The sequence below is a fragment of the Mumia flava genome, assembly GCF_002797495.1.
GTDB classification, from domain to species: domain Bacteria; phylum Actinomycetota; class Actinomycetes; order Propionibacteriales; family Nocardioidaceae; genus Mumia; species Mumia flava.
On sequence record NZ_PGEZ01000002.1, the window covers coordinates 222,653 to 453,338 of the forward strand.

194 protein-coding genes and 1 riboswitch (1 of these 195 only partly in view) are annotated in these 230,686 nt (G+C 71.1%); of the genes, 93 read left to right on the plus strand and 101 right to left on the minus strand.

Going from position 1 to position 230,686, the window contains the following annotated elements; translation table 11 throughout:
- The 6 genes from sufC to CLV56_RS15280 all read right to left on the minus strand — a co-directional run.
- On the minus strand, window positions 1–629 hold the 5' portion of the coding sequence (gene sufC / locus CLV56_RS15255; RefSeq protein WP_039361631.1) for a Fe-S cluster assembly ATPase SufC. The gene continues 130 nt to the left of window position 1, outside the view; the window shows 629 of its 759 coding nt (coding positions 1–629); it begins with the start codon at window positions 627–629; its stop codon lies beyond the left edge, outside the window.
- A gap of 80 nt (window positions 630–709) precedes the next feature.
- Window positions 710–1,036 carry a non-heme iron oxygenase ferredoxin subunit gene (locus CLV56_RS15260; protein ID WP_039361706.1) on the minus strand — a complete coding sequence of 109 codons (327 nt, stop codon included), beginning with the start codon at window positions 1,034–1,036 and terminating at the stop codon, window positions 710–712.
- Window positions 1,037–1,041: 5 nt separating this feature from the next.
- Window positions 1,042–2,241, minus strand: a complete 1,200-nt coding sequence (gene sufD / locus CLV56_RS15265) for a Fe-S cluster assembly protein SufD (protein WP_039361633.1) — start codon at window positions 2,239–2,241, stop codon at window positions 1,042–1,044.
- On the minus strand, window positions 2,238–3,692 hold the full coding sequence (sufB, locus tag CLV56_RS15270) for a Fe-S cluster assembly protein SufB (protein ID WP_100415227.1): 1,455 nt from the start codon (window positions 3,690–3,692) through the stop codon (window positions 2,238–2,240). The genes sufD and sufB overlap by 4 nt, the downstream gene beginning before the upstream one ends.
- A complete protein-coding gene (locus CLV56_RS15275) occupies window positions 3,692–4,315 on the minus strand; it encodes a helix-turn-helix transcriptional regulator (RefSeq protein WP_100415494.1) in 624 nt (207 codons plus the stop codon). The genes sufB and CLV56_RS15275 overlap by 1 nt, the downstream gene beginning before the upstream one ends.
- A gap of 137 nt (window positions 4,316–4,452) precedes the next feature.
- On the minus strand, window positions 4,453–4,833 hold the full coding sequence (locus CLV56_RS15280; protein ID WP_157805185.1) for a nuclear transport factor 2 family protein: 381 nt from the start codon (window positions 4,831–4,833) through the stop codon (window positions 4,453–4,455).
- 86 nt (window positions 4,834–4,919) lie between these two features.
- On the opposite strand from CLV56_RS15280, the gene CLV56_RS15285 reads away from it, so the two are divergent.
- The 5 genes from CLV56_RS15285 to CLV56_RS15305 all read left to right on the plus strand — a co-directional run bounded on the left by CLV56_RS15285 (window position 4,920) and on the right by CLV56_RS15305 (window position 9,177).
- The gene (locus tag CLV56_RS15285) at window positions 4,920–6,008 is read left to right on the plus strand and encodes a DNA polymerase domain-containing protein (protein WP_039361637.1); all 1,089 of its coding nucleotides are present in this window, start codon (window positions 4,920–4,922) and stop codon (window positions 6,006–6,008) included.
- Between the two features lie 30 nt (window positions 6,009–6,038).
- The gene (locus tag CLV56_RS15290) at window positions 6,039–7,079 is read left to right on the plus strand and encodes a DNA polymerase IV (RefSeq protein WP_039361639.1); all 1,041 of its coding nucleotides are present in this window, start codon (window positions 6,039–6,041) and stop codon (window positions 7,077–7,079) included.
- A 75-nt stretch (window positions 7,080–7,154) separates the two neighbouring features.
- A complete protein-coding gene (locus CLV56_RS15295) occupies window positions 7,155–7,541 on the plus strand; it encodes a GntR family transcriptional regulator (RefSeq protein WP_039361641.1) in 387 nt (128 codons plus the stop codon).
- Window positions 7,538–8,419 (plus strand): ATP-binding cassette domain-containing protein, encoded by an 882-nt coding sequence (locus CLV56_RS15300; RefSeq protein WP_039361642.1) that lies wholly within the window; start codon window positions 7,538–7,540, stop codon window positions 8,417–8,419. Before CLV56_RS15295 ends, CLV56_RS15300 begins: the two co-directional genes overlap by 4 nt.
- A complete protein-coding gene (locus CLV56_RS15305) occupies window positions 8,416–9,177 on the plus strand; it encodes a hypothetical protein (RefSeq protein ID WP_039361644.1) in 762 nt (253 codons plus the stop codon). The genes CLV56_RS15300 and CLV56_RS15305 overlap by 4 nt, the downstream gene beginning before the upstream one ends.
- A gap of 21 nt (window positions 9,178–9,198) precedes the next feature.
- Here the strand turns inward: CLV56_RS15305 and CLV56_RS15310 are convergent, their stop codons facing one another.
- Window positions 9,199–10,281 (minus strand): ATP-dependent DNA ligase, encoded by a 1,083-nt coding sequence (locus CLV56_RS15310; RefSeq protein WP_039361646.1) that lies wholly within the window; start codon window positions 10,279–10,281, stop codon window positions 9,199–9,201.
- A 77-nt stretch (window positions 10,282–10,358) separates the two neighbouring features.
- Here CLV56_RS15310 and CLV56_RS15315 point away from each other — a divergent pair, with 77 nt between their 5' ends.
- From CLV56_RS15315 to CLV56_RS15325, 3 genes are all read left to right on the plus strand, one after another.
- A complete protein-coding gene (locus CLV56_RS15315; RefSeq protein ID WP_245857960.1) occupies window positions 10,359–11,282 on the plus strand; it encodes an ABC transporter ATP-binding protein in 924 nt (307 codons plus the stop codon).
- A complete protein-coding gene (locus CLV56_RS15320; protein WP_039361650.1) occupies window positions 11,279–12,052 on the plus strand; it encodes an ABC transporter permease in 774 nt (257 codons plus the stop codon). Before CLV56_RS15315 ends, CLV56_RS15320 begins: the two co-directional genes overlap by 4 nt.
- Before the next feature lie 66 nt (window positions 12,053–12,118).
- A complete protein-coding gene (locus tag CLV56_RS15325) occupies window positions 12,119–13,069 on the plus strand; it encodes a COX15/CtaA family protein (RefSeq protein ID WP_100415229.1) in 951 nt (316 codons plus the stop codon).
- A gap of 254 nt (window positions 13,070–13,323) precedes the next feature.
- On the opposite strand, the gene CLV56_RS15330 is transcribed toward CLV56_RS15325, so the two are convergent.
- Complete coding sequence (locus CLV56_RS15330; protein ID WP_157805186.1) at window positions 13,324–13,890, minus strand: hypothetical protein; 567 nt, start codon at window positions 13,888–13,890, stop codon at window positions 13,324–13,326.
- On the opposite strand from CLV56_RS15330, the gene CLV56_RS20660 reads away from it, so the two are divergent.
- A complete protein-coding gene (locus tag CLV56_RS20660) occupies window positions 13,867–14,208 on the plus strand; it encodes a hypothetical protein (RefSeq protein WP_157805187.1) in 342 nt (113 codons plus the stop codon). The genes CLV56_RS15330 and CLV56_RS20660 overlap by 24 nt on opposite strands.
- 64 nt (window positions 14,209–14,272) lie before the next feature.
- Here the strand turns inward: CLV56_RS20660 and CLV56_RS15335 are convergent, their stop codons facing one another.
- A complete protein-coding gene (locus tag CLV56_RS15335; RefSeq protein ID WP_039361653.1) occupies window positions 14,273–15,226 on the minus strand; it encodes a heme o synthase in 954 nt (317 codons plus the stop codon).
- Between the two features lie 237 nt (window positions 15,227–15,463).
- Here CLV56_RS15335 and tkt point away from each other — a divergent pair, with 237 nt between their 5' ends.
- The 6 genes from tkt to pgl are packed head-to-tail and all read left to right on the plus strand — an operon-like array spanning window position 15,464 to window position 23,783.
- Window positions 15,464–17,617, plus strand: coding sequence for a transketolase (tkt, locus tag CLV56_RS15340; RefSeq protein WP_039361655.1), 2,154 nt, complete (start codon window positions 15,464–15,466; stop codon window positions 17,615–17,617).
- A 46-nt stretch (window positions 17,618–17,663) separates the two neighbouring features.
- Window positions 17,664–18,788 carry a transaldolase gene (tal, locus tag CLV56_RS15345; RefSeq protein WP_039361657.1) on the plus strand — a complete coding sequence of 375 codons (1,125 nt, stop codon included), beginning with the start codon at window positions 17,664–17,666 and terminating at the stop codon, window positions 18,786–18,788.
- Window positions 18,789–18,811: 23 nt separating this feature from the next.
- Complete coding sequence (locus CLV56_RS15350) at window positions 18,812–20,446, plus strand: glucose-6-phosphate isomerase (RefSeq protein WP_245857961.1); 1,635 nt, start codon at window positions 18,812–18,814, stop codon at window positions 20,444–20,446.
- Window positions 20,443–22,005 (plus strand): glucose-6-phosphate dehydrogenase, encoded by a 1,563-nt coding sequence (zwf, locus tag CLV56_RS15355; RefSeq protein ID WP_211288163.1) that lies wholly within the window; start codon window positions 20,443–20,445, stop codon window positions 22,003–22,005. Before CLV56_RS15350 ends, zwf begins: the two co-directional genes overlap by 4 nt.
- Before the next feature lie 16 nt (window positions 22,006–22,021).
- Window positions 22,022–23,047 carry a glucose-6-phosphate dehydrogenase assembly protein OpcA gene (locus CLV56_RS15360; protein WP_039361660.1) on the plus strand — a complete coding sequence of 342 codons (1,026 nt, stop codon included), beginning with the start codon at window positions 22,022–22,024 and terminating at the stop codon, window positions 23,045–23,047.
- Between the two features lies 1 nt (window position 23,048).
- On the plus strand, window positions 23,049–23,783 hold the full coding sequence (pgl, locus tag CLV56_RS15365) for a 6-phosphogluconolactonase (protein ID WP_039361662.1): 735 nt from the start codon (window positions 23,049–23,051) through the stop codon (window positions 23,781–23,783).
- 36 nt (window positions 23,784–23,819) lie between these two features.
- Here pgl and CLV56_RS15370 read toward each other — a convergent pair whose 3' ends face one another.
- The 11 genes from CLV56_RS15370 to uvrA form a co-directional block, all read right to left on the minus strand.
- Window positions 23,820–24,176: an RNA polymerase-binding protein RbpA gene (locus CLV56_RS15370; RefSeq protein WP_100415232.1), complete on the minus strand. Its 357-nt coding sequence runs from the start codon at window positions 24,174–24,176 to the stop codon at window positions 23,820–23,822.
- A gap of 111 nt (window positions 24,177–24,287) precedes the next feature.
- Window positions 24,288–24,521, minus strand: a complete 234-nt coding sequence (secG, locus tag CLV56_RS15375; protein WP_039361668.1) for a preprotein translocase subunit SecG — start codon at window positions 24,519–24,521, stop codon at window positions 24,288–24,290.
- Between the two features lie 38 nt (window positions 24,522–24,559).
- Window positions 24,560–25,366 carry a triose-phosphate isomerase gene (gene tpiA / locus CLV56_RS15380; RefSeq protein WP_039361671.1) on the minus strand — a complete coding sequence of 269 codons (807 nt, stop codon included), beginning with the start codon at window positions 25,364–25,366 and terminating at the stop codon, window positions 24,560–24,562.
- Between the two features lie 3 nt (window positions 25,367–25,369).
- Window positions 25,370–26,560 carry a phosphoglycerate kinase gene (locus CLV56_RS15385; protein ID WP_039361674.1) on the minus strand — a complete coding sequence of 397 codons (1,191 nt, stop codon included), beginning with the start codon at window positions 26,558–26,560 and terminating at the stop codon, window positions 25,370–25,372.
- A gap of 31 nt (window positions 26,561–26,591) precedes the next feature.
- Window positions 26,592–27,596 (minus strand): type I glyceraldehyde-3-phosphate dehydrogenase, encoded by a 1,005-nt coding sequence (gene gap / locus CLV56_RS15390; RefSeq protein WP_039361677.1) that lies wholly within the window; start codon window positions 27,594–27,596, stop codon window positions 26,592–26,594.
- A 108-nt stretch (window positions 27,597–27,704) separates the two neighbouring features.
- Complete coding sequence (whiA, locus tag CLV56_RS15395; RefSeq protein ID WP_039361679.1) at window positions 27,705–28,691, minus strand: DNA-binding protein WhiA; 987 nt, start codon at window positions 28,689–28,691, stop codon at window positions 27,705–27,707.
- 58 nt (window positions 28,692–28,749) lie between these two features.
- A complete protein-coding gene (locus CLV56_RS15400) occupies window positions 28,750–29,688 on the minus strand; it encodes a gluconeogenesis factor YvcK family protein (protein WP_039361682.1) in 939 nt (312 codons plus the stop codon).
- A 62-nt stretch (window positions 29,689–29,750) separates the two neighbouring features.
- Window positions 29,751–30,620, minus strand: coding sequence for an RNase adapter RapZ (rapZ, locus tag CLV56_RS15405; protein WP_039361684.1), 870 nt, complete (start codon window positions 30,618–30,620; stop codon window positions 29,751–29,753).
- Window positions 30,617–32,602, minus strand: a complete 1,986-nt coding sequence (gene uvrC, locus CLV56_RS15410; protein ID WP_039361687.1) for an excinuclease ABC subunit UvrC — start codon at window positions 32,600–32,602, stop codon at window positions 30,617–30,619. The genes rapZ and uvrC overlap by 4 nt, the downstream gene beginning before the upstream one ends.
- A 57-nt stretch (window positions 32,603–32,659) precedes the next feature.
- Entirely contained in the window at window positions 32,660–33,142 is a 483-nt protein-coding gene (locus tag CLV56_RS15415; RefSeq protein WP_039361690.1) for a Rieske (2Fe-2S) protein, read from the minus strand.
- 105 nt (window positions 33,143–33,247) lie between these two features.
- Window positions 33,248–36,358 (minus strand): excinuclease ABC subunit UvrA, encoded by a 3,111-nt coding sequence (uvrA, locus tag CLV56_RS15420; RefSeq protein WP_100415233.1) that lies wholly within the window; start codon window positions 36,356–36,358, stop codon window positions 33,248–33,250.
- 167 nt (window positions 36,359–36,525) lie between these two features.
- On the opposite strand from uvrA, the gene CLV56_RS15425 reads away from it, so the two are divergent.
- Complete coding sequence (locus CLV56_RS15425; protein WP_039346743.1) at window positions 36,526–37,242, plus strand: maleylpyruvate isomerase family mycothiol-dependent enzyme; 717 nt, start codon at window positions 36,526–36,528, stop codon at window positions 37,240–37,242.
- Between the two features lie 30 nt (window positions 37,243–37,272).
- A complete protein-coding gene (locus tag CLV56_RS15430; RefSeq protein WP_039346740.1) occupies window positions 37,273–37,926 on the plus strand; it encodes an MBL fold metallo-hydrolase in 654 nt (217 codons plus the stop codon).
- 158 nt (window positions 37,927–38,084) lie between these two features.
- On the opposite strand, the gene CLV56_RS15435 is transcribed toward CLV56_RS15430, so the two are convergent.
- Window positions 38,085–38,666 (minus strand): CBU_0592 family membrane protein, encoded by a 582-nt coding sequence (locus CLV56_RS15435; RefSeq protein WP_100415234.1) that lies wholly within the window; start codon window positions 38,664–38,666, stop codon window positions 38,085–38,087.
- A 135-nt stretch (window positions 38,667–38,801) separates the two neighbouring features.
- On the opposite strand from CLV56_RS15435, the gene CLV56_RS15440 reads away from it, so the two are divergent.
- On the plus strand, window positions 38,802–39,710 hold the full coding sequence (locus CLV56_RS15440; protein ID WP_039346738.1) for a LysR family transcriptional regulator: 909 nt from the start codon (window positions 38,802–38,804) through the stop codon (window positions 39,708–39,710).
- 17 nt (window positions 39,711–39,727) lie between these two features.
- On the opposite strand, the gene CLV56_RS20665 is transcribed toward CLV56_RS15440, so the two are convergent.
- Window positions 39,728–39,976, minus strand: coding sequence for a hypothetical protein (locus CLV56_RS20665; protein ID WP_039346736.1), 249 nt, complete (start codon window positions 39,974–39,976; stop codon window positions 39,728–39,730).
- A gap of 135 nt (window positions 39,977–40,111) precedes the next feature.
- Here CLV56_RS20665 and CLV56_RS21380 point away from each other — a divergent pair, with 135 nt between their 5' ends.
- Both CLV56_RS21380 and CLV56_RS21385 read left to right on the plus strand, forming a co-directional pair.
- Complete coding sequence (locus CLV56_RS21380; RefSeq protein WP_281254254.1) at window positions 40,112–40,903, plus strand: APC family permease; 792 nt, start codon at window positions 40,112–40,114, stop codon at window positions 40,901–40,903.
- Window positions 40,904–40,944: 41 nt separating this feature from the next.
- Window positions 40,945–41,568, plus strand: a complete 624-nt coding sequence (locus CLV56_RS21385; protein ID WP_281254255.1) for an amino acid permease — start codon at window positions 40,945–40,947, stop codon at window positions 41,566–41,568.
- Window positions 41,569–41,614: 46 nt separating this feature from the next.
- Here CLV56_RS21385 and CLV56_RS21390 read toward each other — a convergent pair whose 3' ends face one another.
- A complete protein-coding gene (locus CLV56_RS21390; protein WP_100415235.1) occupies window positions 41,615–42,076 on the minus strand; it encodes a transglycosylase family protein in 462 nt (153 codons plus the stop codon).
- 3 nt (window positions 42,077–42,079) lie between these two features.
- A riboswitch (cyclic di-AMP (ydaO/yuaA leader) is annotated at window positions 42,080–42,243 on the minus strand.
- Between the two features lie 416 nt (window positions 42,244–42,659).
- Here CLV56_RS21390 and CLV56_RS15455 point away from each other — a divergent pair.
- Entirely contained in the window at window positions 42,660–43,604 is a 945-nt protein-coding gene (locus CLV56_RS15455) for a hypothetical protein (protein WP_100415236.1), read from the plus strand.
- 99 nt (window positions 43,605–43,703) lie between these two features.
- On the opposite strand, the gene CLV56_RS15460 is transcribed toward CLV56_RS15455, so the two are convergent.
- Entirely contained in the window at window positions 43,704–44,693 is a 990-nt protein-coding gene (locus CLV56_RS15460) for a TerC family protein (protein WP_039346735.1), read from the minus strand.
- A 203-nt stretch (window positions 44,694–44,896) separates the two neighbouring features.
- On the opposite strand from CLV56_RS15460, the gene CLV56_RS15465 reads away from it, so the two are divergent.
- Complete coding sequence (locus CLV56_RS15465) at window positions 44,897–45,988, plus strand: hypothetical protein (RefSeq protein WP_100415237.1); 1,092 nt, start codon at window positions 44,897–44,899, stop codon at window positions 45,986–45,988.
- Here the strand turns inward: CLV56_RS15465 and uvrB are convergent.
- Together uvrB and CLV56_RS15475 are read right to left on the minus strand one after the other, a co-directional pair.
- Window positions 45,945–48,053, minus strand: a complete 2,109-nt coding sequence (gene uvrB, locus CLV56_RS15470; RefSeq protein WP_039345132.1) for an excinuclease ABC subunit UvrB — start codon at window positions 48,051–48,053, stop codon at window positions 45,945–45,947. The two genes, CLV56_RS15465 and uvrB, sit on opposite strands and share 44 nt — an antisense overlap.
- Window positions 48,054–48,121: 68 nt before the next feature.
- Complete coding sequence (locus tag CLV56_RS15475; protein WP_039345130.1) at window positions 48,122–48,754, minus strand: hypothetical protein; 633 nt, start codon at window positions 48,752–48,754, stop codon at window positions 48,122–48,124.
- 139 nt (window positions 48,755–48,893) lie between these two features.
- Here CLV56_RS15475 and CLV56_RS15480 point away from each other — a divergent pair, with 139 nt between their 5' ends.
- Window positions 48,894–49,601 (plus strand): TetR/AcrR family transcriptional regulator, encoded by a 708-nt coding sequence (locus CLV56_RS15480; RefSeq protein WP_245857962.1) that lies wholly within the window; start codon window positions 48,894–48,896, stop codon window positions 49,599–49,601.
- A gap of 72 nt (window positions 49,602–49,673) precedes the next feature.
- Here CLV56_RS15480 and CLV56_RS15485 read toward each other — a convergent pair whose 3' ends face one another.
- Window positions 49,674–50,978 (minus strand): acetyl-CoA C-acetyltransferase, encoded by a 1,305-nt coding sequence (locus CLV56_RS15485; protein WP_039345125.1) that lies wholly within the window; start codon window positions 50,976–50,978, stop codon window positions 49,674–49,676.
- 180 nt (window positions 50,979–51,158) lie between these two features.
- Here CLV56_RS15485 and CLV56_RS15490 point away from each other — a divergent pair, with 180 nt between their 5' ends.
- Both CLV56_RS15490 and CLV56_RS15495 read left to right on the plus strand, forming a co-directional pair.
- The gene (locus tag CLV56_RS15490) at window positions 51,159–52,502 is read left to right on the plus strand and encodes a 3-oxoacyl-ACP reductase (RefSeq protein WP_039345121.1); all 1,344 of its coding nucleotides are present in this window, start codon (window positions 51,159–51,161) and stop codon (window positions 52,500–52,502) included.
- Between the two features lie 2 nt (window positions 52,503–52,504).
- On the plus strand, window positions 52,505–53,395 hold the full coding sequence (locus tag CLV56_RS15495; protein ID WP_100415238.1) for a MaoC family dehydratase: 891 nt from the start codon (window positions 52,505–52,507) through the stop codon (window positions 53,393–53,395).
- Window positions 53,396–53,450: 55 nt separating this feature from the next.
- Here CLV56_RS15495 and CLV56_RS15500 read toward each other — a convergent pair whose 3' ends face one another.
- The 5 genes from CLV56_RS15500 to CLV56_RS15520 all read right to left on the minus strand — a co-directional run bounded on the left by CLV56_RS15500 (window position 53,451) and on the right by CLV56_RS15520 (window position 61,050).
- Window positions 53,451–54,314 carry an acyl-CoA thioesterase gene (locus CLV56_RS15500; protein WP_039345118.1) on the minus strand — a complete coding sequence of 288 codons (864 nt, stop codon included), beginning with the start codon at window positions 54,312–54,314 and terminating at the stop codon, window positions 53,451–53,453.
- Window positions 54,315–54,367: 53 nt separating this feature from the next.
- Window positions 54,368–55,294 carry a PAC2 family protein gene (locus tag CLV56_RS15505; protein WP_100415239.1) on the minus strand — a complete coding sequence of 309 codons (927 nt, stop codon included), beginning with the start codon at window positions 55,292–55,294 and terminating at the stop codon, window positions 54,368–54,370.
- Window positions 55,295–55,415: 121 nt separating this feature from the next.
- Window positions 55,416–57,278: a 1-deoxy-D-xylulose-5-phosphate synthase gene (dxs, locus tag CLV56_RS15510; protein ID WP_039345115.1), complete on the minus strand. Its 1,863-nt coding sequence runs from the start codon at window positions 57,276–57,278 to the stop codon at window positions 55,416–55,418.
- A 71-nt stretch (window positions 57,279–57,349) separates the two neighbouring features.
- A complete protein-coding gene (locus tag CLV56_RS15515) occupies window positions 57,350–59,779 on the minus strand; it encodes an esterase-like activity of phytase family protein (protein ID WP_100415240.1) in 2,430 nt (809 codons plus the stop codon).
- Between the two features lie 122 nt (window positions 59,780–59,901).
- Window positions 59,902–61,050 carry a DNA glycosylase AlkZ-like family protein gene (locus CLV56_RS15520; RefSeq protein ID WP_039345113.1) on the minus strand — a complete coding sequence of 383 codons (1,149 nt, stop codon included), beginning with the start codon at window positions 61,048–61,050 and terminating at the stop codon, window positions 59,902–59,904.
- A 14-nt stretch (window positions 61,051–61,064) separates the two neighbouring features.
- On the opposite strand from CLV56_RS15520, the gene CLV56_RS15525 reads away from it, so the two are divergent.
- On the plus strand, window positions 61,065–61,502 hold the full coding sequence (locus tag CLV56_RS15525; protein WP_039345110.1) for an HIT family protein: 438 nt from the start codon (window positions 61,065–61,067) through the stop codon (window positions 61,500–61,502).
- Between the two features lie 79 nt (window positions 61,503–61,581).
- On the opposite strand, the gene CLV56_RS15530 is transcribed toward CLV56_RS15525, so the two are convergent.
- Window positions 61,582–62,100: a flavin reductase family protein gene (locus CLV56_RS15530; RefSeq protein ID WP_100415496.1), complete on the minus strand. Its 519-nt coding sequence runs from the start codon at window positions 62,098–62,100 to the stop codon at window positions 61,582–61,584.
- A 66-nt stretch (window positions 62,101–62,166) separates the two neighbouring features.
- Between CLV56_RS15530 and CLV56_RS15535 the strand changes: the two genes are divergently transcribed.
- Window positions 62,167–63,354 (plus strand): winged helix DNA-binding domain-containing protein, encoded by a 1,188-nt coding sequence (locus CLV56_RS15535; protein ID WP_039345103.1) that lies wholly within the window; start codon window positions 62,167–62,169, stop codon window positions 63,352–63,354.
- An 8-nt stretch (window positions 63,355–63,362) separates the two neighbouring features.
- Here the strand turns inward: CLV56_RS15535 and CLV56_RS15540 are convergent, their stop codons facing one another.
- The 6 genes from CLV56_RS15540 to CLV56_RS15565 all read right to left on the minus strand — a co-directional run bounded on the left by CLV56_RS15540 (window position 63,363) and on the right by CLV56_RS15565 (window position 74,652).
- Entirely contained in the window at window positions 63,363–64,592 is a 1,230-nt protein-coding gene (locus CLV56_RS15540) for an ROK family protein (protein ID WP_039345101.1), read from the minus strand.
- 142 nt (window positions 64,593–64,734) lie between these two features.
- Window positions 64,735–67,539 carry an aconitate hydratase gene (locus tag CLV56_RS15545; protein ID WP_039345098.1) on the minus strand — a complete coding sequence of 935 codons (2,805 nt, stop codon included), beginning with the start codon at window positions 67,537–67,539 and terminating at the stop codon, window positions 64,735–64,737.
- Window positions 67,540–67,800: 261 nt separating this feature from the next.
- Complete coding sequence (locus CLV56_RS15550) at window positions 67,801–68,259, minus strand: GNAT family N-acetyltransferase (RefSeq protein WP_100415241.1); 459 nt, start codon at window positions 68,257–68,259, stop codon at window positions 67,801–67,803.
- A 353-nt stretch (window positions 68,260–68,612) separates the two neighbouring features.
- On the minus strand, window positions 68,613–71,204 hold the full coding sequence (locus CLV56_RS15555; protein WP_157805188.1) for a DUF2157 domain-containing protein: 2,592 nt from the start codon (window positions 71,202–71,204) through the stop codon (window positions 68,613–68,615).
- Between the two features lie 170 nt (window positions 71,205–71,374).
- A complete protein-coding gene (locus CLV56_RS15560) occupies window positions 71,375–72,637 on the minus strand; it encodes a class I SAM-dependent RNA methyltransferase (protein ID WP_100415242.1) in 1,263 nt (420 codons plus the stop codon).
- Entirely contained in the window at window positions 72,634–74,652 is a 2,019-nt protein-coding gene (locus tag CLV56_RS15565; protein ID WP_039345195.1) for an APC family permease, read from the minus strand. Before CLV56_RS15565 ends, CLV56_RS15560 begins: the two co-directional genes overlap by 4 nt.
- 82 nt (window positions 74,653–74,734) lie before the next feature.
- Between CLV56_RS15565 and CLV56_RS15570 the strand changes: the two genes are divergently transcribed.
- Both CLV56_RS15570 and CLV56_RS15575 read left to right on the plus strand, forming a co-directional pair.
- The gene (locus tag CLV56_RS15570; RefSeq protein WP_039345093.1) at window positions 74,735–75,403 is read left to right on the plus strand and encodes a potassium channel family protein; all 669 of its coding nucleotides are present in this window, start codon (window positions 74,735–74,737) and stop codon (window positions 75,401–75,403) included.
- Window positions 75,403–76,077, plus strand: a complete 675-nt coding sequence (locus CLV56_RS15575; protein ID WP_039345089.1) for a potassium channel family protein — start codon at window positions 75,403–75,405, stop codon at window positions 76,075–76,077. Before CLV56_RS15570 ends, CLV56_RS15575 begins: the two co-directional genes overlap by 1 nt.
- Before the next feature lie 10 nt (window positions 76,078–76,087).
- Here CLV56_RS15575 and CLV56_RS15580 read toward each other — a convergent pair whose 3' ends face one another.
- Genes CLV56_RS15580 through dut form a run of 4 tightly spaced genes read right to left on the minus strand, consistent with a single transcriptional unit; the run spans window position 76,088 to window position 78,431 of the window.
- Window positions 76,088–76,837, minus strand: coding sequence for a DUF3159 domain-containing protein (locus tag CLV56_RS15580; RefSeq protein ID WP_100415244.1), 750 nt, complete (start codon window positions 76,835–76,837; stop codon window positions 76,088–76,090).
- A complete protein-coding gene (locus CLV56_RS15585) occupies window positions 76,834–77,190 on the minus strand; it encodes an OB-fold nucleic acid binding domain-containing protein (protein ID WP_039345087.1) in 357 nt (118 codons plus the stop codon). The genes CLV56_RS15580 and CLV56_RS15585 overlap by 4 nt, the downstream gene beginning before the upstream one ends.
- A gap of 40 nt (window positions 77,191–77,230) precedes the next feature.
- The gene (locus CLV56_RS15590; RefSeq protein ID WP_100415245.1) at window positions 77,231–77,923 is read right to left on the minus strand and encodes a DUF3710 domain-containing protein; all 693 of its coding nucleotides are present in this window, start codon (window positions 77,921–77,923) and stop codon (window positions 77,231–77,233) included.
- Window positions 77,924–77,978: 55 nt separating this feature from the next.
- Entirely contained in the window at window positions 77,979–78,431 is a 453-nt protein-coding gene (dut, locus tag CLV56_RS15595; protein WP_039345084.1) for a dUTP diphosphatase, read from the minus strand.
- Window positions 78,432–78,482: 51 nt separating this feature from the next.
- Between dut and CLV56_RS15600 the strand changes: the two genes are divergently transcribed.
- Together CLV56_RS15600 and CLV56_RS15605 are read left to right on the plus strand one after the other, a co-directional pair.
- Entirely contained in the window at window positions 78,483–78,953 is a 471-nt protein-coding gene (locus tag CLV56_RS15600) for a DUF3093 domain-containing protein (RefSeq protein WP_039345081.1), read from the plus strand.
- Between the two features lie 95 nt (window positions 78,954–79,048).
- Window positions 79,049–79,396, plus strand: coding sequence for a DUF4235 domain-containing protein (locus CLV56_RS15605; RefSeq protein ID WP_100415246.1), 348 nt, complete (start codon window positions 79,049–79,051; stop codon window positions 79,394–79,396).
- Window positions 79,397–79,556: 160 nt separating this feature from the next.
- Here the strand turns inward: CLV56_RS15605 and CLV56_RS15610 are convergent, their stop codons facing one another.
- The 3 genes from CLV56_RS15610 to CLV56_RS15620 all read right to left on the minus strand — a co-directional run bounded on the left by CLV56_RS15610 (window position 79,557) and on the right by CLV56_RS15620 (window position 81,923).
- Window positions 79,557–79,853, minus strand: coding sequence for a DUF4193 domain-containing protein (locus tag CLV56_RS15610; protein WP_039345079.1), 297 nt, complete (start codon window positions 79,851–79,853; stop codon window positions 79,557–79,559).
- A 103-nt stretch (window positions 79,854–79,956) separates the two neighbouring features.
- Window positions 79,957–80,775, minus strand: coding sequence for an inositol monophosphatase family protein (locus tag CLV56_RS15615; RefSeq protein WP_039345184.1), 819 nt, complete (start codon window positions 80,773–80,775; stop codon window positions 79,957–79,959).
- Window positions 80,772–81,923, minus strand: a complete 1,152-nt coding sequence (locus CLV56_RS15620) for a ferrochelatase (RefSeq protein ID WP_100415497.1) — start codon at window positions 81,921–81,923, stop codon at window positions 80,772–80,774. Before CLV56_RS15620 ends, CLV56_RS15615 begins: the two co-directional genes overlap by 4 nt.
- A 100-nt stretch (window positions 81,924–82,023) precedes the next feature.
- On the opposite strand from CLV56_RS15620, the gene CLV56_RS15625 reads away from it, so the two are divergent.
- Window positions 82,024–83,238, plus strand: a complete 1,215-nt coding sequence (locus CLV56_RS15625; protein ID WP_157805189.1) for an MFS transporter — start codon at window positions 82,024–82,026, stop codon at window positions 83,236–83,238.
- Here the strand turns inward: CLV56_RS15625 and CLV56_RS15630 are convergent.
- On the minus strand, window positions 83,232–83,849 hold the full coding sequence (locus CLV56_RS15630; protein WP_245857963.1) for a trimeric intracellular cation channel family protein: 618 nt from the start codon (window positions 83,847–83,849) through the stop codon (window positions 83,232–83,234). The genes CLV56_RS15625 and CLV56_RS15630 overlap by 7 nt on opposite strands.
- 127 nt (window positions 83,850–83,976) lie before the next feature.
- Between CLV56_RS15630 and sepH the strand changes: the two genes are divergently transcribed.
- The gene (gene sepH / locus CLV56_RS15635) at window positions 83,977–85,038 is read left to right on the plus strand and encodes a septation protein SepH (RefSeq protein WP_100415248.1); all 1,062 of its coding nucleotides are present in this window, start codon (window positions 83,977–83,979) and stop codon (window positions 85,036–85,038) included.
- Between the two features lie 31 nt (window positions 85,039–85,069).
- Here sepH and CLV56_RS15640 read toward each other — a convergent pair whose 3' ends face one another.
- Window positions 85,070–85,435, minus strand: coding sequence for a hypothetical protein (locus tag CLV56_RS15640; protein WP_100415249.1), 366 nt, complete (start codon window positions 85,433–85,435; stop codon window positions 85,070–85,072).
- 149 nt (window positions 85,436–85,584) lie between these two features.
- On the opposite strand from CLV56_RS15640, the gene CLV56_RS15645 reads away from it, so the two are divergent.
- On the plus strand, window positions 85,585–86,697 hold the full coding sequence (locus tag CLV56_RS15645; protein ID WP_039345073.1) for an NYN domain-containing protein: 1,113 nt from the start codon (window positions 85,585–85,587) through the stop codon (window positions 86,695–86,697).
- 37 nt (window positions 86,698–86,734) lie between these two features.
- On the opposite strand, the gene CLV56_RS15650 is transcribed toward CLV56_RS15645, so the two are convergent.
- Window positions 86,735–88,300, minus strand: a complete 1,566-nt coding sequence (locus tag CLV56_RS15650) for a glycerol-3-phosphate dehydrogenase/oxidase (RefSeq protein WP_245857964.1) — start codon at window positions 88,298–88,300, stop codon at window positions 86,735–86,737.
- A 60-nt stretch (window positions 88,301–88,360) separates the two neighbouring features.
- Between CLV56_RS15650 and CLV56_RS15655 the strand changes: the two genes are divergently transcribed.
- Entirely contained in the window at window positions 88,361–89,980 is a 1,620-nt protein-coding gene (locus tag CLV56_RS15655; protein WP_039345072.1) for an FAD-binding oxidoreductase, read from the plus strand.
- 9 nt (window positions 89,981–89,989) lie between these two features.
- Complete coding sequence (locus tag CLV56_RS15660) at window positions 89,990–90,703, plus strand: hypothetical protein (RefSeq protein WP_039345070.1); 714 nt, start codon at window positions 89,990–89,992, stop codon at window positions 90,701–90,703.
- 24 nt (window positions 90,704–90,727) lie between these two features.
- Here the strand turns inward: CLV56_RS15660 and CLV56_RS15665 are convergent, their stop codons facing one another.
- A complete protein-coding gene (locus CLV56_RS15665) occupies window positions 90,728–92,584 on the minus strand; it encodes a BCCT family transporter (RefSeq protein WP_245857965.1) in 1,857 nt (618 codons plus the stop codon).
- 259 nt (window positions 92,585–92,843) lie between these two features.
- Between CLV56_RS15665 and CLV56_RS15670 the strand changes: the two genes are divergently transcribed.
- Both CLV56_RS15670 and CLV56_RS15675 read left to right on the plus strand, forming a co-directional pair.
- Complete coding sequence (locus CLV56_RS15670; protein ID WP_039345068.1) at window positions 92,844–93,047, plus strand: cold-shock protein; 204 nt, start codon at window positions 92,844–92,846, stop codon at window positions 93,045–93,047.
- 311 nt (window positions 93,048–93,358) lie between these two features.
- Entirely contained in the window at window positions 93,359–94,681 is a 1,323-nt protein-coding gene (locus tag CLV56_RS15675) for a sigma-54-dependent transcriptional regulator family protein (RefSeq protein ID WP_100415250.1), read from the plus strand.
- 48 nt (window positions 94,682–94,729) lie between these two features.
- Here the strand turns inward: CLV56_RS15675 and CLV56_RS15680 are convergent, their stop codons facing one another.
- The 9 genes from CLV56_RS15680 to CLV56_RS15720 are packed head-to-tail and all read right to left on the minus strand — an operon-like array spanning window position 94,730 to window position 104,650.
- Window positions 94,730–96,160 carry a pyridoxal phosphate-dependent decarboxylase family protein gene (locus tag CLV56_RS15680; RefSeq protein ID WP_039345065.1) on the minus strand — a complete coding sequence of 477 codons (1,431 nt, stop codon included), beginning with the start codon at window positions 96,158–96,160 and terminating at the stop codon, window positions 94,730–94,732.
- On the minus strand, window positions 96,157–97,578 hold the full coding sequence (locus CLV56_RS15685; RefSeq protein WP_100415251.1) for an MFS transporter: 1,422 nt from the start codon (window positions 97,576–97,578) through the stop codon (window positions 96,157–96,159). The genes CLV56_RS15680 and CLV56_RS15685 overlap by 4 nt, the downstream gene beginning before the upstream one ends.
- A gap of 28 nt (window positions 97,579–97,606) precedes the next feature.
- Window positions 97,607–97,864, minus strand: coding sequence for a hypothetical protein (locus tag CLV56_RS15690; protein WP_039345062.1), 258 nt, complete (start codon window positions 97,862–97,864; stop codon window positions 97,607–97,609).
- Window positions 97,865–97,906: 42 nt separating this feature from the next.
- A complete protein-coding gene (locus CLV56_RS15695; protein WP_039345060.1) occupies window positions 97,907–99,370 on the minus strand; it encodes an aminobutyraldehyde dehydrogenase in 1,464 nt (487 codons plus the stop codon).
- 11 nt (window positions 99,371–99,381) lie between these two features.
- The gene (locus tag CLV56_RS15700) at window positions 99,382–100,788 is read right to left on the minus strand and encodes an NAD(P)/FAD-dependent oxidoreductase (protein ID WP_211288164.1); all 1,407 of its coding nucleotides are present in this window, start codon (window positions 100,786–100,788) and stop codon (window positions 99,382–99,384) included.
- The gene (locus CLV56_RS15705; protein WP_100415252.1) at window positions 100,785–101,873 is read right to left on the minus strand and encodes an ABC transporter ATP-binding protein; all 1,089 of its coding nucleotides are present in this window, start codon (window positions 101,871–101,873) and stop codon (window positions 100,785–100,787) included. Before CLV56_RS15705 ends, CLV56_RS15700 begins: the two co-directional genes overlap by 4 nt.
- Entirely contained in the window at window positions 101,866–102,642 is a 777-nt protein-coding gene (locus tag CLV56_RS15710; protein WP_039345056.1) for an ABC transporter permease, read from the minus strand. The genes CLV56_RS15705 and CLV56_RS15710 overlap by 8 nt, the downstream gene beginning before the upstream one ends.
- Entirely contained in the window at window positions 102,639–103,535 is an 897-nt protein-coding gene (locus tag CLV56_RS15715; protein ID WP_211288165.1) for an ABC transporter permease, read from the minus strand. Before CLV56_RS15715 ends, CLV56_RS15710 begins: the two co-directional genes overlap by 4 nt.
- Window positions 103,532–104,650: a polyamine ABC transporter substrate-binding protein gene (locus CLV56_RS15720; protein WP_039345054.1), complete on the minus strand. Its 1,119-nt coding sequence runs from the start codon at window positions 104,648–104,650 to the stop codon at window positions 103,532–103,534. Before CLV56_RS15720 ends, CLV56_RS15715 begins: the two co-directional genes overlap by 4 nt.
- A 169-nt stretch (window positions 104,651–104,819) precedes the next feature.
- Between CLV56_RS15720 and CLV56_RS15725 the strand changes: the two genes are divergently transcribed.
- Genes CLV56_RS15725 through CLV56_RS15740 form a run of 4 tightly spaced genes read left to right on the plus strand, consistent with a single transcriptional unit; the run spans window position 104,820 to window position 109,363 of the window.
- The gene (locus CLV56_RS15725; protein WP_100415253.1) at window positions 104,820–105,476 is read left to right on the plus strand and encodes a TetR/AcrR family transcriptional regulator; all 657 of its coding nucleotides are present in this window, start codon (window positions 104,820–104,822) and stop codon (window positions 105,474–105,476) included.
- Entirely contained in the window at window positions 105,469–106,779 is a 1,311-nt protein-coding gene (locus CLV56_RS15730) for a glycosyltransferase (protein WP_039345051.1), read from the plus strand. The genes CLV56_RS15725 and CLV56_RS15730 overlap by 8 nt, the downstream gene beginning before the upstream one ends.
- Window positions 106,776–108,371: a hypothetical protein gene (locus CLV56_RS15735; RefSeq protein ID WP_211288166.1), complete on the plus strand. Its 1,596-nt coding sequence runs from the start codon at window positions 106,776–106,778 to the stop codon at window positions 108,369–108,371. The genes CLV56_RS15730 and CLV56_RS15735 overlap by 4 nt, the downstream gene beginning before the upstream one ends.
- On the plus strand, window positions 108,368–109,363 hold the full coding sequence (locus tag CLV56_RS15740; protein WP_039345048.1) for an SIS domain-containing protein: 996 nt from the start codon (window positions 108,368–108,370) through the stop codon (window positions 109,361–109,363). The genes CLV56_RS15735 and CLV56_RS15740 overlap by 4 nt, the downstream gene beginning before the upstream one ends.
- 225 nt (window positions 109,364–109,588) lie before the next feature.
- Here the strand turns inward: CLV56_RS15740 and CLV56_RS15745 are convergent, their stop codons facing one another.
- Complete coding sequence (locus CLV56_RS15745) at window positions 109,589–109,993, minus strand: hypothetical protein (RefSeq protein ID WP_039345045.1); 405 nt, start codon at window positions 109,991–109,993, stop codon at window positions 109,589–109,591.
- A 201-nt stretch (window positions 109,994–110,194) separates the two neighbouring features.
- Here CLV56_RS15745 and CLV56_RS15750 point away from each other — a divergent pair, with 201 nt between their 5' ends.
- Complete coding sequence (locus CLV56_RS15750) at window positions 110,195–110,545, plus strand: hypothetical protein (protein ID WP_039345043.1); 351 nt, start codon at window positions 110,195–110,197, stop codon at window positions 110,543–110,545.
- Window positions 110,546–110,584: 39 nt separating this feature from the next.
- Here the strand turns inward: CLV56_RS15750 and CLV56_RS15755 are convergent, their stop codons facing one another.
- The 12 genes from CLV56_RS15755 to CLV56_RS15805 all read right to left on the minus strand — a co-directional run bounded on the left by CLV56_RS15755 (window position 110,585) and on the right by CLV56_RS15805 (window position 127,740).
- A complete protein-coding gene (locus CLV56_RS15755; protein ID WP_039345040.1) occupies window positions 110,585–112,234 on the minus strand; it encodes a PucR family transcriptional regulator in 1,650 nt (549 codons plus the stop codon).
- Window positions 112,235–112,326: 92 nt separating this feature from the next.
- Window positions 112,327–113,433 (minus strand): o-succinylbenzoate synthase, encoded by a 1,107-nt coding sequence (gene menC, locus CLV56_RS15760; protein WP_039345037.1) that lies wholly within the window; start codon window positions 113,431–113,433, stop codon window positions 112,327–112,329.
- Window positions 113,430–114,335 (minus strand): GNAT family N-acetyltransferase, encoded by a 906-nt coding sequence (locus CLV56_RS15765; RefSeq protein ID WP_039345034.1) that lies wholly within the window; start codon window positions 114,333–114,335, stop codon window positions 113,430–113,432. Before CLV56_RS15765 ends, menC begins: the two co-directional genes overlap by 4 nt.
- Window positions 114,332–115,024, minus strand: a complete 693-nt coding sequence (locus CLV56_RS21040; protein ID WP_211288230.1) for a M20/M25/M40 family metallo-hydrolase — start codon at window positions 115,022–115,024, stop codon at window positions 114,332–114,334. Before CLV56_RS21040 ends, CLV56_RS15765 begins: the two co-directional genes overlap by 4 nt.
- A 54-nt stretch (window positions 115,025–115,078) precedes the next feature.
- On the minus strand, window positions 115,079–115,462 hold the full coding sequence (locus CLV56_RS21045; protein WP_211288231.1) for a M20/M25/M40 family metallo-hydrolase: 384 nt from the start codon (window positions 115,460–115,462) through the stop codon (window positions 115,079–115,081).
- Window positions 115,459–118,797, minus strand: a complete 3,339-nt coding sequence (locus tag CLV56_RS15775; RefSeq protein WP_039345031.1) for a serine hydrolase — start codon at window positions 118,795–118,797, stop codon at window positions 115,459–115,461. The genes CLV56_RS21045 and CLV56_RS15775 overlap by 4 nt, the downstream gene beginning before the upstream one ends.
- 105 nt (window positions 118,798–118,902) lie before the next feature.
- Window positions 118,903–119,925: an ABC transporter ATP-binding protein gene (locus CLV56_RS15780; protein WP_039345028.1), complete on the minus strand. Its 1,023-nt coding sequence runs from the start codon at window positions 119,923–119,925 to the stop codon at window positions 118,903–118,905.
- On the minus strand, window positions 119,918–121,879 hold the full coding sequence (locus CLV56_RS15785; protein ID WP_100415255.1) for a dipeptide/oligopeptide/nickel ABC transporter permease/ATP-binding protein: 1,962 nt from the start codon (window positions 121,877–121,879) through the stop codon (window positions 119,918–119,920). Before CLV56_RS15785 ends, CLV56_RS15780 begins: the two co-directional genes overlap by 8 nt.
- Window positions 121,879–122,877: an ABC transporter permease gene (locus CLV56_RS15790; RefSeq protein WP_039345025.1), complete on the minus strand. Its 999-nt coding sequence runs from the start codon at window positions 122,875–122,877 to the stop codon at window positions 121,879–121,881. The genes CLV56_RS15785 and CLV56_RS15790 overlap by 1 nt, the downstream gene beginning before the upstream one ends.
- 90 nt (window positions 122,878–122,967) lie before the next feature.
- A complete protein-coding gene (locus CLV56_RS15795) occupies window positions 122,968–124,560 on the minus strand; it encodes an ABC transporter substrate-binding protein (RefSeq protein ID WP_039345021.1) in 1,593 nt (530 codons plus the stop codon).
- A gap of 85 nt (window positions 124,561–124,645) precedes the next feature.
- On the minus strand, window positions 124,646–126,031 hold the full coding sequence (locus CLV56_RS15800) for a serine hydrolase (RefSeq protein WP_039345018.1): 1,386 nt from the start codon (window positions 126,029–126,031) through the stop codon (window positions 124,646–124,648).
- A gap of 143 nt (window positions 126,032–126,174) precedes the next feature.
- Window positions 126,175–127,740: an amidohydrolase family protein gene (locus tag CLV56_RS15805; protein WP_342745040.1), complete on the minus strand. Its 1,566-nt coding sequence runs from the start codon at window positions 127,738–127,740 to the stop codon at window positions 126,175–126,177.
- Window positions 127,741–127,847: 107 nt separating this feature from the next.
- On the opposite strand from CLV56_RS15805, the gene CLV56_RS15810 reads away from it, so the two are divergent.
- The 10 genes from CLV56_RS15810 (at window position 127,848) to CLV56_RS15855 (ending at window position 138,126) form a co-directional block, all read left to right on the plus strand.
- The gene (locus CLV56_RS15810) at window positions 127,848–128,576 is read left to right on the plus strand and encodes a GntR family transcriptional regulator (RefSeq protein ID WP_039345145.1); all 729 of its coding nucleotides are present in this window, start codon (window positions 127,848–127,850) and stop codon (window positions 128,574–128,576) included.
- A 174-nt stretch (window positions 128,577–128,750) separates the two neighbouring features.
- Window positions 128,751–129,752, plus strand: coding sequence for a BMP family ABC transporter substrate-binding protein (locus CLV56_RS15815; RefSeq protein WP_039345011.1), 1,002 nt, complete (start codon window positions 128,751–128,753; stop codon window positions 129,750–129,752).
- A gap of 75 nt (window positions 129,753–129,827) precedes the next feature.
- Window positions 129,828–131,474 carry an ABC transporter ATP-binding protein gene (locus CLV56_RS15820; protein WP_100415257.1) on the plus strand — a complete coding sequence of 549 codons (1,647 nt, stop codon included), beginning with the start codon at window positions 129,828–129,830 and terminating at the stop codon, window positions 131,472–131,474.
- Window positions 131,471–132,625, plus strand: coding sequence for an ABC transporter permease (locus CLV56_RS15825; RefSeq protein WP_211288167.1), 1,155 nt, complete (start codon window positions 131,471–131,473; stop codon window positions 132,623–132,625). Before CLV56_RS15820 ends, CLV56_RS15825 begins: the two co-directional genes overlap by 4 nt.
- Window positions 132,622–133,542, plus strand: a complete 921-nt coding sequence (locus CLV56_RS15830; protein ID WP_039356472.1) for an ABC transporter permease — start codon at window positions 132,622–132,624, stop codon at window positions 133,540–133,542. The genes CLV56_RS15825 and CLV56_RS15830 overlap by 4 nt, the downstream gene beginning before the upstream one ends.
- A gap of 24 nt (window positions 133,543–133,566) precedes the next feature.
- The gene (locus tag CLV56_RS15835) at window positions 133,567–134,556 is read left to right on the plus strand and encodes an ornithine cyclodeaminase family protein (protein ID WP_039356475.1); all 990 of its coding nucleotides are present in this window, start codon (window positions 133,567–133,569) and stop codon (window positions 134,554–134,556) included.
- Window positions 134,553–135,038 carry a nucleoside deaminase gene (locus CLV56_RS15840; protein ID WP_039356477.1) on the plus strand — a complete coding sequence of 162 codons (486 nt, stop codon included), beginning with the start codon at window positions 134,553–134,555 and terminating at the stop codon, window positions 135,036–135,038. The genes CLV56_RS15835 and CLV56_RS15840 overlap by 4 nt, the downstream gene beginning before the upstream one ends.
- A gap of 65 nt (window positions 135,039–135,103) precedes the next feature.
- Entirely contained in the window at window positions 135,104–135,676 is a 573-nt protein-coding gene (locus tag CLV56_RS15845) for a hypothetical protein (RefSeq protein ID WP_100415258.1), read from the plus strand.
- Window positions 135,677–135,796: 120 nt separating this feature from the next.
- Window positions 135,797–137,320 carry a hypothetical protein gene (locus tag CLV56_RS15850; protein ID WP_039356479.1) on the plus strand — a complete coding sequence of 508 codons (1,524 nt, stop codon included), beginning with the start codon at window positions 135,797–135,799 and terminating at the stop codon, window positions 137,318–137,320.
- A gap of 86 nt (window positions 137,321–137,406) precedes the next feature.
- Window positions 137,407–138,126, plus strand: a complete 720-nt coding sequence (locus CLV56_RS15855) for a FadR/GntR family transcriptional regulator (protein WP_100415259.1) — start codon at window positions 137,407–137,409, stop codon at window positions 138,124–138,126.
- Between the two features lie 59 nt (window positions 138,127–138,185).
- Here CLV56_RS15855 and CLV56_RS15860 read toward each other — a convergent pair whose 3' ends face one another.
- The 7 genes from CLV56_RS15860 to CLV56_RS15890 form a co-directional block, all read right to left on the minus strand.
- Window positions 138,186–139,151 (minus strand): ABC transporter substrate-binding protein, encoded by a 966-nt coding sequence (locus CLV56_RS15860; protein WP_039356481.1) that lies wholly within the window; start codon window positions 139,149–139,151, stop codon window positions 138,186–138,188.
- A 67-nt stretch (window positions 139,152–139,218) separates the two neighbouring features.
- The gene (locus CLV56_RS15865) at window positions 139,219–140,217 is read right to left on the minus strand and encodes an ABC transporter permease (RefSeq protein WP_039356484.1); all 999 of its coding nucleotides are present in this window, start codon (window positions 140,215–140,217) and stop codon (window positions 139,219–139,221) included.
- On the minus strand, window positions 140,214–141,797 hold the full coding sequence (locus CLV56_RS15870; protein ID WP_100415260.1) for a sugar ABC transporter ATP-binding protein: 1,584 nt from the start codon (window positions 141,795–141,797) through the stop codon (window positions 140,214–140,216). The genes CLV56_RS15865 and CLV56_RS15870 overlap by 4 nt, the downstream gene beginning before the upstream one ends.
- 1 nt (window position 141,798) lies before the next feature.
- On the minus strand, window positions 141,799–142,224 hold the full coding sequence (locus tag CLV56_RS15875; protein WP_039356551.1) for an RbsD/FucU family protein: 426 nt from the start codon (window positions 142,222–142,224) through the stop codon (window positions 141,799–141,801).
- A gap of 54 nt (window positions 142,225–142,278) precedes the next feature.
- Complete coding sequence (locus CLV56_RS15880; RefSeq protein ID WP_039356486.1) at window positions 142,279–143,115, minus strand: amidohydrolase family protein; 837 nt, start codon at window positions 143,113–143,115, stop codon at window positions 142,279–142,281.
- Complete coding sequence (locus tag CLV56_RS15885; protein WP_039356490.1) at window positions 143,112–144,065, minus strand: aldo/keto reductase; 954 nt, start codon at window positions 144,063–144,065, stop codon at window positions 143,112–143,114. The genes CLV56_RS15880 and CLV56_RS15885 overlap by 4 nt, the downstream gene beginning before the upstream one ends.
- Entirely contained in the window at window positions 144,058–145,344 is a 1,287-nt protein-coding gene (locus tag CLV56_RS15890; RefSeq protein ID WP_039356492.1) for an enolase C-terminal domain-like protein, read from the minus strand. Before CLV56_RS15890 ends, CLV56_RS15885 begins: the two co-directional genes overlap by 8 nt.
- Window positions 145,345–145,506: 162 nt before the next feature.
- On the opposite strand from CLV56_RS15890, the gene CLV56_RS15895 reads away from it, so the two are divergent.
- The 6 genes from CLV56_RS15895 (at window position 145,507) to CLV56_RS15920 (ending at window position 152,676) form a co-directional block, all read left to right on the plus strand.
- On the plus strand, window positions 145,507–146,367 hold the full coding sequence (locus CLV56_RS15895; RefSeq protein WP_039356495.1) for a fumarylacetoacetate hydrolase family protein: 861 nt from the start codon (window positions 145,507–145,509) through the stop codon (window positions 146,365–146,367).
- Window positions 146,364–147,116 carry an SDR family NAD(P)-dependent oxidoreductase gene (locus tag CLV56_RS15900; RefSeq protein ID WP_039356498.1) on the plus strand — a complete coding sequence of 251 codons (753 nt, stop codon included), beginning with the start codon at window positions 146,364–146,366 and terminating at the stop codon, window positions 147,114–147,116. Before CLV56_RS15895 ends, CLV56_RS15900 begins: the two co-directional genes overlap by 4 nt.
- A gap of 21 nt (window positions 147,117–147,137) precedes the next feature.
- On the plus strand, window positions 147,138–148,109 hold the full coding sequence (locus tag CLV56_RS15905) for a LacI family DNA-binding transcriptional regulator (protein ID WP_039356500.1): 972 nt from the start codon (window positions 147,138–147,140) through the stop codon (window positions 148,107–148,109).
- 99 nt (window positions 148,110–148,208) lie between these two features.
- Entirely contained in the window at window positions 148,209–149,735 is a 1,527-nt protein-coding gene (locus tag CLV56_RS15910) for an FGGY-family carbohydrate kinase (RefSeq protein ID WP_039356502.1), read from the plus strand.
- Window positions 149,732–151,372, plus strand: a complete 1,641-nt coding sequence (locus CLV56_RS15915) for a fucose isomerase (protein ID WP_039356504.1) — start codon at window positions 149,732–149,734, stop codon at window positions 151,370–151,372. Before CLV56_RS15910 ends, CLV56_RS15915 begins: the two co-directional genes overlap by 4 nt.
- 110 nt (window positions 151,373–151,482) lie before the next feature.
- Complete coding sequence (locus CLV56_RS15920; protein ID WP_039356506.1) at window positions 151,483–152,676, plus strand: heparan-alpha-glucosaminide N-acetyltransferase domain-containing protein; 1,194 nt, start codon at window positions 151,483–151,485, stop codon at window positions 152,674–152,676.
- A 2-nt stretch (window positions 152,677–152,678) separates the two neighbouring features.
- Here the strand turns inward: CLV56_RS15920 and CLV56_RS15925 are convergent, their stop codons facing one another.
- Window positions 152,679–153,491 carry a hypothetical protein gene (locus tag CLV56_RS15925; RefSeq protein WP_039356509.1) on the minus strand — a complete coding sequence of 271 codons (813 nt, stop codon included), beginning with the start codon at window positions 153,489–153,491 and terminating at the stop codon, window positions 152,679–152,681.
- 106 nt (window positions 153,492–153,597) lie between these two features.
- A complete protein-coding gene (locus CLV56_RS15930) occupies window positions 153,598–153,876 on the minus strand; it encodes a hypothetical protein (RefSeq protein WP_039356512.1) in 279 nt (92 codons plus the stop codon).
- A 167-nt stretch (window positions 153,877–154,043) separates the two neighbouring features.
- On the opposite strand from CLV56_RS15930, the gene CLV56_RS15935 reads away from it, so the two are divergent.
- Both CLV56_RS15935 and CLV56_RS15940 read left to right on the plus strand, forming a co-directional pair.
- Window positions 154,044–154,559 (plus strand): thioesterase family protein, encoded by a 516-nt coding sequence (locus CLV56_RS15935; RefSeq protein ID WP_157805190.1) that lies wholly within the window; start codon window positions 154,044–154,046, stop codon window positions 154,557–154,559.
- Between the two features lie 37 nt (window positions 154,560–154,596).
- A complete protein-coding gene (locus tag CLV56_RS15940; RefSeq protein WP_039356514.1) occupies window positions 154,597–155,811 on the plus strand; it encodes a hypothetical protein in 1,215 nt (404 codons plus the stop codon).
- Between the two features lie 25 nt (window positions 155,812–155,836).
- Here the strand turns inward: CLV56_RS15940 and CLV56_RS15945 are convergent, their stop codons facing one another.
- Window positions 155,837–157,732 (minus strand): siderophore-interacting protein, encoded by a 1,896-nt coding sequence (locus CLV56_RS15945; protein WP_039356518.1) that lies wholly within the window; start codon window positions 157,730–157,732, stop codon window positions 155,837–155,839.
- Between the two features lie 178 nt (window positions 157,733–157,910).
- Between CLV56_RS15945 and CLV56_RS15950 the strand changes: the two genes are divergently transcribed.
- The 3 genes from CLV56_RS15950 to CLV56_RS15960 are packed head-to-tail and all read left to right on the plus strand — an operon-like array spanning window position 157,911 to window position 162,019.
- On the plus strand, window positions 157,911–159,578 hold the full coding sequence (locus CLV56_RS15950; protein ID WP_039356521.1) for an ATP-binding cassette domain-containing protein: 1,668 nt from the start codon (window positions 157,911–157,913) through the stop codon (window positions 159,576–159,578).
- A complete protein-coding gene (locus CLV56_RS15955) occupies window positions 159,571–161,268 on the plus strand; it encodes an ABC transporter ATP-binding protein (protein ID WP_039356522.1) in 1,698 nt (565 codons plus the stop codon). The genes CLV56_RS15950 and CLV56_RS15955 overlap by 8 nt, the downstream gene beginning before the upstream one ends.
- Window positions 161,269–161,302: 34 nt before the next feature.
- Window positions 161,303–162,019 carry a helix-turn-helix transcriptional regulator gene (locus CLV56_RS15960; protein ID WP_100415264.1) on the plus strand — a complete coding sequence of 239 codons (717 nt, stop codon included), beginning with the start codon at window positions 161,303–161,305 and terminating at the stop codon, window positions 162,017–162,019.
- A gap of 65 nt (window positions 162,020–162,084) precedes the next feature.
- On the opposite strand, the gene CLV56_RS15965 is transcribed toward CLV56_RS15960, so the two are convergent.
- The gene (locus tag CLV56_RS15965; RefSeq protein ID WP_039356525.1) at window positions 162,085–163,056 is read right to left on the minus strand and encodes an ABC transporter substrate-binding protein; all 972 of its coding nucleotides are present in this window, start codon (window positions 163,054–163,056) and stop codon (window positions 162,085–162,087) included.
- Between the two features lie 62 nt (window positions 163,057–163,118).
- Here CLV56_RS15965 and CLV56_RS15970 point away from each other — a divergent pair, with 62 nt between their 5' ends.
- The 4 genes from CLV56_RS15970 (at window position 163,119) to CLV56_RS15985 (ending at window position 167,292) form a co-directional block, all read left to right on the plus strand.
- Window positions 163,119–164,147 (plus strand): FecCD family ABC transporter permease, encoded by a 1,029-nt coding sequence (locus CLV56_RS15970; RefSeq protein WP_039356529.1) that lies wholly within the window; start codon window positions 163,119–163,121, stop codon window positions 164,145–164,147.
- Complete coding sequence (locus CLV56_RS15975; protein WP_039356532.1) at window positions 164,144–165,217, plus strand: FecCD family ABC transporter permease; 1,074 nt, start codon at window positions 164,144–164,146, stop codon at window positions 165,215–165,217. The genes CLV56_RS15970 and CLV56_RS15975 overlap by 4 nt, the downstream gene beginning before the upstream one ends.
- Window positions 165,210–166,016: an ABC transporter ATP-binding protein gene (locus CLV56_RS15980; RefSeq protein WP_039356535.1), complete on the plus strand. Its 807-nt coding sequence runs from the start codon at window positions 165,210–165,212 to the stop codon at window positions 166,014–166,016. Before CLV56_RS15975 ends, CLV56_RS15980 begins: the two co-directional genes overlap by 8 nt.
- 142 nt (window positions 166,017–166,158) lie before the next feature.
- Window positions 166,159–167,292 (plus strand): glycerophosphodiester phosphodiesterase family protein, encoded by a 1,134-nt coding sequence (locus CLV56_RS15985; RefSeq protein ID WP_245857966.1) that lies wholly within the window; start codon window positions 166,159–166,161, stop codon window positions 167,290–167,292.
- Between the two features lie 83 nt (window positions 167,293–167,375).
- On the opposite strand, the gene CLV56_RS15990 is transcribed toward CLV56_RS15985, so the two are convergent.
- A complete protein-coding gene (locus CLV56_RS15990) occupies window positions 167,376–167,975 on the minus strand; it encodes a DUF4262 domain-containing protein (protein WP_100415265.1) in 600 nt (199 codons plus the stop codon).
- Between the two features lie 157 nt (window positions 167,976–168,132).
- Here CLV56_RS15990 and CLV56_RS15995 point away from each other — a divergent pair, with 157 nt between their 5' ends.
- Window positions 168,133–168,366 carry an antitoxin gene (locus CLV56_RS15995; RefSeq protein ID WP_039342203.1) on the plus strand — a complete coding sequence of 78 codons (234 nt, stop codon included), beginning with the start codon at window positions 168,133–168,135 and terminating at the stop codon, window positions 168,364–168,366.
- Window positions 168,367–168,537: 171 nt separating this feature from the next.
- The gene (locus tag CLV56_RS21050) at window positions 168,538–168,792 is read left to right on the plus strand and encodes a PIN domain-containing protein (protein ID WP_211288168.1); all 255 of its coding nucleotides are present in this window, start codon (window positions 168,538–168,540) and stop codon (window positions 168,790–168,792) included.
- Here the strand turns inward: CLV56_RS21050 and CLV56_RS16005 are convergent, their stop codons facing one another.
- Window positions 168,793–169,485 (minus strand): GOLPH3/VPS74 family protein, encoded by a 693-nt coding sequence (locus tag CLV56_RS16005; RefSeq protein ID WP_039342206.1) that lies wholly within the window; start codon window positions 169,483–169,485, stop codon window positions 168,793–168,795.
- A 65-nt stretch (window positions 169,486–169,550) separates the two neighbouring features.
- Here CLV56_RS16005 and CLV56_RS16010 point away from each other — a divergent pair, with 65 nt between their 5' ends.
- Entirely contained in the window at window positions 169,551–170,372 is an 822-nt protein-coding gene (locus CLV56_RS16010; RefSeq protein WP_100415505.1) for a patatin-like phospholipase family protein, read from the plus strand.
- Entirely contained in the window at window positions 170,372–171,421 is a 1,050-nt protein-coding gene (locus tag CLV56_RS16015) for a 1-acyl-sn-glycerol-3-phosphate acyltransferase (protein ID WP_039342212.1), read from the plus strand. The genes CLV56_RS16010 and CLV56_RS16015 overlap by 1 nt, the downstream gene beginning before the upstream one ends.
- Here CLV56_RS16015 and CLV56_RS16020 read toward each other — a convergent pair.
- Window positions 171,384–172,094 (minus strand): uracil-DNA glycosylase, encoded by a 711-nt coding sequence (locus tag CLV56_RS16020; RefSeq protein ID WP_100415266.1) that lies wholly within the window; start codon window positions 172,092–172,094, stop codon window positions 171,384–171,386. The two genes, CLV56_RS16015 and CLV56_RS16020, sit on opposite strands and share 38 nt — an antisense overlap.
- 144 nt (window positions 172,095–172,238) lie before the next feature.
- Here CLV56_RS16020 and CLV56_RS16025 point away from each other — a divergent pair, with 144 nt between their 5' ends.
- Window positions 172,239–173,186 carry a VOC family protein gene (locus CLV56_RS16025; RefSeq protein WP_100415267.1) on the plus strand — a complete coding sequence of 316 codons (948 nt, stop codon included), beginning with the start codon at window positions 172,239–172,241 and terminating at the stop codon, window positions 173,184–173,186.
- A 137-nt stretch (window positions 173,187–173,323) separates the two neighbouring features.
- Here the strand turns inward: CLV56_RS16025 and CLV56_RS21395 are convergent, their stop codons facing one another.
- A complete protein-coding gene (locus tag CLV56_RS21395; protein WP_100415268.1) occupies window positions 173,324–174,061 on the minus strand; it encodes a D-Ala-D-Ala carboxypeptidase family metallohydrolase in 738 nt (245 codons plus the stop codon).
- 292 nt (window positions 174,062–174,353) lie between these two features.
- Between CLV56_RS21395 and CLV56_RS16035 the strand changes: the two genes are divergently transcribed.
- Window positions 174,354–176,306 carry a CocE/NonD family hydrolase gene (locus CLV56_RS16035; protein WP_100415269.1) on the plus strand — a complete coding sequence of 651 codons (1,953 nt, stop codon included), beginning with the start codon at window positions 174,354–174,356 and terminating at the stop codon, window positions 176,304–176,306.
- Window positions 176,307–176,389: 83 nt separating this feature from the next.
- Entirely contained in the window at window positions 176,390–177,055 is a 666-nt protein-coding gene (locus tag CLV56_RS16040; protein ID WP_100415270.1) for an ankyrin repeat domain-containing protein, read from the plus strand.
- 19 nt (window positions 177,056–177,074) lie between these two features.
- Here the strand turns inward: CLV56_RS16040 and CLV56_RS16045 are convergent, their stop codons facing one another.
- From CLV56_RS16045 to CLV56_RS16055, 3 genes are all read right to left on the minus strand, one after another.
- On the minus strand, window positions 177,075–181,820 hold the full coding sequence (locus CLV56_RS16045; protein ID WP_100415271.1) for a family 78 glycoside hydrolase catalytic domain: 4,746 nt from the start codon (window positions 181,818–181,820) through the stop codon (window positions 177,075–177,077).
- 195 nt (window positions 181,821–182,015) lie between these two features.
- Complete coding sequence (locus tag CLV56_RS21055) at window positions 182,016–183,134, minus strand: hypothetical protein (protein ID WP_211288170.1); 1,119 nt, start codon at window positions 183,132–183,134, stop codon at window positions 182,016–182,018.
- 81 nt (window positions 183,135–183,215) lie between these two features.
- Entirely contained in the window at window positions 183,216–185,684 is a 2,469-nt protein-coding gene (locus CLV56_RS16055; RefSeq protein WP_157805191.1) for a hypothetical protein, read from the minus strand.
- Between the two features lie 723 nt (window positions 185,685–186,407).
- Between CLV56_RS16055 and CLV56_RS16060 the strand changes: the two genes are divergently transcribed.
- The gene (locus CLV56_RS16060) at window positions 186,408–186,779 is read left to right on the plus strand and encodes a hypothetical protein (protein WP_157805192.1); all 372 of its coding nucleotides are present in this window, start codon (window positions 186,408–186,410) and stop codon (window positions 186,777–186,779) included.
- Window positions 186,780–186,884: 105 nt separating this feature from the next.
- Here CLV56_RS16060 and CLV56_RS20670 read toward each other — a convergent pair whose 3' ends face one another.
- Complete coding sequence (locus CLV56_RS20670) at window positions 186,885–187,835, minus strand: DUF2510 domain-containing protein (protein ID WP_157805193.1); 951 nt, start codon at window positions 187,833–187,835, stop codon at window positions 186,885–186,887.
- A 102-nt stretch (window positions 187,836–187,937) separates the two neighbouring features.
- Between CLV56_RS20670 and CLV56_RS16070 the strand changes: the two genes are divergently transcribed.
- Entirely contained in the window at window positions 187,938–188,822 is an 885-nt protein-coding gene (locus CLV56_RS16070) for an HNH endonuclease (protein ID WP_039342322.1), read from the plus strand.
- A 19-nt stretch (window positions 188,823–188,841) separates the two neighbouring features.
- Window positions 188,842–190,149: a DUF6884 domain-containing protein gene (locus tag CLV56_RS16075; RefSeq protein ID WP_100415273.1), complete on the plus strand. Its 1,308-nt coding sequence runs from the start codon at window positions 188,842–188,844 to the stop codon at window positions 190,147–190,149.
- A 16-nt stretch (window positions 190,150–190,165) separates the two neighbouring features.
- Here CLV56_RS16075 and CLV56_RS16080 read toward each other — a convergent pair whose 3' ends face one another.
- The gene (locus tag CLV56_RS16080; RefSeq protein ID WP_170224820.1) at window positions 190,166–195,676 is read right to left on the minus strand and encodes a DUF3320 domain-containing protein; all 5,511 of its coding nucleotides are present in this window, start codon (window positions 195,674–195,676) and stop codon (window positions 190,166–190,168) included.
- Window positions 195,673–197,874 carry a HelD family protein gene (locus CLV56_RS21060; protein ID WP_100415275.1) on the minus strand — a complete coding sequence of 734 codons (2,202 nt, stop codon included), beginning with the start codon at window positions 197,872–197,874 and terminating at the stop codon, window positions 195,673–195,675. Before CLV56_RS21060 ends, CLV56_RS16080 begins: the two co-directional genes overlap by 4 nt.
- Before the next feature lie 249 nt (window positions 197,875–198,123).
- Here CLV56_RS21060 and CLV56_RS16090 point away from each other — a divergent pair, with 249 nt between their 5' ends.
- The 4 genes from CLV56_RS16090 (at window position 198,124) to CLV56_RS16105 (ending at window position 202,500) form a co-directional block, all read left to right on the plus strand.
- Window positions 198,124–198,684, plus strand: a complete 561-nt coding sequence (locus CLV56_RS16090) for a hypothetical protein (protein ID WP_157805194.1) — start codon at window positions 198,124–198,126, stop codon at window positions 198,682–198,684.
- Between the two features lie 512 nt (window positions 198,685–199,196).
- A complete protein-coding gene (locus tag CLV56_RS16095; protein WP_039342230.1) occupies window positions 199,197–201,635 on the plus strand; it encodes an AAA family ATPase in 2,439 nt (812 codons plus the stop codon).
- A 122-nt stretch (window positions 201,636–201,757) separates the two neighbouring features.
- Window positions 201,758–202,015, plus strand: coding sequence for a hypothetical protein (locus CLV56_RS16100; RefSeq protein ID WP_211288171.1), 258 nt, complete (start codon window positions 201,758–201,760; stop codon window positions 202,013–202,015).
- On the plus strand, window positions 202,012–202,500 hold the full coding sequence (locus tag CLV56_RS16105; RefSeq protein ID WP_039342232.1) for a hypothetical protein: 489 nt from the start codon (window positions 202,012–202,014) through the stop codon (window positions 202,498–202,500). Before CLV56_RS16100 ends, CLV56_RS16105 begins: the two co-directional genes overlap by 4 nt.
- 19 nt (window positions 202,501–202,519) lie before the next feature.
- On the opposite strand, the gene CLV56_RS16110 is transcribed toward CLV56_RS16105, so the two are convergent.
- Both CLV56_RS16110 and CLV56_RS16115 read right to left on the minus strand, forming a co-directional pair.
- A complete protein-coding gene (locus CLV56_RS16110; RefSeq protein ID WP_039342234.1) occupies window positions 202,520–203,791 on the minus strand; it encodes a T3SS (YopN, CesT) and YbjN peptide-binding chaperone 1 in 1,272 nt (423 codons plus the stop codon).
- 145 nt (window positions 203,792–203,936) lie between these two features.
- Window positions 203,937–205,406 (minus strand): ADP-ribosylglycohydrolase family protein, encoded by a 1,470-nt coding sequence (locus tag CLV56_RS16115; RefSeq protein WP_039342237.1) that lies wholly within the window; start codon window positions 205,404–205,406, stop codon window positions 203,937–203,939.
- A 70-nt stretch (window positions 205,407–205,476) separates the two neighbouring features.
- Here CLV56_RS16115 and CLV56_RS16120 point away from each other — a divergent pair, with 70 nt between their 5' ends.
- The 10 genes from CLV56_RS16120 to CLV56_RS16165 all read left to right on the plus strand — a co-directional run bounded on the left by CLV56_RS16120 (window position 205,477) and on the right by CLV56_RS16165 (window position 221,286).
- The gene (locus tag CLV56_RS16120) at window positions 205,477–206,208 is read left to right on the plus strand and encodes an NrtR DNA-binding winged helix domain-containing protein (RefSeq protein WP_039342239.1); all 732 of its coding nucleotides are present in this window, start codon (window positions 205,477–205,479) and stop codon (window positions 206,206–206,208) included.
- Between the two features lie 41 nt (window positions 206,209–206,249).
- Window positions 206,250–207,146 carry an HNH endonuclease gene (locus tag CLV56_RS16125; RefSeq protein ID WP_100415277.1) on the plus strand — a complete coding sequence of 299 codons (897 nt, stop codon included), beginning with the start codon at window positions 206,250–206,252 and terminating at the stop codon, window positions 207,144–207,146.
- An 84-nt stretch (window positions 207,147–207,230) separates the two neighbouring features.
- Window positions 207,231–209,903 carry a hypothetical protein gene (locus CLV56_RS16130; RefSeq protein ID WP_039342242.1) on the plus strand — a complete coding sequence of 891 codons (2,673 nt, stop codon included), beginning with the start codon at window positions 207,231–207,233 and terminating at the stop codon, window positions 209,901–209,903.
- 8 nt (window positions 209,904–209,911) lie between these two features.
- Window positions 209,912–211,432 (plus strand): AAA family ATPase, encoded by a 1,521-nt coding sequence (locus CLV56_RS16135; protein WP_039342243.1) that lies wholly within the window; start codon window positions 209,912–209,914, stop codon window positions 211,430–211,432.
- Window positions 211,425–212,192, plus strand: coding sequence for an EcsC family protein (locus tag CLV56_RS16140; RefSeq protein WP_100415278.1), 768 nt, complete (start codon window positions 211,425–211,427; stop codon window positions 212,190–212,192). The genes CLV56_RS16135 and CLV56_RS16140 overlap by 8 nt, the downstream gene beginning before the upstream one ends.
- Window positions 212,192–212,872: a hypothetical protein gene (locus tag CLV56_RS16145; RefSeq protein ID WP_039342247.1), complete on the plus strand. Its 681-nt coding sequence runs from the start codon at window positions 212,192–212,194 to the stop codon at window positions 212,870–212,872. Before CLV56_RS16140 ends, CLV56_RS16145 begins: the two co-directional genes overlap by 1 nt.
- Before the next feature lie 29 nt (window positions 212,873–212,901).
- On the plus strand, window positions 212,902–214,113 hold the full coding sequence (locus tag CLV56_RS16150) for a DUF6361 family protein (protein WP_039342249.1): 1,212 nt from the start codon (window positions 212,902–212,904) through the stop codon (window positions 214,111–214,113).
- Window positions 214,100–215,944: a phospholipase D family protein gene (locus tag CLV56_RS16155; protein WP_039342251.1), complete on the plus strand. Its 1,845-nt coding sequence runs from the start codon at window positions 214,100–214,102 to the stop codon at window positions 215,942–215,944. The genes CLV56_RS16150 and CLV56_RS16155 overlap by 14 nt, the downstream gene beginning before the upstream one ends.
- The gene (locus tag CLV56_RS16160) at window positions 215,941–219,105 is read left to right on the plus strand and encodes a helicase-related protein (RefSeq protein ID WP_039342341.1); all 3,165 of its coding nucleotides are present in this window, start codon (window positions 215,941–215,943) and stop codon (window positions 219,103–219,105) included. Before CLV56_RS16155 ends, CLV56_RS16160 begins: the two co-directional genes overlap by 4 nt.
- Before the next feature lie 9 nt (window positions 219,106–219,114).
- The gene (locus CLV56_RS16165) at window positions 219,115–221,286 is read left to right on the plus strand and encodes an ATP-dependent nuclease (RefSeq protein ID WP_100415281.1); all 2,172 of its coding nucleotides are present in this window, start codon (window positions 219,115–219,117) and stop codon (window positions 221,284–221,286) included.
- 49 nt (window positions 221,287–221,335) lie between these two features.
- On the opposite strand, the gene CLV56_RS16170 is transcribed toward CLV56_RS16165, so the two are convergent.
- The 5 genes from CLV56_RS16170 to CLV56_RS16190 form a co-directional block, all read right to left on the minus strand.
- Window positions 221,336–221,620: a nucleotide pyrophosphohydrolase gene (locus CLV56_RS16170; RefSeq protein ID WP_039342260.1), complete on the minus strand. Its 285-nt coding sequence runs from the start codon at window positions 221,618–221,620 to the stop codon at window positions 221,336–221,338.
- A gap of 42 nt (window positions 221,621–221,662) precedes the next feature.
- Entirely contained in the window at window positions 221,663–223,339 is a 1,677-nt protein-coding gene (locus CLV56_RS16175) for a DUF2075 domain-containing protein (protein ID WP_211288172.1), read from the minus strand.
- Window positions 223,340–223,851: 512 nt separating this feature from the next.
- The gene (locus CLV56_RS21450; protein WP_100415282.1) at window positions 223,852–224,907 is read right to left on the minus strand and encodes a PD-(D/E)XK motif protein; all 1,056 of its coding nucleotides are present in this window, start codon (window positions 224,905–224,907) and stop codon (window positions 223,852–223,854) included.
- Window positions 224,829–227,039, minus strand: a complete 2,211-nt coding sequence (locus tag CLV56_RS16185) for a Z1 domain-containing protein (RefSeq protein ID WP_157805197.1) — start codon at window positions 227,037–227,039, stop codon at window positions 224,829–224,831. Before CLV56_RS16185 ends, CLV56_RS21450 begins: the two co-directional genes overlap by 79 nt.
- 9 nt (window positions 227,040–227,048) lie before the next feature.
- Entirely contained in the window at window positions 227,049–228,593 is a 1,545-nt protein-coding gene (locus tag CLV56_RS16190) for an ATP-binding protein (RefSeq protein ID WP_157805198.1), read from the minus strand.
- Between CLV56_RS16190 and CLV56_RS16195 the strand changes: the two genes are divergently transcribed.
- Window positions 228,571–229,221 carry a very short patch repair endonuclease gene (locus tag CLV56_RS16195; protein WP_100415285.1) on the plus strand — a complete coding sequence of 217 codons (651 nt, stop codon included), beginning with the start codon at window positions 228,571–228,573 and terminating at the stop codon, window positions 229,219–229,221. The two genes, CLV56_RS16190 and CLV56_RS16195, sit on opposite strands and share 23 nt — an antisense overlap.
- Here CLV56_RS16195 and dcm read toward each other — a convergent pair.
- Window positions 229,142–230,443 carry a DNA (cytosine-5-)-methyltransferase gene (gene dcm, locus CLV56_RS16200; RefSeq protein ID WP_100415286.1) on the minus strand — a complete coding sequence of 434 codons (1,302 nt, stop codon included), beginning with the start codon at window positions 230,441–230,443 and terminating at the stop codon, window positions 229,142–229,144. The two genes, CLV56_RS16195 and dcm, sit on opposite strands and share 80 nt — an antisense overlap.
- Window positions 230,444–230,686: the final 243 nt, after the last annotated feature.

Below are 230,686 nucleotides of genomic sequence, written 5' to 3' on the forward strand. Positions count from 1 at the left end.
ATCCGCGTGTAGTGCGTGATCAGCAGCACGCCGCGGTCGCCCTGGCCGGTGTAGCGGTTCACGCCGTCGGAGACGATCCGCAGGGCGTCGATGTCGAGGCCCGAGTCGGTCTCGTCGAGGATCGCGAACTTCGGGTTCAGCAGCTCGAGCTGGGCGATCTCGTGGCGCTTCTTCTCTCCGCCCGAGAAGCCCTCGTTGACCGAGCGCTGCGAGAACGACTTGTCGAGGGTCATCCGCTCCATCGCGCCGTTGACGTCCTTGACCCACGTCCGCAGCGACGGCGCCTCGCCGTCGATCGCGGTCTTGGAGGCACGCAGGAAGTTCGCGACCGAGACGCCCGGGATCTCCACCGGGTACTGCATCGCGAGGAACAGGCCGGCGCGGGCGCGCTCGTCGACGGTCATGCCGAGCACGTCGATGCCGTCCAGCGTGACGGTGCCGGAGGTGATCTCGTACTTCGGGTGGCCCGCGACCGAGTAGGCCAGCGTGGACTTGCCCGAGCCGTTCGGGCCCATGATGGCGTGGGTCTCACCGGAGGTGACGGTCAGGTCGACGCCCTTGAGGATCTCCTTGGGGCCGTCCTCGGTGTCGACCGAGACGTGCAGGTCGCGGATCTCGAGAGTGGACATGTGTGGTGACTCCGTACGTGGTTCGAGTAGATCAGAGTTCGGGTGGTCGGAGCCGCGGTCGCGCGCGGCTCCGCGGAGGATCAGATGCTGGGGCTGGACACGTCGACGAGGACGCCTCCGTCCTCGGTGACCTTGGCGGGGTAGACGGGGACGGGCTCGGTCGCCGGGAGGTTCAGGACCTCCCCGGTCCGGGCGTCGAAGCGCGAGCCGTGCAGCCAGCACTCGAGGGTGCAGTCCTCGACGTCGCCCTCGGACAGCGGGACCGCGGCGTGCGAGCACTCGTCGCGCACCGCGAAGACCTCCTCGCCGCAGCGGGTCAGGGCGATCTCCACGCCCTCGACCTCCACGGCGACCACGCCGCCGTCGGGGACGTCGGCGAGGTCGGTCGCGTAGCTGAACCCGTCCATCGCGCTCACCGCTGCTCGGCGGCCACGGACTCGGCGACGCCGACGTGCTTGGCGAGCTCGCGCTCGACCGTCTCCAGCAGGCGGTCCTGGATCTCGGACACGCCGATCCGCCGGATGATGTCGTTGAAGAAGCCGTGCACGACGAGACGACGCGCCTCGACCTCCGGGATGCCCCGGCTCTGCAGGTAGAACAGGTGCATGTCGTCGAAGCGGCCGGTCGTCGACGCGTGGCCCGCGCCCTCGATCTCACCGGTCTCGATCTCGAGGTTCGGGACCGAGTCGGCGCGAGCGCCGTCCGTGAGCACGAGGTTGTCGTTGCTCTCGTACGTCTCGATCCCGACGCCCTCCTTGCGGATCAGCACGTCGCCGATCCACACGGTGTGCGCGGACTCGCCCTGCAGCGCGCCCTTGTAGTCGACCTTGCTGCGCCCCTTGGGGTTGTTGTGGTCGACGAAGAGGCGGTGCTCGAGGTGCTGGCCCGCGTCGGCGAAGTAGAGGCCGAGCATGTCGACCTCGCCGCCGGTGCCGGCGTACTCGACCGAGGAGTTGATCCGCACCAGGTCGCCACCGAAGGTGACGACGACGTGCTTGAGGTGCGCGTCGCGGCCGACCAGCGCGTGGTGGTGCGCGACGTGGACGGCGTCGTCGTCCCAGTCCTGCACGGCGACGACGGTGAGCTGCGCTCCGTCACCGAGGACGATCTCGACGTTCTCCGCCCAGGTGGCGGAGCCGACGTAGTCGACGACCACGGTGGCCTGCGAGAACGGCTCTGCCTCGATCACCAGGTGACCGGCGCCCGCAGACTCGGTGCCGGTGCCGTGCAGCGTGATCGTGGTCGGCGTCGACGCGACGACCTCCGCCGGCACGACGACCTTGAGGACCTGGTCAGCCGCTGCCCAGGCACGAGCCGAGACGCGGTCGACCGGCACGTAGTGCGACGAGCCGCGCGACGGGTCGTTGGTCCCGACGGTCTCCGTACGCACCTCCGGCGCCGCGTCGACCTCGACCTTGTGGTCGCGGTTGTCGAGCACGGCGTCGCTGTGCAGGCCCCGCATCCGCTTCAGCGGGGTGAAGCGCCAGATCTCCTCCAGGCCCTTCGGCACCGCGTGGTCGGCCGGGTCGAACGACCCCTCCGGGTGCAGGTGGCTGACGACGCGGGTCTCGATCGCGTCGGCGACGGTGGGTTCAGTGGTGGTCGCAGTCACCCGACGGCACCTTCCATTTGCAGTTCGATCAGACGGTTGAGCTCCAGCGCGTACTCCATCGGGAGCTCGCGGGCGATCGGCTCGACGAAGCCGCGGACGATCATCGCCATCGCCTCGTCCTCCTCCAGCCCACGGCTCATCAGGTAGAAGAGCTGGTCGTCGCTGACCTTCGAGACGGTCGCCTCGTGGCCGAGCGAGACGTCGTCCTCGCGGACGTCGACGTACGGGTAGGTGTCGGAGCGGCTGATGTCGTCGACCAGCAGCGCGTCGCACTTGACCGTGCTGGCCGAGTGCTCCGCACCCTCGGTGACCTGGAGCAAGCCCCGGTAGGACGTACGGCCGCCGCCGCGCGCCACGGACTTGGAGATGATCGAGCTGGACGTGTGCGGGGCCGCGTGGACCATCTTCGCGCCCGAGTCCTGGTGCTGGCCCTCGCCCGCGAACGCGAGCGACAGCGTCTCCCCGCGGGCGTGCTCGCCCATCAGGTAGATCGCCGGGTACTTCATCGTCACCTTCGAGCCGATGTTGCCGTCGACCCACTCCATCGTCGCGCCCTCCTCGCAGACGGCGCGCTTGGTGACGAGGTTGTAGACGTTGTTCGACCAGTTCTGGATGGTCGTGTAGCGGCAGCGGCCGCCCTTCTTGACGACGATCTCGACGACCGCGGAGTGCAGCGAGTCGGTCTTGTAGATCGGCGCGGTGCAGCCCTCGACGTAGTGGACGTACGCGTCCTCGTCGACGATGATCAGCGTCCGCTCGAACTGGCCCATGTTCTCGGTGTTGATCCGGAAGTAGGCCTGCAGCGGGATGTCGACGTGCACACCCGGCGGGACGTAGATGAACGAGCCGCCCGACCACACCGCGGTGTTGAGCGCCGAGAACTTGTTGTCGCCGACCGGGATCACGGTCGCGAAGTACTCCTCGAAGAGCTCCGGGTGCTCCTTGAGCGCCGTGTCGGTGTCGAGGAAGATCACGCCCTGCTCCTCCAGGTCCTCACGGATCTGGTGGTAGACGACCTCCGACTCGTACTGGGCGGCGACACCCGCGACGAGGCGCTGCTTCTCCGCCTCGGGGATGCCGAGCTTGTCGTAGGTGTTCTTGATGTCCTCCGGCAGGTCCTCCCAGCTCTGGGCCTGCTTCTCGGTGGAGCGGACGAAGTACTTGATGTTGTCGAAGTCGATGTCGCCGAGCTCGGCGCCCCAGGTGGGCATCGGCTTGCGGTCGAAGAGCTTCAGGCCCTTCATCCGCTTGTCGAGCATCCACGGGGGCTCGTTCTTCTTGCCCGAGATGTCCGCGACGACCGCGTCGTTCAGGCCGCGCTTCGCGCTGGCGCCCGCGACGTCGGGGTCGGCCCAGCCGAAGTCGTAGCGGCCGAGACCCTCGAGCTCGGGGTTGGCCTGCTCGATGGCGTTCGGCGCGTTGCCCACGCCGGTGTCCGGGGTGGTGGTCATCAAGAGGTCCTCTCGTCGTTGGTGACCGAAGCCTGGGTGTCGGGGACGTACGTCGTGCAGATGCCGTCGCCGTGGGCGATCGTGGCGAGACGCTGCACGTGATGTCCCAACATCCGGGCGAACGCTTCTGTTTCCGCTTCGCACAGCTCGGGGAACTCGGCGGCGACGTGCGCCACCGGGCAGTGGTGCTGGCAGAGCTGCTCGCCGCCCGGCGCCTGACGCACGCTCGCGGCGAACCCGTCCTCGCTCAGCGCGTCCGCCAGCACCTGCGGGCGCTCCTCGGCGCCGGTGCGCTCCAGCAGCGGCAGGTAGCGCCGCTCCAGGTCGCGGCTGCGCTGCCGCGCGAAGGCGGCGACCGCGTCGTCGCCGACCGTCTTCGCCAGGAAGCGCAGGGCGCTGACCGCGAGGTCGTCGTAGTCCTGCTCGAACGCCTCACGTCCGGCGTCGGTGATCCCGAACACCTTCGCGGGACGTCCGCGCCCACGCCGTGACGGGATCCGGCGGGGCTCCTGCTCCTCGACCAGGCCCTCGTCGTCGAGGTTGTCGAGGTGGCGGCGGACCGCGGCCGGCGTCAGGTCGAGACGCTGCGCCAGCTGGGCGGCGGTCGACGGGCCCTCCTCCATGATGCTGCGCACCACGCGCTGACGAGTCGACGACTCGTCAGAGGAGACCCGAGCTGTTTTCACAACATCAGTGTGCCGTTATTAGTGCGGCCCGTTCAACGAAGGCCAGCCTTACCCGATCCCCGGTGTGGCGGGGATCACTCGGTGGCCGTCGACGGCACGACCATGCGCAGGTGGACCTCGCCGACCAGCTCGTCGTCCCACACGACCACCATCGAGCCGCGGCTGCCGGAGCTCCAGGTGAAGGTCACGCGGGCTCGGTCCGCGGCGAGCTCCTCGACGTCGTCGATCAGCATCGCGTCCGTCGGAGGCTGCGCGGTGTACGCGGCGGCGATCTGCTCCCGTCCGCCGAACGGGCCGTACGGGTTGTTCTCGATGTCCATCGCGGCGTCCTCGGCGAAGGTCGCGACGAACGGACCGAAGTCCCCGGACTGCACGCACGCGTTGAACAGGTCGCAGTGACGTTCGACCTTCTCGCGGAGGCTGGGCCCCTCCGCCGGTCCAGGTTGAGGAGTCATCGCTCCAGGCTAGCGAGCCGATGAGTCGTGGCCGCGGCGGCGGTCGTAGGACCACAGGTGTCCCCGACTCCCTCTAGGTTGATCCCATGGCGAGCGACGCGGTCGAGATCGAGGTCGGCGAGCAGGCGGTGCGGGTCAGCAGCCCGGGTCGCGTGATCTACGAGGAGACTCCGTGGTCCGCCGAGGTGACCAAGCTCGACGTCGTCCGCTACTACGTGGCCGTGGGCGACGGCATCCTGCGCGCCCTGCACCGCCGACCGACGACCCTCGAGCGCTGGCCGAAGGGAGTGCGGGAGGGGATGGTGCTGTCGACGCGCCTGGACAACCGCGGCGACGCCTTCTACCAGAAGCGCGTGCCCAAGGGCGCCCCGCCGTACGTCGAGACGGCGAGGATCCGCTTCCCGTCGGGCCGCTTCGCCGACGAGGTCTGCCCGCACGACCTGGCCACCATCGCCTGGGCCGCGCAGATGGGCACGCTGACGTTCCATCCGTGGCCGGTCCGCGCCGACGACGTCGACCACCCCGACGAGCTGCGGATCGACCTCGATCCCCAGCCGGGGACCGACTTCTCCGACGCCGTCCGGGTCGCCGGCGTGGCCCGCACGCTGCTGGCGGAGCTCGGCATGACGGGCTTCCCGAAGACCAGCGGCAACCGCGGCGTCCACATCTACGTCCGGATCGAGCCGCGGTGGTCGTTCACCGACGTCCGGCACGCCGCGATCGCGTTCGGTCGCGAGCTGGGCCGGCGCACGCACGGCGTGACGACGAGCTGGTGGAAGGAGGAGCGCGGCGAGGCGATCTTCGTCGACTACAACCAGAACAGCCGTGACCGCACCATCGCCAGCGCGTACAGCCTCCGCCCCAAGCCGGGAGCTCCGGTTTCCACGCCGCTGACCTGGGACGAGCTCGCCGAGGTGACCGATCCGACGGTGTTCAACCTCCACACCGTGCCGGCACGGATCGCCGAGCACGGCGACCCGCACGCCACGATCGACGGCACGGGCTCGTCGCTGGAGCCCCTGCTCGCGCTGTACGCCGCGGACGAGGAGTCCGGGCTCGGCGAGATGCCGTACCCCCCGGACTACCCCAAGATGCCGGGCGAGCCGCCGCGGGTGCAGCCGAGCAAGAAGGTCGCCGAGCACTGGGACGACGCCGGCAACCGGGTCGAGCCGTGAGCAGCGGCGCAGGAGCCGGGTGCTGAGCCGATGTGGGTGCTGCACGTCGACCTCGACGAGTTCCTCGCAGCCGTCGAGGTGCTACGGCACCCCGAGCTGGCAGGGCGTCCGGTGGTGGTCGGCGGGCGCGGTGACCCGACCGAGCGCGCGGTGGTCTCGACGGCGTCGTACAAGGCCCGTGAGTACGGGATCCGGTCCGGGATGCCCCTGCGGACGGCCGTGAAGCGGTGTCCCGAGGCGGTGTTCCTGCCGGTCGACAAGCCGACGTACGAGGCGGCCTCGGAGGAGGTCATGGAGGTCCTCCGCTCGTTCGACGAGGCGGTCGAGGTGCTCGGGTGGGACGAGGCGTTCGTCGCCGCGGACCGTCATGACCCGCACGACCTCGCTGCGTCGGTACGGTCGCGGGTGCTGGAGCGCACACGCCTGCACTGCTCGGTCGGGATCGGCGACAACAAGATCCGCGCGAAGAACGCCACGGACCACGGCAAGCCCCGCGGCACGTTCACGCTCACCCGGGACAACTGGTGGGCCGTGATGGGCGACCGGCCGGTGGACGCGGTGTGGGGCGTCGGGCGCCGGATCGCCGCCCGCCTCGCGCCGCTCGGCATCGTGACGGTGCGTGACCTCGGCGAGGCCGACGAGACTGCGCTCGTCGCCGAGCTCGGACCGACGATGGGACCCTGGTACCGCCGGCTGGCCCGCGGCGTCGACGCGTCGCCGGTGGACCCCACCCCCTGGGTGCCGCGGTCGCACGGCCACGAGGAGACCTTCCAGACCGACCTGGACGACCCGGGCGAGATCGAGGCGCAGGTCCGGCGCCTCGCCGCCCTGGCGGCGGCGGACGTGGTCGCCGACGGACGGCCGGCGGTCCGGGTGCGCCTGAAGATCCGGTACGTGCCGTTCGACACGCGTACGCGCAGCCACAAGCTGCCCGCACCCACGAGCGACGCGTCCACGATCGCCGACGCCGCGGTGGCGCTGCTGGCGCGGACCGACCGGACCCGCGCGGTGCGACTGCTCGGCGTGACCGCGGAGATGGGTCCCCCGGAGCCATCCGCCGGTCGAGCCTGACGGGACCACGCTTGCGTCAAGGATGGTTCTGTGGTTCATTAGTCGAGTGATGAACCACAGAAGGAAGGCGATCGGATGTTCGACGGCCCCGAACCGATCTATCTCCAGATCGCCGATCAGATCCGCTCCCAGATCCTCAGCGGTGACCTCGCCGAGGGGAGCCAGGTGATGTCGACCACGCAGTACGCCACGACGTTCCGGATCAACCCGGCGACCGCCGCCAAGGCGTTCACGATCCTCGTCGACGAGGACCTGATCGAGAAGCGGCGCGGCCTCGGCATGTTCGTCGCAGCCGGCGCACACGACCGCCTGCGGGCCGAGCGCCGTGCCCGCTACCTCGACGAGGTCTTCCGCCCCGCCGTCGCCCAGGCGGACCTGCTGGGCCTGGATCGCAGCACGCTCTCCGACGTCCTGCGAGAGCAGCCGCTGCCCGCACCGACCCGTACGGAGGACTCCGCATGACCACCACCGGCTTCGACGCCGTCTTCAGCGACGTCCGGGTGACCTTCGGCCGGACCGACGCGCTCGACGGCGCGAGCTTCACCCTCCCGTCCGGCACGATCACCGGCATGCTCGGCCGCAACGGAGCCGGCAAGTCCACGGCGCTCGCGCTCCTGGCCGCCTTCCGCCGCCCCGATGCCGGCACCGTTCTGGTCCAGGGCCACGACCCCTTCGAGAACGCCGCCGTGACCGCGGGCGTCCAGCTGGTCCGCGAGTCCGGGGACGTGCTCGGGGACAGCCCCGTGAAGGAGACCCTGGGCTACTACTCGGACGCCCGGCCGGATTGGGACGGCGAGACCGCGCGCCGGCTGCTCGACCTCTTCGAGGTCCCGCTGGACCGCTCCCCCGACAGCCTGTCGCGCGGCAAGCGCTCGGCACTCGGATGCGTCCTCGGGATCGCGGCCCGCGCGCCGCTGACGATCTTCGACGAGTCCTACCTCGGGATGGACGCACCGAGCCGCTACGCGTTCTACGACGCGCTGCTCGACGACTACACCGCGCACCCGCGCACGATCGTGGTCTCCAGCCACCTGATCGACGAGGTCGAGCGCCTCTTCGAGAACGTCGTCGTGCTGCACCGCGGAGCCGTCCTCACCCAGACCGACGCGGACGACCTGCGCGCCCGCGCCGTCAGCCTCACCGGACCCGCCTCGGCCGTGCGACCGCTCACCGACGGCCACGCCGTCCTCGCCCAGCGCTCGCTCGGGACGACGACCCAGGTCACGCTCAACGGTCCGTTCGACCCCGACCTGCCGCGCAAGGCAGCGCAGGCCGGCGTCGAGGTCGGCCGCGTCTCGCTCCAGGACATCTTCGTCCACCTCACCCAGGAGGCCCGATGACCGCCACCACGCTCCCCTACGACGCCGCGGCCCTCGACCGGCGGACCACCCTGCTGTCCGGCGTGAGCGCCTTCGTCGGCACGTGGCGGGTCGGCCGCTACTTCTGGGCGATCGTCGTGGCGATCACGATCGCCGTGCTGTACCTCACCGATCGCTACGGCGAGGTCGAGGGCACGGTCGCCGACGGGATCCTCGGGTCGGAGAAGATCTTCCTCGGCGTGATGGGCATCATCATCCCCCTCGCCATGCTCTCCCTGCACCTGGCTGCGGGAGGCACCCGGCGGGCGCTGTTCCGCGGGCTGCTCGGCGCGGGGGTCGCGCTGGCGGTGACGTTCGCGATGGCCGGCGCGGCCGGCATGCTCGTCGAGTCCCTCGTCGCCGACGCCGCCGGGTGGCCCGGCTCCGTGCAGGACGCGAGGCTGTACGACGAGGCGGGCGACTTCTTCGCCATCGTGCTGTCCTGGAGCCTGTCGGGGCTCGCGTACTTCCTCGGCGGGGCGACCGTCGGCATCGCGTACAGCCGCTGGGGTCCGTTCCGAGGCACCGTCGTGCTCGTCCCGATGATCGCCGCGGTCGCCGCGGTCGAGGTGATGCTGGGGGGCGGAGCCCTCGGCCCCGTCTTCACCCAGATGGCCGACCAGACCGCCGGTGTCGTCGCGGTGGCGGTGTCCGTGGTGATCATCGCCGTCCTCGCCGTGGTGCTGCACCGCACCATCCGCGACGTCCCGATCAGGACCGGGGCGCCGGGCGACGGGTGATCCCGCGCCCGCGCGGCCGTCTCACCCCAGCACGTCGGCCAGGTCGTACGACGCGACCTCCTCGAGCTGCTCGTACGTGCACGACTGCGGGTCACGGTCCGTGCGCCACCGGCGGAACCGTGCGGTGTGGCGGAAGCGGGTCCCCTCCATGTGCTCGTAGGCCACCTCCGCGACGAGGATCGGATCGATCGGCACGAACGACAGGTCCTTCCCGGCGCTCCAGCGACTCTGAGCGCCGGGAAGGCGGTCCCCTGCGTGCGCCTCGGCCTCGGCCCAGCGGCCCCACGGGTGGTCGCTGAACTCCACACGCAGCCGGTCGAGCTCCGCCGCGAGCTCGACGCGCCGCGAGGCGGTGAACGAGGCGCTCACGCCGACGTGCTGCAACGACCCCCGGTCGTCGTACAGCCCCAGGAGCATCGAGCCCAGCGCCGGCTCCTCGGGTGTCGAGGTCTTGTGCAGCCGGTAGCCCGCGATCACGACGTCGGCCGTGCGCTCGTGCTTGACCTTGAACATCGTCCGGCCGTTCTGCGCGTACGGCGACGACAGCGGTTTTGCGACGACGCCGTCGAGACCCGCTCCCTCGAACTGCTCGAACCACTCCTGCGCCGTGGCGGCGTCGGTGGTCGTCCGCGTCAGGTGGACCGGGGCGCTCGCGTCCGCCAGAGCCGCTGCGAGCGCGTCCCGCCGCTGCGCGAACGGCGCCGCGGTCAGGTCCTCGTCCCCCAGTGCGAGCAGGTCGAACGCGACGTACGAGGCCGGGGTCCGCTCGGCGAGCAAGGAGATCCGGGACGCGGCCGGGTGGATGCGCTCCTGGAGCACCTCGAACTCGAGCCGCCCCCCGACGGCCACCACGATCTCGCCGTCCAGCACGCACCTCTCGGGCAGGTGCTCTCGGAACGCCGTGACGAGCTCGGGGAAGTAGCGCGTCAGGTCACGGGTGTTGCGGCTCGTCATCTCGACCGTGTCGCCGTCGCGGAAGACGATGCAGCGGAACCCGTCCCACTTCGGCTCGTACGACAGGCCGCCGTGAGCGTCGGCGGACGGAACCCCCTTCACCGACTTCGCGAGCATCGGACGGACGGGCGGCATCACGGGCAGGTCCATGGCGCGATTCTTCCCTCCCCCACCGACATCGGACCAGTCGCCGGGCCGGTCGGGCCCGCTTCGTACACTGGACCATCGTGACCCAGCCCGCCGTCGACGTCCGCGGCCTCGTGATGCGTTACGGCGAGACCACCGCCGTCGACGGCCTGACCCTCGCCGTCGAGCCCGGGACCGTCACCGCCGTCCTCGGACCCAACGGCGCCGGGAAGACGACGACGATCGAGACCTGCGAGGGCTACCGCCGCCCGCAGGCGGGCACGGTCCGCGTGCTCGGCCTCGACCCGGTCCGCGACGCGGCGGCGCTGCGTCCGCGCGTCGGCGTGATGCTGCAGGACGGCGGCGCGTGGTCCGCGTCGCGCGCCGGCGAGATGCTCGCGCACATCGCCCGGCTGTACGCCCACCCCCTGGACGTGACGGCGCTCTCGGCCCGCCTCGGGCTGGACACCCTCGGACGCACCCCGTACCGCCGCATGTCCGGAGGTCAGCAGCAGCGTCTGGCCCTCGCCACCGCGATCGTCGGGCGCCCGGAGCTCGTCTTCCTGGACGAGCCCACCGCCGGGCTCGACCCGCAGGCACGCCGCGCCGTCTGGGACCTGATCGACGAGCTGCGCGAGTCCGGGGTCACCGTGGTGCTGACGACGCACTTCATGGACGAGGCCGAGCGGCTCGCCGACTGGGTCCACCTGATCGACCACGGCCGCCTGGTCGCCTCCGGCACGCCGGCCGACCTCACCAGCGACGGCGCCGAGAACACGCTGCGCCTGCGCGGCCCCGCCGGGATGGACGTCGCCGGGCTGGTGACCGCGCTCCCGTCCGGGACCCAGGTCGTCGAGCAGGTGCCCGGCACGTACGTCGTGTCCGGCTGCGTCTCGCCGGCCCTGCTGGCGGCGGTGACCGCGTGGTGCGCAGGGTCCGGCGTCCTGCTCGACGAGGTCGTCGTCCGGCGCCGCTCGCTCGAGGACGTCTTCCTCGACCTCACCGGACGGGAGCTGCGCTCGTGACGCTCGACCTCGCGCCCCGTCCCGGCGCCGCCGGCGTCGGCCGGATGATCGCCGCCCAGGTCGCCATGGAGACACGGCTGCTGCTGCGCAACGGCGAGCAGCTGCTGCTCGCTCTCGTGATCCCGCTGCTCCTGCTCGTCGCCGGCACCGAGTCGTCGCGGATCGTCGACCTCGGCCCCGGACGGCCGATCGACATCATCGCCCCTGGCGTGCTGGCCCTCGCGATCCTGTCGTCGTCGTTCACGTCGCTCGCGATCGCCACCGGCTTCGAGCGGCGCTACGGGGTGATCAAGCGGCTCGGCTCGACGCCGCTCCCCCGCTGGGGCCTGCTCGTCGGCAAGGCGGGCTCGGTCCTGCTCGTCCAGCTCGTCCAGCTGGTGGTGCTCTGCGCGGTCGCGCTCTGGCTCGGGTGGCAACCGCACGGCGGCGCGGCCGCGTACGGCTGGCTGGTCGTCTACACGCTGCTCGGGACCGCGGCGTTCGGTGCGCTCGCCCTGCTCGTCGCCGGGACCCTGCGAGCCGAGGCGACCCTGGCGGTCGCGAACCTCGTCTACGTGCTGCTGCTCGTCGGTGGCGCCGTGCTCGTCCCGCTGGACCGCTACCCCGAGGCAGCGCAGGCCCCGATGACGCTCCTGCCGACCGCGGCCCTGTCCGACGGTCTGCGCACCGTGTTCGCCGGAGACGCACCCCCGACGTCCAGCCTCGTCGTGCTGCTGGTCTGGGCAGGTGTCGCCTCGGTCGCGACGGCGAGGACCTTCAAGTGGGAGTGACGCGGTGAGCAGGACGCGGAAGGCAGCAGAGGGCGGGCCCGACGGCACCGTCGGAGAGGAGACGCGGTGATCGGCCCCTTCCGAGACCCGACGACCCGGTTCGTCCGGGTGTGGGCCTGGACCTCCCTCGTCGCGAACATCGGCATCATCGTCACCGGCGGCGCCGTACGCCTGACCGGCTCCGGGCTCGGCTGTCCGACGTGGCCGAAGTGCACCACCGAGTCCTTCGTCCCTCACGGCGAGCTGGGCTGGCACGGCGCGATCGAGTTCGGCAACCGTCTGCTCACCTGGGTCCTGGTCGTCGTCGCGATCGCCACCTGGGTCGCGGTGAAGCAGTGGCGCCCGCGCCGTACCCGTGCGTTCCGGCTCGCCACCATCATCGCCTTCGGGATCCCGGCGCAGGCGGTCGTGGGCGGGATCACGGTCCTCACGGACCTCAACTCGTGGGCCGTCGGCATCCACCTCGCGATCTCCGGTGTGCTCGTGAGTCTCGCCTCCGCGCTGATCCGCGAGACGTACCATCCGGCCGACGCCGTCCCGGCGCCCCTCGCACCGGCCGCGGTCGGGCTCGCCTGGCTCACCTACGCCGCGATGTGGGTGACGGTGATGATCGGCACCGTCGTGACCGGTGCCGGCCCGCACGCCGGCGACCCGGACACGGCCCGCAACGGCCTCGACCCCGTCGCGATCACGCAGGCGCACGCGGACGCGGTGTTCCTCACGATCGGGCTGTCGGTCGGGCTCCTCCTGCTCTACCGGGCGATCGGCGCCGGCCCCACAGCCGTGACGGCGGCGACGGCGCTGGTCGCGGTCGAGCTGGCGCAAGGCCTGATCGGCTTCGTGCAGTACGCGACCGACCTGCCGGAGATCCTCGTCGGCATGCACCTGCTCGGCGCCGGTGTGCTGATCGCGACCACCACCTGGGCGACCCTCGCCGCGCATCCCCGCACGATCCCCGCCCCCGCCTCCCCTGGTTCGGCCGGCGGTTCGGCGCCCGCGCCGGTTGCCGACGCCTGATACCGGACGGGCCGTCGTCGGGTAGCGCACCGCGATCGGCCCGCGTCACCGGACCGGGCATGCCTGCGTTCGGGCCCCTGCTGAGCTGATGCCTGCGTTTCGTACCGTACGGCGGTTCGTACGCAGGCGTGTGCGTCCGGCTGCCGATCCGGACCGCCCAGCTGCATGCGTTCAGCACATCCTGCGGCACCGAACGCAGGCATGTACGTCGCTGCATGGCCGCGGAGGTTCGTGCGCAGGCACGTGCGTCGGGTTCAGAGCCGCGGCTGGGAGCCTGAGCGCCGGAACAGGCGGACGAGCTGATCGCCGACGACCTCCGGCTCGTGGCGGATCGCGTACGAGCTGAAGATCAGCAGCCTCGGACCTGCGATCACGATCTCGTTCGCACGCATCAGGTCGTTGTCCCACTGCACGATGTCCCGGTGCGGAATCCCGTGGATCTCGCAGGCGATCCCGTCCTCGAGCCACGCGACATCGAGGTAGTACCGGCCGTCGTCACCACGCATCCGGACCTGCCGCGACGGCGGCGGGAGGCCGACTCGGGCGCGGATCTGGTCGAAGTCGCGCTCGGGAAGCGACTGGATTCCGCCAGCGGCATCGAGGACGGACTCGATGATGAGGCCACGGTGCCGACATCGTCCGCGGCGCGAGAGCGCATCCCGCACGTCGGACGCCCGGACGAGCCGTTGTTGGACCGCCGCCAGGACGACGGCGCGTGCATAGCGGGGACGCTCCGACCAGGACGCGAGGTCGACCGTGCTTCGCGCGGGTCGGGTCAGGCTCGGGACTCGCAGCGGATGGACGTCTCGCTCGTCGAGCATCGTCGACTCGTGGATCTGGATTCCGTCGATCGCCGGGTGGCGGCCGCCGTGCGGGATCGCCACGGTCGTGAGATCCGGATCGAACCCACGCAGACCGTCGTGACGAAGCGCGGAGGCGCCGGCCAGGACGGATCCGGGTGGGCATGCCAGGAGCCGCACGAGCTCGCGCTCGACGTCCGCGAGCGGGCCGTTGTGGGTGACGAGCACCCCGCGGTGCGCGCGCTGCCACCGTCGGGCGCGCAGCTCCCCCGCACGACGTTGCGGCCGAACACGCGCTCGGGCCAGTTCGACGAAGGTGCCTGCCTTCCGGGCCGGTAGCCGGAGCAGTTGCAGGCGTGTCGGTCCTGCCCGGGTGGCGGTGGCGACGGGGCGTGGGCGGGCGTCAGCGCAGGAAGGGGTCGACCGCAGCCGCGACGAAGAGGAACGCGAGATAGGCGTTCGACCAGTGGAACAGCCGCATCGGCTTCAGCTCCGCCAGCTCCGAGCTGCGCTGCGCCCGTGCGTGCAGGAGGTGGGCCTCGACCAGGAAGGCGGCTCCGAGCACGGCGGCTGCGGTCGGGTAGAACCACCCGGTCGGCACGACGGGCCAGAGCAGCAGCGACGTCGCGACCATGACGTAGGAGTACGAGAGGATCTTGCGGGCGACCACCGAGGCGGGCGCGACCGCGGGCAGCATAGGCACGTCCGCCGCCGCGTAGTCCTCGCGGTAGCGGATCGCGAGCGCCCAGAAGTGCGGCGGCGTCCAGAAGAACACCACGGCGAACAGCACCACCGGGGCCCACGCGAGCTCGCCGGTGACGGCGGTCCAGCCGATCAGCGCGGGGAAGCAGCCCGCGGCGCCTCCCCACACGATGTTCTGGGTGGTGCGCCGCTTGAGCAGCATCGTGTAGCCGACGACGTAGAAGACGTTGGCGGCGAGCGCGAGACCGGCCGACAGCCAGTTCACGAGCAGACCGAGCCACAGCGTCGAGACGACCGCGAGGGTCAGTCCGAACCACAGCGCCGCGCGGGTCGTGACCGCGTGCCGCGGCAGCGGGCGACGCCGGGTCCGGCGCATCCGCTGGTCGATGTCGGCGTCGAAGACGCAGTTCAGGGCGTTCGCGCTCCCGGCCGACAGCGTCCCGCCGACGAGCGTGGCGATCACCGGCCACAGCGGCGGCACGCCCTGCGCTGCCAGGAACATCACCGGCACCGTGGTCAGCAGCAGCAGCTCGATGATCCGCGGCTTCATCAGACCGACGTACGCGCCGACGACGTCGGCGACGCGGGGACGACCGCCGGAGACCTCGGAGCGAGCCCGCTGGGCAGCGTGGATCTCGGGGTCGGTTGCGGTCACGGGGTGAGTCTAGCCGCCGCGACCCGGCCCGCACGCGCGGGTGCGGGCCGGGTCGCACGGCCGTGACGGGCGCCACGGCGGCCTACGTCCGCCCACCGACCTGTGATCCCCGCGCCCCTGCCCGCACGAGTAGGCTCGGCGGTGAGACCGGAGGTGATCGGGGCGCGCCCGTCGACCGGGTCCGCACCTCGCACCGCTTCGCCAGCCGCACCCACCCTGCAAGAGGAGCAGCCCGACGTGAGCAGCAAGACCCTGGAGTGGACCGACCTCGACCAGAAGGCGGTCGACACCGTCCGTGTCCTCGCGATGGACGCCGTCCAGAAGGTCGGCAACGGCCACCCCGGTACGGCGATGAGCCTGGCGCCCGCTGCGTACCTCCTCTACAACAAGCTGATGCGCCACAACCCGAGCGACCCGCACTGGATGGCGCGCGACCGGTTCGTGCTGTCCTGCGGCCACTCGAGCCTCACCCAGTACATCCAGCTGTACCTCACCGGCTACGGGCTCGAGCTCGACGACCTCGAGTCGCTGCGGACCTGGGGCAGCCGGACCCCCGGCCACCCCGAGTTCCGGCACACCCCGGGCGTGGAGGTCACGACCGGCCCGCTCGGCCAGGGCGTCGGCAACGCCGTCGGCATGGCGATGGCGTCGCGACGGATGCACGGCCTGCTGGATCCGGATGCTCCGCTCGGCGAGAGCCTGTTCGACCACCACGTGTACGCGATCGCGTCCGACGGCGACCTGGAGGAGGGCGTGTCGTCGGAGGCGAGCTCGCTGGCCGGGACGCAGCAGCTCGGCAACCTGACGATGATCTGGGACGACAACCACATCTCGATCGAGGACGACACCGCGATCGCGTTCAACGAGGACGTGCTCAAGCGCTACGAGGCGTACGGCTGGCACGTCCAGATGGTCGACTGGACGCACGGCGGCACCGAGTACGGCGAGGACGTCGAGGGCCTGTGGGCCGCGCTCCAGGAGGCCGAGGACGTCACCGACCGGCCCAGCCTGATCGCATTGCGCACCATCATCGCGTGGCCCTCGCCCGGCGCCCAGAACACCGGCGCAGCCCACGGATCGGCCCTCGGCGCCGACGAGGTCGCGGCGACGAAGGAGGTGCTCGGATTCGATCCCGAGCGCAGCTTCGAGGTCGCCGACGACGTCATCGCGCACACCCGTGAGGCACGCTCCCGCGGCACCGCCGAGCAGGAGGCCTGGCAGGAGCGGTACGAGCAGTGGCGCTCCGCGCAGCCGGAGCGTGCGGCGTTCCTCGACCGGATCACCGCCCGCGAGCTGCCCGAGGGATGGACCGACGGCCTCCCGACGTTCGACGCGGACGAGAAGGGCGTCGCGACGCGCAAGGCGTCGGGCGAGTTCCTGACCGCCGCCGCCGAGCAGCTGCCCGAGCTGTGGGGCGGCTCCGCGGACCTCGCCGGCTCGAACAACACGACCCCGAAGGGCCAGCCGTCCTTCATCCCCGCCGAGCACAGCACCAAGATGTTCGAGGGCAACGAGTACGGCCGGGTCCTGCACTTCGGGATCCGCGAGCACGGCATGGGGGCGATCCTCAACGGCATCGCGCTGCACGGCCCGACGCGCCCGTACGGCGGCACGTTCCTCGTGTTCTCCGACTACATGCGCCCCTCCGTACGGCTGGCCGCGCTGATGCAGCTGCCGGTCACGTACGTGTGGACCCACGACTCGATCGGCCTGGGCGAGGACGGCCCGACCCACCAGCCGATCGAGCATCTCGCCGCGCTGCGGGCGATCCCGGGTCTCGACGTGATCCGCCCGGCCGACGCGAACGAGACCGTCGCGGCGTGGACCAAGGTCGTACAGAGCCCGACCCACCCGGCCGCGCTCGCGCTCAGCCGCCAGAACCTCCCGGTCTTCCCGCGCGAGGCCGACGGGTTCGCCTCGGTCGAGGGCGTCGCGAACGGCGGCTACGTGCTGCTCGACACCGACGGCGATCCCGACGTCGTGCTGGTCGCGACCGGCTCCGAGGTGCAGCTCGCCGTCGCCGCGCGCGAGCAGCTGGCCGCCGACGGCGTCGCCGCGCGGGTCGTGTCGATGCCGTGCCGCGAGTGGTTCGACGCGCAGAGCGCCGACTACCGCGACTCCGTGATCCCCCCGCACGTGCGGGCACGGGTGAGCGTCGAGGCGGGCGTGGCCCAGGGCTGGCGCGAGGTGGTCGGCGACGCCGGCCGCACGGTCAGCCTCGAGCACTACGGTGCCTCGGCGGCGTACGAGACGCTGTACGAGCAGTTCGGCATCACCGCCGACGCCGTGGTCGCGGCCGCCAAGGAGAGCCTCGCGGCCGCCCAGCACACCGGCGGGGTGAGCGTCTTCGCCCGCCCCCAGACCACGGTGCTGCCGCAGACCGACCACTGACGGGCGTCGGCTCGAGTCCGACGCACGAGACCCTAAGGAGACTGCGATGACCGACCGACTCCGAGCACTGAGCGACGCAGGCGTGTCCGTCTGGCTCGACGACCTGTCCCGGGAGCTGACCGAGACCGGCGCGCTGCAGAGCCTGGTCACCGAGGACAGCGTCGTCGGGGTGACCAGCAACCCGACGATCTTCGCCTCCGCCATCAAGGAGGGCGAACGCTACGAGGGCCAGACCGACGAGCTCCTCGCTGCCGACCCGCAGCTCAGCGTCGCCGAGCTGATCCGGGAGCTCACCACGACCGACGTCCGCTCGGCCTGCCGGATCCTCCGCCCGGTCTACGACGCGACCGACGGCAAGGACGGACGGGTCTCGCTGGAGGTCGACCCGACGCTCGCGTACGAGACCGACGCGACCATCGAGCAGGCCAGGACCCTGTGGTCGAAGGTCGGCGAGCCGAACATGTTCATCAAGATCCCCGCGACCCGCGAGGGCCTGCCCGCGATCGCGGCGACGATCGCGGCCGGGATCAGCGTCAACGTCACGCTGCTGTTCTCCCTCGAGCGCTACCGCGAGGTCCTGGACGCCTACGCGTACGGCCTGGAGCAGGCGGCCGCCGACGGCATCGACCTCTCCACGATCCGGTCGGTTGCGTCGATCTTCGTCAGCCGGATCGACTCCGAGGTCGACAAGCGGCTCGACGCGATCGGGTCCGAGCAGGCCGCCGGCCTCAAGGGGCAGGCCGGGATCGCCAACTCGCGGCTCGCCTACGCCGAGTTCGAGGCCTTCACGGCAACCGATCGCTGGCAGGAGCTGGCCGCGAAGGGTGCGAACCCGCAGCGCCCGTTGTGGGCGTCGACCGGGGTGAAGAACCCGGACTACCCCGACACGCTGTACGTCACCGAGCTCGTCGGCCCCGACGTCGTGAACACGATGCCCGGGGCAACGCTGAAGGCCTTCAAGGACCACGGCGAGATCACCGGCGACCATCTCACCGGCAGCGGTGCGCAGGCCCGCCGGACCGTCGACGAGCTCGGCGCGGTCGGCGTCGACTACGACGACGTGATGGCCACGCTGGAGTCGGAGGGCGTGGAGAAGTTCGAGTCGTCGTGGGGCGACCTCGTGCGGACGGTGCAGGACCAGCTGACGGCAGCGCGGGCCCGGACCGCGTGAGCCAGGACGAGAGGGGGACGCCGGTGAGCGACGACGACACGCCGGCCGGGTTCGAGCTCGGCCTGGCCTACCCGGACGCCGAGGCCCTGGAGGCGGCGATCGCGGACCTGGTCGAGGAGCGGGTGGCGAGTCGCATCGCCGCGCACGACGCGACGCTGTGGGGCCCGGACGCCGAGGAGGAGGCCGCGAAGCGGCTCGACTGGGTCGACCTGCACGTGACCTCCGCGTCCCTGGTCCCGCAGATCGAGGAGCTGCGCGCGGAGCTGAACGACCGCGGCGTCCACCACGTCGTGCTGTGCGGCATGGGCGGCTCGTCGTTGGCGCCGGAGGTGATCTGCGCGACCGACCAGGTCGGGCTGACGGTGCTCGACTCCTCGGATCCCGACATGGTCCGGGGTGTCCTCGACGGTGACCTCTCGAGCACGGCGGTGGTCGTCTCGAGCAAGTCCGGCGGGACGGTCGAGACCGACAGCCAGCGACGCGCGTTCGAGGCCGCGTTCCGGGCCGCCGACATCGACCCGTCCGAGCGGATCGTGGTGGTGACCGACCCGGGGTCTCCGCTCGACGACCTGGCGAGCGAGAGCGGCTACCGCGTCTTCCACGCCGACCCCGGCGTCGGCGGTCGCTATTCCGCGCTCACCGCCTTCGGCCTCGTCCCGAGCGGGCTCGCGGGTGCGGACATCGCCGGCCTCCTGGAGGACGCCGGTGACATCGCCGAGGACGTCACGGCCGACGACGACACGAACCCGGCGCTGGTGCTCGGCGCCCTGCTCGGACTCGCCAACGCCGGAGGCGTCGACAAGCTGGTGCTCGCCGAGGCCGGGACCGCGAACCGTGGATTCGCCGACTGGGCCGAGCAGCTCGTGGCGGAGTCGACCGGCAAGACCGGGCACGGCATCCTCCCGGTCGTGGTCGCCTCTCCGGAGTCCCCGAACGCCACCGCCAGCACGTCCGACGAGGTTCTCGGCATGCTCGGTCCGATGCGCGACGACCACCCGGTCGCCGCGTCCGGGTACGGCTTCGCGATCGACGCCCCGCTCGGCGCGCTGTTCCTGCTGTGGGAGGTCGCGACCGCCGTCGCGGGCCGGATGATCGGGATCAACCCCTTCGACCAGCCCGACGTCGAGAGCGCCAAGCAGGCGGCGCGTGACATGCTCTCGGGCGGCAGCGCCGAACCGGACCCGGTCTTCACCGATGACGCGATCACGGTCTTCGACACCTCGGGCTGGCTCCCGGAGGACGTGGTGACGGTCTCCGGCGCGGTGGCCGCACTACTCGACCACCTCGATCCGGAGCACGGGTACGTCGCGGTGCAGGCGTACCTCGACCGCCTCGCTGATCCCGCGCTCGCGGGCGTCCGTGACACGCTCGCGACCCGGACCGGGCGCCCGACCACCTTCGGCTGGGGTCCGCGCTTCCTGCACTCCACCGGCCAGTACCACAAGGGCGGGCCGCCGACCGGCGTGTTCCTCCAGGTCACCAGCGAGCCTGCGCACGACCTGGCGGTGCCGGGACGCGACTTCAGCTTCGGGGAGTTCCTGCTCGCCCAGGCGGTCGGCGACGGGCAGGTGCTCGCCGGACACGGCCGGCCGGTGCTCCGGCTCCACCTGGACGGATCGTCGCGCGCACGCGAGGAGCTGCTGGAGGCGCTCGGGTGAGCTCCCGGCCGTGGGGTCCTCCGCTGGACTCCCCCAACCCCTTGCGTCAGCCCGAGGACCGGCGTCTCCCACGGATCGCGGGTCCGAGCTGCGTGATCATCTTCGGCGTCACGGGGGACCTGTCGCGCAAGAAGCTGATGCCGGCCATCTACGACCTCGCGAACCGCGGTCTGCTCCCGCCGGGCTTCTCGCTGGTCGGCTTCGCACGACGCGAGTGGGAGGACCAGGACTTCGCCCAGGTCGTCGAGGACTCGGTGCGCAAGCACGCACGGACCGAGTTCCGCGAGGAGGTGTGGAAGCAGCTCGCCGAGGGCTTCCGCTTCGTGCCGGGCTCCTTCGACGACGACGAGGCCTTCGAGCAGCTGGTCCAGGTCGTGACCGACCTCGACCGGGAGCGCGGCACGGGCGGCAACTACGCTTTCTACCTGTCGATCCCGCCGAGCTTCTTCTCGACCGTCGTGGACCAGATCAAACGCCACGGGCTGGCGCAGTCCGAGGGCGGATCCTGGCGTCGCGTGGTGGTGGAGAAGCCGTTCGGGCACGACCTGGAGAGCGCACGGGAGCTCGACGCGGTCGTCTCCGACGTGTTCCCACCCGAGTCGGTGTTCCGGATCGACCACTACCTGGGCAAGGAGACGGTCCAGAACATCCTGGCGTTCCGGTTCGCCAACGAGCTGTTCGAGCCGGTCTGGAACTCCCACTTCGTCGACCACGTCCAGATCACGATGGCCGAGGACGTCGGGATCGGCGGCCGGGCCGGCTACTACGACGGCATCGGCGCCGCCCGCGACGTGATCCAGAACCACCTCCTCCAGCTGATGGCGCTGGTCGCGATGGAGCCGCCGGTGTCGTTCTCCGCGCGGAGCCTGCGCCTGGAGAAGCTGAAGATCCTCGCCCAGGCCCGTCCCCCGGCACGCCTCGACCTGCACACCGCTCGCGGCCAGTACGCAGCCGGCTGGGCCGGCGGGCTCAAGGTCCGGGGCTACCTCGACGAGCAGGACATCCCGAAGCGCTCGGGGACGGAGACCTTCGCCGCCATCCGGCTCGACATCGACACGCGCCGCTGGGCGGGCGTGCCGTTCTACCTGCGCACGGGCAAGCGGCTCGCACGCCGCGTCACCGAGATCGCCGTCGTCTTCAAGCGCGCTCCGCACCACCCGTTCACCAAGACCGAGACCTCCGAGCTCACCCAGAACGCCCTGGTGATGCGGATCCAGCCGGACGAGGGCGTCACGGTCCGCTTCGGCGCGAAGGTCCCGGGCACCGCCATGGAGCTGCGTGACGTCAACATGGACTTCGCGTACGGCGGGGCGTTCGTCGAGTCGAGCCCCGAGGCGTACGAGCGGTTGATCCTCGATGTGCTCCTCGGCGATCCGCCGCTGTTCCCCCAGCAGGAGGAGGTGGAGCAGTCGTGGCGGATCCTGGACCCCGTCGTGGACTTCTGGGCCGGGCGCTCCGGGGAAGGCGACCGGCCCGACCAGTACGTGTCGGGAGGCTGGGGCCCGCAGTCCGCGGTCGACATGCTCGCCCGGGACGGACGAGTCTGGCGGCGGCCGTGAGACGCGAGGAGACACCATGAAGGTCGAGCTCACCGACACCAGCGCCAGCATGGTCGCCGCCGCACTCGTCCGGGCGCGGGTCGCGGCCGGAAGCCCCGCGATGGGGATGGTGCTGACGCTGGTCATCATCACCGACGAGGCCCGCTACTACGACGCGATGAGGGCGGCGCGGGCGATCGCCCGCGAGCACCCGGCGCGCGTGCTCGGGGTGGTGCTCCGGTCCGGCCGCGGCGCCGCCAACCTCGACGCCCAGGTCCGGATCGGCAACGACTCCGCCGGCGAGTCCGTCGTGCTGCGGATGAGCGGCGAGCTCACGCAGCACGCCGAGTCGGTCGTCCTGCCGTTGCTCCTCCCCGACTCCCCCGTCGTCGCCTGGTGGCCGGGCGCGGCGCCGAAGTCTCCCGCCGACGACCCGCTCGGGTCCCTCGCGAACCGCCGGATCACCGACGCCGCCTCGAGCCGTACGCGGCACGCATCACTGATCCGGGTCGCCCGCGCCTACCAGCCCGGCGACACCGATCTGTCCTGGACGCGGCTGACGCCGTGGCGAGCCCTGCTCGCGGCTGCGCTCGATCACGTCGACGTCAAGATCACGTCGGCGTCGGTGATGGCCGAGCGCGGCAACCCCAGCGCCGACCTCATGGTCGCGTGGCTGGAGTCCCGGCTGCGCGTTCCCGTCCACCTCGGCACCTCCAAGGGCCCGGGGATGACCGAGGTCCGGTTGTGCTCGACCGTCGGCGACGTCGCCGTGGTCCGCAGCGACGGCCGGCACGGGACGTACATCGTCCCCGGCGAGGCGGACCGGGCGGTCGCCCTGAAGCGCCGCACCACGGCCGAGCTGCTGGCCGAGGACCTGCGTCGGCTGGACGAGGACGAGGTCTACGCCGAGACGATCAAGCGGCTCCTCCGTCGTGCCGACGCCGCCGACCGGAAGGCATCGGCGAAGAAGGCCACGCCGAAGGCCCCCGCCAAGAAGACAGCGAAGCGCACCACGAAGACGTCGGCGAAGCGCGCGACGCCGAGCACCGACGCGAAGGAGTGAGATGACCGGCCCCGAGATCCTGATCGAGACCGACGCGAGCGCGCTGGCGGAGGTCGTGGCGGACCAGCTGGTGTCCACGCTCTCGGCCCTGCAGTCCCAAGGCACGACGCCCAGCATCGTGCTCACCGGCGGGACGATCGCCGAGAAGATCCACGAGGAGGTCGCGCGACGCGCGAGCGACGGCCGGGTCGACTGGAGCAACGTCGAGATCTGGTGGGGTGACGAGCGCTACGTCCCCGCGGGCGACCCGGACCGCAACGAGGGCCAGGCACGAGTAGCGTTCCTCGACGGTGTCGGGGTCGACGAGACGAAGGTTCACCCGATGCCGGCGGACGACGGGACCGACCTGGACGCGGCCGCCGCGCGGTTCGCTGCCGAGGTCGGCACGCGCACCTTCGACCTGGTCATGCTCGGCCTCGGACCGGACGGCCACGTCGCGTCGCTGTTCCCGGGCAAGCCGACGCTCGCGGAGACCGAACGGACCGCCGTCGCCGAGCACGACTCCCCCAAGCCGCCGCCGCGCCGGATCACGATGACGTTCCCGGTCCTGAACCGCGGTCGCGAGGTGTGGTTTCTCGTGTCCGGGTCGGGCAAGGCCGACGCCGTCGCCCGGGCCCTGACCGGGTCGCCGGTCGAGCAGACGCCGGCCTCGGGCGTGCACGGCTCCGAGCAGACCCTGTGGATGCTCGACGAGGGCGCCGCGTCCGCGCTGCCCGACGAGCTCCGCCCGTCCTGAGCGACGCGCCGGCCACGAACGGGGGGCGCGCCCCGATCAGTACAGGACGTCGCCGCTCGCGCGGCGCTCGCGCAGCGTGGCCAGCGCCTCGGTGAGGATCTGCTCCGCCTCGTCGTCGCTGCGACGCTCCTTCACGTACGCGAGGTGCGTCTTGTACGGCTCCGTGCGCGGGGCCGTCGGTGGGTTCTCGTGGTCCTGGCTCGCCGGGAGACCGCAGCGTGGGCAGTCCCACGACTCAGGGGCCTCGGCCTCCGCGGCGAAGCTCAGCACGGTGGTGTGCACGTTCGCGCAGTAGAACGTGATCGCACGCCGCGGCGCAGCCTCCCCCCGCTCGGCCTCACCCATCGGTCCGGAACCGACCCGGCTTCCTCGAATCGCCCCGCTGGACACCAGTGCTCTCCTGTCCCCTCGTCACACGTTGCCGTCACCCGCGCCCCCACGGGTGGTCGAAGTCTATGCAGTCCACCCCGTGGTCTGTCGAGACCGACACGGGGGTTGCCGAGATCAGCTGAAGCGGTAGAGCAGCCCGAGAGCGATGACGGCGACGGCCCAGATGACGGCCGTCCCGACCGTGATGCGGTTGAGGTTCTTCTCTGCGACCGACGAGCCGCCGAGGCTGCTGGAGACACCGCCGCCGAACATGTCCGACAGGCCACCGCCGCGGCCCTTGTGCATGAGCACGAGCACGATGAGCAGCAGGCTGGAGAGCACCAGCAGGACTTGGAACGTGAGGATCACGATGACGGCTTCCTGGATCGGGGGGTGTCCGACGCGGCTCAGGCCACGCCCGACAGGTCGGGCAGGTCGTAGAAACGGCAGATGGCGGCGAACTCCTCAGCCTGGAGGCTGGCCCCACCGACCAGGGCGCCGTCCACGTCGGACTGCGCCATGATGGCTGCGGCGTTCGCTGCCTTCACCGAACCTCCGTACAGGATACGCACCCGCTCCGCCGCCGACGAGGACCACGTCGACGCGACCTGCTCGCGGATCGCCGCGCAGACCTCCTGAGCGTCCTCCGGCGTCGCGACCTCGCCGGTGCCGATCGCCCACACCGGCTCGTACGCGATCACGGACGTCGCCACCTGCTCGGGCGTCAGCCCGGCGAGCGAACCCTCCACCTGCGCGACGCAGTGGTCGACGTGCGTGCCGGCCTGCCGGATGTCGAGGCCCTCGCCCACGCAGACGATCGGCGTCATGCCGGCAGCGACGGCCTTCTGTGACTTCGCGGCGACGGTCGCATCGTCCTCACCGTGGTGCTCACGGCGCTCCGAGTGACCGCTGAGCACGTACGAGCACCCGAGCTTCGCCAGCATCGCGGCCGAGATCTCGCCGGTGTAGGCGCCGGCGTCGTGGATCGAGACGTCCTGCGCCCCATAGCGGATCGGGAGGCGGTCACCGTCCACCAGCGTCTGCACGCTGCGCAGGTCGGTGAACGGCGGGATCACCGCGACCTCCGAGCGTGCCGGGTCGTGCTTCTTGTCCGACAGCACCCACGCCAGCTTCTGCACCAGGACGACGGCCTCCTGGTGGTTGAGGTTCATCTTCCAGTTGCCCGCGATCAGGGGCGTGCGGTCGTTCGCCATCCGTCAGCCCTCCAGGACCTGCAGGCCGGGAAGCGTCCGGCCCTCGAGAAACTCCAGCGAGGCTCCCCCGCCGGTCGAGATGTGCCCGAAGTCGTCGTCGGCGAACCCGAGCCGGCGGACGGCGGCAGCAGAGTCGCCGCCGCCCACGACCGACAGGCCGTCGACCTCCGTCAGGGCCTGCGCGACGGCCTTCGTACCGGCCGCGAACGCAGGGAACTCGAAGACGCCCATCGGGCCGTTCCAGAACACCGTGGCCGACGCGCGCACGCGGTCGGCGAACGCGGACGCGGACACGGGCCCGATGTCCAGACCCATCTGGTCCGACGGCATCGCATCAGCGGCCACCGTGGTGGGCGGCGCGTCGGCGGAGAACGTCGGTGCCACCACGACGTCGCTCGGCAGCACGATGTCGACGCCGCTCTCCTCCGCGCGGCGCAGGTAGCCCTGCACCGTCTCGATCTGGTCGGACTCCAGCAACGAGGAGCCGACGTCGTGGCCCTGGGCCGCCAGGAACGTGAAGACCATGCCACCGCCGATCAGCAGCGCGTCGGCCTTGTCCAGCAGGTTGTCGATCACGCCGAGCTTGTCGGAGACCTTCGAGCCGCCGAGCACCACGGCGTACGGCCGCTGCGGGTCGGCGGTCAGCCGACGCAGGACCGACACCTCGGCCTCGACCAGGCCCCCGGCCGCCGCGGGGAGCCGCTGCGCGAGGTCGTACACGCTCGCCTGCTTGCGGTGGACCACACCGAACCCGTCGGAGACGAAGACGTCCCCGAGCGCGGCCAACCGATCGGCGAACGCACCCCGCTCGGCGTCGTCCTTGCTCGTCTCGCCGGCGTTGAAGCGGACGTTCTCGAGCAGCGCGACCTGCCCGTCGCCGAGACCCGTGACGACCTCCTGCGCCGAGGCCCCGACGGTGTCGGAGGCGAAGGCCACCGGCGACCCGAGGAGCTCCGCGAGCCGCTCGGAGACCGGACCGAGCGAGTACGCCGGGTCCGGCTCGCCCTTCGGCCGGCCCAGGTGGGCCATCACGGCGACCCGGGCCCCCGCGTCGGCGAGCCTCCGCAGGGTCGGGACGCTCGCCCGGACCCGCCCGTCGTCGGTGATCGTCGTGCCGTCCAGCGGCACGTTCAGGTCGCTGCGGACGAGCACGCGCGTCCCGCGCAGGTCGCCCAGGTCGTCGATGGTCTTCACGTGACTCCCGTGGATCGGCTCGCGGCGTCGCTCAGAGCGAGGAGCCGACGTACGCGGTCAGGTCGACGAGGCGGTTGGAGTAACCCCACTCGTTGTCGTACCAGCCGACGACCTTGACCTGGTCGCCGATCACCTTGGTCAGGCCCGAGTCGAAGATGCACGACGCCGGGTCGGTCACGATGTCGCTGGAGACGATCGGGTCCTCCGTGTAGGTCAGGAAGCCCTTCAGCGGACCCTCGGCCGCCGCCTTGACGATCGCGTTGACCTCCTCGACCGACGTCTCGCGCGACGCCGTGAAGGTCAGGTCGGTCGCCGAGCCGGTCGGCGTCGGGACGCGCAGGGCGTACCCGTCGAGCTTGCCCTTGAGCTCGGGCAGGACCAGGCTGACGGCCTTCGCGGCGCCGGTCGAGGTCGGCACGATGTTGAGCGCGGCCGCGCGGGCGCGACGCAGATCCTTGTGCGGGCCGTCCTGGAGGTTCTGGTCCTGGGTGTAGGCGTGGATCGTGGTCATCAGGCCACGCTCGATGCCCAGACCGTCGTTCAGGGCCTTGGCCATCGGGGCCAGGCAGTTCGTGGTGCACGACGCGTTCGAGATCACCGTGTGCGCCGCCGGGTCGTAGCTCCCCTCGTTGACGCCCATCACGACGGTGACGTCCTCGTTCTTGGCGGGCGCGGAGATGATGACCTTCTTCGCGCCGGCGTCGATGTGCGCCTTCGCCTTCGTGGCGTCGGTGAAGAAGCCGGTCGACTCGATCACCACGTCGACGCCGAGATCCTTCCACGGCAGCGCGGCCGGGTCGCGCTCCTCGAACGCCTTGATCACGCGGCCGCCGACGGTGATCGACGACTCGTCGTACGAGACCTCCTCGCCGAGCCGACCCAGGATGGAGTCGTACTTCAGGAGGGTGGCGAGCGACTTGTTGTCGGTGAGATCGTTCACCGCGACGATCTCGAAGTCGCCCCCGGCGGCCAGGGCCGCCCGGAAGAAGTTGCGGCCGATCCGGCCGAATCCGTTGATACCTACGCGCACGGTCACGACGCTCTCCTCTGAGAAGTGTTTCTTCGCGGGGGCTCGGACTCTTCGAACGAGTCCAATCGACCCTATCGCGGCGACGACGGCTCGCCGCACCCGGACCGGGGTGCCTCAGGCACCGTCGGCGAGCATCTCCTCGGTCAGGCTCGCCTCGGTGTCGGGGATCCCCAGCTCGGACGCCTTCTTGTCCGCCATCGCCAGCAGGCGGCGGATGCGTCCGGCGATCGCGTCCTTGGTCAGCACCGGATCGTGCAGCCGCCCCAGCTCCTCCAGGCTCGCCTGCTTGTGCTCGACCCGCAACCGACCGGCCGTGCTCAGGTGGTCGGGAACCTCGTCGGCCAGGATCTCCAGGGCGCGCTCCACCCGCGCGCCCGCCGCGACCGCGGCACGCGCGGAGCGCCGGAGGTTGGCGTCGTCGAAGTTGGCCAGACGGTTCGCGGTCGCCCGCACCTCCCGGCGCATCCGACGCTCCTCCCACGCCAGGAGCGACTCGTGCGCCCCCAGCCGGGTCAGCAGCGCGCCGATGGCCTCGCCGTCGCGGATCACCACGCGGTCCACGCCGCGGACCTCACGGGCCTTGCTCTGGATCCCCAGCCGACGGGCGGCCCCGACCAGCGCGAGCGCAGCCTCGGGTCCCGGGCAGGTCACCTCCAGTGCAGAGGAGCGCCCCGGCTCGGTCAACGACCCACGGGCCAGGAACGCTCCGCGCCAGGCGGCCACGGCGTCGCACGTCGCCCCGGAGACGACCTGCGGCGGCAGACCCCGTACGGGACGGCCGGCGCCGTCGACCAGACCGGTCTGCCGCGCCAGCGCACCGCCGTCGCGGATGACGCGCACGACGTACCGGGTGCCCTTGCGGATCCCGTTGCTCTGGAGCACCTGCACCTCGCCCACGTGGCCGTACACGTCGGCCAGGTCGGTGCGGAGCCGGCGCGCGGCCGCCCCGGTGTCCAGGTCCGCCTCGATCACGATCGCGCCGCCGACCAGGTGCAGTCCACCGCCGAAGCGCAGCATCGACGAGACCTCTGCCTTGCGGCAGCACGCCTTCGTCACCGAGGTGCTCGCGAGCTCGGACTTGACCTGTGCCGTCATCGCCATCCGTCGCTCCTGTCCTCGTCCTCGTGCAGGCGCACACAGCCCCCGTGTGCCCTCCCGGTCACTGTAGCCGCGCGTCCCGAAGCGCTCCCGGGCGCGCACGCATCACGCGTTCGTACGCTCCCGCCAGGCGCAGCGGGTCGTGCCGCGCCGAACCGTCGCCGACGGCGAGCCGCTCGAGGACGAGCTCGGCCCCCATGATGGCCGCAGCCGCCCGCACCGCCGCGGGGTCACCGATCGCGTCGGCGTCGGCGAGCACCACGTCCACCCGGAGATCGGGAGCGTGGTCGGCGATCACCTCGAGGTGCCGCTCCGGGGAGAACCCCTCGGTCTCGCCCGTCTGCGGCGCGAGGTTGAGGACCAGCATCCGGCGCGCCGCGGTGTCGTGCAGGGCCTGGGAGAGCTGAGGGACGAGAAGGTTCGGGAGCACGCTGGTGAACCACGATCCCGGGCCGACGACGACCCAGTCGGCGTCCCGCACGGCCCGGAGGACGTCGGGGCTCGCGGGAGGGTCGGTGGGATCCAGCCGCACCGCCAGGACCTCCGAGCGCGTGGTGGCGACCGCAGCCTGGCCGCGGACGACCTCCATGGCGCCGGCCGCGGTCCGCACCGTCGCCTCGATGTCGAGCGGGATCGAGGCCATCGGGAGCACCCGCCCACGGGCGCCCAGCAGCCGGCCGACCCAGTCCAACCCGTCGACGTGGTCGTCGAGCAGCTCCCAGAGCGCGGCGATCAGCAGGTTGCCGACGCTGTGACCGTTGAGGTCGCCTTCGGTGGAGAACCGGTGCTGCAGCACCTGCGCCCACGTCCGCCCCCACTCGTCCTCCCCGCAGAGCGCCGCCAGGGCCTGGCGCAGGTCCCCGGGAGGCAGGACGCCGAGCTCGTCGCGCAGACGCCCGGACGAGCCGCCGTTGTCCGCGACCGTGACCACGGCGGTGAGGTCCACCGGCAGGTAGCGCAGCGCGGACAGGCTCGCCGCGAGTCCGTGCCCCCCTCCCATCGCGACGACGCTGCGATGGTCTCCCGGAGCCTTCACCGGGCCCCTGCGCGGAGCTGCGGTGCTCACTCGCGCCCCAGGTCGCGGTGGATCACCAGGGTCCGCACGTCGTGGTCGCGCAGCCGGCGGCCGAGCTCCTCGGCCATCGCCACGCTGCGGTGCCGACCCCCCGTGCAGCCGATCGCCAGACTCAGGAATCGCTTGTTCTCGCGCACGAAACCGCCGGTCAGGGTGGCGAGCAGAGCCTCGTACTGGTCGAGGAACCGCTTCGCGTCCCCCTGGCCCAGGACGTGCTCCCGGACCGCGTCGTCGAGACCCGACAGCGGACGCAGCTCGTCGATCCAGAACGGGTTCGGGAGGAACCGCATGTCGGCCACCATGTCGGCGTCGACCGGGATCCCGTACTTGAAGCCGAACGAGACCACCGTCGCCCGCAGCGGGTGCTCGTCGGCGTCCTCGAACGCCGACGAGATCCGCGCCGAGAGCTGGTGGGTGTTGAGGTGGGTGGTGTCGACCACGAGGTCGGCGGTCGAGCGGAGCCCGCGCAACATCTCCCGCTCCACCGCGAAGCCGTCGAGCAGGCGCCCCTCCGTGCGCAGCGGATGCGGGCGCCGCGCGGCCTCCTGCCGTCGGACCAGCACGTCGTCGGCCGCCTCGACGAACACGACCGTCGGGCGCAGACCCGACGCGCGGAGCGAGTCGAGCGCCCCCGAGAGCTCGGAGAAGAACACCTGCGACCGCGCGTCGACGACGACCCCCAGCTTGGTGGTCAGGTGGTTCTCGCCGAACAGGTCGACGGTGTCGTCGAGCAGCTGGGGAGGCAGGTTGTCGACCACGAAGTAGCCGATGTCCTCGAGCATCTTCGCGACCGTGCTCTTGCCCGCTCCGGTCATCCCGGTGACGAGGACCAGGTCCTCCACACCGCTGCGGCTCATGTGTCCTCCTCCAGGATCTCCCCGGTCGTGGTGTTGATCGCCGGCGCCGCCGAGGGCTGCGGCGCCGCGAGCGCGTCGACCACTGCCTGCGCCGTCCGCGGACCGAAACCCGGGACCTGCGCGATCTCGTCGGCGCTCGCGGCACGCAGCTTCTTCAGCGAGCCGAACCGCTTCATCAAGGACTTCCGGCGCACCTCGCCGAGACCGGGGACGTCGTCCAGCGCGCTCTCCACCATCGTCCGTGACCGCCGACCGCGGTGGTGCGTGATCGCGAACCGGTGCGCCTCGTCACGCACCCGCTGGAGCAGGTAGAGGCCCTCGCTGGTCCGCGGCAGGATGACCGGATCCTCCTCGTCGGGGAGCCACACCTCCTCCAGCCGCTTCGCCAGGCCGCACAGCGGGATGTCGTCGACACCCAGCTCGCGCATCGCCCGCGCCGCCGCCGCGACCTGGGGTGGTCCGCCGTCGACCACGACCAGCCCGGGAGCGTACGCGAACTTGCGCGGCTTGCCCGTGTCCGGGTCGACCAGCTGCGGACCCTCGGCCTCGCCGTCGGAGCCGATCTCGGGCTCCGACAGCGCGGCACGCTCGTCCAGGTAGCGGCGGAAGCGCCGCGTGATCGTCTCGTGCATCGCCGCCACGTCGTTCTGACCTTCGACGCCGCGGATCACGAACCGGCGGTACTCGCCCTTGCGCGGGAGACCGTCCTCGAACACCACCATCGACGCGACCACCTCCGTGCCCTGCAGGTTGGACACGTCGAAGCACTCGATCCGCAGCGGCGCCTCCGGCAGGTCCAGGGCCTTCTGGACCTCCTCCAGCGCGCGCGTCCGGGTGGTCAGGTCGCTCGCGCGCTTCGTCTTGTGGAGCGTCAGAGCCTGGGTGGCGTTGCGCTCGACCGTCTCCATCAGCGCCCGCTTGTCACCGCGTTGCGGCACCCGAACCGCGACCCGTCCCCCGCGCCGCTCGCCCAGCCACTCCGCGATCGTCGTCGCATCCTCGGGGAGCACCGGGACCAGCACCTCCCGCGGGATGCCGTCCGCCTGCTCACCGTCGTACAGCGTGACGAGGGCCCGCTCGACGAGCTCACCGACGCCGGCGTCGTCGGTCTTGTCGGCGACCCACCCCCGTCGTCCGCGGACCCGCCCGCCACGGACGGAGAAGATCTGCACGCCGACCTCGAGCGGGTCGTCGGCCAGCGCGATCACGTCGGCGTCGGTCGCGTCCCCGAGGACCACGGCGTTCTTGTCCAAGGCCTTGCGGAGCGCGTCGATGTCGTCGCGCAGCCGGGCCGCGCGCTCGTACTCCTGCTCAGCGGCAGCGGCCTTCATCTCCCGCTCGAGGCGCTTGATGTACGTCGTGGTGTTGCCCGCCATGAACGAGCAGAAGTCGTCGACGATCTCCCGGTGCTCCTCCGGTGTCACCCGGCCGACGCACGGCGCCGAGCACTTGCCGATGTAGCCGAGCAGGCACGGACGCCCGATCTGCTTCGACCGGTTGAACACGCCCTTCGAGCAGGAGCGCATCGGGAAGACCCTCAGCAGGAGGTCGACCGTCTCGCGGATCGCCCAGGCGTGGCTGTACGGGCCGAAGTAGCGGACGCCCTTGCGCTTCGCGCCACGCCCCACCATCACCCGCGGGAACTCCTCGCTGCGGGTGATCGCGAGCCACGGGTACGACTTGTCGTCGCGGTACTTCACGTTGAACCGCGGGTCGAACTCCTTGATCCAGCTGTACTCCAGCTGGAGGGCCTCGACCTCCGTCGACACGACCGTCCAGTCCACACCGGCGGCGGTGGTGACCATCTGCTGGGTGCGCGGGTGGAGCCCGGCGAGGTCGGCGAAGTAGGACGACAGGCGCGAGCGCAGCGACTTCGCCTTGCCGACGTAGATCACCCGACCGAGCTCGTCGCGGAAGCGATACACCCCCGGAGCATCGGGAATCGACCCCGGGGCGGGTCGATAGGTCGCGGGATCTGCCACAACGCCCACCCTACGAGCCGGCGCCGACAGCGCAGGGCGCGGACACGCGTGCTCGGACTACCCGAGGACGATCTCGTCCCCGGAGACCGACACCGCCACCGACGGGAGCGGCTCGGACGCCGGCCCGCCGAGCACGGATCCGTCCTCCGCGGAGAACTCGCTGTTGTGGCACGGGCACGTCATCGTGTCGTCCTCGATCAGGCTCACGATGCAGCCCTGGTGCGTGCAGACAGCGCTGAAACCCACGAACTCGCCCTCGGTGGGCTGGGTGACGATGACCTTCTCGCCCTCGTACAGACGGCCTCCGCCGACCGGGACGTCCGAGGTGGAGCCAAGCACCGTGCCGCCGCCCCCGCCGCCGTCCGAGCCTCCGTCGGTCGTCGCCGGGTCGCTGGCCGCGTCCGACCTCGCACCCGAGCCGGAGCCGGTGGACCCGCTGGTGTCCTCGCCGCAGGCTGCCAGCAGGCTGGTCGCCACCGTGGCGCCGCCGACGACGGCGACCCCCTGGAGGACGCGACGGCGGTCGAGTGGCTCAGTCATGGAGTTCCCTTCGTGGGCGACGTCGTGCAGGGTTCAACGATCACGGCCGACCGGGGGTTCCCACAAGCCCGTTGTGCGTCGATCCGACCGCTTCGCGACCGCGGACTACCGAGCCGTGCTTCTCTTCGCTGTCGACTTCTTCGCAGGTGCCTTCTTGGCGGTCGACTTCTTCGCAGGTGCCTTCTTGGCGGTCGACTTCTTGGTGGTCGCCGTCGCGGTCGACCCCTTCACGGCCGCGGTCTTCTTCGCCGGCCTCTTCGCGGCGGTCTTCTTCGCGGCGGCCTTCTTCGTCGTACGCCGGCCTGCTCCCGGCTCCAGGTCCAGCGCGGGCTGCATCGTCGGCTGGGCCGCTTCCTTGCCTTCCAGCAGCGGCCGCAGGAACGAGCCGGTGTGGCTGTCCGGGTCCGCGGCCACCTGCTCGGGCGTCCCCTCGGCGATCAGGAGACCTCCGCGGGTGCCGCCCTCGGGTCCCATGTCGACGATCCAGTCAGCCGTCTTGATGACATCGAGGTTGTGCTCGATCACGATCACGGAGTTGCCCTGGTCGACCAGCCGACCCAGGACGCCGAGGAGCTTGCGGATGTCCTCGAAGTGCAGTCCCGTGGTCGGCTCGTCCAGCACGTAGAGCGTGCGGCCGGTCTGACGCTTCTGCAGCTCGGCGGCGAGCTTGACTCGCTGCGCCTCGCCGCCCGACAGCGTCGGCGCCGGCTGCCCGAGGCGGACGTACCCCAGGCCGACGTCGACCAGCGTGTTGAGGTGGCGGGCGATCGCCGGGATGGCGGCGAAGAACTCCTTCGCCTCCTCGATCGGCATGTCGAGGATCTCCGCCACGGTCTTGCCCTTGTAGTGCACCTCCAGGGTCTCCCGGTTGTACCGGGCGCCGTGACAGACCTCGCACGGGACGTAGACGTCGGGCAGGAAGTTCATCTCGATCTTGATCGTGCCGTCGCCGGAGCACGCCTCGCAGCGTCCGCCCTTGACGTTGAACGAGAAGCGGCCCTGCTGGTAGCCCCGGACCTTCGCCTCCGGCGTCTGCGCGAACAGCTTGCGCACGTGGTCCCACACGCCGGTGTACGTCGCCGGGTTGGACCGGGGGGTGCGTCCGATCGGCGACTGGTCGACGTGGATCACCTTGTCGACACGGTCGGCGCCGACGATGTCCTTGTGGCGCCCCGGCAGCGACCGCGCGTTGTAGATCGTCCGCGCCAGCGAGGTGTAGAGGATGTCGTTGACCAAGGTGGACTTGCCGGAGCCGGAGACCCCAGTGACGGCGACGAGCTGGGCCAGCGGGAACGTCACGTCGATCCCGCGGAGGTTGTGCTCCCGGGCGCCGCGCACGGTGATCTCGTGGCCCTCGCGGCGCGGCCGGCGCTCCGCGGGGACCGGGATCTCCTTGCGGCCGGAGAGGTACTGGCCGGTCAGCGAGTCCGGGGACGCGTACAGCTCCTCGACCGTCCCGGACACGATCACCTGGCCGCCGTGCTCGCCGGCTCCCGGACCGATGTCGACGACCCAGTCGGCCGTCCGGATCGTGTCCTCGTCGTGCTCGACCACGATCAGGGTGTTGCCGAGGTCGCGCAGGCGCACGAGGGTCTCGATCAGCCGGTGGTTGTCGCGCTGGTGCAGGCCGATCGAGGGCTCGTCCAGCACGTAGAGGACGCCGACGAGACCCGCGCCGATCTGCGTCGCGAGCCGGATCCGCTGGGCCTCGCCGCCCGAGAGCGAACCGGCGGCGCGGTCCAGGGTCAGGTAGTCCAGGCCGACGTCCAGCAGGAAGCGCAGGCGCTCGTGGATCTCCTTGAGCACCCGCTCGCCGATCTGCCGCTCCCGCTCGCTCATCTCGAGCTCGGCCAGGTAGTGCGCCGCCTCGTCGATCGACAGCGCGGCCACCTCGGCGATGTTCTTCTCGCCACCGCGCCGCGACGACGTCGTGACACCGAGGATCACCGGCTTGAGCCGCGAGCCGCCGCAGGTCGGGCACGGCACCTCGCGCATGAACTCCTCGTACCGCTCCCGGCTCGTGTCGCTCTCGGCCTCGGCGTGCCGGCGCACGACGTACGGGATCACGCCCTCGAAGCTCGACCAGTACGAGCGCTCCCGGCCGTAGCGGTTGCGGTAGTGCACGTGCACCTGGGTCGGGTGGCCCTCCAGGAGCGCCTTGCGCTGGGCCGCGGTCAGGCCCTCGTACGCATCGGTCGGCGCGAACCCCAGCTCCTCGCCGAGGGCGTTCAGGAGGCGCCCGAAGTAGTCCGCCACGTGGGCACCGGACCACGGCGCGACCGCACCGTCGTCGAGCGGCCGGCTCGGGTCCGGGATCACCAGCTCCGGATCGACCTCCATCCGCGTGCCGAGACCGGCACAGTCCGGGCAGGCGCCGAACGGGGAGTTGAACGAGAACGACCGCGGCTCCAGCTCGTCGACGGCGAGCGGATGGTCGTTCGGGCAGGCGAGACGCTCCGAGAACCGGCGGATCCGCCCCGGCGCCCCGGCCTCGACGTCGACGAAGTCGAGCAGCACGAGACCGTCGGCGAGACCCAGCGCGGTCTCGATCGAGTCGGTGATCCGCTGCTGTGCCGTGGGCTTCACGACGAGGCGGTCCACGACGACCTCGATGTCGTGCTTCTTCTGCTTCGCGAGCGCCGGCGGGTCGTCGGCGAGGCTGAGGATCTCCCCGTCGACTCGGACACGGCTGTATCCCTGCGAGCGGAGCTGGCGGAAGAGGTCGAGGTACTCCCCCTTGCGGCTGCGGATCACCGGCGCGAGCACCTGGAAGCGGGTGCCCTCCTCCAGCTCCATCACGCGGTCCACGATCTGCTGCGGGGTCTGCCGGGTGATCGCCTCGCCGCAGACCGGGCAGTGCGGGTGACCGATCCGCGCGTACAGCAGGCGGAGGTAGTCGTACACCTCGGTGATGGTGCCGACGGTCGAGCGGGGATTCCGTGAGGTCGACTTCTGGTCGATCGACACCGCGGGCGAGAGGCCCTCGATGAAGTCGACGTCGGGCTTGTCCATCTGCCCGAGGAACTGCCGGGCGTAGGCCGACAGCGACTCGACGTAGCGGCGCTGGCCCTCCGCGAAGATCGTGTCGAAGGCGAGCGACGACTTGCCCGACCCCGACAGCCCCGTGAACACGATCATCGCGTCGCGGGGGAGGTCGATCGAGACGTCCTTCAGATTGTGCTCGCGAGCGCCGCGGACGAGCAGTCGGTCTGCCACGTGATCAGCCGCTTCCTGTCGGTCGGAGACTCCGGTGAATTCGGGCGAGACCGGACGCTCGAGCGTGCCTGACCCGCAGAAACAAGCCTACCGAGCACCCCTGACAAGAACCGGTCGCGGACGGACCGGCGGTGACGCCGACGGCCCGGGGCTGGCAGGGTGTCTCCATGACCTCCGCGAACGCGACGCCGCACGACGTGATCGATCTGGTCGACTCTCGGACCCAAGCGCTGCTCACCGACCTCGACGCGCTCAGCGCCGACGACCTCCGGGCGCCGTGCCTGCTCCCCGGCTGGACCCGCGCGCACCTCGTCACGCACCTCGCCCGCAACGCCGACGCCCTCGTGAATCTCTTCACCTGGGCCAACACCGGCGTCGAGACCCGGATGTACCCGTCGCGGGAGCAGCGAGACGCCGACATCGAGGCCGGCGCGGCCCGCAGCACCGACGAGCTGCTGGACGACCTGACGGAGTCCTCCGTGCGGTGGATCGTCACGGCCCGCTCGTTGCCCGACGAGGCATGGTCCGCCGTGATCGAGGGCGGTGCGCACAGCACGAAGTACCCCGCGACGTGGATCCCGATGATGAGAGCAGGCGAGGTGATCATCCACCACACCGACCTCGGCACCGGCTACGTGCCTGATCAGTGGCCGGCCGGGTGGGTGGGCCTCGCGCTGCGCGACGCAGCCACGAACCTCAGCGACCGCGCCGGCGAGCCGATCGCCCTGCGAGCGACCGACTCCGGACTGGGGATCGGCGACGGCGGCGGCCGTACGGTCTCCGGGACGCAGGCCGACCTGCTGGCGTGGGTCACCGGGCGTGCGACCGGCCCCAGCCTGGCGACCGTCGACGGCGACCTCCCGACCCTCGGCGACTGGCGCTGAGGCCGACCCTCGACCTGCGAGGAGACCACGATGTCCTACACCGGCCACGTCACGGTCGGCGGCCCGCCCCAGGTCCGCGAGCTGGCCGACCTCATCATCACCAAGGTCGCGGTCGGCCCGATGAGCAACAACGCGTACGTCCTGCGGTGCCGGCACACCGACGAGCAGGTGCTGATCGACGCGGCGAACGACGCCGAGACCCTCCTCGAGACGATCGGTGAGGGCGGCCTCGCCCGTGTCGTCACCACGCACCGTCACGGCGACCACTGGCAGGCGCTCGCGGAGGTCGTCGCCGACACCGGTGCGCGATGCCTCGCGGGCCGCCACGACGCGGACGAGATCGGGGTCCCCGCGGACGATCTGCTCGACGACGGCGACGAGGTGCCGGTCGGCCGGTCGCGCCTGCGCGTGATCCACCTCGTCGGGCACACCCCGGGCTCGATCGCGCTGCTCTACGACGACCCCGACGGGATGCCGCACCTGTTCACCGGTGACGCGCTGTTCCCGGGCGGCGTCGGCAAGACCTGGTCGGCGGACGACTTCGCGTCGCTGATCGACGACGTCGAGCACAAGCTCTTCGACCGGCTCCCGGACGAGACGTGGTTCTACCCCGGTCACGGCGACGACTCCACGCTCGGGACCGAGCGGCCGTCGCTGGCGGAATGGCGTGCGCGGGGCTGGTGAACCAGCGGACAGAGGACGGCCCCGGGGGCGGTGGAAGCGCCGGCCCGGGGCCTCGGAACGTCGGAGGCGAATCCGACAACCCGTACCGTCACACTACCTGCGCGGCCCGCTGGGCCGAAGTCGCGCGGCGGCGCCCGGCCGTACGGCCCGATGCCCGCTCAGGCGGCGACGGAGCGGCGGCGCCGCCTGACCTGGAGCTCGGCCAGCTCGTCGATCGACATCCGCAGGGTCGGGTTCGCCTCGGCGGCCACCTCGCCCGGCATGTCCGCCTCGGAGCCCAGCAGCGACTGCCAGACGGCCTCGTCGGCCGCGGCCTGCTGGTCCGCGACGGCCAGCTCCGCGACGGCCAGCTCCGCGACGGCCAGCGCAGGGGCGCCCTCGTCCGCGGGCACCGGCTCGGCCCCGGCGGCCGCGTCGTCCTCGGGAACGGCGGCCTCGTCGGCCCACTGGAGACGCAGGTGGTCGGCGGTCGCCACGACCAGCCGGTCCTCGCGCCGCTTGACCACGATCATCCAGAGCGCCTGCGCGCCGATGACGACCCACACGAGGTTCGCCGCGAACGCCGGCCAGATCCCGTTGAACGCAGCCACGCCGCCCATCAGCCCCGCACCCGTCAGGTTCGCCGTCTGATAGCGCGCCGACGAGGCGTTCCAGCGGCCCCGCGTGACGAGCAGGTAGGCGGCAGCACCGGCAGCAGCGCCGATCCAGCCGACCGTGGTGACGACGTCGGTGACGGACACGGGAGGAACCCCCTTCGAGGGACGGGTGGGAGATGGTCGGTCCCGGTCGGCATCGACCGGGACGACCACCAGTCTGCGTGGCCCATGGGTTTAGAACAATCGACGCTTTCTTGATCGGCCATTTAGCATTGCTGTATGCCGTCGATCGACCCCCGTCGTCTCGCGTTCCTGCTGGCCGTGCACCGCACGGGCGGCATCCTGGCCGCCGCGGACGAGATGAAGATCACACCCTCGGCGGTCTCCCAGCAGATCGCGCGCCTCGAGTCCGAGGAGGGTGTGGACGTCCTGGTGAGGGGTCCGCGCGGCGTCACGCTCACGCCCGCGGGGCGCGTCCTGGCCGAGGCTGCGGAGCGGATCGAGGCCGAGCTCGTCGAGGCCCGCAAGACCCTCGCCACACTCGGCGACGAGGTCTCGGGGCGGGTGTGGCTCGGCTCGTTCCCGACCGCCATCCAGGCGATCGTCGCGCCCGCCGTCGCCGCGCTGCGCGAGACGTACCCGGGCGTCGACCTCCTGGTGGACGAGCGCGAGCCCGCGGACGCCCTCCGGATGCTCCGGGCCGGCGATCTCGACCTCGCGCTCCTGGAGCACGACGAGACGACCCTCCCGACCACCCCGCGCGGGATGAACGACGTGCTCCTCCTCGACGACCCCTGGCGTCTCGTCATCCCCGCCGCGTACGCCACGCCCACCCAGATCTCCGACCTCGTCGACGCCACCTGGCTCGGAGCCGATCCGGGGACGGCCGCCGCTCGCGCCCTCGGACGTCAGGCGGAGGCGCTCGGCACGACACTGCACACCCGGCACGGGTACGCGAGCTTCGAGGCGGCGTTCGCCTTCGTCGCCGCCGGCGAGGGGATCGCGATGGTGCCCTCCCTCGCTCTGCAGCGCGAGCTGCCGGCCGGCGTCGAGGTGGTCGCTCTCCCCGGCCTCGGCACCCGGCGGGTCGTCGTACGGCACCGCCAGAACCGCCGCGAGCCCGGCCTGGCGACCCGCGCGGTCCTGGACCAGCTCCTGGCGGTGGCCGCGTCGCTCGAGCAGGTCTGAGCGGTCCCTCCCCCGCGCTAGGGAGCCGGGCGGAGCCGGGACGCCTCGACCCACTGCTCCACGAGCGTCCCCTCGCCCTGCTCCCCCGGCACGAACGCGACCCGCGCGACCCAGCCCCCGGACTCCCGGCGCCACTCCACGACCAGACCCGGGTACGCGTCCGCCTCGTACCGGCCGAGCCGGACCCACACGTGCCGGACACCACCGCCCGTACGGGGAGCGACCTGCGGCGCCTCCCGCCCTGCGTACCGCCGATTGGTGCCCACGGCGCCAGGATACGCTGGCATTCGAACTTGTGTTCGACAGCCTGAGGTATCCGGCGAACGCGTCGCGCGTCGAATTGCGGAGGAGGCCGCACGGGCAGAGTGTTGTCGGGCATCGTGCGCACCGAGGAGGTTGCCGTGACGACCGACCCCCAAGACGGACCCCCCTCGAGCGCCGGCACCGGCCGGGAGGGCGACGGCGGCACGGACAGCAGCACCGAGCTGCGACGGTTCATGACGCCGAGGCTGCTGCTGCTCTTCGTCGTCGGCGACATCCTCGGGACCGGGGTGTACGCCCTGACCGGACAGGTGGCGGGCGAGGTCGGGGGCGCGGCCTGGCTGCCGTTCCTGGTGGCGTTCGCGATCGCGACGCTCACCGCCTTCTCGTACCTCGAGCTGGTCACGAAGTACCCGCAGGCCGCCGGCGCCGCGCTCTACACCCACAAGGCCTTCGGCGTGCACTTCCTGACGTTCCTCGTGGCCTTCACGGTGATGTGCTCCGGCATCACGTCGGCCTCGACCGCGTCGCGGGTCTTCGCGCTCAGCTTCGACCAGGGGTTCGGGCTCGGGCTCCCGACGGGCGGCATCCTCGTGCTCGCCCTCGCGTTCATGATTCTCCTGGCGCTGATCAACCTGCGGGGCGTCGCGCACGGGGTGATGACGAATGTCGTGCTGACCCTCGTCGAGCTGACCGGCCTGCTCCTCGTGCTCGCGGTCGGGGTGTTCGCGATGACCCAGGGTGACGCGGACTTCTCACGCGCGGTCGCGTTCGACACGCCCGACGACAAGAACGTCTTCCTGGCCGTCACCACGGCGACGTCGCTCGCGTTCTTCGCGATGGTCGGGTTCGAGGACTCGGTGAACATGGCCGAGGAGACCAAGGACCCGGTCCGCACCTTCCCACCGATCATCCTCAGCGGGCTGAGCTGACGATCGCCGGCATCACGTACGTCCTGGTCTCGATCACGGCGGTGGCGCTGGTCCCGGTCGGCGACCTCGCGGAGTCCGAGACGCCGCTGCTGACCGTCGTGGAGATCGGTGCACCGAGCCTGCCGGTGGACGACATCTACCCGTTCATCACGATGTTCGCGGTCGCCAACACCGCGCTGATCAACATGCTGATGGCCAGCCGCCTGCTGTACGGGATGGCGCGGCAGCGCGTCCTGCCGCCGGCGCTCGCGCACGTGGGCCGGCGCAGCCGGACGCCGTGGGTGGCGATCCTGTTCACCACGGCGATCGCCCTGGGCCTCATCACCTGGGTGTTCGGTGCGAGCGAGAACGCCGTCACCGTGCTCGGCGGCACGACCGCGCTGCTGCTGCTCGCGGTGTTCGCGGTCGTCAACGTCGCCGTGCTGGTGCTGCGGCGGCACCACGTCGACTCCGACCACTTCCACGCGCCGACGGTGTTGCCGGTGCTCGGCGCGATCACCTGCGTGTACCTCGTGACGCCGCTGTCCGGGCGGGACGCAGCGCAGTACGAGGTGGCCGGCGTCCTGCTGGGCGTCGGCGTCGTGCTGTGGGCGACGACGTGGGTGCTGAACCGCGCGATCTACGGCCGCAAGACGTTCGTGCAGGATCCCGGCGACCTCGAGTGACGGAGGCGGCCACGATCGCGGCCGCCTCCGCCGGTCGGGCCGGTGGTCACCAGAACTTCTTGCGCCACCAGCGCGGGAAGTGCCCGATCGCGTTCTTCTTGGCGAGGCGGTCGCTCTTGCGGAAGCCCTGCCACTTGACGCGCTTGTGCTTGCCGCCCAGCCCCAGCTTGCGGGAGCAGGACGGCCACGCGCCCCAGCCCTGGCCCTTGAGCACGCGCTCGGCGATCACGATCTGCTGACGGCGCTTGGCGTTGTCCGCGTACCGCGCGAACCGCTTGCCGCCGTAGCCGCGCCACGTGCTCGAGCTGAACTGGAGGCCACCGTGGTAGCCGTTGCCGGTGTTGATGTGCCAGCGCGCACCGGACTCGCACCGGGAGAGCTTCTGCCAGGTCCGGTCGCTCGCGGCGCTCGCAGCACCACCGGACGCAACCAGGAGACCGAAGGCGAGGGCGAGCGCAGCCAGGACCGAGACAGCCGCGCGCCCCACGTTCCGAGGGACGAAATGCATGGTGAGTTCCTTCGCCACGCCTGCGAGGTGAGCTGTCGGGTTCGGGCGGAAGGTGCCCGGTCTCCCGGCGCGGGACGGGCCCGCACCAGGGAACTTCACCCCAGGAGCCACGGCGGCGCCGCGTCTCCGGAATTGGTTCCCCCACTCCCGCTCGTCGTTCCAGATCGGTTCGTCGGCTCGGGGGCCGACCTTGCAGAGACGGTGCGTCCGGCCCGAGCGGGACTCGGCGTGGTCGAACGAACCTCCGCCAGGGTAAGCACCCGAATCAAGCCAAACCCGTCACATCGGACATCTCACGTGCCGCGTGTCGGTGCGGAGCACGCGGTCCGGCCGGCGTACGGCCCGGGTGGGCGGTGAGCTGGTTCCCACCCGGTCGCGGCGGAGGTGAGTGGGTTCCCACGCGGTCCCGGCGGAGGTGAGCTGGTTCCCACCCAACCCGGTCGCGTGGGAACCAGCTCACCGACGGCCGTACGACTCGCCGCCCGCACCTGCGTTGGTCCACACGCTGCTGGTGTTGGGCGGTTGTCCACAGTCACGGCTCCGACGGTCCACACCGGATGCCGCCTGCGCCTGGAATGGACCCATGCCAGCCCCGACGCCGGTCCCGCCCTGCCTCTCCGACGGCCCGTTCTCGTACCGACAGGCCCGCGAAGCCCGGCTCTCGAAGAAGGTCCTGCACGGCCAACGGTTCCGTCGGGTCTTCCCCGAGGTGTGGGTGCTGCGCGACCACGGGATGACCCTGCTGGACTGGATCACAGCTGCGTCGCTCGCCGTCCCCGATGACGCCCACCTGACCGACGCGGCGCGGATGGTCGCGCTCGGCTACGACGACCTGCCGTTCCGCCCGATCTGCTTCGTCCTGGAGCGTGACCACCACGTCGACATCGACGGCATCCTCGTGCACCGGACACTCCGGCTGCCGCCGTGCGACGACATCGGAGTCACGCCTGCCGCGGCGTTCGTCGGGTGCTGTGCGCACGAGGCGATGATCGATCTAATCGCCCTCGGCGACTGGCTCGTGCGCCACGGCCACGCCTCCGTGCCCGAGATCGTCGAGCTCGCGACCGAGGACGCCTGGCGGCCCGGGGCCGAACGCGCCCTCGAGGTCGTACGCCTGCTCGACCCGAGGGCCCGCTCACCCCGGGAATCGAAGCTGAGGGCGTGCCTCGTGGTGGCGGGCCTGCCGAAGCCCGAGTGCAACGTCGACCTCGTCGTCGACGACCGCAGACTCGGGTGCGTCGACCTCCTCTATCGCCGCTGGCTGCTCGTCGTCGAGTACGAGGGACGTCAGCACGCCGAGTCGCCGGAGCAGTTCGGCACGGACATCAGTCGGTACGAGGGGTTCCGCGACCACCACGTGGCGTACGTCCAGATCACGAATGCGCGGTTCTCGCAGCCGCGAGCGACCGTCCTGCGGGTCTACCGGGCCCTCGTCGAGCGCGGGTACGACGGGCCGCGGCCGAAGTTCGGGGCACGGTGGCGCAACCTCTTCGCCCCGATCCCGGGTGCGCACTACCGCCGGCGGTGAGCTGGTTCCCACGCGACCCGGCCGGCGGTGAGCTGGTTCCCACGCGACGTCACGTCGTGGGAACCAGCTCACCGCCCGGGCGGCACAGCGCCTGCGCGGTCAGCCCAGGGTCTGGCGCCGGTCCTCGTCGCGCGTCTTCCACAGGCTGGCGACCGCGGTGATGCCGAGGACGACGATGATGACCGCGAGACTGAGCAGGGTCGGGACCTCGGGCACGTCCACGTGCTCGCCGCCGTTGATGAACGGCAGCTCGTTCGTGTGCAGCGCGTGCAGGACCAGCTTGACCCCGATGAACGCCAGGATGATCGCGAGCCCGATCGACAGGTACACGAGGCGCTGGAGCAGCCCGCCGAGCAGGAAGTACAGCTGCCGCAGGCCCATCAGCGCGAAGATGTTCGCGGTCAGGACGAGGTACGGCTCCTGGGTGATGCCGTAGATCGCCGGGATCGAGTCCAGCGCGAACAGCAGGTCGGTCGACCCGAGAGCGAGGATGACGAGGAACATCGGCGTCAGGAAGCGCTTCCCGTCGATGTTCACCAGCATCTTCATGCCGTGGTACTCCTCGGTGACGGCGAAGTGCCGCTCCGCGAACCGCACCACGGCGTTGTCGCCGGCATCGTCCTCGTCATGAGCCCGGTAGCTCTTCACCAGGCCGTAGGCCGTGTAGACCAGGAACAGCCCGAAGATGTAGAAGATCCAGCTGAACTGGTTGATCGCGGCCGCCCCGAGCGCGATGAAGATCCCGCGGAAGATCAGCGCCAGGATGATGCCGATCATCAAGGCTTCCTGCTGATACACCCTTGGCACCTTGAAGCTCGCCATGATGATGATGAAGATGAACAGGTTGTCGACCGACAGGCTGTACTCGGTCAGCCAGCCGGTGAAGAACTCGAGGCCGTACTGGCCGCCGTGGAAGGACGACACCCAGATCCCGAACGCCACCGCGAGGCCGATGTAGACCGAGAGCGCGAGCCCGGCCTCCTTCATCGACGGCTCGTGCGGGCGGCGGGCGATGATGATCACGTCGAAGAGCAGGACGGCGACGGTCACGCCGATCGTGATCCACCACTCCAGCGGTGTGACGTTCATGCGGTGAGGTTCCTCCGGTCGGATCGGTCCATCTGACGCGGAGGTCTCTTCCGCCGCGCAGCACGACCCGGCCCGCGGCTCACCCGGCCGGACGCGACCGCAGCGCGGCCGGTCGTGATGACGACGGGGCGACGAAAGGAATACTCCCCTCCGCCGGTCATTCTGCCAGAGCGAGCCACAGCGTCCGGCGGTACGCTCCGGAGGTGGTCAGCAGCGCGGGTCCAGGGCTGCGCATCGTCCTCAGTCCACCGCGCCTGGACCGCATCACCGAGCGCCACGTCACGGTCGTGACGCTCGACGAGGTCACACGCCGTGCGGTGTGGCGGATGCGCCGCGTGGCCTCGTCCTCCGAGGCAGCCGTCGAGACCCTAGCCTGGGAGCCGCACGACGACACGACCCCCGGCTGGTATCCCCAGGGTGTGACGGGGTCGCACGAGCCCGGCGCCTGCGAGGCCCGGGCTCGGCCACCGACCGGCGCCCACCTGCTCGTCGGGTGGTACGCGCCGGGCCGCGCCCGCCGCGACGGCGCGCGGGTCTCCGTCGTGGACCGTGACTCGCTCGCCTACGGGCATGTGCTGCTCGCACGTCCGGTCACGGTCGCCGGCCGCACGGCCGCGCGACTGCTCCCGGTGGCGACGCACGCCGGTGGGCTCGCATGGGTCGGCCCGTACCTGTACGTGGCGTCGACCCGCCACGGCGTCGACGTGTTCGCGTGGACCCACCTGATCCGGGTCGCGCGCGGGACGATGCGTGCCGCCGACCGGCTCGCCTACGAGCACGTCCTCGTCTCGGTCGGCCGCCTCGAAGCGGTCGGGCGCGATCACGGCAGCCGCCTGCGCACGTCGTTCCTCTCGCTGGCCGACGACGCCGACGGACGGTGGCTCGTGTGCGGGGAGTACGGCCGGGTCGGCCAGTCGCAACGCCTGTGGCGCTACCGGCTGGACCCCGACCGGCATCTCCCGGTCGTCGGTCATGACGGTGTCGCTCGTCCGCACGACCTCCGCGACGTCGGTGTCCCGCGGATGCAGGGGGCCGTGATCTCCAGCAGCCGGTGGGCGCTGTCGACCAGCCAGGGGCGCGGAAACCCCGGCGACCTGCTCGTCGGGCCCTTCGAGGACTGGGCGCGCCACCGGGGCCTGCTGCCGACCGGACCCGAGGATCTCACCCTCGACGCCGACGACACCGTGTGGACCCCCACCGAGTGGCCCGGATCGCGCCGGCTGGTGCGGATCGCGCTCCCCGCGGCCGGGATCAGCCCGCCCCGGCCGCCTGCATCTGACGCAGCTCCTTCTTGAGGTCCCCGACCTCGTCGCGCAGGCGCGCAGCGACCTCGAACTGGAGCTCCTCCGCGGCCGCGTGCATCTGGGCGTTGAGCTGCTGGATCAGCTCGGCGAGCTCGGATGCCGCCATCGACGACGTGTCGACGGCAGACCCGTCGCCGGACGCACCCACGAGCGGCACCGGCGACTTGCCGCGCGACTGTGCCCGCCCCGATCCGACCAGCTGCTCGAGGTCCGCGTCCTCGCGCGCGAGCATGTCCGTGATGTCCGCGATCTTCTTGCGCAGCGGCGTCGGGTTGATGCCGTTCTCGGTGTTGAACGCCATCTGGGCCTCGCGTCGCCGGTTGGTCTCGTCGATCGCCTGCTCCATGGACGGAGTGATCGTGTCGGCGTACATCACGACCTGGCCCGAGACGTTGCGGGCGGCGCGCCCGATGGTCTGGATCAGGGACCGGCCGGACCGCAGGAAGCCCTCCTTGTCGGCATCGAGGATCGCGACCAGGCTCACCTCCGGCAGGTCGAGGCCCTCACGGAGCAGGTTGATCCCGACGAGGACGTCGAACTCCCCCATCCGCAGCTCGCTCAACAGCTCCACACGTCGCAGCGTGTCGACCTCGCTGTGGAGGTAGCGGGTCCGGATCCCGGCCTCGAGCAGGTAGTCCGTCAGGTCCTCGGCCATCTTCTTCGTCAGCGTGGTGACGAGGACGCGCTCGTTCTTGTCGACGCGGCCGCGGATCGCGTCGATCAGGTCGTCGATCTGGCCCTTCGTCGGCTTCACGATCACCTCGGGGTCGACCAGCCCGGTCGGTCGGATGATCTGCTCGACCACCGGGTGCTCGTCGTCGACCTTCGACATCTCGTACGGCCCCGGCGTCGCCGACAGGTAGACCGTCTGGCCGATCCGCTGGAGGAACTCCTCCCACTTCAGCGGCCGGTTGTCCATCGCCGACGGCAGCCGGAAGCCGTGCTCGACGAGCGTCCGCTTGCGGGACATGTCGCCCTCGTACATCCCGCCGACCTGGGGGACGGTGACGTGCGACTCGTCGACCACCAGCACGAAGTCCTCGGGGAAGTAGTCGAGCAGGCAATTCGGTGCGGAGCCGCGCTCGCGGCCGTCCATGTGGAGCGAGTAGTTCTCGATCCCGGAGCAGGTCCCGACCTGGCGGATCATCTCGATGTCGTACGTCGTGCGCATCCGCAGGCGCTGCGCCTCCAGCAGCTTGCCCTGGCCCTCCAGCTCGGCGAGCCGCTCCGTCAGCTCGGTCTCGATCCCGCGCACGGCGGTCTCGAGCCGCTCGGGACCGACCGTGTAGTGCGTGGCCGCGCCGACGTACAGCTCGCGCTCGTCGCTGAGGACCTCGCCGGTCAGCGGATGCAGCGTCATCAACCGCTCGATCTCGTCACCGAAGAACTCCACCCGCACGGCGAGCTCCTGGTAGACCGGGAAGATCTCGAGGGTGTCGCCGCGCACCCGGAAGGTCCCGCGGGTCGCGGCGAGGTCGTTGCGGGAGTACTGAGCCGTCACCAGCGTGCGGAGCAGGGCCTCCCGGTCCAGCTCCGAGCCGACCTGGAGGTGGATCATGCGGTTCATGTACTCCTCGGCGGAGCCGAGGCCGTAGATGCAGGAGACCGTGGCGACCACGATCACGTCGCGGCGGGTCAGGAGGTTCCAGGTCGCGGAGTGGCGCAGCCGCTCGACCTCGTCGTTGATCGAGGAGTCCTTCTCGATGTACGTGTCCGTCTGCGGGACGTACGCCTCGGGCTGGTAGTAGTCGTAGTAGGAGACGAAGTACTCGACGGCGTTGTCGGGGAAGAGCTGGCGCAGCTCGTTGGCGAACTGTGCGGCGAGCGTCTTGTTGGGCTGCAGGACGAGGATCGGGCGCTGCACGCGCTCGGCCAGCCAGGCGACCGTGGCGGTCTTGCCGGTGCCCGTGGCTCCGAGCAGCACGGTGTCCTGGTCGCCGCGCTCGACGCGCTCGGCCAGGGCCTCGATCGCCCGCGGCTGGTCGCCGGCGGGCTGGTAGTCGGAGACGACGCGCAACGGCGCCACCTGGCGCTGGAGATCGCTCAACGAACGCATGGCGTCGAGCCTACGCCGGGGCGGTGACAGTTCCCGCGGGCCGACGGGAGGCGGGGCCGTACGGAGGGTCAGGCCCGAGCGCGACGCCGGCGCAGCAGAGGCACCGCGGCGACCAGCCCGACGGCGAGCACGGCGCCCGCGAGGGCCAGCATCGACGCCGAGCCACCGACCGAGTCGTCGCCGGCGGCCGGCGGCGTGGCCGCCACCGGCTGAGTCGCGGCGGACTCCGTCGGCTCGACCGTCGGCCCCGGGCGCGACGTCGTGGGGGCGGCCGTCGCGGTCGGGCGGTAGGCGGCGTAGTCGCTCGAGGACGCCTCCACCTCGGCGAGCAGGGCGTCGTCGACCGGCGCCGTCAGGCTGCACAGCGGGAGGGTGAACACGTCGTCGCCGGCGCCCTCGTCGGCGAAGACGACGTACTGCTGACCGGTCTCGAACGGCGGGGTCGCGTGCATCGCTCCGGGCTCCTCGACCGCGACCAGCGGGCCGACCTCGCCCTTGTACACGTCGGTGGCCTCCATCGTGACCACCCCGACGTCGGTCCCCGTCACCGTCGCCACGAAGACCGCGTCGACGTCGTCCATCCCCTCGCCGACCGTCTGCTCCGCGCAGCTGGTCGCGGGAGCAGGACCGGCAGCCAGGACCAGCCCCACGGCTCCGAGCGCAGCACAGACGACCAGCCGTACCGCCGAGGCGACGATCATCGGGAGGCCTCCTGTCTCGACACCGTGGGAGGCCTACGCTAGCGCGGACGGGGCCGGATCCGGGCACGGTGCCGTTGTTTCGGCGCGCGAAGTGCCGCCGTCCCCCCACGCGGGGCCCGTCGGAACTAGACTCGCACGCGTGGGAGAACAGCAAGCTGAAACGAGCGCGCCTCGTGCGCTGCGCGGAGCCCGGGCCACGGCAGCCCGTCGCCGCGCACGCGAGGACGACATCATCCGGGCGACCCGGAACCTCTTCGACACCGTCGGTGTCCGCGACGCACAGATCGAGGACATCGCCCAGGCCGTCGGGATCAACCGGGCGATCATCTACCGCCACTTCTCCGGCAAGGAGGAGCTCTTCGCGCTGACGCTGGTCGGCTATCTCGACGAGATCGCCGAGGCGATGCGCGCGGCGGACGACGAGTCGAAGTCACCGCACGAGCGCCTGGAGGCGGTGGCCTCGGCGTTCCTCGACGAGGGTCACGAGAAGCCCGCGTTCGTCGACTGCGCCCTCGACCTTCTGAGCAAGCCCGGCCAGGAGCTGCTCGCCAGCGTCTCCGAGGGTGCGATGCTGCGCCTCGGGCGTGGCATGCTCGGACCCTTGAGCGCCTTCGCGCACGTGATCGAGGCAGGCCAGAAGACCGGCGACTTCCGGACGGCCGACTCGTACATGCTCGCGAACATGACCTACACGCAGGCGCTCGGAGCGCTGCAGTTCGCGCGCAACCAGCTGCTGGTCAGCGAGGGCGCCCCGGGCGTCCCGACCGTCAGCCGGGCGTCGTGGGACCTGGTGAAGTCGTACACGATCGACGCCGCGCACGCGATGGCCGTCGGCAACCGCGCCTGAGCGGACCGGACCTGGGACGGCGGGGACCGCAGGCACGTCAGCGTGCCGCGACCCCCGCCGCCTCGGCCGGGCTCAGCGCTCCAGGATCGCCGTGACGCCCTGACCGCCGGCGGCGCAGATGGAGATCACGCCGCGCCCCCCGCCGTTCTCGGCGAGCAGCTTCGCGAGGTTCGCGACGATCCGGCCGCCGGTCGCGGCGAAGGGGTGGCCCGCGGCGAGCGACGAGCCCGCCACGTTGAGCCTGCTGCGGTCGATCGGACCGAGCGGTGCGTCCAGGCCGAGCCGCTCCTTGCAGAAGATCGGGTCCTCCCAGGCCTTGAGCGTCGTGAGCACCTGCGACGCGAACGCCTCGTGGACCTCGTAGAAGTCGAAGTCCTGGAGGGTGAGGCCTGCGCGCGCCAGCATGCGCGGCATCGCGTACGCCGGGGCCATCAGCAGCCCCTCCCCGCCGTCGACGTAGTCGACCGCGGCGGTCTCGTACCCGGTCAGGTAGGCCAGCGGCTCCCAGCCCTTCGCCTTCGCGTAGTCCTCCGACGCGAGCAGGACGGTCGAGGCGCCGTCGGTCAGCGGGGTCGAGTTCGCGGCCGTCATCGTCGCCGCGTCGCCCTTGCCGAAGACCGGCTTGAGCGTCGCGAGCTTCTCCAGCGACGAGTCGGCCCGGAGGTTCTGGTCACGGTCGAGCCCGAGGTACGGCGTGATCAGGTCGTCCTCGAAGCCGCGGTCGTACGCAGCGGCGAGGTTGTGGTGCGACGTGACCGCGAGCTGGTCCTGCTCCTCGCGGCCGATCCCCCACTCCAGGGTCGTCAGCGCCTGGCTCTCCCCCATCGACAGGCCGGTCCGGGGCTCGGAGTTCTGCGGGATGCTGGGCACCAGGTCACCGGGGCGCACCTTGAGGAGCGCCGCGACCCGCTGCTTGACCGTCTTCGCGCGGTTCGCCTCGAGCAGCGCCTTGCGCAGGCCCTCCCCGACCCCGATCGGCGCGTCGGAGGTGGTGTCCGAGCCGCCGGCGATGCCGACGTCGATCGTGCCGAGGGCGATCTTGTTCGCGACCAGCACGGTCGCCTGGATGCCGGTGTCGCAGGCCTGCTGCACGTCGTACGCCGGGGTCTCGGGCGCGAGCTTCGAGCCGAGGACGGTCTCCCGCGCCAGGTTGAAGTCGCGGCTGTGCTTGAGCACGGCGCCGGCGGCGAACTCGCCGACCCGCTCACCCGCGAGCCCGTACCGGTCGACGAGGCCGTCCAGCGCCGCGGTCAGCATGTCCTGGTTGGACGCGTGGGCGTACGCCGAGTTGGACCGCGCGAACGGGATGCGGTTGCCGCCGATCACCGCCACCCGGCGTACGGACGCGGCGGAGCGCTTGGCGGACGAGGAAGCCATCGGAATTCTCCTTCGGAGCACGTTCGGTGGAGCAGCGTGTGGTCGGGGGTGGTGTCATGGGGTCGTGGCCCAGGACCGGAGCAAACGGGATGCACCGTCTCTTCTCTCCAGCGGTAACTCTAAGTTACGCTGAAGCATAGTTCCAGATACCCAGAGTATGTCGAGAGGCAGGACACACGCATGAGCGACCGCTACCAGGATCTCGCCCACACCCCGGTCGGGAAGTTCTTGGTCAACAACCTCGGCCTGCCGAACCCGCCCCGGCTCGAGCGCTGGACCCCCGGCGCCCCCGTCGTGGACGGCACGGTCCTGGTCGCCGCGGCCGAGGGGAGCACGCTCGCCCCCGCCCTCGACGAGGCCCTCGCCGCGCTCGGCGTCGCCACCACCACCGCGGTCGCCGACGAGGAACGGGTCAAGGGCATCGTCGTCGACGCGACCGGCATCGACACCCCGGCAGGGCTCGACCAGATCCAGCAGGCGCTCACCCCTGTGCTCCGCAGCCTGTCCGGGTGCGGGCGCGTCGTCCTCCTCGGGACGCCGCCGAGCGAGGCCGACACCGCCGGCCGCGCGATCGCCCAGCGCGCGCTCGAGGGCATCAGCCGCTCCCTGGGCAAGGAGCTCGGCAAGGGATCGACCGCGCAGACCGTGTACGTCGCCGGGGGTGCCGAGCGGGCGATCGCCTCGACGCTCGCGTTCCTGCTGTCGCCGAAGTCCGCGTACGTGTGCGGTCAGGTCGTACGGATCGGCAGCGCCGGCATCGTGGAGGCGCCCGAGGTCGACCTCGACGCCCCGCTCGCGGGCAAGGTCGCGCTCGTGACCGGCGCGTCGCGCGGGCTCGGGCTGGCGATGGCCCAGACCCTCCACCGTGACGGTGCAGCCGTGATCGGCCTCGACGTCGCACCTCTGGCCGACGACCTCCAGCGCGCCATGGCGTCGATCGACGGGGAGTCGATCGTGCTCGACATCACCGCGCCCGACGCGCCCCAGCGGATCGCGAGCTATCTCGCCGAGCACCACGGCGGCGTCGACGTCGTCGTGCACAACGCCGGCATCACCCGCGACAAGCGGCTGCGCAACATGAAGACCGAGAACTGGCACAAGGTGGTGGAGATCAACGTCGACGCCCCGGCGCGGATCACCGCCGAGCTGCTCGAGGCCAAGCTGATCCGGCCCGGCGGGAGCATCCTCGGCGTCTCCTCGATCGCCGGCATCGCCGGCAACAACGGCCAGACCAACTACGCCGCCTCCAAGGCCGGCGTGATCGGCTGGGTCGACGAGCTCGCGCCCCGTGTCGCCGCCGACCAGATCACCATCAACGCCGTCGCGCCGGGCTTCATCGAGACCGACATGGTCAAGACGATCCCCCTGACGATCCGCGAGGCCGGGCGCCGGATGAACTCCATGGCCCAGGGCGGCCTGCCGATCGACGTGGCCGAGGCGGTTGCCTGGTTCGCGAACCCGGCGTCGGCCGCCGTCTCGGGCAACGTCGTGCGCGTCTGCGGCCAGAGCCTGCTGGGGGCGTGAGGATGGCGACCACCACCTTCGACCGGCCCCCGGCGACCCTGCCGCTCTACCTGCGCGCCGCCCTGCCCGCGCTCCCCGTCGTCGGCGGCCTGCCCGGCGTGAAGCATGCGAGCGGCTCCGTCCCCGACCTCACCCTGCGCCGCGCCGGCATCACCACGGACCTCGACCACCTCGCGGCGTACGGCGACGTGTGCGGGTTCGCGCTGCGCGGCACCCTTCCGGCGACCTATCCCCACATGGCGGCGTTCGGCCTCCAGATGGCGCTCATGGTCGACACGGCGTTCCCGTTCGCGCCGATGGGGCTGGTCCACCTCCGCAACACCATCGTGCAGCACCGTCCGATCGGCGTCGGTGAGCGCTACGACGTCGAGGTCCGGGCCGAGGACCTGCGCGACCACCCGAAGGGCCGCCTGATCGACCTGGTCACCACGGCCACCGTCGGGGACGAGGTCGTCTGGGACGAGACCATGACACTGTTCCGGCGCGGCGGGCGGGGCGGCGCCGAGTCCAGCCCCGCGCCCCTGACCGACGTGGCCGCACCGGTCGGCGCGGCCCGCTGGCGGCTGCCCGCGGACCTCGGACGGCGGTACGGCGCGGTCTCCGGCGACCGCAACCCGATCCACCTGTCGAAGCTCAGTGCGAAGGCGTTCGGGTTCCCCCGCCAGATCGCGCACGGGATGTGGAGCCAGGCCCGGGCGCTCGCAGCGGTGGAGAACCGTCTCGGCGACACGTTCCGGGTCGACGCGGAGTTCCGCAAGCCGATCCTGCTGCCGACGACGGTGAGCTTCGGGACCCGCGAGGACGGCGACGGGCTGCTGCTCGGGATCACCGGGGCCCCGAAGGACGACCGGCCGGGCCGCGAGCACCTGGTCGCGCGGGTGACCCACGCCTGAGGCGGGGTGCGGGGTCCGGCCACGCCCGCCGGCCGGAGGTCCTGGTCGCGCTCGGTCACCCGACCGGGCGGATCAGCCCCTCCTGGGCCGTGGACGCGACCAGCGTCCCGTCCTCGGCGTACAGGTTGGCGGTGGTGAAGCCCCGCGCTCCGGTCGCCGACGGGGAGCGCTGGTCGTACAGCAGCCACTGGTCGGCCCGGATCGGTCGGTGGAACCAGATCGCGTGGTCCAGCGACGCCGGCTGCACGTCCGGTGACGCCACCGTCAGCCCGTGCGGCACGAGCGAGACACCGAGCAGACTGAGATCCGACAGGTAGGTCAGGAGCGCGGCGTTCAGGACCGGGTCCGGGCCGAGCTCGCCGGCCGCACGGAACCACAGCCGCTGCAGACCCGGCACCGCCTCCTCGGACGGGTCGCCGTCGAAGCGGGTCCCGCCGACGTAGCGGACGTCGAGCGCCGACCACTCGCGGCTCCAGTGCTCGGCGGCCTGCCGGCTGAGCCCCGACAGCACCTGCGGCATCGTGGGGCTGTCGTCCGGCGACGGCACCGGAGGCATCCGGTCCTGGTGCTCGTAGCCCTTCTCGTAGCGGTGGAAGGACGCGGTCAGGTAGAAGATCACCCGCCCGTGCTGGCGGGCCGAGACCCGCCGCGTCGAGAACGAGCCTCCGTCGCGGATCCGCTCGACGTCGTAGACGATCGGGACGCTCGGGTCGCCGCCGAGAAGGAAGTACATGTGCGCCGAGTGCACCAGGCGCTCCGGCGCCACCGAGCGGGCCGCGGCCACGAGCGCCTGCGCTGCGACCTGGCCGCCGAACACGCGCTTGACGCCGCTCGCCGCGGGTTGCGATCCCCGATAGAGGTCCTCCTCGAGCCTCTCGAGATCGAGCAGGGCGACGAGGTCAGCGATCGTGTTCGGCACGGCGTCATCGTCTCACGCGCCGAGCGGGCGGGCCGTGACCGCCCGACGTGGTGTCAGTCGCTCTGGTCGCGCCGGTCGAGCTGCGCCAGGAACTCCTCGACCTGGTCGCCGATCTCGTCGCTCGACGGCAGCTCGCTCTCGTCCAGCGGCAGCGGCTGCTTGGCGTCGCGGGTCATCTGGTCGTACTGCCGCTCGAGACCGGCGAGCACGTCACCGCCGTCCTGCTCCTCCACCTGCTTGTGGATGTCCGCGACCGTCTCCGCCTGCTGCACCCGCAGCTCCTCGAGGTCGAACGTCAGGCCGGTCCGCTCGCTCAGGGCCTCGAGCAGCGCCACCGACGCGCTCGGGTACTCGACCTGAGCGACGTACTGGGGGACGTGGGCGACGTAGCCCACCGCATCGTGGCCCCACTCCCCCAGCCGCAGCTCGAGCACCGACTGGATGCTCGCGGGAACGGCGACCTGCGCCCGGAACAGGTTCGAGCGGTCGAGCAGGTCGCGGCGGCTCGCGTGGTGCGTGATGACCGACGGCCGGGTGTGCGGCACCCCCATCGGGACGGCGCCGAGGCCGACCGTCAGCTCCACCCCGTACGCCTCGATCACGTCGTGGACCTCAGCGGCGAACTGCTCCCAGCGGAAGTCCGGCTCCGGGCCCGACATCAGCAGGAACGGGGCGCCGTGGTCGTCGCGCAGCAGCCGGACGTCGAGCCGGGGCTGGTCGTAGTCGCGGTAGTGGTCGCGGTCGAACAGCACCGCGGGGCGACGCGCCCGGTAGTCGTAGTAGTCGTCCAGGTCGAACTCGTGGACGATCTCGCCCTCCTCGGCGGCCTGGAGGTGCTCGACCGCGATCCGAGGGGAGGAGCCGGCGTTGAGGAAGCCGTCGAACGCGTAGACCAGCGTCGGCGTCACCGAGTCCGGGACCCCCGCCAGCGGGTCGGCGTCCCGACGAAAACGTGCGAAGAAACTGCTCAGACGACCCATCACACACCTCCTAACGCCGTACGGCCGGGCCTGATTCCCCCGCTCGTCGCGGAGCAGGACCAGGCTCCCAGCCTACGTCCCCGCGTCCCGCGTCCGGACGCCGGGAGCCGCCGGCCGGGGATCAGCCCAGGCGTTGCAGGGCGTCGGCCGCGACGGCCTCGCCGGTCAGGCCCATCCGCTCCAGCAGCACCGCGCGCTTGGCGTGGTCGAAGAACTCCTGGGACACGCCGTGGACCCGGATCGGCGTCGTCACGGCAGCATCCGCCAGCATCTGCGCGAGCACGGAGCCCATGCCTCCGACCCGCCCGCTGTCCTCCACCGACACCACCAGGCGGTGCTCGGCAGCCGCATCCACGAGCGCCGGGTCGAGCGGCTTGACCCACCGCGGATCGACCACGGTCACGCCGAGGCCGTGCTCGCGCAGGCGCTGCGCCGCATCCAGGGCCACGGCGGCCATCGGGCCCGCCGCGACGATCAGGACGTCGGAGTCGCCCTCCCGGGCCAGCACGTCGCAACCCCCGAGACGGTCGATCGCCTCGACGTCGGTGTCCACCGGGCCCTTCGGGAACCGCACCACCGTCGGCGCGTCGTCGACCGCGACCGCCTCGTTCAGCAGCTCGCGCAGCCGCGCGCCGTCGCGTGGGACGGCCAGGCGCAGCGTCGGGACGACCTGGAGGATCGACTGGTCCCACATGCCGTTGTGGCTCGGGCCGTCGTCGCCGGTCACGCCGGCACGGTCGAGGACGAACGTGACCCCGCAGCGGTGCAGGGCCACGTCGAGCAGCACCTGGTCGAACGCGCGGTTGAGGAAGGTCGAGTAGATCGCCACGACCGGGTGCATCCCGCCGAAGGCCAGGCCGGCCGCGCTGGTGACGGCGTGCTGCTCGGCGATCCCGACGTCGAAGGTCCGCTCGGGGAACTTGTCGGCGAAGGCGTCCAGGCCCGTCGGCGACAGCATCGCCGCCGTGATCGCCACCACGTCGGGGCGCTCGTCGCCGATGCGGACGATCTCGTCGCGGAAGACCGAGGTCCACGACGCCGGCTCCACCGCGAGCGCCGTCCCGGTGAGCCGGTCGAACGCCTTCGCCTGGTGCATCTGGTCCTCTTCGTTCGCGACCGCGATGTCGTACCCGTGCCCCTTGGTCGTGAACGTGTGCACCAGCACCGGACCGCCGAACTGCTTGGCCTGGGTGAGCGCCTTCTCGAGCGCCTCGCGGTCGTGGCCGTCGACCGGACCGACGTACTTCAGGCCGAGGTCCTCGAACATCCCCTGCGGCGACAGCGCGTCCTTCAGGCCCTTCTTCATCGCGTGCAGGACCTCGTACGCCGTCTGCCCCACGACGTTCATGCTCGTCAGACGGTCGCGCACGGCCCGCAGCATCGGCTCGTAGCGCGGGTTGGTCCGCAGCGACGCGAGGTGGTTCGCGAGGCCGCCGACCGTCGGGCGGTACGAGCGCCCGTTGTCGTTCACGACCACCACGAGACGGCGGTCGGAGTCGGCGGCGATGTTGTTGATCGCCTCCCAGGCCATCCCGCCGGTGAGTGCGCCGTCGCCGATCACCGCGACCACGTAGTCGTCGCGGCCGGCCAGGGCGTTCGCCTTCGCGATCCCGTCGGCCCACGAGAGGCTGGTGGACGCGTGGGAGTTCTCGACGACGTCGTGGTCGGACTCGGCCTGGCTCGGGTATCCCGACAGCCCGCCCTCGGTCCGCAGGCCGTCGAAGGCGCCGGCGCGGCCGGTCAGCATCTTGTGGACGTACGCCTGGTGGCCCGTGTCGAAGACCACCCGGTCCGCCGGCGAGTCGAAGACCCGGTGGATCGCCATCGTGAGCTCGACCACGCCGAGGTTGGGACCCAGGTGACCCCCGTGGGTCGCGACCGCGGCGATGATCCGCTCCCGGATCTGCTCGGCCAGCTCGTCGAGCTCGGCATCGGTCAGTCCGCGCAGATCGCTCGGCTGGGTGATGCGATCGAGCGTGGCCATGGTCCTCCGTCGGGTGGGGGGTAGGGCTTCTGTCGATCTTAGGTCATCGAGCCCTACCCCCCGTTCCCCCGTCAGCGGTGGCCGTACCCCCGGCCCGGGTGGCCGCCACCGAGCAGCACGCGCGCGTTGCCGAGCCGCAGGAAGACCGTCTCGCCGGTGGCGTCCTGGACTCCGTCGTTGTCGGTCACGGCGTACGCCCGCCCGTCTCCCCCGACGGTGAACCCTTCGAGCTTCTCCTGGGTCCAGCCGTGCGTCGCCTCCAGCTCCGGCAGGAGGTCGACCGTCCGGCGCGGCCGCACCATCGTGAGGCCGGCGCGCGCGGGCCGGGACGGCACGTCGACCACGACGACCCGCTTGAGCCGGGCGGACGGACCGTTCAGCTTGTCCCGCTCGATCACGGCGAGGGTGTCGTCGTCGAGCGCGGTGATCTCCGACAGGCCGACCCAGTCGCCGGACGCGTCCGTCGAGGCCATCGTGTAGCCGTACCACTGCCAGGTGCCGCCCGCGACGTCGTAGCGGCCGATCCGGGCGACGTCCGCGCCGTCGACGGTCGAGCCGGTGCTCGCCGGGTCCGTCCACAGCGGCCGCTGGACGACGGTCCAGACGTGCTCGCCCGAACGGTCGTTCGTGAGAGTGACCCCCTCCAGGCCCCACTTCCCGACGTGCGCCGCGATCTCCGCGGGGAGGGTGACACGCTCGCGGACCTCACCGGCCGCGTTCGTGCGGATCAGCTCGTTCTCCGGGCCGGTCTCCCCTTCGGAGGCGAGCCAGAAGCCACCCTGCTCGCGCGCGGCGACGCCCTCGATGTCGAGCTCGACCGGCGCCCCGGCCTCGGTGATCGGCAGGGTCCGCGTGATCAGCGCGGGCGTGCGCCGCGTGTCCACGGCGTAGAGCCGCGCGGGCTGTACGACGTTGTCGGCGGCGGTCCACAAGCGGCTCTTCGAGCGCGGATCGGCACTGAGCGCTCCCAGCGCATTCCATCCGATCGGGTTCCCGCGGTCGTCGGCGGACTCGATCGAGGGGAACGAAGGCGTGCGGCGACCGAGCTCGTACAGCGACACGGTCGCCCGCACGCCGTCGGCGGCGGAGTCCTCCTCGCTCGAGACCGCGAGCAGGTCGCGGCCGGGGATCGGCAGCAGGCCCTCGGGACCGTTGGTGGTGGGCAGGGACTGCACGTAGCGCGGCTTCGCCGGATCGTCGACGTCGTAGACGGCGACGACGTTGGACCGCTCCGAGCCCACGAAGGCGTAGCGGGTGCGCCCGAAGGTCGCGACCGCGATGCCCTCGGGCTCGGCGCCCTTGTTGCCGGCACGGTCCTCGTTGTGGAGGCCGAGCCGCGTCACGATCCGCTCGAACGACGTGCCCGCGTCCCACACGACCCTGCCGTCGGCGGCGAAGACCGTCCAGCCGCGCGAGCCGCCGTGCCAGTCTCCCTCGTTCGCGGTCGCGAGGTGGTCGTCGTCGACCCAGGCGACCGCGTCGGGCTCCCGCACGACGTCGGTGAGGGTGTCGGTGAGGGCGATGTCGTCGTCCTCGGTCGCGTCCACGCCGTCCAGCGTCACCGAGCCGGCGGAGAACACCGACGTGATCTCACGGGACTCGAGGTCGACGATCGCGACCGCGTTGTTCTCCTGGAGCGTCACCGCGGCCTCGTCGCGGCCGTTGATCGCGACGTACTCCGGCTCGGGATCGGTCGGCTCGACCACGCCGGCCGCGACGAAGTCGGCGCGGGCCGTGCCGTCCGGCTCGGTCAGCTCGACCCGGTGGGCCTCCCACGCCGCCGGTGCACCGTCCAGGTCGAGGACCTGGAGGAAGCCGGCGGGCAGCTGCGGCAGGTCGCCCTCCTCACCACCCGCCGGGGTCGCCTCCTCGTCCCGCTCGTTCTCGATCGCGATGACGGCCCGGTCCCCCTCGCTGCTGATCGCGATCGAGTCGGGCTGACCACCCAGGTCCAGGCTGCGGACGCGGGTGCGGTCGGACAGCCGGACCACGTCGACGCGACCCGACGGGTTCGTGAAGGACTCGCTCGTGTTCACCACGACGAGCACGTAGTCGCCCACGACGGCGACCGAGGTGGGCTCGTCGTCGGCGTCGCCGAGCTCGGCGAGCGACAGCGTGCCGAGGCCCTCCGGAGCGTCGGGGTCGGCCAGGTCGACGAACCCGATCCGCTTGCCGGGCGCATCGGTGTAGACGAGGGTCCGCCCGTCGGGTGAGACCGACGAGATCTCCGCGACCGTCTCGGAGTCGGGGTCGACGTCGGCCGGGAGATTCTGGAAGACCGGGTACGTCGCGGTGCGGTCGAACACGGCCGTCGCGTGCGGCTTGCCGTGGCTGGGCTTGCCGTGGCTGGGCTTGCCGTGGCTGGGCTTGCCGTGGCTGGGCTTGCCGTGGCTGGGCTTGCCGTGCGCGTCGGCGGGACCGGACAGCATCGACGGGACGAGCGCGGCGGCGACGGCTGCGGCTGCGAGGCCGGCGGCGGTGCGGCGCGAGGTGCGGGACATGCTGCTCCTCAGGTGGGGGATGAACCTCCCGCACGCTCCCCGAACGAGACCAACGGTCGGCGAACGCCACGTGAACGACGCCCGTCCCCGCCCGGAAGACTGCGACGCGACCGGACACCGGCTCAGTCGGACAGCGGACCCACCCGGACGTCCGCGATCTCGACACCGAGGACCGTGCCCACGGCAGCGGCCCCTGCCACGACGCTCCCCTCGTCAGGTGTCCGCTCCCCCGGCAGCGTCCGCACGTCCACAGCGACGCTCCGACCGGACCCGACCGGACGCCACACCGCCGTGATCCGTCCGCCGTCGAGCACGACCGGCCAGCAGGCGCCGTTCACGCGGTTGAAGATGCGCGGCAGGTGCGCGGCGTCGACGAACCGGTCGCGGGTGGCGGGCGCGTACCCCAGCATCAGACCGTCGAACTCCGGCAGCAGACGGAGCCCCACGTCGTCGCGCTCGTCCGCGGGGGCGTCGGCGAGGTCGATCACCGGATCCTTGCCGTCCGCGAGCACGACGACCTCGTCCCCGAGCGCGGTGATCGCCCGGTCCACGGCGCCGAGCGTGTCACCCAGCCACCAGGCGACGTCACGCCGGGTCGCGGGGCCGTACGAGCCGAGATGCACCCGCACGAGCGCGGCGCGGGCCGCCTCCGGGGCGTCGTCGGCCCCGTCGACGGCGTCCGCGTACACCTCGCGCGCCCGGCGGTGCAGCGTGTCGGTGCGGGTGTGCCAGCGGCGGTCCGCGGGACGTCGGACCAGGGTGGGCACGCCCCAGACGACGTTGCGTCCGTGGCTGTCGACCACCAGCCCGGACCCCTCGCTCTCGTGATCGCTGAGCCAGGCCGCAACCCGGTCCACCAAGGAGTCGCGATCGATCCAGCCGCCGCTCGCCAGCCGCTCCGTCTCCGCGCGGACGGCCGCGGCGTCGACCCGGTCGAGCCGCAGGGCCGTGCGGAGCGAGGCGTCGAGACGGACACCGGAGACGGCGGCGCTCCAGGCGTGCTGTCGAGCGGTGGTGGTGTGCACCGTCCCGCGCAGCGTGGTGCCCTTCACGACCGCACCGCGCTCGAAGGCCTCCACGAGCGTCGCGTGCGCGATCCCCGGCAGCCGCGACGACGCGGTGAGGAACACCGCCCGCGGGACCTGGGTCTGGATCGGGCCGAGCCGCGCGAGGAGATCGGTCACGGCGGACTCGTCGCGTGCGCCGATCCGAGGGAACTGACGACCCAGCGTCCGCGCCGCCAGCTCCTCACGTGCCAGGCCGTGCCTCATGGTTCGATGCCTCCATGCCTTCTGCCCAGCCGCCGGATCCGGGGTCCTGCGTGTTCTGCCGGATCGTCGCCGGCGAGCTCGATGCCCCGATCGTGCACGACGGCGCGGACATGATCGGGTTCCTGGACCATCGTCCCGTCTTCAAGGGTCACGTGCTGCTCGCCCCGCGCAGCCACGTCGTCACGCTGCCGGACCTGCCCGACGCCCTGCTCACGCCGTACTTCACGCTCGTCCGCCGCGTCTCGGCGGTGCTCCCGGCCTCGCTCGGGGCCCAAGGCACGTTCGTGGCCGTGAACAACGTGGTCTCGCAGTCGGTGCCGCACCTGCACACCCACGTCGTACCGCGGACGAAGGGAGACGGCCTGCGCGGGTTCTTCTGGCCCCGGACCCGTTACGCCGACGGCGAGGCCGAGCAGGTCGCCGCACGGATCCGTACCGCCCTCGAGTCCTGACCGTCCCCGATTCGTCGGGTTGCGGCGCGAATCGCCCCGTCGTTTCCGTCCGCAGCTCGACGAATCGGGCACGGAGAGGTCAGTCGGCGCGGCGGTAGCGGCCGCGCAGGTGGGTCAGCGGCGCGGGATCGTCGTCCGAGACGGTCACCTGCTCGACCGCAGCGTCGACGAGCAGCGGCCAGCCGAGCGGTCGAGGCTCACCGGTGACCCGCGCACCGAGCCACCCGACCGAGCCGACCAGGACCGGGCCCCAGTCCGACTCGCTCCACTCCCCCAGACGGAACGGGCCCCCAGGAGCCGGCCCCGTCCCGGCGAACGGGTCGGCGAGGCCACGCTGGGCCCAGCCGAGCACGTTCACCACGAACGCCTCACCCGGCCGCAGCGTCTCCGCCAGGTCGGAGTCCTCGTCGACCAGCAGCGCGACCCGCGCCGGGTCGCCCTCGGCGACCAGCACCGACGAGACCGTGAGACCGACGCGGTCGTCGCCCCGACCGGCGGTGACGACCGTGACCGGCTGCGCCAGCCGCCCGCGGAACCGCCGCAGCGGGTCGCGCTCGGGCTCCGGCGGCACGAACGGGTGCTCGGAGTGGATCGTCACGGCGCCCACCCTACGGGCCGTACGACCGCACGCGCCGCTGTCGGTGGGCTCCGCCAGGATGGGTCCATGCGGATCCTCGACGCGCAACGGCGTGCCCGGCTGGTCGCTCAGCACGCGCTCGGAGCCGAGCGGCCGGACAGCGTCGAGGCGGTCGTGCGGCGGGTGCTCGCGCTGCACGCGACCGACCCTGCGACGGTCTACCTCTCGGTGCTCGCCCGGCGCGCCGGCGCCGGGATCGACGACGTGCGCGCAGCGATGTACGAGCGACGCAGCCTGGTGCGCGTGCTCGCGATGCGCCGGACGTTGTTCGTGGTGGAGCGCGACGACGTGCCGATGGTCCACGCGGGAGCGTCGCTGGGCGTGGCCCGGACCCTGCGGACCCGCCTGGTGCGCCAGCTCGCGGATCTCCCGACCGACCCGGAGGTGCCCGACCCCGAGGCCTGGCTGATCGACGTCGCCCGCGGTGTCGAGGCGTCCCTGGCCGAGCGCGGCACCGCGAGCGGGGCCCAGCTGGCGCAGGACGTGCCCGCCCTGCGGACCGCGTTCCTCCCGACCACCGACAAGCGGTGGGACGTCCGGCGCAACGCGACCTCACCGGCGCTGGCGTGGCTCTCCGCCGAGGGCGTGATCGTGCGCTCCGAGCCGCGTGGCGACTGGCGCTCGCGCCACCACGTCTGGGCACCGGTGACGGACTGGTTCCCCGAGGGCATCGAGGAGCTGTCCGAGCCCGACGCCCGCGCACGGCTCGCCCACCGGTGGCTCGCGGTCTTCGGGCCCGCCACCCTCGACGACCTCCAGTGGTGGGCGGGCTGGAGCAAGACCCAGACCCGCGCCGCCGTCGCGGCGCTCCCCGACGTGCGCGAGGTCGAGCTCGCGTGCGGGCCCGGGCTCGTGCTCGACTCGACCGACCTCGGGATCGGCGATCCCGACCCTGCCCGCGTCACCCTGCTCCCGGCGCTCGACCCGACCCCGATGGGCTGGAAGGAGCGCGGCTGGTTCCTGGGACCCCACGCCGACCGGCTGTTCGACCGCTTCGGCAACGTGGGTCCGACGGTGTGGAGCGGTGGCCGGGTCGTCGGTGGGTGGGCGGTCCGGCCGGACGGGGAGGTGGTCACCGCGCTGCTGGAGGACGTCGGAGGCGACGTCAGCGACGCGACGGACACGGAGGCGCAGCGGATCGCTGCTCTGCTCGACGGAGCGCCGGTCGTCCCGTCGTTCCCCACGCCGCTGGAGAAGGAGCTGCGGACCGCCTGAGCACGACCTCAGCCGACGACGGCCGCGCTCCCGACCCGCTCGGCCTCGGCAACCGCGTGCACGGGGTCGGCGAGGACGGTCGCGAACGCCAGCTCGCCCGCTCCGAACAGCACCGAGTCGCGCCCCAGGCCGGCCTGGAGCACCTCCGTACGGCGCGCGCTCGGGTCGAGGATGGCGTGCGCGCACTCGCGGTCGACCTCGGTCCGCACCGCCGGGTAGAGCGCGCTGAGCAACCCGCCGAGGATGACGACCTGCGGGTCGAAGATGTTGACGAGGTTCGTGATCCCGACGCCCAGCATCCGGCCGACGTCGCGCAGGGGCGTGGACGCGTTGCGCACTCCCTCCAGGAGCGTCGCGAGGTGGGCGATGTCGTGCGAGGGCGTGCCGAGTGCCTCCGCCACCGCCACCGCGCCGACCTCGGTCTCCCAGCAGCCGTAGCTCCCGCAGCGGCACCGCCGCCCGTCGGAGCGGACCCGCATGTGCCCGACCTCGCCGGCGTAGCCGACGGTGCCCAGCATCGAGCGGCCCCGGGTGACGAGGCCGCCGCCGACGCCGACGTCGCCGGACAGGTAGATCACGTCGGTCATCCCGCGTGCCGCACCCCGGGTGTGCTCCGCGAGGACGCCGAGGTTGGCGTCGTTGCCGATCGTGACCGGCAGCGCGCTCCCGAGACGCTGCGCGACGAGGTCACCGAAGGCCACCTCGTCCCATCCGAGGTTGGGCGCGGAGTGGATCCGTCGGTCGTCGACGGTGACGATCCCGGGGACGCCGATCCCGACACCCAGCAGGAGCGCCTCCTCCGCGGCGCTCGCGGCCACCGGTGCGGCCGTCTGCGCGATCAGGTCGACCACGACGTCGGGCGTCGCGCCGTCGGGGACGATCGCGATGCGCCGGTCGGTCATCGCACCCCCGAGGGAGATCCGCGCGACCTCCACGGTCTCGACCCGGACCTCGACCGCGAGCACGTACAGCTCGCGCGGACCCGGGCGTACGTGCAGCGACGGCCTGCCGGCGCCGGACCGCTCGCCGCGGGGGACGGACTGCGCAACCACACCGAGCCGCTCGAGCTCGGTGACGAGGGCCGCGATCGTCGAGCGGTTCAGGCCCATCCGGGTCGTGAGCGTCGCCCGCGACACGTCGCCGTCGTGGTGGACGTGACCGAGCAGCGTGCCGAGGTTGTGCCGGCGTACGGCCTCCTGATTGGCACCGCGGCCCGTCGGACGCTGCTGGAGCGGCACGGTGACGTCCTTCCTGGCTCGACTGCGGCCGGGCGCCGCGATCGCCGTGACGCTAGCACGCGGAACGGGATTTCGTCACTGTCACAACAAAACCGGGCCCGCCGCTCGTGAGGAGCGGCGGGCCCGGTCCGGACGCGGCAGGTCAGAGCAGCGACCGCAGGACGTACGGCATGATGCCGCCGTTGCGGTAGTAGCTCGCCTCCCCCGGGGTGTCGATCCGCACGACGGCGTCGAACTCGACGTCGTCCGCCTTCACCTTCACCGTCCGCGGGGTCTCGCCGTCGTTCAGCGCGGTGACGCCGGTGATCTCGAACGTCTCCTCGCCGCTCAGGCCCAGCGAGTCCGCCGACTCGCCGTCGGGGAACTGCAGCGGCAGGACGCCCATGCCGATCAGGTTCGAACGGTGGATCCGCTCGTAGGACTCCGCGATCACGGCCTTGACGCCCAGGAGGGCCGTGCCCTTGGCGGCCCAGTCGCGCGACGAGCCCGAGCCGTACTCCTTGCCGGCGAGCACGACGAGAGGGATCCCTGCGTCCTGGTAGCTCTCCGAGGCCTCGAAGACCGTGGTCACCTCACCGTCGGTGTCGAGCCGACGCGTGAAGCCGCCCTCGGTGCCCGGCGCGAGCTGGTTGCGCAACCGGATGTTCGCGAACGTCCCGCGGATCATCACCTCGTGGTTGCCGCGGCGCGACCCGTACGAGTTGAAGTCGCGCTGGGCGACCCCGTGCTCGGCGAGGTACTTCCCCGCCGGGCTGTCCTTCTTGATGGCGCCGGCGGGCGAGATGTGGTCGGTGGTGACCGAGTCGCCGAGCTTGAGCAGCACCCGCGCACCGGCGATGTCGGTGACCGGGGACGGCTCGAGCGCCATGCCGTCGAAGTACGGCGCCTTGCGGACGTACGTCGAGTCGGTGTCCCAGGCGAAGACGTCGCCCTCGGGTGTCGGCAGCGAGCGCCAGCGGTCGTCGCCGGCGAACACGTCGGCGTACTCGCTCTTGAAGGTGTCGGCCGACATCGCGCCGGACACGACCTCCTCGACCTCGGCCGGCGAGGGCCAGATGTCGCGCAGGTAGACGTCGTTGCCGTCGGTGTCCACGCCGATCGGGTCCTCGAACAGGTCGGTGTCCATCGTGCCGGCGAGCGCGTACGCGACCACGAGCGGCGGGGACGCCAGGTAGTTCATCTTGACGTCGGGGTTGATCCGCCCCTCGAAGTTGCGGTTGCCCGACAGGACCGACGTGACCGCGAGGTCGCCGTCGTTGACGCCCTGGCTGACCTCCGGGATCAGCGGGCCGGAGTTGCCGATGCAGGTGGTGCAGCCGTAGCCGACGAGGTTGAACCCGAGCTTGTCGAGGTACGGGGTGAGGCCGGAGCGCTCGTAGTAGTCCGAGACCACCTTCGAGCCCGGCGCCAGCGTGGTCTTGACCCACGGCTTGCGGGTCAGGCCCTTCTCGACCGCGTTCTTCGCCAGCAGCGCGGCCCCGATCATCACGGACGGGTTCGAGGTGTTGGTGCAGGAGGTGATCGCCGCGATCGTCACGGCACCGTGGTCGAGGTCGAACGTCGTCCCGTCCTCGAGCGTCACCGTCTGCGGGTTGCTCGGCCGGCCCGAGTCGGCCGGGGCCGTCGTGAGGTGGTTCGTCGGGGCCGGCGCGCCGTTCGCGCCGTGGTACGCCGGGGCGTCCGAGGCCGGGAAGGACTCCTCCGAGGCCTCGTCGTAGCCGGCGGGCTCGACCATGTCCGCGTCCACGTAGTCGGCGAGCGAGGCTCGGAACGACAGCTTGGCGTCGGTGAGCGCGATCCGGTCCTGCGGCCGCTTCGGACCGGCGATCGAGGGAACGACCGTGGACAGGTCCAGCTCGAGGTACTCCGAGTAGCGCGGCTCGGCCTCCGGGTCGTGCCAGAGGCCCTGCTCCTTCGCGTACGCCTCGACGAGCGCGATCTGCTCCTCGCTGCGACCGGTGAGGCGCAGGTACGTGGTGGTCTCCTCGTCGATCGGGAAGACCGCGATCGTGGAGCCGTACTCCGGGCTCATGTTGCCGATCGTGGCGCGGTTGGCCAGCGGGACGGCGGAGACGCCGGAGCCGTAGAACTCGACGAACTTCCCGACCGCGCCGTGCTGGCGCAGCATCTCGGTGATCGTGAGCACGAGGTCGGTGGCGGTCGCACCCTCGGGCAGCTCGCCCGACAGCTTGAAGCCGACCACCCGCGGGATCAGCATGCTGACCGGCTGCCCGAGCATCGCCGCCTCGGCCTCGATGCCGCCCACACCCCAGCCGACGACGCCGAGGCCGTTGACCATCGTCGTGTGCGAGTCGGTGCCGACGCAGGTGTCCGGGTACGCGACCGTCTCGCCGTCGACCTCACGGGTGAACGTGACGCGGGCGAGGTGCTCGATGTTGACCTGGTGGACGATGCCGGTGCCCGGCGGGACGACCTTGAAGTCGTCGAAGGCCGTCTGCCCCCAGCGCAGGAACTGGTAGCGCTCGCGGTTGCGCTCGTACTCGATCTCGACGTTGCGCTCGAAGGCCCCGGGAGTGCCGAAGACGTCAGCGATCACGGAGTGGTCGATCACCATCTCGGCGGGCGCGAGCGGGTTGATCTTGCCGGCGTCGCCGCCGAGGTCGGCCATCGCCTCGCGCATCGTGGCGAGGTCGACGACGCAGGGGACGCCGGTGAAGTCCTGCATGATCACGCGGGCGGGCGTGAACTGGATCTCCTTGCTCGGGTCCGCGTCGGCGTCCCACCCGGCGAGCGCCTTGATGTCGTCGGCGGTGATGTTCGCGCCGTCCTCGGTGCGCAGGAGGTTCTCGAGCAGCACCTTGAGGCTGTACGGCAGCGAGGCGACGTCCAGCCCCTCGCCGCTCACCGCATCGAGGCGGTAGATCTCGTACGCCTCGTCCCCGACCTGCAGGGTGTCCTTCGCGTTGAAGCTGTTGACGCTGGCCATCGCCTCTCCTCGTCTGGGTCTTCCGTCGGGCCGTCGGCCGCGCGCGGGCGGGCCCGGCTCCGCCCTCTATCGTTGCGCGGTCGCGACCGCGATGCTCGGTCAGGATCGCCTAACCTCGCGATGTATCTCGATGTCAAGATAAACGTTATCAAACTTCTTGGCCGCCCGGGCACGCGACACGAGTCGGTCTCGCGTGCCGGCACACCGGCGCCTGCGTTCGTACGCACGGGGGTGGTGCGGAACGCAGCGACCTGCGGTCGGTCAGGCCGTTCGGGTGAGAACGACGTACGGTCGCTCGTTCGCCGGCGACTCGAACTTGTCGACCGCGCTGAACCCCAGGGCGTCGACGACCTTGAGCGCACGGACGTTGAACTCTGCAACCGTCACCCGGAACTGCGACGGCGCGAACCGCGCGCGGGCGAAGTCCAGCGCGGTCGAGATCGCCTCGTGGCCGAGTCCCTGACCGGTCAGCTCGGGCCGCAGCCCGCCGCCGATGTCGAGCGCCCGGTCGTCGTAGGCGAACCCGGGCACCTGCCCCTCCGCTCCGTAGCACCGGTAGCCGATCAACCGCTCGGAGTCGACGAGCGCGAAGAAGCCGTTCGTCAGGTCGGTGAAGTGCTGCGGCTCCATGCCGGTGAGGTCGTAGCAGCCGTACGGCTCCGGATACCTCCAAGTGACGATGTCGTCAGCGTGCTCGGTCGTCAGATCGACGATCTCCACTCCGGCTCCTCCGGTCGGGGCTGGCGTCCGCGAAGCCATCCAAGCAGAGGTCGCCGACCGACGGTAGATCTTGACGGATCGCCTCCGAGCGCCTACGGCCGGACCGCGCGGGCGGCCCCGGAACACCCGCCGGCCCCAGGCGGGTGAGCTGGTTCCCACGCACGGGTGTTTGGTCGACAACGGCGGTGAGCGGGTTCCCACACACGGGTGTTCCGTGGACGACGGCGGTGAGCTGGTTCCCACGCGCGCGTGTTCCGTGGGAACCAGCTCACCGACGCCGGACCCCGGTGGGAACCAGCTCACCGACGACCGGACGGCGCGGGCGGGGGCGCGATCCCGCGCGACGGGTCGGGTCAGCGCAGGCGTCGGACGTACGCCGCGGTCGCTCGGGCATCGGACACCCGTGCCTCCCACGTCGCACCGACCGCCAGCAGCGCGACGCCGAGCACGCTCAGCGGGATCCAGCGCGGGACGTCGGCCAGGAACGGTCCGACCTGCCGCAGGACGAGGATCGTCACGAGCACGGATCCGACGACGAACGGGGCCTGCCACCGCGCGACGACCCCGAGCACCAGGATCGCGACGGAACCCGCCGCCAGCAGCAGCCCGCGCAGGCCGACCGGGTCCTCGAGGGCACCGGGGAGGCTGGGCAGCGTCGCCAGGACGAGGCCCGGGAGAAGCACGACCGACGTCCGAGACCCAGGCCTCCGCGCCATCACGACGCCGCCGGCCACCAGCAGCGCCACGGCGAAGGGCGCGGTGTAGACCTCGACGACGTCCACACCGGCGGCCGCGAGACGGAGCACGTACGCGACGCCGAGCAGCACGGAGCCCGCGAGCGCCGCAGGGCGCCGGTCCCGCGCGACCAGACCCGTCACGACGGCGCCGGCCCCCACTGCCGTCAAGGCGGCCGAAGCCGCCACGGGACCGGCGACGAGCGCGCCTGCGATCACCGCTCCCGAGCCGGACCAGCCGACGAACTCCCCGGACTCGCGGACGTCGGCGGCGATCCCGCGGACCTGCGCCGACACGACGACCAGTGCCGCGGCCGCACCCGCCGCCGCGGCGATCCACGGAACAGGCGCGCCGAGCGCACCGGCGAACGCGGGAACGGCCGCGATCGCGAGGAGCGCCGCCCCTCCCACCACGACCCGGCGGACCGCACCCGGACGCGCCGCGACCGCGACGGCCGCCAGGCCGACCGCGCCGACCGACCAGGTGATCGCCGAGGCCCAGGCCGACCCGAGCGGCAGCAACGCACCGACGCCGACCATCACGACGCCCGCAGAGACCCAGGCGGTCCGGATCCGCGGCTCCTCCCCCACCAGTCCGGCAGCGCCGACGACTCCGAAGACCACGCCGGCGATCACCGCGACGAGCGCGACGACGAGCACCGGCGCCCCGATCACCACGAGCAGGACGCCGACCGTGACGGGAAGGAGAGCCGCCGCCAGCGTCCGCAGGGTGAGCGGAAGGACGACCGCGGCACGGAAGCGCCACGCGGCGACCGTCAGCAGGAGCGCCGCGAGGCCGAGCAGGAGCCACACCGCGACCCAGGTCTCCAGCCCGTAGCGGGTGTCGAACCGCTGACCGACGCCCGCCTCGAACCACGGCGACCAAGCCCGCGCGAGCGCCTCCACCAGCGACAGGGCGAGCTCCGCCAGCCCGGCGACGAGCCCGAGCGCGACCGGCACCACGGCCACACGGACGCCGATCCCCCAACCGCCGTGGACGACGTGGCCGAGGAGGGCCACCCCGACCGGCAGCAGCACCCACGACACCACCGCTGCGTCGATCCCGCTCGCCCCTGCGGGTGTCACCACGAGGAGCGCGACGGTGACGACCGCCAGCAGCGTCGCGAGGGACTGCGCACTGAGGACCACGCCGGGATGCCGGGCGAGGACCCGACTAACCAGCCAGGCGACCCCCAGAGCAGCGACCGCCTGCACGACGAGCATCGCGCCGACCGGACCCGACCAGTGCTCGCGCAGGTCCGGCTCGCTCAGCAGGCCGACGACCAGCGTGAGCCACGCGACCGACTCGAGCACGGCGAGCGCGGCCGCGGAGGACCACGCCGCGACCTCGAGCCCCAGCACGACCAGTCCCACCATCACCAGCGCGGCGAGGAGCGCGACCGGAGTCCCCACCCACGTCGGCTCCACCTCCACGGCGGCCGGGAGGGCCAGACCCGCGACCAGGACCGCCAACCCGATGGCGACCTGGGCCGAGACCACCGTCGGGGCGACGCGACGGGACCAGAGCGCGACGCCGGCCGCAGCCAGGCCGACCACGACCGAACCGGCCACCGCCACGGCCGCACCGTCCACGCGATCGAGCCCGAGCACACCGGCCTGGTCAGCGAGTCCGATCTCGAGGGCGGCGACCGCCAACGCGACGGTCCACAACGCTTCCGACGTCCCGCGCAGCCGCCGACGGGTCGACCACGCAGCCGCGGAACCCACGGCGAGCAGGACGCCGGCCAGCACGGCCGTACGACCGGCCTCGGAGAGCACCGACCACGAGATCGCCACGAACACGAACGCCGCCACGACCAGGCACAGGGCACCCAGCACCAGCAGCACCGAACCGACCGACGGCCCGCGCGCCCCGCTCGGCTCGGGCGCCCGCGGCTGCCAGGCCGGCTGCCAGGCGCCCGGAGGAGCGGCCGCGCCCGCCCGAGGTGCAACGCCCGGCGCCGCAACGCCCGGCGCCGCAGCACCCGGCGCCGCAGCACCCGGCGCGGTGTCCACGGACCCCGTCCGGCCCCGGCGGCGCACGTCGGCCTCCGAGCGCATCTGCGCGAGCAACCGGTCCGACTCAGCGAGGTGCGCGAGCAGATCCCTGGCCAGCTGCCCGGTCAGCTCCACACCGCACCGCGGGCACACGGGCGCCCCGGTCGCCGGCGCACCGCACCCCGGGCAACGCGCAGGATCGGCGTACGTCACGCGAGCAGTGTGGCGTACGGGCGGGGTCAGCCGTGGTGGCCACGCCGAGCGGTCGGACTCGGGAGCTGCGCGTCTCGATCGCTCGCTCCGCTCGCGCCTCGACGATCGGGAGAGGGCCGCACTCAGCCGACGGGCGCCAGCAGCACTCAGCCGACGGGCGCCAGCAGCACTCAGCCGACGGGCGCCAGCAGCGCCACGCACTCCACATGGTGCGTCATCGGGAACAGCGCGTACGCCTCCAGGTCCACGAGCTCGTACCCGACGTCGGCGAAGGTGGCCACGTCCCGGGCGAGCGCCGCGGGATCGCACGCGACGTAGACCACCCGGCTCGGGCCGAGGCCTGCGACGGCGCGCACCACGCGGGCGCGCGCACCCGTCCGGGGCGGGTCGAGGACGACCAGGTCGCGCTGCTCGGCGCGCTGCGTCAGCACCTTCGCGACGTCGCCGTTCACGACCTCGACCTGCGTACGGTCGTGCAGGTTGCGGCGCGCGTCGGCGGAGCCCCTCCGATCCCCCTCGACGCTGAGCACGGTGCCGGACGGGCCGACGTCGTCGGCGAGGAACGCCGTGAACAGGCCCACGCCGGCGTACAGGTCGGCCACCCGCTCCCCCGGCCGCGCCGCCGACATCCGCCGGACCGCGTCGACCAGGGTCGCCGCGGCCTGCGGGTGCACCTGCCAGAAGCCCGAGCCGCCGACCCGGAACTCGTGCGCGTCCACCCGCTCCCGCACCCAGGTCCGCCCCGCCACCCGCCGACCGTCGGCCACCAGCCCCGTCGCGTCGATCCTCGGGAGGCGCCCGTCCACGTCGTACGCCGCCGCGAAGGTGTCGCCCTCCGACGAGACCGCGACCGCGACCCGTGACGCGGGCCAGCGCGAGTCCAGCACCGCCGGCAGGTCCGGCGACGCGATCGGGCACGCCGACAGCGGGATCACCTCGTGGGAACGGTGCCGGCGAAGCCCCAGTCGACCCTCGTCGTCCGCCGCGAAGGTCACCCGCGTCCGCCACCGCAGTCCGTCGGCGTGCTGATCCCCCGACGGCCCTCGTACCTCGACGTCGCGCTCGATCCCGGCCAGCCGCGCGAGCTGCTCGCTCACCACCTCACCCAGCAGCCGACGCTGCGTCGCCAGCTCGACGTGCTGGAAGTCGCAGCCGCCGCAGCCGCCCGGACCCGACACGTCGCACCGCGGCTCGGTCCGGCCCGGCGCTGCCACCAGGATCTCGACCGCGTCCGCACGCAGGAACCGGTCCCCCGTCCCGCCCTCGGTGACCCGGATCCTCACCCGTTCGCCGGGCAGCGTGTGCCGGACGAAGACGACCCGCCCGTCCCAGCGCGCCACGCAATGCCCTCCGTGCGCGACCGCGCCGACGTCGAGCTCGACCTCGCGCCCGACCAGGCTCTCGGTGGTCCCGGGGTCGTCGTGAGCGCTCACGACTCGTCCCGTTCGCTGTACGAGCGGCCCTGCCGCACCTCGCCGGGCACCGGGCGCACCCGCTCGGGACCGCGCGAGCGCACCGAGCTGAGCTGGTACGGCACGCTCGTGACGAGCACTCCGGGCATGAACAGCAGGCGCCCCTTGAGCCGCAGCGCCGTCTGGTTGTGCAGCAGCTGCTGGTACCACCGACCCACCACGTACTCCGGGATGTAGACCATCACGATGTCGCGCGGGCTCTCCTTGCGGACGCTGCGGACGTACTTCGCGACGGTGCGGACCAGCTCGCGGTACGGGGCGTCGGCGACCACCAGCGGGACCGGCAGATCGAGCTCGTCCCACTGGCGGACCAGACGCTGCGTCGCCTCGCTGTCGAGATCCACCGTGAGCGCCTCCAGCCGGTCGGGGCGCGACACCCGGGCGTACGCCAGCGCCCGCAGCGCAGGCTTGTGCAGCCGTCCGACCAGCACGATCGCGTGCACCCGCGACGGGAGCGTGACGTCGGAGTCGTCGACCGACAGCTCCTCGGCGACCAGGTCGTAGTGCCGGCGGATCCGACGCATCAGCACGTACACCACGGCCATCACCGTGATCGCGATCCACGCGCCGGCGAGGAACTTCGTCACCAGCACGACCACGAGCACGCTGCCCGTCATCGCCAGCCCGCAGGCGTTGACCACCCGGGAGCGCAGCATCCGACGCCGCTCGGCCGGGTCGGTCTCGGTGCGCAGCAGCCGGGTCCAGTGCCGCAGCATCCCGAGCTGGCTCATCGTGAAGGACACGAAGACGCCCACGATGTAGAGCTGGATCAGCTTCGTGACCTCGGCGTCGAACGCCACGATCAGCACGATCGCTCCGGCACCGAGCACGATGATCCCGTTGCTGAACGCCAGCCGGTCGCCCCGGGTGTCGAGCTGGCGCGGTAGGTAGCCGTCACGCGCGAGCACGGACCCGAGCACCGGAAAGCCGTTGAAGGCCGTGTTCGCTGCCAGGACCAGGATCAGGCCGGTGGTGAACACGACGGCGTAGAAGAAGAACGGCGCGTTGTCGAAGATCGCGCCGGCGAGCTGTCCGATCACCGTGTCCTGGACGTAGTTCTCACCGACCGGCACCCCGTCGCGGCTCAGCTGCGTCGCGGGGTCCTCGGCGTAGCGCAGGTGCATGAGGTCCGCGAGGACGATGACGCTCATCAGCATCGTCACCGAGATCGTGCCCAGCAGAGCGAGCGTGGTGGCGGCGTTCCTGCTCTTGGGCCGCCGGAACGCCGGGACACCGTTGCTGATCGCCTCCACCCCGGTCAGGGCGGCGCAGCCCGACGAGAACGCCCGCGCCACCAGGAACGTCATCGCGATCGCGGAGACCGCCCCGACGTACGGCTCCTCGGCGACCAGGTCGAGGTCGGCGCTCTCGACCATCGGGAGATCACCGAACAGGTAGCGCCCGAAGCCCCACACAGCCATCCCGAGGATGCTCAGCATGAACAGGTACGTCGGGACCGCGAAGGCCCGCCCCGACTCCTTCAGCCCGCGCAGGTTCGCGGCGACCAGCAGGGCGACCAGCACGCTCGCGCTGCTCGCCTCGTGGCCCTCCAGGAACGGCAGCGCAGCGCTCGCGTTCTGGACCGCCGAGGAGATCGACACGGCCACCGTGAGCACGTAGTCGACCATGAGCGCCGAGGCCACCGTCACACCGGCACGGGGACCGAGGTTCACCGTCGCGACCTCGTAGTCACCACCGCCGCTCGGGTACGCGCGGACGTTCTGCCGGTACGAGGTGACGACCACGAGCATCACGACCCCGACGGCGATCCCGATCTTCCAGTTCAGCGCGTACGCCGACAGGCCGCCCATCGAGAGCACCAGGAAGATCTCGTCCGGTGCGTAGGCCACCGACGACAGCGCGTCGCTGGCGAAGACCGGCAGCGCGATCCGCTTCGGCAGCAACGTCTCGTCGAGCTGCGTGCTGCGCAGCTTCCGCCCGAGGATCGCCCGCTTGCCGAGCTCCGCTAGTCCCACGCGGGCGATCGTAGACCCGATCGCGGCCGTCGGCGCCGCGCGGACCCCGACGAGGCCGCGCAGCAGGTGTAGCGTCGCTCGCGTGCACATCGTGATCATGGGCTGCGGTCGCGTCGGCTCCACGCTCGCCCGCAGTCTCGAGGCCCGCGGTCACGCGATCGCCGTGATCGACTCCAACCCCGACGCGTTCCGGCGGCTCGGGCCGAGCTTCGCGGGCATGACCGTGACCGGACTCGGGTTCGACCGCGACGTGCTGAGGCGCGCCGGCATCGAGCGGGCCGACGCCTTCGCCGCGGTCTCCTCGGGCGACAACTCCAACATCATCTCGGCGCGCGTCGCGCGCGAGCAGTTCGGCATCGACACCGTCGTCGCACGGATCTACGACCCCGGACGGGCCGAGGTGTACGAGCGGCTCGGCGTGCCGACGGTGGCGACGGTGACCTGGGCGGCCGACCAGGTCCTGCGCAAGCTCATCCCGGCCGGCGAGGAGCCGGTCTTCCGCGACCCGAGCGGCCAGGTCCGCGCCGACCAGCTGTTCGTGCCCGCCCCGTGGATCGGCCACACCATCGACCGGCTCGAGCGGGCCACCGGGGGCCGGGTCGGCTACGTGACCCGGTTCGGTGCGGCGATGGTCGCCGCACCCGACCAGGTGCTGCAGGAGGGCGACGTGCTGCACCTGTTCGCGTACGAGGCGGGCGCCGACGAGGTCTTCGCGGTCCTGGACCGCGGGCCGCGAGAGGAGGAGGACTGATGCACGTCGCGATCGCCGGAGCCGGGTCGGTGGGACGCTCGATCGCCGCCGAGCTCCTCGAGAACGGTCACCGGGTGCTGCTGATCGACAAGAGCCCTCGCGCGATCAAGTCCGACGCCGTCCCCGAGGCCGAGTGGCTCCTCGCCGACGCCTGCGAGCTGTCCGCGCTCGAGGAGGCGCACCTGCAGCGCTGCGACGTCGTGATCGCCGCCACCGGCGACGACAAGGCCAACCTGGTCGTGTCGCTGCTCGCGAAGACGGAGTTCGGCGTCCCCAGGACGGTCGCCCGGGTGAACCACCCCGACAACGAGTGGCTGTTCAGCGACGAGTGGGGCGTCGACGTCTCCGTCTCCACACCGCGGATCATGTCCGCGCTCGTCGAGGAGGCCGTGACCGTCGGAGACCTGGTGCGGCTGTTCACCCTGCGCCACAGCAACGCGAACCTCGTCGAGCTGACCCTGCCGGACGACTCGCCGTACGTCGGCAGCCGTGCCGGGGACGTCCCGTGGCCGCGCGACGTCGTCCTCGTGGCGATCCTGCGCGAGCACGGCATCCAGATCCCGGAGGCGGACCGCTCCCTCGAGGCGGGTGACGAGCTGCTGTTCGTGGCAGCGCAGGAGTCCGAGGCCCAGCTCCAGCACCTGCTCGCCCCGGTGGAGCACCGCGAGCTCTGAGCGGACGGACTCAGTCGCGCGGCTGGAGCGGCGGACGCAACGACAGGGCCTCGTCCGACAGGAGCCGGGCCGCCTCGGCCGGGTCCTCGATCGGCGTGTGGTTGCGCCCGAGCAGGTACGCCATCGCCGCGAGCGCCGCCACCTGCAGCGGCCACCCCATCGCGATCTTGGCCGTCCCGAGCAGCGCGACCTGGTCGGCGGCCCACAGCGGGTACTGGACGATCACCCGCAGCACGCACGGGATCGCCAGCAGCCAGGTCAGCTGCGCGCACAGCCGCACCATCCGCTTGTCACGGCGCCAGCCCGTCAGGTCACCGGTCACGCTGCCGACGAGGTAGCCGACGAGCGGGTGGCCGACCAGGATCGTCAGGATCAGCACCACGGCGTAGACGCCGTTGTAGATCAGGCCGGGCAGGAACGCGTCCCTCGCCTCCCCGCTGCGCAGCGCGAACACCGCGGCGATCCCGATGCCGAACAGCGAGTTGATCACGAACTGCGGAGTGCTGCGCTGCACGATCCGGACGAGCAGCGCCACCACCGCCAGCCCGCCGCCGATCCACAGCGAGCGCTCGAGGTCGCGGGTGATGATCCACGACAACGTGAAGCCGATCGTCGGGATCGCGGTCTCGACCATCCCCCGCACCCCGCCGAGCGCCTGGGCGAGCCGCGCCCGCACGACCTGCTCGACGGTGGCGTGCGTGGTCGGGGTCGACGGCCGCTCCTGCGCCGTGCCGTCCTCGGAGGTCGTCTCGTCGCTCATCGGCTCAGCTCGTATCGGGGGTTGTAGATCACGGTGGTGCCGTCGCGGCGTCCGAGGCGGCCGTGGGCCGTCAACGAACGGCCCGCGTCGATCCCGGTGATCCGTCGGCGCCCCAGCCAGACCAGCGTCACCGAGCCGGAGCCGTCGTAGAGCTCGGCCTCCAGAGCACACATCCCGCTGCGCGGACGCAGCGTGACCGTGCGGAGCTGACCGTGCACCGTCACCCGGTCACCGATCCGCTGATCGGTGACCGGCCCGCACCCCGCACCGGCCGCCTCCTCACGGAGCTCCGCGGCCTCGGCACGGTCCTGCAGACCGGACAGGCGACTGCGCGCACGCTCCAGAAGGCTCATGCGAACACCCTACGACCCGACGTCGCGACCCTCGCGGGGATCAGGCCTTCTGCTCCATCCGGACCGCACCCGCCGGCACGACCACAGGGATCTGCTCGCGCGGCGGCATCGGGTCGCCACCGCGGACGACCACGACCTCGCGGACCGCCTGCTCGAGCACGCTGTCGTCGTCGGGCTCGGTCGCGAGCCGCCCCATGAAGGTGCCGCGGAGCAGCCAGCGCGGGCCGTCGATCCCGATGATCCGGGTGGTCTGCACCCCCTGCTTGCCGTCGGCGAGCTTCACGGGGACCTCGACCCGCAGCTCGGCCCCGAAGCTGCCGTCGCGCTCCTCGACCTTGCCACCGACCCGCCCGACCTCCGCGACGATCTCGGGGCGGACCTGCGACCACAGGCCGCCGGAGCGCGGAGCGGCGAACGCGCGCAGCTCGACGGCGCTCTCGTCGCCGCGCATCACGACCGCGGACGCGGCGCCGGTCTCGGGGTCGGTCGGGATCTGGAGGTCGAGCCCGACCCGCCCGTGCAGGACCATCGCACCGACGTCGACCCAGGTCGGGTCGTCCTCGGGGACCTCGCGCTCCGAGGAGTCCCAGGGACCGTCGCTGCGGTCGAACCGCGACGTGGCCGACGGCGTCTCCCCGACTGTCTCGGCCTCGGTCTCGGTCGCCTCCGAGCCGACCTCCGCCTCGCTGCCGGCGGACTCGGCCTTCTTGCTGCGTCGACCGAACATGGTCATCCCTTCCTCGTCTCCTGGGCCCGGCGCTGCGCGACCAGCGTCGGCCCGGCCGCGATCACGCGCCGGACGCCACGAACCCACCCGTCGAACCGTACCCCCCGGTCCCGCGGGCCGAGTCCGGGAGGGCGTCGACCTTGCGGAACTCCGCCTGCTCGACCTGCTGCACCACCAGCTGGGCGATCCGGTCGCCCCGCGACAGCACCACGGGCTCGCTCGGGTCGAGGTTCACCAGGCACACCTTGACCTCTCCACGGTAGCCCGCGTCGACCGTCCCGGGGGCATTCACGATGGACAGCCCGCAGCGGGCCGCCAGACCGGAGCGCGGATGGACGAGCCCGACGTAGCCGGGCGGGAGGGCGATGGCGATCCCGGTCGGGACCACTGCACGCTCACCGGGCGCGAGACGCACGTCGACCGTGGTGCACAGATCCGCTCCGGCATCGTGCGGATGGGCGTAGGCCGGCAGCTCCACGCCGGGCTCCAGACACGTGACCAGCACCTCGACCATGCAGCGACCCTACCGGCACGCTGCGGCGTGGCCGCATGGCAACCTTGACGCATGACGCGCGACGCCGCCGAGCCGTACTACCGCGAGACTCTCGGCGTCCCCGTCGGATGGTGGGTGGGCGCCGCCGCCGTCCCGGTCGTCGTGTGGTGGTCCCTCGTCCTGGCGGCCCCGGGATGGTTCGCGGCAGGCGCCGCGCTGGCCGTCGCGGTCGCCGTCGCGATCGCGCTGGTGCACTACGGCAGAGCCGCCGTGGAGGTCACGAACCTCCACCTCCGCGCGGGATCGGCACGCGTCCCGCTGGCCTACTGCGGCCGGGTCGAGGCACTCGACGCCGCTCAGACCCGGGCCCTCCACGGGCCGCAGGCCGACGCGCGCGCGTTCTTCTTCCTCCGCCCCTACCTCTCCACCGCCGTGCGGGTCGAGATCACCGATCCGCACGACCCGACGCCGTACTGGCTCGTGGGGACCCGGCACGCCGCTGACCTCGCCGACGCGATCACGGCCCGGCTGGCGCGCGGCTGAGGCCGGGGCGGCCCCCGCCCGGTCGCCGAGGCGCTAACGTTCGGTTCGGACCCGAACGGGAGCCGCAACGGCTCCGCACCGACGAAGGAGACACCGTGGCGCGATCCCAGGCGTCCAAGGCGAAGGACAAGGCCAAGAAGAAGAGCAAGCCGGGCAAGGCCGCCTGGAAGCTGATGGACCGGGTCTCGACCCTCCTCTCCGCGATGGCGGCGGCGCAGGCCGCCTCCCTGGTCTGGCGCGCCGCCACCGGGCGCAAGCCCCCGACGGTCGAGGAGTCCCACCGGCCCGACATCAGCACGCGCGAGGCCGTGACCTGGGCGGTGCTCGCGGGTGCGGCCGCAGGGCTGATCAAGGTCGTCGTCCACCGTCAGGCCGTCAGCTACTGGGTCCGGTCGACCGGCGAGCTCCCGCCGGGCATGAAGGGCCCCAAGCCGAAGGTCTGACCGGCGGCACCACCCGGCGGCACGGCGAGACCGCCGAGGCCGGCTGCGACCGGACGCGACGAAGCCCCCGGACCCTGAGGGGTCCGGGGGCTTCGTGTGTCGCTGGGCCGTGTTGGCCTGGTGCGTCCCCGTGAACGTCCCGCGCGCGGCGCGGCGCGGCTCAGGCGCAGTCGACGCAGATCAGCTGCTTGCCCTTCGTGTGAGCCAGCTGGCTGCGGTGGTGCACCAGGAAGCACGACGAGCAGGTGAACTCGTCGGACTGCCGGGGGACGACCTGCACCGAGAGCTCCTCGTGCGACAGGTCGGCGCCCGGGAGCTCGAACGACTCCGCTGCCTCGACCTCGTCCTCGTCGACCTTGCCCGAGTTCTTCTCGTGCCGACGAGCCTTGAGCTCTTCGATGCTGTCTTCCGACTGCTCCTCTTCCGTCTTGCGAGGAGCGTCGTAGTCGGTCGCCATGAACCCTCCTCTAACGTCTCTCGTCCCGACCGGCGGCCGGGTTCATCCCAATTCGATAACTTCAGGCGCGCAGATTGTGCCACACGGAGAACCGCGACCCAAGTCAGAACCCACAAGCGCGCACGAGCGCGAAAAATTCCCCCGCGAACGCCGCCGGGGCCGCCATCGTCAGCCGCTCGTCCGGCTCACCGTCGAGGCCGGCCAGCTCGACGCCCGCCTCGTGGGCGATCAGGCCGCCGGCGGCCAGGTCCCAGGGCTGGAGGCCCTGCTCGACGTAGGCGTCCAGCCTTCCGGCCGCGAGTCCGCACAGGTCGAGTGCCGCCGATCCCGTGCGACGAACGTCACGGACGGACTCGAGCAGGCGTCCCACGGCGGCGGCCTGGCGCCGGCGTACCTCCAGCACGTAGTTGAAGCCGGTCCCGACCAGGGCCGAGGCCGCGCTCGGCGGGGGGACCGCCTGCAGCCGCCGGGCTCCGCGCGCCGGGCTCTCGCGCCGGAAGGCACCGTGGCCCCGCGTCGCGGTGAACTCCTCCCCGCGGACCACGTCGAGCACGCAGGCCGCCTCGACCACCTCGTCGACCCGGGCTGCGATGCTGACCGCGTACGCAGGGATGCCGTAGACGAAGTTCACGGTCCCGTCGATCGGGTCGACCACCCACACGACCGCCGAGCTGCCCTCCTCGAGGCCGCCCTCCTCGCCCAGGAAGCCGTCGTCGGGTCGCGCGCCGAGGAGGTGCTCGCGGATCACCCGCTCGGTGGCGCGGTCGATCTCGGTCACCGGGTCGGTGGGGCTCGACTTGGTCGCCGCCACCTCGACGCGCCCCGGGCCGCGGTGCGTCCGGACGTACGCCGCGCCCGCGCGCGCTGCGGTGGAGGCGAGCGTGACGAGCGCCTCCGGGTCGGTCGTCGCGGCCTCGCTCATCCGTCGGACCCGCAGAGGGCGGGACGGGCGCCGCGCGGGTTCGCGCAGCATCCCGCAGGGCAGACCGTCCAGGACGGCGGGAGGGAGCCCACGACCGGTGGGTCGGGCTCCTCGTCGCGTGCCTGGGCGGCACGCTCGACGACGAGCTCGCGGATCGCCGCGACGAACCGGCGGTCGACACCGGGGGTCGGTACGCGGGCGAACCCGAGGCCGACCCGCTCCGCGGTCGCCCGGGCCTCCGTGTCGAGGTCGTAGACGACCTCCATGTGGTCGCTGACGAATCCGATCGGGACCACCACGACGGCGTCGACCCCGTCCTGCGCCAGCGCTTCCAGGTGGTCGTTGACGTCCGGCTCCAGCCACGGCACGTGCGGCGAGCCGGACCGCGAGCAGTAGACCAGGTCGTACGCGCGCTCCACGCCGCTGCGTGCTGAGACCGCGGCGGCGACGCTCGACGCGACGTCGCGGTGCTGCTCGACGTAGGCACCTCCGCCGTGCTCGGTGCCGTCGGCGACCCACCGGCCGCTGGCGTCGTTCATCGTGTCGGGGATCGAGTGGGTGACGAAGACGAGACGAGCACCGTCGGCGTCGCGCCCCTCGCGCTCGAGCTGCTCGAGCGCGGCGACGGTCCCGTCGACGAACGGCGCCTGGAACCCCGGGTGGTTGAAGTAGTGCCGGATCCGCTCGAGCCGCGGCGCCTCCGCTCCGGTCGCCTCGACGGCGTCGGCGAGGTTCTCGCGGTACTGACGGCAGCCCGAGTACGACGAGTACGCGCTGGTGAACAGGCACACCGCCCGCCGTACGCCGTCGTCGCGCATCTGCGCCAGCGTGTCCGACAGGTACGGGTCCCAGTTGCGGTTGCCCCAGTACAGCGGAAGGTCGATCCCGTGGGTCCGCAGCTCGAGGCGGAGCACGGCGAGCAGGTCGCGGTTCTGGTCGTTGATCGGTGACCGCCCGCCGAAGCCGAAGTAGTGCTCGCCGACCTCGACCAGCCGCTCGCGCGGGATCCCGCGCCCTGCGGTGACGTTCTCCAGGAACGGCACGACGTCGTCCGGCTTCTCCGGTCCCCCGAAGGAGACCAGGAGGAACGCGTCGTACGGGCGGGTGTCCGGCGGTGTCACGACAGCGTCGTCGTCCCATCGATCCATGGCGACCATCCAACCAAGCGCCGGGTTATCGTGCAGTCGTGGCCCCCGCCGGGGCCACCCGGAGGTTCCCTCCGCCACACTCGCCCAGGACGTACCTCCCGTGCTCGACTCCTACCGCCGGATCCTCCGGCTGCCCGGCGCGCTCGCGTTCACCGCCGCCGGCCTGCTCGCCCGCCTCCCGATGTCGATGCTCGGCCTCGGCATCGTCCTGCTCGTCTCGGCGCAGAGCGGCTCGTACGCCCGCGCGGGCGCGATCTCCGCCGCGGCTCTGGTCGCCTGCGCGGTCGGTGCACCGGTGCAGGGCCGGCTGGTCGACCGGCTCGGACAGCATGTCGTGCTGCCGGCGACCGCCGCGGTGTTCGGGCTGGGGATCGGCCTCGGCCTGGTCGCGATCCACGAGGGCGCGCCCGACCCGCTCCCCCACCTCTGCGCCGCCGTGGCGGGGTTCGCACTGCCGCAGGCCGGCAGCATGGTGCGGGCGCGGTGGACCTACGTCGCACCCCCGTCGTCGATCACCACGGCCTTCGCGCTCGAAGCCGTGCTCGACGAGGTCGTCTTCATCGTCGGACCGGTCCTGGTGACGTTCCTCGCGACCGCGATCAACCCGTACGCCGGGCTCGTGGTCGCCGCCGTCGCCAGCGTCACGGGGTCCGTCGCGCTCGCCGCCCAGCGGCGCACGGAGCCGCGGGCCTCGCGGCGGGACAGCGGGGCAGCGGTGCGCGAGAAGCTGGCGTTCGGCGTGGTGGCGCCGGTCGTCGTGGCGTCCCTCGGGTTCGGGGTGCTGTTCGGGGCCGCCGAGGTCGTGACCGTCGCGGTCGCCGACGAGGCCGGCCACAAGGCGGCCTCGGGAGCCCTGCTCGCGGTCTGGGCCGCGGGCAGCCTCGTCGCCGGCTTCCTCGTCGGCGCCCTGCCCTCGCGCGTCCCACCGGTCGTCCAGCTGCGCTGGATCACCGCGATGCTGACGCTCAGCGTCGTGCCGTTGCTGCTCGCACCGAACCTGTGGGTGCTGGCCGGTGCGCTGCTGCTGTCCGGCCTCGCGATCGCGCCGAGCATGGTGGCCACCACCCGGATCATCGAGCAGGGGGTTCCTCGCTCACGGCTGACCGAGGCGATCGGGTGGTTCAGCACCGGCCTGGCCAGCGGTGTGGCCCCCGGCGCGGCGGTCTCGGGGTGGGTCGTCGACACGTGGGGCGGATCGAGCGGCTACCTCGTGTGCCTGGGCGCGGGGGCGGCGGCGTTCGCCGGCTCGTGGGTGATCCGTCGACCGCGGCGGCCCGAACGGGTCACCGTCGCCGAGCCGGAGCCTGCTCAGTAGCCGTCCATCCCGGGCGGCAGCGGAGCGTGCCAGTCCCGGCGCAGCGCGAGCAGGCGCCACCCGGTCGCCACCGTCGCCCCGCAGGCGATCACGGCCAGGTCGTCGAGCCCGAGCCGGACCGCGGCCACCGCCACCCCCGCGCCCGCCAGCGCCGGGAGCGCGTAGAGCTGCTCGCGGAGCACGACCGGGACCCGGCCCGCGAGGAGGTCGCGGATCACGCCGCCGCCGATCGCCGTCACCATGCCCATCAGCGCTGCCGAGACGGCGGGCAGGCCGAACTCGAGAGCCAGGACGGCCCCGGTCACGCAGAACAGCCCCATCCCGGCGGCGTCGAACACCGCGATCTCCCGCTCGATCCGGCCGAGCCCGCGGTGGAAGCGGAACGCCACGAGCCCCGCGACGACGGGCACGGCCAGGTAGCGCCAGTCCTCCAGGGCCGCCGGCGGGATCTGCCCGACCAGCACGTCGCGCAGGAACCCTCCGCCGAGTCCGGTCGCGGTCGCCAGCACGAGCACCCCGAACAGGTCGAGCGGCTTGCGCACGGCCACGAGCGCACCGGACAGCGCGAACGCTGCGACGCCCGCGAGGTCGACCGCCACGTACACGTGCACGTCCACGACCGTAGCCGCCCGGGAGGGGCCCGGCGACGACGGGTTCGGCGCGCTTGCTTGGATTGAACCCCGTCGCGACCGAGACTGGGGCGAAGACGAGGCGAGAGCAGGACCGGAGGAGGACCCGATGCGTGACCTCACCGTCGTGGGGCTGAGCGAGGATCAGCGGTACGTGATCCTGCGCGGCGCCGTCGGTGAGCAGTACCGCGTCCCCGCCGACGACCGGCTCCGCGCCACCCTCAGGAACGACCGGGCACGACTCGGCCAGTTGGAGATTGCGATGGACAGTGCACTGCGCCCGCGAGACATCCAGGCTCGGATCCGCCGGGGAGAGTCGCCGGACGACGTCGCCGCGGCCGCCGAGCTGCCGGTCGAGCGGATCATGGCCTACGCCTACCCGGTGCTCGCCGAGCGCGAGCACATGGCGGAGCGTGCCCGCGGCGCCACCGTGCGCCGCAAGCACGCCCAGTCGAACGCGCTCACCCTCGGCGAGGCCGTCGACTCGAGCGTGCGCTCGCGCGGCAGCGACCCCGAGTCCGCCGACTGGGACTCCTACCGCCGCGACGACGGCCGCTGGACCGTGACGGTCGAGGCGGACGGGCTGCGCGGCAGCTACGTGTTCGACCCGGCCGGCCGGTACACGTTCGCGGAGGACGACGCGGCGCGGGAGCTGGTCGGCGACGTGCCCTCGGAGTCGGAGATGGCGATCGCCGACGCCGTGAGCCGTCCGGAGCAGGCCGTCGTGAACGGCGGTCCCGATGCTCGCGTGGCGTCGCTCCGGCAGGCGCGCGAGCGCAGGGCCGCGGCGGTGGCCGACGAGCCGTTCGGTGTCGGTGGCGCCCCCGCGGAGGAGCCGCGGACCTCGGCGTCCGGGCGCGGCGACGCTCCCGAGCGGGCCCGGGCCGAGCGCGACGCCGGCACGCGCGAGAGCGACGGCGACCAGCTGAGCCTGCAGGATCTCGCCGGACCGTCGGAGGAGGAGCCGACCCTGGAGCTCGGGGAGCCGGGTCGGTCGGCGGCGCGCGGCGCCGCCCAGGACCCGCCGGGACGGCCCGCGGGCGAGGCCGACCAGGCCGAGGGCGAGTCGGACGAGGCCGGCGAGGCGCCGCCGCGCAAGCGCAGCCCGCGCCGCAAGGAGCGCCGACGCGTCCCGTCCTGGGACGAGATCATGTTCGGCGACAAGGCCTGAGCCGCGTCGGCCGCCCGGCGCGAACGACGCCTCAGGAGGTGGGCTGGGTCGAGCTCAGCGTCACCGAGCCGCGGCAGATCTGCGCGACGTCGAACGCCTGACCTCCGGCCTTGAACGTGCCGTTCACCACGACGCGCACGGTCCGGACCTTCCCCGGGTTCCCGTCCGCGGTCGAGAGCATCAGCGTGGCGCTCGCACCGTCGGGGTTGACGTCGATCGACCCGACGCCCGCGGTGACCGACTCCGTCAGCGGAGTGTTGTCGCCCTGGACGAGCACGGTCCCACCGTCGGCGACACCACGGCACGCGGAGTCGTCGGGCTCGTCCGACCCGCACCCGGTCAGGGCTGCCACCGAGACCACCGCCGCGATCATCCCCGCCGTCGCCCGTCCCGCCACCGTGCCTCCTCGTCGATCCGCCTCGCGCCCACCCTAGCCGGACCCCGTCAGGACGGCTGCGCCCTGCTCGCGCCGCTCGGACCAGGGCACGGCCGACGGTGCCGTGTCGGCAAGACGCCGCGGATCCGTCGGCGTACTAGCCTGACCGGATGAGCCCCACGACGCGACCGAACCGGCACGCCATCCTCGTCGACGCGGGCTACCTCCTGGCGTCCTCGGCACAGGTGCTGGTCGGGACGTCGCTGCGACGGGCGATCGCGGTGAGCTGGGAGCGCCTGGTCACGGGGATCACGTCGGCCGTCGCCGAGTCGACCGACACCGAGCTGCTGCGCGTGCTCTGGTACGACGCCACCAACACCCCGTCCCACCGCCTGATGTCGGAGGAGCACAACCTGATCTCGCTCCTGCCGGACGTGAAGCTCCGCCTCGGGCGGGTCAACAACGAAGGGGCGCAGAAGGGCGTCGACACGCGGATCGCGCTCGACATGGTCAACCTCGCGCTGCAGGGCGCCGTGTCGGAGATCTACCTGGTCTCCGGCGACGACGACCTCACCGAGGCCGTCGACATGGCCCAGGACTACGGCGTCCGGGTCAGTCTCTTCAACGTGCCGAACGACGAGGCCAGGATCGGGGTCCACGCCACCGCCATGAACCTCGCCCGCGTGGTCGACGACCGGCTGCGGATCCCGCTCGAGACCCTGCAGGGCGCGATCGGTCCGGTCCCGCGCCCGGTGCCCCGCCCCGCGGTCGCGGCGGCTCCGACCCCGGCAGCGGGGACCTCCGAGCCGACGACCGTCGGCGCGGGCGTCGCGGCGGGCACGGTGTCCGATGCCCGGACGGCCGCGCCGGAGACACCCGAGGTCGCCGTGGAGGCGACGCCGCCGCCGTTGCGGATCCCGACACCGGCCGAGGTCGCCCGGGTCCACAACGGGACCCCCACGTACGAGCCGCCGGCGGCGTCGATCGCCTACACCTCGGTCAGCGGGTCACCCAACCGCACCGGCCCGTACGACCCGGACGCCGACCTGCGGGCGGAGATCCCCGACGTGGTTCGCACGGTGGTCCGCAACTGGCTGGACTCGGCGACGCAGACCGACGTCGCCTCCCTGGTCGCGACGAAGCCGACGATCCCCGGCGACGTCGACTCGACCCTGCTCACCGATCTGGTCGCGCGGGCCGACGACCGGCACCGCGTGCTCGAGACCGAGACCCGCTGGCAGCTGCGCGAGGCGTTCTGGGCGGAGCTCGACCGTCACGTCTGACCGTCGGTGTCGCGGCGAGCCGCTGCCGGCGAGGTGCTCAGCCGTCGGCCAGGGCGACCCGGGCCGCGTCCAGGGCGCGGGTCCGTGCGTCGGGGTCCAGACCGATCCGCGTCCGGCGGTCCAGCAGGTCGTCGACCTCGAGCGCACCCTCGTGGCGCACCGCGAACCGCAGCTCGGCCGCGGTCACCCCGGTGCCGTGCGCGACGGGGGCCGACCCGTCGGCACCGGTGGCGAGCACGGCCGTGGCCTCGGTGCCGTAGCGCCGGACCAGACGCGCCGGCGCGGCGACCCGCGCCAGAGCCTGCGGTGCCGCCGCACCGACCAGCGGCAGCGACCGGGTCCGGCACGGTCCCGCTGCGAGCCCGGCGGACAGCAGGGCGGCGTCGACCGCGTCCTGGGCCATCCGGCGATAGGTCGTGAGCTTGCCTCCGACCACCGAGACCAGACCGTCGCCGCGGGTCACGACGGCGTGGCGCCGGCTCAGGTCGGCGGTCGCCCCGGCGCCCACGTCGAGCAGCGGACGGAGCCCCGCGTACGTGCCGATGAGGTCGGACGGCTCCAGCGACGTGCGCAGCGCCCGTGACATCGTCGACAGCAGGAACGTGACCTCCTCGGCGCTGGCCTGCGGGTCGTCGGGCACCGGCCCGGGGGCGTCGACGTCGGTGAGCCCGACGATCACGCGGCCCTCCGGCGCCGGGAGGGCGAACACGAACCTTCCTCGAGCTCCCGGCACCGGCACCGTCAGCGCCGTGCGCAACCCGCCGAAGACCCGCTGGGGCAGGACGAGGTGGCTCCCCCGGCTCGGTCTCAGCACGATCGTCGGGTCGATCGCTCCGGCCCAGACGCCGGACGCGTTCACCACGACCCGCGCGTCGAGGTCGATCACGTCGCCGCTCAGCTCGTCGCGCAGCCGTGCTCCGCGGCCCCCGACCTCGACGGCCGAGGTCCGGGTCAGGATCCGTGCGCCGTACGACGCCGCGGTGCGGGCGAGCGCCACGACCAGACGGGCGTCGTCGACCAGCTGGCCGTCGGTGTGCACGAGACCGCCGCGCAGGTCGCCCGTCCGTACGGTCGGCGCCAGGGCGACCACGGCGTCAGGCCCCACCCGCCGGGACCGCGCGAGGCGGCGGCGGCCGGTCCAGGCGGCGAGGCGCAGCCCGTCCCCCGCGAGGGTGCCCGCCCTCAGCAGTGCCGCCTGGCGGGCATCGATCTCGGCGGTCAGCGGGATCGTCTGCGTGAGCGGCCGGATCAGGTGAGGTGCGGTGCGCTCCATCAGGATCCCGCGCTCGACCGCGCTCTCGTGGGCCACCCGGACGTCGCCGGAGGCGAGGTAGCGCAGTCCGCCGTGCACGAGCTTGGAGGACCATCGGCTCGTCCCCCACGCCAGGTCGTGGCGCTCGGCCAGGACGACCCGGAGCCCGCGGGAGGCGGCGTCGAGCGCCACGCCGGTGCCGGTCACGCCGCCGCCGACGACGATCAGGTCGACGGCCGGGCGCCGACGCAGTGCGTCGAGGTCGGCGGCCCGGCGGGCCGCGGACAGCGACGAGCCGGCTCGGATCCCGGCGGCCCGGCCGTCGGGTCCGTTGCGTCGGTGAGACATCATGTGTCACAGTGTATCAGCGGGCCGACCGGCCCGTCCTCCCCACGACGAGCAGCGAGCGCCATGACCGAGTCCGATCTCCCGCCCGTCCCGATGCTGCCCGGACGCTGGGGCGATCCCGCCCGCGCCGCCGAGCTGCCCGAGTCGCTGCGCGCAGCGCTGGCGGCGTTCGGAGTCTCCGCCCCGGGCGACCCCGTCGCCCTCGACGACGTCGCGCTGCCGGACCCGCTCGACGAGGCGCTCGCCGTACGGGTGCGCGCGATCGTGGGCGACGAGGGCGTGCGGCTCGACCGGGACGCCCGGCTCGCGCACACCCGCGGCTACTCGACCCCGGACCTGCTGCGGCTGCGCGCCGGCGACGCGACCCAGGCACCGGACGCCGTCGTGACGCCCTCCGACCACGAGACGGTCGTGGCCCTGCTCGAGCTCTGCGCCTCCGCCCGGATCGCGGTCGTGCCGTTCGGGGGCGGCACGAGCGTCGTCGGAGGCCTCGCACCGCAGCGCGGCCGGTTCGCCGCCGTGATCGCGCTCGACCTGTCCGCGATCGACCATGCCGAGGAGGTCGACGAGGTCGCACGGACGGTCCGCCTCGGTGCGGGCCTCCGGACGGTCGCGGCCGAGGCCCACCTCGCCGCCCGCGGGTGGACCCTCGGCCACTTCCCCCAGTCCTACGAGGGCGCGACGATCGGCGGTCACGCGGCCACCCGCTCGGCGGGCCAGGCGTCGGCGGGGTACGGACGCTTCGACGAGATGGTCGTCGGGCTGCGGCTGGCCACCCCGACCGGCACCCTCGAGGTCGGCACCGCACCCCGGTCGGCTGCCGGGCCCGACCTGCGCCAGCTGGTCCTCGGGTCCGAGGGTGCGCTCGGCGTGATCACCGAGGTCCGGGTCGTCGTCCGGCCCCGACCCGAGGCCCGGGTGTACGAGGGCTGGCGGTTCGCGAGCTTCGACGCCGGGGTGGAGGCGCTGCGGTCGCTGGCCCAGGACGGTCCCCTGCCGACCGTGCTCCGGCTGTCCGACGAGGCGGAGACCGCCGTGAACCTCGCCGACCCGGCCGGCGCCGGCGGCCCGGCACCGACCGGGGCGCTCGCGATCACCGGGCTCGAGGGCGCCGCGGACGGCGTCGCGCGGACCCGTGAGCAGCTCGAGCGGCGGATGCGCGACCTCGGTGCGGAGCCGCTCGGCACCGCACCCGGCGAGTCCTGGCGAACCGGCCGCTACCACGCCCCGTACCTGCGCGACGCGCTCCTCGACGCCGGCGCGATGGTCGAGACGCTCGAGACGGCGACGTTCTGGAGCGACCTGGCCCGACTGCGCCACGCCGTCACCGACACGCTGGTCGCCTCGCTGACGGCGCACGACAGCCCGCCGATCGTGCTCTGCCACGTCTCGCACGTCTACCCCAGCGGTGCGTCGCTCTACTTCACGGTCGCGTGCCGGCAGGACGACGACCCCGTCGACACCTGGTTCGAGGCGAAGGACGCCGTCGGTCAGGCGATCCGGGCCGTCGGAGCCACGATCACCCACCACCACGGAGTCGGGACCGACCACACCGCGCCGTACGCCGCGGAGATCGGGCCGCTGGGCACCCGGATCCTCGCTGCGGTGAAGGACGAGGTCGACCCCGAGGGGGTGCTCAACCCGGGCGTGCTGATCCAGGCCCGCGGCGGGCACTCCGGGTAGGGTCGCCGGGTGACCGACCCTGCTCGCCCCGCCATCGCACGGGTTCTCCTCGTCGCGGCACTCGCCGTCGTCGCGGGGCTGCTCGCGCCGACCCCGGCGAGCGCCGCCGTCGCGGAGGTCCGCAGCCGCTCCGGCGTGCTGTACGACGACTGCTTCGCGCACCCGTTCCGCTACGACGTCGACCGGGCCGCACCGTGGACGCTGCGCGTCCGGCTCGCCGACCGGCGCGGCCGCGTGGTCGACACCGTGCGGATCACCGCAGCCGACGGCGCGTCGGGTCGTGGGGCTTTCGAGGTCTGCGCCCGGCGGACGGTCGCCGGCCGGTTCACGGTGCGCCCGACGCTGGTGACGCCCGCGGGCGAGCGGCGGCTGGCGACGACCCGCGTGCGGCTCCGCAAGCCGAGGACGTGGACCCGGCTGCGCGCGTCCGACGCGCGGGTGCGGCGCGGGCAGCGGGTCCGGCTGAGTGCGGTCGTGCGCGAGGAGCGGGCCCTCGGCCGGTTCCCGAGCGCGCGGGTCCGGGTCCGGTTCCAGGCACGCTCCCAGGGACGGTGGCGGCGGATCGGCAGCGTGCGGCGGACCCGCGCCGACGGGCGGGCGACCGTACGGCTGAGGCTGCGCCGTGCAGGACGGACGGTCGTCCGGGCGAAGGCCCTGCCCACGCCACGGCGCGCCGGCTCGGCCTGGTCGAGGACCACCGTCCGCGTGCGTCCGCGGCGCTGACGAAGCGGACCGAGCGGGCCGCGCTCAGCCCGGCCCGTCGCGGTCGCCGGGGTCGGCGTCGGGTTCGGGGTCGGGCGCGGCCGGCGACGGGCCCTGCCGGGCGCTCGGCTCCGGGTCCTGCGGACCGCGGGTGACCGGTGTCGTCGCGATCACGAAGTCCGGCCCGTGCTCGTCGATCCCGGTCGAGACCGCCTCGCGCACGAGCTCGTAGGCGATGTCGCGGCGCACCGACAGCCGGTCCGTGCGGAGGTCCTTCGCGAGCGCGATCGTCAGCAGCAGCATGACGACCGCGAACGGCAAGGACGTCACGACCGTGACGCTCTGCAGGCCGTTCAAGGCGTCGGCCCCGCCGAGCACGAGCATGATCGCCGCCACGGCGCCCGTCGCGACGCCCCAGAAGACCACGATGCTGCGGCCCGGCTCGACGGCGCCGTGCTGCGAGAGGCTGCCCATCACGATCGACGCCGCGTCGGCGCCGGAGACGAAGAAGATCGCGACCAGCAGCATCACGAGGACGGCGGTCACCGACTCGAGCGGGTACTGCTCGAGCAGCCGGAACAGCGCGAAGTCGCTGTCGACCGCGCCGTCGGCGTCGGTCAGTCCGCCACTCGTGCGTTCCGCGTCGATCCCCGCGGTGCCGAAGATGGCGAACCACACCAGACTCACCAGGCACGGGACCAGCAGCACACCGGTCACGAACTCACGGATCGTCCGACCACGGCTGATCCGCGCGATGAACAGGCCCACGAACGGCGTCCACGAGATCCACCAGGCCCAGTAGAAGATCGTCCACTGCGACAGCCACGTCTGCATCTCCGCTCCCCCGGAGACATCCGTCCGCGACGCCATCGCGGTGTAGTCGGTGAGGTAGTCGCCGAGCGCGGTCGGGAGCATGTTCAGGATGAACAGGGTGGGTCCGGCCACGAAGACGAACACCGCCAGAGCGACCGCGAGCCACATGTTCACGTTCGCCAGCGCCTGGACGCCCCGCGCGAGCCCGGACACGGCCGACGCGATGAAGCAGATCGTGAGCACGGTGATGATCGCGACCAGCAGATCCGTCCCCACGTTGTCGGCCCAGCCGAGGAACTCCAGCCCGGACCCGATCTGCAGGGCGCCGAGACCGAGGGAGACCGCGGACCCGAACAGCGTCGCGAAGATCGCGAGCACGTCGATGAGCTTGCCCACCGGTCCGTCAGCCCGCGGTCCGATCAGCGGACGGAAGACCGACGAGATCAGCTGCGACCGTCCGCGTCGGAAGGTGCTGTAGGCGATCGCGACCCCGACCACGGCGTACATCGCCCACGGCTGCAGCGCCCAGTGGAACATGGTCGTCGCCATCGCCGTCTGCACCGCGTCGATCGTCTCGGGGTCACTGGTCCCCGGGGGCGGCGCCACGTAGTGCGACAGCGGCTCGGCGACCCCCCAGAACATCAGACCGATGCCCATCCCCGCGCTGAACATCATCGCGATCCACGAGGTCGTCCGGAACTCCGGCTCCTCGTCGTCGTCACCGAGCGGGATCCGCCCGTAGCGCGACGCCGCGAGCCAGATCACGAACACCACGAAGTAGCTCGCCGCGACGACGTACAGCCATCCGGTCCGGCCGATCACCCAGCTCTGCGCCTCGTCGGCGACCGTGGTGAGCGAGTCGGTGGCTGCGATGCCCCACACCACGAACCCGACCGACAGCACGGCGGTGATGCCGAACACGACCCGGTCGACGGGCCGCTCCTGACCCGTGCCCGGCCTGCGGGTCCGGCGCGGGGTCAGGGCGTACTCCGACCACGACGTGAGCCTCGGCCGGACGCGGTGCTTCCCGGCCCCTCCCCCGGGCGCGCCGGCGGTCGACCGGGCCGCTTCGTCACCGTCGCTCGTCACGGCAACCAGCGTCGTGCCAACCGGGCCCGTCCGCCACCCGGGAACCGGCGCGTCGCACGCTCACGATCCGGACCCTGACCTGCTAGTGTTCATCACGTTGTTGTTCGGTACAGCGCAGGTCTGAGGTCTCGCGTCAACGGCTACGACCGTTGGCGCGTTCGTCTTATCTGAGCCGTTCGCACCACGTGAGAGCCACGCGGTGGAGCAGCATCACGGGGCCGGCAACGGCCGGTCCTGCAGTTCAACGAAAGAGCAAGAAATGTCGCAAGGCACCGTGAAGTGGTTCAACGACGAGAAGGGGTACGGCTTCATCGCCCAGGACGGTGGCGGTGACGACGTGTTCGTCCACTACACCGCGATCTCCGGTAATGGCTTCCGCACGCTGGCCGAGAACCAGCGCGTCGAGTTCGATGTCACCCAGGGTCAGAAGGGTCCGCAGGCGGAGAACGTCCGCGCGATCTGACGCCGCTCGTCCGAGACGGCACGAGGCCCCGATCCGCTCAGCGGATCGGGGCCTCGTCGTGTCCTGGCGGGTTCGCACGCCGTCCTCCAGTCTCCGTTCCCCCGCAACGGAGACCGAAGGACGGCCGCGATCGGGTCAGGGACCCGCCCGGCGGTCGAGTTGCCCCGCCGCCGGTACCCAGGTAACTCCCCAGGCAACCGCTGCGACCAGGGTTGCAAGGGGTTGCAGCGACACGAGCGCGCCAAGGGGTGCCATCGACGGCCCCGCGACGCTATGGTGGGTCGCGCCCAGGAAGCGCTGGGAGGATCTTGATGGCACCCCTCGACACCACGATCGGTCCCGCGACCGGACTCGACGACGTCCGTCGCATGCACCGCGTCCGCGCGAGCGTGCTCGCAGGTCGTCGGCCCGAGGCGGCGCCGCGGCCGCTGGTCCAGGCCTCGTGGCGACGGATGCGTTCGCTCGGGGTCTCAGCCGACGGGACGGCCGCGAACGACCCGCTCGACGCCTACCAGCTCGAGGACGCCCGACACACCAGCGCGCTCGGCCCGATGCTCGACCGGCTCAGGACCCATCTGCGCGGCGCCCTCGAGGACGCGAACATGCTCATGGTCGTCGCCGACACCGAGGACCGTGTGCTGTGGCGCGACGGGCCGTCGGTCGTGAAGCGTCAGGCCGACGCGCTGGGGTTCGTCCCGGGTTCGTCGTGGTCGGAGGCCACGGTCGGGACCAACGCGATCGGCACCTGCTCCGTCGAGCAGACACCGGTGCACATCCACGCGGCGGAGCACTTCGCCGAGACCCACACGGTCTGGACCTGCAACGCCGCACCCCTGACCGACCCGGTCACCGGTCAGCACCTCGGGGTCGTGAACATCAGCGCCCGCTCACCCATCCCCAACCCGCTCGCGCTCACCCAGGTCGCGCTCGCCGCCTCCCTCGCCGAGAACGAGCTGCGGGTCGCCCATCACGAGCGCATGCACCGGCTGCGCAATCTCGCCGCCCCCCTGCTCGCGCGCGTCGACGGCCCCGCGCTCGCCGTCACGCAGGACGGCGTCTGCGCCGCCGTGTCGTCGATGGCCGAGCCCGGCCGGATCGAGCTTCCGAAGGACATGACGCCGGGAGAGCTGCTGCTTCCCAACCTCGGACACGCGATCGCCGAGGCGCTGCCGGGTGGCTGGCTGCTGCGACTCGACGACACCGGCACCGAGGACACCGCCCCGACCGCGCTGCACCTCGACCTGAGCGTGCACCCCGCGACCGTGGAGGTCGCGGGCCCGTCGTCGTCGTGGAAGCAGGTGCTGAGCCCGCGGCACGCCGAGATCATCGTGGCGCTGGTGCGTCACCCGGAGGGTCGCACCGCCTCGGCCCTCGCCGACGACCTGTTCGCCGACGCTGCGCGCACCGTCACCGTCCGGGCGGAGATGTCGCGTCTGCGGCGTACCCTCGGGCCGGTGCTCGCCACCATGCCGTACCGCTTCGCCGACCACGTGTCCGTCCGGCTGACGCTGCCCGACGACCCGAGCGCCCTGCTCCCGGTCTCGAGCGCCCCAGCGGTCGCAGCACTCCGCACCGACCTGGCCGGCGGTGACGCACCTGCCGCCGCCCCCGGCGGGCGCCACCGCGCGTACTGACCGGTTCGGCTCAGCCTGACCGGCTCGGGTCAGCCTGACCGGCTCGGCTCAGCGCGTCAGCCGGTCCAGGAAGGCGACCAGCAGCGCCTCGCGCAGCCGCGGCGGGGCCACGTCGAGCAGAGCGTTCACCGCGGCCATCCGGTCGGGCAGCGCGAGCACGCCGGACTCGCCCCCGCTCAGACCGGCGAGCTGGAGAAGCCCGTCGAACGCGTCGTCGTCGAGCGTGGCGACGTCGATCGCCCGCGCGGCAGCGGCGAGCTGCTCGTCGACGACCACCGGACCCTGGGCGACCGCCTCGCTGACGGCGTCGGTCAGATCGGTCAGGAAGTCGCCGACCTGATCGGCGGTCGCGGCCGAGATCGTGAGGTGCAGGGTCGCCGGCAGGTCGCCGTAGGCCATCTGGGGCTGGACGAACCATCCGCGCTCGAGCATCGCGTCCGACAGCGTGAACACGTCGCAGGACTCGTCGGTGGTCACGGCGAGCAGCGTCGAGTCGGGCGGCGCCGCCAGGTCGAGGTGCTCGATCGCCGCGACGCCCTCGGCGAGGCGCAGCGTCCCGTCGTGGGCGTGCCGGGCGAGCCGGTCGTAGCCGTCGTCGCCCAGGAACGACACCACCGCCCACGCCGCCGCCAGCGGGCCGCCGGACCGGGTGGACTGGAGCGTGGCGTTCAACATCGTGTAGCCGGGCCAGTCGGCGCTCGCGAAGAACATCGGCCGCCGCAGTCCGGCGTCTCGGTGCAGCAGCAGCGAGACGCCCTTCGGTGTGTACGCGTACTTGTGCAGGTCGGCGCTGATGCTCGTGACGCCGTCGACGGCGAAGTCCCACGGCACCGCGACCCGGCCGGCGCGCTCCAGCCACGGCAGGACCCAGCCGCCGATGCAGGCGTCGACGTGGAACCGGATCCCCCGCGCGGCGGCCAGCCCGGCCAGCTCGGCGATCGGGTCGATCACGCCGTGCGCGTACGACGGCGCCGACGCGGCGACGAGGACGACCCGTCCTGCGTGCTGCTCGATCGCCGCGTCCGTGGCGCCCACGTCGGCCCGCTTGGTCACCGGGTCGACCGGGACGGACACGCGCGCGACGCCGAAGTAGTGCGCCGCCTTGTGGAAGGCCGCGTGGATGCTGCTCGGCACCACCATCACGGGGTCGGGCACGTCCGGGTGCGCGTCGCGCGCGGCCTGGACCGCCAGCAGGATCGACTCCGTCCCCCCGGAGGTCACCGTGCCGACCGCGCCGTCGGGCGCGTGGAACAGCGGACGCGCGAACGCCACCAGGTCGCGCTCCATCGCGAGCAGGCTCGGGAAGGCCGTGGGGTCGAGCCCGTTCGTCGCGCCGTACGCGGCGAGCGCCTCGCGCCCGAGCTCGTCGGCCTCGGCGATCCCCGAGTCGTAGACGTACGCGAGGGTGCGGCCGCCGTGCGTCGGCAGGTCGCGCTCGCGCAGGGTGGCGAGTCGCTCGCGGACCTCGTCGGCGTTCATCGGGACTCCTTCGGGTCGTCGGTCTGGTCGGGGGTGCGCCGGGGAGCGGGGACGCGCAACGCCCGGTCGTCGAGCCGGTAGCGCAGCAGCCACACGACGCTCAGAGCGATCAGCGCCGCGGGGACGAACGAGAAGCCGACCGCGATCGCGGTGATCGCGGAGTCCGGCTGCTCGGCGGTCCCGTCGCGTGACGAGACGTACCCGCCGAGTGCGAGGACGAGTCCGAAGATCCCCGGCCCGAGCGCGAGACCGAGGGTCTCCCCCGCGGTCCACACACCGGTGAAGACACCCGTACGGTTCTGGCCGGTCCGCGCCGCGTCGTCGGCCGCGACGTCGGGAAGCATGGCCATCGGGAACACCTGCGCGCCGGCGTAGCCGATGCCGACGATCGCCGCCGCGGCGTAGGCGGCAGGCGCGCTGCCGCTGATCGCCACGAACGTGCAGGCCGCACCGACGCCGAGGAACGCGGTCGCCGCGAGGTATCCGGCACGCTTGCCACGGGTGCGCGCGAACCGTTCCCACAGCGGGGTCACGACGAGCGCCGGCGCCACGAACGCGACGAACAGGATCGAGTCGGCGCCGCCCGCGTCCAGCAGGTTCGAGGCGACGTAGGCGACGCCGGCCAGCATCGCGCCCACCCCGGCCGCCTGGAGGACGAACGTGGTCAGCAGCGCCCGGAAGTCGCGCGACTGCGCGACGAGGCGCAGCTGCTCGCGCGTCGTCCCGGACGGGGAGGCGACGCCGTGGTCCGGGGCGTCCCGGGTCCCGCGGTACGCGCCGATCACGCCGACGAGAAGGACGAGCCCGATGTAGACCCCCATCACGCGGTAGCCGGCGAGCCGGCTCCAGGCGTCGGCGACCGCGTTGACGACGAGGGGCGCCGTCGCGCCGGAGAGCAGGATCGCGAGCGCGAGCACCGCGACCCTCCAGGTCATCAACCGCGTCCGCTCGCCGTAGTCGAGAGTCATCTCCGCCGGCATCGCGACGTAGGGGACCTGGAAGAAGGCGTACGCGCTCGCGCAGGCGAGGAACAGCACCACGACCCACCCGGCCGCCAGCCACACCGGAGCGGACGGGCCCGCGAAGATCAGCGCGAAGGTCAGCGCGAGGGCGGTCCCCGCACGCAGCAGGAACGGTCGACGCCGCCCTCGCGGCGAGACCGAGCGGTCGCTGATCCGTCCGGCGACCGGATTCAGCAGGACGTCCCACGCCTTCGGCAGGAAGACCAGGACCGCGGCCAGCCCGGCCGCGACCCCGAGGGTGTCGGTCAGGTACGGGAGCAGGAGCAGGCCGGGGACGGTGCCGAACGTGCCCGTCGCGACCGAGCCGAGGGCGTAGCCGCGTCGAACGGTCGGCGACAGCGGCTCGACCGGGGTCGGCGCGGCCGAGGGCGTGACGCCGGCGGGCTCGGGGTCCATGGACACGTTCCTGCTCGAGGGCGGTCGGTCAGGCGACCGGGCCGCGCGGGTCGTCGGGGTCGTCGGAGTCCGCGGGCGCGGCGGCCTGGCGCTCGATCAGGTCGACGACCTCGCGCGTTCCCATCGCACCCGGGTTGGTGATCCGGTCGACCACCGCGAACGGGTTGGTCGCCGCCGCGCGGTGCCCACGCCGCTCCATCCGCGCGGACAGCCACGGCACCGCGACGGCGAAGAACGCGAGCACGCCGACGACCAGGATCACGAGGACGACCGCATCTGCCCGCATGACCGATGAGCCTACTGCGCGAACGGCGTCCGTGTCGGCAGGTCAGGCGGGTCGGAAGGAGTCGTGCGCGACCGACGGCGCGTGCTTGACCATGACGTGCTGGGTGACCGTGTACTCGAGCACGGCCTCGTGGCTCATGTCCTTGCCGAAACCGCTTCCCTTGACGCCACCGTGCGGCGCCTCCGATGCGATCGGCAGATGGTCGTTCACCCAGGTGACCCCGGCCTCGATCCGGTGCGACAGCCGCAGCGCCCGCGCCACGTCCCCCGTCCACACCGACGACGCCAGGCCGTACGCCGAGTCGTTCGCGAGCGCGACGGCCTCGTCCTCGCCGTCGAAGGGCAGCGCCACCAGGACCGGCCCGAAGACCTCCTGCTGGACGATCTCGGAGTCCTGCGCGGCTCCGACGAGCAGGGTCGGCGGGTAGTACGCGCCGGGGCCGTCGGGGCGCGTCCCCCCGCACAGCGCCCTCGCGCCGGAGCCCAGGGCACGCTCGACGAAGCCGTGGACGCGGTCGCGGTGCTCCGGCGACACGAGGGGACCGATGTCGCTCGCGGGGTCGCGCGGGTCGCCGACGGTGATCGCGCCCATCCGGTCCGCGACGGCGGCGGTCACGGCGTCGTAGACCGAGCGCTCGACGTACAGCCGGGTCGCCGCGGTGCAGTCCTGCCCCGAGTTGTACGTCGCCGCCATCGCCAGGCCCTGCGCCACCGCGGCCACGTCGGCGTCGGCGAAGACCAGCGCCGGCGCCTTGCCGCCGAGCTCGAGGTGGACCCGCTTGGTCGTGGCGGCCGCGGCCGTCATCACGGCCCGGCCGGCGCGGCTGGATCCGGTGATCGAGACCATCGCGACGTCGTCGTGCTCGACCAGGGCCTCACCGATCTCGGCGTCGCCGGTCACCACGTTGAGCACCCCGGCGGGCAAGCCCGCCTCGATCGCCAGCTCGGCCAGCCGCAGGGTGCTGCGCGGCGTGCTCGGTGCCGGCTTCAGCACCATCGTGTTGCCGGCGGCCAGCGCGGGTCCGAGCTTCCAGACCGCCATCACCAGCGGGAAGTTCCACGGCGCGACGGCGCCGACCACCCCGACCGGGCGCCGCACCAGCATCGAGGTGTAGCCGCTGCTCAGCACACCGGCGCCGGTGCCCTCGAGCGAGCGTGCCGCACCGGCGAAGAACCGCAGGTTGTCGGCCGCGAACGGGAGCTCACCGTCGGCGAACACCGCCACCGGCTTGCCCGAGTCGCCGACCTCCAGCGCGGTCAGCTCCTCGGCGTGAGCCTCCATCAGGTCGGCCAGCCGCAGGAGCACACGCGCACGCTCCCCGGCCGTCGCACCGGCCCACCCGGCGAACGCCCCACGGGCCGCGGCCACCGCTGCGTCGACCTGGTCCGCGGCGGCCTGGGTGACGACCGCGGACGCGGTGCCGTCGGCCGGGTCGGTCAGCGTGGCCTCGCGTCCGGTCCCGACGCGGCGCTCCCCCGCGACGAACAGTCCGTCGATCGTGTCCATCTCGTCCTCTCTCAGCTGTTGAAACCGACGCCGAACCGGTCGAGCAGCCGCAGCGTGGCGCCGCGTCGGCCCGTCTCGTCCTCGGCTGCCAGTCGTCCGCGCATCACCTGCACCGCGCCGTAGCGCAGCGGCTCGGGCGGGAACGGGAACGGCCGTGACGTGATCGCGTCCAACCGGGTCCGCTCGGTCGGCCGCCCGTCGAGCAGGTCCAGGGCGACCTGAGCCCCGAAGCGCGTCGAGGCCACCCCGAGTCCCGTGTAGCCGACGGCGTACGCGACCCTGCCGCCCAGCGCGGTCCCGAACATCGGGGTGAAACGGCTGGTCGTGTCGATCACGCCGGCCCACCGGTGGGTGAAGCCGATCCCGCGCAGCACCGGGAAGGTCGCGTACAGGTGCCGTGCCAGCAGCCGGTGGGACGCCTCACGCTGCTCCAGCGCCGCGTCGACCCGTCCGCCGTAGTAGTAGATCGCGTCGTACCCACCGAACAGGATCCGGTCGTCCGGGGTGCGCCGGTAGTAGTGGAACTGGTTGCCGGCGTCGGTGAGTCCCTGGTTCTCGGTCCATCCGATCGCGCCGAGCTGCTCGGCGCTCAGCGGCTCGGTGACGAGCACGTGGTCGTAGACCGGGATCACGAAGCTGCGGATGCGCCTCAGCAGCGGAGGGAACGCGTTGGTCCCGAGGACGGCTGACCGGGCGACGACGCGCCCGCCGGTGGTGCGCAGCGCGACGCCCGCGCCGTTGCGCTCGAGCGAGCGCACGGCGCTGTGCTCGTGGATGCGGACGCCGAGCCTGCGGGCGTACGCGGTCAGGCCCCAGACGAGGCGGGCCGGGTCGACCAGCCCACCGCCGGAGCGCATCCGCAAGCCCGCGAGGTAGGTCGGCGAGTCCACGTCCTTGCGGACGGCGTCGGCGTCCAGCAGCTCGGCGTCCTCGCCGTGCTCGCGCGCGAGCGCGTGCGCACCGGCCAGCGCGTCGACCTCGTGCGGGCGGGTCGCGACCATGGTCTTGCCACACATCCGCAGGTCGGCGTCGATCTGCTCGCGCTCCAGCGTGTCCGCGATCGCCGCGACGTTCGCGCGGCCCAGGCGCACCAGCTCGTCGAGCTCGTCGGGCCACATCTGCCGGCCGTGCGCCAGGCCGTGGGTGAGCGAGTCGGAGACGAAGCCGCCGTTGCGGCCGCTGGCGCCGTGCGCGATCGTGCCCGCCTCGAGCAGCACGACGTCGCAGGACGGGTCGGCCTCCTTCGCGAGGATCGCCGACCAGATCCCGGTCAGCCCGCCGCCGACGACCGCGAGGTCGGCGCGCAGGGTGCCGCGCACCGGCTCGGTCGGCTCCGGGGCACCCGGGCGATCGGTCCAGTACGGCGCCGGGGCCGCGTCGGCCAGCGCGCGGCCCACGAGGGCGTCGAGGTCGCTCACCGCGTGCCGCCGACGATCACGGCGTCCTGCGCGGTCCAGGCGACCGACACGGCCGCACCCCGCTCGACGTCGGTCGTCCCGGCGACCGTGCTCAGCACGGGGTCGGCGTGACCGGGCACGGTGACCGCCACGGTCGAGACGCCGCCGTAGAACTGGGTCTCCAGCACCGTCCCGTCGACACGTCCCTCGCCGGGACGGCCGAGCCGGGTGTCCTCGGGACGGACCACGACGTGGGCGCTCGCGCCGTCGCCGCCGATCTCGTCGCCGACCCGGTGACCCGGGAGGACGCCCAGGCCCGCGACGGCCAGCCCGCCGTCCACGACCTTGCCCGCGAAGGCGTTGGACTCGCCGATGAAGTCGGCGACGAACAGGTTCGCCGGCCGCTTGTACATCGCGACCGGCGTCGCGACCTGCTGGACCTGCCCGTGCGAGAGCACCGCGAGGCGGTCCGACATCGACATCGCCTCCTCCTGGTCGTGGGTGACGACCACGAAGGTGATGCCGACCTCCTGCTGGAGCCGCTTCAGCTCGATCTGCATCTGCGAGCGGACCTTGCGGTCCAGGGCCGACAGCGGCTCGTCGAGCAGCAGCAGGCGGGGCCGCTTGACCACGGCGCGCGCGAGCGCGACCCGCTGCCGCTGCCCCCCGGACAGCTCGTGCGGCTTGCGCCGCGCCTTGTCGGTGAGCCCCACGGTCTCGAGCACCTCGTTGACGCGGGTCCTGATCTCGGCCTTCGGCAGCTTCTCGCGCTCCAGGCCGTACGCGACGTTGCGCTCGACGCTCATGTGCGGGAACAGCGCGTACGACTGGAACATCAGGTTCAGCGGCCGGCGGTGCGGCGGAAGGGCCAGCAGGTCGGTCCCGCCGAGCACGATCGTCCCGCTGTCCGGGGTCTCGAAGCCGGCGATCGAGCGCAGCAGCGTCGACTTGCCGCAGCCCGACGGACCGAGGAGCGCGAAGAACTCGTTCTCGTTGATCGTCAGGTCGACCGAGTCGAGCGCGGTGACATCGCCGAAGCGGCGCGTCAGGCCGCTGATCTCGACCAGCGGCGCACCCGCCTCGGTGGGCTGCGTGGGCTCAGTCATCGAGGACCTCCGTGGGACGGGTCGTACGAGCGGCGGCGATCACGACCGTGAAGCTGATCAGCAGGAGCACGGTCGCGAGCGCGTTGATCTCGGGGGTGACGCCGAAGCGGACCATCGAGTAGATCGAGATCGGCAGCGTCGGCGTGGTCGGGCCGTTGGTGAAGAAGGCGATCACGAACTCGTCGAGCGAGAGCGTGAAGGTGAGCAGCGCACCCGCGACCACGGCGGGCGCGATGCTCGGCAGGGTGATCCGGACGAAGGTGGTCAACGCCCCGGCACCGAGGTCGCGCGAGGCCTCCTCGAGCGACGGGTCGACCTGGGCCATCCGCGCACGCACCACCGCGACGACGAACGCCATCCCGAACACCGCGTGCGCGAGCATCACCGACATCAGGCCGAGCGTCATCGCGACCAGCGAGTAGAACGCCAGCAGCCCGATCGCGAGCACCAGGTCGGGCATGATCGCGGGCGCCATCGCGTACGCGTCGAGCGCCGCGGAGCGGGTGTAGCGCGAGAGCCCGACTGCCAGCGTGGTGCCGAGCACGACCGCGATCACCGTGGCTCCGGTCGCGACCAGGAGGCTGTTGACCACCGAGCGGAGCAGCTCGGAGTCGCCGGCGAGCTCGGCGTACCAGCGGAGGCTGACGCCGCCCATGCTGAAGGCCGACCGTCCGCCGTTGAACGACATCACGACCAGGACGGCGATCGGCAGGTACAGGAACGCGAAGCACAGCGCGAGCGGCAGCCGCAGCCAGCCGAGGGCCTTCATCGGGGTCCTCCCGTCGAGTAGCGGCGGCTGAGCACCGACTGGAGCGCGAAGAGCAGCACCAGCACGACGATCAGGAAAAGCGCGAGAGTCGCGCCGAACGGCCAGTCGCGGGCCTTGAGGAACTGGTCGCGCACGACGTTGCCGATCATCACCGTCTTGCCGCCCCCGAGCAGCTCGGGAATGACGAAGTTGCCGAGGCTCGGGACGAACACGAAGATGCAGCCGGTGATCGCGCCCGGCAGCGTCAGCGGCCAGGTGATGTCGCGGAAGGTCCGCAGGCGGCTCGCGCCGAGGTTGGTGGCCGCCTCGCGAAGCTCGGGATCGAGCCGGGTGATCGACGCGTACAGCGGCAGGATCATCAGCGGCAGGTAGGCGTAGAGCAGTCCGACGACGACGGCGCCGCGGGTGTAGAGCATCGTCAGCGGGTCGTCGATCACGCCGAGGCTGATCAGCGACCGGTTGACCACGCCCTCGGAGCTGAGCAGGACGATCCAGGCGTAGGTCCGGACCAGGAAGTTGGTCCAGAACGGGATCACGACCAGCACGAGCGCGATCGTGCGCCACCGGTCGGGCAGCTGCGCGATCGCGTACGCGACCGGATAGCCGATCACGAGCGCGAGCAGGGTCGCCGCCCCCGCGATGATCACCGAGTCGACCAGCACCACGCGGTAGGTCTCCGCGAGCGCGCGGGAGAAGTTGTCGAGGGTGAACTCGTAGACGATCCCGCCGAACCGCCCGCGCTGGAAGACGACGTAGCTGAGCACGAGCAGCACCGGCACCGCCATGAACGCGGTGACGTAGAGCAGGCCCGGGCCCAGCAGGCTCGCACGCTCGGTCCGGGCGGAGCGCTCGGAGGCGCCCCGCCCGGACCGCAGCATCGACGACGAGGTCACTTGCTCGAGGTGATCTCGGTCGTCATCTGGGTGTACGTCGTGGCCGCCTCACCGAGGTCGACGAGCGGCTCCCCCTCGAGCAGCTCGGCCGGGGTCAGGCTCAGCGGCGGGTACTGGTCCTTCATCTCGCCCGGGACGAGCTCCATGGCCGGCTCGTTCGGGACGTTGTAGAGGATGTTCTCCGCGGCCCAGGCGTGCGTCTCGGGCTCGAGGACGTAGTTGATGAAGGCGTGCGCGGCCTCCTTGTTCTCCGAGGACTTGAGGATCACCATCGTGTCCGCCCACAGGTCGCTGCCCTCCTCGGGCACGGTGAACTTGATGTTCGGGTCCTCGGCGGTGCCGTAGTTGCACCAGCCGTCCCAGGCCTCGACCATGACGGCCTCGCCGGAGATCAGCCGCTCGTAGAAGGTCGTGTCGTCGTAGGCGAGCAGGGTCTTCTTGGCCGCGATCAGCTTGTCCTTGACCTGCTCCATCTCGGCCTCGTCGGTCGTGTTCGCGGAGAAGCCGAGCGCCTTCTGGGCCGGGAGCATGAGCCAGCGGTCGGTCGCCATCATGGTGACCTTGCCCTCGTACTGCGGGGCCGGCTCGAGGAGGTCGTTCCAGCTCGTCGGCGCGGCGTCGACCAGGTCCTCGCGGTAGCAGATGCCGGTGGTGCCCCAGGCGTACGGCACCGAGTACTCGTTGCCCTCGTCGTAGGACAGCTCCTGCGCCTCGGGGTAGAGGTTCTCGAGGTTCGGGACGAGGTCGGCGTGGATCGGCTCGACCAGGCCCTGCTCGGCCAGCGCCTGCGCGAACGGGCCGGAGACGAACGCGACGTCGATGCCCGAGTCGGCACCGGCCGTCAGCTTGGCCATGATCTCCTCGTTCGTCGCGTGCGTGGTCACCTCCATCCCCGCGCCGGTCTCGGCGGTGAAGGTGTCGGCGATGTCGGCCGGCATGTAGTCGGCCCAGTTGGACACGACGATCGACTGCTGGCTCAGGTCGGCGTTCGCGTCGAGCTCGTCCGCGCTGGTCTCGTCGTCCGACCCGCCACCGCACGCGGCGACGGAGAGTGCGAGGACGACGGACGCCGCGCCGGCGAGGGCCCGGCGGCCGCTGCGCGCGAGGGTCTTCATGGTGGCTCCCAAGGTTGTGTCGCAACCCGCGCTTCTACGGGCTGGGACGACACGTTTGCACCCCGATTGAGGATCTGACAACCCCTGAAATGTCTTGGAAACACACCGATACCGTTTCGTGACTGAAGAAGGGTTCAAAATTCTCGACGTGACTGGGAGGCTGCTGGACATGGCGAAGACCCAGGGCCAGAAGGACCGTCGCGCGAACCTCATCCGCGCCACGGTCGCCGCCGTGATCGAGCACGGCGCGGACGTGAAGCTCACCGAGATCGCCAAGAAGGCGGGACTGACGTCGGGTGCGGTGCTCTACCACTACCCCGACGTGCAGACGCTGGTCCTGGAGGCGAACCGCGCGGGCACCGAGCGGTTCTACGACGAGCGGATGCGCACGATCGCAGCGATCGACGACCCGGTCGAGAAGCTGGTCGTGACGATCCGCTCCGGCCTGCCGCGCGACACCGACGACGACGCGGTCCGGTTGTTCTGCGAGCTCGGTGGCGCCGCCCGGCGCCACCCTGTGTACGGCTCGCTCCTCACGTCGCTCTACGACCGCCAGGTCGCGATGTACCAGGTGATCCTCGAGACGGGTGCCGCCCGCGGCGACTTCGCGCTCGCGCAGGACTCGCTGACGATCGGACGCAACCTGGTCGCCCTCGAGGACGCGTACGGGTACCGGATGATGGCCGGACACCCCACGATCGACCACGAGGTCGCCTGCGAGCTGCTGCTGGACTACGCACGCCTGGCCACCGGCAACCCGCTCTCCGCCAAGCCCACCGACCCGACGAGCTCGCCCACCGATCCGGAAGGACCCACCGATGCCTGATCGATCCCTGACCGTCCTCTTCATGCCGGAGTCCGCGTACGGCCCCACCAACCAGTGCATCGGCATCGGCGACATCCTGCTCAAGCGCGGCCACACGGTCGTGTTCGCGGCGGAGTCGTCGTGGAAGGGCAAGCTCGAGCCGATGGGCTTCGTCGAGGCGCTGGTCGACCTCGCCGAGCCCGACCCGGACGCGGGCGACGAGGACGCCGGCCAGTTCTGGACCGACTTCATCGCGGAGACGGCGCCGGAGTTCCGCAAGCCGACGATCGAGCAGCTCGAGTCGTTCGTGCAGCCCACCTACTCCGCCCTGATCGACGGCGCGAAGTACTGCGAGCCGCGGCTGCGCGCGATCATCGCCGAGCACCGGCCCGACGTGATCGTCGAGGACAACGTCGTGACGTTCCCGGCGCTGATGACCTCCGACGCGCCGTACGTCCGGATCGTCTCGTGCAACCCGCTGGAGGTGCGCGGCGACGGCCTGCCGCCGCTCTTCGCCGGCTACCCCATCGCCGACCGCGACGGGTGGGAGGCCTACGCCGCCGAGTTCGAGCGCACCCACCGTGAGCTGTGGGAGTCGTTCGACGCGTGGGTCCAGGAGCAGGGCGCTCCCCCGCTGGAGCCTCTGGAGTTCATCCACACCTCCGACGCCCTCAACCTCTACGTGTTCCCCGAGGAGGCCGACTACGTCGACGTCCGTCCCCTCGGGGAGGCCTGGGAGCGGATCGACTCCAGCGTCCGCGAGACCGACGAGGACTACGTGCTCCCGGACGCGGTGGCTGACCGCCCCGAGGGCTCGGGTCTCGTCTACCTGTCGCTCGGCTCGCTCGGCGGCGCCGACGTGGAGCTCATGCAGCGGCTCGTCGACGTGCTCGCGACCACGCCGCACCGCTACATCGTGAGCAAGGGCCCGCAGGCCGACAAGATCACCCTGGCCGACAACATGGTCGGGGAGCAGACCCTGCCGCAGACCAAGGTCATCCCTCAGGTCGATCTCGTGATCACCCACGGCGGCAACAACACGACCACCGAGGCGCTGCACTTCGGCAAGCCGATGATCGTGCTGCCGCTGTTCTGGGACCAGTACGACAACGCCCAGCGCGTCGACGAGCTCGGCTTCGGTGTGCGGCTGTCGACCTACGGCTTCGCCGACGACGAGCTGACCGGCGCCGTCGACCGGCTGCTCGCCGACACCGACCTGCGCGAGCGGATGGCGTCGATCGGAGCGCGCATCCGCGAGCGCGACGGGCTGCACCGCGGCGCGGAGCTCATCGAGAAGGTCGGGCTGGAGCACCCGGGCGCGTGAGCGCACCCGTCGACCTCGCCGCCCTGGTGGCCGCTGCCGATCCGGCCGCGCTGCTGCCGGGGCGGCATCGCGCCGAGGCGGAGCGGATCACGACGCCCCTGCGCCTGCGCGACTCCGTCGACCTCGGCGGCGACGTGCTCCTGCTCGTCACCGAGGACGCCGGTGGCACCCGCTACCCGGTGCCGGCGGTGCTCGACGAGGACCGCCTCCGGCGTGCGCTGCCCGGTGACGGCGCGGGCCTCGCGCTGGTCGCCGCGCTGGCCGAGCGGGGGGCGTCGCCCGCCGACCTCGGCGGGGCCGGCTGCACGTTCGTCTCGTGGCGGACCGCCGCCGTCGCCCACGAGCAGGCGATCGACGTCGACCAGTCGAACGAGTCGGTGATCGTCGCCGCCGACGACGGAGCCGAGGACGGATCGGAGTCCGCGGTCGTCAAGTGGACCGTCCGTTCGACGGCGGGTCCGCACCCGGCCCCCGCACGGCTGGAGCGTCTCGTCGCCGCCGGGTTCGAGGCGATGCCGCACCCGTGGGGCCTCGTGCTGTGGACGCCGGCGCCCGGCGAACCCCCCGAGCTGGTCGCGACCGTCGCGACGCTGGTGCCCGGCGCCCGGGACGGCTGGGACTGGGCGGTCGAGGACGTACGCGCGCTCGCGCGTGGTGCCGACCCCGGCGCAGCCGAGGCGGCCCCGGCGCGCCTCGGCGCGATCGTGGCCGCGATGCACCTGGCGCTCGCCGACCCCGAGCCCACCCGGGCCGACACCGCGACGGCCCGGCGCTGGCGTGACGACGCCCTCGCGGGGCTCGCCGAGGCGCGGCAGGTGATCGACGGGGCCGAGGGCGCGCGGCTGGAGCGGCACGCCGATGCCGTCGCCGACGCGCTCGCCTCGCTCGGCGACGCGGCCGGAACCCCCCTGATCCCGATCCACGGCGACCTGCACGTCGGGCAGGTCCTGCGTGGTGCGGACGGCGCCCTGAAGATCACCGACTTCGACGGCAACCCGGTGGCGTCCGGCCCCGAGCGCGTCGCACCGCAGCCCGCCGCCGTCGACGTCGCGAGCATGCTGCAGAGCCTGGACCACGTGGCGTACGTCGTGCTGCACCGCACGACGGGGGTGGACGAGGCGACGGTCACCGCCTGGCAGGAGCGCGCGCAGGCGGACTTCCTGGCTGCGTACCGCACCGCCCTGGCCGACGCCGGCCGCGCCGACCTGCTCGACGAGCGCCTCCTGGAGCCGTTGAGGCTGCGCCAGGTCTGCCGGGAGTACGTCTACGCCGGACGTCATCTCCCCCACTGGCGCTACGTCCCGGACCGCGCGGTCGCCGCACGCTTCGGTGAGCCGCCCCCACCCGCCGGCCTCGGCGCGAGCACCACTCCACCCGCTGGTCGAGGCGCCAGCACCACTCCACCCGCTGGTCGAGGCGCCAGCACCACTCCACCCGCTGGTCGAGGCGCCAGCACCACTCCACCCGCCGGCCTCGGCGCCAGCACCACTCCACCCGCCGGCCTCGGCGCCAGCACCGCACCACCCGCTGGTCGAGGCGCGAGCGGAGCGAGCGATCGAGACCCCGACCCCGACCCCGAGGAGCCCCGATGAAGGCCGACGCGTTCGCCCGCGACCTCGAGCAGAAGCCCGCGACCTTGCGGGATCTCGCCGACCACCTGGACCGCGAGGACCCGTGGGGCGCCCTCGGGTCGCGATCCGGACCGGTGGTCTTCCTCGGCATGGGGTCGTCCCACTACGCCGCGAGCGTCGCAGCGGCGAGGATGCGCGCGCGCGGCGTCCCGGCCGTCGCCGAGCTCGCCAGCAGCGACCTGCTCCCCCGGGTCGACGACGACACCACGGTCGTCGCGGTCTCGGCCTCCGGCGGCTCCCGCGAGACGCTCGACGCGCTGGGCCGGATCCACGCGCGCGCGGCCGAGGCCGGTGCACGACCGTACGTCGTCGCTCTCACCAACGTCGAGGGGTCCGCGCTGACCGAGCGAGCCGACCTGGTCGTTCCGATGCTCGCGGGAGTCGAGGCCGGCGGCGTCGCGTGCCGCAGCTTCCAGCACACCCTCGCCCTGCTGCTGGCCCTCGAGGACCGCCGCGGCGGCGAGGCCGCCGGCGGCACACCGATCAGCGGGCGGGTCCGTGCGGCTGCGGACGCCGCCGCGGATCTCCTCGCACGTGAGGACGACTGGCGGCCGGCGGTGACCGAGGCTCTGATCGGACCGGACGGGTCGCACCTCGCGGCGCCCGCGCGGCGGTTGAGCAGTGCGCAGCAGTCCGCCCTCATGCTGCGCGAAGGTCCGCGGGTCGCGGCCGTCGGCTGCGAGACCGGCGACTGGGCGCACGTCGACGTGTACCTCACGAAGAACACCGACTACCGCCTGCTGCTCTTCGGCGGGTCGCGCTGGCTCGACGGCGTGCGCGAGTGGACGGACCCGCGCGGCACCACGATCGTCTCGGTCGGCGAGGACCTCGAGACCGCGGCCGTGACCGTGCGCTACACGGGCGACGACCTCGACGACGTGGCGCTGCTCTCCGAGACGCTCGTACCGGAGCTCGTGGCGGCCCGGATGTGGACCGCGCAGGCCTCAACATGAGAGCCAGATGAGAAAACCGGCATCATTTCTCAGACGGATGGCCGATCTCAACCTTTTGTGATGCACGTCATGCACCTGGGCCCGTCATGAGTGCCGTACGACGCCGTCTCATCTGTGTCGCGGGATCGGGAAGACCCCCCGTTCCGATCCCGCGGCCCTGGACGCCGCCCACATGACACCCCCCCTCGGCATGTGGGCGGCGTCTTCGACGTCGGGCCTACGCCCTCAGACGAGGCCCGCGACGAACCACCACGCGAGCAGGCCGACCCCGATCGCCATGCCGACGTGGGCGACGATCGAGAGCCAGGGACCGTCGGTCCAGCCGTCCGAACCGAGGCGGGTCGCATGCCGCCCGTGAACCGGGAGCCAGCGGAGCAGGATCATCAGACCGAGGACCGCCTCGACGATCCACAGCCCGACCGCCAGCGCGCCGACCGGACGGTCGTGGCCCGCGAGCTGGTAGACGAGCGAGACGGCGAACGCGGCGAGGCCGTTGACGGTGTGCAGGTTCAGGATGCCGGGGCCGACCGTCTGGGCTCCCGACTCCGAGCGCCCCAGACGCAGCCGCGTGAGCAGCACCACGACGAGACCCAGCATCAGCAGGATCCAGGCAGCGGTCTCGTACGTCATGCGACTCATGGTGTGGCATGGATCACGCCGTGTAAACCACAGTGACTCTCTTGGTGCGGTGGCGATGTGGTCAACCTCACGTGCGGAACCGCCGTCATGCCGGGCGGGTCCGTCCGTCTCCACCTCGACAGGCCGGACCGCGGTCGACGGGGATCGTCCCGCCGCACCGGCACCGCACCCAGCGAGCGAGGAGGCTCCACGGTGACCAGGATCGTCTACGACGTCATCGGCAAGGAAGTGCAGCGCTCCGTCGACGGCGTGCGCCCGGGACACCAGCAGATGTTCGTCGTCGCGGACGTCCTGATCGTCAACCACAGCGACCTGCGCATCCGCGTCCGCGCGGTGCCGGCGGTCTTCGAAGCCGCCGACGGCACGCGGTACGACCAGGTCGTGCCGCGGGGCGTGGTGCCTCCCGCCACGTCGGTGGGTCCACGCGCAGCATCGGCGACGCAGGTCGTCTTCGCGGTCCCCCGCACGCTCGCCGGCGGCGGCACGGTCAAGATCCTCGGCGGGGACGTCTCCCCCGGCGACCACTACACGCTGGCCTCCTAGGGTCGTCGACAGGCCCGGCCGGCCAGGGTCTTCACCCGCTCAACCAGCGGGGGTGGAGCCCATCAGGCGCAGCTCGAGCATGGCGGCGAACCGCGCGTCCGGGTCGTCCAGGTCCAGACCACCCACCTCGGCCAGCCGGCGCAACCGGTAGCGGAACGTGTTCGGGTGCGTGTAGACCGCTGCCGAGGCCGCCGCGACGTCCCCGAAGGCGTCGAGCCACGCGCGCAGCGTCTCGACCAGCGAGGCCCCGCGCTTGGCGTCGTACGCGACCAGCCGTGCGACCGGTCCCGCGACTCCGTCGCCCCGTGCGGCTGCGAGGTCGGCGAGCTCGATCACGAGAGCGTCGACCCGCACCTCGGAGATCCGCGCGACCCTCCGTACGGCGGTGCCCTGGGCGAGCACGCGCAACGCCCGGTCGGCACCGGAGCGCGAGCGTGCGAGCCCGGCGAGCTCCGGCGCCGCCGGCCCGATGCCGATCCGGGGATGCTCGGCACCGACCCAGTCGAGGAACTCCGTCGCGATCCGCTCCGCGCGCTCCTCGACGTCGTCGGAGTCGCGGCGCACCCCGACGATTCCGTACACCACGTCGCCGATCGGCGCGGTCGCGGATCGCGGGTAGACGGCGCTGAGGTGCAGGGCGAACGCATCGGCCAGGCGCTGCCGCTCGGCCACGTGGCGAGGGCCCTCCCCCGCCGCGGCGGAGGGTGCGTCGCCGGTCGCCATCGCGAGCACGAGGCAGGTTTGGTCCGCCAGCCCGAGTCGCGCGATCGCCTCCGAGGAGCCCGGTCCGGCCTCCAGGGCGGTCGCCACGAGGTCGGCCCGCAGCCGGCGCTCGACGTCGGCACCCGCCCGCATCCGCAGCAGGTGCAGCGCCACGAGCTTCGCCGAGTCCTGCAGCGCCTGGCTGCGCTCGGTCGACAGCGGCGACCGTACGGCGGCCCAGATCGAGCCGAGGATCTCGTCGCCCGCCCGGACGGCCAGGGCGACGCGCGGGATGGCGAAGTCGCCGTCGGAGGCGAGCGGCTGCACCCGCACGGGCGCGGTGCTGCGGTAGAGCTCGCGGAACACGCCGCGCTCCTCGAGGATCCGCGTGTAGCGCTGCGGGACCTGGCGGCCCAGCACGGTCTCGACGCGCGACGGGTCCGCCTCGTCCTGCCGGCCCGAGAACGCGAGCACGCGCGAGCTGCGGTCCTCGATCGTGACCGGCGCGTCGAGCAGCGTCCCGATCGCGTTCGCGAGGGCGAAGAGGTCGCCGGACGGCAGTCCGCCGAGCGTCTCCGGCTCCGCCTCGCCGACGTCTCCCTCCGCGATCAGCGAGCGCAGCATCGCGGCGAGCTGGGCCCACGACGCTCCCGGTGTCAGACCGAGCAGCGGCACCCCGGCTCGCGCCACGGTCTCCGCGCAGGTGTCGTCGACCTCGACCGGGCCCCGCACGACCAGTCCTGCCGCCTGGTGGGCGCCGAGCCGGTCGAGCAGCGCGACGACCTCGTGCGGCTCCCTCACGCCGACGGCCAGCACGATCGCGTGGTTCGGTGGCACGGCGTCGTCGAGCGGGTCGTAGAACACGACGCTGCTGATCTCCGCCGTGCTGTCGGCGTCGCCGCAGGCGAGGTGCAGCAGCGTCGTGCCGAGGTCCTCCACCACGCGACCGATGCTGGAACGCGGGCTGGACGTCACGGGAGCGAGCACGCGACGGACGCTATCCGCCCGTCGCGTCGGAGAGTGTGGTCGGGCACGACGAAACCGTAGCCGATCTTCGTCGTACCCGACCAGTCACGCCGTCAGAGGCTGATCCACTCCGTGTCCGTCGTCACGGCGTCGAGCAGCTCCGGAACCGGCTCCACACCGAGGCCGGGACCGTCCGGCACCGTCAGGTGACCGTCGGACAGCACGAACGGTGCCGTGACGTCCGTGCGGTAGTAGCGGTCGGACGCCGAGGTGTCGCCCGGGAGCGTGAAACCGGGGAGCGCCGCCAGCGCCACGTTCGCCGCGCGTCCCAGCCCGGTCTCCAGCATTCCTCCGCACCAGACGGGGATCCCGTGGGCGGCGCACAGGTCGTGGATCCGCCGGGCCTCGAGGTAGCCCCCGACCCGGCCCGGCTTGATGTTCACGACGTCGCACGCGCCGAGCCTGATCGCGTCCGCAGCCGAGCGGGCCGACACGATCGACTCGTCGAGGCACACCGGCGTGCGCAGGGCACGGACGAGGTCCGCGTGGCCGAGCACGTCCTCCTCGTCGAGCGGCTGCTCGATGAGGAGCAGGTCGTACGGGTCGAGCCGCGCCAGGTGCGCTGCGTCGGCGCGGGTGTAGGCCGTGTTGGCGTCGACCTGGAGCAGCACGTCGTCACCGTAGGTCTCACGGATCGCGCGCACGGGCTCGATGTCCCAGCCGGGCTCGATCTTGAGCTTGATCCGCACGTAGCCGTCGTCGAGGTAGCCGCCGACGGCCTCGACCAGATCCTCGATCGAGTCCATGATCCCGACCGAGACCCCGCAGGGAACACGGTCGTGGACCGCACCGAGCTCACGCGCGAACGACACCCCTCGGGCCCGCAGCTCGGCGTCGAGGACCGCCATCTCGAGCGCGGCCTTGGCCATCCGGTGACCCTTGAACGGCTCGAGGGCGGGAGCCACCGCCGTCGCGTCGAGCCGCTCGACGCCCCCGAGCGCGGGGATCAGGAACCGCCGCAGCACGTCGGCCGCCGCCGGGATGTACTCCGAGGAGTACAGCGGGTCCGACATCGCCACGCACTCTCCCCAGCCCTCGCCGTCGGGCGTCACGGCACGCAGGATCAAGGCCTCCCGCTCGGTCGACGTGCCGAACGACGTCCGGAACGGCGCCACCAGCGGCATCGCGATCGTGCGGATCTCCACTCCTGCGAGCTTCATCGTGCTTCCTCCTGGTCGACGACGTAGTAGCCGGTGCGGTCGAAGCCGCGGATCCGCGCGCCACCGGCGAGCAGCCCGCCGAGCGTCTCGCGGAGGGCGAGACGCCACTGCGCGGCCACGTCGGGCCGGTCCGCGCGCAGCGCCTCGATGTCGGAGGGGACCCCGACGAGGACCGTGCCCGAGGCGTGGCCGCCCCGCAGGGATCCGGCCCTCGGGCCACCCCCCGGCGCGGCGGCCAGCCCGAGCGCCGCGCCCGCGGCCCGTTCGGCGTCGGCGTCGACGGTGCGCGCCTGGCCGCGGCACGCGACGGCGACCTGCGGGTCGCTCAGCGTCCATCGGATCAGCAACCGGTCCGTGTCGTCCCCGCCGTTGATCTCGTCGTCCATCGCACCGTAGAAGTTGGGCAGGTACTCCGCGCCGGTCGCCGCGAGCCGGGCGAGGTTGAACGAAGCGTTCCGCCGCACCAGAGGGTCGAACGTCCACGAGATCTCGGTGATGTCCCGCTCGAGGGCCCACGCCCGTTGGTGCACCTTGAGGGCGAACCCGACGTGGCGACCGCGGGCCCGCTCGGACACACCGGCGATGTGGCTGTGCATGGCACGCTCGGCCGGCGGTGCGAAGAAGCCCACGGCGGCGCCCACGAGCACCTCGCCGTCGAACGCGCCCCCGACGTAGGCACCCGACTTCGTCAGGGCGCGCATCAGCTCCGCGGTCACCGGCAGGCTGCCGCTCGGCTGCCAGATCTCCTCGAACAGGTCGCTGACCTGCTCCAGCTCCTCCATCTGCGCGAGCGGGCGCACCCGCACGCCGGCCCGCTCCGCGAGCGCCTCGGCCGCGGCCCGCGCCTCGGCCACGACCGGGTCGGTACGCGCCGGCGCGACGCGTTCGTCCGACATCGTCATCTCCCTCCCCCTCCTCGCCCGTGGGCGTCGCGCACGGACGACGGCGACGGACCGGCGTGCAGCCGGTCGGCGACCAGCGCACCCAGCAGCGCCGTACGGCCCGGGAGCTCGTCGACGAGCACGTGCTCGTGGTCCGCGTGCGCACCTCCGCCGACGGCACCCAGACCGTCCAGCGTCGGGACGCCGACGCCGGCGGTGAAGTTGCCGTCCGAGGCCCCGCCGACTCCCGCGGAGGTCGGGGCCGGGAGTCCGAGCCGGTCCGCGAGCCGCGACGCGGTGGCGAAGAGCTCCTCGGACATGACGGCCTCCAGCGGTGGACGGTTGATGCCACCCTCGACGACGATGCGCGCCCCGTCCAGGTGCGGGACGAGCCCGCGCAGCGCCGCGTCGACCCGCTCCTGCTCGGCGCGGGTCCGGGCGCGGACGTCGACCGCGAACCGGCCGCGCGCGGCCACCGTGTTCGTCGTCGTCCCGGCCTGCACGACCGTCGGGGTGACGGTCGTCCCGAGCCCGGCGTCGCCGAGCCCGGCGACCGCCAGCACCTGGTGCGCGACCTCGACCGCCGCGCTCACGCCCTTCTCGGGCTCCAGGCCGGCGTGCGCCGCGCGACCCTCGATCACGACGTCGTACAGCGAGACGCCCTTGCGCTCGGTCTTGAGTGCGCCGCCGTCGGCCGACGCCTCCAGCACCAGGGCCGCGACGCAGCCGTGGGCCGCGTCCTCGATCAGCCTCCGCGACGACGGTTAGCCCAGCTCCTCGTCCCCGGTCACCAGGAGCGTGACGCCCTCGCGCTCCTCGAGCGCCGCGATCGCGTGCATCGCCATCACGACCCCGGCCTTCATGTCGAAGCAGCCCGGCCCGCGCATGACGCCGTCCACGACCTCGTACGGGTGGGTCCGGAGAGTGCCCAGCGGCCAGACCGTGTCGTGGTGACCGAGCAGGAGCACCCGCGCGGTGTCGCCGAAAGCCCAGCGCAGGTGCGTGCGTCCGTCGAGGACGATCCGCTCCGGCGCGGCTCCCAGCAGCTCCGTCCCGAGGGCGGCGACCACGTCCGCGCTGCGGGCGACCGAGTCGAGGTCGTCCGACGGCGACTCGCAGCGGACCAGCCGCTCGATGTCGGCGATCACGTCGCCACCTTCGGTGTGGCCCGCGCCCCGAAGTGGACGTACGGCTCCCCCGTCGGGAGGGCGTAGAACACCACCGGCATCCAGGTGTGCGACCCCGGGGCACGCAGCACGTAGCATCCCTCCTCGACCGGGTACAGCTCGTAGGTCTCGACCGGGTCGGGCAGCAGGTGCGCGAGCGCACCGGTCGCCGTCGTCCGCATCACGAGCCGGCCCTGCTCCCGCGCCTCGGACTCGTCGAGGATCTCGATGCGAGCCCCGGCCCGCTCGTACGTGCCGAGGTGCGCGCTCGGGTCCAGCCGCGGAGCCGGGTCGGCGGGTTGCAGCGTCGGCGGGATGACGACGTCGGCGAGCTCGGCGAAGATCTCGCCGAACAGGTCGCGGTACAGGTCGGCGCCGTTGCCGCCGTTCGTCAGCATCGTCACCGCCAGGCCCTGCTCGGGAAGGATCCGCAGGAACGCCGCCTGCCCGATCGTGTTGCCGTCGTGCCCGATCAGCCGGTGCCCGTCCCAGTCGAACCGGATCCAGCCCAGGCCCCACGAGTCGCCCAGGGTGTTCGCGTCCGGCACGTCGACCTCGTGCTCGGTCATCGCGGCGGTCGAGCCGGGACCGAGCACGCGCGTGCCGTCGTCGGCGACGCCGCCCGACAGGTGCATCCGCGCGAACGTGAGCACGTCGGCGACGGTCGCGGTGATCAGACCGGCCGGCCCGACCGCACGCGGCAGACCCCACACCGGGGCCGGGACCGGGTCGGCGTCACCCTCGCCCACGTGGCCCATCGCGGCCCGGAACCGCAGCGCGTCCTCGGGCAGCGTCACCGTGTGCGTGAGGCCGAGCGGCTCGTAGAGGCGCTCGCGCATGGCGACGTCCCAGGTCGTGCCGGTGACCTTCTCGATCACCCGGCCGGCGAGGCTGAAGCCGGAGTTGCAGTACGAGAAGGTCGCGCCGAGCGGGTGGTTCTGTGCGGCCTCCTCCAGCTGGTCGACGTAGGTCTCCAGGCAGTCGTCACCGCGCCCGGTGTCGGTGAAGACGTCGCCGTCGATCCCGCTCGTGTGGGTCAGGAGGTGGCGCATGGTGACCCGCTTCGCGGCGTCGGGATCCGACAGCCGCAGCTCGGGCAGCACCTCGGCGACCGGCGCGTCGAGGTCGAGCAGACCCTCGTCGACGAGCTGCATCACGACCGTCGCCGTCCAGACCTTGCTGATCGACCCGATCTGGAAGACCGAGTCGTCGGTGACCTCCACGCCCGTGGCGGTGTTGAGCACGCCGTGGTGCGCGAGCACCGGATCGTCGCCGATCCGCTGGATCCCGAGGGTCGCCCCCGGGACCCCGTACAGGCTCGCGAGCTCGGTCAGGCGCTGCTGCCAGTGCGCGGCATGGACCGGCACGCGGCGCGGTTCGCCGGCCCCGGTCGCGTACTCCTCGACCCACGAGGCGACGCGGCGGTTCCAGTCGACGCGGTGCGAGGGGGGCCCGTTCAGGATCACCAGGTGCGAGCCGCCGGGGTAGAGCACCAGCCGGCTCGGGACCCCTTGGGCGCGCAACGCGCTGAACCACTGCTCGGCCTGCCCGACCGGGCACCGCAGGTCCGCGTCGCCCTGGACGACCAGCGTCGGGGTCGTCACCCGGCCCACCTCCGACAGCGGCGACAGCGTCTCGACGTCGGCACCACCGAGCTCGAGCGTGGTGAGGTAGTGCCCGGCGTCCGACGTGCCGCCCATGCTGATCAGGTCCGAGACCACACCTCCGGCCACGGCCGCGGCGAAGCGGTCGTCACGACTGGTGAGGTAGCAGGTCATGAAGCCGCCGTAGCTGTAGCCGGTGATCGCCAGACGCGCCGCGTCGGCCAGGCCCTCGGTCACCAGCTGGTCCAGCGGCTCGAGGAAGTCGCGTTCGTCCGCCGCGCCCCAGGCCCCCTGCGTGGCGGTGAAGAACGCCTCGCCGTAGCCGTCGCTCGCACGCGGGTTGAGCAGCAGCACCGCCCAGCCCTTCGAGGCGAGCTCCTGGTGGTAGAGGTGCACCGGGTCGGCCGCACCGTTCCACGCGTTGTGCGGCCCGCCGTGGACGTCGAGCAGCAGCGGCTGCGGACCGGCGACCTCCGGGTCGCGCACCAGCCACCCCTCGACCACCGTGCCGTCGGAGATCGTGAACTCACGCTGCTCGGGCACGTACCGCGCACGCTCGTCGGCGCCGTGGGCGGTCAGCGTCGTCGTCTCGCCGGTCGCGAGATCGACGCACGCCACCTCGCCGTACGACGTGGGAGTGCCGAGGACGACGGCTGCCGTGCCGTCGGTCGACGCCGCGGCCCGGCCGAGGCTCAGCCCGCAGACGTTGCGTCCCTCCCCGCCGACGACGACCCGCGGCTCACCGCCGTCGGGCGCGACGGCGTACAGGTGGGTGCAGCCGCGGTCGCGCGCGCAGAACAGGAGCGTCCCGTCGGCGGTCTCGCGCGGCAGGGCGCCCGGGTACCCGGGGCCGCCGGGCATGACGTTGCGGTCGAGCGCGGCGGTGAGGTCGGTGACCTGCCCGTCGTCGAGCGCGATCCGCAGGACGGACGCGTGACCGATCGCCGTGTCGGTCCTGCCGACGGCGAGCAGCGACGCCCCGTCGCGCGACCAGCCGACCCAGCCGATCTGGGCGTCGGACGGGCCGACCCGCTCGGGGCGGGCCGTACGGGCGCGCGCGTCGACGACCCACGCCGACGAGCGTGCGGTCAGGTCGGCGTCGTCCTCCCGGGCGGCGGCGAACGCCAGACGGGCTCCGTCCGGCGACCACGTCGGCGCCCCCGCGTGCCAGTCGCCGCGCGTGACCTGCCGTACGCTCCGGTCGTCGAGGTCGAGCACGTGCACGTGGGAGCGCAGGGTGCCGAGGAAGCCCGAGCCGTCCGCCTTGTAGCCGAGACGCTCCGTGGCCCGCGGGGCCGCCGTGTCCGGGCGCTCGCCCGCACCGGCGAGGTCGACCGGCGCGCAGAACGCGATCCGAGCGCCGTCCGGGCTCCACTCCGGGGCACCGGCACCGAGCGGCAGGGTGGTGACCTGCTCGGGCTCCCCGCCGTCGACCGGGAGCAGCCAGACCTGAGCGGGCCCGTCCTCGGACCGCAGGAACGCGATCCGGGTGCCGTCGGGCGACCAGGCGGGGGCGGTGTCGGCGACACCGCGCGTCAGCTGCCGCGCCTCACCCCCGGTCGCGGGCACCCGCCACAGCGCGTACGTGTCACGGTCGGCCTCGCGGTCGGGCGTCCGCACCACGTGGACGACGGTCGTGCCGTCCGGGCTGAGCGCGGGCTGCTCGGGCAGCACGAGGTCGTAGAGGGCGTCGATGTCCACGCGCTGGGTCATCTCGGGGTCCCTTCGTCTTGGTGGTGCGGTGTCGTCGGGGCGTACGGGTCGTGGTGTCGAGCGTCTCGCCTCGGCGGCCGCTCGGCTTCGTCCGGTCGGACCGAATCAGGGCACCGAGGTGGGTCGGGACGACAGGCTCGAGGCGGCGAAGTGGCAGGCCGCGACGTGGTCGCGGGCCCCGGCGGAGGCGGCCTGCGCACCGGCGGAGCCGCTCGGCGGCAGCGCGGGCTCGTCCGTGGTGCACACGGTCCGCTCGGGTCTCACCAGCGGGCCGACCGGGCACCGCGGGTGGTACCGGCAGCCGGCCGGCGGGTGGTGCGGGTCCGCGGGCTCGACCTCGGCGACGGCCGAGGTCGTGGTCGACGTGGGCTCGAGCCCGCCGTGCAGCGTCGGGGCGGCGGCGAGCAGGTCCTGCGTGTAGGGGTGCTGCGGGTCGGCGAGCACCTGGTCGGTCGGCCCGTACTCGACGATGCGGCCGAGATACATCACCGCCACATGGTCGCTCAGGTAGCGCACGACCGCGAGGTTGTGCGAGATGAAGAGCATCGACAGCGACAGGCGACGCTGGACCTCGCGCACGAGGTTCAGCACCGCCCCCTGCACGGAGACGTCCAGGGCCGAGGTGATCTCGTCGGCGAGCACGACGTCCGGCTGCCCGGCCAGCGCCCGCGCCAGCGCGACCCGCTGCCGCTGCCCTCCGGACAGCTGCGCCGGCAGGGCCTCGGCGCGGTCGGCGTCGAGGTTGACCAGCTCGAGCAGCCGGACGACCTCGGCCCGGCGGGCAGCACCCCCGCGGTGGGCTCCACGCGGGAACGCCTCGGCGATCGACGCACCGATCGTCATCCGCGGGTCGAGCGAGGAGTACGGGTCCTGGAAGACCATCTGGATCGGACGCCGTCCACGCGGCAACCGGCTCACGTCCGTGCCGCCGAGCGTGATCGTCCCGGACGACACCGGGGACAGCCCGACGGCGGCGCGCGCCAGGGTCGACTTGCCGGACCCGGACTCGCCGACCAGCCCGACGACCGATCCGGCCGGCACGGTCAGGTCGACGTCCTGGACCGCCGTCAGACCGGTGCGGCGGTGGCCGTAGCGCACGCTGACCTGCTCGAAGCGCAGCTCACCCATGCTGGGTCTCCTCGATCCTCGTTCCGGTCCGGGCGGCCACGGGCTCGCCCTCCTCCGGGTGCCAGCACGCCACCCGGTGGGTGGGGTCGGTCGTCCCGATCCCGAGCAGCACCGGATCCTCGGTACGGCAGCGTGCACCGGCGCGCGGGCAGCGGTCGGCGAACGCGCAGCCGTCGGGCACCGCAGCCGGCTCCGGTGGCCGCCCCGGGATCACGCCGAGCGGTCGGTCGCGGTCGGTCTCGAGGTCGGGCACCACACCGAGCAGCGCCCGCGTGTACGGGTGGCGGGCGCCGGTGAGCAGCGACGCGACCGGCAGGTCCTCGACGATCCGACCCGCGTACATCACGACGACCCGGTCACAGGTCTGCGCGACCACGGAGACGTCGTGGCTGATCAGCAGCATCGCGGCCTCGGTCTCGGCGCGGACCTGGGCGAGCAGGCCGAGCACCTGCTTCTGCACGGTCACGTCGAGCGCCGTCGTCGGCTCGTCCGCGACGATCAGCCGCGGCCGGCCCATCAGGCCCATGCCGATCATGGCGCGCTGACGCATCCCGCCGGAGAACTCGTGCGGGTACTGGTGCGCGCGCCGCTCGGCCGCCGGCACCCGCACCGCCCGGAGGCGGTCGATCGCCCGCGCCAGGGCGGCGCGCCGGCCGAGGCCCTGGTGCTCGACGGCGACCTCGGCGAGCTGGCCGCCGACCCGGCGGGTGGGGTTGAACGAGCTCGTCGGGTCCTGGAAGACCATCGCCAACGACGTCCCGAGCAGCGGCCGGAGCTCACGCTCGGGCGTACCGAGCAGGTCGACGCCCGCGAAGTCGAGCCGCGCCGCCTCCACCCGTCCGGGCTCCTCGATCAGGCGCGCGATCGCGAGGGCCGTGAGACTCTTCCCGGAACCCGACTCGCCGACGACGCCGACCGCCTCACCCACCCCGACCTCCAGGCTGACCCCGCGCACCGGCGCGAGGTCGCCGGAGTCCGCCGGGAACGACACCCGAAGCTCCTCGACGGCCAGCAGCGGCTCACCGTCGGTCGGGGCGGCCGACCCGGGCGTGGCGGCGCGGCCCGTCCGGCGTCGCACGCGGGTGGTCCGGGTCCGCTCCCCCACGACCGCCGCCACCGTCTCGCCGAACAGGTTGAAGGCGAGCCCCGCGACCATCACGGCCACGCCGGGCGCGAGGGCCGCCGCGGGGTTCGTGTAGATCCGGTTGAGGTTCTCGCTGAGCAGGCGCCCCCAGTCGTACGCCGGGGCCTGCACGCCGATCCCCAGGAAGGACAGGCCGGCGAACGCGAGGAGCGCGGCGCCGGCTCCGATCGTGGCGTTGACGACGAGCGGCTCGCCGATGTTCGGCAGCACGTGCCGGAACAGCAGCCGGACCCGGCCGACGCCCGCCACCCGCGCCGCGGCGACGTAGTCGCGGCCGGCGACCGACGCTGCGAGCGTCTGCGTGAGCCGGGCGAAGGCCGGAGCCGTGGCCAGCCCGATCGCGAGGACCGCCCCCACCGTGCCGACCCCGAAGATCACCGCGAAGAACAGCGCGAGCAGCAGACCGGGGAACGCGACCGCGATGTTCACGCCGGAGACGACGAGCCGTCCGGCCCAGCGCGGAAGCACGGTCGGCAGCGCGCCCAGCACGATCCCCACCGACACCGCGATCGCCGTGGCCGCCAGCGCGAGCCCGACCGACAGGCGGGTCGCGACCAGGACACGCGCGAGCAGATCGCGACCGAGCGCGTCGGTCCCGAGCAGGTGCTCGGGCGACGGGCCCTCCTGGATCGCGGCCGTGTCGACGGCAGCGGCCTGCGCGCCCCAGATCCACGGTGCGGCGACGGCGAGCAGCAGCACGAGCCCGAGCAGCGCGACGCTGGTCGCGCCGAGCGGGGTCCTCAGCACCGCGACCCAGGCGCGTGCCCGGCGGCCCCGCGCGACGGACCCTGCCGTCCTGTGGCCCGCCATCAGCCCTCCTTGATCGTGGAGCGGGGGTCGAGCACCGCGAGCACCACGTCGACGACCAGGTTGACCACGAGCACCAGCGCGCCGTACACGAGGACGATGCCCTGGACCATCGGATAGTCGCGGTCGAGGATCGACCCCACGATCTGCGAGCCGAGCCCGGGCCAGGCGAAGACGTTCTCGATCAGCACCGTCGACGCGACCAGCGTGGTCAGCAGCAGACCACCGAGGGTGAGGGTCGCGGTGAGCGCGTTCGGGAGCGCGTGCCGCAGGTAGATCCGCAGCGGCGGCAGGCGCTTGGCCCGCGCCGTACGGACGAAGTCCTCACCGAGGACCGCGAGCATCTCCACCCGGACGATCCGCGACAGCACCGCGGCCGGACCGATCGCGAGCGCGAGCACCGGAAGGACCGCAGCTCCGGGATCGGTGTTGCCGGCCACCGGGAACCACCCGAGGGAGACCGCGAACACGTACGCGAGGATCACCGCGAGCAGGAACTCCGGCACCGCGGCCAGCAGCACCGAGGTGGTCGTGAAGCCGAGCTCGGCGCCGCGCCGGCGGCCGCCGCGGGTCAGCACCGCCATCGTCACGCCGAGCGGGATCGCCACGGCGATCACCACCACGAACGCGAGCACGGCGAGCTGGAGCGTCGCCGGCAGCCGGTCCCCGATCACCTGCGCGACCGGCAGGCTGCTCATCGTCGACGTCCCGAGGTCGCCGTGCAGCAGCCCGGTCAGGAAGTCCCAGTACTGCGTCAGCAGGGGCTGGTCCAGGCCGAGCGCCTCGCGGCGAGCGGCCACCGTCTCCGCGGGCGCGTTCATCCCGAGCGAGGCCCGTGCGGGGTCGCCGGGCACGAGGTGGATCATCAGGAACGACGCCGTGACGAGCACCCACACCGACACGACGAACCGGCCCAGCCGCCGGACGGCGAACGCGAGCCAGGCGTCGTCACGCAGCCGGGCGGCCAGGGGTGGCCGCGTCGGCAGTGCCGCTGTGGTCATCGTCGGAACCTCCGCAGACGGGCTCGCCGACGGCGAGCGTCGTGAGACCGCCGGGGACGCGTCCATGCAGCGCGTCCCCGGCGGTCGGTCTCACTGGTACATCCGGATCGACGCGGGGTCGATCCCGTCCTCGATCTCGAACTCGGTGTCGTTGCCGAACGTCGGGACGACCGAGTTCGCGAACGGCACGACGTCGAGCTGCTCGAACAGCGCCGTCTCGGCGTCGCTCCAGTCGCCGCAGCCGTCGGTGCCGGACTGCGACGCAGCCGAGGCGGTCAGCTCCGAGTAGTCGTCGTTGGAGATGTTCGCGAAGTTCGTGCCGTTCGGCGGCGTCGGGCCGGACATGAACGGGACGAGCTGGCTCGGCATCCCCACCGACAGCGGGGCCAACGACAGGTCCCAGTCACCGGTCGCGAACAGCACCTCGTTCAGGCTCGTGCTGTCGACGCCCTGGAGCTTCACCTCGACGCCGAGGTCGCCGAGAGTCTGCTGCAGCAGCTCGGCCGTGGCCGTCCCGGTCTCGCCGAACTGCGTGGTGTAGACGACCTTGAGCGACAGCGGCGCGCCGTCCTTGGTCCGGGTGCCATCGCCGCCGGCGGTCCAGCCGGCGTCGTCCAGCGCGCTCGCGGCAGCATCGGCGTCGTGCTCCGGGAGGGAGTCGCCGACGCTGTCGGCCTGGCAGGGGTTCGGGGCCAGGGCGACCAGGCTCTGAGGCGTCTCGCCCTTCCCGCTGGTCATCACCGTCCGCAGCTCGTCCAGGTCGAGCGCCTGGACCAGCGCGGAGCGCACACCGTCGTCGGCGGCGGGCCGACCCTCGGCCTGGTTGAACCAGATCTGTCCGACCGGAGCACTCACGTCGGCATGGAACAGGCCCTGCTCGCTCAGCCGGTCCTGGTCGGGTCCCGCGATCGACGCCGCGTTGACCTCGCCGGAGGTGAGCAGGTTGGCGGACGTCGTCTCGTTCTCCACGACCCGGAACACGACCTCGTCCGGGAGCCCGGAGGCCTCGGGGTCGAAGTCCTCGCCCGGGCCCCAGGTGTAGTCGTCGCGACGCGTGAACGTGTAGTGGTCGTTGGGGACCGCCTCGGTCACGGTGAACATGCCGGTGCCGCCCTTGCCCTCGGCGCGCACCTCGGGGTCGGACAGACCCTCGCCGCACGGCAGCGGGACCGTTCCGAGGTTCAGTGCGAGGAACGCGTCCGGGGCGGAGCTCGTGACCGAGACCGTCCGCGCGTCGTCGTCCGCGGTGGCCTTCGTCCCCGGCTGGACCCACAGGCCCGCCAGCGGCGACTGGTTCGCCGGATCGGCGACCCAGTTCAACGTCTCGGCCACGTCGCTCGCGGTGAAGGGCGACCCGTCCGAGCACGTGATGCCCTCCCGCAGGGTGAAGGTCGCCTCGGTGGTCGTCGCCTCCCACGACTCGGCGATCGCCGGGACCACGGTGCCGTCGGGGTCCTGGTCGACCAGCGTGCCGTACAGGAACCGTCCGACCTGCCGCGTGTTCGACAGCACGGTCATCAGCGGGTCGAGGTTCCCGGGGTCGCTGGGCAGGGTCATCGTGAAGGTCTGGCCGTCGGCGAGCTGGGCATCGCCGCCGTCGGCGCCGCCGTCGCTGCCGCCGCAGGCGGACAGGGCGAGGGCCAGGACGCCGATCGTCGTCACCAGGGTCCGCGTACGTCTCATGGGTCTGCCTCCAGGCAGGTCGGGGGTGGGGTCCCACGCGGGGGTCGGGACCAGCCGGGCCGCGTTGCCCGAGCCGGGGTCGTGCTCAGGCGTCGACGCGTCGGTCGGCGCGGCCGGTGTGGAGGTAGAGGGCGCGCCCGTGGCCGTCGTCGCCGACGAACGCGTGCGGCATGTAGATGCCCTGGGTGGGAGACGACGGCAGCAGCGTGTCGCCGCGCCACGGGACCAGCTCGGAGCGCTCGCCCGGCCCCGCGAGGGCGGCGAGCTCACCCTTCGGGGTCCGCTCGGCCCACAGCCGGCCGTCCTCGAGCGTCACGGTGGTGTCGGCGACCGCCGAGGCGTACGTCCCGACGTAGCGCTCCGGGTTCTCGACCGTCGCTCCCGGGGTGGGGGCCGGCAGGGCGCCGAGCTCGACGTCGGCCAGCTCGGCGAGCACGTGCGTGAGGATCCGCTCGGCGAAGGTGTACGCGAGGCCCCCGTTGGTGAGCACGGCGACGGCCACGTCGCGGCCGGGGACGAGTCGCAGGAACGCGTTCTGCCCGATCGTCGACCCGTCGTGACCGATCACGGGGCCGCCCGGCACGTCGTACAGCTCCCAGCCGAGCCCCCACCCGTCGCCCAGCAGCCCGAGGTCGGGCAGGTCGACCTGACGCTCCTGCATCGCCTTGACGCTCGCGCCGCTGAGGACCGCGGTGCCGTCGGGGGCCGTACCGCCGTCGAGGTGCATCCGGGCGAACCCGAGCAGGTCGCGCGCCCGCATCGTGAGCATCGAGCCGGCGGGCGCGTTCGAGCGGACGATCGACCACATCGGCGCGGGGACCGAGTCCGCCTCGGGGGCGGGCTGGATGTGCCCGACGGCGGCCCGGAACAGGATCGCCTCGTCGGCACCGTTCGCGGCGTGGGTCAGGCCGAGCGGAGTGAACAGGTGGTCGCGCACGCAGGTGTCGAAGGGCTTGTCCCGCAGGACCTCGACGATCCGGCCGAGGACGCAGTACCCGGCGTTGTTGTACGAGAACCGCTCCCCCGGCCCGAACAGCTGCGGGGTGTCCCCGAGCGTGGCGACGTACTTCTCGACGCAGTCGTCGCCCCGGCCGGTGTCGGTGAAGATGTCGCCCTCGAAGCCGGCGACGTGGCACAGGAGCTGGCGGACGGTGATCGCAGCGGCGGCCGCGTCGTCGCCGATCACGAACTCGGGCAGGTAGGTGCGCACGGTCGTGTCGAGGTCGACCAGTCCCTCGTCCACGAGCTGCATGACCAGGGTGGCGGTCCACACCTTGGTGATCGAGCCGACCTGGAAGACCGAGTCGGGTGTCGCGTCCACGGCCGTGGCCTTGCTCAGCACACCGGCAGCGGTGTCGACCACGTCACCGCCGACCGAGACCGCGACCGCCGCCGCGGGGACGTCGTACTCCGCCAGCAGCTCGGGCAGACGCTGCTCGATCCATGCGCCGACCTCTGCGAGATTCGCCATGTCCGCTCCTGTTTCGTCGGGGGTCCGCCGAGCGTAGGGCCAGGACGGGCGGCGCCTCTTCGTCGGCGCCGACGAACTCACGGATCCGACTTGGGTCCCCCGTACGAGCCGGCAGGACGGGGCGATGCGGTGCGGCGGGCGCGTCAGCGCGGCTCGCCGCGCAGGGCCTTCCCCGGGTACGCGTCGGTGAGCAGGTCGCCGTCGCGGACGACCGGGACGCCGCCGACGAGCAGGTGCTGCACGCCGACGGACGGCCTCGTCGCATCGAGGTACGTCGCGGCGTCGCTGATCCGGTCGGGGTCGAGGACGACGAGGTCGGCGTCCGCGCCGATCCCGAGATGCCCCTTCGCGGCGGCCCCGGGCGCGACCTCGTCCAGCACCCGAGCGGGCAGGAACGAGCACCGTCGGAACGCCTCGAGCCACGTCCACGTGCCGGTCTCGCGGACCATCGTGCGCAGCGACTTCGCGAAGGTCCCGGACGTGCGGGGGTGCGTGCCGGCGCCGGGCGGGAGCGGCCAGTCGCGGGTGTCGAGCACGCCGCCGCCCCACATCAGGGGCATCGCGTCGCTCGCGACGATCGCGTCGGGGAACGCCAGGGCCTGGTGCAGGACCTCTCGGTCCGCCGGGTCGCGCTCGTCCAGGAACTCGACGATGCACTCCGCGCCGGGGTCGCTCGCGCGGATCTCGCGCAGCCGGGTCTCGTTCTCGATCCGCTCGCCCGTCTCGACCATGACGATGCTGGACGGCCCGATCCCCCAGGCGCCGAGGCGCTCGGGGGCGAGGAAGTACGCGCCGACCCCCGTGCTGCCCGCGCCGTACGGGTAGGCCTCGACGGTCATCCGCGACCCGGACGCGCGGGAGCGGTCGAGCATCGCGAGCACGCGGTCGACGTGGCGCCGCGACGTGCTGTTGACGTGGCAGTGGTGCATCGCCGCCCCGGTCTCGGCGGCGGCGATCATCAGCTCCTCCGACCCGTCGACCGGGGTCGTCGGGTCGGCCTCGACGAGCTCGCGGACGTGCGTGTACGTGGGGGCGCCGGCGGACGCCGCGAGCCGCGCGACCGCGGTGAGCTCCGCCGGGTCGGTCCGGGGCGCGTACCCGAGCAGGATGCCGATCCCGAGCGCGCCGTCGCCGAGCTCTCGCTCGAGCAGCGACAACCAGTGCGCGAGCTCGCGCGGCGACGACGAGCGCTGCCACTGCGGCTCGCCGAGCAGCGCGAGCCCGGTCTCGAACCGCGCGTCGGGCTCGATCCCGAGGTGCGCCTGCGCCCGTGCGGTCCCCCACGACGCGGAGAACCCGTAGTTCAACGGGCGGCCCTCACGCGCCGCGTTCGCGTACGCAGCCGCGACCGGCATCAGCCCGGCCTCCAGGTCGAGCGCGGTCGTGACCCCGTCCATCGCCTGGAGCCGCTGCCCGGCGATCGAGTGGACGTGGCTGTGCAGGTCGACGAATCCCGGCCCGACGACGAGCCCGGCGACGTCGAGGACGTCCGCACCGTCCGGGACCGCGAGGTCGGGGCCGAGCGCGGCGATCCGGCCGTCCCGGACGAGCACGTCGGCGTCGCCGTCGAACGTCGTGCCCGGGTCGATCACGCGCGCGCCGCGCAGCAGGGTGTCCATGGCCGCAGCCTCGCACCGGACCGCTCGCAGACCTCGGTCGGGGCGCACGAAGTCAGGCGGTCGGGGTGGTCGCGCCGCACGAACCTGCACCCCGCGAGTCGCCCACGGCGTGCCCGCGAGTCACCCACGGCGTGCTCGCGAGTCGCCCACGGCGTGCTCGCGAGTCGCCTGGCGGGCCGACCACTACGATGGCGCCCGTGAGCGGATCCGGGACAGCGCGACCGACCGCGTCGCTGCGCCTGCACGCGTACGAGACGCTCAAGTCGCGGATCATCGACCTGGATCTCGCCCCGGGACAGCGCCTGGTCGAGCGGGACGTCGCGGCGGAGCTCGGGGTCTCCCGGGTCCCGTTGCGCGAGGCCCTGCACATGCTCGAGGCCGAGGGTCTCGTCGTGGTCGTGCCGCGGCAGGGCGCGATGGTCGCCGCGTTCACCCCGGACGACATCCGCGCGCTCTTCGAGGTGCGCGAGTCCGTCGAGGTGCTGGCCGCGCGGCTGGCCGCCGAGCGGCGCAGCGACAGCGACCTCGCACGCATGCGCACGCTGCTCGTCGAGGCGCAGGTCGCCCTCGACGCCGGAGACGACGCCGCGACCGCGGCCGCGAACGCCGGGTTCCACCGCGCGGTGCTGGACGCCTGCGGCAACCCGCTGCTCCAGTCGATGATGGGGCCGCTCCAGGCGCGGGTGCAGTGGCTGTTCCACCTCACCAAGCGGCGCGACACCCGCGAGCAGCGCGAGGAGCACGCCGGCATCCTCGACGCGATCGACGCGCGCGACGGCGAGCGGGCCGCGCAGCTCTACCTCGCGCACATCGCCGAAGGACTCGAGCCGACGCTGGCGATGTCGGGATCCTGGGCGTCGGAGGCGTTCGACCCGGTCGAGGTCACACGCTCACGCAACCGCGTCGCCGCCGGCCCCACCCGCTGACCTGCCTCCCCGGCCCGCGCGTCACCGCGGGCGTGGCCGACGTGGTCGAGAACGGGCCGGCCCGCCTCGCCGAAACGCGTTCTTAACGGACGGTTGACGGGGTCGTGACGGCGGATCGGCACGCTGTTCTTAGTGGTATACCACTAAGACTCTCGCACCCGGAGGAACAGCCAGATGACCCGCAGCCCCCGCCCCCGTACCCGGCTCGCCGCTCTCGCCCTCGTCCCGGTCCTCACCCTCGGCCTCGCGTCGTGCGGTGAGTCCGAGGAGTCGTCCGCATCGGAGAAGCTCGCCGTCGGCGTCTTCCTGCCCGGCTCGATCTCCGACACCGGCTTCATGCAGTCCGCCTACGAAGGTGTCGAGCGGATCGAGACCGACATGGCCGACGAGGTCGACATCTCCTTCGTCGAGGAGGTCGCCCAGCCCGACTACCAGCAGGTCCTCAACAAGCTCGCGAGCGAGAACGACCTCGTCGTCTCCGTCGGCGGCCAGACCGACGCCGACCTCCGCACGGTCGCGCCGACCTTCCCCGACGTCACCTTCGTCGAGATCGGCGGTCCGTCCGACGCCGAGCCGATGGAGAACCTCGCGTACTACGATCCCGAGCAGGCCGAGGCCGAGTACCTCTCCGGCGCCGCAGCCGCCCTCGTCTCGGAGTCCGGCTCGATCGGGTTCATCGGCGGCATCGAGCTGCCCGCGATCGTGAACGCCTCCCAGGCGTTCGCGAACGGCGCCGAGGCCGCGGTCCCCGGGACCACCGTGGTCGACGCCCAGTTCATCGGCGACTTCAACGACCCGGCGAAGGCCAAGCAGGCCGCCGCCGCGAACTACGGCGCCGGCGTGGACGTGATCGGGCAGATCGTGAACCTCGGAAAGACCGGCATCGAGCAGGCCGCACGCGACGCCGACGGCTCGATGGTCGGCGGTCCGATCCCCGGCGAGTGCTCGGCCGACTCCCCCTACATCGGTTACGTCAAGACCGACATCGGCGCGGAGATCGAGTACGCCGTCGACGTGGTGCTGGACGACACCTTCGAGGCCGCCCAGGTCCCCTTCGGACTCACCACGGACCGTGACGGCACGGACTTCACGCTCTGCACCGACGACGCCGAGGTCGTCGCCGCTCTCGACGAGATCCGCGAGTCGGTCGCCTCGGGCGACGTCGAGCCGTACTGACCGGCTCCGATTGCCCGACCGGCACGGCACGATCCCGCCGAGACGCCGATCCGCACGAGTGGAAGGAGGCACCCGATGAACCGGACCGCGCACCGCCCGGCCGACATCACGCCGCCGACAGGACCGCCCGCGTTGGCGCTGCACGGGATCTCGCGTCGCTTCGGCGGCCTGACCGCGCTCGACGCGGTGGACGTCGAGATCGTCGGCGGCGAGGTCCACTGCGTGCTCGGGGAGAACGGCGCGGGCAAGTCGACGCTGTGCAACCTCGTGTACGGGTCGCTGCCGCCGTCGTCCGGACGCATGGAGGTCGCGGGTCGCACGTACGCGCCGGACAGCCCGGCCGAGGCGATGACGCACGGGATCGCGATGGTGCACCAGCACTTCAGCCTGGTCCCCACGCTGACGGTGGAGGAGAACCTGCTGCTCGGCGGCGGGTTCCGGCTCGACCGGGCGGCGCTGCTCGAGCGACTGGCCCGGATCGAGTCGGACTACGGCCTGGTCGTCGAGCTCGGGGCGCGTGCCGGCGCCCTGTCGGTCGGGCGTCGGCAGCGCGTCGAGATCGTGAAGGCGCTGCTGGGGGCGCCGTCGCTCCTGCTGTTCGACGAGCCCACGGGTGTGCTCGGACCCGATGAGGTCGGGACCTTCCTCGCGACCGCGAGCCGGATCGCCGAGGCCGGTGCCGCCGTCGTGCTGATCACGCACAAGCTGCACGAGGTCCGCGAGATCGGCGACGTCGCCACCGTGCTCCGCCACGGACGGGTCGTCGGGTCGGGCCGGCTCGAGGACCTGCCCGACTCGGACCTCGTCGCGATGATGGTCGGCGGCGGTCGGGGGGACCTCGACCCGGTGCTCGCCGCCGGCATCGGTCTGGACGTGCCGTCCGCATCCGCGCCCCCGAGCGGTGCGGGCGGCACGCCCGGACGACCCCGTGCCGCCGAGGTCGAACGACCGCAGGCCGATGCTGCCGGTACGGCGCCGGTGCTGGTCGTCGAGGACCTCGCGGCACCCGACCCGCACGGCGGCGCCGGGCTCGACGGTGCGAGCCTGGTCGTCGAACCCGGCCGGATCGTCGGCGTCGCCGGCGTGGAGGGCAACGGCCAGTCCGCGCTCGTCGCCGCACTGTCCGGCGCGATCTCGCCCACGCGGGGAGCGGTCCGACTGCGCGGGGTCGACATCACCACGGCCACCCCCGCCGTACGCACGGCTGCGGGTCTGGCCGTCATCCCCGAGGACCGTCACCACGAGGCCGTGGTTGCCGACCTGAGCGTGACCGAGAACCTCCTGCTCGGCCGGGCGAGCGGCTTCACGCGGTTCGGGCTGCTGGACCGGCGCGCGATGCGCCGCCGCGCCACCGAGCTGTGCGCTGCGCACGACGTCCGCGTGCCGTCCGTCGATGCGCCGATGTCGACGCTGTCCGGAGGCAACCAGCAGAAGGCGGTGCTGGCACGGGAGCTGTCCCTGGATCCGCTCACCTGCGTGGTCGCGGCCCACCCCACCCGCGGACTCGACGTCGGCGCCGTGCAGGCCGTCGCGACCCAGCTGCGCGCCGCGGCGACGCGCGGAGTCGCGGTCCTCGTCGTCTCCGGCGAGCTCGAGGAGCTGCTCGCGCTCAGCGACAGCGTCGTCGTCGCCTTCCGCGGCGCGCTGCTCGGTCCGGTCGACCCGCGCCTCCCCGACGCACGCGACCAGCTCGCACGCCTGATGACAGGAGCCCGTACGTGAACCTGCGCCATCCCGCCGTCCTGGCCGTCGCCTCGGGCTTCGGGGCGCTGCTCGTGACCGTCGCTCTCGCGGCGGCGGCCGGCGCATCCCCGGCGACCACGCTGTCGGCGATGTGGACGGGCACCTTCGGGAACCCGTTCGCGCTCGGGTCCTCGATGAACACCGCCGCGGCGATCCTGCTGATCGCCTGCGGCTTCATCGTCGCCTACCGGGCGAGCCTGGTGAACGTCGGCGGCGAGGGACAGCTGTGCCTCGGAGCGATCGGCGCCACCGCCGTCGGCACCCATCTCCCCGACTCCACCCCCACTGCCCTGGCGATCCCCGCCGTGCTCGTCGCTGCCGCCCTCGGCGGTGCGGCGTGGGCCGCGATCCCCGCCGCACTCGTCGTACGCCGTGGGGTCAACGAAGTGATCACGACCCTGTTGCTCAACTTCGTCGGCCTGGCCCTCGTCATGCTCGTCGTGCACTCCGAGGCGCTGCTGCGCCAGCCGGTGACGAGCTCGGAGACGCTGCCGCAGTCCGAGCCGCTCACCGAGCCCGCCCGGCTCCCCCTGCTCGGCCTGGACGGATCCCCCGCGACGGTCGCGATCGTGATCGCCGTCGTGGCGGCGGCCCTCACCGCGCTGGTGCTCCGGCGTACCGTGACCGGGCTGCGCCTCGCCGCGGTGGGCCGGTCGCTTCCCGCAGGCCGACGGCTCGGGCTGCGCGTGGACCGCCTGCGGTTCGGCAGCCTGACCGCTGCCGGCGCGTTCGCCGGGCTGGCCGGCGGCACCCTCGTGGCCTCGGCGCCGTTCGTGCTGTCGGAGGGGATCTCGTCCGGGTACGGGTTCACCGGTCTGGTCGCCGGCCTCCTGGCCCGCGGCTCGCTGCTGGCGGCGATCGCCCTCACGTCCGTCCTCGCGCTCCTGGTCGCCGGTGGGATCAACCTCCAGCTCTCGGCCGGCGTCCCGGCGGCGATCACCCAGATGACCGAGGCGGTGCTCGTCCTGCTGGTCGCCGGATCGGCGGTCGCCGCACGGACCCGGCCTCCGCGGGCTGCACACCCGACGACCCGGCCCGCTCCGCCCGACCCACCGCCCGACGAGGGCGTACGCCGTGGTGCCGGCGCCGGTGACCGCTCCACCGCCGGCACGGAGGTGGCGACCCGATGATCCACACCCTCACCGAGCTGCTGGTCGCCAGCGTCGCGCTCGGCATCCCGATCCTGCTGGCCTCCAGCGCCGAGGTCGTCTCCGAGCGCGCCGGGGTGCTCAACATGAGCGTCGAGGCGATGATGCTGACCGGCTGCTTCACCAGCGTCCTGGTGGCGGCCACGACGGGGTCGGTGATCGTCGGCACCCTGGCGGGTGCGACCGCCGGCCTGGTCGTCGGCGCCCTGCAGTCGCTGCTCAGCGTCACCCTGCGAGCCGACCAGATCGTCACGGGCATCGCGCTCAACACGCTCGCGCTCGCCGGCACCACCTTCGGTGCCCGGCTGCTGCTCAGCCGCGACACGATCGCGCCCGGGTTCGACCGGGTCGCGGTGCCGCTGCTGTCGGACGTCCCGGTGGTGGGACCGGCGGTGTTCAACCTGCCCGCCCTCGCGTACGTCCTGGCGCCGCTGCTCGTCCTGCTCGCGCTCGCGACGTCCCGCAGGACCGGCTGGGGCCTCGCGATCGACGCCGTCGGGGAGGATGCCACCCGGGCCGACTGGGCCGGGATCGCGGTCCGCCGGATCCGCCACCTCGTGGTGCTGCTCGTCGGCGTCGCGAGCGGCCTCGCCGGCTCGTACCTCGCGCTGGCCCAGGTGCACACCTTCGCGGACAACATGACCGCCGGGATCGGCTACCTCGCCGTCGTCGCGGTGATCGCCGCGCGGTGGAAGCCGGCCCTCGTCGCCGTCGTGGCCCTCGTGTTCGGGGTCGCCCAGGCGCTGCAGTTCACCCTGCCCGTGCTCGGCGTCGACCTGCCGGTCGCGTTCCTCGTGATGCTCCCCTACGTCCTGGCCCTCGCCGCCGTCGCCGGCTTCGTCACCCGCTCCGCGGGTCCGTCCGCGCTCACCGTCCCGTTCGTCCGTCCCGGTCACTGACGACCCCGGCCCTTGGAGAAGCCCGTGCTCCTGCTGTCCCGTTCCGACCTGTCCGGACTCGTCGAACCGGCCGACGTCGTCACCGCCGTCGAGGAGGCGTTCCGCGCGCTGGCCGACGGGAACGCCCACCAGCCGCCCGTCCGCGCGGCGCGGGTCGCCGGTGCGGACGCACAGTTCCTTCCCATGGCCGCCGTCTGGGACGGGGCCGGGCTCGCCGGGACGAAGCTGCTCGCCGACATCCCGTCGAACCGCGACCGCGGCCTCCCCGCGCAGCGCTCGGTCCTCGTGCTGGTCGACTCGGTGACCGGCGAGCCGGTGGCGGTGATGGACGGCGCGATCCCCACCCGGCTGCGGACCGCCGCGACGAGCGCGGTCGCGACGCGCCACCTCGCCCGGCGCGACTGGTCGGTGCTCGGCCTCGTCGGTGCGGGTGCGCTCGCGGTCGAGCACCTGCGGGCCCACCTCGTCGACACGCCGGTCGAGAAGGTCGCCGTGTGGTCGCGCACCGAGCAGCGCCTGGCGGCGTTCACCGCGGCCGTCGCCGCAGTCGCGCCCGACGTCCGGGTCAGCCCGCAGCCGGGCCCGCGCGAGGTGGTCGCCGCCAGCGACGTCCTGTGCACGCTGACGCCGTCGCGCGAACCGATCGTCGCCGGTGCCTGGCTCCGGCCCGGCATGCACGTGAACGTGGTCGGCGCGCCTCCGCGTCCCGACCACCGCGAGGTCGACGCCGCCGCGATGGCCGCGGGGCGGCTGGTCGTCGATGCGCGCGAGACCGCGCTGCACGAGTCCGGAGACGCCCTGCTCGCCGTCGCCGACGGGGCGCTGCGTCCCGAGGACTGCGGGCTGGAGCTCGCGGGTGTGATCAGCGGTCGGGCCGCCGGGCGCCGTGACGACGACGAGGTGACGGTGTTCAACTCGGTCGGTCTCGGGATCGAGGACGTCGCGGTCGGGCGCCTTCTCGTCGACGCAGCCCGTAGCCGTGGGGTCGGCCTCGAGGCCAGACTGGACCGATGAGCACGCTGACCGCGACCGACCTCACCCATCTGCGCACCTGCGTCGACCTGGCCCGCACGGCGCTCGAGCAGGGCGACCACCCGTTCGGCTCCGTCCTCGTCGACGAGCACGGGGAGGTCCGGTTCTCCGACCACAACCACGTCGCCGGCGGCGACCGCACCCAGCACCCCGAGCTCGCGGCCGCCCGCTGGGCCGCCGCGCACCTCTCGCCGGAGGAGCGTCGGTTCTCGACGGTCTACACCTCGGGAGAGCACTGCCCGATGTGCGCGGCCGCGCACGCGTGGGTGGGGCTCGGCAGGATCGTCTACATCGTCTCCTCCGAACGACTCGCCGACCTCCAGCGCCAGTGGGGCACGCCCGAGTCACCGGTCGCGCCGCTGCCGGTGAATGCCGTGGCGCCGGACCTCGACGTCGCGGGACCGGTCGCGGAGCTCGCCGGTGAGATCGAGGCGATGTACCAGGAGTGCTTCCGCCCGAGCTGACCGACCCTCTGCCCCACGGGCACGCCTGGCTAGAGTGGCGAGGCGACCCCGTCGGAAGGCATGAGATGACACCTGAGCCGTACCGCATCGGCGACGGGCAGCCCGTCCCGTACAGCACCGCGCTCGAGCTGTGGGCTCGCGCGGCCCGGGACCTGCTGGGCGAGACCGCGCGCCAGTACGGGGCGGTCGTCACCGACACCGCGCTCGCGGCCGGCGTGCAGAGCCGCACCTCCATCAGGACGAAGGCGCCGCTCGGCGACTGGATCCCCGACGTCCTGACCACCACCGCGGTCGACGCGTCTCGCCGTGGTGACCCGGTCATCAGCGCACTGTGCGTCGACGAGGGCGGCAGCGCCGGCGAGCGGTACCGGTCTGCGGTGGCCGCCCGGGGTGAGACCGCAGGTGACAACCCCGAGTGGCACGCGGCCGAGCAGCGGCTGGAGTGCTACCGGCGGTACGGCGCGACCCTGCCGGCCGACGGAGGTCGTCCGACGCTGATCCGCAAGGCCGAGAAGTCCGCGTCTCCCCCACGCAAGCGTCAGCCCCGCCGCACGGTCGTCGAGGCTCCCCCGCGAGCGACCTGCCCGACGTGCTTCATGGAGCTGCCCATGACCGGGATCTGCGACACCTGCGGCTGAGCGGACCGGCGACGTCGGACGAACCTCCCGACCGCGCGCTGATCCCGTCCGATGTGTGGAACCGCTGCGGGTCACCGTGGTAAACGTCGGTTGCATCGAGCAGCGGAGGAGGGGCGGGCGATGCCACGGATCCGGGGCGCGGTGGTGCTGATGCGCGTCGAGCACCACCGTGCGTTCGTCGAGTCGTTCGGTACCGGTCCGACGGCCAGCACGGACCCCGAGGACCCGGCGACCCACACGATCCTGCGCACGGACGAGTGGCGCCTGGACCTGACGGAGCGCCGGGTCCCGCACGGCGCCGTCGCGACGCTCACGCAGCACGACGACGCGGCGCCCGGCGGGTTCGTGACACCCGTGCGGGTCGTGCTGCTCGAGGACGACGACCACCGCTTCGGCGGCGACGTCGTCACGGCCGCCGGCATCCCCGTCGAGCACGCACTGGACCCGTTCACCAAGCTGCCGCTCGCGCCGGGATGGCAGGACCCCAACGCCCCCGAGCAGATGGGGCCCGCGTTCGAGGAGTTCGCCCGGTCCCTGTTCCCGACGCCTCTGGTGCTCGCGCGCACCGACGACGTGAAGTCCAGCCGGCTCACCGCACTCGCCGGGGCGATCCCGAAGCCCTTCAGCAGCGCCGTGAGCCTGCTCGCGATCGGCCCGGCCGTCGCCGACGCGGCGGCGTCCGCCCTCGCGGAGCACGGCCTCGCCCTGCCCAGCCGGGAGGGGGCGGTGCTGATCGTCGGGCACGAGGGCACGCTGACCGAGCACCACCGGCTCACGCGACGGAGCCCGGTCGGCGCCCTCACCTCGGCCGCCTCCGCATTGCTGGGCGACATCGCGGACCGGATGGGGCTGGCGGGCGTCGGGCTCGTCGACGAGAACGAGACGGTCGTCCGCACGCTCCGGGCGAAGCTCGCGGAAGCCGATGCGACCACGACGCGCCTGCGGGCGGAGCTCGCCCGCGAGCAGGCCGCGAACCGTCGCGCCCAGCGCGAGGTCCGCCGTCTCGCGCACGAGGCCGGCCGGCGCGCGTCGCCGCCGGAGGCCCCCGACCCCACCCCCGCCTCGGACGCACCCCGCCCAGCCGGCGAGACCGCGCCGGAGCCGCAGCCCGAGCCCACCGACCCGTGGGCCGATCTGCCCGCGTGCCACGCCGAGACGTTCGCCGACATGCTCGACCAGGCCCGGGCCGAGCTGCCGATGGTGGTGATCGACGACGCCGTCACCAAGCTCGTGGTGCCGCTCGAGGACCAGGCCAAGAGCTCGATCTGGCGGCGCCGCGCCTGGCTCACGCTCGCCCTGCTCGACGCGTACGCCCGGGCGCGGGCGGACGACGACGGCGCCGCGACGTTCCGCGCGTGGATCGAGCAGACCCCGCACCCCGAGATCCGCCCGGAGCACGTGCGGTCCGGCGAGACGAAGCAGATGCGCAGCGGCCGACGCTACCGCGATGCGCGGACCTTCAGCGTCCCGAAGGAGGTCGACCCGTCCGGACGCGCGCTGTTCCTGACCCACGTGCACATCGAGACCGGGCGCACGGATCCGAGCCCGAGGCTCCACTTCCTCGACGACACGGGTCGGGACGGGACCGGACTGGTGTACGTCGGGCACCTGGGCCCGCACCTGCTGACGCGCCGGACCAACTGACCCGGCAGCGGCCGTCGGGCCGTCGCACCACCCGGCCCGCCGGCAGCCCGCGCGACCGCGGCGCCGCACAGCCCTAGACTGTCGGCGTGGCACTGACGGACCAGGCGATCCTCGAGATCAAGGGGATGCTGCTGCGCGGCGAGCTCGGCCCCGGTGACCGTCTCCCACCGGAGAAGGAGCTGAGCGAGGCGCTCGGTCTGTCCCGCAACTCGCTCCGGGAGGCGGTGAAGGCCCTCGAGCTGATCCGGGTGCTCGACGTCCGACGCGGCGACGGCACGTACGTCACGAGCCTCGAGCCGCGTCTGCTGCTCGAGGCGATGTCGTTCGTCGTGGACCTCCACCAGGACTCGTCGGTGCTCGAGCTGTTCGAGGCTCGCCGGATCCTGGAGCCCGGCGCCGCGGTCCTCGCCGGACGTCGCGCGAAGCCCGAGGACGTCGAGGGTCTCTGGACCCTGCTGGACGAGGTCGACGAGGACACCGGTGTCGAGGACCTGGTCGCGCACGACATCACCTTCCACGCCGCGATCGTCGCGATGTCGGGCAACTCCTACCTCATGAGCATCCTCGACGGGCTCTCGAGCCGGACCCTGCGCGCCCGGATCTGGCGCGGCCTCACCGAGCAGGGAGCGGTCCAACGGACCCTCTCGGAGCACCGGACGATCGTCGACGCGATCGCCAGCGGCGACGACGAGCTCGTACGGGCGGTCGTCACCTCGCACATCGGCGGGGTCGAGCGGTGGCTGCACACGGCCGGCGACGCCCCGCACGACCTCGAGACACAGCACGTCCCCGACCGGGGGGCGTGACGGCGGACTGCCGTTCACACCGTCCCGGCCGGGGACGGGCGGACGTTCCCGAGGACGGTCTACTGGTAGAGGACCGCCTGGATCTCGGCGTCGTCGATGTTCGACTTGTCGTACCAGTAGAACCCGGTGTCGATCGTGTCGGGCAGGTCCTCGCCGTCGATCGCCTTGACGGCGGCCTTGACGAGCTCCTCGCCCATCCCGACCGGGTTCTGGGTGATCGCGCCCGCCATCACGCCGTTGTTGATGGCGTCGATCTGCGCCTGGCCGGAGTCGAACCCGACCACCGTGATGCCCTGCTTGCCGCTCTCCTCGACGCCCTTGACGACGCCGATCGCGGAGCCCTCGTTCGAGCCGTAGATCCCGGCGACGTCGGGGTTCGACTGGATGATCGACTTCGTGATGTCGGCCGACTTCGTCTGGTCGCCGTCGCCGTACTGGACCGGGAGCAGCTCGACGTCGGGGGCGTTCTGCTCCATCCACTCGACGAAGCCGTCGCGGCGGTCCGTACCGGACTTGCTGGTCTGGTCGTGCACGACCATCGCGACCTTGCCCTGGTTGCCGATCAGCTCGGCCATGTGCTTCGCGGCCTCGGCGGCCGCGGCCTTGTTGTCGGTCGCCGCGGTCGTGACGGGGATGTCGCTGTCGACGCCGGAGTCGAAGGCGATCACCGGGATGTCCTGCGACTGGGCCTGCTGGAGCAGCGGCTCGGCGGCCTTGCTGTCGAGCGCCGCGAACCCGATCGCGTCCGGGCTCTTCGCCAGCGCGTTGCTGAGCATGTTGACCTGGTCCTCGACGTCGGTCTCGGTCGCCGGACCCTCGAACGTGATCCGGACGCCCTCCTTCTCGGCCTGCTGCTCGGCGCCCTGCTTCACCGCCTGCCAGAACTGGTGCTGGAAGCCCTTGGACACGATCGCGACGTACGGCTCGTCGCCGCTGCCGCCGCTCGCGGAGTCGTCGCCGCAGGCGCTCATGGCCAGGAGGAGGGGTAGGGCGGCCACCGCCGCGCCGATGCGTCGGATGTTCATGCTGGAGTCCTCTTTCGTGGTCGGATCCGTGGTGTGCTGGGTGTGCTGGGTGGACGTGCGGAGGCGGTCACCGCTCCCGCTTGCGGAGCTGGTCCGCGTAGACGGCGACGAGGATGACGAGGCCGAGGATGACGTTCTGCCACTCCTGGGCGATCGACATGATCTGGAGCCCGTTGTTGATCACCGAGATGATCAGCGCGCCGACGAGCGTGCCGACGATCGTGCCCTTGCCGCCGGCCAGGGAGGTGCCGCCGATCACGACGGCGGCGATCGCCTGGAGCTCGTAGCCCATCCCGGTGGCGGGCTGGGCGGAGCCGAGCCGGGCGGAGATCATCACGCCGGCGAGACCGGTGAACAGCCCCGCGAACGAGTAGATGATGATCTTCCACTTGCCGACGTTGATTCCCGAGAGCGCTGTCGCCTCCTCGTTGCTCCCGATCGAGTACGTGTAGCGTCCGAGCACCGTCTTGTTGAGCAGCACGGCGCACACGAGGGTCGCGAGCAGCAGGATGAGGACCGCGTTCGGGAAGTCGAAGCCGAGCAGGTTGCCGGTCGAGATCCGCACGTAGCCGGGGTCGTCGGTGAAGTAGATCGGGGCGCTGCCCGAGATCACGAGCGCGAGTCCCTGGGCGACCAGCATCATCGCCAGCGTCGCGATGAACGGCGGGATGCCGAGCACGGCGACGTTGAACCCGTTGACGAAGCCGATCAGACCGCCGAACAGGAGGGTCATCAGGACGCCGAGCGCGATCGGGACGTCCCACTGGGTGATGAACACGCCCGACATCACCGCGCACAACGCCATCCCGGTGCCGATCGACAGGTCGATGCCGCCGGTGATGATGACGAACGTCGTGCCGAGCGCGAGCGTGCCGATCACGACCGTCGAGAACAGGATGTTCGTGACGTTGTTGTAGGTGAAGAAGCTGGAGCTCGCGATCGAGAAGAACGCGAAGATCACGATCAGGCTGGCGAACGCCAGCAGCTCCTGCAGCCGGTCCTTCCAGCGCGAGCCCAGGCCGCCGGCCTGGGGGGCGCGGGTGTCGTCCGCCGTGGTCGTGCTCATCGGTCTCCTGCCTTCGTGTCGGGTACGTCGGGGGCTGCGCCGGTGGCGCCCACGAGGCCGAGCTCGGCGGCGTCGTCGGGGTTCTCGTCCGGGCGCAGGGTCGCGAGGTGCATGACGTTCTCCTGGGTCGCCTCGTCGTGGGTGAGCACGCCGCTGATCCGGCCCTCGGTCATCACGACGACGCGGTGCGCCATCCGCAGCACCTCGGGAAGCTCGGAGGAGATCATCACGATCGACTTGCCCTCACCGGCGAGCTCGTTGAGGAGGTCGTAGATCTCCTCCTTGGCGCCGACGTCGATGCCGCGGGTCGGCTCGTCGAAGATCAGCACGTCGCAGTCCTTGACGAGCCACTTCGCGATCACGACCTTCTGCTGGTTGCCGCCGGAGAGGTTCTTCGCGGTCTGGGCGACCGACGGGGTCTTGATCCCGAGCCGCTCCACCATCTGCTCGGCGACCTCGCGCATCCGGCCGAACCGGACGAAGCCGCTGCGGCTGAACCGTTCGCCGATCGAGGTCAGCCCGACGTTGACGGAGACGTCCTGGTCGAGCAGCAGACCGAAGCGCTTGCGGTCCTCGGACAGGTAGCCGATCCGCAGCCGCGCGGCGTCCGACGGGTGGTGGATCCGCACCGGCTTGCCGCGCAGGCGCACCGTGCCGGCCGTCTTCGCGTCGGCGCCGACGATCGCTCGGGCGACCTCCGTACGGCCTGCCCCCATCAGCCCGGCGAACCCGAGGATCTCCCCCTCGCGCAGCTCGAACGACACGTCGTGCAGCAGGTCGCGGGTCGACAGACCCTCGACCTCGAGGACCACCGGGCGGTCGTCGCGCACGTTCTGGGGCTCGGCCTCGGCCGCGAGGGTGCGGCCCACCATGAGCGAGATGACCTCCTTCATCGTGGTCGTCTCCGTGTCGAGCGTCTCGACGTAGCGACCGTCGCGGATCACGGTGATCCGGTCGCTGATCGCCTTGAGCTCGTCCATCCGGTGCGAGATGTAGATGACGCCGGTGGTCGGCGAGATGAAGCGTCGGATCAGCCCGTGCAGCGTCTCGACCTCGGCGTCGTTCAGGGCGGCCGTGGGCTCGTCCATGATCAGCACCCGCGCGTCGTACGACAGCGCCTTGGCGATCTCGACCATCTGCTGCTTGGCGACCGTGAGGTTGCCGACGAGAGCGCGGGGGTCCAACGGCAGCTCGAGCCGCTCCAGCAGCTCGGCGGCGCGGCGGTTCAGCGCCCGCTCCGAGAGCACGAAGCCACCGGTGCGCGGCTCCCGCCCGATGTAGACGTTCTCCGCGACCGTGAGGTGCGGCATCAGGTTGAACTCCTGGTGGATGATGCTGATGCCGGTCTCCATCGCGTCCCTCGGCCCGCTCACGCGCAGCGGCTCGCCGTCGAGGCGGAAGTCCCCGGCGTCCGGGGTGTAGATCCCGGACAGGAGCTTCATCAGCGTCGACTTGCCGGCGCCGTTCTCGCCGACGAGCGCGAGCACCTCGCCGTGACGCACCCGCAGGTGCATGTCGTCGAGCGCCTGGACACCGGGGAAGCCCTTGCTCACCCCCTCGATCTCGAGCAGGTCAGGCATGTCACGCTCCTTCCCGTGCGGCCGGGACGACGCCCTTGCGCACGATCGCGTTGCCGTAGGTCCGGGTCTCGCCGGTGCGCACGACGACGAAGCACCGGGCGGCGAGGTCGTAGAAGGCGTGCCGCTCGACCATGCGCGCCTCGGCCGGGTCGAGCCGCGCGGCCGTCACGAGCTCGTCCTGGACCGGCAGCCGTCCGTCGTCGGCGGGCTGCATCAGGTCGAGCGGATCGGTGTCGTCGAGCGGCAGCACGCTGCGTACGGCCCGGACCACCGCCGGGGTGCCCGCGCCCGGCAGGTCGAGGACGCGCCGCCCGAGGCGGGCCGCCGGGAAGTGCGCGTCCGCCACGCAGATCCCGTCGGAGTGTCCCATCGCGTCCAGTGCGCTCAACAGCTCACCGGTGAGCAGCGGGTCGATGCCCAGAAGCACCCGATCCACCTCCTGAAATCGATTTCTGCCCGGCCACGCTAGGTGTGCTCCGCATCACACGTCAACCCCGTACACCGCCCGCGCGGTCGCGGAGAGGACGGCCGCCTGCTCGTCGTTCGTCAGCTCGTCGACGAGGGTGCGGACCACCTCCCAGTGGGGTTCGTACCCACCGTCGGGCACCGTCATCGGCCAGTCCCCGCCGTACATCAGGCGCTCGGGCCCGAACGCGTCGAGCGCGACCTCCCAGACCGGCCGGAGCGCGTCGACCGTGAACGGTTGTCCGGGCACCTGGAGGCCGGAGACCTTCGCGACCACGCGCGGGCGCCGCGCGACCTCGCGCAGCGCGGCCTCCCAGTCGGCCATCCCGCCGGTGCCCCGCGGCGGCTTGCCCAGGTGGTCGACCACGAGCACGAGGCCGTCGACCTCGTCGGCGAGCGCCGGGAGCCGGCCCAGGTGACGCGGCCAGGCGTCGGGGACGTCGAGCGGGAGCCCGCGCTCGACCAGTCGTCCGAGCACCGTGCGCACCGGCGCCAGGTCGAGCACGTCGTCGCGGGGGTCGTCGTGGACCAGCTGGCGGACGCCCACGAACGCGGGGTCGCCGCCGTACGTGTCGAGCTGGCGCGCGGCCCGGTCGGGGTCCTCGAGAGCGACCCAGCCCACGACGCCGGCGACCAGCGGCTCCTCGGCCGCGATCGCGAGCATCGTGCGGGTGTCGGCCTCGGTGTCGGCGGCCTGCACGAGGACGGCGGCATCGACCCCCGCCGCGGCGAGCTGCCGGCTCGCCTCGGCGGACGTGAACGAGCGGTGGAGGGCGCCGTGCTCGGGACCGAGCCACTCGTAGTCGCCCGAGGCGAGGTCCCACACGTGCAGGTGCGCGTCGATCGTCGTCACCGTGCCACCAGCCCTTCGTCGTGCAGCGCCTCCCACAGCCCGTCGGGCACGGGTGCGGCGAGCAGTGCGGCGTTGCGCCGGACCTGCTCGGGTGCCGCCCCGCCGACGACGACGCACCGTACGGCGGGGTGCCGCAGCGGGTACGCGAGGGCCGCCGCCGGCAGCGTGGTGCCGAAGCGGGTGCAGACCTCGGCGATCCGTGCCACGCGGTGCCGCAGCGCCGTCGGCGCCGGCGCGTAGTCGAACCGCGCGTCGGGGGCGACCTCGTCGGTGGCCAGGAGGCCGGAGTTGAAGACCGCGGCCGCGGCGACGGCGACGCCGCGATCGAGGCAGGTGTCCAGCAGGGGTCCCGCGCTCTGGTCGGCGAGCGTGCAGCGCGCCGCGACCATGAGGACGTCCGGGTCGTGGCGCTCGAGCGACGCCGTCAGCGCTGCGGTGTCCATCGACGCCACCCCGACCGCGTCGACGAGGCCCTCGTCGCGCAGCGCCGCCGCACCGGGCAGGCCGTCCGCGAGGGCCGTCGCGAGGTCCGAGCGCTCCGGGTCGTGCAGGTACAGCACGTCGACGCGCTCGAGCCCGAGGCGCTCGAGCGACTCCTCGTGGCTGCGCCGGATCCCGTCCGCGCTGAAGTCCCACACGCGCCGGTGGTCGGCGGGCACGTGGAAGTCGTGGGCGAGGTCGAGCTCACCGCCGGCCGCCGGGTCCGCGACGAGCAGACGTCCCGCCTTGGTCGAGACGACGAACGCGTCACGGGGCTTGGTGGCCAGGAAGGCGCCCAGCCGCCGCTCGGACAGACCGAGGCCGTAGTGCGGCGCGGTGTCGAACGTGCGGACGCCCGCGTCCCAGGCCGCCGCGAGGATCGCGTGGGCGTCCTCGTCGCTCAGCGCGCGATCGAGGTTGCCGACGTTCGCGGCCCCGTAGCCGAGCCGCCCGCGGAAGGGCTCAGCCATGGCGACCCTGCCGGTACGTCTCCAGCGACTCGGCGAGCATCTCGCTGCCTGCGCCGGGCGCGGTGGGTGCGCGGTAGACGCCGTCGCGCACGTCGACGGGCGTGACGAAGTGCTCGTGCAGGTGGTCGACGTACTCGATCACCCGAGAGTCGAGCGAGCCCGAGACGGCGACGAAGTCGAACATCGAGAGGTGCTGGACGACCTCGCACAGCCCGACCCCGCCGGCGTGCGGGCACACCGGCACGCCGAACTTCGCGGCGAGCAGCAGGTTCGCGACGTTCTCGTTGACGCCGGCGACCCGCGCGGCGTCGATCTGCATCACCTGGAGCGCATCGGCCTGGAGGAACTGCTTGAAGACCACCCGGTTCGCGACGTGCTCGCCGGTCGCAACCCTGATCGGCTTCACGCGCCGGGCGATCGCGGCGTGGCCGAGGACGTCGTCCGGGCTCGTCGGCTCCTCGATCCAGGCCACGTCGAACGGGCGGAGCGCCTCCATCCACGTGACCGCCTCGTCGACCTCCCAGCGCTGGTTGGCGTCGACCGCGATCGCGATGTCGTCGCCGACCACGCGCCGCGCGATCGTCAGCCGTCGGACGTCCTCGTCGCGGTCCGCCCCGACCTTCAGCTTGATCTGCCGGAACCCGGCCTCGACCGCCTCGCGGCACAGCCGCTCGAGCTTCGCGTCGTCGTAGCCGAGCCATCCCGGGGTGGTGGTGTAGCCGGGGTAGCCCGAGCGGAGCAGCTCGGCCTCGCGCTGGGCGCGCCCCGGCTCGGCCTTCTCCAGGATCTCGAGGGCGTCGGCAGGCGTGAGCGCGTCCGAGAGGTAGCGGAAGTCCACGAGGTCCACGATCGCGCGCGGCTCCAGCGAGGCCAGCAGCTGCCACAGGGGACGCCCGGCACGCTTCGCGCGGAGGTCCCACAGCGCGTTGACGACCGCTCCGACCGCCATGTGCATCACGCCCTTCTCGGGGCCGAGCCAGCGCAGCTGCGAGTCGTGGACCAGGCGACGCCAGAACTCCCCGAGGTCGTCCAGCACGTCCTCGACGCCGGCGCCCACGACGTACGGCGCGAGCGCCTCGATCGCCTTGACCTGCACGTCGTTGCCGCGGCCGATCGTGAACACGAACCCGTGCCCCTCGAGCCCGTCGGCGGCGTCGGTGCGCAGCCGGACGTACGCGGCGGAGTAGTCGGGATCGGGATTCATCGCGTCCGAGCCGTCGAGGGTGCGCGAGGTCGGGAAGCGCACGTCCACGGTGTCCAGAGCGACGAAGGTGCTCACGTAGTCTCCTCTTACGGTTCCAGTGATGCCGGTCACACACTAGACATAGGATGTTTGCTCGTCAACACTCGGGGCCGTGTTCGTTCCATCCCTCCGCCGTGGCGTATCGTCCCGGCGCAGAACCACCAGAGATCCGATTTCTCGCCTCGTATGGAGGACCGCATGAAGCTGGCCCGACTCGGCCCGCCGGAGCAGGAGCGCCCGGCCCTCGTCCTGGACGACCGTGTGCTCGACCTGTCGTCCCTCACGCCCGACATCGACGGCGCCTTCCTCGCCGGCGGCGGTCTCGACGCGGTCCGGCGTGCCCTCGACGCCGGGACGCTCCCCGAGATCGCCGACGCCGAGACCCTCCGCGTCGGCGCTCCGATCGCACGCCCCGGTGCGGTCGTGTGCATCGGGATGAACTACGCCGCGCACGCCGCCGAGTCCGGGGCGCAGCCGCCGGAGCACCCGGTCGTGTTCTTCAAGCCGCCGAACACCGTCGTCGGGCCGGACGACGACGTGACCCTCCCCCGCGGCAGCCGCAAGACCGACTGGGAGGTCGAGCTCGGGGTCGTCGTCGGCCGCCGGATGTCGTACGTCGAGCCGTCCGCCGCGCTCGAGCACGTCGCGGGGTTCGTGCTCGCGAACGACCTCTCCGAACGGCACCTGCAGCTCGAGGTCTCCGGCGGCCAGTGGAGCAAGGGCAAGTCGGCCGCCGGCTTCACCCCGACCGGGCCGTGGTTCGTCACCGCCGACGAGGTCGACCACCGCGCACTGGGCCTGCGCAGCTGGGTCAACGACGATCCGCGTCAGGACTCGTCGTCGGCCGACATGGTCTTCGACGTCGAGCACGTCCTCGCCGACCTGAGCCAGTACATGGTGCTCGACCCCGGTGACCTCGTGCTCACCGGCACGCCCGAGGGCGTCGCGCTGTCGGGCCGCTTCCCCTACCTGCGCGACGGCGACGTCGTCACGCTCGAGATCGACGGACTGGGCCGGCAGCGGCAGACCGTCCGTGCCCACGAGGAGGACCGGCCGTGACCGACTTCTCCGACGTCCGCGCCGTCGTCACCGGCGGTGGTTCCGGCATCGGCGCCGCGATCGCCGCAGAGCTGCGCAGCCGCGGCGCGACGGTCGCCGTGCTGGACCTCGACCCCGACGGCGCTCCCGACGGCACCGTCGGCATCGCCTGCGACGTCAGAGACGACGCGGTCGTGCGCGCTGCGGTCGACGACGCTGCGGACCGCCTCGGCGGGATCGACGTGCTGGTGAACAACGCCGGCGTCGGCGCGCAGGGCACGGTCGCCGACAACGACGACGACGAGTGGCACCGGGTGCTCGACGTGAACCTGCTCGGCATGGTCCGTACGTCCCGCGCCGCCCTGCCGCACCTGCGCCGGTCCTCGTGCGCCGCGATCGTGAACATGGGCTCGATCGCCGCGACCGCAGGGCTGCCGGAGCGTGCGCTCTACTCCGCGACCAAGGGGGCCGTGCTCTCGCTCACCCGCGCGATGGCCGCCGACCACCTGCGCGAGGGGATCCGCGTCAACTGCGTGAACCCCGGGACCGCCGACACGCCGTGGATCGGCCGGCTGCTCTCGAAGGCGCCGGACCCGGCCGCGGAACGGGCCGCCCTCGAGGCACGCCAGCCGCACGGCCGTCTCGTCTCCCCGGAGGAGGTCGCGGCCGCCGTGGCGTACCTCGCGAGCCCGGCGGCGCGCTCCACGACCGGGATCGGCGTGGCGGTCGACGGGGGGATGCAGGATCTTCGGCTGCGGCCGCGGTCCTGACCCCCGTACGGTGAGTCCGTCATGGCGACGATCTACGAGGTGGCGCAGCGCGCGGGGGTCTCCCCCGCGACGGTCTCGCGCGTGCTCAACGGGATCGCGGTCTCGCCCGCGTACGCCGAGCGCGTGCGCCGCGCCGCCGAGGAGCTGGACTTCCAGCCGGACCGCGCCGCCCGGCGACTGCGCCGCCGTACGTCGGAGGTGATCGCGCTGATCATCCCCGACGTCGAGAACCCGTTCTTCACCGCGCTCGCCCGCGGCGCCGAGGACCGCGCGAGCGAGGCCGGGCTGTCGCTCGTGCTCTGCAACACCGACGAGCAGGAGGCGAAGGAGACCCGCTACCTCAAGGTCGCGCTCTCGGAGCGGATGGCGGGGGTGATCCTCGCGCCGTCGAGCCACCACCCCGACCTCGACGCGCTCGTGTCCCGCGGCACGCCGGTGGTCGCCGTCGACCGTGGGGCGCACGGCTACGACCTCGACTCCGTCGTGATGGACGACGTCGCGATCGGGCGCGCCGGGACCGAGCGGCTGTACGCGTCGGGGCACCGCCGGGTCGCGTGCATCACCGGGCCCGTGGACGTCGACACGGCGGACCAGCGTGCGGACGGGTGGTGCGAGGTGTTCGCCGCGCACCACCCGGGGGCGGACCCGCAGAGCATGCTGGTCCGTGCGGACTACCGCGTCGACGGAGGTCGGCGCGGCATGGAGCGGCTGCTCGGCCTCCCCGAACCGCCGGACGCCGTCCTGGTCGCCAACAACCTGATGGGAGTCGGGGCGATGCGGGCGCTCGATGCGCACCCGGGGGGCGACGACGTCGACCTGGTCGTCGTCGGGGACCTGCCGTTCGGGCTGTGGCCGCGTCCCGGGAGCGTCGTGCTGCCGCTGCCGGCCCGCGAGCTCGGGACGCGGGCGGCCGACCGGCTGATCGCCCGGATCGGCGGCGACCAGCAGGACGCGCACCGCATCGTCGTCCCGGTCGAGCCATCTCACCGCTGAGCCGCCACACCCTGCCGGCGGTCGGTACGAGACCACCCGATAAGAGCCGAGAAAGGACGCGATCTTGACGCAGAAATCGATTTCTGAGACGGTCACGGCATGACGCAGGCCACACTCGGCGTCGACATCGGCACCTCGAGCAGCAAGGGCGTCCTCGTCGATCGCGACGGGCGCATCCTCGCCACGGCGACCCGCGAGCACGCCGTCGACCGACCGCGGGTCGGACACGTCGAGATGGACGGCGAGGTCTGGTGGGACGAGGCGGTCGCGATCGTCCGCGACCTGCTCTCCGCCGCTCCGGACGCGAGCGTCGAGAGTGTCGGCGTGAGCGGGATGGGTCCGTGCGTGCTGCTGGCCGACGAGCACGACGTGCCGGTCCGTCCGGCGATCCTCTACGGCGTCGACACCCGCGCGAGCGCGCAGATCGCGCGCCTCGACGACGAGCTGGGCGCCGACGCCGTCCTCCGCCGGGGCGGCTCGGCCCTCACCTCGCAGGCTGCGGGCCCGAAGATCGCCTGGGTCGCCGAGCACGAGCCCGAGGCGTACGCCCGGGCGCGCCGGCTGTTCATGCCGAGCTCGTGGCTGGTCCGGCGACTCACCGGCGCGTACGTGCTCGACCACCACTCCGCGAGCCAGGCGAGTCCGCTGTACGACACCGACGCGCTCGCGTGGCACGAGCCGTGGGCGCACCACGTCGCCCCCGGGATCGCGCTCCCCCGGCTCGTGTGGCCGTCCGACGTCGTCGGCACCGTCTCGCCGGAGGCGAGCGCGGCGACCGGCCTGCCCGCGGGGGTGCCGGTCGTCGCCGGGACGATCGACGCGTGGTCGGAGGCGGTGAGCGTGGACGCGCAGAACGTCGGCGACCTCATGCTGATGTACGGCACGACGATGTTCCTGATCAACACCCTCGCCGACCGCGTCACGACGCCGTCGATGTGGGGGCCGGTCGGCGCGTTCCCCGGCACCCGGTGCCTCGCCGGCGGCATGGCGACGTCCGGGGCGATCACGAGCTGGCTGCGCGACCTCGTCGGCGGCACGCCGTACCCGCAGCTCGTCGCGGAGGCGGAGGCGTCCGGGCTGGGCGCGCACGGGCTGCTGATGCTGCCCTACTTCGCCGGCGAGCGGACCCCGATCCTCGACCCCGACGCGCGCGGGCTCGTCGCCGGGCTCACGCTCTCCCACACCCGCGGGGACCTATACCGCGCCGCGCTGGAGGCGACCGCCTACGGCGTCCGGCACAACGTCGAGACCATCCTCGACGCCGGCGGGGACGTCCGTCGCGTCGTCGCCGTCGGGGGCGGGACGCAGGGCGCTCTGTGGACGCAGATCGTCACCGACGTCACCGGACTGGACCAGGTCGTGCCGCGGCAGACGATCGGCGCCTCGTACGGGGCCGCCTACCTCGCCGCCTGCGCCACCGGCGAGGCCGACATCGCGACGTGGAACCCGCCGGAGACCGTGCTGCGCCCCGACCCTGCACGACACGAGGAGTACTCGACGCTCTTCGCGCTGTACCGCGACGCGTACCCCGCGACCCGTGAGCTGACCCACCGTCTCGCCGACCGCCAGCGCACGAGCGACCAGCGCCCGAACGACCGGCGCACCACCGAGAAGGGAACCGCATGAACGCCTACACCCTGCCCGAGACCACCGAGCCCGCGGTCGCCGCACCCGACACGCTCTACGTCGTCGCGTCCGGTGACCTGCGGCTGTCGGCGAACGTCGCGGGCTGGCCGACCCAGCAGAAGCTCGAGGCGGACTTCGCCGACGCGGTCGCCGCGCACGGGTGGACGGTGCAGCGGGCGCACGGAGTCGATCCCGAGACCGGCCACGGGTTCATCGACAGTCAGCGCCGCGGCCTCGAGGTGTTCGCGGACGTGCCGCCGGACGCCCCGGTCGTCGTCGTGGACGCGGTCTGGCAGTACAGCCACCACGTGCTCGCCGGCCTGCGCACCCACCGTGGTCCGATCCTCGTCGTCGCGAACTGGGCGGGCGACTTCCCCGGGCTCGTCGGGCTGCTCAACCTCACGGCCAGCCTGACCAAGGCCGGCGTCGCCTACTCGGCGCTGTGGAGCGAGGACTTCACCGACGACTGGGCACGCACGAGGCTCGGCGAGTGGCTGCGCACGGGGACGATCGAGCACGACGCGAGCCACGTCCACGCGCTCCCCGCCCTGGACGAGGATGCCGACGAGGTGGTGCTCGGGCGCGCGCTGGCACGGCAGCTGCAGCGCGAGAAGGCGATCATCGGCGTCTTCGACGAGGGCTGCATGGGGATGTACAACGCGATCATCGACGACGAGCTCCTCAACCCGCTCGGCATCTACAAGGAGCGGCTCTCGCAGAGCGCGCTGGTCGCCGAGATGCACCGCGTCAGCGCCGACGAGCGCGCGGCCGTACGGGCCTGGCTGGACGACGCCGGCCTCACGTTCCACTTCGGCAGCGACCCCGCGACCGAGCTGACCGAGGACCAGGTCGACAGCCAGCTCGCGATGTACGTCGCGGCGCTGCGGATCTCCGACGACTTCGGCCTCGACGCGGTCGGGATCCAGTACCAGCAGGGCCTGAAGGACGTGGTGCCGGCGAGCGACCTGGCCGAAGGTCTGCTCAATAACGTCGCGCGCCCGCCCGTACGGTCGCGCGACGGCGCGCGCGAGCTGTACGCGGGCGCACCGCTGCCCCACTTCAACGAGGTCGACGAGGGGGTCGCCGTCGACGCGCTCGTCACGAACCGGATCTGGACCGCGATGGGTCTCGACCCCGCGACCACGCTGCACGACATCCGGTGGGGCGACGCGTACGACGGGGAGTTCGTGTGGGTCTTCGAGATCTCCGGGTCCGTCCCGGCGTCTCACCACGGCGGCTACGCGTCCTCGTACTCGATGCGCCAGCCTCCGATGTTCTTCCCGCTCGGCGGTGGGACGCTGAGCGGGGTGTCGAAGCCGGGCGAGATCGTGTGGAGCCGCGTGTACATCGCGGACGGCTCCCTGCACGTCGACCTCGGTCGTGCGCACGTGGCCGACCTGCCGACGGAGGAGACCCAGCGCCGGCTGGACGCGACCGACCGGCAGTGGCCGATCATGCACGCGGTCCTGCACGGCGTCTCGCGCGACCAGATGATGGCGCGGCACAAGGCGAACCACGTCCAGGTCGTCTACGCCCCGGACGCCGAGACCGCGGACCGCGGGCTGCTCGCCAAGGCCGCGCTGTTCGACGCCCTGGGGCTTCAGGTGCACCTCTGCGGCGACACCGCCCTGACCTGACCTCCCGGGCGACCCGGTCGCGACCCCGCTCTCCTCGCGGGTGCGGTTTCGGGTGCCTGGCACGATGGCACCACCGCATTCTCCGCGCGCGGATGTGAGGGGGCGGCGCGATGACCGACACGAACGAGAGCCTGGTTCCGGGTCGCTCGACCGTGCTCTCCGGTGGCCGGCTCCTCGCGATCGACGCCGCGCGGGCGGTCGCGCTCGTCGGGATGATGGGGACGCACCTCGAGCCGGGCCGTGAGGCCGACGGCGGTGTCGGCCTCGCGCACCTGCTCGCGAGCGGACGGGCATCAGCGCTGTTCGCCGTGCTGGCCGGCGTGAGCATCGCGCTCGCCAGCGGGGGACGTACGCCTCCGCGCGGGGAGTCGTGGACGGTCGCCGCCGCCGGGACGTCCGCGCGGGCGGCGGTGGTGTTCACGGTCGGTCTCGCGCTCGGCGAGCTCGACTCGGGCCTCGCGGTGATCCTCTGCTACTACGGCCTGCTCTTCGTGGTCGCGGTCCCTTTCCTGCCGTTGCGCGCCGGCTGGCTGATCGGGCTCGGGCTGGCCTCCGCCGCGCTCGCACCCGTCCTGAGCCAGTGGCTGCGCGAGAGCGCCACCGCTCCCCTAGCGTTCGGCGTGCCCACGTTCGGATCGATGCTCGTCGACCCGGCGGACACGTTCACGAACCTCGTGCTGACCGGCTACTACCCCGTCCTCACGTGGACCGCCTACCTGCTGGTCGGGATGGGAATCGGCCGACTCCCGCTGCGCCGCCTCGCGGTCGCCGTGTGGATGACGGCCGTCGGGACCGTCGTCGCCGCGGCAGCCTGGGTCGGATCGGTCCGGTGGCTCGACGCCGGCGGGCTCAGCGCGCTCGAGGCTGCGGGCACCGGCGGGCACGCCGCGACCGGGCCGATCGACGCCGACGTGCTGCACGTCGGGTTCTACGGGACCACCCCGACGACCTCGTGGTCCTGGCTCGGCATCGCCTCCCCTCACTCCGGCGCGCCGCCCGACCTCCTGCACACCCTCGGCACCGCGGTCGCGGTGATCGGCGTGATGCTGCTGCTGGAGCACGCGATCGGCCGGGTGCTGTGGCCGGTCGCGGCGATCGGGAGCATGACGTTCACCCTCTACTCGCTGCACGTCGTGCTGGTGGCGACGCTGCTGCCGCGGGCGGTCGACGACGCGCTGCTCCTCCACGTCGCGATCGCGGCGGCGGTCGCGATCCCGTGGCGCCGCTGGGTGGGCCGCGGTCCGTTGGAGGCCCTGGCCGCCAGAGCGGCCTGGGCTGCACGTGAGGAGGTCGCCCGGCCCTAGCCTCAGCCGTCACCCGGTGGGGCGAAGGTGACGCAGGCGTTCTGCCACTCCTCGACGAAGTTCTCGGCCTCCTTCAGGACGGCCGGGTCGGACTGGACGTAGAACGCGCGGTTCCCGGCGCAGTCGCGCGGGAGCGTCCCGGTGTTCGCGGTCGCGACGAAGGCGTCGAACGCCCCGTCGGGCAGCGGCGCCTCGAACTGCTCGGCGACGATCCCGTCCGGGTCCGGTCCGGTCGTCGCGAAGTAGATCCGGACCGGGTCCCCGCCGTCGGACGGCACCCCGTACACGAGGATCTGGAGACGGTCGGCGGACGCGAGGCCGCTCGTCGCGGCCTCGCCGCGCACGGACCATCCGCCGGCGTCGGTCCGGACGAGGTGGGCGGACAGCGACGGCCGGTCCTTGAGCGTGGAGGAGTACGCGGCGGCGGTGATGCCGGAGCCCATCGCCGCCAGGAAGACCACGATCGCGCCGATCGTCAGGATCGGCTCCCACACGCTGAGCTCGCGCTTCGACCGCTGGTTGATCCGCGGGATCTGCGTCGCGACCACGCCGAGGGCGACGGCGAGGCCGATGCCGATCATCGCGAGAGCGAGACGCCACGGGTCGTTGCGGAGGATCCGCCCGATCCCGCCCGTGTAGCCGCCGACGGCGGTCAGCAGGCCGGTGACGAGGACGAAGCCGGTGGACAGGACCCGCGCCCACTCGGCGGTCGGGTCCTTCGGCGGCTTGGGCTTCTTGGTGGCGGCGCGGCCCGGACCCGACGCCGGCACGGCGACGGTCGTCGGCCGACCGCCCAGAGTCGATGAGATGTTCACGCTGCTCGCCCCCCGACGCTCGCGCGTTTCCCGCACGCTACGCCGCCGGTGGTGTCACCCCGCGTGCCGTTGCGCGGGGTGACCACAGCGCACCCGGTGCGTCCGGCTAGGGCTGCTCCGCGAGGGCGAACTGGACGCCGCCCTGGTCGGTCACCTGGGCGTCGAGCACCTTGTCGTCGAGCATCATCGCGGCCGTCTGGTCGACGTAGACCTTGGCATCGCCCTCGGCGACGACCTGGTCCCCCGGCTCGGCGCCGGTGACCGCTGTGATGGCGAACCCGTCGTCGGTGGGTCCGCTGATCCGCAGACCCGCGTCGGACGACTCCGTCTGGTCGGCCACGAGGGCCGTGACGATCTGGCTTGCGTTCTCAGTGAGGGTGAGCACAACGCTCTCCTTCCATGGCGAACAGGACCTTCCACCGTTCCGGGTCTCGGCGCTTCGTTCAAGTCGAGGTCCGCTGGGCGGGACTCGGCACGGCGCAGCCCGGGAGGACGTCACAGGCCTGTCGCACGCGCTCAGTACGATCAGGGCAACCCTCCGGAAGGAACCCGATGAGCGACCTGCGCCGGCCGACCGTGGCTGACCTCGATGCCCTGCCTCCGGTCGCGGCGCTGACCGCGACCCCGGACCTCGAGGACATGAACGGCCACATGAACGTGCGCCACCACTACACGATCCACATGGACGGGATCGCCGCCGCGTTCGAGGACCGGGCCGGACTCAACCAGAGCTGGATCGACCGGACGGGCGAGAGCGCGTTCAGCGTCGAGCACCACCTCCAGTTCCACAGCGAGGTGCTGATCGGGGACGCCCTGTCGGTCCACCTGCGGACCCTCGGGCGTTCCGACAAGGCGATCCACGCGATGTCGATCCTGCTCGACCGGACGACCGGCAAGGTCGCGAGCACCCTCGAGTTCGTGGAGCTCTACGTCGACCTCACGACCCGTCGACCCACACCGATGCCCGAGGAGCTCGCGAAGCAGTTCGACGACCTCCTCGCCGAGGCGGAGGGCCTGGACTGGGACCTGCCGCGCAGCCACGAGCTCGGGACGTCCAAGCGCCGCTGACCTGCGCAAAGGGCGCGCGACGGCGACACTGGCAGCGATGCCTGGTGATCCCGCCGAACCCGGATCGCGCCGCGTCCCGACGGCGCTCGTCGGCGTGCTCGTCGCCGCTGCGGTGGTCCTGGCGGCCTCGGCCTGCAGCCTCCTGCCGAACGACGAGCCCGTCGCCGAACCGGTCCTGCTGACCGACCAGGAGCTCGCCACCGCCCTGCTGACCGTCGACGAGGTGGGGCCGCAGTACACCGAGACGGAGCCCACCGGAGCGTACGGCGGGCTGGGGGGCTCGGGCTGCCTGACGCGGCTCGACGCGCTCGCGTCCGATGACGACACGGCTCCGGCGGACCGGACGGCGCGGGCGGGCATCGAGTACGCGGCGACACGCGACCTCGGCACGCGGCACATTATCAGTCGGACCGCCTCGTACGGGAGCGCCTCCGCAGCGTCCGAGGCGCTCGGCTCGCTGCGGGACACGTTCGAGGGGTGCGACGAGGTCGACGTGACCGACGACGAGGGGACGCGTGTCGTCGCGACCGTCCGCACCGATGACGATCCCGCGCTCGAGACCGTCGACGAGCAGCTGAACGTCACCGTGGAGGGCGTGGTCGGGCCGGGTGACTTCCCGCTCGTGTTCGGGTTCCGCTACTCGTTCGTCCGCCTGCACAACAACCTCCTCACCGTGGCCGTCGTGGACCTCGGCTCCCCCGCGGAGGGGCCGCACGCCGCGCTGACGCAGACCGCCGTCGTACGCCTCGCGTCGGTGGCGTCCGGGGAGAAGCCGCCGGTCCCCGACGACGGGGACGACACCGCGAACGCGTCCGTCCAGCCTTTGGACGGAGGGATCTACACCTGGGAGTCGGGAGTGTCGATGCGGGTGTCCCTGGTCGACGTCGGCCCTTGGGGTGGGCAGGGGTGCGACGACGGGTGCGAAGGAGCCCGGCCCGACGATCTGCGGGTGGTCCTGCGGTACGCCGTGGCGGTGCCGGCCGACGGCGCCCGGGCGTTCGACCCTGCCGCGTGCCCGGGACCGCTGAAGGCTGCCAGCGCCGAGGATGCCGCCGCACCTCGGCTCGTCAAGACCTCGGACGCACGTCGCCTCGAGACTCCGGTCGCCCCCGGCACCGCCGCGTCCGGCACGGTGGTCTACCTGATCGACCCGGCGTACGCCGACGAGCCGTTCTTCGTCGACTCCACCTGCGGCGATCCCGACGGTCAGGAGCTCGCGTCGTTCGAAGGGACGCTGTCGGGCGAGCGCTGACGGGGGTGCGCCGAGGACGCCCCCGTCACCTGTCCGGCGCGGCGCGCAGCACCCAGAGCCGCATGTCCCATCCCAGCTCCTGTCCGCCACGCGGCGTGACCGGGTGCAGGCCGGCGGCCCCGAACAGCGCCTCGTACGCACTCGGCGTCCGGACGCCCGACCCGAACGCCGACCAGAGCTTCAGGTCGATCTCGGCGTCGTGGTCGTGCGTGGCCTCGTCCGGCTCGAGCACCAGCTCGGCGACGACGAGGTCGGCGTCGCCGAGCTGCTCCTGCAAGGCGCCGAGCAGGTGGGCTGCGTCCGGATCCGCGAGCTGGTCGAGCAGGTGGACGACGAGGACGGCGTCGCCCGCCGCGCCGGTCAGCGGGGCCAGCGGGCTCTGCGCGCGAACGTCGACCCGAGGCCGTACGGAGGCCTCGACCGCAGCCTCTGCTCCCGGCAGGACCGAAGGCAGGTCGACGAGGGTCGCGCGGAGGTTCACGTTCTCGTGCAGCACGGTGCTGACGGTCTCGGGAGCACCTGCGCCGAGCGCGGTGATCTCCCGGTACGTCGACCAGTCGTGGTGGGAGGCGATCGACGGCGACGACCAGGTCGCCGATCCGCCGCGGAACGCGCGGTGCTCGGCGGCCCTCGCCTGGTCGCCGGCCAGCAGGTCTGTCACCAGGCGGCCGGGCGAGCGCGGCGCGGCGGCGCCGGTCCGCAGCACCGTCACCAGGTCGGCCGGCGAGAGCTCGAGCAGCGCTCGGGCACCACCGAGGTCGAGCGCGGCCAGGGTGTCCTCGTCCGCGACGAGCTCGCCGACAGGACCGAGACGGACCGGCGCCGTCCCGGTCGCGGCCGGATCACCGTCGTCGAGGACGACGACGTCGACCGCCGCGAGATAGCGCACGAGTGCTCGCAGCGGCGCGTCGGCCAGCCCGAGCTCGGCCGCGAGGACCTCCACCGGTGCGGGCCCTCGGTCGAGCCGTGCGACGAGGCCGACGGACACCGCGGCCCGGAGCGCGGCCGGCCCCGTGCTGTCGAGGAGACGCGCGAGCTGCGTCGCCGCAGCCGCCTGGGGGTCGTCGACACCGTCGGTGGCCGCGCCCGGCTCGGCCGCCTCCGACCCGACCGTGCGCCGCCAGTAGCCGGTGATGTCGAGGCAGTCGCGCGGGACCGAGCGGTCGTGCTTGAGGTGGGCCCGGATGGGCTTGAGGGTGAGCGCCTCGGCAGCCACCCAGGCGTACACCTCCCCGTCCCACCAGTCCGCGTCGCGGATGGCGCGCTCGAGGAGGTCGGTCGTGCCGGCCGGGGCACCGTGGCGGTGGAGCCAGGTGATCTCGACACCCGGCCCGGCCGTCAGCGGGACCTCGTGCGTGGCGTCCTCGACCTCGACGAACACCTGGGCCCGGCTTCCGGGCGGCAGCTCGTCGAGCAGGCGCCCGATCGCCGGCAGCGCGGTCTCGTCGCCGGCGACGAGGTACCAGTCCACGCCGTCGGGCAGCAGGGCGGACGCCTTCGGGCCGGCGATGTACGCCGGGTCGCCCGGCTGGACGTGCTCCGCCCACCGCGAGGCGAACCCCGACCCGTGCCGGACGAGGTCGAGGTCGAGCTCGCCCGCCTCGGGGTCCCAGCGGCGCGGGGTGTAGTCCTTCGCCGTCGGCCGCCCCGCTGGTGGCCACCAGTCGAGATGACCTTCGACCTGGACCGGTGGGATCGGCCGGTCCTGCCCGGGGCCGGGGACGATCAGCTTGACGTGGTCGTCGAAGCCCTCGTTGCGCAGCGGAGGAACCGCGATCCCGTCGGCGGTCGTGAACGCGCGCAGCTGGTCGCCGGTCAGCGTGATCCGGCGCATCCCGGCCGAGACGTCCTGCACCCTGCTCACCACGAGCTGCCGCACGTTGATCGGGTAGGTCTTGAGCTCTCGGCGGGTGCGGGGCATGCGTCCTCGTCCTGGTCGGGGGCATCGACGTCTCGACGGTAGCCGGGTCCTCCGCGCCGGGTCCAAGCCAGCGTCCGCATCGGCCAACTGTTCGTGCGAAACACGCTGCGCGGTGGATTCGATGGCCTGCACGGACAGTTGGACGCTCGCTGCGCGCAGGGCCGTACGCTCTCGACGCGTGGAAACCTCCTCCGGTCGCGATCTGCTCCGAGCCTGCCTGCGCCGGTCGCGTCGCACGCTCGCAGCCGCGATGGTCTCGTCGTTCGTGCGTCAGCTCGCGTTCCTCGCCCTGCCGTACCTGCTGGGCCGGGCGGTCCAGGAGGTCGTCGCCGACGGACGCACCGATCGGCTCGCGTGGTACGTCGCGGTGCTCGCGACGGTCGTGCTGGTCGAGTTCGCCGGGCTGTGCGGCTGGATGATGTGGTCGAACCTCGCCGAGGCGCGTCTGGCCGCGGGTCTGCGCGAGGACGTCCTCGGCGTCGTCCTGGACACCGACGACGCCGCGCTCGCGACCCGGACCGACGGGTACGGAGACACGCTGTCGCGTGCTGTCGAGGACGTCGACGTGGTCCTCGTGTGGGTGCACGGTCTGGCGACCTGGGTGGTGATCGGGACCACCGTGGTCGTCCTGGTGCCCTCGATCGCCGGGATCGACCCGAGTCTGCTGCTCGTCGCGCTCGGCTGCGCAGCGCTCCTCCTGGTCGTCAACCTCACCCTGCCACCGCGATTCGCCCGTCGCATCGGGGCGTTCGCACAGGCCCAGGCCTCCAGGACGCGCACGGTCGAGGAGCTGACCTCCGCGTACGCGACGCTGCGAGGCGTCGGCGGTGAGGCAGCGCTGGTCCGCAGGCACGACGCCCGCAGCGCGGACGTGACCGAGCGGATCGTCGCCGTCGCCCGGATCCGCTCGCTGTGGGCGGCCAGCGGCGAGGCCGTCCCGTTCGCCGGGATCGCCGTCGGGCTGGCCGTCGGAGGACTGGCCGCGCTGGACGGACGGATGGACGTCGGCCAGCTGACGACCTTCACGCTCTGGATGGGAACGGTGCAGCTGGCGACGAACGCGATCGTCGCCCGACTCGGCGACTTCGGCGCGGCCCGGGTGAGCGCCGAGCGGATCACCGCCGTGCTCGAGCTCGGGCGGCCTCGCGACTCCGCGGGAGCGCCCGCCCCAGGGGCGGCGACCGACCACGCGCCGTCTCTGGCGCTGACCGGCGTCGCCGCCGCCGGAGCGGCCCCGGTCACCTTCACGCTCTCCCCGGGCGACTGGGGCTTGGTGACCGGGCCCACGGGCGTCGGCAAGTCGACGCTGCTGCGCGCGGTCGCCGGCCTCAGCGACCACACCGGCGCAATCCGCTGGTGTGGCGCGGAGGTGGGGAGGATCCCGGTTGCCGAGCGGTTCGAGCAGATCGTGCTCGTGCCGCAGGCCCCGCTGCTGCTGCACGGCACGGTCCGGGACAACCTCCTGCTCGCCGCGGACCCGTCCGCCGGCCCGCCACCGTCGGACGCGCGCCTCCGGGAGGTCTGCCGGACTGCTGCCTTCGACGTCGTCCTCGAGGCGCTCCCCGACGGGCTCGACACCGTCGTCGGCGAACGCGGGTCGACCTTGTCGGGCGGCGAGCGCCAACGGCTCGCCCTGGCGCGGGCGCTGCTCCGCGACACCCCGGTCCTCCTGCTCGACGACGTCACCTCGGCCCTCGACGAGGAGACCGAGCATCTGCTGCTCGACCGGCTGCGCGCGCGGACGGACGACCGGGTCGTCCTCTTCGCCGGCCACCGGCCCGCGGTCCGGAGCCGCGCCGATCACGTGGTCGAGCTCCATCCGACGGAGGTGGTCGCCCGTGGGTGAAGGACGGCGACTCTCGGACCGGCCGGACGAGACCTCCGCGCTCGCCCGGTCGGCGCGGTACCTGCGCGGGCACCGCACGATGCTCGCCGTGTCGACGGTCGTGAACGTGGCCGCTGCCGGGGCGCGTGTCGGGGGGTTCGCACTCGCGGGCGTGGTCACCGACGCGATCCTGGCCGGTGATCGCGCCAGGGTGTGGGAGGCCGCGGCCGTGCTCACCGTGCTCGTCGTCGTGAGCTTCGCCGCGACCTGGTGCGGCACCTACCTCGTCGTACGGGTCGGGGAGGCCGTGGTCCGGGACCTGCGCGAGGACGCCTACCGGAGGGTTGCCGCAGCGCCGCTCCGGTTCCTGGAGAACCACCGCAGCGGCGACCTGGTGCGTCGTCTGACGGGCGAGATCGCCGCGCTCTCCCAGTTCGTCGGCGCGACGCTCCCGGCTCTGGTCAACAGCAGTCTGATGGTGCTCCTGACCGTCGTCCTGCTCGCCGGATACTCCTGGCTCCTCACCCTCGTCCTCGTCGTGCTGGCAGCGCTCGGTGCGGCGCTCCTGGTCCGGCAGTTCCTCGCACGCGCACCCTCCGCCTTCACCGCCGTCGCCGCCGCCGAGGCACAGGTCTCGGCCCGGTTCTCCGAGACGCTGCCCGCGCGGGAGCAGCTGATGGTCCTCGGCGCGCAGGGCCGGCGGCTGGAGACGTTCGCCACGGACAACGACCGGCTTCTGCGAGCGCGCGTCGAACAGCTGCGCGCCCACCTGTGGCTGGTCGCCCTCGGCCCCGTGGGCGGGCTGCTCGTCGTGGTGCTCATCGCTCTCGCGGCCGGCGGGACGGCCGCAGGGTGGCTGAGCGTCGGAGGCGCCGTCGTGTTCCTGCTCGCGGCGCGCAACGCCTTCGGCGACGTACAGGAGCTGGTCGCGCACCTCGGCGACCTCCGCGCCGCCCGTACGCACCTGGCTCGCGTGCTCGACCTGGTCGAGGCCACCGAGCCCGACCCGCTCTGCCCCGATGAGTCCCGGGCGCCCGGCGGCCGCGGACATGGCGTCCTCGAGGCTCGGAAGATCGGGTACGCCTACGGCGGGCGCGACGCCCTCACCGACGTCGATCTCGAGATCCATCCCGGCGAGCGTGTCGCCCTGGTCGGGCGCACCGGGTCGGGCAAGACCACCCTCGGCAAGATCCTCGCGGGGCTCTACCAGCCTGACGTCGGCACGGTCCTGCTCGACGACGCTCCGTTGTCGTCCCTCGGCCCCGACACTCTGAGGAGCCGGGTCGTCCTGATCCCGCAGGAGGTGGTGCTGGTCAGCGGCACGGTCGCGGACAACCTCGCGATGGTGCCGACCGATCTCGGGGCCGACCCGTACGGGCGGATGCACGCCGCGGCGACCTCGCTCGGCCTCGCGTCGTGGCTCGGCGCGTTGAGCGACGGTCTGGACACCCCTGTGGGTGATCACGGCCGGCTCGTGTCGGCCGGCGAGCGCCAGCTCATCGCACTCGTCCGAGCCGCGCTGGTCGACCCCGAAGTGCTGGTGCTGGACGAGGCGACGGCCGACGTCGACCCGGTGACCGCCGCCAGGGTCGAAGACGCGCTCGCTCGCGCCGCGCGCACACGTTCGGTGATCGTGATCGCCCACCGGCCCGACACGGTGCGCCGCGCGGACCGCCGGATCGAGCTCGTCGCGGGGCGCGTGAGCACCTGACGCGCTCGACGTATGGTGAGGCTATCCTTATCCGGTGCTCGCCCCTCACTCGGACCCGGACTTCGGCGCCTGGGGCCACGCCCCGCACGTGCACGACTTCCACCAGCTGCTCTACACGCCGCTGGGGCACGCCGTCATCCAGGCCGGCGACGCGTCCCACCACCTGTCCCGCAGCGTCGCGCTGTGGCTGCCCGCCGGGACGTGGCACAGTGCGCGGTTCGATGCCGACAGCCTGGTGGCCGGGATCGGGTTCGACGCCGACCGCTTCGATCCTCCCGCCGCCGGCCCTGCCCTGGTCCCGGTGTCGGACCACGGGCGCAGTCTGCTCCTCGCACGGCTCCGTACCCAGGCCGACGACACCGCGCCGTCGCCCGAGCTGTACGCGGCGCTCACCGCGAGCACCCTGACGCTCCCCCTCCCGGAGCCACGCTCACCTGCGGCGACCGCGGTCGCAGCGGCACTCGTCGCGGGCCCCGCGGACCGCCGGACAGCAGAGCAGTGGGCGGAGGCTCACTTCGTCAGCTCGACGACGCTCAGGAGAGCGTTCGTCACCGAGACGGGTCTCACGTTCTCGGAGTGGCGGACCCGCGCCAGGCTCAACGCCTCGGTCGAGCTCCTGGCCGGTGGGCAGATGGTCTCGGCCGTCGCACACCGGATCGGGTTCACCAGCGTCAACGGCTTCATCCTCGCGTTCCGACGCCACTTCGGCCAGACACCGAAGGCGTTCGCGGCGCAGCGCCTGCTGGTCTGAGCCCACGGGTCGTCGCGCACGACCCGGGTGCCGGGACGGGAACCGCCCCGGCACCCGGCGTGGCGTCAGGGCTGGTACGCCTCGGCGGCAGCCGTCAGGTCCTCGACCTGGCTGAACGCGCCCGCGAACGTGTAGATCACGCCCGACGTGAGCGGGAAGACGTTCCCCTTCTTCGCGGCGTCCAGGCGCTGGAACGACGCCGAGTCGAGGATCTCCTGGATCCCGGCGGCCGGCTCCCCCTCGAGGGTGGCGTCGTAGAAGATGATGTCCTGGTCGGCCAAGCTGGCGATGTTCTCCATCGAGAGCTCGGTGACGTACCGCTCCGGGTCGTCGGTGTAGTCGGGGTTGTAGCCGAAGCCGGCCGCGTCGAGCCGGCGGTACGACAGCGACTTGCTGGTGTCGACCCAGATCGTGCCGTCGAACGAGCTGAACGACGTCACCTGGAGGTCACCGACGACGTCCCCGTGCTCGGCCGCGATGTCGGCGAGCTGGGCGTCAAGATCGGCGTTCTGCTCCTCGAACGTGGTCGACTTGCCGACGATGTCGGCGACCTTCGGGTAGTTGTCCCACACGTCCGTCGGCTCGGCGATGTTCAGGATGACCGTCGGCGCGATCTCGGAGAGCTCGTCGTAGTCGATCGCGAGGCCGCCGTTGTCCATGCCGATGATCAGGTCGGGGTCCAGCTCGATCACCTTCTCGATGTCGACCCCCTCGAAGGTGCCGACGGTCGGGATGTCGGCGTAGTCCGCGTACAGGTCGGAGCCGAGCTCCTCCTCGAGGAACTCGCCCTCGAGGGAGCCGACCGGCGTGACGCCGATGTCGGCGAGCAGCGATCCGGTGCGCCACAGGGCGACCACGCGCTGCGGGTCGGTGGGCACGCCCTCGACGGTTCCGTTGAAGGTGTCCTCGATCGTTCGGGTGCTGGCTTCGGTCGCCTCGGCCGCGGAATCGTCGTTCGCGTCGTTCGCGCAGGCGGCGAGCGACAGTGCGAGGACGAGGGCGGCGACGAGGGCGAGCAAGCGGTGTGGTCGGGGCACGTGTTCTCCTTGGGTCAGGCCCGGTTTCTCTCGTGGACGTTGGCAAGGCTAACCTCACTTCCATGTCAGTTGCGACCCGGCCTCCGACACGCTCCCGCGGGCGCCGGGTGGCCTCGGTCGCTGCCGGTCTGGTGGTCGCGCTGCTCGTCGCCCTGATGCTCAGCCTGGCGATCGGGAGTCGATCGATCCCCCTGCCCGAGGTGTTCGGTGCGGTCTTCGGCGGCGTCGACTCCGACAACGCGACGGTCGTCACGAGCCAACGCGTACCGCGCACGATCCTCGGGCTCGCGTGCGGCCTCGCGCTCGGCATGGCAGGCGCGGTGATGCAGGGCCACACCCGCAACCCGCTGGCGGACCCGGGTCTCTTCGGCGTCAACGGCGGAGCCAGCTTCGGTGTCGCCCTCCTCGTCTTCACGTTCGGGGTGTCCTCCCCGTCCGCGATCGTGGCGGCAGCCCTCGTCGGCGCCGCCGCCGCATCGATCCTGATCTTCGTGGCAGGACTCGGCTCGCTGCGCGGCTCCGCTCTGGTGACCCTGGCGGTGGTGGGGACGACCACGGCAGCGCTCCTCACAGCTCTGACGACGGCACTGATCCTGCTCGACAAGCAGACCCTCGACGTCCTTCGCTTCTGGGAGGCGGGGTCGCTCGCCGCACCGGACCGGGCCTTGTGGCCGTGGGTGTTCCCGCTCCTGGCCGCAGGGATGGCACTGGCGCTCGTGAACGGGATCGCGCTGCACGAGCTGGCGCTCGGGGAAGAGGTCGCCCAGGCGCTCGGCACGAAGGTCGTCACCGCACGCGTCGTCGGGATCGCCGGCGTGACGTTGCTGTGCGGCGGCGCCACCGCCCTCTGCGGACCGATCGTGTTCCTCGGCCTGGTCGCGCCCCACTTCGTACGGCGGACCTGCGGCCACGACTACCGCTGGCTCGTCCCCCTGGCCGGCCTCGCGGGTGCGGTGCTGCTGCTCCTCTCGGACACGCTCGGACGCGTCGTCAGTCCCCCCGGAGAGCTCGAGGCCGGCATCGTCGTCGCCATCGTCGGGGCGCCGGTCCTGCTCGCCATCACCCGCAGCCGCCGGCTGGTGAGCCTGTGAGCGCGCGTGAGACGGACGCCCGCCGCGCAGCGCGGCCCGGTCTCGGAGTCGGTCCCATCGGGATCCACCTGCGTCGACGCGCGGCCTGGTGTGCGGCCGGCCTGGTCGCTCTGCTCGTCGTTCTGATCGGCTGGTCCACGTTCACGGGCACGATCGACCTCCCGGCGAGCCGGGTGTGGGCGACCCTGACCGGCTCGGGCGACAGCATCGAGGAGCTCGTGGTGCTCGACCACCGCTTCGGTCGGGCTGTGGTCGCGGTGCTGGTCGGCTTCGCCCTCGGGTGCGCCGGCGGGCTGACCCAGTCCATCACGCGCAACCCGATCGCCAGCCCGGACATCCTCGGCGTCACCGCCGGCGCTGCCGCGACCGCCACGCTGATCCTCACCCAGCCGGGTCTGATCGACGACCCGACCCAGGCGTCGAGCATCCTCGCGCCGGCAGCACTCCTCGGTGGCCTCGCGACGACCGGGCTGATCCTGGCCATCGGCTGGCGCGGGGGGTTCTCCGGAGTCCGGCTGATCCTCGTCGGCATCGCCGTCAACGCGCTCGCCGGCGCGGTCACGACCTGGCTGTTGACACGCGCGGAGCTCGACACAGCCGCCGTGGCCGCCCGCTGGCTCGTCGGTTCGCTCGACGCCGCCCGGTACGACGACCTGGCTGTGCTGCTGCCCGTGATCGGACTCGCACTGGGCGCAGTGCTGATCCTGAGCCGCGACGTCGGGGCTCTGCGGCTCGGGCGCGACGTCGCGGGCGCGCTGGGCACCCCGCCCATCCGGACCGAGGCGCTCGCCCTGCTGGTCGCCGTCGGGCTGGCCGCCGTCACCACGGCGTACGTCGGCCCGATCAGCTTCGTCGCCTTCGTCGCGCCGCAGGCGGCGATGCGCTTGTTCGGCACCGCCGGACCGCCTCCGATCGCCGGCGGTCTGCTCGGCGCGGCTCTGTTGCTCGCAGCCGACCTCGTCTCGGCGAACCTCCCGACACCGCTCCCGGTCGGGATCGTCACCGCGGTCGTCGGTGCTCCCTTCCTGCTCTACCTCGTCATCCGGCACACCAGGAGGACCAGTGTCTGACTCGGCGACCACGACCACCACCCGACTCGCGGCCGAGCGCATCACGGCCGGCTACGGGACCCGGACGGTGCTGCGGGACCTGAGCCTGGAGCTCCCGGACGGACAGGTCACGACCATCATCGGACCGAACGGCTGCGGGAAGTCGACGTTCGTCCGTGTGCTGTCCCGGCTGCTGCAGCCCGCCGCCGGCCAGGTCACGCTCGACGGGTCCCCGCTGACGTCCCTGCGCAGCCGTGAGCTGGCGCGGAGACTGTCGATGCTCCCCCAGAACCCGGTCGCCCCCGAAGGCATGACCGTCGCCGACCTCGCGGCACGCGGGCGGCAGCCGCACCAGCCGTGGTACCGCCAGTGGTCGGCGGACGACGAGGCCATCGCCCACCAGGCGATGCAGATGACCGGCGTCGCCGACCTCCGCGAGATCCCGCTCGACGAGCTCTCGGGCGGACAGCGCCAGCGAGCATGGATCGCGATGGTCCTGGCCCAGCAGACCGACCTGATGATCCTCGACGAGCCGACCACGCACCTCGACCTCGCCCACGCGGCGGAGGTCCTCGACGTCGTCGTGGAGCTGCGACGCACCGCCGGCAAGACGGTCGTCCTCGTCCTCCACGACCTCAGCCTGGCCGCGCGCTACAGCGACCACCTCGTCGTGCTCGACGCCGGCCGCGTCGTGACGGCCGGTCCCCCCGCCGAGGTCCTGACGCGCGACATGCTGGCCGACGTGTTCGGGCTGAGCGCGCACGTGTTCCCGGACCCGGTCGACGGCCTGCCGACGGTGGTCCCGGTCGGACACGCGTAGCGCGACGGGGCTCGGACGGAGCGGCAGGCCCCACGGAACGCACGTACGCCAACGTTCACGGTCGCGTCACCCTCGCCTCGCGCCGCCGTTCCCCGGGCTCCCTAGCGTCCTCGACGACAGATTCGTCGTCGAAGGAGATCCGATGCGCAGCATGCTCGCGACCTGCGTCGCCGCAGTGTCGACCGCTCTCGTCCTCACCGCGGCGCCGGGCGCCGTCGCCACCCCGGCACCCGACCGCGGCCACGGCCTGGACCGCCACGGGCACGGCAATCACTCCGGTCATGGCAACCACCACGGTCACGGCCCTCACGTCCGTACCGACTTCGACCTCCAGGCCCACCGCGGCGGGATCGGCATGACCACGGAGTCGACGGTCGCCGGCTTCGCGAAGGCGCTGTCGCTCGGTGTCAGCACGCTCGAGCTCGACACCCAGGTGACCAAGGACCGCAAGGTCGTCGTCACCCACGACCGCCGCGTCTCCGCCACCGTCTGCCGCGACACGGATCCGGTCACGCCCGGCGACCCCCAGTTCCCGTACGTCGGGAAGTACATCAAGGACCTCACGCTCGCCCAGATCAAGACCATGGACTGCGGCTACCAGCAGAAGCCCGGCTTCCCCCAGCAGGAGGTCGTCGCCGGCGCCCGGATGGCCGAGCTCAGCGACGTCTTCGACCTGGTCAAGGCGAGGCGCGCGTGGGGCGTTCGGCTCAACATCGAGACCAAGGTCGAGGCAGGAGCTCCGGAGGAGACCGCCCCGCGACCGATCTTCGTACGCCGAGTCGCGCAGGAGATCCGTCGGTCGGGCCTGAGCCGACTCGTCACGATCCAGTCGTTCGACTGGGGCGCGCTCAAGCTGATGCACCGGATCTCACCCCGACTGCCGCTCGTGGCCCTGACGAACTACGACTTCCTCCAGGTCGGACAGCCCGGCGCCTCACCGTGGCTCGGCGGCATCGACGCCGACGACTTCGGGGGCGACTTCGTCCGCGCCGCCGCGTCCATCGACGGCGTGACGACGCTCTCGCCGAACTACGGCTTCCCGCAGAACGGCACGGTCGACCAGCAGGGATTCGAGTTCTACGTGACTGAGCGGATGGTCCGCGACGCGCACCACCGCGGCCTGGACGTCGTCCCGTGGACGTGCGACGACATGCCGACGGTCGCCGCGCTGATGGACATGGGGGTGGACGGCATCATCACCGACTACCCGAACCGGGTGCGGGACCTGATGGCCGAGCGCGGCCTCGACCGGCCGCGCGCCTACCCGGCGCTCTGACGAGCACGGCACTCTCCGGCGGGTGATCACCGAGATGGTGGTCACCCGCCGTGACTTCTCCGACCGGATCACCGAGATCGACATCATCCATCCAGGGCGTGCCGTGTGTCCTCGTCCTTCCGCACAGCGCGGCGAGCCGAGCTCGGGCAGCGGACCGCGCCACGCCGTACGGCGGGGACACGCGCGTGGGTCACCAGGGCCCGAGGAGCGGCTGGTGCTCCTCGCAGTGCTCGGACCCGGGCTCGCCGGGAAGGCGGTTCTGCTGGTCCGGCCACACGAGCTGCAGCGCCGGGATCGGCGGACGTCCCGGGTTGGTAGAGCACGTTGGCCCAGATGAGTTCGCGTGACGAGTCGGCGACGTCGATCAGCCTCCCGCGGTACGGCGCGGAGAGGGCGATCTCGTCCCCGTGGACGAACCGCCGTCCCTCGCGCACCTCGTCGCCGAGCTGATTGAGGATGCGCGCCGCCGGCTCGGCACGGAGACCGCAGACGATGAGCTCAGGATGCCCGTCGTAGCGGGTCAGGCCGACGGTGTAGCCGAACGTGAACTCCTCCTCGACATGATGGTTGAGGCACGTCGGGTCGTCGCAGCCGTCGCCGACGTGCTGGATCGCCCAGCCGAACTCGTCGATGCGGTCGCGGACGCTGAGGGCCATACGTTCCTTGGTGGCGCGGCTCGGCATGAGATCTCCTCGCGGTCGGAGTGGATGCCACGACCGTAGGAGGCGCTACTGACACATCTGTTCGAATCACGTGCGCGTGGTCGCCTGCGCAACCTCGTCCAGCGCCCTCCGCGCCCGGTCGGACTCGGCGCGTCGCGACCGCTTCTCCCAGCGGGGTATGCGTACCACGCTCGACATCGACGACGATGTCCTTCAGGCCGTGAAGGAGCGTGCCCGCCGCACCCGGCGCAGCGCCGGCTCCGTCCTCTCGGAGCTCGCCCGGGAGTCGCTCACGCGTGGCGACGCGAATCAGCCCGACGACGAGTTCTTCGGCTTCGCCCCGCTCCCGCACCGCGGCGAGGTCGTCTCGAACCGCCTGCTCGACGAGCTCCGCGAGGAGATCGGCGAGTGAGGGCGCTGCTCGACGTCAACGTGCTCCTCGCCCTCCTCGACCGCGATCACGCCGACCATGCACGCGCGCGGGCCTGGTTGACGACCGAGATCGGCTACGGATGGGCCTCCTGCCCGATCACCCAGAAACGGGTTCGCCCGCATCATCGGTCAGCCGCGCTACCCGAGTCCGGTGCCGGCCTCCCACGCCATCGCATCGCTGGCCCGCGCCTGCGCGACCGAGCACCACGAGTTCTGGGCGAACGACCGCAGCCTGCTCGACGGAGCGTTCATCGAGAGCACACGGATCCACGGCCCCCGTCAGGTGACCGACCTCTACCTCCTGGCCGCGGCGGTCGCGCGCGGCGGCCGGCTGGCCACCTTCGACCGATCGATCCCGCTGTCCGCCGTACCGGGTGCCACCGACGAGCATCTCGTGCAGGTGTGATCAGGTCGCGCCGGTCGCGATCACCGGGACGAACACCGCGACCATCACCGCCGCCGTGATCTCGTCGACCGCCTTCTTCACCGCGTCGCCCGCCCAGGAGCTCTCAGCGATCTCCTCCGCCCGCGCCTTGGCCGCCTTACGCTGGTCGCGCGGCACGAGGTGAGCGACGCTGCCCTCACCGGCGACGGAGATCAGGGCCGCCGTCCGCGGTGACGGCTCCGCGCCGTCGAGCAGCACGGCGACGCACTCCTCGCGCACGCGGACCTCGTGCGAGGAGTCCTCGGCCGGCCACCGCGTGGTCGGGAAGATCCCCCGCACACGCAGCTCCTCGCGCCGCAGCACGCCGCGCTCCGCCAGGTCCGCGAGCAGCCGGTCGCGGAGACCCTTGCCGAGCGGGCTGATGAGGTCCTTCGGCTTGCGCGGCTTCTCGGCGACCCGTACGAGCGCGTCGTCGAGCACCGCACTGCCGGTGGGGGCGGCATCGACGACCACGACGCGGCCGGCCTTCACGCGCGTGCCGCCGGACTCGGCGACGACAGGTCCGTCCTCCCGCACGACGTCGACCCGCCCATCCAGCGCCAGCTCGATCAGCAGCGCGCCGGCGAGCCGGTAGTCGAGGTGGTACGCGTCGGACTGCGCCTTGCCGCTCTCGTCGTCGTAGGCGAGCAGAAGGAGGTCCTCGGCGATCAGCATGCCCCCAGTCTGTCGTACGACGGACCGCGCCTCGATCGTGCGATCGCCGTGAGAGCATGACGTCCGTGACGATCGGCTTCGTACTCGGTGGCGGCGGGGTCCGCGGCGCCGTCCACGTAGGGATGCTCAAGGCCCTGTTCGAGACCGGCGTCCGGCCCGATGTCGTGGTGGGGACGTCCATCGGCGCCATCACCGGCGTAGCCGTAGCCGCGGAGCCGGAGCCGTCCGTGATCGACCGGCTCACCGAGGCGTGGTCGTCGCGAGCGGCCGGCGCGGTGTACGGCGACCCGTGGTACCGCCAGCTGCGACGTGCCGCCCGGTCGCGCATCCACCTCTACGACCCCGAACCGCTGCGGGACCTGATCAGGGATGCGGCGCAGGGCCGCGACACCTTCGAGGCGCTGGAGGTGCCGCTCGTGGTGTCGGCCGCGTCGATCGAGCGCTCCCGAGAAACGTGGTTCGACTCGGGACCGCTGGTGGAGGCCGTCCTCGCGTCGGCGTCCGTGCCGGGCGCGCTCCCGCCGACGCGGATCGGCGACGAGCACTTCCTCGACGGCGGGCTGGTCGACTCGATCCCGCTCGGCGAGGCCGTGCGCCGGGGTGCGACCACCGTCTACGTGCTGCAGGTCGGCCGGATCGAGGAGCCCCTCACGGCGCCGCGAACACCGGCGGACGTCGCCCGGGTGAGCTTCGAGATCGCACGCCGGCACCGCTTCTTCCGCGAGCTCGAGGACACCCCTGACGACGTCACCGTGCACGTGCTGCCGACCGGCGGTGCGCTGCCCGGAGACGAGCGGCTGGGCGCGTTCCGTCGCATGGACACGACGGAGCTGCGGATCCAGCGGGCGTACGCGAGTGCGCGCGACTACCTCACCAGGAGTCGGTGATGGCACCTCCTCCCCTGCTCGTACGCCGCCTCGTGCTGGCGCCGCTGGTCGTGCTGCTCGCGATCGTGGTCGTCCCCACCACGCTGATGTTCGCGCTCGTGGTCGGCGCGGCGCTGACCTGGGTGCTGCCCGGCCGGCTGCGGGTCGTCCGGGCGCTGTGGATGCTGGCGTTCTACATCGTGTGGGACGCCGCCGCGCTCGTCGCGCTCTTCGGCCTGTGGGTCGCGTCCGGCTTCGGGCTGGCGATGCGGCAACCGTGGTGCCGCAGGGCGCACGTCGCCCTGATGCGCCGGATGCTCGCGCTGTTCTTCTGGCAGGCGCGGTGGACGTTGCGGCTGCGGATCATCGCCGACGTCGGCGACGGCACCGGAGCCGACGACGTACCGCTCCCCGACGCGCCGCTGGTCGTCGTGAGCCGGCACGCCGGTCCCGGGGACTCCTTCATCCTCGTGAACTGGCTGCTCGCCGAGCACGACCGCGTCCCGGCGATCGTCCTCAAGGACACGCTGCAGTGGGATCCCGCGATCGACGTGCTGCTCCACCGGCTGCCCTCGGCGTTCGTCACCCCGGCCCGGCGTCGCCGGCCGGGCCAGCCGTCGACCCGCGAGACCATCGCTCGCGTCGCGGCGGACATGGGCCCGCAGGACGCCCTGGTGCTCTTCCACGAGGGCGGCAACGTGACCCCCCGTCGCCGGACCGCACGGATCGCGGCGCTCCGCGACGGCGGGCAGGAGGCCCTCGCCGTCCGCGCCAAGGCGATGCCGAACGTGATGGCGCCCCACGCCGGCGGGTTCGCGACCGCGCTCGACGCCGCCCCGCAGGCCTCCGTCCTCGTGGTCGCGCACACCGGGCTGGAGCGGCTGGTCACGCTGAAGGACATCTGGCGCGAGCTCCCGATGGACAAGACGATCACGCTCGGCGGATGGCTGACGTCGTCCGGCGACCTGCCGCCCGACGGCGTCAGCCGCGCTGCGTGGCTCTTCGACCAGTGGGCCGGTGTCGACGCCTGGATCACCGCCCAGAACCGACAGCTCGAACCGGAGGCGTGACCCCCGCACCGGCCGCCTCGCGCAGCACGCGCAGGGTGATCTCGCCGTTCTTCTCACCCGTGCCCGCGTTCGTGAGGCTCCACGCCCGCGGGCTCGGGTGCGGACACGCCAGCACCCGCAGGCCGTCCTCGAGCTCGGGGAGCGCACCGGCGGCGCGAGCCCACGCCGTACGCGCCTGGTTGCCGAGGAGGACGACGGTGTCGAGGTTCGGGAGCAGATCGAGGGTCTGACGGAGGTACGGCGCCGCCCGCCGCGCCTCCCCTGCGACCGACCGGTCCTTGCCGCCGACGGCCTTCGCGGGGTCCTGCGCCCACCACGGGATCACGTTCCAGTGCAGCGTGTCGGCGTAAGCAAGGCCAGCCTCTTCGCAGGCCGCGAACGTGTTGCCGTCGGTGCGGTCGTTGTTGTGCCGGCTGATCATCCGGGTCCCGATCGCCGCGACCTCGTACGGGTCGCGCTGCAGCAGCAGGACGCGCGCCTTGGTCCCTCCGCTCTCCGGGTCGAGCTGCGGCACGTGCTCGTCGAGCCGCTCGCCGATGTCGCGCGCGAGGGCGTTCAGCGGGGCGACGTGCGGGTCGTCCGCGCGGGCCCGTCTCGCCGCGATCGAGCCGGGGATGTACGTGTCGTCGAGCAGCAGTCCGGCGTCGTACGCGCCGCGGTTGAGGATCGTCATGGTCCGGCAGCGTAGGCGCGCACGGCGACGTCCCGCGCCCGTTGTCCACAGGGGCGGACGTCCGCCGATGAGATCGCCGCCCGGCCCCGGTCGTACGGGTGGGCGGACCGACCGCCTTGCAGACCTGGGCCAGCGGAGGCAACCATGAGCAGCATGACCGGTATCCGGCAGAGGATCGTCCCGAACATCTGGTGCAACGGCAACGCCGAGGAGGCCGGCCGGTTCTACGCCGACGCGCTGCCCGACACGACGTACGAGGTCGAGGCGCGCTATCCCGAGGAAGGGCTGGAGGACTTCCAGCACGACCTTGCCGGCGCTGCGCTCACCGTCGCGGTCGTGGTGTCGGGGACGCGGCTGACCCTGATCAACGCCGGCCCGGAGTTCCGGCCGACGCCGGCGATCTCGTTCATGCTGAACTTCGACCCGCTGCTCTTCGGTGGCGCGAACGCCGAGGGCCAGGAGGCGGCCCGGCGAGCGCTGGATGCGACCTGGGCTGCGCTGGCCGACGGCGGGCTCGTGCGGATGGAGCTCGGCGAGTACCCGTTCGCTGCGCGCTACGGCTGGGTCGAGGACCGCTTCGGCGTCAACTGGCAGCTGATGCTCACCGACCCCGCAGGCGATCCGCGCCCGTTCGTCGTCCCGGCGCTGATGTTCGGTGGCGCGGCGCAGGACAAGGCGGCCGAGGCCGCGGACTTCTACGTCGACATGTTCGAGGACACGCCCGGCGGCACCGAGGTCGGCAACCGCTCGCCCTACGGCGTCCCGACCGGACCGGCGAGTGCCGACGCCCTCGCGTACGGCGAGCTGCGGATCGGCGACCAGTGGCTGATGGCGTCCGACTACGGCGCCGACCACGATTTCGGGTTCGGCGAGGGCGTCTCGCTCGAGGTGCAGTGCGACGACCAGGCCGAGATCGACCGGCTCTGGGACGCGCTGTCGGCCGTCCCCGAGGCCGAGCAGTGCGGGTGGGCCAAGGACCCCTACGGCGTGAGCTGGCAGATCGTCCCCGCGAACATGGCCGAGCTGATGGCACGCCCGCAGGCGTTCGAGCACATGATGGGCATGAAGAAGCTCGTGATCGACGACTTCTGAGACGTGCTGGCGTCGCGACGACCACGCGGACGTACGATTCCCCGCCTGTGAGGCCGGCGCGGGTGGGAATCGGCCGGAGTCGTACGTCCGGACGGTCGTCCCGCCGAGCGTACCGACGGGACGACGCGTCCGGGCGGTCAGATCCCGCAGGTCGACGCGGACCAGTAGCGCGACGACGGCGCGGCGAGGTGGACGTGGTCGTTGTGGTTCGGGTAGCCGGGGCCGAGGATCATGTTGAACCCGTGGTAGCGGGCCCGCTTCGCGATCGTGCAGAAGCCGTGCGACCCCGCGGCCAGGTCCGCCGCGTCGCCGTAGAGATGGCGGCTGTTCGACGATCCGCCCACCGCGGAGTTGCAGGAGTAGCTGCGGAATCCGCTGTTCACGTAGATCGCCCGGTCGCCGAGCGCGTGCCGCAGGGCTTGGAGCTTCCACATCGTGACGAGCGCGTTCGCCTTCGCCGTCGACGCCGAGACGGCGCCACCGGACCAGGAGCTGTTGCAGCGGTTGAGCTCGCCGTAGCTGAAGTTGGCGGGCGTGCAGTCGTTGTCCTGCAGCGCGTAGAGCTTGGAGTACGTCTGGGGGCCGGCGATGCCGTCGGCGGTCAGTCCGTACGCCTGCTGGAACCGTTTGACCGCCGCCTTCGTGGCGGGGCCGTAGCTGCCGTCGAGTGCGAGCACGGCGCCGTACGCGGGGTAGCCGGAGACGCGGATCTGTAGCTGGCGGACGTCGGAGCCGCTCGAGCCCTGCGCGAGGGTGCGCGACCAGGTGTAGCAGCCGTCGGCGGACGCGGGCGCGGCCGTTCCGACGAGGCCGATGACGGCGGTGGACAGGAGCAGCGCAAGGGCTGCGGCGATGCGTGTGAGCGATCGAACCATCGGGGTTCCTCCCAGGGTGAGTTTCACGCTGACGCTCGGATCGTGTCGGGGTCCGGGTGTGCCCGCAAGTCGGTACGGACACGTGTGACGCGGGCGATCGACCGGCGGTGACACTGCGGGATCCGTTGCGGCGGCGGGGATCCAGCGCAGTCCGTCGGGCTCGGCGCGGGATCGGGGACCGGTTGCGTTCACGCGATGTTCGTCCTGCGGCGGCGGGTCCTTCACGCCCGGCGTCACGCGTGTGCGCGCGGTTCGACGTGCGGCGATTCTCTTCCTGGTGAATAGTGCCGCCATGCATGCTCCTCCACGCGCTCCGCGAAAGCCCAGATCCCACACCCTCCTCACCGCCCTCGCCGCCCTGCTGGTCGGGGCCGGTCTCGTCGCCGGCTCGGCGGGGACGGCCTCCGCCAAGCCGGATCCCCACCCCTACGTGCTTTCCGGCGGCGTCTCCTCCCCCGTCTACAGCTACGCCGACGCGATCCGCGAGACCGTCTGGGTCCTCGCGGACGACTACGACGGCGACGGCGCGGCCGACAAGGTCGCCGTCGACATCGTCCGGCCGAGCGAGCTCGACGACCGAGGCGTCGACGTGCCCGTCATCATGGACGCCAGCCCGTACTACACGAGCATCGGTCGCGGGAACGAGTCCGAGCGCAAGAGCTACGACGCCGAGGGCAACCTCGAGCAGTTCCCGCTCTTCTACGACAACTACTTCGTGCCGCGCGGCTACGCCTACATCGCGGCCGACGTCGCCGGTACGGCCCGCTCCACCGGCTGCGTCGACACCGGCGGTGATTCCGACATCGGCTCGATCCAGGCCGTCGTCGAGTGGCTGAACGGCAACGCCGAGGCAGTCGACGCCGACGGCCAGCCGGTCCGCGCCGACTGGTCGACCGGCAAGACCGCGATGATCGGCAAGAGCTACGACGGCACCCTCGCCAACGGCGTCGCCGCGACCGGCGTGGAGGGACTGGAGACGATCGTGCCGATCAGCGCGATCAGCTCGTGGTACGACTACACCCGGTCGCAGGGCCTCCCGTACAGCTGGGACTACTCCAGCGGGCTGGCGTCGCGCGTGATGACCGACCGTACGTTCCCGCAGGACTGCTCGGCGATCCTCGACGCGATGGACGCCGAGGACGCCGACGAGACCGGCGAGCACAATGCCTTCTGGGACGAGCGCGACTACCGCGAGTCCGCGGAGCGCAACGCCGAGAACGTCGAGGCCAGCGTGTTCATCTACCACGGTCTGCAGGACACGAACGTCAAGACGCGGCACTTCTCCACGTGGTGGAAGGCCCTCGGCGAGGCCGGGGTGACCCGCAAGATGTGGCTCAGCCGCGTCGGGCACGTCGACCCCTTCGACGTCGAGCGCGACACGTGGGTGCCGACGCTGCACCGCTGGTTCGACCACGAGCTGATGGGCATCCGCAACGGCATCCTCGCCGAGCCGCGGGTCCGCGTCGAGACCGAGCCGAACGAGTGGGTCGACTCCTCCAGATGGCCCGTCAGGCTGACCAGGACGCCCCTGCGCCCGCGGGCCGACGGCGAGCTCGGTCTGCTTCCCGGGTGGGGCGGCGCCACGTCCCAGAGCTGGGTCAACGATCCCGGGCAGCGCGAGAACACCGCCGTCGTCGAGGGCGACAGCGAGAACCGCCTGCTGTACGCGACGTCCCCGCTGCTGCGGGAGGCGCGGCTGTCGGGCTCGATGGTCGCGAAGATCCGGGTGAGCACCCAGGTGCCGACGGGTCAGGTCGGTGTGATGCTCGTCGACTACGGCGAGGACGAGCGTGTCCTCACCAGCGGGGACGGGGCGCGCACCACCGACGTCGAGACCTGCGTGGGCCAGTCGACCGCGAGCGACGACGCCTGCTACTTCACGATGGAGCGCAACATCGGCACGACGCCGCTGCAGATCCTCGGACGCGGTTGGGCACGTCTCGACGGCGCCGGGACGCACGACGTCACCGTCACGCTCGACCCCGACGACGCGATCGTGGAGAAGGGCCACCGCCTGGGTGTGATCGTGCTGGGGGCGGTCCGCGGACGGGTCAGCACCGTCGACTCGACGGCCTCCACGTACACGCTGGACCTGCGTCGTTCGCGGTTCGACCTGCCGGGGCTCGTGCTGCCGCGGCCGACGTGGCCCGGTCTCGGCGACCTGCTGCCGGAGGCGGCGGAGGTCCCGGAGGGAACGGTGCCCGCCGAGCGGCGCTCGCTGCCGCCGGAGCTCGACACACCGTGACCGCGGTGTCGTAGCCGCGAGGGTGGCCGGGCTCGTGTCCCGGCCACCCTCGCCGGCTCCCTTGCGTGTGCAAGGGTGCAGCCGTGGAGAGTGCGAGCGCAGGAATCACCGAGTGGCCGGGCGTCGTCGATCCGTCGCTGCTGAAGCCCGAGCTGGTCAGCGATGCGAACCGGCTCGCCGACGCGGCGAGGTCGGGCGCGTGGGACTCGGTCCTCTCGCTGCTGGAGTCGTCTCCGTGGCTCGGACCGAACCGCTGGCGCGTCGACGGCAGCAGCTGGTTCACGGCACTCCATCAGGCGGCGTGGCACGGCGCGCCCGTGGCCGTGGTCGAGCGGCTCGTCGCGATGGGTGCGTGGCGTTCGCTGCGGACCGCCGCGGGCGATCGCGCGGTGGACATCGCGAGGGACCGCGGCCACGCCCACCTGGTCGCGGCCCTCGAGACCACACGGGACGGGACTCGCGACCGGCGGCGCTACGAGGCCTGGGACCGTCACCTGACCGAGCTGATCGCGAGCCGTACGGCGTCGCTCGAACCGGTCCGGTACCGCCCCGTCCCCACCGAGGTCGTGGAGGTCGAGGGGCTGGAGACGCTGTGGTTCCCCTACCCCGGCATGTACGGCGGGTTCTCGATCTCGGTCCACCGGTCGCGGCTGTTCGTGGAGAGCTGGAGCCGGGTCGCCGGCGGCTCCGGACAAGCGCACGTCATCACGGAGGACCACTGCGTCCTCGTCGACGAAGGCTTCGTCTAGAGCGCCGGCGACACCGCCCCTACCCCAGAGGCCGCGTCCAGACGTCGGCGATCGACGGGTCGTAGTACGCGGGGTCGTCCTGGTTCTCGAACGTCACCCGTACCGTCCCGTCGGCCGCGGCGTGCTCGGCCGGCACCACGAACTCGTACGTCTCCGTGCCCGCGCCGGACGCGTGCTCGTACGTCCGGAACAGCACCTCCTCGCCGTCGACGTAGACCTTGTAGCGCTTCGTCTGCGCCCGGTCGTACGTCTCCGTCACCCGCAGCACGAACGGCTCCCCCGCCTCGACGGCCATGTCGAACTCGAAGTGCGAGAACGGGGTCAGGTGTCCCGCGTACCGGCGCGTGACGCCGGCCTCGTAGCTCGTGCCCGACGACGGCGAGGCGGTCAGCGCGTGCGCCTGCTCCGACGCGCCGTCACCGAGGTCGACGTGGTCGATCGCGTCGGACACGTCGGCGTCGATGCTCACGGTCGCCGTCCCCGAACCGGTCGCGACGTCCTCGCCGCCCCGTACGAACGCGACCGCCAGCTCGTGCTCGGCCTGTGCTCGGACCGTGTCGCGCGGGACGGTGACGTCCACACTCACCTGGGTCGACCCGCCCGCCGGCACCTCGACGTCGACGGCGTCGGGAGCGGTCCAGGCGTCGGGTACGCGGACCTCCGCGCTACCCGAGACCGCAACGCTGCCGACGTTGCGCACCTGCGCGGTCACGGTGACCGCCGACCCCGGACGCGTCTCCCCCGGCGTGACCGTGACGTCCTCGACGGAGATCGCCGAGACGACCTCGACCTGGAACGGCGCGCTGATCTCCAGGTGCGCCCCCGCGACCGTGAACGCGACCCGTGCCGCCCCCTTGACGGTGGCCGGGCTCTGGTCCTCACTGACGACGACCTCGACCGTGCCGTCGGCCTGCGCTCCGCCGCGGAGCTTCGTCGCGATGTCCGTCGGCGCGACCTGCTCCCAACCCTCGGGGAGACCGGTGACGGACGCGGTCACGTCGCGGACCTGCCGGTCGCCGCCGTTGTCCGCCGTGACCATGATCGGCGCACGGTCACCCGGGCGTACGGGCTCGTCCGGCCCGGCCGCGGCGACCGAGACCGACAACAGGTCCGCGACCGCGACCGCGAGCGCATCGCGCGCAGCCTGCTCGGACGCGCGCAGCGACTGCTCCTCGGCATCCGACAGGCCGAGCAGTCGGATCGTGTCGCCGATCCGCTCGACGTTGCGGTGAGCGATCAGCAGCGCGTCGGCGGACCGGTCGTCCTTGTCGGCGCGGGCGAGGTCGAGCGCACGGCCGGACGCGTGGTCCGCGACCAGCGCCTGCGCCTTCGCCAGCGCCAGCGCGATCCGCCGCAGCCCGGTGACGTGGACGTCGTCGAGGGCGGCACGCAGCGCGGACACCTGCTCCTTCGCATCACCGACGAGACCGGCCTGCGCGTCGGAGAGGAACGCGTACGATCCGGACCCGACCTCGACGACCACGTCACCGCCGGCGTACGCGACGTCGTGAACGCCGTCGGCCTGCGCCACCGGGGTGCCGCTCTCGGTCACGGCCCACACGTTCTGCGCGGGGATCCGGACCGTCGCCGTCGAGCCGACCGGCACGTCGACCTTCATCGACAACCGGTCGCCCTCGCTGCGCCAGTCGCTGCGCACCGGACCGTACGGCGTCTGCGTGCTCGCGCGCGCCCAGTCCATCTGCTTCGTCACCGCGGGCGCGACGGTCACGTCGCGGTACCCGGTGTCCTCGGACGGGGTGATCCCGGCGACGTCGTGGTAGAACCAGTCGTCGACCGTGCCGAGGAAGTAGTGGCCGCGGGAGCGCGCATCGAGCGACCAGTGCTCCCACATCGTGGTGCCGCCGTTCTCCGTCATGTAGCCCCAGCTCGGGTACGAGGTCTGCGTGGCGAGCTGGTAGGCGACGTCGGCGTACCCGTGGTCGGTCAGGACCGGCAGCAGGTACTTCGTGCCGAGCACCCCGGTGTTGAGGTGCATGTTCTTGGCCTTCACGTCGGCGACGATGCTGGCGGCGACCGCGTCGGCGGTCTCCTCGTCGGGCGCCAGGCCGAACGCGAGCGCCAGGACGTTGTGCGTCTGGCGGTAGCCACGGTCGCCGTTGCCGCGGTAGGAGCCGGCGTCGGTGTCAAGGAAGCGGTCGTTGAACGTGTCCTTGACGACGGCCGCGTGCTCCGCGAACGCCTCGGCGTCCGCGTCCTTGCCGAGGTGCTTCGCCGTGCGCTCCATCGTGGTGAGCATCGCGTACAGGTAGGCGGTGTTCGAGACCCGCGTGTCCTCCGGCGCGTTCCCGCCGGCGGGGCTCGCCTCGGGGCTCACCCAGTCGCCGAGCCGCGGGTTCGTGACGAGCCCGCCGTCGGAGCGGCCGAACTCCAGGTCGACGTAGGTCTTCATCCCGTCGTAGTAGCGGCTCACGACGCGGTCGTCGCCGCCGTACTGGTAGAGCCACCACGGGATCATCACGTACGCCGAGTGCCACGGGGTGTTGACGCCCCACTGGCCCCAGTCGCCCGAGCTCGGCGCGATCACGTACGGCGCGCCGTTCTCGTCGCGGCTGTCGTTCATGTCGCCGACCCACTTGGCGAACAGCTCGTGGGTGTCGAGGTTCATCATGAACATCTCGGCGCCGACGGCCGCATCACCGGTCCAGCCGTTCTTCTCGAACATCGGGGTGTCGGTCGGGATGCCGTGGATGTTGTTCTTCAGCGTGTCGACGACGGCGCGGTGCACATCGTTCATCACCGGGCTCGAGCTGTCGAACGACCCGGTCTCCGCCGCGTCGGTGTGCACGGCCTTCGCGGTGAACGCGCTCAGCGGCGGCGCGTCGTCGCCGGGCCAGCCGGTGACCTCGATGTACTGGAAGCCCTTGTACGAGAACCGCGACTCCCACGACTCCTTCTCACCCGTCCCGGCGAGGATGAAGCGGTCCGTCTGGAAGCCGGACTGGAAGCCGCCGTTGTTGGAGAAGTTCGGGCGGCCGTTGCTCAGCAGCTTCTCGCCGTACTGCGCGCGGATCGTCGTCCCGGCAGGCCCCTTGACGTCGAACTGGACCCAGCCTGCGAGCACCCGCGGGAACTTCACGACGTACACGCCGTCGGCCGGCTCGGTGATCTCGGTCGCCGGAAGCTCCTCGGTCACGCGGATCGGCTGCTGGCGCTGGTTGACGAGCTCGCCCTTCGGCCCGTCGACCTCGCTCGCCGCCATCCAGGCGTCGTCGGCGAACCCGACCGTGTCGAAGCCGTCCTGGACCAGCCGCGCGTCGTACGTCTCGCCGGCGTACAGGTCGTCGAAGACCGTCGGGCCGTCGTGGATCGTCCACGAGTCGTCGGTGACGACGTCCTCGGTGCTGCCGTCGGCGTACTCCAGGCGCAGGACGCCCCGGACGACCGGCTCGTCGTGCCACGGCGGCGACTCCCAGCGCCAGACGTTGCCGCCGGTCATGCCGTAGAACCCGCGACCGAGCTCCATGCCGAGCGCGTTCGCGCCGGGCTCGAGCTGGTCGGTGAGGTCGGTGCCGACGTACTGCACGTGGTCGTCGTAGTCGGTGTAGCCGGGCGACAGCACGTCGTCGCTGATCGGGGCGCCGTTGAGGGTCACGTCGGCGTAGCCGCCGGCCGCGACGTACAGGGTGGCGGCCTTCAGGTCGTCTCCGACCTCGAACTCCTTGCGCAGCAGCGGCGCCGGCGCGACCTCGTCGGCCGGCGGGCGCACGCCGCTCCCCCACGGCCCGGAGCCGTACGTGGCGAGCTGCTTCGCGGACTCCCAGGCGCTGTCGTCGAACGCCGGATCCTGGAAGCCGGACGGGATCTGCGCCGCGACCTTCCAGCTGCCGTCGGTGGTCGCGACGGATGTGGAGCCGTCGGACCAGGTGGTGCGGACCTTCGCGATCAGGCCGGCGGGCGAGCCGGGGCCGTTGGTCGTGCGGACCGCGATCACGTTGCGGTCGGGCTGCAGCGCCGCTTCGAACAGGCGGGACTTCTGCCACCCGTTGTCCTCCGGCACGGTCTGGCCGATCTGCTCGCCGTTCAGCCAGAGCGTGTACGAGTCGTCGGCGGTGATGAGGATCTCCGCCTTCGTGGCCGTCTTGCCGTCGGGCGCGGTCCAGGCGGAGCGGAACGCCCGGTCCTCGGCCGGTGCTCCCCCGGTGGTCGCGTCGGACGACCAGATCCACGACGCGCCGCTCATGTCGAGCGGGTCGGCGTCGCCGCCGCGGGCGTTGCCGATCCACGCCGCGCCGGCCCAGTCGGCGTCGCTGTCGAGGCCGGTACGGAAGGTGCTGGCCGCGTGCGCCTTGCCGGCGCTCGTGACGACGTCGACCCGCCAGTGGTACGCGGTCGCGGGGTCGAGCGCGGGTCCGGTGTAGGCGACGTTCGCGGACGCATCGGAGTCGACCGTGCCGCTGTCCCACATGAGTGCGTCGACGTCGCCGTCGCCTGCGCCGGTGAGCGCGTCGGCGCGGGTCGCGAGGCGGAGGCGGTAGGAGGTCTGCGTGACGTCGCGCGCGTCGGTGTCGATCACCCAGCTGAAGCGCGGCTCGTCGACGTCGATGCCGATCGGCTCGGGCTTCTTCTCGACCTCGAGGTCGGTGAGCTCGACCGACGCGCTGTTTGTGCTGGTCAGCGTGGTGCTGGTGGCTGCGCTGGTCGCAGCGGACGCGGCTCCCGCGAACGCGGCGAAGATCAGCGTCATCGCGAGCGCGAGCGCGGTCAGCACACGGCGTACGGGTGGTCGAGCGTCCTGGTGGGACATCGGCACGACTCTCCTCCGGAGGGTGTTTTATCGATTCAAGTCGCGGCGATTGAAGCACGACGGATGTGACGCGGGCAACACCCGTGGCCGGATCCGGCCACGAGCTGTGCGGGCCGTCCGGACGGCAGATCGACGGACGCCCTGCGGGCTCGGGCGTCGGCTATGCCGGCGGCTCGGCAGCGCCGCTCGTCGCCTTCATGCAGCCAGCAGCCAGTCGCGAATGATGTCATCGGAAGCGAGCGTGCCGATCTGCACGAGCCACCAGTTGTCCTCGTGGTTCGGGGCGAGTCGGAAACGCTCGATCCAGGCCTCGGCGTAGTCACGCAATACGTCGATCATCTCCTCAACCGCCTCGTCGATGGTTGCGCCATCAGCAGCGACCGGGGTGCCTGGCAGGACGATGCTCCACCCATCGCCATCCGCCCCAGCCTGGACGCCGGCCGGATGATGGCGGGTCAGGAACTGCACCAGTCGATCGGCATCGACGGCCGCAACTCGACGCTTGTCGCGGATGACCACAGCGGGCCGACCCGCGTCCGCCGCATCCAGCAACTCCTCGAGGTGCTCACGCGCCGCATCAGCGCTAATGTCACCGACTGTTGCTCCGGCGCTCGCCGCCGCAGCCGTGGACTTGCCCGCCGCCAGAGTCTCGTGACGAAACCGCCAGAGAATGAGGACACCACCACCCAACGCCGCTCCAGTCGCGAGGGCGAGTCCGAGCTCACCAACGATGAGGACCGCGAGTCCGGCGGTGACCATCATGACCACGAAGAACCCCAGGGTGATCCACCACGTCGGTCTGAACGCCGTGCGGTTCAGCTCCGCCGCACGTGCTGCCTCGCGTGCCGATTCGGTGCCTTGTGCGCGAAGGTAGCCCCGTGCCGCACGGTCGCTCTTGTACCGCCCGGCTTCGAGCAACGTCGGCGGAAGGGACACGAGAAGAATCCCCACGTAGACGAGAAGAAGGCCCACCAAGCCCGGGGCGCGCGTGAATCCGAAAGCGATGAACGCAAGTCCTTCGACCAGGGCGAGCACCGGGCCGACCTCCTGCAGCAGAGAGCGCCGCGTCGCCGACAGCGCCACCCATTGCCAGAACGCAATGTCCCGGGTGTGGGCGACGACCTCCCGGTCCGGCTCCCCGCCGATCGACCGCGCGACCGCATCGAGCTCGCGCGCGTCGACCAGGAGCCGGCGACGCCGACCCAGCCCTCGCCACCCGGCAACGACCGCGACCAGGCCGGACGCAAGACCGACGAGTGACACGGCGATCCCGATCCAGGACTCGAGCGAGTCGACGTTCTCCACCGCGATCACCACCCTGTCCTGAGTCGCATTGCCGACGGATCCGGACGTTACCGGCACGCTCTGACAGCAACAGTCTCCGAGCCGCACCCATCACCACCATCCGTCGTCCTCGACGAGCTCACCGCCCTCGACGCTGAACGTCACGGTGTAGTCGATGTCGACCTCGCCCTCGTACGGCTCGGCCTCGTCGCGTCCGAAGAAGCTGTCCGGTTGGGCGGGAAGCGTGCCCGACGTCGTGGCCTTGCCGTCGGCGACGGTCACGTAGATCGAGTCCGGCGTCTGGGCCTCGGCCGTGATCGTAGGCTTCGTGACGAGCTTCCAGCGGAAGCCGGTCGCTTCGTCCGCCTCCCAGCCCCAGTCCTCGATCCCGCAGTCCTCGGGCTCGGGCGTCGTCGCCTTCAGGCACGTGTCCAGCTCCGACTCGACCTGATCCTCGGCAGCCTGCAGGGCCTGGTCAGTCAGCGCGTAGACGAGCGTCGGGCCGTACCAGTCGTACGTCTCACCGACGGGCGCGGCGCCGACCGCCTCGGTCAGCTCGACACCATCGTCCGGGACACCGTCCGGCGCCAGATTCACCGTGAGCGTCGGCGACGCCAGCAACGGCGACGCATCGGGCAGCGTCACCTCCCACGTCCCGGGGAAGGCGGCGAAGCCGTAGCCGCTGCCGCTCTGCGCGACGTCGACTCCGTTCACCACCAAGGTGTCGATGTCTGATCCGACCGACGCCGACAGATCTGCGACCGGAACCTCCGGGGGCTCGAGCTCCCACGAGTCGAAGAGGACGAACCGCCGCCCGGTGCTTCGCACGGTGAACCACGCCGACTGCTTGGCCCCGTCCTGATCCCACCGGGCCTGCACCCGCACAGTGTCGTCACCGCGTTCTCTTGTACGGACGATCTCGACGCCGGTCGGCCGACCCTCGACGTCGCCGTAGACATCGTTCGACAGCAGCACGCGCTGCGCGCTCGGCAGATCCGGATCGGCCATGGCGACGGCCGCCTCCGCGTCCCCGTCCTCGAGCGCCGCCAGGTAGGACTCGACGGGTGCCTCGGGTGGGAAGAACACGCTGCTGACGACGGACCGCACGACGACGAACCCGAGGATCAGCACCAGGCCGCCGGCCACGCCACCCACGATCAGCAGCGCCCTGCGGCGATCGACGGGCTCGACCGTACGGGCGGTGCTGCCGGGCTCGGCCCGAGCCGGATCCGAGCCCGGACCTGGAGCCGGCCGCGGCGCATCCGGCCGTGCAGCGGGTGGTGCCGCCTGCACGGTCGACGGCGTGAGGAGACGCACCAGACCAGGTGGAGCGAGGGCGATCACTGCCGGAGCCCAGTAGCGTGCCGCGACCTCGATCAGCCCGCCCCACAGCGCAGCGACGAAGATGGTCCAGGGTGCGAGAGCCAGAGACCCGTCGAGCGCGCCTGAGAAGAACCCTCCGTACAGCGCGCCCGACCCGTGGACCCACGTCAGAAGCGTCGCCCCTATAGCGACCACTCCCAGGACCGTCGGGGTCGCCCACCCCGTCGACCAGTCCCCTGTGGAGCCCTGGAGTGCGCGCCGCGCCGAGGCGACGACCACGCCGAATATCGGGATCAGGACGAGCAGCCATCCCCAGGCCGGGGTGTCGCTGGCGAAGAGTGTGCTGGTCTCCGCCGGGATCGCCGTCCCACTGATCGTGATGCCACCGAACGAGGCGAACGTCAGCAGGTACATGACGCCGTTCGGGAGCGCACCGGCGGCTGTCGCCACCGCGGCCGACACGCCACTGCCGAGCCCCATCAGGACGACGACGATGAACGACAGCAGCGCGACGGTGGGGACGGCCGCCCACAGCAACGCGTCGATGGCATCGCGAATCGGCCGTGCGACCGTGAGACCCAATTTCCCGAGGTCGGGCCACCATCCTGCGAAGGACGACCCGAACGCGGCGCCGATCGTCCCGACGACGACTCCGCCGACGAACGCGACCAGCGGGTTCGCACCGAGCGCACCCTGGTCGAAGGACGCATCCGATGGCGCGAAGCGGAAAATCGCCGCGAGCACGGCCGCCAGGACGCCGAGAGCACCGCCAGTCGCGAGGGAGGCCCACCAGCGGTCGGCGACGGCGATGGGGCCGGCCAGGCGTTCCTCGCGCCGCGTGGTGATTGCGGCCCATCCAGCCGCGACGACCAAGACCACGAGGGTCACCGAGAGCGGGACGAAGAACAACGACGCCGACGAACCGGACGCGCTGAACGACACCGGAGCCCCGAACGCCATCGAGAACGCTGTGACGACCAGCGCGATCAGGTCACCGACTCCCCCGCCGTCCGAGCTGTCGCCGCTGGTCTCACCTGACAGCGCGTGCGCGAAGGCAAGGAGCGCGATCGTGCTCACGACGAGTCCGGCGCCGTAGGCGACCACGGCTCCGAGCGCCGCGCGAGCGAGCCGCGGTCCGGGTGGCGGAGTTGCGTTGCCGGGAACCTGCGGTGGCCCTCCGTACGGGTGCGGGCCAGAGCTCTGCGACGCCGACCACGGCGGTCCGGGCGTGCGGTCGGGCGGGGTGTCGTCTGCCATGTCAGTCCTCGAGTCTGGTGGCGGGCGGCGACCGGGTCGCCTCGACGGCGAGTGCCCACGACTTGTAGCAGCCCCAAGGGGTCACGCTCGCTTGCTTTGCAGCCGCGGATGAGCGCGCGAAGGAACGCGGCAAGCCCGCCAGCGAGCGGAAGGCATCCGGACGACTCGTCGAGGGCCAGGTCGTCACGAAAGGGAAACAAGCAGGCCGAGGACCAGTACAAACATGCCATGCATCGCGAGGAGCCCCACGGGTCGTGCTCCGCTGGGTCTGCGGCGCGTAGGAGACGAGCAAGCCGAACACGGAACGCCGAGCGCGAGCCGCACTCGTCGCCCACCGGCGGCACTGCGAGCTCGATCCGCTGCCCCACGCGGAGGCGGCGCTCGCCGAACCCGAACGTGCCATGAACGACGCGCGCGAGGCGATAACGGTGCTCAGGAGCTAGCTCGACCGCGCCGCTCTCGCGCGTGCGCGCGCCGCGTCCGTCACTCTCACGACTCCCGCAGCGTCCTCGTGACGTCCGGCGGGCTCCAATCGAGCGCGCGGAGCGCCCCACGACGGCGAGGCCGCCACGGATGCGGGAAACGGGGGGCGTGCCCAACGCGTTGGGTAGACACCCGTGCATCGTGTCGTGAACGGTGGAGCGGAGCAACCGATCGAGCTCGTGGGACGAGCCCTCGAGTTGGCCACGGGCAGGCTTCGCCTGCACGACAGGACCGCGCAACGTGACAGATGCCCAGGTGCACTGCGTGGACGGGTGCGGTGCGGGGATCACCGACGACCTCGTGATCAAGCTCGGCAGACCGTGCCCGAGGTGCGGCGCACCGACGGCCGTTCCGGTGCACCCGCCGTGGTGCCTTCGCGACGAGACGATCCATCCGCATCGCCATGAGCGGCTCCTGACCGACGACCCGAAATACGGCGTGACACTTCTGCGCCACACTGGCCTGAAACCCAAGTACGACCACGACATCGTCACCGTCGAGGTGGATGCGCTCGAGCTGCAGCACCCGGCGGAGGTGCGCAGCATCGGCGAAGCAATCATCCGCGCCGCGGATGAGGTGGCCGAGCTGATGGCACGGCCGCGCGAGAACTAGCGGCGCGTCGTCGGCCGTACCGCGGATCCCTACTAGCAGTCCCTTAGCCGTCAGATCCGTAGGAGACAACCGAAATCGCGAGGGGTCGAACAACGACGAGGCCGGCTAGAGTGCCCCGAGCAACTTGGCCTTTGCGGCGGCAAACTCTTCGTCGGACAGGATGCCGTCTCTATGCAAGGCAGCAAGGTCACGAATTCGTTCGCCGACCGTCGAGCCGATCACAGGCTGGCTCGGAGGCGCCGCGTGACGATCCGCGTCGAATCCGGCAGCAGCAGCGGATAGCGCGTCCCGAGTAGCGGAGTCCTGGGGCGCCGACGGATGGACCCCGAGCACGGCGTTCGCCGCGGCCTCCAGCGCGAGCGCCACCTCGTTGTGACCCTTGTCGCTAGTCTTCATCACTCCGTTGTGTCGTTGGTTGGTCAAGGTGTGAATCTGCTTGTCTGTGGCGATCGTCAGGAACGACTTTCGAGCGTCATTCGAAGCGAGGTGGGCCACCCCCGCCATCGCGAGCCCCGGCGCGCTGCCCTTGATCAGGGTTTTCCCGCCCTTGAAGATCCCGGCGACGGCCGGGCCCACAGCGCCCTCCAGGGCCGACGCCACACCGCTCACCCGATCCTGTGCGGGCGGCGTGAACTTGAGTGAGCGAAGGCGCTCGTACTGCGTGTTCTTGTCTATGCTCTTGGGTCCAGTACCGGTGATGCCCTCAGCCCACGAGGCGACGCGGACAAATCCGTTCTCATAGATCTCGATTGTGGAGGTTCCGAACACACCGCTGGTCACGAGGGCACCTGCCGCGACTGCATCCTCGGCTTGCCGCCGCATCAGTTCCTCCTTTGCCGCCTTCTTGTCCGCGGAGGACCTCCTGACTGCCGCACCGAGCTTGCCGAACGTGCCTTCCTTCTTGGCTGCAGGAACCTCAGCCACCGGCTCGACAGCAGGAACCGGTCCCACAGGTTCGACAGCGGTACGCACGTGCTCAGTCCACGAGGAACCGTCCCAGTAGCGCTCGTTTCCCTGTCCATCTGGATACCAGCCGGCGGCGGCCTGCTCACTCATGCGGCACATTTTGTCAAAGGGCCCCCGCCAGCGGGGCCGTTCCGGCAGACCCGACCCACTATTCGGACCTCACCGTTACGCATCTCATGCAAAGCTGTGCGCGTGGAGAGCGCCAGCGAGGAGAAGCTCCGTCAGCTGATCATGCACGCGCTGGCCGAGAAGACGGCCGAGAACGGTTACGTCACCCGCGATCAGCTCAGCGCGCTTGAGGTCGACGGGAAGCCGCGACGTGTCATCGACCAGTCACGCGGCATCTGGAATCCCCGGGACATGGCGGCGACGCTGGCGGTGGTCTCCTCCCCCGACGGGCCGTACGACGACCAGCACCTGTCGGACTCGCTGTTCCGCTACGACTACCGCGCCGGATCCATCCACGGGGACAACACGAAGCTGCGGCGCGCCCACGAACTCGAGCTGCCGATCATCCTGCTGCGCAAGATCGCCGCCGGGCAGTACGTTCCGGTCTTCCCTGTGTACGTCGTAGCGGACGATCATGCGAACCGGCAGTTCGTCCTCGCGCTCGACGAGAGCCTGCGTTTCCTGCACGACCCGATGCACCTCAGCGAGTCCGAGCGCCGTTACGCCCGGCGGGTGGCGAAGCAGCGGCTGCACCAGCCCGAGTTCCGTGGACGCATCCTGCGTGCGTACGAGACGCAGTGCGCGGTCTGCCGGCTCAAGCACGGACGGCTTCTCGACGCCGCACACATCATCGGCGATGCCGAGGACGGCGGCGAACCCGTTGTCGTGAATGGGCTTAGCCTGTGCAAGATCCACCACGCGGCCTACGACGCGAACCTGCTCGGGATCTCCCCTGACTACGTCGTCCAAATCGATCGCGATCTGCTCGAAGAGACCGACGGCCCGATGCTGAGGCACGGGCTGCAGGAGATGGACAAGCAGCCACTTCAGCTGCCCGCACGACGACGCGAACAGCCCGACCGCGAACGCCTGGCTCGGCGTTTCGAAACGTTCCGGGCGACGGGGTAAGTGCGCGAGACTTCTCACGATGGCGAACTGGTCACCTCTACGCGAGGCACTCCGCACGGTCGACGACCGTGTCGTGTACCCATGGAAGGACCTCGACGCACTCGTGGGCGGGCTGCCCCGATCCGCCTACCAGTACGACGCATTCTGGAAGGGGCCGCGATCAGGGTGGCCCGGGTTCACCACGATCGATGTCCGCGTCGGCGAGTCCGTGACTTTCGTGCGCCGCCCGACCGGGCAGCACGCGACGGCGCCTGAACAGCAGCACAGGAGGCACCAGCAGCCCGCCGGTGTCGAGGTCGCCGACCTCCTTCTCGTCACCTGCGTCAAGCAGAAGCTCGACCACACGGCTCCGGCACGCGACCTCTACACCTCACCGCTCTTCCGCAAGGAGCGAGCATATGCAGAGGCGTCGGGCCTCCCCTGGTTCATCTTGTCGGCCGTCCACGGGCTGGTCGAGCCGGCGACCGTTCTCGAGCCATACGAGCTTCGGCTCTCTGCGACTCCGAGGTCGTATCGAAGTGAATGGGGCGCCCGGGTCGTCGCTGCGCTCGCCGAGCGGCTCGCCCCGCTGGGCAACCCGGTTGTCGAGGTTCATGCCGGCGCGGCGTACGCCGACCCGATCCGCCCGCTGCTGCTCGACCTGGGTTGTCGCGTCGTCGAACCACTGCGCGGCCTCACGATGGGTCAGCGCCTGGCCTGGTACAGGAGCACCCCTGGCTTGATGGAGTCAGGAAACTGGCAGAGCGCGCGGACGAACCTGAGCAGCACAGCGTATGAGACTCCCCGGCTGTCTGCGGTCGTCAGCGCACTAGCAAGTCCAGTCGAATCCCGAACGCCGGCAGAGTTCCTCGCCACTGATGGCGCCGGTCTGCGTGTGCCGGGGCTCTACAGCTGGTGGGTCGACGCGACCGGCGCGCGTGAACTCGGGCGCGGTCTCGGCTTCGAGATCCAGCCCGGACTGATCTACGTGGGGCTCGCTGGCGCGACTCGCTCACGGAGCGGACGCCGATCCACCAACACGTTGTGGGGCCGTATCCGTGGGATGCATCTCGGCCGCCGCCACGAGTTCTCGACATTCCGCCGAACCCTCGGATCGGTCCTCGCAAACGCAACCGGTGAGCCAGCGATCGATGAGACCAGCTTGACCGCCTGGATGCACGGCCACCTCACCGTCGTCGCGGTGCCTGTTCCGGACGGCGATGTGCTCAACTCTCTCGAAAGTGCCGTCCTGCAGGATCTCGACCCTCCGTTGAACCTCGCGAAGATGGCTCCGAGCCCGATCAGGCTCCGGCTCACCGAGCTTAGACGCACGTACGGCCGAAGCTGATCCACGACGCGACGCATCAGCCGCCTTCGGACAAGCGCAGAACCCCTTTCTCACTCCGCTCGATGTAACCCTCCCGAAGGGCACGATCGATCGCGCTACGCACCCCCGCTGCGATGTCGTTGCCCTGCCGGCGCCACCCGAACACCGACATCATCGCCCCGATCACTGCTTCGTCGCTGATGCTGACCGCATCGCCGACCGCGTAGATCAGTGCCTGGGTCAGCTCATCGATCCCGATCTGTCCGATCGATCGGATCGCTTCCTCGTCCTGAGGCACCCGTACGATGACCCTCGCATCGCCCTGGATACTGATGATCCCGTTCAGATCTTCAGCCGGTCGAGCACCCTTGATGACGATCCGCTCGAGTACGTACCTCACGTTCTCCCGGATGGCTGATCCGATGCGGCCCACGCCGAAGGCCTCGCGCAGGCGGGTGTACACGAGATCGGTGTGAATCGGGGCCTCGACTTCGAGCAGACGGGTGAGGTAGCTGCGAATGGCCGGGCGCGCTTCGACCGAACGAAGCTCGTACGGAGTCGTGGCTCCCTGCGAGTAGACCTCGTAGGGGACGGCCCACTTCGGCGGGGCGTCAGGATCGAAATCCTCGACCTCCAGCTGAATCTCTGAGCTCGGCTGCGGCGTTCCCCGGCTTGCTCCGCCCCGCGAGACACCCGCGTGTGCTGCCTGAATTGCTGCGTGCAGACGCTTGGTCTGCGTCGGCCGATCGCGGTACCAGCTCAGGCCCCAGATGCGATGGAGATTCCACCCGAGCCCCTCGAGAACCGACGCACGCAGTCGGTCGCGATCGCGGGCAGACCGCGCCGAATGGTAGGCAGCCCCGTCGCACTCGACTCCGATGAGAAACTCACCGGGGCGGTCCGGGTGCTTCACCCCGAGGTCGATTCGGTAGCCCGACACTCCGACCTGCGGCTGGACCTCGTACCCCCACGAGCGGATGACGCGCAGGACGTCCTCCTCGAACGGGCTCTCCACATCGCCGTGATCAGGATCAATGTTGAGGCCGAGAGCCGAGACGCCTCGCTCCGCGAACGCCAGGTACGTCCGCAAGTGCTCGACGTTCGCGTTTGCGCTCGGCGGGATGTCGGTCGACCGCAGCGACGAAACGACCTCGACACGGCGGCGCGCCCGGGTGACCGCGACATTCAGTCGGCGCCATCCGGACTTCTGATTGAGCGCGCCGAAGTGCGTGCTCACCTTGTGGGCCTCGTCAGGGCCGTAGCCGATCGAGAAGATGATGAGGTCGCGCTCGTCACCCTGAACGTTCTCGATGCTCTTGACGAAGAAGCCCCCGAGTCGGTCATGGTCGTCCAGCATCGCCGCGACGGCCGGATCATCATCGGCGCGCTGCTCCACGGCCTGCAGGATGGCGTCCTGCTGAGCAGCCGAGAAGGTCACGACGCCGACCGACATCTCAGGATGTTCATGGGCGTGGTACGCGATCCGGTCAACGACAGCGCCGGCCTCGATCGGGTTGTCCCGCGCACCGCCCCTGCGGTAGACACCAGGCACGTGGAAGAGCTCCACCCCCAGATCGGGTGCATCGAACACAGCCCCCGGGAACGACTGCAGGGTCTGGTCGTCCGGTGCGTAGAAACGGTTGTTCGAGAACGCGATGAGGTCCTCGTGCTGGCTCCGGTAGTGCCAGGACAGCGGCAGCTGCGGCAGGACACCGGCCTTGCACACGCTGAGGATTGACTCGAACTCGTCGGGCTCGTCGTCGTCGCCGTCCTCCGCTTCGACGGCTGCTTGGAAGAACGCGGTCGGCGGGAGCTGCTTGTCGTCGCCGGCGACGATGAGCTGGCGTCCCCGATAGATGCAGTTCACGGCATCCGACGGCAGCACCTGAGACGCCTCGTCGAAGATCACCACGTCGAACCGCATGTCGCCCGGCAGGAACTGCGACACCGTCAGTGGGCTCATCATGAAACACGGCTTGAGCGACTGGACGATTTCCGACGCGACGTCGAGCACCTCCCGAATCGGCTTGTGCCGCGACTTCTTCTGCGCCTCACGCAGAATCAGCTGCGCGCCCGCCGATTGCGTGCTCCGCGGCCTCGCGTCGCTGCACGCGCGCACAACCTCGGCGTACGCGAGGTCGACGAGCTCCTTGTCGCTCTCACGGAACGCCGTCACGAGCGCGTCTCGGTCACCCGCGCGGAACTTCTTCAGCCGCTTGTCGGCGGCGACCGTACCCTCGATCCACGCCTGGAGGACGGCCCACCGCAAGCGGGGTGCGACCTCGTCGGATGGTGGTGGTCCGTCGAGCAGGGCATCCAGAACCGGCCCGAGCTCAGCGCCTCGCAGATCCGCGCAGGTCTCGACGAACTGGATCCACTCGTCGACGTCGGCGACGGCTGTGCTCGCCATCTCCGCGAGGAGCTCAGCGGCCTCGCGGATGTCGGCATCGAGGTTGGTGCGGATCTCCGCAGACCGCAACGGTTCGAACGATGAGAGAAACGCCTCCCGATGCTTGCCCCACGACTCGATGAGTTCCGCCATGTCGGTCGCGGAGATCGTGGGCCGGCGCATTCGCTCGGCCGTGAGCGCGCCGACGGCACCCCCTGTGTGGGTCCTGACGCGCTCGGCCCAGTCGAGCGCGGAAGCCAGCGAGGTCCAGTCGGTCTCGATGCCGACGTAACCGTCGCCGAGGAGAGCCAGATCGTCGTCGTAGGAGTCGAAGATGCGGGACCGGTGCTCGGTGAGCTCAGCCACGTCGTGCAGGATCTCTGCTGCTCTGGCGAGTGTCAGGTCATCGGAGAGCGCAGAGACGACGTGCTCGGCCGCACCGAGTCCGGGCGCGAGATCCGAGACCGTCCTGTCGACCCAGCTGACGATCGCGTCCACCGGCCACCCTCGAACCGCCGACGTGACCTCCGCGCGTACCGCTGCACCCATCAGGTCGTCCCACGCTCGAATCCGCTCGGCCAGCGCGGCCGCGATCGGCCCCAGACGTGGATCCTGCTGCGCGTCCGCGGCGAGCTGCTTGGCGAGCTCGTCCGGCCTCAGGTCCGCGCCAGCGATGCGCACGGCGTGGTGCGCGGTCTCGATCGCCGACATGAGCCGGCCGAAGTCGGTGTCGGTGCGTTGGTAGTAGCGTCCGAGTCGGTCGGCATAGGTGCTCTCACCAGCGGAGAGGTTCCGCTCCGCCTGCTGCCATGCGACGGCCTCGTCCAGCGCGGCCAGCACGCTCTTGTCGACCTTCCGCCGGACGGTGACGGACTTGAGAACGCGCCGATCGGCTCGGCACTGCTTGCTCAGCCGCCCCAGGCCCGTGTGGTCGTTCGTAAAACGAAGGTTGAACGCAGCCAGGTCGACGTCCAGTGCCTCAGGCGTGAAGACGGAGGCGATCTTGTCCCGGCGCTGCTTCACCAGCGACACGAGCTCGTGCAGGACCCGCGACGACTCGTCGAGGGCGTTCTGGACCGCCGGATTCAGCCAGGTGTTCTCGGGCGGCGTCGTGGATTCACCGAGGGTTGCCAGCTCGACGAGCTGGGAGATCCGATTCACTGTCAGGCCATCGGATGGGATGCCCAGGATCGCGGCGAGCTGACGCCCCTGCTCGACGATGTCGGCCAGCGGAACCAGCGACTCGCCGAGAGCGTCGCTCGCGCGGCGAACGACCGACACGCGTGCTCCCGACCCGCCGGGCCACACGTTGGCACGTTCTGAGGCGGGAAGGTCACGAAGGGACCGGAGCTGCGGCAGGACCTCGGGGTCGACCGCAGTCCACCCGTCGCCCACAGCCTCCCGCAGTCGTTCCTCCGCGGCCAGGTACGTCTGCGCCGAGCTGCGGAGCGACTCCTCACGATCACGCACGCCGCGGAGCGAGGTGCTGGTCAGCCACGAGTCCAGGTGGTCAGGCTGTGTTTCCAGCTCGAGCAGCAGATCACGACGCCGAACGTGATCGGCCAGACTCCGCGGTAGCTGAAGCGCGAGGTCCGCATCGACGGCCAAGCCGCGGTCGTTCAATGCCGCAGCGGACTCGCTGGCGGCGCGAGCCCCGTTCCCAAGGATGTCGCCGGTCGTCCCCTCCGGCAGCGGCAGGGTGATGTCTCGCCAGAGGAAATCGTCGCCCTCAGTCGCAGGACGCCACACGCGACCAAGCTGCTCCGCGGTCGAACGAAGGTCGAAGGCCGTTTCGGCTGTCAGGGCCGCCCACGCCCTCGGATTCGGATGCCCCGCCGGCCGTTCGAGCTGGAGTGCCAGCAGCTCTCCCAGTGCGTCCATGAGCGACCGGTCGAGCCCTGCGCGCCGCTCGTTCATGGCCTGGGCGAAGTCCGTGAGACCCTGCCTCATCGTTGCCAGCTCCGCGCGGTTGGCGTCGGTGAACTCCTTGCGCGTCTTGAAGCGCTGGGACAAGGCCTTGGCGAGCTGCGCGACCACTTCCTTGCGAGTGGCGTGATGGCTGTGGAGCTCGAGCAGGAAGTGCTCGAGTCCGGCAGCCGCGAGCCTGTCCCGCACGACATCGAGGGCGGCCGCCTTCTCACTCACGAACAGCACGGAGCGGCCCTGCGCCATCAGCTCCGCCATCATGTTCGCGATGGTTTGGCTCTTGCCCGTTCCGGGAGGCCCGTCCATGACGAAGCTCCGCCCGTCGCGAGCCGCCGCGATGCAGGCACGCTGGCTCGTGTCAGCGTCGAGGATCGTTCTCGAACGCTCCGGCGGGGCGATCGAGTCGAGGTCCGCCGTGCGTGGGTCCCAGCCGAAACCGAGCGTCTCCTTGTGCGGGGCGTCGGTGCCAAGCGCGATCCTCTGGACGAGGTCGTGGGCCATGATCTGATCCTGGTGATCGGTCAGATCGCGGAAGATGGCCTCCTTGTGAAAGGAGAACAGCGTCATCACGACGCGCTCGTGCACGCTCCAGCCCGCCTGCTCCGAGCACGCTGCCGCGACAGCGCGCAGGTACGACACCGGATCGACGAGGTCGGAGTCCACCTCCGGCAGGGTGACGTCGAAGTCACGCTCCAGCTTCACCCGCAGGGCGGGATTGGCAACGATGTCGTCCTCCGTGCGAGTGAGCCGGAAGGGCGCCTGCGAACCCTCTCGCTCGAGCTTCACCGGGCAGAGCAGCAGTGGGCTCTCCACCTCACGCCCGTCCGACAGGTCCTTCCAGTGCAACGATCCGAGTCCGAGGTAGAGCGTCCAGTAGCCCCGATCGGCCCAGGTCTGCAATGACTGCTGGTGCTGCCGTACGAGCGACGTCCGTAGCTTGGCCGCGGTCTTTCCCGACACCCGGATCGGCGCCGTCGCGAGCCACTGATTGCTCGAGTCCAGGTCCTCGGCCGCTTCAGGTGTGCACTCGAGCCCGATCAGTGGCGATCGGTCGAGCGCCGACATGATCGAGCTCACCGACGGGGTCGTGATCTCGAGCGAGCCCGACACCGTGTGCTTGAAGTAGATCAGGCGCTGCCGTCGGTCGACCGCGACGAGATCCTCGCGCCAGGTGTCGAGCTGGTTGCGAAGCTTGCGCCGTGACGGGTCGCTCAACCGCGTGGTCGTGGTCATCGAGATTCTCCATCCGGCAGGTCGCGGGTGGTTGTCAGTCGCTGGACGAGGGCCTCGACGAGGATGAGGTCCTCTTCGGAAAGTTCGGCGATCAGGTCTGCAACACGGGACGCGCGCTCGATGCCGTCCAGCTCGTCGGACTCGCGGGTCGTCGTCACGCTGCCGCCTTCGCTCGACGGCGCACCCCCATCGAGATGAGCGAGGCCAGCCGGTAGGCGATCGCGGTGTACGACGTACAGCTGCTGCGTACATCGGGTCATCGCCACGTACAAGAGGCGATGCCCTTGGGTCGACTCGCCAACAATTTCGCCGGGCTCGACCAGGACGACGACATCGAACTCCAGGCCCTTGCATCCCGACACTGGAAGGAGTGTCAGAGGGGCGGAGAAGTCGCCGTCGCGGCCGTCCCCGGCGACTCCGGCGCTGAGCCCGGCCGCCGCCTCGTACGCATGGTCGGCCACGATCACCGCTGTCTTGCGTCCCGCCTCCGCCAAGTTGGTGCCGAGCTCGAGCGCCGTTTCCAGCGCGTCTCGTTCGACGAGCTCGACCGTCGGCTGAACGCCTGTGGTGCGCACGGAGGCAGGAACGGTCAGGTCGGGCGAAATCAGGTCGAGCTGACGTCCAGCCAAGTTGATGACCTCGCTCGGAACGCGGTATCCGACCGTCAGGTCGGCGACGAACGCGTCATCTGCGGTCAGGTGCTCCGTCAGCTCCTCCCATCGGTCCCGAACCCACGGGCCGGTCGCTTGAGCCAGGTCGCCCAGGACCGTCATGGATCCACTCGGGCAACGACGCGCAAGTGCGCGGGCGGCCATCGGCGACAGGTCCTGCGCCTCGTCCACGACCACGTGGCCGTATCGGGCGATGGTGCCATCGAGAAGGTGTGAGACCTCGTCCAGCACGTGGATGTCCGCTCGCGTCCAGGGTTCGGCTGCGATTGACTCCGCGGGACGCCGGTAGAGCTGCGCGCGTTCGTCGACCGTCAGGACGCCGGCGGCCGCATCGACCAACCACGTCTGAGTTCCATAGAGCGTCCGGAGGAACTCCTCAGGTGTGTACGTGGGCCAGAGGCGGTCGAGAGCGTTGGTGAAGGCAGAGAGGCGGCGGATCATCGCGGCGGTGGTCCGAACAGGACGACGAGCGTCCCGCTGACTCGCCTCGTGAAGTTCGTACGCCCGGGCGGCGAGCTGGTTCCGCAAGACCTCGCGGGCCTCGTTGTGCGGGAGCGAGCGACTCCGGACGTCCGCCACGATCGCCGAGAGCGTGTCCGCGGGCACGACGATGCGGTCGATTCCGAGGGTCAGCACCAGGTCGTCCTCGATCCGGCCAATCCGGCGCTCCAGCGCCCGGCCAAGGACCTCCGACATCGCTGCGCTGCCCTTGACACGCGCCGCCTCGACAGGCTCGATCGCGCGTTCACGGGCCTCGCCTGGGTAGAGAGACCCGATCTCGACTTGATCGATATCGGTGACCTCGAGTGAGGGAAGCACTCCAGCCGCGTACGAGAGGAACGCCCGTGACGGCGCGACGACGAGGATGCCCTCGTTCCGAAGCTCCTCGTAGTTGAACGCGAGCCAGGCCGCGCGGTGGAGGCCGACGACCGTCTTCCCGGTGCCGGGTCCGCCCTGAACGACGACGAGTCGCTCCCGGTCCGCGCGGATGATCCGAAACTGCTCGGCCTGGATCGTCGCGACGACCTCGCGCATCGCTCCGTCGCGCGAACGCTCGAGCTCCTGGAGGAGCGCGTCGCTGATGGAGCCCGATCCGCCCGTAGCGATCGCGTGCGCGGAGCTGCGAACGATCTCGTCGACGATCCGGTGGACGGTGCCGTTCTCCTCCTGGAAGACCCGCTTGAGCAGGAGGTCTCCCGGGTCGTCCGCCGTCGCCTCGTAGAACGGGATGGCGGCTGGCGCATGCCATCCGATCAGGACCAGGTCACGGTTCTCGTCGTACACACGCCGACGGCCGACGTAGAGCGAGCTGTCTGAGGTGTCGATCCGCCCGGCAACGAGTTGCCCGGTCCCCCGTGACTGCTGGAGAATCTCCCGGGCGCGCTTCATCGCCCGTGCCGTGAGGCGATCGAGACCTCCGTGGTTCTGGATCGCGACTTCTGCGTCGGCCAGCCCCTTGTCCAGCAGGGAGTACGCACGTGTGACGTACTCCTGCTCAGCCTCCAACTCCGCGTGTGCCGAGTCCACGCTTCCTCCCGAGATGTGTGCTCCTTCGTGGCGCAGACCGTACAAGGTCCGACTGACAAAGGTCGGTTGCGACGGAGCCGTCGGTTACGACCAGATAGTTGACGTTTACCATTCATCTCCGCCACGTCGTGGCGTTTCGGACAAGGCGATGAGAAGACGGGATGTTGCGGCGTGAGCCTCCAGATCAAGACCGATACGGGGACAGCCCTCCTGAGCGAAGACGAGCTGGTCATCGACCACAGTCGGTTCGTGGCCTCTGACCGCCGCAAGGAGGTCTCGCCGCTGCGCATCTCGCTCGACGAGATCGTCGGGATCGACCAGGCTCGGCGAGACTCTTCTGCGAAGCGAACGGTCCTCGTCCGGACAGAGTCATACCGTCCAACCGGCAAGATCGGCGACGACCCGCTCGTGATCGAGTTCCTCCCGATTCGAGCGGCCTACATGAAGGACGTGGCGAACTTCGTCGAAGCGCTGGTCGCAGCCGTCGATTCTCGCAACCCCGACCTCGAGACGAGTCTTCGGCTGGTCGACGAACTCACCGACGAGGTGCGGCGAGACCCCGGGCCGATGGCCAAGGGTCGTCTGAACTCGAGCGTGGCGGAGGTCGAGGCGGCGCCGGTGGAGTCCACCACCGACCCGATCGAGCGGCTGGAGGCCCGAGTCGTCGAACTCGTCAACGAGGTGGTCGACCTGCGAGCCGAGGTACGCGATCTGCGCGAAGCGTTCGGCGAGCTGATCGACCGCCTCCCCGACCTCCTGCTCGGTGTCCCCGCGGAGCCGCAGCGCGCCCAGCTCAGCCGTCGTCCGTAGTCGACAGGCGCGGCAGCCCGTACCCAAACCCGACATTCCGGATATCGCCCTGCCGTAACCCGCTCCGGCGCTACGTTGCCTGACGCAACTGTGAGCGAGCCGCGTCTGGAGTGACCCACCAGGATGTACGCCGTCATCGATACCGAGACGACCGGACTGGTCCCCCAAGCACCATCACCGCATCGCCGAGATCGGCGTCGTCCTCGTGGCCGCCCGCGGGCGGCCACGAGTCTCACGGAGAAGATCATGCTCGTCGTCGCTCCGACGCCGACACCATGTCGGGCAAGGGCACGCGGGCACGGAAACCCGATCGTGTCGCTACCGGAGACTTCGAGGCTGCACTCGCGTTCGGCGTGGATGCCGCGAGCGTGAGCGTCTGATGTCGTCCGCACCGGCCCCAGTCGTGGTGGGAGCCGATCGTCGGTGCAATATCCGACCCTTCTGTCAGCGTCGACTGAGAACGTCGCCGTGACGACGCGCTCAGTGTCGCCAACGCATTCTCGGGAGCTTTCATGGATGACCTGAACACCTGGCTCAACGCCAGACTCGACCCGGACGACTCGATTAGTGACGACGCCAAGCTCCTCGCGTTGGCCGCCGTCGAGGGCGACGACGCACTGGCGTCTGTCACGCCCGAGGATCCGCCCCCGTCCCTCGCACAGACCAATTCGGAGCCGTCGGCGGACGAGACCGCCGAGGCGACGGGTGCCTACCTCACAAGCATAGCCGTCCAGGGATTCCGCGGCATCGGCGAGCGCGCGACCCTCCAGCTGCATCCTGGCCCGGGGCTCACGATCGTCTCCGGCCGCAACGGGTCGGGCAAGTCGAGCTTCGCGGAGGCCCTCGAGGTCGCTCTCACCGGCGACACGTATCGCTGGAAGAACCGTCCCGCGCACTGGGGCAGTGCCTGGCGCAACCTGCATGCCGACGTCGCGGCGGAGGTCGAGGTGGCGCTGTGCGAGGAAGAGGTCGGGAAGACCGTCGTACGCGTGACGTGGCCCGATGGTGCCGACGTCGACGACGCGACCACGACGCTCCAACGCCACGGTCAGAAGCGTGAAGCGGGGATCGAGAGCCTCGGATGGGGTGGACCGATCGAGACCTACCGTCCGCTCCTGTCGTACGAAGAGCTCGGGACAGTTCTCGGGTCCAAGCCGAGCGCACTGCACGACGCTCTCTCGACCGTGCTCGGCCTCGAGCAGATGACCGACGCCCTTGATCGTCTCAACGAACGCCGGAAGCGGCTCGAGGCGCCCAAGAAGAAGCTCGACGCCGAGAAGCGCTCGCTGCGAGCGGACCTCGACGCGCTCGACGACGAACGCGCGAAGCAGGCTGACCTGTTGCTCGCCAAGCGGAAGCTCGACGCCAACGCACTCCGCGCGATCGCGACCGGCACGTCGACGCCCGACGGTACGGCCGAGCGGCTCCGTGCATTGCTCGCGATCGCCGCGCCCGATGCCAACGATGTCGACGCGGCGGCCTCCGAGCTGTCGGCTGCCCTCGCGGCAATGACGTCCGTCGGTGACGATGCAACGACTGCACTCGAGCGCCGGGTCACCATCATCGAGCGAGCCCTCGACCTGCATCAGCACGACGGTGACCAACCCTGCCCGGTCTGCGGCGTTGGCACGCTCGACGGAGCCTGGGCCGCGCAGGCTCGCGCTGACGTCGCTGCCGACCGCCAGCAGGTGGCTCTGCTCAAGGCCGCACGAGCACGACTGACCGCTGCTCGGGAATCCGCACGTGCGCTGGTCGCCCCGGTCCCGTCGGCCCTCGCCGGCTCCACGCCCGACGTCCTTGATGAGGCCGTCGGCTCGGTCCGCTCGGCCTGGACACGCTGGTCGGCTGCACCCGCCACCGACGCCGACCTCGTCACGCACCTGCGCACAGCACTCGCACCGGTCACCGAAGCCTTGCCCCCGATGCGGGCCGCTGCCTCCGAGGTGCTCGCTGAACGCGACGACGCATGGAGCGCCATCGCCGCCCGGCTGGCCGCGTATGCGAACGACGCCGACGCGTGGTCCGCCGCGGAGCCCGAGGCAGAGCTGACCAAGCAGGCCCATACCTGGCTGAAGAAGAACGACCTCGATCTGCGCAACGAGCGCCTCGCACCGATCGCTGCGCAGGCGGCCAGGATCTGGCACGACCTGCGCCAGGAGAGCAACGTCGAGCTGCAAGGTTTCGAGATCGCCGGGACGTCTACGCGCCGGCGCGTCGAGATCCAGGGCGCGGTCGACGGCGAGGACACCGGCGCCCTCGCCGTGATGAGCCAGGGCGAGCTGCATGCGTTGGCTCTGGCGATCTTCCTCCCGCGTGCCACGATGCCGCAGAGCCCGTTCCGGTTCGTCGTGCTCGACGACCCCGTGCAGGCGATGGACCCCGCCAAGGTCGACGGTCTGGTCGCGACATTGTCGCGGATCGCGCAGGATCGCCAGGTCGTGGTCTTCTCGCACGACGACCGGCTCGCCGCGGCGGTTCGACGTGCGCCGGTCCCTGCGCAGATCGTCGAAGTCACGCGGTACGAGAGCTCGCGGGTCGAGGTCGCGAACACGTACGACCCCGCCGGACGCTACCTCCGGGACGCCTTCGCGCTCCTCAAGGACACCGGCCTTCCCGACACCACCATGCGCCGCGCGCTCCCCGGTCTTCTGCGGATGGCGACCGAAACCGCTGCTCGCGACCGGTACTGGACGACCCGACTCGCCGCCGGTGATGCTCACGACGTGGTCGAGGCAGCGTGGGCAGATGCCCGTCTGACCCGCGACCGAGTTTCCTTGTCGCTGTACGGAGACGTCCGGTCGCTCGACGGGTGGCTGTCGAAGCGTGGCTATCGCAGGCGGGGCCTCGGAGTCTGCACTTCCGCGTTGCACGAGGGACTTCGCGGACAGCCGCGCGAAGCGTGCGAGGACGTTCAGAACCTGATCGACGACCTCAAGCGCGGGGCGCTCTGATGTCCGGCTCGACGAGCACTGGGCTGCTCGCCCAGGCGGAGGGACTCCTCGCGACCGGATCGGTCGGGCGGCAATCGGTACGGATCGCCTGCTGGCTCACGCGTGCAGCGCTCGAAGACCGCGTGGCAGAGCTGCTCGACGCACGCGGGTGGCCGGTCGAGGACGCATCGATGCGGAGCACGATGTCGTGCCTCGAGTCGGCGTACGCAGACAAAGATGCCGAGCTCGTCGCACAGGCCGAGTACGCGTGGTCCGCCTTGTCACGGGTCTGCCACCAGCACGCGTACGAGCTGGGACCGACGGTGTCCGAAGCGCGGCACCTGGGCGAGCTGGTGGCGGGGCTCGGCGTGCAAACCACGAACGGAACGGGGACTCGGTGAGTTTCGACCAACAGGGCGAGCTCTTCCCGCTCGACCAGACCGCCGATCTGGCGGGTCAGCTGGCGATCGGCCACCGGGATTTTATCGAGATCTTCGGCACGGGCTGGACCGAGGTCGACGAGCGGTTTCACGACTTCGATGCCGATCCCGCTGGTGGCCTCGAGAGCCCGTTCGGCTCATGGTTCGTGACCGGCACGCCGCCGCAGCTGATGCTCCGAATCAACGGCGACTCGCTCGACCTCGCCGCGGCGCAGCCACGGTGGGAGGGACACACGCTCGCGATCCGCCCAGGACCATACGAATCGATGGGACGATCGACGTGGGATGCGGACTCCCTCGGCGAGGTCGTGACGCGCTTGCTCAGGCGGCGCCGCAACGCGTTCCGATACTGCCGGTACTGCCACGACCTGACACCGCCCGAGAATGCCTTCGAACGAGACGTCTGCATGGGCTGCGCCTCAGCCGTCCTCGGCGTCGGGTTCTGATGCGTCGATAGGTTCTGAGTCAGCGGGATGGACGCCGCGGAAGGCTCTCGGCCACGTGGCGTAGCGCAGTCCGCAGCAGGGCGATCGTGCTGTCCCAGCCCGCCGCCTCGCGCCGACAGGCTCCGATCTCGTCGGCGTCGCCGCTCTGCTCGGCTGCCTCAGCCGCCGTGCTCCAGGCGATCTCCTCCTGTTCGCACTGACGGATCAGGCTCAGGATCAGTTCGCTGTCGTGGTGGCACACGGCTGCCGCGACCTCGGGCTCGACTGCACCCGTACCTTCGGGGTCCAGCTGGAGCAGCATCATGAGCTCGTGCGGTAGCTCCTCGTTCTCCTGATCGCTCCCGGGCTCGTCGGCGAAGGATTCCTGAGCAGTCCCAGGCCCCCCGTCCGCTTCATCATCCAGGTCGGTCACGTCCACCGCACGACGTCCGCCGGTTCGCTCTGCGAGGTCCTCAGGGACCTCCGCCAAGACCTCGAGCATCAGCGCCAGCATGCGCCGGACGTGGCTCGGCACGAACGGGCTCGCAGGCAGGTGGAGCCGTGCGAGCACCGAGTCGCCCTGGAGGAAGAAGCAGACGTAGCGGGAGTTGCGGTTCAGGATCGCGACCGCTCGCAGCGCGGCCAAGCGGTCCTGGACATCCGCGACCACCAGCCCGACGAGGTCCACGGCCGGGTCGGTTGCTGGCACCGATACGAAGACCCGAGCGCCTTCCGAGCGGACCGGGATGTCGCCATCGTGGTCCTTGATCGGCGCGTGACCGAAGACCGGTGTCAGTGCGTCGTCAACGAGCTGCAGGAGGTGGTCGCGGTCGTGGGGCACGACTGCGATCGGCTCGTCGGCGGCTTCGGCGCGCACGGTCGCCCCCATCGCAGCGATCGTCGGAGTGGGAACCCGCAGCGCCGCGATGGCGGCAGGGCCGCCGTCGACGTCCAGCAACGCAGGATGGGCGACCCCGATGACTGTCCTCAACGCCCCGACAGCGAGGGACACGAGGTTCTCGACCCCGTCGAGCTCGACGGCGAAGTAGTACACGTCGTCGTCTTCGTCCCACCCGAGGGCCCGCATGGACTCGCGCACCGATTCGGTGTCGGAACCGGCCGCATCGGCATCCATGACGACGTCGACGACCGGCTCTTCCCAGCCGAACGTCATCAGCGCGTCGAGGCGGTACTCGCCGGACCAGAGCAACCGAACCGGGCTCGCGTCCAAGATCTCGTCCTGCAGGAACGTGGTCAGCCGCCGTGTAAAGCGGCTCCAGCTCGCCTCCGTGGCGTCTTCAAAGTCACGCATCCGTCCCCCTTGGTCGGCCGAGGTCCCACCTGCGGACTCGCATCGACTCGCCACCAATCTAGGCCCGATCACCGACAGTTCTTGCCGGCGCGGAGCGGGCCCAGCACCTCACCAGCGACCTACGGAGCGCCCCTGGACGTCTGCACTACCCGAGCGAGCGAAGCGCGGCCACGAGCGCGGGCCGCGGCATCGCGCCCGGCAAGACAGCGCAGACGTCCTCCAGCGCACGCTCAGTCCCATACCCCAGCAGCGCCGCGTACCGAGCCGCGACCGTCGGGGTTCGGCTCTGGCCGGCAACGCAGTGCAGCAGCACCGTGTGGCCTTCGTCGCGCAGGTCGAGGACCGTCCGCGCCGCATCGTCGATCACGTACTCGAGGTTCGGATTGTCGCGCGCGTCGGTGTCGATGAGGCGGAAGGCCGCCCGGTGCTCGATCCGCTCGGGCACCTGCGCCCGCCCGAGCCGGCAGAGCGAGACCACCGCCGTCACCTCGTCGGGCAGGTCGTCGAGGGGTACGGCGCCCGACAGGAGCACCTGCTCGTCGTACGGGTGCGGGACCGCCGACTCGACCCCACCCCAGCCCGAGTAGTCGATCGCGTCGACGCCAGGCCACCCGGCAGAGTCCGTCCGACCCCGCCGCACGATCAGAAGCGCGAGGTTCGCGAGCTCCTCCCCCGAGGTCCCCGGCCACCCGTGGAGGATTCGACGCCACGCCGCCGGGACGGCCGACGCGCCCCACCGCCCGCCGAGCATCGCGCCGGCGATGGATGCCACGGTGTCGGTGTCGTCGCCGATCTCGATCGCCGTCTCGAGCGCGGCGACCAGGTGCGCGGAGCTGAACCGACCTTCGCTCGGGCGATGCTCGACCTGCGCCGTGTGGACGATTGCCGACCACGCGGCCTGCAGGGCGGAGACGACGAAGCCGTTCGGCCGGAATCTCCCAGGCTGCTCCTGCTCCGCCTGGTCGATGATGTCCCGCCAGAGTTCGGCACGGTCAGGCCGAAGGTAGCTGAGCTCCTCACGCAGGTCGACGATCTCACCCTCGAGCACCGTGCGGCGGATCCCCAGGCACCACAGGGCAGACGCCTCCGGGGCCAGCAGGTCGGTGTGGGTGAGCGCCGCGATCCGCGAGGCAGCGTCGACGAGCGCCTCGGGGTCGTCGAGGTACGCGAGTGCGACCGGGGCCGTTCGCATCAGCGCCCCGTTCCCTGCGGTCTTGCCCGTACGGGCGTGGAGCGCAGCGGCCGTCGCGGTCATCTCCGCCGCAGTCCCCTGCGGCCCGACTGTCCGCAGCACCTGGCCGGTCTGGATCCCGACGTCGGGGGGGCTGGCCGCGTACCACTCAGCGAATCCGGACGCGATCGCGTCGAGGGCTTCGTCCGTACGAAGGTCGGCGCCCGCCGCGGCGACGCGCGCGATCGCGTAGGTCTGTGCAGTGTCGTCGGTCCACTCCCCCGGCGCGAACCCGCCGAGTCCGCCACCGATCATCCTCGGTCGGCCCACGACCGGTGCGGACCCGAACTCATAGCCGGCACCCAGCGCATCGCCGGCGGCAGCGCCGAGCAGCACACCGCACGCGCGGTCTGTCTGGGCGGCGGTGAGGTTGGTGCGCGTCATGAAGACCTCTTTTCGCAAGAGTGCGGCAAGTCGCTTCCCAGTTATAGCACACCTGCGCTAAGTTCGTCCCGTGAGCAATCTGCGCAGCTATCCGCGGCCGAACGTGGCCGTCGACGTCGCCGTCCTCACCGCAGTTGTTCCAGACCAGCGAGTCGCGGGGACAGGGCACCTCGCGGTGCTGACACTGAGCCGCGCTGCTCCCCCGACCGGGCCGGTCCTGCCGGGCCGATTCCTACGCGAGGGCGAAACGGTCCGCGCCTGCGTGCAGACGACCATCTCCGAGAAGGGCGGGATCACAGTCGAGGACGCCGAACCACGTCTGCTGCGCGTGTTTGACGCACCCGACCGCGACCCGCGCGCCTGGACGATCACACTGGCTCACGCCCTCGCCCTCCCCGCGGCTCGCCTCGATAGCGCAAACGGGGCGCTGGTGCCAGTCGGCGAGGCGACTCACAGCAGCGACGAGGTCAGAGCGCTGCTGTTCGATCACGCAGAGATCGTCCGCGAGGCTGCGGCCTCGATACGCGAGCGATACGAGCTCGCCCCTGATCCGGACGGCCTGCTTGAGGGTCCGTTCACCCTGGCTCAGTTGCAGCGGCTGCATGAGGCGGTGCTCGGCGAGCGGCTCCAACGCGACACGTTCCGCCGTCGCATGTCACCACGGCTCGAAGCCCACCTCGACGGCGATGGACGGCCGACGTCTCGGACTGACGGAGGACGACCGGCGCAGCTGTGGGAGCGCGCAGGCGACAAGATTGCGCCCGGAACTGTTCAGCGCAGGCTTCGGCTCCCGCGTGCGTGATCGCCCCCGCGGGACACAGATGAGTCGCTAGCCTGCAGCGCATGACACCGACCCGACCCTTGAACTCCGGATCGCTGCCGAGGCCTGGCGCGCTCGTCCGTGCGAACCTCCCCCAGATCCTCGAGCACTGCCACAGCATCGACCCCGGTGAAACCGTTCACCTGCAAGGCGCCGAGTACAGCAACGACGAGTTCAAACTGAACTTCCCGTTTCTCCGCCTCGTAACCGTGATCGAGCTGGAGGGAGCCGGAGACCGCTACTGGTCCGAGGTCCACTCGATCGGCGACGAGCAGTTCCGCGTGACAAGCCAGTGGTACGACAGGAACATCCCTGGCCTGATTCACTACCTCCGAGACAAGGGACTCGAGCCGGAAGGGATATCGAGCGAGGACACCGACGATTACCTCGTTGCCTACGCTCCACCTCCAAGGTCGACGAAGGGCGGCGCCCGTTTCCGCTCGAGCCCCATCGGCGATTCGCAGAACCTTCTCGTCCGGTACGTGCTCGGGCAGCTCGAGTTCGAGGCGTTCTCAGAGAAGCACTGGCTGACCGCGAAGAACTCGCTCGGCTTCAGTTGCGTGTACTGCGGGACCGAGCGCGATCTGGTGATCGATCACGCCGTGCCGATCAGCAGGGATTCCTTGGGAGAGCACCGACTCGGCAATCTGGTGCCGGCGTGCAGGTCCTGCAACTCATCCAAGTCTCAGAGGCGCTACGACGACTTCCTATCCGCCGAGGCACCGGACAGGATCGCGCTGATCGAGACGCACATGGGTGAGCACGGATACGAGCCACTCGTCGACCGACTCGACCCCGACACCGCAGAAGAGGTCCGGCATCTGCTGAACTCTGCCCGCGAGAAGGTCGCGGACGCCGCAGCCAACGCAATCGACGCCATCAATGATGTGCTCGCCCGCGCCGAATCTGTACATCGCTGACCCTCGCCGATCTCCCGATTCCGACCACGACTGTCGGTGCGCGGCACTAACCTCCTGGACGAAGGGCAAGGAGGCGATCTCGGGGTGACCTCGCTGAGCACGGGCGGCGGCAGCAGTGCTGTCGCGGCGTCGGCGCACGCCGGCTGCGAGCGGTTCCGTCGGACCGACCCGATGATCACGCACGTCTCCAGAAGTGCTCTGGCGGATCACCTCGGCTTCGCTGACACCAGCGCGGGCATCCCCGAAGCACGGTGGATGCGGGCGATGACCTTCGAGTCGCTCGTCCACTCCGAGCGCTTCGTGTCCGAGCTGGTGACCAAGGCTGTCGGGCAGCTGGGGCTCGAGCGCCCCGTCGCGGTTCGCAGGGCCTCTGGGCATGTCGGCCTGGCGGCGACGGCTGCGGCCCTGCGGGACGCGCACGACCACGCGGTCTCCGACCGCCAAGCCACGATGATCACCTCCCTCGCCGTTCCGTACGTGGGGATGTCCGACCGTGATGACGCGACGCCCATCAAGCCAGACTTCGCGATCGTCTGCCCGCGCACGGACGAGGGCGGCGCGGTCCTCGGTTCTTGGCTGATCATGGGCGACGCGAAGGACTACGAACGCGTTCGATCGAAGATCGACGACGGTCGGATGCTCAAGGGGTTCCTCCAAGTCGCGCTCGGTGCCGAGGCGGCCGCCGAGTGGAACGCGCTGCCGACCGGCATGCGGGTCCACGACTGGGGTGCTCTGGCCGTGCCGCGGAACGCGTTTCTGCAGCCGGAGGCCGTGGTAGAACGCCTGGACGACCACCGCTACGAGGTGCTGGCCCGCGCCCGCGAACGGGTCGCGGTGATGGAAGATCTCGGCGAGGAACGACCGACCGAGGAAGAGCTCAGCGACTACGTCGCGCACATCGAGGCCGCGTTCGATCCCGCGAGCTGCACGACCTGCAGTCTTTACGCATTCTGCCGCGACGAACTGCGCGGGCGGAACGACGCGGAGGCACTTCTGGCCGAGATCGGGATCGATCCGTTCCTGCGACCCGCGGTCGTCGGCCTCGTGGACGGCACCGGCACGATCGGTGACGCTCCCGTCGACACCCTCGACCAGGTGCGCGCCACGGTCAATGGGCTCCCCATCTGGCGCGAACGGAGCCGGACCGACCCCATCGGCTCGGCAGGATGCGTCCGCGTCATCGTCGCGAAGTCGGACGCCGCCGCACTCGGCGTTCACGGCCTCGCGGTTCGCGGGCCGGGCCAGGACGCCGGCTGGAACGTTCGCACCTTCGAACAACCGCAAGCGCCGCAGACCCGCCTCGCAGTGATGTCCGCGGTCGGGCAGGCCGTGCGCGAGGTGGTCGAGAGCAGCGACGACCCCATCCATCTCGTCGTCCCCGACGCACCCACCGCTGACGTGCTGGTCTCGATCGCTGACTCGCTCGCCGGCGTCGAGCTGAGCCGCCTGCGGTGGCAGCGCGACCTCGACGAAGGCCGCGAGCCACTCACGTTCGACGGCGAGCCGGCGACGGTCCCCGATCCCTTGCCGGACGAGGCGCGCATCGCCGTCAGCCTCCTGCTCGAGGAGGACCGCGCCCGAGCGATGAGCTTGCGACAGCCTGTGATCGACCTCCGGCGTACGCTCGCGAGCCACCTCGTGGTCGGTGGGCCCAGCTCCGAGTCTGGCCGGCTCGACTACCTGCTCGCCTGGGCGGAAGCAGGCGACCCAGTCGACCACCGCGCGGTCTCCGACGACGTCGCCACTCGCCCGCACACACCCGGCGCGCGACTGGTCAACGCCACCTCGGACGCCATCCACGCTGCGAGTCGCCGCGGCTCCCCCGACTGGCCGACGTACGAGCGCCTCGTCCGCGACGAGCTCGCGTACAAGTGCGCAGTCGTGGATCGTGCCGAGGCCGTCCTCGAGACCCTGCCCACGTCCGCGCTGCGCGATGCATACAGAGCGTTGGAGGCCGACGCCCAGGAGGTGTGGCGCCGCCGCCTCGCGCTCCGCGCATCAGACCTCGTACGGTTCTCGCGGACGTACCGATACTGGCGCAACGCGCAGGTCGAGATGCTCGAGAGCGATGCCTCGTGCGCGAGCCAGCTGACGGCGCTCACCGATCCCGCGCGGGCTCACGAGCTCGCCGCTGATGCCGGCACCCGCGACCTGGCCTTGGCCACCGTCGTCGCGCTAGATCCCATCCGACTGCGGGTCCGTTCTCGTCGGATCGGAGCCGGATCCGACGTCGTCGCACTCCACATCGATGGTCGCCCGGTCGTCGAGGAGTCGAGCGCGACGGTGAAGATCCAGATAGGCAGCTTCAAGCTCGGCCGGATCGCAGTCGGCGAGCTGGTCGACACGGGCGACGACGAGCTTCTGTGGACGCCTGCCAAGCCGCCCGTACTCGAGGTGGGTAGCGAGATCGTCCTGGCGTCCACGTCGTGGTTCAACAGCCGACTAAGGTCAGGCCACGAAGTAACGGTCAAGCGCCCTGGAGTCGACAACCGTGCGGCTCCCAAGCCGACGTGCACCCCGACCTCCTACGCCGACGATCCTGCCGAGCACCAGTGGTGCTGTCGGCCGCACGAAGCGGTCGAGGCCGAATACGCCGACCAGCTCGCCGAGCGCCGTGAGCGCGGCGAGCTCAACCCGCAGGCCTGGCCACCGATCGTCGACACGGACCGGTTCGACACCGGCGAGGATGTGTCCGCCGATGTTGCGGCACCGGGAACGTCGGCGCCCCGCGAGCTGACACTGGACGACGTGGACTGAGGGCCACCATGACGATCGAGTTCACTCCACCAGCTGTCGCCTACGACGCGGCGCAGTCGCGTCACCATCGATCGGCCGCGGCCGAAAACGTTGCTGCGGTGGACGAAGCCATCTCGATCGCGAAAGCAGCCGTCGGTGGTTCGGACACCTACGACAAGGTTCTTCTCCGTGCCGCCGCGGGAGCAGGCAAGAGCTATGCGCTCCGTCGGATGGTCGGCGAGCTGCTGGACGAACCGGACTGCCAACGGATCGCGGTCGCCGCGTTCACGAACAAGCAGGTGTTCGCCCTCGCCGGTGCCCTCGGTACTGAGCTCGGCGCCGACGCCGTGTGCCTCTTCGTCTCTCGGGATAGGTACGCCGGCGTCCCCGCGGAGGTCCGGAGTGAAGTCTCGGTGGCTTCCTCGACACCAGAGATACCCGCCGACGCCCAGGTCGTGCTCGGGACGTCGCACAAACTCGGTGCTATCCGCGAGCGCAGCCGGCTGCTGGAGAACCTCGGGGCCGCGCGCGAGGATCCCGAGGCGGACGAGTCGTACCCGTTCGACGTGCTGATGGTCGACGAGGCCTGGCAACTCCCGCTGTACCTGTTCAATCGCATCGAGAAGCTCGCGCCGATCGCGGTGGGCGTCGGCGATGTCGGACAGCTGCCACCACTGGACCCGAACCAGAACCCCTGGCGCGGAGACCCGGGCTACAACCCGTACCGCGCCTGGCCTACCGCGTACGAAGGCGCGTCGACGACCTTCTCGATCGACCTGCCGGCGGTGTGGCGTCCGACGCACGCCCAGATTCCGCTGTGGCGAGCGTTCTATGGCGACTGGGATCGGCTCGACTGCGTCGCAGGCCCCGGCGACCGCACGATCGAACGGCGCGATCTAGGTGGCGACGAGGAACTCGTGTGGGACTCGGTGGCGAGCGGTGTGCCGACCCTCGTGGAGGTTGCGGGGCTCGAAGACTCCGAGGCACCCGACATCGATCCTCCCCTGATGGGTGTCGCGGAACAGTTGATCGAATCGCTGATCGAGGGCGGGTTCGCCGTCCACTCCACGACCTACGACGGCGAGGGTGAGCCGGCGGGCTCGGCTCGGGCCTCGTCCGACTCGCCCTCCGGCGACCCACTGATCGTCGTGCTCGCGACTCGCAACCAGGCCGTCGACGATGCGCAAGAGGTGGTCGATCGGCTCACGAGTAAGCACGACCTCCCCGACGGAGTCCTCGTCGCCTCGACGGTCGACTCGTGGCAGGGGCAGACGAATGCCATCACCGTCGCGCTCCACCCGCTCTCAGGAGCCAGCCGGCTCGATGAGTTCAACTCGGCCTTCGGCCGCCTCGCCGTGACCTGCACTCGTGCGACCCATGGGCTTCTCCTGCTGGCGCGCGACGGGCTCGATGAGCTGCTCGATGCTGCACCGGCGCGGCCAGGGACACCGTTCGGGGAGCCAGGTACGCGTGAACTCCCCCGTCAGACCCACCAACGCATCCTCCGCACGTTCGCGCGCGGGGTATGGGAGATGGAGAACCATGACTGAGACAATCGACGGCCCCGACTCCGACATCGTCACGGATACGAGGGCGCAGAGGGCGAGCGAGGCCCTCGTCGCACAGTTGATGAAGGTGATCGACGAAGGCGTCGGGCCACTTGGTGGTGCGCGGGACTATGCCGAGTCACGTCAGAAGACAGCGGGATCAGTCGACGGTGCGATCCAGCGGATCGTTCGAGAGTCGACGGTGGGGGCCGGCGGTGTCGGCTTCGCCACGAGCGTGGGAGGCATTGTCACCACGGTCGCGGCGCTCCCTGTCAACGTGTCCGTGCAAGCCGTCATCAACGCGCGCATGGTGGCCGCCATCGCCCATCTTCGCGGGTGGGACATCCAGGATGAGGCCGTTCGCGCCGCCATCCTGATCACCCTCGCGGGTTCCACCCCGAACGCCGCGCTCAGGGGCTTCGGGATCAAGGTTGGCCAGGGCGTAGCGACGACCGCGATCAAGAGGATTCCGATCGATGTCATCCGCGCCATCAACAAGAAGTTTGGCTTCATGCTGTTGGCCAAGTACGGCACGAAACGAAGCGCAGTCGCGCTCGTACGTTTCGTCCCGATCGCTGGTGGGGTCGTGGGAGGCACCTTCGATGCCGCGTTCGCTCGGACGGTTGCGGCCATCGCGAAGAAGTCGTTCCCCCCGGTCGATGACGCGCCGACGGTCGCAGCCGACAGCGCGGACACACCAAGCTCTCCACCGACTCCCACTGATCCCGATTCTCCCCAGCCCTCCGCCCCAGTCGATCTCTGATGACCGCTACCAACGCCGCGGTGTTGGAGATCCTCCGCCGCCGGCCCGAGTGGAGCAACGCGGTCGAAAAGCTGCGAGAGCTCCTCGCCACGCACGACGAGGAAGCTCGCCGGAGCGCGGAGGAGTACGGGCGCTACTACGAGGGCCGCAGGGGCGCGATGGTGTTCGACGTCGTCGCATCACGGCAACGGCGATACCTGCAACGCGTGCGTCCTTTAGTCGACCAATGGACCGCGGATGTCGGTGAGCCAACGCTCGAGGTGCTCGCTCAGAAGACTCCAGATCGAGCTCGCTACGGCCTGCGCGCTGACGAGAACGTCACCATGTCGACCGTGGCGACCAACTTGCTCGAGATCTCCAGAGACCTCAGCATCTCAGAGGATGATGCGTGCAAGGTCTGGGCAGACAACGTCACAGGGCTGGAGTTTGCGCCCGCCCTCGACCCCGTAGCAGGCGCTGTCCGCGGCATCGGCGTGGCGCTCTTCAGCTACCTGCGGATGCGATGTGGCGCGAGCGCATTGAAACCCGACATACGAGTTCGGCGCGCGCTCAGCGATCTCGGCTTCACCGTCCCCAGAGGCGAGGCCGCCATCCTGACCGTTGCGCATGCCGCGGCAGCGGAGCTGGACGTTGACCTGCTCACGCTCGATCAGCTTCTCTGGTCTGCGAACGACCGATAACGGAACCCTCTCGTCCTCCCGGAGCACTCATGACCTCACGACTCTCCTGGCTCGACACCGATCCGGACCAGAACCGCCGAATGAACGAACTCGTCGACCTGTTCAAGGACAAGTCCGCGGTGGACGAGCTAGGAATCGGGACGATCCGCGACACGTTCGCGAATGCTCTGTTCCCCGGGACGTCAGTCCTGCACACCCGAGCTCGCTACCTCTTGTTCATCGCCTGGCTCCTGGACGACGTCGCGCGTCACGGGTGGACGCCAGACCGCGCCCAGCAGGAGCTCCGCAGCCGCGAAGTCAAGCTCATCAAGGCCCTCCTGGCCGGTGGCGAAGGTGGCGGGCGCGGAGTCATCGGCGAGCAGGCGAAGGACAAGCTGAAGCGCATGCCCAGCGCTGCCTACTGGGCTGCGCTCCGCCGGTTCGGGCTGCGGCTGCACGACACCTCGATCGCCGGACACTTCCGCGCCGCGGCGCAGGAAGGTCGTCGTCATCACGAACGGGAAGACGACGAGCCGGGCCGCTCGTCCCTGGGTGTCGACCCCCAGATCCCACCACCACCGCGGGACTTCCTTTCGGTGGCCAGCTTTGCCCTCACAGAGGACGAGGCGCGGTACTTACGCGACAAGATCGCCAGCCGGTGCCCGGGGTCGCTGTTCGCCGACCTCGTGCTGGCAGACCCTCTGACGGATGACGATCTGGCGAATGTCTCCTTCATCTGGGAGCACCCCCACTTTGAGACCTTCGACGCGCGGCATCAGCGGCTGATCGATCACGGGCAGCGCCTTCACCATCTCCAGTACGGCGCCGCGCTCCTCTACAACCTGATCCTGGCGGAGAAGACCAAGTCGGACGATCTGGTCGAGACCTACGAGGCTGACATCGAGCGCTGGCTCGACACCGCCCGCTCGGAGGTCTGCCTCGACGGTTGGGACTTCGATGACTTCTGGCTGTGCGTGGCGGAGAATGCGACGTCGGTGATCCGGAGCCCGACACGTTCGTTCGTGACTGCCTGGCATCGGATCCTCAGCACGGGAGACGTGACAGGGAAGGCCGCGCGCACCCTCGTGGCCAATCGCGAACTCCAGCTCAAGGGACCGCGGAGCCGGATCCACAACCCGTCGGCACGACTTCAGTGGACCGGCGGCGCGGGCCTTGTCGCGCTCTCATACCGATGGGAAGTCGCGCAGCGTTACCTCCTTGATCTCGCGAACGCGAGGGAGGTCGCCGATGCTGTCGCCTGATGACCGACACGTTCTGACCGATGCGCTCAACCCACCGTCCGGCATGCGCCTCGACGCCGCCGCGGTGTCCACCTACAGCCTTGACCTCACCTCACTCCTCATGGCACCGCTTGCGATGGCAGCCCACGAGATCACGAGCAGCGGAGTCACCGACCCTCTCGCCCTTCTCGAAGCAGTGCGGCGATACGCCGACCGGACCACGGTGTTCTGCCAAGCGGGGGCGATCCATGTCCCGCCGGAGTACCAGCGCCTCGTGACGTTCGCTGAACGTTGCGTCGTCGAGGTCGCGACGGCCGACGAGGGCACCTTCCATCCGAAGGTGTGGCTCCTACGTTTCGCCGGTGCCGACGGGTCGGAGCATCATCGAACGCTCGTCCTCAGCCGCAACCTGACCCGCGACCAGTCCTGGGACACGATCCTGCAGCTCGACGAGGCCGCCGAGGACACTCAGCGTGTGCTCGACGGCGAGAAGGTTGCGCAGTTCTTCGGTCGCCTCCCGCAGCTTGCGCTGCGGCCACTCCCAGGGGTGCACGGCGATTCGGTGGCGTCGCTAGCCGCGTCGGCGCGGATGGTTCGGTTCGAGCTCCCGGCGGGTTTCCACGACGGCGAGTTCCTGGGAATCGGTCTCGACCCCGGCGATCGGTGGCCTCTTCCCGAGGTTGCGGACCGGCTGCTCGTCGTCTCGCCGTTCCTCGATCGAACCACGATCGACCGTCTTCCGGACTCAAACGACACGGTCGTGGTCTCACGCGCCGAGACGCTCGATCGGATCGGGCGCACTGCGCTCGAGGGGATCTCGACCTTCGTCCTCCAAGCGCCTGCGGAGTCAGACGAGGCGGACCCGAACGGAACGGACCAGCGGGGCCAGAATGCCTCGAGTGCCTCCCGGGGCACGGCCGACAGCGCCAGCTCGCTTCTCGAGCCGACTCGAGGGCTGCACGCCAAGCTGTTCGCCTGGGATTCCGGACACGAGTCGCACCTCCTCACCGGCTCGGCCAACGCGACCAGCGCAGCCTTTCGCCGCAACGTCGAGGCTTCGGTCCTGCTCTCGGGACGTCGCGCCCAGGCTGGGGTCGAGGCGATTCTGGACGACCCTTCGCTCGGACTCCGGCGTGTGCTCCAGGAGTATGTGCCGACTACCGACGACGGAACAAGCGACGAGGACATGCGAGCTGAGAGGGACCTCGAGGCATTCCATCTGGCGCTGGCCGAAGCCGGCGCGACGCTTCACGTCACTGGACGCGACGATGGTTACCACGACCTCCAGCTCACTCTCGACGCCGCCGTTCCGTCCGTCGGTGAGACGGCTATCCGACCGATCTCGCTCCCGGCTCGCGTGCACAGACGATCCTGGGCGGGCGGTCCGGTCACGTGGGCCGAGGTGGACACGAAAGACCTGACACCCTTCGTCGCCATCGAGACCACGCTCGAACGGGACGGACGCACGACCGTCCGAAGTTGCGTGATCACAGCCAACCTCGTCGGCGCACCAGAGACGCGGGCGCGAACCGTTCTCCGCAGCCTCGTCGAGAACGAGCGAGACCTCCTCCGTCTGCTCGCACTCCTGCTGCAGGACCCGAGCTTCGATCCTGGATTCCTCGCCTCAAGCTCGACCGAGAGCGAGGGAACGGGCGAACGGAGACCCATCTTCGACGACCTCGTCCTGCTGGAACCACTCGTCCGCGCCGCCGCGCGTGGGGACGACGGCCTGGACCGGGTCGCACGCCTGTTCGAGGACCTCTCGGATGAGGACAACCACGTCCCGTACTTGACCGACGAGATCGCAACGCTCTGGAAGACCGTATGGGCGGCGAAGAAGGCCTCCGCATGACGCAGCAACGACCTGATGTGAACGCTGAGATCGCCAAGCTCAAGGACTTCCAGCGGGACACCGTCAATTACGTCCACGATCGACTCTGGAGCAAAGACGATCCGACGACGCGGTTCCTCGTCGCCGACGAGGTGGGTCTCGGCAAGACCATGGTCGCTCGCGGTGTGATCGCGAAGGCAATCGATCACATGTGGGACACGATCGACCGCATCGACGTCGTGTACATCTGCTCCAATGCCCAGATAGCCCAGCAGAACCTCCGCAAGTTGCTGATGGCCGACAGCGAGTCTGTCGCTGAGGCGACCAGGCTGACGATGCTCTCCAAGAAGCTCCGAAACCTTCGCGAGAACAAGGTCAACTTCGTCTCCTTCTCGCCAGGGACGTCCTTTGAACTGAAGAGCAGCGGTGGGCATGCCCCGGAGCGCGTGCTCCTCTACTGGATGCTCGCTGCAGCCTGGGGGCACTCGGCCGTACGGTCGCGGAAGTGGCTGCAGTTCTTCCGTGCCAAGTCGTCACTGTCGAGCTTCGAACAGCAGATCAAGTGGTTCGATCGCTCAGAGATTCCGCCGGAGATGGCCGAGGCGCTCGCCGCCGCCGTGGAGAAGGACGAGTTCGGCGGGGTTCCGCTGCGCGATGCTCTCGAGGAGTGCGTCGACCAGTTCGCCTACCTGCGCACTGGAAAGACAGTCCCGCAGGAGGTGTCGTCACGTCGGTACCGACTGATCGGGCGCCTCCGCCAGCTACTCGCGCGCGCCTCCGTCGACGCGCTCGAGCCAGACCTCGTGATTCTCGATGAGTTCCAGCGCTTCAAGGATCTGATGTCGGGTGACGACGACAGCGCGGAACTTGCCCGCGCCCTGTTCGACGCTCCGGGTTGCCGACTTCTCCTGCTCTCGGCGACTCCGTTCAAGATGTACACGTTGCCGGACGAGCCCGAGGGTGAAGACCACTATCGGGACTTCGTCGCAACGATCGAGTTCCTTGCCGGCCACGATCGAGCCCGGGTCGTCGAGGAAGCTCTCGGCGACATGCGGAGATCGTTGTTCTCTGGCGACCTCGACGGTGCGCAGATCGCGCGAGACCGCGCCGAGCGCGAGCTCCGGCGCGTCATGTGCCGGACCGAGCGCCTCGCCACCACGCCTGACCGAGACGGCATGGTGCGGGAGGCAACGTTCGATGGCGTGCGGCTAGATCCGCTCGACGTGAACGACTACATGCGCCTCAGCGCGGTCTCGAACGTTCTGAACAGCGGAGATCTCCTCGAATACTGGCGGTCGTCGCCGTACGTCCTCGAGCTCATGGAGGGGTACAAGGTCAAGAAGACCCTCCGCGCGCACGCCGACACCAACCCCGACCTCCCCGCCGCGTTCCGGGGACGGGCGCGTGGACGTATCCTCCAGTGGGCTGACGTCTCGCGGTATCGGGAGATTGACCCCGGCAACGCGAAGATGCGCGGCCTGGCCGGCGACACCGTGGGCCGCGGCGCCCACGAGCTGGCGTGGATCCCGCCGGCGCTCCCGTACTACGAGCTCGCGGGTGCGTACGCAAGGCCGGAGATCCAAGAGTTCACGAAGCGGCTCGTCTTCTCGTCGTGGTCGGTGGTCCCGAAGGCGATCAGCACGGTTCTGAGCTACGACGCCGAGCGTCGGATCATGTCCGCGAGCGATCCTGGCCGCGCGTACGACCGTCAGATCACACCACGACTCACTTTCTCGTACAGCAGCGGACGGCTGGCGGGCATGCCCGTGGTCGCTCTGATCTACCCCTGCGTCACGTTGGCTGAGGCCGGTGATCCGGTCGCGATCGCGCGCGAGCTCGGTGCATCGTTCCCCCTCGCCCGCGGGACCCTGTGGGATGAGGTCCACACGCGCGTCGGCGACCTGGTCGCCACGCTGCCCGACGGCGGCTCGCCTGACGGTCCCGTCGACCAGGCCTGGTACTGGGCCGCACCGGTGCTCCTCGACCGAGAGCGCGGACACCTCGACGGGACGGACGAGTACATCGGCGGTCATGCCTTCGAATGGCACGACGACGAGAGCGCAACGCGCGACCTCCGGTTCGAGGAGCACCTGGAGAAGGCCGACGCTGTCACCGTCAACGAGCTCGGCCGGCGCCCCGATGATCTCGTGGAGGTGCTGACGCTTCAGGCCCTTGCAGCGCCCGGTGTGTGTGCGCTCCGCGCCGTAGCCCGTGTCTGTGGCGGCAACGATGCCCTTTCCGACTGGAACGTCCGCGACAACGCGTCAACGATCTCGTGGAGCCTCCGCAGTCTGTTCAACCAGCCCCACGTCATCGCGCTGGTACGGGGCGATGCCGACGAGGAGGACGAAGCGACTTACTGGAGGTCCGTGCTGCGGCACTCCTTCGACGGTGGGCTCCAGTCGGTGCTCGACGAGTACGCGCACGTCGTCGCGGAACAACTTCTCAAGGATCCAGTGGAGCTGGCGGAGGAGGTGGCGAGCGAAATCTGCGCCGGTCTTGGCCTTCGGACGAGCAGCAACACTTTCAACGAGATTGTGGCGCGGCCCGACGGGGTTGAGCTCACCGATCGCAGAACACGCTCACACTTCGCCGTCCGCTTCGGCCGGACCGCGAGCGAAGACGGCGGCGTGCAGCAGCGCGAAGGTGCGGTCCGAGCCGCGTTCAACAGCCCGTTCTGGCCTTTTGTCCTCGCCTCGACATCAGTTGGTCAGGAAGGGCTGGACTTCCACCGCTACAGCCACGCCGTCGTTCACTGGAACCTGCCGTCGAATCCCGTCGATCTCGAGCAGCGCGAGGGGCGTGTCCATCGCTACAAGAGTCATGCCGTGCGGCGCAACGTGGCAGCCGAATACGGCGGCCGGGCAGAGGTCGTGGAGGCTCGCGATCCGTGGGAGGCGATGTTCTCGCTCGCCGCGGCCGACTCGCGGGCCCAGGGACTGTCCGATCTCAGCCCCTACTGGGTATTCCCACGAGCCGATGGTGCCGCGATCGAGCGGTACGTGCCGTCGTTGCCGCTCAGCAAGGAACGACATGCCCTGTCACGGCTGATGCGAACGGTCGGCGCATACCGACTCGTCCTCGGTCAGCCACGGCAGGAGGACCTGCTGCGGTATCTCGGCGACAGGGTCGGCGATCTCGAAGACCTGAGAATCGACCTGACGCCGAGGAGAATCACGTAGCATCCCGCTATGCCGGTCCCAGGAGCAGACTTCGACATTCTCGGCGTGACGATCGCTCGGACCCCGCCGATCGACGGCGTCGTTCACCTCACCCTCGAGCCGGCTCCGCGGGCGCTCTACGGCCTGAATGGCGTCGGAAAAACGCGGCTCCTGCGGACAATCGCGCAAGCACTTCACGGAGTTGGCGCGGAACCTGGGCTCCCGGACGTGCCCACCGACGAGCGCCTCGATGTGCACATCAGACTGCACGGAAGCCTCCCGCCCCATCTGGAGAGGGCTATTGGGACGTATGCCGATAAGCTCAGGAGGCAACTGCGAGAACTCGGACACGACGCGACATCCACACACCGCGCGCTCATCGAACAGGTAGTCGACCTGGCCGCGCAGCTACGGCGCGCAGAACTGTCCGACCTCGCCCGCAACAATGACTTCCCGCCTGGCGACCTGGGGCCGTGGAAGGAGCTGGACGACCAGCGCGAAAGGGCGCGCCAAGCCCTGACGGAGGCCGCGACCAATGGGAGACTAACGCTCCGCGCCGTAGGCTCAGATTCTGATCCACGGTGGCAGATCTTCGTAGCATGTTCGCCTTCGGATGTCGTCTCGGAGCGGGTCCTCACAGAGACCGACCGGTGCTTTCACGAACTCAGACGCGATGCCGCCAGGGGACACTCGGTTCCCGACATGTTCGAGATCGCGTACTGGGGAACGTCCGGGAGCCCCCGGTTCCTGGCAGCCCTTCCTCGCACCTTGCAGGTTCCTGCGCTCTTGATCGGAGAGGTTGGCGCTGGTCGATGGCACGAGTTCTCGAGGTCGGAACGCGGGACAACTCGCGTTGTCCGCGACTGGTACGACGGGTTCACGCTCGCCACGGTCACGGGAGACGTTCCCACAGCGCAGAATGCCGATGCCTTCACCCTCGAGCATGTGCTCTCGAGGACTGAAGGAGTCGAGTTCGGAGCACTCGAGTGGGACTCAGCCGAGCTAGACGCAGAACTCGCTGCCCACCTCCAGGAGCTGGAAGCGCGGGCCAACATGTTTCTCCAAGTAGTCATGCCGTCCCCACCTGCCCTGACATGGGATATGGGATCTCCGGAGGACTGGCTGCGAGGGCGTTCGCCTCGCTGGCGAGCGGATGGGCTGGACCTTAGCCACGTCTCCGCCGCCCAGAAGCGGTGGATAACATTGAGCACATCGATGGCTGCCGTCGATCCAACTGAAGACCCTCCCCACATCGTTCTCATCGACGAGCCAGAGGCGGGACTGCACCGGCTGGTTGAGCATCGACTGGCTGCGGGACTGGGCGCCTGGTCAGCGACGAACAGCGCGGCAGTGTTGGTCGCTACGCATTCCCCGGACCTCCTCAGTTCGCCCGCAGTTGAGAGCACGTTTGTCACCCGCGACTCCAGCATGTCCGTCGAGCTCCGAAACGTACCTCTCAGTCTCGTGGACGGACACTCCACCCTTCGGTCGGCGCACGAGCTCGGCCTGTCCGTCGGTGATCTGTGGGCGCTCGCCCGCGTGACCGTCGTGGTCGAAGGCATTCACGACGAGTTCGTATTCAAGTCATTGTTGCGAGGAGACATCGACGCAGCACCCGCTGGGATTCTTCCCATCCACGGTGGGGCACGCCTCCGGTCTCTGGCAGAGGCACGGTTGGTGATGACTGGCACGGACTCGCAGGTCCTCATTGTGCTGGACGATCTGACGGTCTCGGAAGGCAATGATGCGTTGGCCCGCATCAAATCGGCGGCCGCAGGACCCGATCCGGCGCAACTCCGGGCGGTGCTCGAAGAGGTGCGCGTGAAAGGACAGAAGCACGACTCGCTCTTGTTCCTTCACCAGTTCGCCAAGGTCGCGGCGGAACTCGGGCATCTGGATCGCGTTTCCATCCACGGTTTGGCGTATCCAGACGTCATCTGCTATCTCGACCCGGAAACAGTCCTAACATCGGAGCACCCGTGGGAGACACTGATCAACCGCTGGACCCGCGACGCCGCGCCCGAGCCGCCGAAGAACCTCAAGAAATGGCTGCGGCGTGAAGGACTGCTGCCGGATGACCAGCAACTGATCGATGAAGCGATTGAGCGTGGCGCAATCCAGATGGAGCAGGAGGGCCGCGGTCTCCATCGTGACCTCGTTGCCCTCGGCTCGCGAATCACCGAGCTGGCGCTCGTTCGCTGATCGCGATAGGACGTTGAGGAGTACACCACGAGGCGGTGACGCGAGTCTGCTACGCCCGATGCTTCTCCGCGTTCAGCTCCATCTTCCGCCGCGCCGCCTCCGCGAGGTCGACGCCAACCACGTCCGCCAGCCGTACGAGGTAGAGCAGCACGTCTGCCATCTCCTCCCCCACCCGCGTCCGCAGCGGCTCGTCGCCAGCGAGCTCCCGCGCATCGTCCGCCGGCAGCCACTGGAACAGCTCTGCAAGCTCGCCCACCTCGCCGGTGAGCGCCAGCAGCAGCGACTTCGGGTCGTGGAACCTCTCCCAGTCCCGCTCGGCGGTGAAGGCCCGCATGAGGTCGCGGAGCTGGTCAGGTCGGACATGGGCTGCACTCTCTCACGCGCGTTCGGGCACCAGCGACTCCAGCATCGCCTGGGTCTCCGCGTCGGTCGAGTAGACGATGGTGCCGCGCATCCCCCGCGTGAGCAGCACCTTGTACGCGTTGCGGATCGCGCGGTCGAACTCCTCGTACGACCCGCGCTTGACCGCCGAGTCGTGGCTCCTGTCCGGCTGGGCGACCCAATGGTCGGTCCGCCAGACGAGATCGGGTCCGAGAATCACGCCGGCGTAGTCGTACTCGAAGCCCTGAGCCGTGTAGATGCACCCCACCTGGTCGAAGCCGGCCGGATCGGTCGCCCAGAACGGCGTCCCCGGCGCTCCGGCGTGCGAGGACGCCTTCTTGTTGTTCCAGGGGCGGTGCCAGGAGCCGATCTCAACGTCCGGCGCGAGCCCACCGCCCTTGATCGGGTCACTCCACTGCCAGCAATAGCCGGCCGCGATCCGCGCGCCGTACCCCTGCTCGAGGACCGACCGCAGGTGCTCCTCCATCGGGCTCGGCGCGTCGGCGACCTCCAGGTCGAAGCCGTCATCGCCCTCCCACGGGATCGGCCCGCCGCCCTCCAGCCCGAGCAGCCGTAGAACCCACCGCTCGTACGCGCGGCTGCCGCCGCACCGGAACTGACCGTCGAGCGAGGTCACCCGCGTGTCGAGCCCCAGCGATCGCGCCGCAGCGCGGATGTCCTCGACGGTGCCGATCTCCCCCGGCCGTACGACCTGGTGCTCGTCGAGCAGGAACACCGGGACGCGCGCGGCGTCGATGAGCTCGGCGACCTGCGGCTTGCCGGTCCGCTCGCCCGCCTTCGTGTAGCGGTTCGCGGAGGTCTCCCGTAGGCGGTGGGCCTCGTCGCAGATCAGGACGTCGATCCCGTTCTGCTGCGCGGTGACGAACTGGTTGAAGTACTTGAACATCCCCTTCACCCGCGGAGCCCTGGCGCCTGCGACGCGACGGAGCGTCTGGGTGAAGGCGCTGGATCCGGTCGCGTGCAGCGCCGTCATCCCGCGGCGCGACAGCTCACCGAGGAGCGACAAGGCGATCACGCTCTTGCCCGAGCCGGGCCCACCGGAGACGACGAGCACCTCCTTGGTGTTGAGGTGATGCGCTCGCTCGACCGCCCGGAGGACGAGGGAGTACGCGACCTCCTGCTCGTCGAGGAGGACGAACTGCTCGCGCCGCTGAACCTCCTCAGCCGCGAGCGCCATCAGTTGCTTGCTCGGGCGTACGGCGGAGTCGAGCAGGTGGTCGGCCGCCTTCGCTCCCGGCTCCGGCGAGAGCTTCGTCCGGAGGTAGTCGAGGAACGCCCCACGGCGCTGACCCGTGAAGAGGCGTCCCTGCTCGGACTCCGGGAGCTCCCAGAGGTCGGCGATGTCGAGGTCGGTCGCGTTGTGGAGATACGCGACGCCAGCGAGCTGCGTCGTGTCCCCAGCGAGCGACGCCACGAAGTCCGCGATGTGTGTGCAGTAGCGCCGCACCTGCTCCATCGGGTGCAGCCGTTCCCCCGCGCCGTCGAGCTCCACGACGACGTCGGAGTCCTCCAGCAAGTGCGCCCGCGACCACTGCTTCAGCTCGACCACGACGTACGAGTCGTCGCGCGTCCTTGGGTGCGTTCCGCAGAGGACGACGTCGGCGCGCTTGCTGGTGAGCGGGAGCTGGTACTCGACGAGGGCCTTCGACATCCATCAGGCCCGCCTCGACGAGTATCGGCGGACAGGACCTGAAGGCTGCGCTCCCACGACCACCTCCGACGGCGGAGCCGAGCGCCCGAGTTGGTGCCGGTACTGCTCCGACAGCATGGGCACCAACGACCTGTCCTCGATCTGCGCGCGCAAACGTGCAACGGACCCGCGGAACAGAGGCACGACCAACCCCAGGAAGGCAGAACGACTTCCCGCACGGATGGAGGCTTGTCGTGGACGCGCCTGTCGGGCCGCAACGGACTAACGGTGGCGAGGATAGCGTCTAGTAGACGATTCGTCCGCGACGGCCCGCACGCGAGACCAGCCCATCCCACCTGCCCCAGAAAGCTGAAGACTGTACCTCGCCGCCCTCGCGCCGCCCTATTAGCGCTGGATGGCGTACCGTCCTGGCGATGCATTTGGCCTGAAGATGCATTTGGCGCACCGCACAGCGCCCGGGCCGCAAGAGACTCGCCCACCGACGGGCGCGAACCGGTCTCGAACCAAGCGACCTACTCGACCCGGTCCACGGGCAGCAGGACAGCGATCAGTTCATCGAGTCCGCAAACGCGGCGGGCTTCCGTGCAATCGGCTCGAAACCGGACGGCTGTGACGCCAGGGGGCGCCGCCGCGATCCTCGGAATGGAATCCACGTCGAGGCAGGCCGCGGACTCAATGGCCTGGCCAACGTCGAAACACCGCTCGGATGACCGGGTCCAGTCGGGCCCGAGCGTAGCGGCAACCAAGTGATGCAACGTCATCTGCCTCGAAGCATCATTTGCCAAGTCCGACTCGAGTTCTCCTACCAACTCGCGGACCGAAGTCCCAGAGTTAGTCTCAGTCGTCATCAGCGACAGAACTAGTACGCGCGCAGAAGGCAGCGGTAAGAGTTGCTCAAGGGCGAACTCATGGAGCCGAACGTCACGCGTAGTCGCTTTGACGTCCAACCTAAAATCGTCGCCGGCAAAGTCAAACCGCGAGTCAACGTAGGGATGCCAATAATCGAGGAGCTTGTGGCCATCGGCGGCCCGGGCCATTACAAACAACTCACCCCACAGGCCCAGCACACTTCCGCGAGCCGGGGTCGAAGGATCAAAAAGCTGGACGAACCTGCGCATTGCTGCGCTAACGCTGCCGTCAGTGGGCGATGTCCCGATAAGCCGGATAAGAACCAGAACAACGTCCAGAAATGCTGGAGTCAACTCATCCTCACCAACACGAAGGCGGACGACGCCAAAGTCACCCTCTACCTTGTCGCGTCCTTCCGTCTCTACTACGCACCTAAGACGCGGGTCCATCGAAATTCTTCTTAACCTCGTTGGGGGATCCGGCGTAGGATCTGGTGGAGTGAGAAGAACGATCGAGCCCTCGGAATCACGACCAATTCGGTAAGGCGGATCGCCAGGTAGCGGGGCAACCAGGAACACGTCGCTCGGCCCGACCGGTCGATCGACTCCGGCAAGAAGGCCCTTTAGTTCGTCGGCGGATGTCACTCTGCATCTACCTGGAGAAGAGCTCCGCCCGCGAGGCCGGAAGGGACTCGAATGGAGAGCCCAGCCGCCTCCCATGACGGTCCTTCAGCATCGGATCTCGAGACTACGTGATGTACTTGAATCGAAGTTCGATCCTCGGTGTAGAACGCCATGTCGCCGATGTAGCGACCTTGAGGAGACCTGCCCTGCTGAAGATTGTTCACCGTTTGCAGATCCGCCCTTGTAGCGCGTTCGCGAACCTCAAGATCGTCCATAAGGTACACGTCGGCAAGCAGGGAGGGATCTTGGTCGACCCGTGCCTGGAGTACGAGTATCAATTGCTGAAGTCCCGCCCGGTCTGTCGAGCGGCCATACCAGTCCGCAAGCAACTCAGTAAGAAGAGTCTCTAGCGGCACCGTGAAGACGGTATTACGCCGCGCCCCTTTTCGAGCGTCTCGCGGATCCGTCTCGCGACGGCGTCCGTGGTGCGTTTGGAATGTCTCGACCGCAGCAAGGTTCAACAAACCGTCCCGTCCAAGATGGGCAACGCTAGCGACGTTCGACCACTGCTCTCCCCGCACGCCGCCATGCAGGTAGGGCAGATCAATTACCGCACGCCTAGTCGGCTTATACTCGGGGTTGAGAAGCATCGTGCGCGTCCACTCCTGCAGTGAGCGTCCCTCTCGATCGACCGCCTGCAGGTCCGTACGAAGATTCTCCTCATGATCAACATAGTGTTCGAATGCCGCCGCCATTGTCGCAGATAGCCATACGCGGCATAGCGAACCGTATGCCGCTTTGTATCCGAAGAAGCGGGCCCGCTGTTGAAGAGTATCCACGTTACCGACGCCCAATCCCCGCGGCATGTACGTGACAGCCAAGCCTTCGACCGTGAAACCTCGGTCCAGCTTGTTTCCACCAATCAGAATCCATGATGGCGCGGTGCCCCATCGGATATCGCTGTCGGCAGGAGTTCCTGAGTTGACCGTTCTCACCTGCGTGCTCGTGATCCAGAACGGCAGGTTGACCAATAAATCATCTAAGGGCGGAAGGGGATTGCTAGATTTCTCGGAAAGATTCAAGTACGCCGGAGTAAAGTACGCCTCCACAAGCTCATCGCGATCCGCTCCTGGCAACTTGAGAAGTGACTTCCAACTCCTAAGAAGCCCAGTCACAAAAGATGCGTAAACCGAATGAAGATCTCGGCCGTGCGACGGATGAACCAGCATCGAGGTGTGGCTCCGCCTGCCTCGGATCGAGCGAACGAGAAGGTATGTTGCTAGAGCCGATTCAAGTGAGCTTGGCGGCTCGGTAGGGGAGGGATCGAGAGCTTCTTCAATCTCGTCGCTGGACATTTCTTGGACGAACGTCGACCTATGGTCCTTGAAGAAATACTGACCGCCCGTGTATCCCCTGCCCGGCGTAAGGACGGACACAAACTCGGGAGAAAGGGTATCGGCGATATTCACCAAGAGTGGGGCCTGCGGCGTAGCGGTGTACATCACGTATGAATGTCTGGGAATCGCGCTTCGCAGCGATGCAATTGCCGCATATGTGGCGGAAGGCTCTTCTTCGCCTGGAGCCGCGTTCAAGCCGGCTTGGTCAGCCTCATCATCAATCACAAGCACCGCGCTCTTTGCGAGATTAACCCCACTTCGTGCGATATTCTCGAGTACCTCCTTCACCTTCCCCAGACGATTGCTGTTCTTCATAACAGTGATGAGGACTGTGCGCTTGAACCACGGAGGGGTCTCGGGGTCCGAAAACTCGCGAACGTAACCGGATAAAGCTGCGATTTCGGCCGGTGTGGCACTCGGATTGCTGGTGAGATACCACGGCGACATACCGCCCTCGCGTTCAGTTTCCAGGTCGGTTGCCAGGCGAGCGGATGTCTGCTCGTGTAGATTCCGCTTGGTGCCCGCCAACAGGATCACAATTGGGAAGCCGTTGTCTCTTGCGAGCGCGATCAGCGTCGTGAACGACAGTGTCTTGCCGCTCTGAACGTACCCGACAACGAGACCGGTGCGGGAGGCCGGTTGCGCAGTTTCCGGCCCCACGCAACGGGAAAGAACGCCCGCGGCTTCTCTCAGGACAAGACTTCTTGCCGCATCGTCCGTCAACGCCCGTGAAAGAAGGTCGTTAGTCTCCTCGCCCGAAACCGGCCGCCACAACGCGAGTCGATCATCTCCCGGCGCCGATGAAGCATGTATCGTTTCGTGTATGTTCAAGCCGCTCGCCTAATCCTTCTTTGATAGGTACCCGAGAAGAATACTGTTGACGCTCCGAATGACTAAAGATGGCATGCGCGCACCTTCCTTTCGCGCAAGTTCCTGCCCCAGGCCCAGCGCAACTGCAACTCGCCAAACCGGCTCCAGTTCTTGACCTGGTAACTCACAGTACGCTCGCATGAACGGATGAGACTGGTTCACCTTTATGATCACGTGAGGCTCCCCGGTTGACCCGACATCAGTGGCGACACCGAGCCAATCATCGTCTCCTTCGTCCGAAACCAGCCTAAGCGATACCTTCCATACCGCACCGTCGATCGGCATCCCCAACTCACGATCCACGTGAATTTGCGGACCTGCATTATTGCCGACAGTCGAGCTATTATGCTCGAACGTCGCTTCGACCGGCACAGCCGGCGGGCTAGTCAGTAAGTCGGGCGCTGCAAGCAGCGATGATGCGATGTTTCCCGCTGCCGTTTCGGCTTGCCGCGTGGAACCCTTCGAAAGGGTCCGGGAACGATAATTCTGTGCCTGCTTCAATAGCGGCAGATCTTCATCTTCTAGTTCGGTTCGCAGCAGTTCGACAAACTCGTCTTCTTCGTCGTGCCACACAAGTGCGTCTTTCGTGTAGGTCACGTCGAACTCGTCCATGTGAAGCTCGCCAAAAAGCCGCTGCGACTGGAAAGTGTTCCCCGCACCGAAGACTCGCTCGGGTCTGTATGTATCCTCGCCCGCACCGGTCACGACCTTGTCACGATAGAACAGCGCGAGTCCAGCCATCGACGTTGAGCCCGTCTCGCGAATCGCAACGAAACCTAGGACCCGCCTCCCTGACCGCAGGGTAACGTCGACCGGTCGGCGCCACTCAATTGCGCCACCGTGAGGGTCCTTCCAGAGCGGGGCTGTCAAGACTGCCGGTTCGTCGTACTCTATCCGCTCACCATTGAATACAATGTCGACGTCGCCGCGCCTGATGAATTGGCGATAGATCGACCCGAGATACTGTCGAATCTTCCCTACCGTTCGCCGCCTCGGTGTGCGGTGCAAACTCGTCATCCTGATCTCGGTTCCGTGTCGATCCCACGGTGCGACGGACTCCCGGACGACCAGGTTCTCTTCGTGTGCCTCAACGATCGCCGGAACATCGAACAGAACGGTCCGTTTGCATTCCTCGCCTATCGAACTGGATTCCAACGTCCAGCTGCGAGAGAACCAACAACACGCGGCCTTCATTCCGATGCCGAACTGTGAAAGGCCGCTCGTGTCCGCGGGTGGCTCTCCCACCTGAAAGGCTCGCTGCCAGTCAGCCACCGAGATCCCGGCGGCGTTGTCGCGGACCGTGATCATCCCGCCCTCCGTCGGATCAACCACGATCTCGACCCGCAGCCGGTAGTCTGATCCATGAAGGTCGCGAAGGCGGTCACGGCTCGCAACGTAACTCTGAATCGAGTTGTCGACTAGTTCGCCAAGGGCATACCACGGCTGATACTTCATGTGTGGGAACAGTCCCAACATGCCGACGCCAGGTCGGATGCTGACGGTCTCCTCAGTCACGGCACTCCCTGAATCGTGTGGCTGTGCTCACCACCCTATTCACCATGCGCGAGTTTTGTGCAGGATCCAAGATGCGAGGGAGGTCGCCACTTTGATCTCGGACGCCGAGGACACACCCGGGGGGGTCGTTCAAGGCAGGTCGCCAGGCGAGCCTGACCGGGTCCGGCCCGAGCGCGCCGTGAGCCTGCGCATGGCGATACGACCGCGCCGTGACACGGCCCCGGAGCTCGCTCTTCGGCGCGCCATGCACGCTCTAGGGCTGCGCTATCGGTTGCAGTGGGCACTACCCTGGAACAGGCGTTGCAAGGTCGACGTCGTGTTCACGAGAGCCAAGGTGGCGGTTTTCGTCGATGGTTGCTTCTGGCATGGCTGTCCACGTCACTGCGTTCAACCCCAGAGGAATGGCGACTGGTGGCGGTGGAAAATCACGCGGAATCAGGAACGTGACCAAGTCACGACTCAGTCACTAGAGCGTGAGGGGTGGACCGTTCTGAGGTTCTGGGAGCATGAAGACCCCCAGGTCTGCGCAGATGTCGTCTATGAGCGGGTCATGGCCGTCGAATCACAGGAAGGTCTGGCGACGCCAGGACAGCATCAACGAGGCTCTGGCCGCCCTGCTCAGCGATGAGATCCGCGTCGCGCGCGACATGGCGGCGAATCGCGAAGTAGGCTACCCCAATGTTGATCGCGTTCCCGAGTTGTTTGAACGAACGCGAGTCTGGCTGATGGTCCAGTTGAAACCAATCTGGGAAGCCTTGGAGTCGTGCTGCCTCACGCGGACTCATTCGACGGCCGAGGGGACCAATGAGAGGTGTCTGCGCCATGGCGACGAGCGCTGGCGAGTACGTGAGCTTCTTCGCTCGAATGCCCGAAGGCCGGAGGTGCAGGAGGCACTGATCGAGATCCCGTGGCGAGTCCTGCGCCTGCCATTCGAGTTTCTGTCGACTCAGTGGAAAACTGTTGAGTCGAGGATTTGCTCTTAACCAGGCCCTAATGATGGACCGATGGTCGCAGTAGAAGTCGATGTTCTTCTGCTCGAGCACCTGCTTCCAGCGCGGGGCATCCGGGTCAACCACTGCGTCATCGGACCAATACGTCGACCACAATGGAAACCCTGGAAGGCGAATATCTCTCGTTCGGCGAAGGAAGTCGTTCCAGACGTCCAGCCACTCTCGTTCCTCGCTGGAGAACCGATATCGCGAGTGCTCCACTGATTCATCCGGGTCCACGATCTGCTGCAAGAGGTCCCATGCATCAGGAGACCATGACAGGTCTGGTACTCGAGCAACGGATGGCTCCACGTGAACATCCCGCACTGCGCGCTCGCCGACATACGTGCCCATAATGTAAACCCGATCGCGTGACTGCGGCGCTCCGCCCACGGTCGGACTAAGTCGGTGAGGACTGATGACGCACGGCGTCGCGGATACGCGATAGCCCGCTTCACGAAGGCCTCCGATGACCTCTCTCCAGGTCGACTGCTGTCTCGGCCCAGCGATGTTGCGGACGTTCTCTAACACTACGAGCGGTGGCCGATAGCGCTTCAGAATCTTGACGATCTCGGTGAACAGTTGCCCTCGTCGTTCCTCCATTCCGCGTTGCCGCCCTGACTTGCTGAACGGCTGGCAAGGAAACCCCCCCGCCAGGACAGAGTGGTGACCGATCTCTTCGAGACGCGGCCCAGCCATCTCCACGACGTCGTGCTCCGGGTCAACCCCCCAGTTGCGCTTGTACGTTTCCCGGGCTGCCTCATCAAGCTCGACCGCCAGCGTCAGATCGCCCCCAAGCGCACCCAGGGCAGCATGGAAACCGCCTATGCCAGCGAAGAGGTCGATGTACGAGAATGACACGTATGTAGTTTACCTCGCTTAGCGCCCCGGGACGCGCGAACCGCACGGCGACAACCGGCGCCTGTGAAAGGCTTCGTGCATGGCTCGTGTGACTAGGATCTTCCACAACCCGATGGACTCGCGTCAGCACACCGAAGTTGAGTGTGGCTGGGCGAAAGTCAGTTCCACCGCAGGTGAGCCTCTGCTCCAGCTCAGCACATACGGCTCCGTGCAGAGGCGCTCGCAACCAAAGGTAAGCCAGAC

Bases quoted from the DNA above. Each gene is read 5' to 3' on its own strand.
- CLV56_RS15920 (WP_039356506.1), top strand. From the start codon at position 151,483: ATGACCGACACGAACGAGAGCCTGGTTCCGGGTCGCTCGACCGTGCTC.
- CLV56_RS15425 (WP_039346743.1), top strand. From the start codon at position 36,526: ATGACCTCCGCGAACGCGACGCCGCACGACGTGATCGATCTGGTCGAC.
- CLV56_RS16160 (WP_039342341.1), top strand. From the start codon at position 215,941: ATGACGCAGCAACGACCTGATGTGAACGCTGAGATCGCCAAGCTCAAG.
- CLV56_RS15600 (WP_039345081.1), top strand. From the start codon at position 78,483: ATGACGCGCGACGCCGCCGAGCCGTACTACCGCGAGACTCTCGGCGTC.
- CLV56_RS15885 (WP_039356490.1), bottom strand. From the start codon at position 144,065: ATGGCTGAGCCCTTCCGCGGGCGGCTCGGCTACGGGGCCGCGAACGTC.
- CLV56_RS15720 (WP_039345054.1), bottom strand. From the start codon at position 104,650: ATGAAGACCCTCGCGCGCAGCGGCCGCCGGGCCCTCGCCGGCGCGGCG.
- CLV56_RS16125 (WP_100415277.1), top strand. From the start codon at position 206,250: ATGACACCGACCCGACCCTTGAACTCCGGATCGCTGCCGAGGCCTGGC.
- CLV56_RS16095 (WP_039342230.1), top strand. From the start codon at position 199,197: ATGGATGACCTGAACACCTGGCTCAACGCCAGACTCGACCCGGACGAC.
- CLV56_RS15685 (WP_100415251.1), bottom strand. From the start codon at position 97,578: ATGGACCCCGAGCCCGCCGGCGTCACGCCCTCGGCCGCGCCGACCCCG.
- CLV56_RS16150 (WP_039342249.1), top strand. From the start codon at position 212,902: ATGACCTCACGACTCTCCTGGCTCGACACCGATCCGGACCAGAACCGC.
- pgl (WP_039361662.1), top strand. From the start codon at position 23,049: ATGACCGGCCCCGAGATCCTGATCGAGACCGACGCGAGCGCGCTGGCG.
- CLV56_RS15360 (WP_039361660.1), top strand. From the start codon at position 22,022: ATGAAGGTCGAGCTCACCGACACCAGCGCCAGCATGGTCGCCGCCGCA.
- CLV56_RS15545 (WP_039345098.1), bottom strand. From the start codon at position 67,539: ATGGCCAGCGTCAACAGCTTCAACGCGAAGGACACCCTGCAGGTCGGG.
- CLV56_RS15690 (WP_039345062.1), bottom strand. From the start codon at position 97,864: ATGCGGGCAGATGCGGTCGTCCTCGTGATCCTGGTCGTCGGCGTGCTC.
- CLV56_RS15730 (WP_039345051.1), top strand. From the start codon at position 105,469: ATGCCTGATCGATCCCTGACCGTCCTCTTCATGCCGGAGTCCGCGTAC.
- CLV56_RS15945 (WP_039356518.1), bottom strand. From the start codon at position 157,732: ATGCCCCGCACCCGCCGAGAGCTCAAGACCTACCCGATCAACGTGCGG.
- CLV56_RS20660 (WP_157805187.1), top strand. From the start codon at position 13,867: ATGGACGTCTCGCTCGTCGAGCATCGTCGACTCGTGGATCTGGATTCC.
- CLV56_RS15795 (WP_039345021.1), bottom strand. From the start codon at position 124,560: ATGAGACGTACGCGGACCCTGGTGACGACGATCGGCGTCCTGGCCCTC.
- CLV56_RS15845 (WP_100415258.1), top strand. From the start codon at position 135,104: ATGACACCTGAGCCGTACCGCATCGGCGACGGGCAGCCCGTCCCGTAC.
- CLV56_RS15460 (WP_039346735.1), bottom strand. From the start codon at position 44,693: ATGAACGTCACACCGCTGGAGTGGTGGATCACGATCGGCGTGACCGTC.
- CLV56_RS15655 (WP_039345072.1), top strand. From the start codon at position 88,361: ATGACCGAGTCCGATCTCCCGCCCGTCCCGATGCTGCCCGGACGCTGG.
- CLV56_RS16005 (WP_039342206.1), bottom strand. From the start codon at position 169,485: ATGCTGATCGCCGAGGACCTCCTTCTGCTCGCCTACGACGACGAGAGC.
- dxs (WP_039345115.1), bottom strand. From the start codon at position 57,278: ATGGCCACGCTCGATCGCATCACCCAGCCGAGCGATCTGCGCGGACTG.
- CLV56_RS15400 (WP_039361682.1), bottom strand. From the start codon at position 29,688: ATGGGAGGGGGGCACGGACTCGCGGCGAGCCTGTCCGCGCTGCGCTAC.
- CLV56_RS15840 (WP_039356477.1), top strand. From the start codon at position 134,553: ATGAGCACGCTGACCGCGACCGACCTCACCCATCTGCGCACCTGCGTC.
- CLV56_RS15725 (WP_100415253.1), top strand. From the start codon at position 104,820: ATGGCGAAGACCCAGGGCCAGAAGGACCGTCGCGCGAACCTCATCCGC.
- CLV56_RS15310 (WP_039361646.1), bottom strand. From the start codon at position 10,281: ATGGACCTGCCCGTGATGCCGCCCGTCCGTCCGATGCTCGCGAAGTCG.
- CLV56_RS15670 (WP_039345068.1), top strand. From the start codon at position 92,844: ATGTCGCAAGGCACCGTGAAGTGGTTCAACGACGAGAAGGGGTACGGC.
- sufB (WP_100415227.1), bottom strand. From the start codon at position 3,692: ATGACCACCACCCCGGACACCGGCGTGGGCAACGCGCCGAACGCCATC.
- CLV56_RS15305 (WP_039361644.1), top strand. From the start codon at position 8,416: ATGACCGCCACCACGCTCCCCTACGACGCCGCGGCCCTCGACCGGCGG.
- CLV56_RS15505 (WP_100415239.1), bottom strand. From the start codon at position 55,294: ATGGGTCGTCTGAGCAGTTTCTTCGCACGTTTTCGTCGGGACGCCGAC.
- CLV56_RS21450 (WP_100415282.1), bottom strand. From the start codon at position 224,907: ATGGGAGGCGGCTGGGCTCTCCATTCGAGTCCCTTCCGGCCTCGCGGG.
- CLV56_RS15585 (WP_039345087.1), bottom strand. From the start codon at position 77,190: ATGAGCCTTCTGGAGCGTGCGCGCAGTCGCCTGTCCGGTCTGCAGGAC.
- CLV56_RS16170 (WP_039342260.1), bottom strand. From the start codon at position 221,620: ATGCGGGCCTTCACCGCCGAGCGGGACTGGGAGAGGTTCCACGACCCG.
- CLV56_RS16055 (WP_157805191.1), bottom strand. From the start codon at position 185,684: ATGGCAGACGACACCCCGCCCGACCGCACGCCCGGACCGCCGTGGTCG.
- tal (WP_039361657.1), top strand. From the start codon at position 17,664: ATGACCGACCGACTCCGAGCACTGAGCGACGCAGGCGTGTCCGTCTGG.
- CLV56_RS15300 (WP_039361642.1), top strand. From the start codon at position 7,538: ATGACCACCACCGGCTTCGACGCCGTCTTCAGCGACGTCCGGGTGACC.
- CLV56_RS15905 (WP_039356500.1), top strand. From the start codon at position 147,138: ATGGCGACGATCTACGAGGTGGCGCAGCGCGCGGGGGTCTCCCCCGCG.
- tpiA (WP_039361671.1), bottom strand. From the start codon at position 25,366: ATGGCGAACGACCGCACGCCCCTGATCGCGGGCAACTGGAAGATGAAC.
- uvrB (WP_039345132.1), bottom strand. From the start codon at position 48,053: ATGCGTTCGTTGAGCGATCTCCAGCGCCAGGTGGCGCCGTTGCGCGTC.
- CLV56_RS15440 (WP_039346738.1), top strand. From the start codon at position 38,802: ATGCCGTCGATCGACCCCCGTCGTCTCGCGTTCCTGCTGGCCGTGCAC.
- CLV56_RS15485 (WP_039345125.1), bottom strand. From the start codon at position 50,978: ATGGCTTCCTCGTCCGCCAAGCGCTCCGCCGCGTCCGTACGCCGGGTG.
- CLV56_RS16175 (WP_211288172.1), bottom strand. From the start codon at position 223,339: ATGTCGAAGGCCCTCGTCGAGTACCAGCTCCCGCTCACCAGCAAGCGC.
- CLV56_RS16080 (WP_170224820.1), bottom strand. From the start codon at position 195,676: ATGACCACGACCACGCGGTTGAGCGACCCGTCACGGCGCAAGCTTCGC.
- CLV56_RS16115 (WP_039342237.1), bottom strand. From the start codon at position 205,406: ATGACGCGCACCAACCTCACCGCCGCCCAGACAGACCGCGCGTGCGGT.
- CLV56_RS15800 (WP_039345018.1), bottom strand. From the start codon at position 126,031: ATGGCGAATCTCGCAGAGGTCGGCGCATGGATCGAGCAGCGTCTGCCC.
- CLV56_RS15285 (WP_039361637.1), top strand. From the start codon at position 4,920: ATGGCGAGCGACGCGGTCGAGATCGAGGTCGGCGAGCAGGCGGTGCGG.
- CLV56_RS15430 (WP_039346740.1), top strand. From the start codon at position 37,273: ATGTCCTACACCGGCCACGTCACGGTCGGCGGCCCGCCCCAGGTCCGC.
- rapZ (WP_039361684.1), bottom strand. From the start codon at position 30,620: ATGAGCCGCAGCGGTGTGGAGGACCTGGTCCTCGTCACCGGGATGACC.
- CLV56_RS16035 (WP_100415269.1), top strand. From the start codon at position 174,354: ATGCATGCTCCTCCACGCGCTCCGCGAAAGCCCAGATCCCACACCCTC.
- CLV56_RS15615 (WP_039345184.1), bottom strand. From the start codon at position 80,775: ATGAGCGAGGCCGCGACGACCGACCCGGAGGCGCTCGTCACGCTCGCC.
- CLV56_RS15815 (WP_039345011.1), top strand. From the start codon at position 128,751: ATGACCCGCAGCCCCCGCCCCCGTACCCGGCTCGCCGCTCTCGCCCTC.
- CLV56_RS16020 (WP_100415266.1), bottom strand. From the start codon at position 172,094: ATGACGATCCTCAACCGCGGCGCGTACGACGCCGGACTGCTGCTCGAC.
- CLV56_RS15970 (WP_039356529.1), top strand. From the start codon at position 163,119: ATGTCAGTTGCGACCCGGCCTCCGACACGCTCCCGCGGGCGCCGGGTG.
- CLV56_RS15415 (WP_039361690.1), bottom strand. From the start codon at position 33,142: ATGACTGAGCCACTCGACCGCCGTCGCGTCCTCCAGGGGGTCGCCGTC.
- CLV56_RS16155 (WP_039342251.1), top strand. From the start codon at position 214,100: ATGCTGTCGCCTGATGACCGACACGTTCTGACCGATGCGCTCAACCCA.
- CLV56_RS15830 (WP_039356472.1), top strand. From the start codon at position 132,622: ATGATCCACACCCTCACCGAGCTGCTGGTCGCCAGCGTCGCGCTCGGC.
- CLV56_RS15515 (WP_100415240.1), bottom strand. From the start codon at position 59,779: ATGTCCCGCACCTCGCGCCGCACCGCCGCCGGCCTCGCAGCCGCAGCC.
- CLV56_RS15535 (WP_039345103.1), top strand. From the start codon at position 62,167: ATGCGGATCCTCGACGCGCAACGGCGTGCCCGGCTGGTCGCTCAGCAC.
- CLV56_RS16135 (WP_039342243.1), top strand. From the start codon at position 209,912: ATGACGATCGAGTTCACTCCACCAGCTGTCGCCTACGACGCGGCGCAG.
- CLV56_RS15260 (WP_039361706.1), bottom strand. From the start codon at position 1,036: ATGGACGGGTTCAGCTACGCGACCGACCTCGCCGACGTCCCCGACGGC.
- CLV56_RS15985 (WP_245857966.1), top strand. From the start codon at position 166,159: ATGCGCAGCATGCTCGCGACCTGCGTCGCCGCAGTGTCGACCGCTCTC.
- sepH (WP_100415248.1), top strand. From the start codon at position 83,977: ATGCGTGACCTCACCGTCGTGGGGCTGAGCGAGGATCAGCGGTACGTG.
- CLV56_RS15590 (WP_100415245.1), bottom strand. From the start codon at position 77,923: ATGACCATGTTCGGTCGACGCAGCAAGAAGGCCGAGTCCGCCGGCAGC.
- CLV56_RS20670 (WP_157805193.1), bottom strand. From the start codon at position 187,835: ATGAGTGAGCAGGCCGCCGCCGGCTGGTATCCAGATGGACAGGGAAAC.
- CLV56_RS15475 (WP_039345130.1), bottom strand. From the start codon at position 48,754: ATGATCGTCGCCTCGGCGGTACGGCTGGTCGTCTGTGCTGCGCTCGGA.
- CLV56_RS15990 (WP_100415265.1), bottom strand. From the start codon at position 167,975: ATGCCGAGCCGCGCCACCAAGGAACGTATGGCCCTCAGCGTCCGCGAC.
- CLV56_RS15865 (WP_039356484.1), bottom strand. From the start codon at position 140,217: ATGAGCACGACCACGGCGGACGACACCCGCGCCCCCCAGGCCGGCGGC.
- CLV56_RS16015 (WP_039342212.1), top strand. From the start codon at position 170,372: ATGGCACCTCCTCCCCTGCTCGTACGCCGCCTCGTGCTGGCGCCGCTG.
- CLV56_RS16045 (WP_100415271.1), bottom strand. From the start codon at position 181,820: ATGTCCCACCAGGACGCTCGACCACCCGTACGCCGTGTGCTGACCGCG.
- CLV56_RS15710 (WP_039345056.1), bottom strand. From the start codon at position 102,642: ATGAAGGCCCTCGGCTGGCTGCGGCTGCCGCTCGCGCTGTGCTTCGCG.
- CLV56_RS16025 (WP_100415267.1), top strand. From the start codon at position 172,239: ATGAGCAGCATGACCGGTATCCGGCAGAGGATCGTCCCGAACATCTGG.
- CLV56_RS15765 (WP_039345034.1), bottom strand. From the start codon at position 114,335: ATGACGATGTCGGACGAACGCGTCGCGCCGGCGCGTACCGACCCGGTC.
- CLV56_RS16075 (WP_100415273.1), top strand. From the start codon at position 188,842: ATGGCGAACTGGTCACCTCTACGCGAGGCACTCCGCACGGTCGACGAC.
- CLV56_RS16195 (WP_100415285.1), top strand. From the start codon at position 228,571: ATGCTGACGGTCTCCTCAGTCACGGCACTCCCTGAATCGTGTGGCTGT.
- CLV56_RS15705 (WP_100415252.1), bottom strand. From the start codon at position 101,873: ATGACTGAGCCCACGCAGCCCACCGAGGCGGGTGCGCCGCTGGTCGAG.
- CLV56_RS15870 (WP_100415260.1), bottom strand. From the start codon at position 141,797: ATGCCTGACCTGCTCGAGATCGAGGGGGTGAGCAAGGGCTTCCCCGGT.
- CLV56_RS15330 (WP_157805186.1), bottom strand. From the start codon at position 13,890: ATGCTCGACGAGCGAGACGTCCATCCGCTGCGAGTCCCGAGCCTGACC.
- CLV56_RS15895 (WP_039356495.1), top strand. From the start codon at position 145,507: ATGAAGCTGGCCCGACTCGGCCCGCCGGAGCAGGAGCGCCCGGCCCTC.
- CLV56_RS15745 (WP_039345045.1), bottom strand. From the start codon at position 109,993: ATGACGTACGAGACCGCTGCCTGGATCCTGCTGATGCTGGGTCTCGTC.
- CLV56_RS16140 (WP_100415278.1), top strand. From the start codon at position 211,425: ATGACTGAGACAATCGACGGCCCCGACTCCGACATCGTCACGGATACG.
- dut (WP_039345084.1), bottom strand. From the start codon at position 78,431: ATGGTCGAGGTGCTGGTCACGTGTCTGGAGCCCGGCGTGGAGCTGCCG.
- CLV56_RS15455 (WP_100415236.1), top strand. From the start codon at position 42,660: ATGCCAGCCCCGACGCCGGTCCCGCCCTGCCTCTCCGACGGCCCGTTC.
- CLV56_RS15295 (WP_039361641.1), top strand. From the start codon at position 7,155: ATGTTCGACGGCCCCGAACCGATCTATCTCCAGATCGCCGATCAGATC.
- CLV56_RS15520 (WP_039345113.1), bottom strand. From the start codon at position 61,050: ATGAGGCACGGCCTGGCACGTGAGGAGCTGGCGGCGCGGACGCTGGGT.
- CLV56_RS15610 (WP_039345079.1), bottom strand. From the start codon at position 79,853: ATGGCGACCGACTACGACGCTCCTCGCAAGACGGAAGAGGAGCAGTCG.
- CLV56_RS15495 (WP_100415238.1), top strand. From the start codon at position 52,505: ATGGCGACCACCACCTTCGACCGGCCCCCGGCGACCCTGCCGCTCTAC.
- whiA (WP_039361679.1), bottom strand. From the start codon at position 28,691: ATGGCGATGACGGCACAGGTCAAGTCCGAGCTCGCGAGCACCTCGGTG.
- CLV56_RS15650 (WP_245857964.1), bottom strand. From the start codon at position 88,300: ATGATGTCTCACCGACGCAACGGACCCGACGGCCGGGCCGCCGGGATC.
- CLV56_RS16110 (WP_039342234.1), bottom strand. From the start codon at position 203,791: ATGCGTGACTTTGAAGACGCCACGGAGGCGAGCTGGAGCCGCTTTACA.
- CLV56_RS15740 (WP_039345048.1), top strand. From the start codon at position 108,368: ATGAAGGCCGACGCGTTCGCCCGCGACCTCGAGCAGAAGCCCGCGACC.
- CLV56_RS15915 (WP_039356504.1), top strand. From the start codon at position 149,732: ATGAACGCCTACACCCTGCCCGAGACCACCGAGCCCGCGGTCGCCGCA.
- CLV56_RS16145 (WP_039342247.1), top strand. From the start codon at position 212,192: ATGACCGCTACCAACGCCGCGGTGTTGGAGATCCTCCGCCGCCGGCCC.
- CLV56_RS15780 (WP_039345028.1), bottom strand. From the start codon at position 119,925: ATGGGTGAGCTGCGCTTCGAGCAGGTCAGCGTGCGCTACGGCCACCGC.
- CLV56_RS15490 (WP_039345121.1), top strand. From the start codon at position 51,159: ATGAGCGACCGCTACCAGGATCTCGCCCACACCCCGGTCGGGAAGTTC.
- CLV56_RS15275 (WP_100415494.1), bottom strand. From the start codon at position 4,315: ATGGAGGAGGGCCCGTCGACCGCCGCCCAGCTGGCGCAGCGTCTCGAC.
- CLV56_RS15280 (WP_157805185.1), bottom strand. From the start codon at position 4,833: ATGACTCCTCAACCTGGACCGGCGGAGGGGCCCAGCCTCCGCGAGAAG.
- CLV56_RS15695 (WP_039345060.1), bottom strand. From the start codon at position 99,370: ATGGACACGATCGACGGACTGTTCGTCGCGGGGGAGCGCCGCGTCGGG.
- CLV56_RS15675 (WP_100415250.1), top strand. From the start codon at position 93,359: ATGGCACCCCTCGACACCACGATCGGTCCCGCGACCGGACTCGACGAC.
- CLV56_RS16165 (WP_100415281.1), top strand. From the start codon at position 219,115: ATGCCGGTCCCAGGAGCAGACTTCGACATTCTCGGCGTGACGATCGCT.
- CLV56_RS15580 (WP_100415244.1), bottom strand. From the start codon at position 76,837: ATGAGCGACGAGACGACCTCCGAGGACGGCACGGCGCAGGAGCGGCCG.
- CLV56_RS15680 (WP_039345065.1), bottom strand. From the start codon at position 96,160: ATGAACGCCGACGAGGTCCGCGAGCGACTCGCCACCCTGCGCGAGCGC.
- CLV56_RS15940 (WP_039356514.1), top strand. From the start codon at position 154,597: ATGCCTGGTGATCCCGCCGAACCCGGATCGCGCCGCGTCCCGACGGCG.
- CLV56_RS15850 (WP_039356479.1), top strand. From the start codon at position 135,797: ATGCCACGGATCCGGGGCGCGGTGGTGCTGATGCGCGTCGAGCACCAC.
- CLV56_RS15525 (WP_039345110.1), top strand. From the start codon at position 61,065: ATGCCTTCTGCCCAGCCGCCGGATCCGGGGTCCTGCGTGTTCTGCCGG.
- CLV56_RS15995 (WP_039342203.1), top strand. From the start codon at position 168,133: ATGCGTACCACGCTCGACATCGACGACGATGTCCTTCAGGCCGTGAAG.
- menC (WP_039345037.1), bottom strand. From the start codon at position 113,433: ATGAAGCTCGCAGGAGTGGAGATCCGCACGATCGCGATGCCGCTGGTG.
- CLV56_RS21395 (WP_100415268.1), bottom strand. From the start codon at position 174,061: ATGGTTCGATCGCTCACACGCATCGCCGCAGCCCTTGCGCTGCTCCTG.
- CLV56_RS15820 (WP_100415257.1), top strand. From the start codon at position 129,828: ATGAACCGGACCGCGCACCGCCCGGCCGACATCACGCCGCCGACAGGA.
- CLV56_RS15860 (WP_039356481.1), bottom strand. From the start codon at position 139,151: ATGAACATCCGACGCATCGGCGCGGCGGTGGCCGCCCTACCCCTCCTC.
- CLV56_RS15645 (WP_039345073.1), top strand. From the start codon at position 85,585: ATGAGCCCCACGACGCGACCGAACCGGCACGCCATCCTCGTCGACGCG.
- CLV56_RS15935 (WP_157805190.1), top strand. From the start codon at position 154,044: ATGAGCGACCTGCGCCGGCCGACCGTGGCTGACCTCGATGCCCTGCCT.
- CLV56_RS15775 (WP_039345031.1), bottom strand. From the start codon at position 118,797: ATGACCCAGCGCGTGGACATCGACGCCCTCTACGACCTCGTGCTGCCC.
- CLV56_RS15910 (WP_039356502.1), top strand. From the start codon at position 148,209: ATGACGCAGGCCACACTCGGCGTCGACATCGGCACCTCGAGCAGCAAG.
- CLV56_RS15575 (WP_039345089.1), top strand. From the start codon at position 75,403: ATGCACGTCGCGATCGCCGGAGCCGGGTCGGTGGGACGCTCGATCGCC.
- CLV56_RS15290 (WP_039361639.1), top strand. From the start codon at position 6,039: ATGTGGGTGCTGCACGTCGACCTCGACGAGTTCCTCGCAGCCGTCGAG.
- CLV56_RS21390 (WP_100415235.1), bottom strand. From the start codon at position 42,076: ATGCATTTCGTCCCTCGGAACGTGGGGCGCGCGGCTGTCTCGGTCCTG.
- CLV56_RS15785 (WP_100415255.1), bottom strand. From the start codon at position 121,879: ATGGCGGGCCACAGGACGGCAGGGTCCGTCGCGCGGGGCCGCCGGGCA.
- CLV56_RS15790 (WP_039345025.1), bottom strand. From the start codon at position 122,877: ATGACCACAGCGGCACTGCCGACGCGGCCACCCCTGGCCGCCCGGCTG.
- CLV56_RS15620 (WP_100415497.1), bottom strand. From the start codon at position 81,923: ATGGATCGATGGGACGACGACGCTGTCGTGACACCGCCGGACACCCGC.